This window comes from uncultured Mobiluncus sp., from assembly GCF_947087965.1.
In the GTDB taxonomy this organism is placed as follows: Bacteria; Actinomycetota; Actinomycetes; order Actinomycetales; family Actinomycetaceae; genus Mobiluncus.
The window spans coordinates 115,344-346,029 of the sequence record NZ_CAMUES010000001.1 but is presented as its reverse complement, the minus strand read 5'-3'; the positions used below and the strand labels follow the sequence as shown (position 1 = coordinate 346,029).

Annotated in this window: 199 protein-coding genes, 2 tRNA genes and 2 pseudogenes (1 of these 203 running past the window's edge); 52 read left to right on the top strand and 151 right to left on the bottom strand. The window is 55.3% G+C overall.

The features are described 5' to 3' along the window. Window positions 1-7 precede the first annotated feature (7 nt). Window positions 8-1,483, top strand: a complete 1,476-nt coding sequence (locus Q0V70_RS01525; protein WP_297587550.1) for a peptidase — start codon at window positions 8-10, stop codon at window positions 1,481-1,483. Between the two features lie 70 nt (window positions 1,484-1,553). On the opposite strand, the gene Q0V70_RS01520 is transcribed toward Q0V70_RS01525, so the two are convergent. Both Q0V70_RS01520 and glyA read right to left on the bottom strand, forming a co-directional pair. Further along, on the bottom strand, window positions 1,554-2,459 hold the full coding sequence (locus tag Q0V70_RS01520) for a bifunctional methylenetetrahydrofolate dehydrogenase/methenyltetrahydrofolate cyclohydrolase (protein ID WP_297587547.1): 906 nt from the start codon (window positions 2,457-2,459) through the stop codon (window positions 1,554-1,556). Continuing rightward, on the bottom strand, window positions 2,456-3,748 hold the full coding sequence (gene glyA, locus Q0V70_RS01515) for a serine hydroxymethyltransferase (RefSeq protein WP_297587544.1): 1,293 nt from the start codon (window positions 3,746-3,748) through the stop codon (window positions 2,456-2,458). The genes Q0V70_RS01520 and glyA overlap by 4 nt, the downstream gene beginning before the upstream one ends. A 264-nt stretch (window positions 3,749-4,012) precedes the next feature. On the opposite strand from glyA, the gene Q0V70_RS01510 reads away from it, so the two are divergent. Then, window positions 4,013-4,567: a hypothetical protein gene (locus Q0V70_RS01510; protein ID WP_297587541.1), complete on the top strand. Its 555-nt coding sequence runs from the start codon at window positions 4,013-4,015 to the stop codon at window positions 4,565-4,567. 10 nt (window positions 4,568-4,577) lie between these two features. Here Q0V70_RS01510 and Q0V70_RS01505 read toward each other — a convergent pair whose 3' ends face one another. From Q0V70_RS01505 to ffh, 5 genes are all read right to left on the bottom strand, one after another. Continuing rightward, on the bottom strand, window positions 4,578-5,687 hold the full coding sequence (locus Q0V70_RS01505) for a Dyp-type peroxidase (protein WP_297587538.1): 1,110 nt from the start codon (window positions 5,685-5,687) through the stop codon (window positions 4,578-4,580). 208 nt (window positions 5,688-5,895) lie between these two features. Further along, window positions 5,896-7,035 (bottom strand): flavodoxin-dependent (E)-4-hydroxy-3-methylbut-2-enyl-diphosphate synthase, encoded by a 1,140-nt coding sequence (ispG, locus tag Q0V70_RS01500; protein ID WP_297587796.1) that lies wholly within the window; start codon window positions 7,033-7,035, stop codon window positions 5,896-5,898. 138 nt (window positions 7,036-7,173) lie between these two features. Then, the gene (locus Q0V70_RS01495) at window positions 7,174-8,202 is read right to left on the bottom strand and encodes an Fpg/Nei family DNA glycosylase (protein WP_297587536.1); all 1,029 of its coding nucleotides are present in this window, start codon (window positions 8,200-8,202) and stop codon (window positions 7,174-7,176) included. After that, a complete protein-coding gene (locus tag Q0V70_RS01490) occupies window positions 8,195-9,397 on the bottom strand; it encodes an amidohydrolase family protein (protein ID WP_297587793.1) in 1,203 nt (400 codons plus the stop codon). Before Q0V70_RS01490 ends, Q0V70_RS01495 begins: the two co-directional genes overlap by 8 nt. Next, entirely contained in the window at window positions 9,397-11,073 is a 1,677-nt protein-coding gene (ffh, locus tag Q0V70_RS01485) for a signal recognition particle protein (protein WP_297587534.1), read from the bottom strand. The genes Q0V70_RS01490 and ffh overlap by 1 nt, the downstream gene beginning before the upstream one ends. Window positions 11,074-11,087: 14 nt before the next feature. Between ffh and Q0V70_RS01480 the strand changes: the two genes are divergently transcribed. Continuing rightward, window positions 11,088-11,210: a hypothetical protein gene (locus tag Q0V70_RS01480; protein ID WP_297346911.1), complete on the top strand. Its 123-nt coding sequence runs from the start codon at window positions 11,088-11,090 to the stop codon at window positions 11,208-11,210. On the opposite strand, the gene ftsY is transcribed toward Q0V70_RS01480, so the two are convergent. The 5 genes from ftsY to Q0V70_RS01455 all read right to left on the bottom strand — a co-directional run bounded on the left by ftsY (window position 11,207) and on the right by Q0V70_RS01455 (window position 19,679). Next, a complete protein-coding gene (gene ftsY, locus Q0V70_RS01475) occupies window positions 11,207-12,358 on the bottom strand; it encodes a signal recognition particle-docking protein FtsY (RefSeq protein WP_297587789.1) in 1,152 nt (383 codons plus the stop codon). The genes Q0V70_RS01480 and ftsY overlap by 4 nt on opposite strands. Before the next feature lie 728 nt (window positions 12,359-13,086). After that, window positions 13,087-16,662: a chromosome segregation protein SMC gene (gene smc, locus Q0V70_RS01470; protein ID WP_297587532.1), complete on the bottom strand. Its 3,576-nt coding sequence runs from the start codon at window positions 16,660-16,662 to the stop codon at window positions 13,087-13,089. A gap of 101 nt (window positions 16,663-16,763) precedes the next feature. Continuing rightward, window positions 16,764-17,222, bottom strand: coding sequence for a nucleoside-diphosphate kinase (ndk, locus tag Q0V70_RS01465; protein ID WP_297587530.1), 459 nt, complete (start codon window positions 17,220-17,222; stop codon window positions 16,764-16,766). 107 nt (window positions 17,223-17,329) lie between these two features. Beyond that, window positions 17,330-17,959, bottom strand: a complete 630-nt coding sequence (dhaL, locus tag Q0V70_RS01460) for a dihydroxyacetone kinase subunit DhaL (RefSeq protein ID WP_297587528.1) — start codon at window positions 17,957-17,959, stop codon at window positions 17,330-17,332. 76 nt (window positions 17,960-18,035) lie between these two features. Beyond that, window positions 18,036-19,679, bottom strand: a complete 1,644-nt coding sequence (locus Q0V70_RS01455) for a folylpolyglutamate synthase/dihydrofolate synthase family protein (protein ID WP_297587526.1) — start codon at window positions 19,677-19,679, stop codon at window positions 18,036-18,038. Window positions 19,680-19,854: 175 nt separating this feature from the next. Between Q0V70_RS01455 and Q0V70_RS01450 the strand changes: the two genes are divergently transcribed. Both Q0V70_RS01450 and Q0V70_RS01445 read left to right on the top strand, forming a co-directional pair. Then, on the top strand, window positions 19,855-20,355 hold the full coding sequence (locus tag Q0V70_RS01450) for a GNAT family N-acetyltransferase (RefSeq protein ID WP_297587524.1): 501 nt from the start codon (window positions 19,855-19,857) through the stop codon (window positions 20,353-20,355). Between the two features lie 88 nt (window positions 20,356-20,443). Then, on the top strand, window positions 20,444-22,453 hold the full coding sequence (locus Q0V70_RS01445) for a M13 family metallopeptidase (protein ID WP_297587521.1): 2,010 nt from the start codon (window positions 20,444-20,446) through the stop codon (window positions 22,451-22,453). Here Q0V70_RS01445 and Q0V70_RS01440 read toward each other — a convergent pair. Continuing rightward, window positions 22,440-23,075, bottom strand: a complete 636-nt coding sequence (locus Q0V70_RS01440) for a hypothetical protein (protein WP_297587518.1) — start codon at window positions 23,073-23,075, stop codon at window positions 22,440-22,442. The two genes, Q0V70_RS01445 and Q0V70_RS01440, sit on opposite strands and share 14 nt — an antisense overlap. A gap of 198 nt (window positions 23,076-23,273) precedes the next feature. On the opposite strand from Q0V70_RS01440, the gene pepN reads away from it, so the two are divergent. Then, window positions 23,274-25,844, top strand: coding sequence for an aminopeptidase N (pepN, locus tag Q0V70_RS01435; RefSeq protein WP_297587514.1), 2,571 nt, complete (start codon window positions 23,274-23,276; stop codon window positions 25,842-25,844). Between the two features lie 147 nt (window positions 25,845-25,991). On the opposite strand, the gene Q0V70_RS01430 is transcribed toward pepN, so the two are convergent. The 4 genes from Q0V70_RS01430 to Q0V70_RS01415 form a co-directional block, all read right to left on the bottom strand. Next, entirely contained in the window at window positions 25,992-28,100 is a 2,109-nt protein-coding gene (locus Q0V70_RS01430; protein WP_297587511.1) for a PTS transporter subunit EIIC, read from the bottom strand. A 173-nt stretch (window positions 28,101-28,273) separates the two neighbouring features. Continuing rightward, a complete protein-coding gene (malQ, locus tag Q0V70_RS01425) occupies window positions 28,274-30,445 on the bottom strand; it encodes a 4-alpha-glucanotransferase (RefSeq protein WP_297587508.1) in 2,172 nt (723 codons plus the stop codon). Window positions 30,446-30,601: 156 nt separating this feature from the next. After that, window positions 30,602-32,284 (bottom strand): energy-dependent translational throttle protein EttA, encoded by a 1,683-nt coding sequence (ettA, locus tag Q0V70_RS01420; RefSeq protein ID WP_297587505.1) that lies wholly within the window; start codon window positions 32,282-32,284, stop codon window positions 30,602-30,604. A gap of 111 nt (window positions 32,285-32,395) precedes the next feature. Beyond that, the gene (locus tag Q0V70_RS01415) at window positions 32,396-32,968 is read right to left on the bottom strand and encodes a single-stranded DNA-binding protein (RefSeq protein ID WP_297587501.1); all 573 of its coding nucleotides are present in this window, start codon (window positions 32,966-32,968) and stop codon (window positions 32,396-32,398) included. A gap of 215 nt (window positions 32,969-33,183) precedes the next feature. Between Q0V70_RS01415 and Q0V70_RS01410 the strand changes: the two genes are divergently transcribed. The 6 genes from Q0V70_RS01410 to Q0V70_RS01385 all read left to right on the top strand — a co-directional run bounded on the left by Q0V70_RS01410 (window position 33,184) and on the right by Q0V70_RS01385 (window position 38,531). Further along, window positions 33,184-33,256, top strand: a tRNA-Arg gene (locus Q0V70_RS01410). A 74-nt stretch (window positions 33,257-33,330) separates the two neighbouring features. Then, the gene (locus Q0V70_RS01405; RefSeq protein ID WP_366126425.1) at window positions 33,331-34,542 is read left to right on the top strand and encodes an ROK family transcriptional regulator; all 1,212 of its coding nucleotides are present in this window, start codon (window positions 33,331-33,333) and stop codon (window positions 34,540-34,542) included. 65 nt (window positions 34,543-34,607) lie between these two features. Beyond that, window positions 34,608-35,228 (top strand): oligoribonuclease, encoded by a 621-nt coding sequence (gene orn / locus Q0V70_RS01400; RefSeq protein WP_297587498.1) that lies wholly within the window; start codon window positions 34,608-34,610, stop codon window positions 35,226-35,228. Between the two features lie 132 nt (window positions 35,229-35,360). Continuing rightward, window positions 35,361-35,432 (top strand) — tRNA-His (locus Q0V70_RS01395). A gap of 673 nt (window positions 35,433-36,105) precedes the next feature. Next, window positions 36,106-37,506: an NAD(P)H-quinone dehydrogenase gene (locus tag Q0V70_RS01390; protein ID WP_297587495.1), complete on the top strand. Its 1,401-nt coding sequence runs from the start codon at window positions 36,106-36,108 to the stop codon at window positions 37,504-37,506. Between the two features lie 92 nt (window positions 37,507-37,598). Continuing rightward, on the top strand, window positions 37,599-38,531 hold the full coding sequence (locus Q0V70_RS01385) for an alpha/beta fold hydrolase (RefSeq protein WP_297587493.1): 933 nt from the start codon (window positions 37,599-37,601) through the stop codon (window positions 38,529-38,531). A gap of 110 nt (window positions 38,532-38,641) precedes the next feature. Here the strand turns inward: Q0V70_RS01385 and Q0V70_RS01380 are convergent, their stop codons facing one another. From Q0V70_RS01380 to Q0V70_RS01365, 4 genes are all read right to left on the bottom strand, one after another. After that, window positions 38,642-39,373, bottom strand: a complete 732-nt coding sequence (locus Q0V70_RS01380; protein WP_297587491.1) for a B3/4 domain-containing protein — start codon at window positions 39,371-39,373, stop codon at window positions 38,642-38,644. A gap of 358 nt (window positions 39,374-39,731) precedes the next feature. After that, on the bottom strand, window positions 39,732-39,959 hold the full coding sequence (locus Q0V70_RS01375; RefSeq protein WP_295027250.1) for a LysR family transcriptional regulator: 228 nt from the start codon (window positions 39,957-39,959) through the stop codon (window positions 39,732-39,734). Then, window positions 39,946-40,080 carry a hypothetical protein gene (locus tag Q0V70_RS01370; protein ID WP_297587489.1) on the bottom strand — a complete coding sequence of 45 codons (135 nt, stop codon included), beginning with the start codon at window positions 40,078-40,080 and terminating at the stop codon, window positions 39,946-39,948. Before Q0V70_RS01370 ends, Q0V70_RS01375 begins: the two co-directional genes overlap by 14 nt. Next, the gene (locus Q0V70_RS01365) at window positions 40,077-40,376 is read right to left on the bottom strand and encodes a hypothetical protein (RefSeq protein ID WP_297587487.1); all 300 of its coding nucleotides are present in this window, start codon (window positions 40,374-40,376) and stop codon (window positions 40,077-40,079) included. The genes Q0V70_RS01370 and Q0V70_RS01365 overlap by 4 nt, the downstream gene beginning before the upstream one ends. Before the next feature lie 453 nt (window positions 40,377-40,829). Between Q0V70_RS01365 and Q0V70_RS01360 the strand changes: the two genes are divergently transcribed. From Q0V70_RS01360 to Q0V70_RS01350, 3 genes are all read left to right on the top strand, one after another. Further along, on the top strand, window positions 40,830-42,260 hold the full coding sequence (locus tag Q0V70_RS01360) for a hypothetical protein (RefSeq protein ID WP_297587485.1): 1,431 nt from the start codon (window positions 40,830-40,832) through the stop codon (window positions 42,258-42,260). 185 nt (window positions 42,261-42,445) lie between these two features. Next, complete coding sequence (locus Q0V70_RS01355; protein ID WP_297587483.1) at window positions 42,446-43,546, top strand: bile acid:sodium symporter family protein; 1,101 nt, start codon at window positions 42,446-42,448, stop codon at window positions 43,544-43,546. Between the two features lie 378 nt (window positions 43,547-43,924). Beyond that, window positions 43,925-45,205 (top strand): ATP-binding protein, encoded by a 1,281-nt coding sequence (locus Q0V70_RS01350; RefSeq protein WP_297587481.1) that lies wholly within the window; start codon window positions 43,925-43,927, stop codon window positions 45,203-45,205. Window positions 45,206-45,320: 115 nt separating this feature from the next. Here Q0V70_RS01350 and Q0V70_RS01345 read toward each other — a convergent pair whose 3' ends face one another. From Q0V70_RS01345 to Q0V70_RS01335, 3 genes are read right to left on the bottom strand one after another with little or no spacing between them, the layout of a single operon-like run. Continuing rightward, on the bottom strand, window positions 45,321-47,672 hold the full coding sequence (locus Q0V70_RS01345) for a YhgE/Pip domain-containing protein (protein WP_297587479.1): 2,352 nt from the start codon (window positions 47,670-47,672) through the stop codon (window positions 45,321-45,323). Next, window positions 47,669-50,263 carry a YhgE/Pip domain-containing protein gene (locus Q0V70_RS01340; protein WP_297587476.1) on the bottom strand — a complete coding sequence of 865 codons (2,595 nt, stop codon included), beginning with the start codon at window positions 50,261-50,263 and terminating at the stop codon, window positions 47,669-47,671. Before Q0V70_RS01340 ends, Q0V70_RS01345 begins: the two co-directional genes overlap by 4 nt. 58 nt (window positions 50,264-50,321) lie before the next feature. Then, window positions 50,322-51,209 carry a patatin family protein gene (locus Q0V70_RS01335; RefSeq protein WP_297587473.1) on the bottom strand — a complete coding sequence of 296 codons (888 nt, stop codon included), beginning with the start codon at window positions 51,207-51,209 and terminating at the stop codon, window positions 50,322-50,324. A gap of 139 nt (window positions 51,210-51,348) precedes the next feature. Between Q0V70_RS01335 and Q0V70_RS01330 the strand changes: the two genes are divergently transcribed. Then, a complete protein-coding gene (locus Q0V70_RS01330) occupies window positions 51,349-51,486 on the top strand; it encodes a hypothetical protein (RefSeq protein WP_296179215.1) in 138 nt (45 codons plus the stop codon). A gap of 62 nt (window positions 51,487-51,548) precedes the next feature. On the opposite strand, the gene Q0V70_RS01325 is transcribed toward Q0V70_RS01330, so the two are convergent. From Q0V70_RS01325 to tet(W), 5 genes and pseudogenes are all read right to left on the bottom strand, one after another. Beyond that, window positions 51,549-52,436, bottom strand: coding sequence for a nucleotidyl transferase AbiEii/AbiGii toxin family protein (locus Q0V70_RS01325; RefSeq protein ID WP_297587470.1), 888 nt, complete (start codon window positions 52,434-52,436; stop codon window positions 51,549-51,551). Then, a complete protein-coding gene (locus tag Q0V70_RS01320; RefSeq protein WP_279105573.1) occupies window positions 52,433-53,080 on the bottom strand; it encodes a type IV toxin-antitoxin system AbiEi family antitoxin domain-containing protein in 648 nt (215 codons plus the stop codon). The genes Q0V70_RS01325 and Q0V70_RS01320 overlap by 4 nt, the downstream gene beginning before the upstream one ends. A gap of 322 nt (window positions 53,081-53,402) precedes the next feature. Beyond that, window positions 53,403-53,480 (bottom strand): annotated as a pseudogene (locus Q0V70_RS01315) (sigma-70 family RNA polymerase sigma factor); the annotation flags it as partial. 169 nt (window positions 53,481-53,649) lie between these two features. Further along, the gene (locus tag Q0V70_RS01310) at window positions 53,650-54,417 is read right to left on the bottom strand and encodes a class I SAM-dependent methyltransferase (RefSeq protein WP_297587467.1); all 768 of its coding nucleotides are present in this window, start codon (window positions 54,415-54,417) and stop codon (window positions 53,650-53,652) included. A gap of 50 nt (window positions 54,418-54,467) precedes the next feature. Continuing rightward, a complete protein-coding gene (gene tet(W) / locus Q0V70_RS01305) occupies window positions 54,468-56,387 on the bottom strand; it encodes a tetracycline resistance ribosomal protection protein Tet(W) (RefSeq protein WP_279105575.1) in 1,920 nt (639 codons plus the stop codon). Window positions 56,388-56,722: 335 nt separating this feature from the next. Here tet(W) and Q0V70_RS01300 point away from each other — a divergent pair, with 335 nt between their 5' ends. Further along, window positions 56,723-57,052 (top strand): hypothetical protein, encoded by a 330-nt coding sequence (locus Q0V70_RS01300; RefSeq protein ID WP_297587464.1) that lies wholly within the window; start codon window positions 56,723-56,725, stop codon window positions 57,050-57,052. A 177-nt stretch (window positions 57,053-57,229) separates the two neighbouring features. Here the strand turns inward: Q0V70_RS01300 and guaA are convergent, their stop codons facing one another. Next, the gene (gene guaA, locus Q0V70_RS01295) at window positions 57,230-58,816 is read right to left on the bottom strand and encodes a glutamine-hydrolyzing GMP synthase (protein ID WP_297346135.1); all 1,587 of its coding nucleotides are present in this window, start codon (window positions 58,814-58,816) and stop codon (window positions 57,230-57,232) included. A gap of 176 nt (window positions 58,817-58,992) precedes the next feature. Between guaA and Q0V70_RS01290 the strand changes: the two genes are divergently transcribed. Beyond that, on the top strand, window positions 58,993-59,745 hold the full coding sequence (locus tag Q0V70_RS01290; RefSeq protein ID WP_297346134.1) for a GntR family transcriptional regulator: 753 nt from the start codon (window positions 58,993-58,995) through the stop codon (window positions 59,743-59,745). A 28-nt stretch (window positions 59,746-59,773) separates the two neighbouring features. On the opposite strand, the gene Q0V70_RS01285 is transcribed toward Q0V70_RS01290, so the two are convergent. From Q0V70_RS01285 to gnpA, 5 genes are all read right to left on the bottom strand, one after another. Continuing rightward, window positions 59,774-61,291, bottom strand: coding sequence for a family 20 glycosylhydrolase (locus tag Q0V70_RS01285; RefSeq protein WP_297587461.1), 1,518 nt, complete (start codon window positions 61,289-61,291; stop codon window positions 59,774-59,776). A gap of 69 nt (window positions 61,292-61,360) precedes the next feature. Next, window positions 61,361-62,296 carry a carbohydrate ABC transporter permease gene (locus tag Q0V70_RS01280; protein ID WP_297346137.1) on the bottom strand — a complete coding sequence of 312 codons (936 nt, stop codon included), beginning with the start codon at window positions 62,294-62,296 and terminating at the stop codon, window positions 61,361-61,363. Window positions 62,297-62,321: 25 nt separating this feature from the next. After that, window positions 62,322-63,341, bottom strand: a complete 1,020-nt coding sequence (locus Q0V70_RS01275) for a carbohydrate ABC transporter permease (RefSeq protein WP_297346132.1) — start codon at window positions 63,339-63,341, stop codon at window positions 62,322-62,324. Window positions 63,342-63,457: 116 nt separating this feature from the next. After that, window positions 63,458-64,780: an ABC transporter substrate-binding protein gene (locus Q0V70_RS01270; RefSeq protein WP_297346131.1), complete on the bottom strand. Its 1,323-nt coding sequence runs from the start codon at window positions 64,778-64,780 to the stop codon at window positions 63,458-63,460. 102 nt (window positions 64,781-64,882) lie between these two features. After that, complete coding sequence (gene gnpA / locus Q0V70_RS01265) at window positions 64,883-67,135, bottom strand: 1,3-beta-galactosyl-N-acetylhexosamine phosphorylase (RefSeq protein ID WP_297587459.1); 2,253 nt, start codon at window positions 67,133-67,135, stop codon at window positions 64,883-64,885. A gap of 204 nt (window positions 67,136-67,339) precedes the next feature. Between gnpA and pta the strand changes: the two genes are divergently transcribed. The 4 genes from pta (at window position 67,340) to Q0V70_RS01245 (ending at window position 72,181) form a co-directional block, all read left to right on the top strand. Further along, window positions 67,340-68,329, top strand: a complete 990-nt coding sequence (pta, locus tag Q0V70_RS01260) for a phosphate acetyltransferase (RefSeq protein WP_297587456.1) — start codon at window positions 67,340-67,342, stop codon at window positions 68,327-68,329. Between the two features lie 58 nt (window positions 68,330-68,387). Continuing rightward, complete coding sequence (locus tag Q0V70_RS01255) at window positions 68,388-69,575, top strand: acetate/propionate family kinase (protein ID WP_297587455.1); 1,188 nt, start codon at window positions 68,388-68,390, stop codon at window positions 69,573-69,575. Between the two features lie 43 nt (window positions 69,576-69,618). Next, the gene (locus Q0V70_RS01250; protein WP_297587452.1) at window positions 69,619-70,140 is read left to right on the top strand and encodes a MarR family winged helix-turn-helix transcriptional regulator; all 522 of its coding nucleotides are present in this window, start codon (window positions 69,619-69,621) and stop codon (window positions 70,138-70,140) included. A 79-nt stretch (window positions 70,141-70,219) separates the two neighbouring features. Continuing rightward, window positions 70,220-72,181 (top strand): MFS transporter, encoded by a 1,962-nt coding sequence (locus tag Q0V70_RS01245; protein WP_297587449.1) that lies wholly within the window; start codon window positions 70,220-70,222, stop codon window positions 72,179-72,181. Between the two features lie 89 nt (window positions 72,182-72,270). Here the strand turns inward: Q0V70_RS01245 and Q0V70_RS01240 are convergent, their stop codons facing one another. From Q0V70_RS01240 to Q0V70_RS01225, 4 genes are all read right to left on the bottom strand, one after another. After that, window positions 72,271-73,824, bottom strand: coding sequence for an NAD(P)(+) transhydrogenase (Re/Si-specific) subunit beta (locus tag Q0V70_RS01240; RefSeq protein ID WP_297587446.1), 1,554 nt, complete (start codon window positions 73,822-73,824; stop codon window positions 72,271-72,273). Window positions 73,825-73,826: 2 nt separating this feature from the next. Continuing rightward, entirely contained in the window at window positions 73,827-74,153 is a 327-nt protein-coding gene (locus Q0V70_RS01235) for an NAD(P) transhydrogenase subunit alpha (RefSeq protein ID WP_295027271.1), read from the bottom strand. Window positions 74,154-74,308: 155 nt separating this feature from the next. After that, a complete protein-coding gene (locus tag Q0V70_RS01230; RefSeq protein ID WP_297587443.1) occupies window positions 74,309-75,469 on the bottom strand; it encodes an NAD(P) transhydrogenase subunit alpha in 1,161 nt (386 codons plus the stop codon). Between the two features lie 253 nt (window positions 75,470-75,722). After that, complete coding sequence (locus Q0V70_RS01225) at window positions 75,723-77,390, bottom strand: fumarate hydratase (RefSeq protein WP_297587441.1); 1,668 nt, start codon at window positions 77,388-77,390, stop codon at window positions 75,723-75,725. 194 nt (window positions 77,391-77,584) lie between these two features. Here Q0V70_RS01225 and Q0V70_RS01220 point away from each other — a divergent pair, with 194 nt between their 5' ends. Beyond that, window positions 77,585-78,397, top strand: a complete 813-nt coding sequence (locus tag Q0V70_RS01220) for a type I 3-dehydroquinate dehydratase (protein WP_297587438.1) — start codon at window positions 77,585-77,587, stop codon at window positions 78,395-78,397. 106 nt (window positions 78,398-78,503) lie between these two features. Here Q0V70_RS01220 and dnaG read toward each other — a convergent pair whose 3' ends face one another. From dnaG to Q0V70_RS01200, 4 genes are read right to left on the bottom strand one after another with little or no spacing between them, the layout of a single operon-like run. Continuing rightward, on the bottom strand, window positions 78,504-80,588 hold the full coding sequence (gene dnaG, locus Q0V70_RS01215) for a DNA primase (protein WP_297587435.1): 2,085 nt from the start codon (window positions 80,586-80,588) through the stop codon (window positions 78,504-78,506). Between the two features lie 26 nt (window positions 80,589-80,614). Continuing rightward, window positions 80,615-81,916: a deoxyguanosinetriphosphate triphosphohydrolase gene (locus Q0V70_RS01210; RefSeq protein WP_297587432.1), complete on the bottom strand. Its 1,302-nt coding sequence runs from the start codon at window positions 81,914-81,916 to the stop codon at window positions 80,615-80,617. Further along, window positions 81,913-83,229: a tRNA dihydrouridine synthase DusB gene (gene dusB, locus Q0V70_RS01205; RefSeq protein ID WP_297587429.1), complete on the bottom strand. Its 1,317-nt coding sequence runs from the start codon at window positions 83,227-83,229 to the stop codon at window positions 81,913-81,915. The genes Q0V70_RS01210 and dusB overlap by 4 nt, the downstream gene beginning before the upstream one ends. Before the next feature lie 45 nt (window positions 83,230-83,274). Beyond that, window positions 83,275-84,660, bottom strand: coding sequence for a glycine--tRNA ligase (locus Q0V70_RS01200; RefSeq protein ID WP_297587427.1), 1,386 nt, complete (start codon window positions 84,658-84,660; stop codon window positions 83,275-83,277). A 269-nt stretch (window positions 84,661-84,929) separates the two neighbouring features. Here Q0V70_RS01200 and Q0V70_RS01195 point away from each other — a divergent pair, with 269 nt between their 5' ends. The 8 genes from Q0V70_RS01195 (at window position 84,930) to Q0V70_RS01160 (ending at window position 91,362) form a co-directional block, all read left to right on the top strand. Next, the gene (locus Q0V70_RS01195) at window positions 84,930-85,700 is read left to right on the top strand and encodes a hypothetical protein (protein WP_297587424.1); all 771 of its coding nucleotides are present in this window, start codon (window positions 84,930-84,932) and stop codon (window positions 85,698-85,700) included. Window positions 85,701-85,729: 29 nt separating this feature from the next. Next, window positions 85,730-87,013: an aminotransferase class III-fold pyridoxal phosphate-dependent enzyme gene (locus tag Q0V70_RS01190; RefSeq protein WP_297587422.1), complete on the top strand. Its 1,284-nt coding sequence runs from the start codon at window positions 85,730-85,732 to the stop codon at window positions 87,011-87,013. A gap of 14 nt (window positions 87,014-87,027) precedes the next feature. Continuing rightward, window positions 87,028-87,891, top strand: coding sequence for a transketolase (locus Q0V70_RS01185; RefSeq protein WP_297587420.1), 864 nt, complete (start codon window positions 87,028-87,030; stop codon window positions 87,889-87,891). A 2-nt stretch (window positions 87,892-87,893) separates the two neighbouring features. Further along, on the top strand, window positions 87,894-88,904 hold the full coding sequence (locus tag Q0V70_RS01180; protein WP_282922010.1) for a transketolase family protein: 1,011 nt from the start codon (window positions 87,894-87,896) through the stop codon (window positions 88,902-88,904). Window positions 88,905-88,915: 11 nt separating this feature from the next. Then, window positions 88,916-89,845: a hypothetical protein gene (locus tag Q0V70_RS01175; protein ID WP_297587417.1), complete on the top strand. Its 930-nt coding sequence runs from the start codon at window positions 88,916-88,918 to the stop codon at window positions 89,843-89,845. Further along, window positions 89,835-90,566, top strand: coding sequence for a VOC family protein (locus tag Q0V70_RS01170; protein ID WP_297587414.1), 732 nt, complete (start codon window positions 89,835-89,837; stop codon window positions 90,564-90,566). The genes Q0V70_RS01175 and Q0V70_RS01170 overlap by 11 nt, the downstream gene beginning before the upstream one ends. A gap of 179 nt (window positions 90,567-90,745) precedes the next feature. Further along, entirely contained in the window at window positions 90,746-90,988 is a 243-nt protein-coding gene (locus Q0V70_RS01165) for a type II toxin-antitoxin system Phd/YefM family antitoxin (RefSeq protein ID WP_282922013.1), read from the top strand. After that, a complete protein-coding gene (locus Q0V70_RS01160) occupies window positions 90,985-91,362 on the top strand; it encodes a type II toxin-antitoxin system death-on-curing family toxin (RefSeq protein ID WP_297587412.1) in 378 nt (125 codons plus the stop codon). Before Q0V70_RS01165 ends, Q0V70_RS01160 begins: the two co-directional genes overlap by 4 nt. Here the strand turns inward: Q0V70_RS01160 and Q0V70_RS01155 are convergent, their stop codons facing one another. The 5 genes from Q0V70_RS01155 to Q0V70_RS01135 form a co-directional block, all read right to left on the bottom strand. Next, window positions 91,363-91,710 carry a transcriptional regulator gene (locus Q0V70_RS01155; RefSeq protein ID WP_297587409.1) on the bottom strand — a complete coding sequence of 116 codons (348 nt, stop codon included), beginning with the start codon at window positions 91,708-91,710 and terminating at the stop codon, window positions 91,363-91,365. A gap of 16 nt (window positions 91,711-91,726) precedes the next feature. Beyond that, window positions 91,727-92,362 carry a hypothetical protein gene (locus Q0V70_RS01150; protein ID WP_282922015.1) on the bottom strand — a complete coding sequence of 212 codons (636 nt, stop codon included), beginning with the start codon at window positions 92,360-92,362 and terminating at the stop codon, window positions 91,727-91,729. A 185-nt stretch (window positions 92,363-92,547) separates the two neighbouring features. Continuing rightward, window positions 92,548-93,069, bottom strand: coding sequence for an isoprenylcysteine carboxylmethyltransferase family protein (locus tag Q0V70_RS01145; RefSeq protein WP_282922016.1), 522 nt, complete (start codon window positions 93,067-93,069; stop codon window positions 92,548-92,550). Window positions 93,070-93,771: 702 nt separating this feature from the next. Beyond that, a complete protein-coding gene (locus Q0V70_RS01140) occupies window positions 93,772-96,369 on the bottom strand; it encodes a DEAD/DEAH box helicase (RefSeq protein WP_282922017.1) in 2,598 nt (865 codons plus the stop codon). After that, window positions 96,369-98,369: a site-specific DNA-methyltransferase gene (locus Q0V70_RS01135; RefSeq protein ID WP_282922018.1), complete on the bottom strand. Its 2,001-nt coding sequence runs from the start codon at window positions 98,367-98,369 to the stop codon at window positions 96,369-96,371. The genes Q0V70_RS01140 and Q0V70_RS01135 overlap by 1 nt, the downstream gene beginning before the upstream one ends. Window positions 98,370-98,898: 529 nt before the next feature. On the opposite strand from Q0V70_RS01135, the gene Q0V70_RS01130 reads away from it, so the two are divergent. Continuing rightward, entirely contained in the window at window positions 98,899-99,753 is an 855-nt protein-coding gene (locus Q0V70_RS01130; protein WP_282922019.1) for a DUF4062 domain-containing protein, read from the top strand. A gap of 89 nt (window positions 99,754-99,842) precedes the next feature. Here the strand turns inward: Q0V70_RS01130 and Q0V70_RS01125 are convergent. From Q0V70_RS01125 to Q0V70_RS01110, 4 genes and pseudogenes are all read right to left on the bottom strand, one after another. Continuing rightward, window positions 99,843-100,523 (bottom strand): annotated as a pseudogene (locus Q0V70_RS01125) (type I restriction-modification system subunit M); the annotation flags it as partial. Between the two features lie 142 nt (window positions 100,524-100,665). Next, window positions 100,666-101,577, bottom strand: a complete 912-nt coding sequence (locus Q0V70_RS01120; RefSeq protein WP_282922020.1) for a carbohydrate ABC transporter permease — start codon at window positions 101,575-101,577, stop codon at window positions 100,666-100,668. Then, a complete protein-coding gene (locus tag Q0V70_RS01115) occupies window positions 101,574-102,545 on the bottom strand; it encodes a carbohydrate ABC transporter permease (RefSeq protein ID WP_282922021.1) in 972 nt (323 codons plus the stop codon). Before Q0V70_RS01115 ends, Q0V70_RS01120 begins: the two co-directional genes overlap by 4 nt. 184 nt (window positions 102,546-102,729) lie before the next feature. After that, window positions 102,730-104,019 carry an ABC transporter substrate-binding protein gene (locus Q0V70_RS01110; protein ID WP_282922022.1) on the bottom strand — a complete coding sequence of 430 codons (1,290 nt, stop codon included), beginning with the start codon at window positions 104,017-104,019 and terminating at the stop codon, window positions 102,730-102,732. A 348-nt stretch (window positions 104,020-104,367) separates the two neighbouring features. Here Q0V70_RS01110 and Q0V70_RS01105 point away from each other — a divergent pair, with 348 nt between their 5' ends. Continuing rightward, complete coding sequence (locus tag Q0V70_RS01105; protein ID WP_297587402.1) at window positions 104,368-105,954, top strand: alpha-amylase family glycosyl hydrolase; 1,587 nt, start codon at window positions 104,368-104,370, stop codon at window positions 105,952-105,954. Window positions 105,955-106,060: 106 nt separating this feature from the next. Here the strand turns inward: Q0V70_RS01105 and Q0V70_RS01100 are convergent, their stop codons facing one another. The 3 genes from Q0V70_RS01100 to Q0V70_RS01090 all read right to left on the bottom strand — a co-directional run bounded on the left by Q0V70_RS01100 (window position 106,061) and on the right by Q0V70_RS01090 (window position 111,281). After that, a complete protein-coding gene (locus Q0V70_RS01100; RefSeq protein ID WP_297587400.1) occupies window positions 106,061-107,047 on the bottom strand; it encodes a malate dehydrogenase in 987 nt (328 codons plus the stop codon). Between the two features lie 124 nt (window positions 107,048-107,171). Continuing rightward, complete coding sequence (pgi, locus tag Q0V70_RS01095; RefSeq protein WP_297587397.1) at window positions 107,172-108,845, bottom strand: glucose-6-phosphate isomerase; 1,674 nt, start codon at window positions 108,843-108,845, stop codon at window positions 107,172-107,174. A 105-nt stretch (window positions 108,846-108,950) separates the two neighbouring features. Beyond that, complete coding sequence (locus Q0V70_RS01090) at window positions 108,951-111,281, bottom strand: 6-phosphofructokinase (protein WP_297587394.1); 2,331 nt, start codon at window positions 111,279-111,281, stop codon at window positions 108,951-108,953. Window positions 111,282-111,437: 156 nt separating this feature from the next. On the opposite strand from Q0V70_RS01090, the gene Q0V70_RS01085 reads away from it, so the two are divergent. Beyond that, window positions 111,438-111,854, top strand: coding sequence for a hypothetical protein (locus tag Q0V70_RS01085; RefSeq protein WP_297587391.1), 417 nt, complete (start codon window positions 111,438-111,440; stop codon window positions 111,852-111,854). A 118-nt stretch (window positions 111,855-111,972) separates the two neighbouring features. After that, window positions 111,973-113,439: an AmmeMemoRadiSam system protein B gene (amrB, locus tag Q0V70_RS01080; protein ID WP_297587388.1), complete on the top strand. Its 1,467-nt coding sequence runs from the start codon at window positions 111,973-111,975 to the stop codon at window positions 113,437-113,439. Here the strand turns inward: amrB and Q0V70_RS01075 are convergent. The 17 genes from Q0V70_RS01075 to Q0V70_RS00995 form a co-directional block, all read right to left on the bottom strand. After that, entirely contained in the window at window positions 113,412-113,984 is a 573-nt protein-coding gene (locus Q0V70_RS01075; RefSeq protein WP_297587385.1) for a TetR/AcrR family transcriptional regulator, read from the bottom strand. The genes amrB and Q0V70_RS01075 overlap by 28 nt on opposite strands. A gap of 114 nt (window positions 113,985-114,098) precedes the next feature. Then, complete coding sequence (locus Q0V70_RS01070) at window positions 114,099-115,457, bottom strand: proteasome accessory factor PafA2 family protein (protein WP_297587383.1); 1,359 nt, start codon at window positions 115,455-115,457, stop codon at window positions 114,099-114,101. Further along, on the bottom strand, window positions 115,454-115,642 hold the full coding sequence (locus Q0V70_RS01065) for a ubiquitin-like protein Pup (protein WP_296182709.1): 189 nt from the start codon (window positions 115,640-115,642) through the stop codon (window positions 115,454-115,456). Before Q0V70_RS01065 ends, Q0V70_RS01070 begins: the two co-directional genes overlap by 4 nt. Continuing rightward, the gene (locus Q0V70_RS01060) at window positions 115,639-117,477 is read right to left on the bottom strand and encodes a proteasome accessory factor PafA2 family protein (RefSeq protein WP_297587381.1); all 1,839 of its coding nucleotides are present in this window, start codon (window positions 117,475-117,477) and stop codon (window positions 115,639-115,641) included. Before Q0V70_RS01060 ends, Q0V70_RS01065 begins: the two co-directional genes overlap by 4 nt. Before the next feature lie 35 nt (window positions 117,478-117,512). Then, on the bottom strand, window positions 117,513-119,045 hold the full coding sequence (gene arc, locus Q0V70_RS01055) for a proteasome ATPase (protein ID WP_297587379.1): 1,533 nt from the start codon (window positions 119,043-119,045) through the stop codon (window positions 117,513-117,515). Between the two features lie 244 nt (window positions 119,046-119,289). Further along, complete coding sequence (locus Q0V70_RS01050) at window positions 119,290-120,603, bottom strand: MFS transporter (protein ID WP_297587377.1); 1,314 nt, start codon at window positions 120,601-120,603, stop codon at window positions 119,290-119,292. A 65-nt stretch (window positions 120,604-120,668) separates the two neighbouring features. After that, a complete protein-coding gene (locus Q0V70_RS01045) occupies window positions 120,669-121,733 on the bottom strand; it encodes a DMT family transporter (protein ID WP_297587374.1) in 1,065 nt (354 codons plus the stop codon). A gap of 216 nt (window positions 121,734-121,949) precedes the next feature. Beyond that, window positions 121,950-123,077: a serine/threonine protein kinase gene (locus Q0V70_RS01040; RefSeq protein ID WP_297587371.1), complete on the bottom strand. Its 1,128-nt coding sequence runs from the start codon at window positions 123,075-123,077 to the stop codon at window positions 121,950-121,952. A gap of 371 nt (window positions 123,078-123,448) precedes the next feature. After that, the gene (locus Q0V70_RS01035) at window positions 123,449-124,198 is read right to left on the bottom strand and encodes a succinate dehydrogenase/fumarate reductase iron-sulfur subunit (RefSeq protein ID WP_297587368.1); all 750 of its coding nucleotides are present in this window, start codon (window positions 124,196-124,198) and stop codon (window positions 123,449-123,451) included. Continuing rightward, a complete protein-coding gene (locus Q0V70_RS01030; protein ID WP_297587365.1) occupies window positions 124,195-126,168 on the bottom strand; it encodes a fumarate reductase/succinate dehydrogenase flavoprotein subunit in 1,974 nt (657 codons plus the stop codon). Before Q0V70_RS01030 ends, Q0V70_RS01035 begins: the two co-directional genes overlap by 4 nt. An 18-nt stretch (window positions 126,169-126,186) precedes the next feature. Continuing rightward, window positions 126,187-126,969, bottom strand: a complete 783-nt coding sequence (locus tag Q0V70_RS01025; RefSeq protein ID WP_297587362.1) for a succinate dehydrogenase cytochrome b subunit — start codon at window positions 126,967-126,969, stop codon at window positions 126,187-126,189. A gap of 187 nt (window positions 126,970-127,156) precedes the next feature. Then, entirely contained in the window at window positions 127,157-127,669 is a 513-nt protein-coding gene (locus Q0V70_RS01020; RefSeq protein ID WP_297587359.1) for an N-acetyltransferase, read from the bottom strand. A 25-nt stretch (window positions 127,670-127,694) separates the two neighbouring features. Continuing rightward, window positions 127,695-128,420, bottom strand: coding sequence for a tRNA (adenosine(37)-N6)-threonylcarbamoyltransferase complex dimerization subunit type 1 TsaB (gene tsaB / locus Q0V70_RS01015; protein WP_297587357.1), 726 nt, complete (start codon window positions 128,418-128,420; stop codon window positions 127,695-127,697). Between the two features lie 10 nt (window positions 128,421-128,430). Further along, window positions 128,431-129,555, bottom strand: a complete 1,125-nt coding sequence (locus Q0V70_RS01010) for a hypothetical protein (protein ID WP_297587355.1) — start codon at window positions 129,553-129,555, stop codon at window positions 128,431-128,433. Between the two features lie 20 nt (window positions 129,556-129,575). After that, window positions 129,576-130,187, bottom strand: a complete 612-nt coding sequence (gene tsaE, locus Q0V70_RS01005; protein WP_297587352.1) for a tRNA (adenosine(37)-N6)-threonylcarbamoyltransferase complex ATPase subunit type 1 TsaE — start codon at window positions 130,185-130,187, stop codon at window positions 129,576-129,578. Between the two features lie 46 nt (window positions 130,188-130,233). Then, window positions 130,234-131,562: an alanine racemase gene (alr, locus tag Q0V70_RS01000; protein WP_297587349.1), complete on the bottom strand. Its 1,329-nt coding sequence runs from the start codon at window positions 131,560-131,562 to the stop codon at window positions 130,234-130,236. A gap of 65 nt (window positions 131,563-131,627) precedes the next feature. After that, window positions 131,628-133,193, bottom strand: a complete 1,566-nt coding sequence (locus Q0V70_RS00995; RefSeq protein ID WP_297587346.1) for a bifunctional ADP-dependent NAD(P)H-hydrate dehydratase/NAD(P)H-hydrate epimerase — start codon at window positions 133,191-133,193, stop codon at window positions 131,628-131,630. Between the two features lie 145 nt (window positions 133,194-133,338). On the opposite strand from Q0V70_RS00995, the gene Q0V70_RS00990 reads away from it, so the two are divergent. Beyond that, entirely contained in the window at window positions 133,339-134,511 is a 1,173-nt protein-coding gene (locus tag Q0V70_RS00990; RefSeq protein ID WP_297587343.1) for a hypothetical protein, read from the top strand. Continuing rightward, window positions 134,508-135,602 carry a type I pantothenate kinase gene (coaA, locus tag Q0V70_RS00985; RefSeq protein ID WP_297587338.1) on the top strand — a complete coding sequence of 365 codons (1,095 nt, stop codon included), beginning with the start codon at window positions 134,508-134,510 and terminating at the stop codon, window positions 135,600-135,602. Before Q0V70_RS00990 ends, coaA begins: the two co-directional genes overlap by 4 nt. Before the next feature lie 39 nt (window positions 135,603-135,641). Here coaA and Q0V70_RS00980 read toward each other — a convergent pair whose 3' ends face one another. The 3 genes from Q0V70_RS00980 to glmM are packed head-to-tail and all read right to left on the bottom strand — an operon-like array spanning window position 135,642 to window position 139,893. Further along, complete coding sequence (locus Q0V70_RS00980; RefSeq protein ID WP_297587335.1) at window positions 135,642-136,385, bottom strand: DedA family protein; 744 nt, start codon at window positions 136,383-136,385, stop codon at window positions 135,642-135,644. Window positions 136,386-136,400: 15 nt separating this feature from the next. Next, window positions 136,401-138,413 carry a glutamine--fructose-6-phosphate transaminase (isomerizing) gene (gene glmS / locus Q0V70_RS00975; RefSeq protein WP_297587332.1) on the bottom strand — a complete coding sequence of 671 codons (2,013 nt, stop codon included), beginning with the start codon at window positions 138,411-138,413 and terminating at the stop codon, window positions 136,401-136,403. 25 nt (window positions 138,414-138,438) lie between these two features. Next, a complete protein-coding gene (gene glmM, locus Q0V70_RS00970; protein ID WP_297587329.1) occupies window positions 138,439-139,893 on the bottom strand; it encodes a phosphoglucosamine mutase in 1,455 nt (484 codons plus the stop codon). A gap of 230 nt (window positions 139,894-140,123) precedes the next feature. Between glmM and Q0V70_RS00965 the strand changes: the two genes are divergently transcribed. Continuing rightward, window positions 140,124-142,796: a C69 family dipeptidase gene (locus Q0V70_RS00965; protein ID WP_297587325.1), complete on the top strand. Its 2,673-nt coding sequence runs from the start codon at window positions 140,124-140,126 to the stop codon at window positions 142,794-142,796. 299 nt (window positions 142,797-143,095) lie between these two features. On the opposite strand, the gene rpsI is transcribed toward Q0V70_RS00965, so the two are convergent. From rpsI to Q0V70_RS00935, 6 genes are all read right to left on the bottom strand, one after another. Next, on the bottom strand, window positions 143,096-143,590 hold the full coding sequence (gene rpsI, locus Q0V70_RS00960) for a 30S ribosomal protein S9 (protein WP_282922056.1): 495 nt from the start codon (window positions 143,588-143,590) through the stop codon (window positions 143,096-143,098). A 29-nt stretch (window positions 143,591-143,619) separates the two neighbouring features. Beyond that, window positions 143,620-144,063 (bottom strand): 50S ribosomal protein L13, encoded by a 444-nt coding sequence (gene rplM / locus Q0V70_RS00955; protein ID WP_297587322.1) that lies wholly within the window; start codon window positions 144,061-144,063, stop codon window positions 143,620-143,622. Window positions 144,064-144,299: 236 nt separating this feature from the next. After that, entirely contained in the window at window positions 144,300-145,928 is a 1,629-nt protein-coding gene (locus Q0V70_RS00950) for a methyl-accepting chemotaxis protein (protein ID WP_297587320.1), read from the bottom strand. Then, window positions 145,925-147,445 carry a methyl-accepting chemotaxis protein gene (locus tag Q0V70_RS00945; RefSeq protein ID WP_297587318.1) on the bottom strand — a complete coding sequence of 507 codons (1,521 nt, stop codon included), beginning with the start codon at window positions 147,443-147,445 and terminating at the stop codon, window positions 145,925-145,927. The genes Q0V70_RS00950 and Q0V70_RS00945 overlap by 4 nt, the downstream gene beginning before the upstream one ends. A 229-nt stretch (window positions 147,446-147,674) precedes the next feature. Continuing rightward, the gene (locus Q0V70_RS00940; protein WP_297587316.1) at window positions 147,675-148,679 is read right to left on the bottom strand and encodes a class II aldolase/adducin family protein; all 1,005 of its coding nucleotides are present in this window, start codon (window positions 148,677-148,679) and stop codon (window positions 147,675-147,677) included. 40 nt (window positions 148,680-148,719) lie between these two features. Further along, complete coding sequence (locus Q0V70_RS00935; protein ID WP_297587314.1) at window positions 148,720-150,192, bottom strand: aspartate aminotransferase family protein; 1,473 nt, start codon at window positions 150,190-150,192, stop codon at window positions 148,720-148,722. Between the two features lie 68 nt (window positions 150,193-150,260). Here Q0V70_RS00935 and Q0V70_RS00930 point away from each other — a divergent pair, with 68 nt between their 5' ends. Next, window positions 150,261-151,868, top strand: a complete 1,608-nt coding sequence (locus Q0V70_RS00930) for an FGGY-family carbohydrate kinase (protein ID WP_297587312.1) — start codon at window positions 150,261-150,263, stop codon at window positions 151,866-151,868. A 15-nt stretch (window positions 151,869-151,883) separates the two neighbouring features. Next, a complete protein-coding gene (locus Q0V70_RS00925) occupies window positions 151,884-152,489 on the top strand; it encodes a GtrA family protein (protein ID WP_297587310.1) in 606 nt (201 codons plus the stop codon). A 42-nt stretch (window positions 152,490-152,531) separates the two neighbouring features. On the opposite strand, the gene truA is transcribed toward Q0V70_RS00925, so the two are convergent. The 22 genes from truA to rplN all read right to left on the bottom strand — a co-directional run bounded on the left by truA (window position 152,532) and on the right by rplN (window position 167,251). After that, complete coding sequence (gene truA, locus Q0V70_RS00920) at window positions 152,532-153,428, bottom strand: tRNA pseudouridine(38-40) synthase TruA (protein WP_297587308.1); 897 nt, start codon at window positions 153,426-153,428, stop codon at window positions 152,532-152,534. A 184-nt stretch (window positions 153,429-153,612) separates the two neighbouring features. Further along, window positions 153,613-154,146 (bottom strand): 50S ribosomal protein L17, encoded by a 534-nt coding sequence (gene rplQ / locus Q0V70_RS00915; protein ID WP_297587306.1) that lies wholly within the window; start codon window positions 154,144-154,146, stop codon window positions 153,613-153,615. A 34-nt stretch (window positions 154,147-154,180) separates the two neighbouring features. Then, entirely contained in the window at window positions 154,181-155,167 is a 987-nt protein-coding gene (locus tag Q0V70_RS00910; RefSeq protein WP_297587304.1) for a DNA-directed RNA polymerase subunit alpha, read from the bottom strand. Between the two features lie 165 nt (window positions 155,168-155,332). Further along, window positions 155,333-155,728 carry a 30S ribosomal protein S11 gene (gene rpsK, locus Q0V70_RS00905; protein ID WP_282922074.1) on the bottom strand — a complete coding sequence of 132 codons (396 nt, stop codon included), beginning with the start codon at window positions 155,726-155,728 and terminating at the stop codon, window positions 155,333-155,335. A gap of 12 nt (window positions 155,729-155,740) precedes the next feature. Beyond that, entirely contained in the window at window positions 155,741-156,115 is a 375-nt protein-coding gene (rpsM, locus tag Q0V70_RS00900) for a 30S ribosomal protein S13 (RefSeq protein WP_282922075.1), read from the bottom strand. A gap of 185 nt (window positions 156,116-156,300) precedes the next feature. After that, on the bottom strand, window positions 156,301-156,414 hold the full coding sequence (gene rpmJ, locus Q0V70_RS00895) for a 50S ribosomal protein L36 (protein ID WP_004008316.1): 114 nt from the start codon (window positions 156,412-156,414) through the stop codon (window positions 156,301-156,303). A 23-nt stretch (window positions 156,415-156,437) separates the two neighbouring features. After that, on the bottom strand, window positions 156,438-156,659 hold the full coding sequence (gene infA / locus Q0V70_RS00890) for a translation initiation factor IF-1 (RefSeq protein ID WP_036324108.1): 222 nt from the start codon (window positions 156,657-156,659) through the stop codon (window positions 156,438-156,440). A 192-nt stretch (window positions 156,660-156,851) separates the two neighbouring features. Beyond that, window positions 156,852-157,520 carry a S24/S26 family peptidase gene (locus Q0V70_RS00885; RefSeq protein ID WP_297587301.1) on the bottom strand — a complete coding sequence of 223 codons (669 nt, stop codon included), beginning with the start codon at window positions 157,518-157,520 and terminating at the stop codon, window positions 156,852-156,854. 71 nt (window positions 157,521-157,591) lie between these two features. After that, window positions 157,592-159,847, bottom strand: coding sequence for a hypothetical protein (locus Q0V70_RS00880; protein ID WP_297587298.1), 2,256 nt, complete (start codon window positions 159,845-159,847; stop codon window positions 157,592-157,594). Window positions 159,848-160,015: 168 nt separating this feature from the next. Further along, window positions 160,016-160,885 carry a type I methionyl aminopeptidase gene (map, locus tag Q0V70_RS00875; RefSeq protein WP_297587296.1) on the bottom strand — a complete coding sequence of 290 codons (870 nt, stop codon included), beginning with the start codon at window positions 160,883-160,885 and terminating at the stop codon, window positions 160,016-160,018. Between the two features lie 4 nt (window positions 160,886-160,889). After that, the gene (locus Q0V70_RS00870) at window positions 160,890-161,471 is read right to left on the bottom strand and encodes an adenylate kinase (RefSeq protein WP_297587294.1); all 582 of its coding nucleotides are present in this window, start codon (window positions 161,469-161,471) and stop codon (window positions 160,890-160,892) included. Next, window positions 161,468-162,763, bottom strand: a complete 1,296-nt coding sequence (gene secY, locus Q0V70_RS00865) for a preprotein translocase subunit SecY (protein ID WP_297587783.1) — start codon at window positions 162,761-162,763, stop codon at window positions 161,468-161,470. Before secY ends, Q0V70_RS00870 begins: the two co-directional genes overlap by 4 nt. A 122-nt stretch (window positions 162,764-162,885) precedes the next feature. Continuing rightward, window positions 162,886-163,449, bottom strand: a complete 564-nt coding sequence (gene rplO / locus Q0V70_RS00860) for a 50S ribosomal protein L15 (RefSeq protein ID WP_297587291.1) — start codon at window positions 163,447-163,449, stop codon at window positions 162,886-162,888. Beyond that, complete coding sequence (rpmD, locus tag Q0V70_RS00855; protein WP_297587289.1) at window positions 163,449-163,634, bottom strand: 50S ribosomal protein L30; 186 nt, start codon at window positions 163,632-163,634, stop codon at window positions 163,449-163,451. Before rpmD ends, rplO begins: the two co-directional genes overlap by 1 nt. Then, complete coding sequence (gene rpsE / locus Q0V70_RS00850) at window positions 163,634-164,374, bottom strand: 30S ribosomal protein S5 (RefSeq protein WP_297587286.1); 741 nt, start codon at window positions 164,372-164,374, stop codon at window positions 163,634-163,636. The genes rpmD and rpsE overlap by 1 nt, the downstream gene beginning before the upstream one ends. A gap of 14 nt (window positions 164,375-164,388) precedes the next feature. Then, window positions 164,389-164,760, bottom strand: a complete 372-nt coding sequence (gene rplR, locus Q0V70_RS00845; protein ID WP_297587284.1) for a 50S ribosomal protein L18 — start codon at window positions 164,758-164,760, stop codon at window positions 164,389-164,391. A 2-nt stretch (window positions 164,761-164,762) separates the two neighbouring features. Continuing rightward, window positions 164,763-165,296: a 50S ribosomal protein L6 gene (gene rplF / locus Q0V70_RS00840; protein ID WP_297587282.1), complete on the bottom strand. Its 534-nt coding sequence runs from the start codon at window positions 165,294-165,296 to the stop codon at window positions 164,763-164,765. Between the two features lie 11 nt (window positions 165,297-165,307). Further along, complete coding sequence (gene rpsH / locus Q0V70_RS00835; protein ID WP_004008328.1) at window positions 165,308-165,706, bottom strand: 30S ribosomal protein S8; 399 nt, start codon at window positions 165,704-165,706, stop codon at window positions 165,308-165,310. A 54-nt stretch (window positions 165,707-165,760) separates the two neighbouring features. Continuing rightward, a complete protein-coding gene (locus Q0V70_RS00830; RefSeq protein WP_004008329.1) occupies window positions 165,761-165,946 on the bottom strand; it encodes a type Z 30S ribosomal protein S14 in 186 nt (61 codons plus the stop codon). A 2-nt stretch (window positions 165,947-165,948) separates the two neighbouring features. Further along, complete coding sequence (gene rplE / locus Q0V70_RS00825) at window positions 165,949-166,509, bottom strand: 50S ribosomal protein L5 (RefSeq protein ID WP_282922086.1); 561 nt, start codon at window positions 166,507-166,509, stop codon at window positions 165,949-165,951. Continuing rightward, entirely contained in the window at window positions 166,509-166,883 is a 375-nt protein-coding gene (gene rplX, locus Q0V70_RS00820) for a 50S ribosomal protein L24 (protein WP_282922087.1), read from the bottom strand. The genes rplE and rplX overlap by 1 nt, the downstream gene beginning before the upstream one ends. After that, complete coding sequence (gene rplN, locus Q0V70_RS00815; protein ID WP_004008332.1) at window positions 166,883-167,251, bottom strand: 50S ribosomal protein L14; 369 nt, start codon at window positions 167,249-167,251, stop codon at window positions 166,883-166,885. Before rplN ends, rplX begins: the two co-directional genes overlap by 1 nt. Before the next feature lie 235 nt (window positions 167,252-167,486). Between rplN and Q0V70_RS00810 the strand changes: the two genes are divergently transcribed. Next, a complete protein-coding gene (locus tag Q0V70_RS00810; protein WP_297587279.1) occupies window positions 167,487-167,975 on the top strand; it encodes a carbonic anhydrase in 489 nt (162 codons plus the stop codon). 152 nt (window positions 167,976-168,127) lie between these two features. Here the strand turns inward: Q0V70_RS00810 and Q0V70_RS00805 are convergent, their stop codons facing one another. The 6 genes from Q0V70_RS00805 to Q0V70_RS00780 all read right to left on the bottom strand — a co-directional run bounded on the left by Q0V70_RS00805 (window position 168,128) and on the right by Q0V70_RS00780 (window position 177,113). After that, window positions 168,128-168,904, bottom strand: coding sequence for an ABC transporter ATP-binding protein (locus Q0V70_RS00805; protein WP_297587276.1), 777 nt, complete (start codon window positions 168,902-168,904; stop codon window positions 168,128-168,130). Further along, window positions 168,901-169,920 carry an ABC transporter substrate-binding protein gene (locus Q0V70_RS00800; protein WP_297587274.1) on the bottom strand — a complete coding sequence of 340 codons (1,020 nt, stop codon included), beginning with the start codon at window positions 169,918-169,920 and terminating at the stop codon, window positions 168,901-168,903. Before Q0V70_RS00800 ends, Q0V70_RS00805 begins: the two co-directional genes overlap by 4 nt. A 19-nt stretch (window positions 169,921-169,939) precedes the next feature. After that, complete coding sequence (locus tag Q0V70_RS00795) at window positions 169,940-170,953, bottom strand: iron ABC transporter permease (protein WP_297587272.1); 1,014 nt, start codon at window positions 170,951-170,953, stop codon at window positions 169,940-169,942. 236 nt (window positions 170,954-171,189) lie between these two features. Further along, on the bottom strand, window positions 171,190-173,364 hold the full coding sequence (locus tag Q0V70_RS00790; RefSeq protein WP_297587270.1) for a YcaO-like family protein: 2,175 nt from the start codon (window positions 173,362-173,364) through the stop codon (window positions 171,190-171,192). Window positions 173,365-173,541: 177 nt separating this feature from the next. Beyond that, complete coding sequence (locus tag Q0V70_RS00785; protein WP_297587268.1) at window positions 173,542-175,374, bottom strand: ABC transporter ATP-binding protein; 1,833 nt, start codon at window positions 175,372-175,374, stop codon at window positions 173,542-173,544. Continuing rightward, window positions 175,371-177,113, bottom strand: coding sequence for an ABC transporter ATP-binding protein/permease (locus Q0V70_RS00780; protein ID WP_297587266.1), 1,743 nt, complete (start codon window positions 177,111-177,113; stop codon window positions 175,371-175,373). The genes Q0V70_RS00785 and Q0V70_RS00780 overlap by 4 nt, the downstream gene beginning before the upstream one ends. 101 nt (window positions 177,114-177,214) lie before the next feature. On the opposite strand from Q0V70_RS00780, the gene Q0V70_RS00775 reads away from it, so the two are divergent. Next, complete coding sequence (locus tag Q0V70_RS00775; RefSeq protein WP_297587780.1) at window positions 177,215-177,976, top strand: class I SAM-dependent methyltransferase; 762 nt, start codon at window positions 177,215-177,217, stop codon at window positions 177,974-177,976. A gap of 13 nt (window positions 177,977-177,989) precedes the next feature. On the opposite strand, the gene Q0V70_RS00770 is transcribed toward Q0V70_RS00775, so the two are convergent. Next, window positions 177,990-179,132, bottom strand: a complete 1,143-nt coding sequence (locus Q0V70_RS00770) for a prolyl oligopeptidase family serine peptidase (RefSeq protein ID WP_297587263.1) — start codon at window positions 179,130-179,132, stop codon at window positions 177,990-177,992. A 302-nt stretch (window positions 179,133-179,434) separates the two neighbouring features. Here Q0V70_RS00770 and Q0V70_RS00765 point away from each other — a divergent pair, with 302 nt between their 5' ends. Continuing rightward, a complete protein-coding gene (locus Q0V70_RS00765) occupies window positions 179,435-179,881 on the top strand; it encodes a hypothetical protein (protein WP_297587260.1) in 447 nt (148 codons plus the stop codon). Between the two features lie 222 nt (window positions 179,882-180,103). On the opposite strand, the gene rbsD is transcribed toward Q0V70_RS00765, so the two are convergent. From rbsD to rpsL, 27 genes are all read right to left on the bottom strand, one after another. Further along, window positions 180,104-180,493, bottom strand: a complete 390-nt coding sequence (gene rbsD, locus Q0V70_RS00760; protein WP_297587257.1) for a D-ribose pyranase — start codon at window positions 180,491-180,493, stop codon at window positions 180,104-180,106. Next, window positions 180,493-181,416, bottom strand: a complete 924-nt coding sequence (locus Q0V70_RS00755; RefSeq protein ID WP_297587255.1) for a ribokinase — start codon at window positions 181,414-181,416, stop codon at window positions 180,493-180,495. The genes rbsD and Q0V70_RS00755 overlap by 1 nt, the downstream gene beginning before the upstream one ends. Then, entirely contained in the window at window positions 181,413-182,384 is a 972-nt protein-coding gene (locus Q0V70_RS00750) for a D-ribose ABC transporter substrate-binding protein (protein WP_297587253.1), read from the bottom strand. Before Q0V70_RS00750 ends, Q0V70_RS00755 begins: the two co-directional genes overlap by 4 nt. Before the next feature lie 124 nt (window positions 182,385-182,508). Next, window positions 182,509-183,501, bottom strand: coding sequence for an ABC transporter permease (locus tag Q0V70_RS00745; protein WP_297587250.1), 993 nt, complete (start codon window positions 183,499-183,501; stop codon window positions 182,509-182,511). Between the two features lie 14 nt (window positions 183,502-183,515). Continuing rightward, window positions 183,516-185,012, bottom strand: coding sequence for a sugar ABC transporter ATP-binding protein (locus tag Q0V70_RS00740; protein ID WP_297587247.1), 1,497 nt, complete (start codon window positions 185,010-185,012; stop codon window positions 183,516-183,518). A 12-nt stretch (window positions 185,013-185,024) separates the two neighbouring features. Continuing rightward, a complete protein-coding gene (locus tag Q0V70_RS00735) occupies window positions 185,025-186,011 on the bottom strand; it encodes a LacI family DNA-binding transcriptional regulator (protein WP_297587245.1) in 987 nt (328 codons plus the stop codon). Window positions 186,012-186,240: 229 nt separating this feature from the next. After that, on the bottom strand, window positions 186,241-187,386 hold the full coding sequence (locus Q0V70_RS00730; protein WP_297587243.1) for a MalY/PatB family protein: 1,146 nt from the start codon (window positions 187,384-187,386) through the stop codon (window positions 186,241-186,243). 179 nt (window positions 187,387-187,565) lie between these two features. Next, on the bottom strand, window positions 187,566-187,850 hold the full coding sequence (gene rpsQ / locus Q0V70_RS00725; protein ID WP_004008341.1) for a 30S ribosomal protein S17: 285 nt from the start codon (window positions 187,848-187,850) through the stop codon (window positions 187,566-187,568). A gap of 3 nt (window positions 187,851-187,853) precedes the next feature. Further along, a complete protein-coding gene (gene rpmC, locus Q0V70_RS00720) occupies window positions 187,854-188,096 on the bottom strand; it encodes a 50S ribosomal protein L29 (protein ID WP_004008342.1) in 243 nt (80 codons plus the stop codon). Further along, the gene (rplP, locus tag Q0V70_RS00715) at window positions 188,093-188,509 is read right to left on the bottom strand and encodes a 50S ribosomal protein L16 (RefSeq protein WP_282922097.1); all 417 of its coding nucleotides are present in this window, start codon (window positions 188,507-188,509) and stop codon (window positions 188,093-188,095) included. The genes rpmC and rplP overlap by 4 nt, the downstream gene beginning before the upstream one ends. Before the next feature lie 3 nt (window positions 188,510-188,512). Further along, entirely contained in the window at window positions 188,513-189,334 is an 822-nt protein-coding gene (rpsC, locus tag Q0V70_RS00710) for a 30S ribosomal protein S3 (RefSeq protein ID WP_282922098.1), read from the bottom strand. A 3-nt stretch (window positions 189,335-189,337) separates the two neighbouring features. After that, entirely contained in the window at window positions 189,338-190,108 is a 771-nt protein-coding gene (gene rplV, locus Q0V70_RS00705; RefSeq protein WP_297587241.1) for a 50S ribosomal protein L22, read from the bottom strand. Between the two features lie 19 nt (window positions 190,109-190,127). Continuing rightward, window positions 190,128-190,406 carry a 30S ribosomal protein S19 gene (gene rpsS, locus Q0V70_RS00700; protein ID WP_282922100.1) on the bottom strand — a complete coding sequence of 93 codons (279 nt, stop codon included), beginning with the start codon at window positions 190,404-190,406 and terminating at the stop codon, window positions 190,128-190,130. A 15-nt stretch (window positions 190,407-190,421) separates the two neighbouring features. Continuing rightward, on the bottom strand, window positions 190,422-191,258 hold the full coding sequence (gene rplB, locus Q0V70_RS00695) for a 50S ribosomal protein L2 (RefSeq protein ID WP_297587239.1): 837 nt from the start codon (window positions 191,256-191,258) through the stop codon (window positions 190,422-190,424). A 12-nt stretch (window positions 191,259-191,270) separates the two neighbouring features. Beyond that, entirely contained in the window at window positions 191,271-191,573 is a 303-nt protein-coding gene (gene rplW / locus Q0V70_RS00690) for a 50S ribosomal protein L23 (protein ID WP_297587237.1), read from the bottom strand. Next, a complete protein-coding gene (gene rplD / locus Q0V70_RS00685) occupies window positions 191,570-192,214 on the bottom strand; it encodes a 50S ribosomal protein L4 (protein ID WP_295026552.1) in 645 nt (214 codons plus the stop codon). Before rplD ends, rplW begins: the two co-directional genes overlap by 4 nt. Window positions 192,215-192,216: 2 nt before the next feature. Then, on the bottom strand, window positions 192,217-192,873 hold the full coding sequence (rplC, locus tag Q0V70_RS00680; RefSeq protein ID WP_282922104.1) for a 50S ribosomal protein L3: 657 nt from the start codon (window positions 192,871-192,873) through the stop codon (window positions 192,217-192,219). 11 nt (window positions 192,874-192,884) lie between these two features. Further along, window positions 192,885-193,193 (bottom strand): 30S ribosomal protein S10, encoded by a 309-nt coding sequence (rpsJ, locus tag Q0V70_RS00675; protein ID WP_004008351.1) that lies wholly within the window; start codon window positions 193,191-193,193, stop codon window positions 192,885-192,887. A 366-nt stretch (window positions 193,194-193,559) separates the two neighbouring features. Beyond that, a complete protein-coding gene (locus tag Q0V70_RS00670; RefSeq protein WP_297587235.1) occupies window positions 193,560-194,351 on the bottom strand; it encodes an ABC transporter ATP-binding protein in 792 nt (263 codons plus the stop codon). A 3-nt stretch (window positions 194,352-194,354) separates the two neighbouring features. Beyond that, window positions 194,355-195,344: an ABC transporter permease gene (locus Q0V70_RS00665; protein WP_297587234.1), complete on the bottom strand. Its 990-nt coding sequence runs from the start codon at window positions 195,342-195,344 to the stop codon at window positions 194,355-194,357. Window positions 195,345-195,529: 185 nt separating this feature from the next. After that, a complete protein-coding gene (locus Q0V70_RS00660) occupies window positions 195,530-196,516 on the bottom strand; it encodes an ABC transporter substrate-binding protein (protein ID WP_297587233.1) in 987 nt (328 codons plus the stop codon). 123 nt (window positions 196,517-196,639) lie between these two features. Beyond that, window positions 196,640-198,265 (bottom strand): aldehyde dehydrogenase family protein, encoded by a 1,626-nt coding sequence (locus tag Q0V70_RS00655; RefSeq protein WP_297587232.1) that lies wholly within the window; start codon window positions 198,263-198,265, stop codon window positions 196,640-196,642. Window positions 198,266-198,357: 92 nt separating this feature from the next. Continuing rightward, a complete protein-coding gene (locus tag Q0V70_RS00650) occupies window positions 198,358-199,980 on the bottom strand; it encodes an aldehyde dehydrogenase (RefSeq protein WP_297587230.1) in 1,623 nt (540 codons plus the stop codon). 162 nt (window positions 199,981-200,142) lie between these two features. Beyond that, window positions 200,143-201,339 (bottom strand): elongation factor Tu, encoded by a 1,197-nt coding sequence (gene tuf / locus Q0V70_RS00645; RefSeq protein ID WP_282922111.1) that lies wholly within the window; start codon window positions 201,337-201,339, stop codon window positions 200,143-200,145. Between the two features lie 209 nt (window positions 201,340-201,548). Further along, window positions 201,549-203,681 carry an elongation factor G gene (fusA, locus tag Q0V70_RS00640; RefSeq protein ID WP_297587228.1) on the bottom strand — a complete coding sequence of 711 codons (2,133 nt, stop codon included), beginning with the start codon at window positions 203,679-203,681 and terminating at the stop codon, window positions 201,549-201,551. Between the two features lie 100 nt (window positions 203,682-203,781). Continuing rightward, on the bottom strand, window positions 203,782-204,252 hold the full coding sequence (gene rpsG / locus Q0V70_RS00635; RefSeq protein ID WP_282922113.1) for a 30S ribosomal protein S7: 471 nt from the start codon (window positions 204,250-204,252) through the stop codon (window positions 203,782-203,784). 2 nt (window positions 204,253-204,254) lie between these two features. After that, window positions 204,255-204,629 (bottom strand): 30S ribosomal protein S12, encoded by a 375-nt coding sequence (gene rpsL / locus Q0V70_RS00630; RefSeq protein WP_004008363.1) that lies wholly within the window; start codon window positions 204,627-204,629, stop codon window positions 204,255-204,257. Between the two features lie 290 nt (window positions 204,630-204,919). On the opposite strand from rpsL, the gene Q0V70_RS00625 reads away from it, so the two are divergent. Together Q0V70_RS00625 and Q0V70_RS00620 are read left to right on the top strand one after the other, a co-directional pair. Continuing rightward, window positions 204,920-205,879, top strand: coding sequence for a CPBP family intramembrane glutamic endopeptidase (locus tag Q0V70_RS00625; protein ID WP_297587226.1), 960 nt, complete (start codon window positions 204,920-204,922; stop codon window positions 205,877-205,879). A gap of 97 nt (window positions 205,880-205,976) precedes the next feature. Continuing rightward, window positions 205,977-206,945 carry a DUF808 domain-containing protein gene (locus Q0V70_RS00620; protein ID WP_297587225.1) on the top strand — a complete coding sequence of 323 codons (969 nt, stop codon included), beginning with the start codon at window positions 205,977-205,979 and terminating at the stop codon, window positions 206,943-206,945. A gap of 24 nt (window positions 206,946-206,969) precedes the next feature. On the opposite strand, the gene disA is transcribed toward Q0V70_RS00620, so the two are convergent. Further along, window positions 206,970-208,043 carry a DNA integrity scanning diadenylate cyclase DisA gene (gene disA / locus Q0V70_RS00615; RefSeq protein WP_295026531.1) on the bottom strand — a complete coding sequence of 358 codons (1,074 nt, stop codon included), beginning with the start codon at window positions 208,041-208,043 and terminating at the stop codon, window positions 206,970-206,972. A 4-nt stretch (window positions 208,044-208,047) separates the two neighbouring features. After that, window positions 208,048-208,860 carry a hypothetical protein gene (locus Q0V70_RS00610; protein WP_297587223.1) on the bottom strand — a complete coding sequence of 271 codons (813 nt, stop codon included), beginning with the start codon at window positions 208,858-208,860 and terminating at the stop codon, window positions 208,048-208,050. 84 nt (window positions 208,861-208,944) lie between these two features. Here Q0V70_RS00610 and Q0V70_RS00605 point away from each other — a divergent pair, with 84 nt between their 5' ends. Next, entirely contained in the window at window positions 208,945-209,454 is a 510-nt protein-coding gene (locus Q0V70_RS00605; RefSeq protein WP_297587221.1) for a hypothetical protein, read from the top strand. A gap of 37 nt (window positions 209,455-209,491) precedes the next feature. Here Q0V70_RS00605 and Q0V70_RS00600 read toward each other — a convergent pair whose 3' ends face one another. The 5 genes from Q0V70_RS00600 to ftsH form a co-directional block, all read right to left on the bottom strand. After that, window positions 209,492-209,974 (bottom strand): DUF3180 domain-containing protein, encoded by a 483-nt coding sequence (locus Q0V70_RS00600; RefSeq protein ID WP_297587220.1) that lies wholly within the window; start codon window positions 209,972-209,974, stop codon window positions 209,492-209,494. After that, window positions 209,974-211,272, bottom strand: coding sequence for a 2-amino-4-hydroxy-6-hydroxymethyldihydropteridine diphosphokinase (folK, locus tag Q0V70_RS00595; RefSeq protein WP_297587218.1), 1,299 nt, complete (start codon window positions 211,270-211,272; stop codon window positions 209,974-209,976). The genes Q0V70_RS00600 and folK overlap by 1 nt, the downstream gene beginning before the upstream one ends. 15 nt (window positions 211,273-211,287) lie before the next feature. Further along, window positions 211,288-212,178, bottom strand: coding sequence for a dihydropteroate synthase (gene folP / locus Q0V70_RS00590; RefSeq protein ID WP_297587216.1), 891 nt, complete (start codon window positions 212,176-212,178; stop codon window positions 211,288-211,290). A gap of 71 nt (window positions 212,179-212,249) precedes the next feature. Beyond that, complete coding sequence (folE, locus tag Q0V70_RS00585) at window positions 212,250-212,825, bottom strand: GTP cyclohydrolase I FolE (protein ID WP_297587214.1); 576 nt, start codon at window positions 212,823-212,825, stop codon at window positions 212,250-212,252. After that, a complete protein-coding gene (gene ftsH, locus Q0V70_RS00580) occupies window positions 212,822-215,104 on the bottom strand; it encodes an ATP-dependent zinc metalloprotease FtsH (protein ID WP_297587211.1) in 2,283 nt (760 codons plus the stop codon). Before ftsH ends, folE begins: the two co-directional genes overlap by 4 nt. Before the next feature lie 99 nt (window positions 215,105-215,203). On the opposite strand from ftsH, the gene Q0V70_RS00575 reads away from it, so the two are divergent. Beyond that, a complete protein-coding gene (locus Q0V70_RS00575; protein ID WP_297587208.1) occupies window positions 215,204-216,418 on the top strand; it encodes a glycosyltransferase in 1,215 nt (404 codons plus the stop codon). A gap of 8 nt (window positions 216,419-216,426) precedes the next feature. Here the strand turns inward: Q0V70_RS00575 and hpt are convergent, their stop codons facing one another. The 4 genes from hpt to rho form a co-directional block, all read right to left on the bottom strand. After that, a complete protein-coding gene (hpt, locus tag Q0V70_RS00570) occupies window positions 216,427-216,981 on the bottom strand; it encodes a hypoxanthine phosphoribosyltransferase (RefSeq protein ID WP_297587205.1) in 555 nt (184 codons plus the stop codon). A 104-nt stretch (window positions 216,982-217,085) separates the two neighbouring features. Further along, a complete protein-coding gene (gene tilS, locus Q0V70_RS00565) occupies window positions 217,086-218,333 on the bottom strand; it encodes a tRNA lysidine(34) synthetase TilS (protein ID WP_297587202.1) in 1,248 nt (415 codons plus the stop codon). A 12-nt stretch (window positions 218,334-218,345) separates the two neighbouring features. Continuing rightward, window positions 218,346-219,707: an NlpC/P60 family protein gene (locus Q0V70_RS00560; RefSeq protein ID WP_297587199.1), complete on the bottom strand. Its 1,362-nt coding sequence runs from the start codon at window positions 219,705-219,707 to the stop codon at window positions 218,346-218,348. A gap of 234 nt (window positions 219,708-219,941) precedes the next feature. Then, on the bottom strand, window positions 219,942-221,669 hold the full coding sequence (gene rho / locus Q0V70_RS00555) for a transcription termination factor Rho (protein WP_296179397.1): 1,728 nt from the start codon (window positions 221,667-221,669) through the stop codon (window positions 219,942-219,944). Between the two features lie 386 nt (window positions 221,670-222,055). On the opposite strand from rho, the gene Q0V70_RS00550 reads away from it, so the two are divergent. The 5 genes from Q0V70_RS00550 to Q0V70_RS00530 all read left to right on the top strand — a co-directional run bounded on the left by Q0V70_RS00550 (window position 222,056) and on the right by Q0V70_RS00530 (window position 227,447). Next, a complete protein-coding gene (locus Q0V70_RS00550) occupies window positions 222,056-223,246 on the top strand; it encodes an ABC transporter substrate-binding protein (protein WP_297587195.1) in 1,191 nt (396 codons plus the stop codon). Between the two features lie 94 nt (window positions 223,247-223,340). Then, on the top strand, window positions 223,341-224,225 hold the full coding sequence (locus Q0V70_RS00545) for a branched-chain amino acid ABC transporter permease (RefSeq protein WP_282922130.1): 885 nt from the start codon (window positions 223,341-223,343) through the stop codon (window positions 224,223-224,225). 3 nt (window positions 224,226-224,228) lie between these two features. Beyond that, window positions 224,229-226,109 carry an ABC transporter permease subunit gene (locus Q0V70_RS00540; protein WP_297587193.1) on the top strand — a complete coding sequence of 627 codons (1,881 nt, stop codon included), beginning with the start codon at window positions 224,229-224,231 and terminating at the stop codon, window positions 226,107-226,109. Further along, a complete protein-coding gene (locus tag Q0V70_RS00535; protein ID WP_282922132.1) occupies window positions 226,102-226,806 on the top strand; it encodes an ABC transporter ATP-binding protein in 705 nt (234 codons plus the stop codon). The genes Q0V70_RS00540 and Q0V70_RS00535 overlap by 8 nt, the downstream gene beginning before the upstream one ends. A 20-nt stretch (window positions 226,807-226,826) precedes the next feature. Beyond that, window positions 226,827-227,447: a CBS and ACT domain-containing protein gene (locus Q0V70_RS00530; protein WP_296179406.1), complete on the top strand. Its 621-nt coding sequence runs from the start codon at window positions 226,827-226,829 to the stop codon at window positions 227,445-227,447. Between the two features lie 128 nt (window positions 227,448-227,575). Here Q0V70_RS00530 and thrB read toward each other — a convergent pair whose 3' ends face one another. The 3 genes from thrB to Q0V70_RS00515 all read right to left on the bottom strand — a co-directional run. Then, window positions 227,576-228,481, bottom strand: a complete 906-nt coding sequence (gene thrB, locus Q0V70_RS00525; protein WP_295026497.1) for a homoserine kinase — start codon at window positions 228,479-228,481, stop codon at window positions 227,576-227,578. 70 nt (window positions 228,482-228,551) lie between these two features. Further along, window positions 228,552-229,691, bottom strand: coding sequence for a threonine synthase (gene thrC, locus Q0V70_RS00520; RefSeq protein WP_297587190.1), 1,140 nt, complete (start codon window positions 229,689-229,691; stop codon window positions 228,552-228,554). 85 nt (window positions 229,692-229,776) lie between these two features. Continuing rightward, window positions 229,777-230,686, bottom strand: the 3' portion of a protein-coding gene (locus Q0V70_RS00515; RefSeq protein ID WP_295026493.1) for a homoserine dehydrogenase. It continues 395 nt past the right edge of the window; 910 of the gene's 1,305 nt are visible here — the last part of the coding sequence; the start codon falls outside the window, past its right edge — the gene reads right to left on this strand; it ends in the stop codon at window positions 229,777-229,779.

Genomic DNA, 230,686 nt, shown 5'->3' with positions numbered 1-230,686 from the left:
CTACAAAATGAAAACTTCTTATTGTGACTCCCGGCTGTTAACTCGTTTTACTAACCGTGCTTTTGTCATCGGTTCCTCAGCCGCTTTGATCATAGGGCTGGGCACCGGTTTTGTCCCGGCTGCTTTCGCAACCGAAACAACTGTTTCCCCCGCAGATGAGGTCTCTTCCCAGGAGTCCCCTGCGGCGCCCACCCCAGCCACCGACCAGACCCCCAGCGACGCGACCACGCCAGCCGCTCCGGTTACCGATCCAGCTGCAAACGCCCCTACCGACTCCGCGAATCTGGCGACTCCGGTTCAGGCTCCACCTGCTCCGGCCGTTGCTCCGGCGGATCCCGTGGAACCGAGCAACCCCGCCTTCACGGTCACAGATGTTGATGACAGCGAAATTCCACCGTTGGAGTATGGCTTCGAACCTAAAAGTACGTATGGAGATGCCCTAGGAAAACTCTCTGTGGACAAAGACTACACGACCCAGCACGATGACACCCTAAAGGTAAACACCGGGGACACCGTGGATATTAAAAGCAATCTGGATATCAACGTGGGACTGCATGCACTGGAAGGTTGGCAGGAAAAAGTTAGCCAGGCTAAAGCCGGGAATCTGACATACAGTGAAGCCAGTTCCGGCTTTCAGACGATTATTTTGGTTCCGGAATACCTGGAGATGCCCAGAGACCCGCAGTCTTACAAACTGGAGACCCACAACGGAAACAAACCTCCGCTGTATCGGATTGCCAGCGTGGTGCGTTCGTCAAAACGACTGGCCGTAACATTGGTTTTGAATAAGCTTTACGAAACAGGAGATAGTAAAGAAGGCGCCTACTTGCGTCTGAAGGACGGTTTCAAGGCCTACGCAAATAAACCGCTGGGCTTGGTTATCTCTGGGGTCAAGGTTAAGGACAAGATATCCCCCGAGGGAACCCAGGCCACATTGGAGTTCAACACTGCGGGATACCTGTACATCGGCGGATTTAGCAGCATAGATCGACGTGAAAAGGCGAGGTATTTTAGTAATTTCCTGAATGGACTGTCTAGGTCTTGGTATACCCTGCAAGGCCAGGAAAAGGGCAGTCTCATCGGTAACGGCACCGATTCCACCCGCCCCCAGAGTCGCGGTATTTCCCTAACTATGGACATCAAGCCGAAACCCATTCCGGCAGAACCCGAGAACCCGAATCCGAATCCGCCGGTCACCCCGGATACGCCGAGTGTCGTCCCCGGTCCCGTTCCGGGAGGGACTGTGGTTCCTCCCAGCGAGCCCGTGCCTCCGGTCGCGGGTGTTACTACCCCGGCAGAGCCCGTGCCTCCGGTCGCGGGCGTCTTTACCCCGGCAGCTCCCCGCATTCCGGTGGCGCAGGTGCCAGAAAAGGCTTTGGCAGCTACCGGTTCGTCTGCCGAAACGCTGGCTGGCGGAGCTATGATTGTGTTCCTCGCCGGCGGAGCCATGATGGTCGCGTCTCGCCGCCGAGCTCGCCGCTAACCACAGACCCTACAAAATAGTGTTCCCGGTCGGAAAACCGACCGGGAACACTATTGAATTATGGGAATAACTAGGCCAGTCCGGCCGCGCGTTCCGCGGCTTCGACCACGTTGACCAGCAGCAACGCCCGGGTCATGGGCCCGACCCCGCCGGGATTCGGCGTCAACCAGGCGGCCACCCGGTCGACCCCGTCCGCCACGTCACCGTGCAATCGAGACTTGCCAGTATCCGGGTCGATAACCCGAGACACTCCCACGTCAAACACGGCAGCGCCGGGCTTGACCATGTCCGGGGTGATAATGCCCGCCACCCCGGAGGCCGCCACAATGACGTCCGCCTGGCGACATTTCGCGGCCAAATCCTGGGTCCCGGTATGGCACGAAGTGACAGTCGCGTTAACGTCTTTTCGCCCCAGCAGTAGTCCGATGGAACGACCCACCGTAGTGCCGCGACCCACCACACACACGTCTTTACCGTTGAAATCCAGACCGAAACGACGACCCAGCTCGATGACAGCACGGGGAGTACAGGGCAAAGGCGAAGTTATCGGCTCTGACACCCGCAATACCAAGCGTCCCAGGTTCATGGGGTGCAGCCCGTCGGCATCTTTTTCCGGGTCGATTGCTTCCAAAATCCGGTTCGTGTCCATCCCCCGCGGCAACGGTAGCTGCACGATATAACCCGTGCAGGCCGGGTCCTGGTTCAACCGTTGCACCGCCGCCATGACTTCGTCTTGGCTGGCGGTAGCAGGCAAATCGACCCGAATGGACTCGATGCCGACCTCCGCACAGTCCCGGTGTTTACCAGCCACGTAGGTTACAGAACCGGGATCCTCACCGACCAGGATAGTGCCCAGACCGGGAATGACCCCGCGCTCACGCACCGCGGCGACACGCGCCTGCAACTCGGCTTTGATAGCGCCAGCGGTGGCTTTGCCGTCCAGGACCTGAGCTGGCCCCTCCCAGGGCGCCCTCATTGCACCAGTCCCGGATAGAGCGGGAAGGCTTCGGTCAGTTTCGCCACCCGAGCCCGATACTTGGACACGTCCACCGCGGATTCGCCCGCGGCACCGTCCACCAACACGGAGGCGATAATGTCGGCGACCTCACGGAACTCCGCCTCGCCAAAGCCGCGAGTAGCCAGAGCCGGGGTGCCGATACGCAGACCGGAAGTAATTGCCGGGGGACGCGGATCGAACGGTACCGCGTTACGGTTCACGGTAATGCCCGCTTCGTGCAGCAGGTTCTCGGCCTGCTGCCCGTCCAGGTTGGAGTTAACCAGGTCCACCAGCACCAAATGAACATCGGTGCCGCCGGTCAACAGGTCGATGCCCGCAGCCTGGCAATCGGGAGCCATCAGGCGTTCGGCCAAAATTTGGGCGCCTTGAATGACGCGCTGCATGCGCTCTTTAAACTCAGGGGTGCCGGCAATCTTTAGCGCCACCGCTTTCGCCGCGACCACGTGCATCAGGGGCCCACCCTGCTGACCGGGGAAAACGGAGCTGTTAATCTTCTTGCCAAACTTTTCCCCATCACGGGACAGAATCAGACCCGAACGCGGCCCACCGATGGTCTTGTGAATGGTCGTGGAAACCACGTCCGCGTAAGGCACCGGGGAGGGGTGCAAACCAGCGGCGACCAGACCCGCAAAGTGCGCCATATCTGTCCACAGATAGGCCCCGACCTCGTCCGCGATAGAGCGGAAAGCCGCAAAATCCAGGTGCCGCGGATAGGCGGACCAGCCGGAAATAATCACGTCAGGGCGCTCGGCCAACGCGAGTTCCCGAACCCGATCCATGTCGATACGCTTGGTGTCCGGTTCCACTCCATAAGCCGCGACCTGGTAGAGCCGGCCGCTAAAGTTAATCTTCATGCCATGAGTGAGGTGACCGCCGTGAGCCAAGCTCAGACCCATAATCTTGGCTCCGGGCTTAATCAGCGCCGAGAGCACCGCCGCGTTCGCCTGGGCGCCAGAGTGGGGCTGCACGTTCGCAAAATCGGCTCCGAACAGCTTCTTGGCCCGCTCGATGGCCAGGGTCTCAGCGACGTCCACGTTTTCGCAGCCGCCGTAGTAGCGTTTGCCCGGATAGCCTTCGGCGTATTTGTTAGTTAAGACGCTGCCCTGGCATTGCAATACGGCGCGGGGCACAAAGTTTTCCGACGCAATCATTTCCAGGGTGTCGCGCTGACGATTCAGTTCAGCATCCAGCACAGCCTGAATTTCCGGATCAACTTCAGAAAGGGGCTGGTTCATGACTTCGGTCATAGTTCCTCCATAGTTTTGCGAGCACAACCCAGGCGTCCGATTGTGTAAATGCGCTCCCCGGAGGGTTATTCCTCCTGCCCACTGTCCCCGCGAAACAATCCGGGGTCGGGTAGGCATCGCCAGTCGCTGCCTTTACAAGGTTACCAAAAAATTTATCTCCCCCCACACCTCGCAATTCCGGGGGTTCGGGCGAAAACTGGGGTTTCCTGGGCAAACCGGGTCCGCCGGCACCGCAAGGGGGCGAAAGTTTGTTAAAATCCAGTCATGAGTTCGTTGTCGGCGCCGTATTGGGGAATGTTGATACCCGCTCAGGTCATTCCTCAAGACAAGTGGACAGCCACGCAAAACCTGGTCTATTTCCTGATAGTGGTGGGCACTATCGCTCTAACCTTGGGTGTCGTGTGGCTGATTCGTCACTTCCACGGCGACACCGTCATTCCAGAAGCAGTCCCCCGTCACGACGCAATCAAACTCATTTATGAAGAGACCCTCTCTGCCGCGGACCGTGTCATCGTACGGGATAACCAAGTCATTGAGGCAGTGCGCTACATCCCGAAGGATCCGAACCTGGTAGCACCGCTGCAGCAGTGGCGCGACAAGCGGCGCGAATGGGCTGGTGAAATGGCTTTTCTGGAGTCCTTAGGGAAAAATCCCACACCGGAAACACTGACGGACACCGATAACGCGGAAACCCTGCGACGCCTACACGGCTTAGCGCAGGAACTCGAAGCCTCTCAACGCGGGCTGCTGCGCGCCATTCGTCAATCCATCGCGACCGGGACCGAAAATCTGCCCCTGGGTACGGACGCAAATTCGTAAGCGCGCTGGCCTATTTCTCTAACAAACCCTGTCCCCAGTAGGTTTCCGCGCTGGTTCCCGGAACAATCCAGTAAACTGCCGAACCGATGTGGGAGATAAACTTGTTCAACAAGTCGTGCATATCCAGGCGCTTTTGAATGGCCGTAAACTGAAGGTCCGGGTTGCGCTGGAAAGAAATCCACACCAAACCGCTGTTGGTCAGGTCGGACTGTCCCGGTTCCGGGGCATCGTCGTAGGCAAAAGCGCGGCGACGCAGCTTGTCGGAACCGTCGTCTTCATGTTCGCGGGACAGCGCCAGGTGAGAACGCCGATCAATGATAAAGTTACCGGTTTCATCTACCGCGTCCATGTCCTCCTCGTCGAACTCGCCGCCGCCGCTCAACGGACCGCCATCGGAGAGTTTGCGGCCAATCACGCGCTCGCGGGCGGGACGGTCCAGCAATTCCCACGGATCTAGGAAGTTTTGAATCCGGCGCAGCACCATAATGGTGGAACCGTCCAGGTAGGCCTGGTCGCCAGCGCCATCCAACCACACTTGCTCGGAGAATTCTTCCGCGGTGGACGGGTTCACGGTGCCGTCAACCTGACCGAACGGATTTCGTGGGGTCGTGCCGCGCGGGGCGGAACCGTAGGCGTAAGTAAAGCCCTTTTGCATCCATTGCAACGCGGCTTTGCCTTCGCACTTGGCCAGGATTAGGCGACCGGCCGCGAACAGGGTGCCCGGGTCGTCGCAGCAAATCTGGAACACCAAATCGGTCTGACCCCAACGTTCCTGCAGCTGGTCGAGTTTGAAAGCGGGAATGTCATGCAAGCCCTCAGGTTTCAGTTCCGGCTTACCCAAGAAATCAAAAATCCGCTCTCCAAAACCGCAGGTGATGGTTAGATTGGCGGTGACCGCGACCATTTCCGGAGCTAGGAAGTTCGGAATCGGGTTGCCCTGGGTCAACTCGCGGGCTGTGGCAGTTAGGTCCTTTAGCAGCTCAATGAACGCCGCCTGATCCAGGCTGGGTTCCAGGTTCATTCCCAAAACTTCCAGATGCGCCTGCGGAGGCTGTTCCACTCCGGACTGCATCCGGCCATCGAAAGGAATAGTAGCTTTTTGCAACGCGGTTTCAGACATTTTCCATAACTCCTCGATAAATCTAAGCAGTAACTCTTATCCTAGCCTCTCGCCACCTCCCGGTTGCACCAAACCGGGAACCCCGCCACCAGGACTGGCGTCCCGTAACGGAGCTACGCAACCTCCGCAGACAACCCACCGACCGCGCTTGTGAAAGTAAAAAACGCTGGGAGAGCCCCCACGAAACCGGTCGCCGCGCCGTGAGTCCTCAACCGGCTACGTTCACCTGGGGTTCACCCGCTTCCAAGCCCAGCTCCCGACCCAACCGGTTCGCTTCAGCTATCAGGGTTGGCACAATCTCCGCTTCCGGGACGGTCTTGATGACCTTTCCTTTGATGAAAATCTGGCCTTTGCCGTTGCCGGAAGCCACGCCCAAATCGGCTTCCCGCGCTTCACCCGGACCGTTGACAATGCAGCCCATCACCGCGACCCGCAGCGGGTAGGTGATGTCTTTCAGCCCGGCGGTAACCTCATTAGCCAGCGTGTAAACGTCGACTTGGGAACGTCCGCAGGACGGGCAGGATACGATTTCAAAGTTGCGTTTCCGCAAGCCCAGAGAACGCAAAATCTCTAACCCGACCTTGACTTCCTCAACCGGCGGGGCCGACAGCGAAACCCGAATCGTGTCGCCAATCCCTTCGGAGAGCAACGCCCCGAAAGCGGTTGCGGATTTGATGGTGCCTTGGAAAGTCGGGCCGGCCTCCGTCACGCCCAGGTGCAGCGGCCAGCCCCCGTGCTGGGCCAACAGGCGGTAGGCCTGAATCATCGTCACCGGGTTGTGGTGTTTCACCGAGATGGCAAAGTCATGGAAATCCACGTCCTCGAACAGCGACGCCTCCCACATGGCGGACTCGGCGAGCGCCTCTGCGGTGGCTCCCCCGAACTTTTCGTACAGCCGTTTGTCCAAAGACCCCGCGTTGACCCCGATGCGCAGCGCGGTGCCGTGGTCGGAGGCGGCTCGGGCGATTTCGCGCACTTGATCGTCAAAAGCCCGGATGTTGCCGGGATTCACCCGCACCGCACCGCAGCCGGCCTCGATAGCCTGGAACACATACTTTGGCTGGAAGTGAATGTCTGCCACCACCGGGATGGTGGCGCGTTTACAGATTTCGGGCAGCGCCGCCGCATCGTCTGCCGAGGGACACGCCACTCGGATGATGTCGCAGCCCGCAGCCGTCAGTTCGGCGATTTGCTGCAGGGTCGCTTCCACGTCAGAAGTCAGGGTGGTGGTCATGGACTGGACGCTCACCGGGGCGTCTCCCCCCACAGCGACGCTGCCGACCTGGATTTTGCGGGTCTGATGGCGCGGCGCCAACGGTTCGCGGGCGGACAGAGACTTGGTGGGCATCCCCAGGTTTACTTCACTCACGGTTTCGATTATTCCACCTTTGCGTGGCACTCGCACCAAGCGGGATTCCCCGGCAGGGTCGCTAGGGTGGTGGTTTTTCCGGCTCGAGTTTTGTCGAGATTGCGGTTTTCCGCGTCCTCAGCGTTGGCAGCGCGGACACCAGTAGAGTTTTCGTCCCCCCGCTACTTTGAGCTTGATGCTAGCACGGCAGCGCAGACAGGGTCGGTCTTGGCGCTGGTAGACGTAATATCGGGAGTCGATAGCTTGGGGTTCGCGTCCCGCAGCCAACTCGCGTTCCACGAAAGTAGCGTAATCGTCAGGATCTGCGGTGGTGATTCGTCCTGATTCCACGCCGAGGGGTAGGTATTCTTCCAGCCAGTTCCAGATTCGGCGCAGTTTGCGCGGCGTCACCTCGCGAGCTGGCGTAAACGGGTTCAGACGTGCCGCGTACAGCACTTCGGCGCGATAAATGTTGCCCACCCCGGCGATAACGGATTGGTCCATAAGAGCCTCCCCAATACCCTTTTGACGAGTGGCACAGCGTTTCACGAACTCACTAAAGTCGCTGTCGGGACGCAGTGGATCGGGTCCTAGCCGTGTCAAGATTGCGGCAACGCCCTCCTCGTCCAGCAGTTCACAGGTGTTTGGCCCGGACAGGTCCGCCACCCCGTGCGCGGTGACCAGGCGCAGACGCACCGTCCCGTAGGGCGGCGGCGGCGTGAAAGGCGCGGGGGTCCAAAACCAGCGATCCGCAAAATGTTCGTGGGGTGCAAAAGCGGAGTCATCGCGGTGAGTATGCACCGGAATCTCTACGATTTCCGCGACTGGCTGCGCAGTCTCAGCGAGGTCCAGGGCCGGACCGATGTGCTGGGCGATGAACCGAGAATCCCCGTAGAATCGCCAGGAACCGTAAATCCCCAAGTGAATATGCAGCCAGGTCAGGGTCGGTTTGGAGTCGGAAACGGTCGCGGCGGGGTCGGTCTGACGCGGAGTAAAACCGAGGAACATATGTTTCCCGTAGGCTTGCACATCAACCAGGCGCTGGCCGTCTAGCTCGGCGGCTCCCGCGGTGAAACGCCCCTGCGGAGAGGAGGCCGCAACCACCTCACCACTCATGACCTGGGTAAACTGGGCGGCCAGCCGGTGGATAGAATGACCTTCAGGCACGGTGTACGGCCTCTCTAACCGCCCCGGCCACGATAGCTCCACGCAGAACCACTCCGGCGGGTTGTTCCAAAACGTTGAGGTTAGCGCGCGGGTCAGAGTCGTACCACACCAGGTCAGCGGGCGCACCCTCCCACAGCGAGGGAGCCCCCAAGTAGTCCCGAGCCTTCCAGGTGGCCAGGTCAATAATTTCGGGAGCTGAAACACCTAAGTCCAACCACTGCAGCAGCTCTTGCGGCAGGGCGTCGTGGCGCTGGTAGCCGCCGGCATCGGTGCCCGGCAGCAATTGCACCCCCGCTTCATACAGCGCGGCTTGATGAGCCACCCGGGATTGATCCAAAGCGGTCATCGTGGCGGCATACACCGGATATTTTGTCCCCGCCTGGGCAGCAAAATCGGAAAACCGTGCGATTTGCAGCATGGTCGGTGTCACGCGGATACCGCGACGTTGCGCTTCGAGGATTTCGTCCGAATCCATGCCGGTGCCATGTTCGATACAGTCCACCCCGGCATCTAACAGGCCCTCTATCGTGCGGTGGGCGAAAGTGTGCACGGTCACCCGTGCCCCATTCTGGTGCGCAGCCGCCACCGCGTCACGCAGCACCGCGGTGGACCACAGCGGCTGCAAATCAGATTGGACCCCATCGGAGCGGTCAATCCAGTCCCCCACGATTTTCACCCAGCCATCGCCGCGTTTGGCCTGTTGGGCAACCGCCGTTGGCAGATCGGCTTCTTTTTCCAGCTCCAGCCCGTAGTAGCGCATATAGCGTTTGGGCCGCACCAGGTGCTGGCCACAGCGAATGATTTTCGGCAGCTCAGCCACCTGGTCAATCCAGCGGGTATCGGAGGGCACTCCGCAGTCACGAATCAGCAGTGTGCCTTTACTCAACGCCAGTTCGGCCTGTTCCCGCTGGGTTTCGACCGGTACGCTACCCGCGTGGGTCACGCCAACGTGGCAATGTACGTCCACCAGTCCGGGAATCGCGAAGCCGCTGACCTTTCGGTAAGTCAGCGCGGGTTTCGCCGTTCGGCTCACGATGCCGTCGTGAATATACAGGTCGCCGCGTACCCACCGGGATTCACAAGACACTGTCGTCGCCTGACCGGTGTATTCCCCCTCCATACTGGGGGTTTCTGACCACAGAAAAACCCCCGTAAAGTGCAGGTTATCCGGGTTTGTCGCCCCTCGGGATGTCATCACAGACCGCCCAGCATCCGTTTGATGTCATCAGGTAGATCGTCGGGGGTCAGGGCGGGGGTGGCCGGCGCGGACTGTTGCGGCGACCCGCCGAGACCGCCCATGCCTTTGAGCCCTCCCAGACCGGCGGGCAGAGAACCGGGCAAGTTGGGCATTGCGCCGGTCCCACTCATGGGGGTGGAGGAAATCCCCTCCAACGCTTCCCGAGCTTGACGGGCTGCCTTAGCGGGATTGCCGGATTTTGCTTTGCGCTGGGCTTTGGATTTCTTGCCAGATTTTGCCGTCTGTTTCGCTTTCGAATGCTTGCCCATGCCCGGCATCCGGCCGAATCCAGGCATCATTCCCATTCCGTCTGCGCCGCCGCCCATCCCGGGAATGCCGCCGCCGCTCATCATCTTTTGCGCCATCTGGAATCGGTCGACCAAACCGTTCACGTCCGCGACCGTGGTACCAGACCCGGCGGCAATCCGCGCGCGGCGCGAGCCGTTGAGAATCTTTACATCCTGGCGTTCCGCAGGAGTCATCGAACGAACGATAGCTTCAATCCGGTCGACTTCGCGCTCATCAAACTGGTCCAGTTGTTCCCGGATTTTGCCCGCCCCCGGCATCATCCCCAGCAGTTTCTTCATCGAACCGAGTTTGCGAATCTGTTGCAGCTGGTTGAGGAAGTCTTCCAAAGTCAACTGGCCCTGCTGAATCTTGCCGGCCAGCTTTTCGGCCTGCTCCATATCGAACGTTTCCTGAGCCTTTTCGATGAGGCTCAGCAGGTCGCCCATATCCAAAATCCGCGACGCCATCCGGTCGGCGTGGAATCGCTCAAAGTCGTCCAAGCCCTCCCCGGTCGAGGCGAACAGCACCGGAACCCCGGTGACACCCCGGACAGACAGGGCCGCACCACCGCGGGCATCGCCATCCAGCTTGGTCAGAACCACACCGGTGAAATCCACGCCCTCTTGGAAAGCCCGCGCGGTTCGCACCGCGTCCTGGCCAATCATGGCGTCCAGGACGAACAAGACCTCATCGGGTTGCACCTCGTCGCGAATGGAACGGGCTTGGGCCATGAGTTCCTCATCTACGCCCAGTCGGCCGGCGGTATCGACAATCATCACGTCATAGCCCGAACCGGAGGCCAGCGCCAAAGCGCGCCGCGCCACATCGACCGGGTCACCCACCCCGTTGCCGGGCTCGGGGGCGAAAACGGTGACCCCGGCCTGTTCGCCCACGATCTGCAACTGGTTGACCGCGTTGGGACGCTGCAAGTCCGCCGCCACCAACAAGACTTTCCGGTCGTCTTTCGCCAGCCATTTGCCGAGTTTCCCGGCCAGAGTCGTTTTACCGGCACCCTGCAGGCCGGCCAGCATGAATACGGTCGGGCCTTTGCCGGGTTTAGAGAAATGCAGTTCCCGGTCCTCGCCGCCCAGAATGTTAATCAACTCGTCGTTGACGATTTTCACAATCTGTTGAGCCGGGTTCAAAGCCTCCGACCGGGCCGCCCCATAAGCCTTTTCCTTTACGGTAGCGGTGAAATCCTTGACGACCTCCAAGGCCACATCAGCCTCAATCAGGGCGCGGCGGATATCGCTGACGGTGGCGTCAACGTCGGATTCCTTCAGCTTGCCCTTCTTGCGAAGGTTCTTAAACGATTCTGTCAGGCGGTCTTGCAGATTATTGAACACACGTTGATTTTATAGTGAGGCAAGATTTCGGGCAAAAGTGGGGGTTGGGGCGCGCCGCGGAGGACACGTTGGCGCAAAAGACCGGCGGTAAACGCCGTTATCTCCCGAAAGAACCGGAAACTGCCAGGCGAATCTAGGCATCCAGCAGGGCGTCAGCGAAATCGCCGGGCACGAAGGGCGCCAAATCGTCGGGACCTTCACCCAAACCAACGAGCTTCACCGGAATCCCCAGTTCCCGTTGCAAAGGCACGATGACCCCGCCTTTGGCAGAACCGTCCAGTTTGGTCAAAACGATACCGGTTACGCCCACCGCTTCGGTAAAGATTTTCGCCTGGCTCAAAGCGTTTTGCCCGGTAGTGGCATCGATAACCAGCAGGACTTCAGTGATGGGAACCTGCTTTTCAGCTACGCGCTTGATTTTGCCCAGCTCGTCCATCAAACCGACTTTGTTTTGCAAGCGTCCGGCGGTGTCAATCAAAACCACGTCACTGCCGGCCTCACGAGCAGTCTTCGCCGCATCGAAAGCCACGGAGGCAGGGTCAGCCTGGTCCTTTTCGGCGCGCACCACCGGCACGCCGACCCGATCGCCCCAAGTTTGCAGCTGTTCCCCGGCAGCAGCACGGAACGTATCGGCCGCACCCAATACTACGGTCTTGCGGTCAGCCACCAGCAGGCGAGCGAGTTTACCCACGGTGGTCGTCTTACCGCCGCCGTTAACGCCAACCATTAAGATACCGGCGGTCCGGGTGGGAGAATCCTCGGGAACCTCCAGGTTGAGACCACGCTCGGCCTTGCGGTCGAGCATATCGGTGAGCATCCGCTTGGCCATACGCCGCACCTGCGCAGCGTCCTTCTCGCCCGCGACCTTTTGTTTCACCTTTAGCTTGTCAATGAGCTCCACGGTTGGCTCGACGCCCATGTCGGCGGCCAGCAGCTCGTCTTCGATAGCCTCCCAATCGGTGGCTTGCAAATCAGCGCTGGACAGCACATTGAGAATGGCCCGCCCGAACTTGCCCTTACCGGCCAAACGTTCCTTTAAGCGGCGCATCCGGGAGGTCTTGGATTCCGGTTTTTCGATTTCCTCAATTTCGGGTTCGGTTGGCTCGGCAGTGTCAGAAACTGACTGCTCAGCCGGTGCGTCTGGCTCGGGTTCCTCTGCAGTCTCGGAATCCGCGGTGGCCTCCGGCGTCTCTGAGCTTTCGGGTTCCTCAGGGACTTCCGCTGCAGAGTCCGGCTCCGACTCCGTTTCCGAAGTGGTGTCATCCTCTGCAGCGTCCGCTGTCATTGCCGCTGCCGCCGCTTCCATAGCGGCTAGAGCTGCAGCACGGGCTTCTTCCACGCTCTGACCGGGAAGCGGTTTAAAGCACAGCCCGTCTGGGTCGCAATAAACCCCATCAGGCTTTATGATGACTTCTTCCTTGTCGAAGTCGTCATCCTCCACGCCCCAGTCATCTTGCGCCTCATCCAAGACGTCTTCGCCATCCGGACCAACGTCATCCGCGCCCGCATCCGCAAAATGGCCAGTCTCAGAGGTAGTCTGCTCGAGTTCTACGTCATCATCAGGATATTGAGTATCGCTACGACCATTAGCCTGAATGGTCTTTTCGACAATATTTCTCAGTTCTTTTTCACCTTGTTGCAGCTGGATGAGCGGCGTGTCGTCAGAATTTTCTCCGTCCTTACCGCTGTCGTCGCGAATCCGCTCCAACGTGTCCAACAGGCGATCCTCGTTGCGAATCTTACGTTGCTTCGAGTCGATTTGAGAGGCGCTGGCAACGATAACAATAACCACGAAGGCAATAGCCAACGGAATCATGAAAATGAGCGGATCAGTGTAGCCTGCCAGACCCTGTGAATTATTTAGTGTCGTACTAAGGATATTCATTGATTCCATCCAAAACGTCTCTCGTAGCACCGCGTAAAAACGTCTCTCATCCGCTTGAGCATTCGGTGCTATCCTATCTCTAACTTCGGTAGGTTTACCTAATTCACGGCTGCATCCGACAGGATTTGTCACTCGTTGGCGCCGGAGTTTTTCACCAGGCGCTGCGAAATGACCGCCGTGGTTCCCTCCTTCATCGTTACCCCGTACAGCGCGTCTGCAATCTCCATCGTACGTTTGTGGTGAGTAATGATGATTAATTGCGAGTTTTCACGCAAAATTTCGAAAACCCCCAGCAGTCGAGACAGGTTTACGTCGTCCAAAGCAGCCTCGACCTCATCGAGGACATAGAACGGTGAGGGTCGGGCTTGGAAAATCGCAAACAGAAAAGCCAACGCCGCTAAGGAACGTTCCCCGCCCGAAAGCAGGGACATGCGTTTCACGTTCTTGCCCGCAGGACGCGCTTCAATCTCGATGCCGGTATTCAACAGGTCTTTCGGATCGCTCAAGGTCAGCTTGCCTTCCCCACCGGGGAACAGGACTTGGAAAATATCTGTAAAAGCGGCACAGACGTCTGCGAACGCTTTGCCGAATACTTCCTCGACTTGGCGATCGACTTCCGCCACTACATTCATCAGGTCATCACGAGACTTTTTCAGGTCAGCCAGCTGGTCAGCCAAGAATTTGTGTCGCGCTACCAAGGCTTCATGTTCCTGCAAAGCCAGGGGGTTCACTTTGCCAATCCGTTTCAGTTCGGTTTGTGCCTGGGCTTTACGTTCTACCTGTTCCTCTCGGACAAAGGGGACGTGCTCGATCGTTTCACCAGCCTCGTCGAATACGGGAACCAGATTGTGCGGACCGTACTCGGCCAGCAAAGTGGGCTCATCCAGACCGCACTCCTGCTGAGCTTGTTCCAGCAATCGTGCCAACTTGGAGTTAACCTCCGCCAAAGCGACCTCATCGCGCATGGAAGCATCCTTGAGGTCGGTACGCTGACGACTCAGGTCGTCCACGGCGGCGCGCAGCGTCTCCATCTCAGTTTGCAGCTGTTCCCGGCTGGCGGTACTGGCCTCACGCTTGGCTTGGGCGCTGGCCGCTGCCACGTGAGCCAAACGCTGGGCAGCTTCAGCCTGTTCCATCACGTAGACAGACCGTTTCCGGCGCCGTTCCCGCACCAGTGCCCGGCTGGCTGCCGCTTGAGCGGCGGCTTGTTCCGCCGCAATGTTACGCTGCAGCGAGGCGGCACGCGATTCTAGTGATTCCAGTTCTTGACGAGCCACATGCGCCGCGATATGAGCGTCCGACTTCGCGGTTTGAGCCTCCGATACCGCTTCGATTGCGGCTTGCAGTTCGGCGGAAAAGTCCGGCTCATCCTCTCCAGCTTCGTCCTGAGCTTTCAGGCTGGCGTCCAAAGTCTCCTGTGCTTGTTTGAGAGCCTCCTGGCGTTTCTCTGTTTCCGCACGAGCCTGTTCCAGGTGTTTCCCGGCACGTTCGACTTCTGCCTGGGCCGCCCCGCGCTTCGCTTTGGCAGCCGCTACCGCTGCTGCTGCCGCCGCCGCGGCCGCATCTTGGGCTTTGAGCTGTGCCGCGGCCGCATCATATTCCTCCCGCGCCGCAGCTAGCTCGCTCTTCGCCCGAGCCAACTGACCATCGGCCTGATCAGCCGCCACAGCCGCCGCTTCAGCCTGTGCCGCCGCCTCATCGTATTCCGAGGCGCGCCGCAAAATCCCCGCATCGGGGTCCCCACCGCCGACAATCCGGGTAGACGAAAGAAAATCTCCCGCCTGAGTCACCGCCGCGGCAACTTTCCCGGTCAAAACCAAATCGCGAGCTTCTGACAAATCCGGACAGGCCGCCACCCCCGCCAACAGAGTCGCCACCACCGGGGGCAAAGTATTCCCTTTCCGGGCATTGACCAGCTGCCTCGCCCAACACACCCCGGCTGGAAGTTTCGCTTTCTCCAGGTCATCCGTCCCTTGAGCCCCGAATGGAGTTTCTGAACCGTCCGCGACCAGCAGGTGGACCTGACCCGCGGACTGCTGGCGGACAAAACGCAGCGCGTCAGCGGCCGATTCGACCCCAGAGGTCAGCAGCGCTTTAGACCACTGTCCAAACACGGCCCCTATTGCGTCTTCCCATCCAGCCTCAACCAGGATTGTTTCCAAGAGCGCCGCGTTGACGCCGTTCAGCCCCGCTTTCACTACTGCCCCGGCGGCATCTTCGGGCTGCAAGGTTTTCGCCAAAACCTCGCGTTTTGCCTCCCAAAAAGCGGCCTCTTCCCTGGCTTCGCCGAGTTCTTTGGTCAGTTGCGAGACTTTCTCTTGTATTGTCGCCACAGCCGTAGCGAGCTTTTCCTCTTGGGCTGCCAAAGTTCCGTCTGCCACCCCGGGAGGAAGCTCCGCCTCGACCTTGCTGAGTTCCTGGGCGCAAGCTGTTTCGCGCTGCGCGGCAGCCTGGAGGGCTTCTTCCATCCGGCTGAGATTCCCCGCCGCTTCCTCTGCCAGCGAGGCGGCGGTAGTGACCGCTCCGCGTAGTCGCTCCAAAGTTTCTCTCTTGTCCGCCCGGGCACGCTGCACTTTTTCAATCTGGGAGCGTACCGCGAATTCGCGCTCTTTGGCTCGCACTTCTGCAGCTTGGGTCTGGGTGACTGCATCGTCGGCTTTCGCTACGGCGGCTTGTTTTTCGGTAATCTCCTCACGAGTTTTTTCGAGCCGTTTTTCCAGCTCGGTGGTGTCGGCAGTCCGGGTTAGTTCCGCGGTTTCTTCCAAAGCATTGGCGCGTTCGCGGGCCTGATTCGCCAAAGATTCCAAGCGTTCCGCCAAGGTGCTCAGCTCAGCCCAGGTCTGGGTGAGTTTCTCCAGCTCCGGGCTGACCTCGTCGAAACTCGATTTTGCTACGTTCAGCTTCGTGTTTACCTCTTGCAGACGGGTCTCCAGGTCCGCGATTTTTGCCGAAATTTGTTCCTTTGAGGCGGTTTGCGACCCGGCTTTTTCTTTGTTTTGCGCCACCGCGTCTGCAATCAAACGGGCGGTCGCGTCAGCGAGTTCGGCTTGAACTCGGGCGGCTTTCCGGGCTGCCTCGGCCTGTTTACCCAGAGGACCCAACCGTTTCGAGACTTCATTTGTGAGGTCCTGGACACGAGATAGGTTGACAGCCAGGTTGTCCAGTTTTTTCAACGCTCGATCTTTACGCTGCCGGTGCTTAAGCACTCCGGCGGCTTCCTCGATGAAAGCGCGCCGTTCCAGTTCGGAGGCACTCAGAATCCGATCGAGTTGCCCCTGCCCCACAATGACGTGCATTTCCCGACCCATCCCAGTGTCGGAAAGCAACTCTTGGATATCTAACAGGCGCACCGGGGTTCCGTTGATGGCATACTCGGAACCGCCCGCCCGAAACATGGTGCGCGAAATCGTCACCTCAGAGTATTCGATAGGCAGAGCACCATCAGTGTTATCAATGGTTAATTGTACTTCCGCACGTCCCAGCGGAGCCCTCGTTTTGGTGCCGGCAAAAATGACATCCGACATCTGTGAGCCGCGCAGATTTTTGGCACCCTGCTCGCCCATCACCCATGCCAGCGCATCGACCACGTTCGATTTGCCTGAACCATTAGGGCCAACGACACAGGTCACCCCCGGTTCTAGGCTCATATGAACCGTGTTCGCGAAAGACTTAAAGCCTTTCAGGGTCAGGGACTTTAAATACACACACTTACCCTAGCGCAACCCCCCGAACCCTAAAAAACAGCCTTCTCGACCTTGAGTAGCAGAGAGAAACAACGCCAGGAGAAACGCCTCGCTACCGGCCTTTAGTCAATCATGTAGGGGAACCACAGCGCGATTTCCCGGTCGGCGCTCTGTACCGAGTCCGAACCGTGAACGATATTTTGAATCTGCGCGTCCGGACCCCAATCCCGAGCCAAATCTCCACGAATCGTCCCCGGCATAGCCACCGCGGGGTTGGTATCTCCCATCATGTTGCGGAAAGCCTGAATCACTCGAGAGCCTTCGATAACCATCAGCACGATAGGGCCGCTCATCATGTATTCGACCAGCCCTTCAAAGAAGTGCTTGTCTTTGTGCTCGAAATAGTGTTCTTCCAGTTCTTCCCGAGTCACAGTCTTGGTTTGCAAACCCACAATCTTAAATCCGCGGCGTTCAATCCGGCTAATGACTTCGCCGATGAGCCCGCGCCGGTAGCCATCAGGCTTGATAATGACCAGGGTGTGTTCTTCTTGCGGATCGTAGGGGATGTGGCAGTCAGCCATTGACTTTCCTTTCACCAAAAGTTTCGCTCGACACCGAGCACAACTCCAAGTTTTGTAAATACGTGTGCATCCTACCGGATTTCGCCATGGTTTTTCCGAAGTAGTACTCAATACCCAGCGGCTTTTGCCGCCTCTGCCAAAATGAGTGCACTAGAGGCGGCACCGGGATCCTTATGGCCGATGGAACGCTCCCCCAACAGCGATGCCCGCCCTTTTGCGGCGCTCATCGAAACCGTATCTTCCGCACCTTTTGCAGCCGCATCAGCAGCAACGCGCAAAACTTCTTCCGGGTCGGCACCTTTCGCCACGGCGGCAGCGGCATTGGTGGCGGCCGGATACCACGCGTCCAGCATGGTTTTGTTCCCCAGCTGGGCTCCGCCGCGTTCCGCGATTCCCTCAGCCGCCTTTACCAGCAGCATCGCCACATCCTGCGACTCTAAGCTCTCCACGTTCACCGAACGCGCGGCTCGCAAAAATGCCGTGCCATACAAAGACCCCGAAGCTCCGCCTACAGCCGCCAGCAAAGTATTTGCCGCTACCCGCAGCGCCTGCTTCGGGCTCTCCACCACAATCCCCGACAGCCGCTGGTCTACGGCAGAAAATCCTCGTGAAATGTTGTCCCCGTGGTCCCCGTCTCCGATGACTTCGTCCAAACTTTCCAACATTTCGCGGTTTTGTTCCAGAGCTCGAGCGCAGCCATCCATCCAGCGCAGCACCCATTGTGTATTCAAACTCACAGCTGCTCCTTTCTGACTGCTCTAAACTTTCGCGGTCGACTCCGGCCGGGGTCTGGCCGCGTGAGACCGGTTGTGCTCATTGTAGTTTGTCTTTGCCCAGCACGTCCTGTGCCATTCCGGCGAGTACCACGGAACCGAAAATCACGACTCCGGTGGATCCGGGAACTCCCCCCTGCAAATCATCGATTTCCCCGGCTTTTGCAATCGCTTCAGGCAGGGAATCAATAGCGTAGACGCGATCTTCACCGAACACCTCCGCGGCCACGGCCTGCAAATCCTCCACCTTCGCCGCGCGTTCACCGGGCATCTGGGTCACAATCAACTCATCAATGGTCGGCTCCACAATCCCCAGCACGGTTTCAATGTCTTTATCGGCCATGGCGGAATAAATCCCCACCGTGTGTTGAAAACGGAAATCGTCCTCTATCGCCCGGCGCAGGGCCTGAACCGCGCCCGGATTATGCCCTGCATCAGCCACAATCATCGGGGTGGCGTGCAACACTTCCAGGCGTCCGGGAGAACGGACCCCGCCAAAGGCTCGCTCCACAGATTCCCCGTGCAGCGCCGTCCCACCCAGTTGTGCCTCCACCGCCGTGAGCGCCAGCGCCGCATTCTCAGCCTGGAACTCTCCATACAGGGGCAGGTAAATATCCCGGTAGACAGCCGCAGGCGTGCGAATATCGATGACTTGCCCCCCAACTGCTGGGACACGCCGTAGCACCTCGAAATCGTCTCCCTCATAGCGCAGGGTCACGTCCTCGGCATGAGCGGCGTCACGAATAACCGCGAGAGCCTCATCGGGCTGTTTAGCCACCACTGCCACTCGCTGGGGGCGCATAATCCCCGCCTTTTCCCGCGCAATGTTGGTCAGTCCCTCCCCCAGCCATTGTTCGTGTTCCCGGCTGATGGGCCCAATGACGGCCGTGTCTGCATCGATGACATTGGTAGCGTCCCAACGTCCGCCCATCCCGACCTCGACCACCGCCACATCCACCGGCACATCCGCGAACAGGGCGTATGCCATGACGGTCATGACCTCAAAGAACGACAGCCGGTGTCCGGGGTGAGCGTTTTCCCACAGGGCCAGTTGGGCTTCCACGTCCTCATAAGCCTGGACAAACTGTTCGGTGGTCAGGGGGGTTTGGTCCACTGAGATGCGTTCGCGCACGTCTACCAGGTGCGGGGAGGTAAACCGGCCGGTCCGATACCCCAGTTCCGCTAGCAGCGCCTCAATCATCCGGGCGATGGAAGTCTTGCCGTTCGTACCCGTGATGTGGATGGAGTGGAACAATTCTTGGGGATTGCCCAGGTAGTCCAGCACTCCCCGCACCGGTTCCAAGCTGGGCTCTATTTGGTGTTCAGCGCGGCGCGTCAGCAGGGTTTCGTAGATGGCTCGGGCTTTCGGGTCCTCCATCGTGGAAGGGCCGAGGGTCGAGGTGGGGCGTTGCCGTTCACGCACTTCGTCCACAAGTTCGCGCTGTTCAGGGCTCAACGGTACGCCAAAGCGGTCGACGGGGCCTTTCCGGGAGGCGGCTGCGTTTTGGCGGTCAGAAGGTTCCCCGGTCGGGTTGTCGTTGTCCTCCGGCTCGGCGGGAGTCCGGGCCGCGAACAGGTAGGGAATCAAATTTGGGTCTACCGACAAATCCTCGGGGGTCACCGCCGGGGGTTGATGCTCGTGCGCGTGATGGTTCCGATGTGCGTCTTCGTGCTTGTTTTCCACCCCACCATGTTACCGACCCTGGCAAACTCACACAGAATAGAAGGTCTGGTCTCGCTCTGTTCCATTCCGAAATCAATAGTGACTCATCATTTAACAGACCCAACCAGCAGACTTATTTCGATTCAATAACTTTCAAAGGCTTCCCAGCAGGCACGAATCATGGGACAATTGAGGCATGTCCAAGCTGTCCTTAGAGGCCCCGTCCACCGATGAGTTGACGGCAGTTGAGCCCAACCCGGAAATCAAGATTACCTACCGTCCGATTACCCGCGACGATGTGGTTCAGATGTCCCAGTTGCACGCGGTTGCTTATCGGGATGCCGGGTCGAGCGCTGCCAGCCAGCTGAATTTGTTCTGGGACGGCGCCTACGGTCCACTGTTGGCCGAGGCGACTCTCGGAGCGTGGCACGAGGACAAGCTGGTCGGTGTGGTCATCGTGTTGGACCAGGCTCCCGATGAATGGTGCACCACGGACGGCAACAGCGACCAGCCCTACATTGCTGACCTGTTTGTGGATCCCGACTATCGCCGTCAAGGTATCGGTTCGGGGCTGGTCATTAACGCTTCACGAGCCGTGGACGCGTTGGGCCGCGAGGCCCTGACCCTGCAACTCGATATGTCCGCCGCCCCCGAAGCGATGCAGCTCTACGACGCCTTGGGGTTTTCCACGCGCTAAACCCAACGGAATCCCTGTCACAAGGGGTTTTGGTTGCGCCGCCAGGGTCGCTCGGAAATTTTGGGTGCGGCACGGTAGGGTTGAACCCATGACAAAGAACCCACTGTTGGGGATGCTGGATCCCGCTGACTTTGATGAAACCATCCGCCCACAAGACGACCTTTACCGTTACGTAAACGGCAAGTGGTTGGCCCGCACTGAGATTCCTGCCGACAAGGCCAGCTACGGGTCATTTCACCTCTTGGCTGAAGAAGCAGAAAAGCAAGTACGCACTATCATCGAAGATTGTGTCGCGGGTCGCATCACCGGGGAACTGAGCAGCCTGGCTGGCAAAGTCGCCTCTCTCTACGGCTCTTTTATGGATGAAGCCACGGTGGAAGCGGATAGCGCCCCCAGTCTACAGCAGCTAAAGGCTCCTCTGGACCAGGCCACCAGCAAAGCAGATTTGCGCGACCTGTGGGCCCGGACTTTTGCCGAAGGCACCTACGAGGGCTTTTTTGATACCGGCATCGACATCGATGTGAACAATCCCGAACGTTACATAAACTACTTCGGCCAAGACGGTTTGGGACTGCCCGAACGTGCCTATTACTTGGAAGAAAAACACGCGAACCTGTTGGACCAGTATCGCCAGCACATTGCCCGCATGTTCACCCTGGCCGGATATGCTTCGCAGTCCGCGGCCCCGGACGTGGCCGGTAAAATCGTTGACTTCGAGACCGAGATAGCCAAACTGCATTGGGATAACGTGAAAACTCGCGACACGGACGCGACAAACAACCCGATGACCTGGGACGAACTGGCCGCTAAGCTGCCGCGCTTTGACCTGGGAGCCTGGCGGAAGGCTTCGGGACTGCCCGACAAAATGTTTACGGAAGTCAACGTAGGCGAACCGGATTTCCTTGAAAACATGGATCAGCTATGGGATTCCACCGACTTTGAAACGCTCAAGTGGTGGATGCTGTGGCACGCCTTGAACGGACATACTTCCCTGCTATCCAGCGAAATCGTGAATGCGGACTTCGATTTTTACGGGCAAAAGCTGGCGGGCAAGGAACAGCTGCGGGAACGGTGGAAGCGCGGAGTTTCCCTGGCATCCTCAGTGATGGGCGAAGCCTTGGGCAAACTTTATGTGCAGCGCCACTTCCCCGCCGAAGCCAAGGCGGCGATGAGCCACCTGGTAGAGAACCTGATTCAGGCTTACCAGGATTCCATCGCGGTATTGGACTGGATGGGACCGGAAACGCGGGACAAGGCGTTAGAAAAAATGCGCCAGTTTACCCCCAAAATCGGTTACCCCGACAAGTGGCAAGATTATGAGAAACTCCAGCTCGGAGACGGAACGCTGGTTGACAAGGTTCACAATGCCAGTATTTTTGGCACCTACTACTGGATTGACAAGCTGGGCGGGCCCGTCGACCACACGATTTGGCATATGACCCCGCAAACTGTGAATGCCTATTACAATCCAACCGAAAACGAGATCGTGTTTCCCGCTGCTATCCTGCAGCCTCCTTTCTTTGACAAGGACGCGGACGCGGCTGTGAACTACGGTTCCATCGGGGCGGTTATCGGCCATGAAATCGGGCACGGTTTTGACGACCAGGGCGCCAAGTTTGACGGCACTGGCAAAGTCGAAAACTGGTGGACCGACCAGGACTTGGCGGAATTTGAAAAACGTACCCACGCGCTTATCGACCAGTACAACGCGTTCGTCCCCCAGGGGCTGCCCGAAGAATTCCATGTCAACGGCGCGCTGACCATCGGAGAAAATATCGGCGACCTGGGCGGACTCGACATCGCGTGGAAAGCCTACCTGTTGGAGCTCAAACAGCAGGGCATTGACGACCCGGCAGACGCCCCGGTCATCGAGGGACTCAGTGCAGCCGAGCGGTTCTTCCTATCTTGGGCGCTATCTTGGCAGACGAAGGTGCGCCCGGAAATGGCCAAACAACTCATTTCGATTGACCCTCACTCCCCGGCAGAGTTCCGCTGCAACGGAGTGGTCGCGAACCTCGACCTGTTTGCGGCAACTTTCCAAACCCAGCCCGGCGACGCCCTGTGGCTGGAACCGGACCAGAGAGTCAGGATTTGGTAGGTGAAGGGCTTGGCTTCGGCTTGGTCCCCTTCACCGGTTCGTTCCAAGTCCAGCTTTTCAGCACAGAATCAATAATCGGCTGGTAGGTTTCCAACGCGTAATCCGGCACGTCCTGTTTCAGGGCATAGGCGTGATTGTTCCCCGAAACCAAAGTCATGAAGGCCGTCATCTCGACCTCTTGATAGACGTAGCTCCACTTCATCTCCAGCACGTTCAAGCCCTCAACCTGGGTCGGGTTCAGCACTGTGAAATTCTTATAGCCCTTGTAGATGGGGTCCTGTTTCAGGTTCTTTTCCACCTCATCAGGGTCGGAAGTCGCTTTTGCGTGGTCAATAACCATGACAGGAACGTAGCCGTTCAGGGCTTTATCAGAAGGGAGAGACAGCACCACCTGCGCGTCAGGCAGCTTGGAACCGCTAATAGCTTCGTAAGCATCCAGGTAAGATGGCGGAATCTGCACCCGGAACGCTCCGTCTTTGCCGTTAACCCAACCCTCTGGAGCCGGTGTGGTCACGATGGTAGCGTTCCACTGAGTGGGGGTCTTGGTTTTTTCCTTTGCGCAGGCACTCAACCCGCTCAGCGCCACGACACCTAAGAGTATTCCCGCCAGGAAACGCCGCAACCAGCGGAGTTTAGAGGTTGAAAGTTGAGAGCTAGATTTGCACAGGGTATTCCGTCTCAACGCAGATACCTCCCCTCGTCGTTGGCGCATGAACCATAACTTAAGTCTAGTTTAACTACAATCTTTACGCTGAAACTTCATCGAAAAGGGCTTAGACATGGAAGAATATATACCGATTGCAAACTCAAAGGAGCGTAAATGCCAGGAACTAACCTCACCCGCATCGAAGCCGAGCAACGCTCGGGAATCATCAGTGATGTTCACTACCGTGTACATCTCGATTTGACCCAGGGAGAGCGCATCTTTCATTCCGTGACGGAAGTTGAATTTGCTTCCCAACCCGGTGCCTCGTCTTTCATCGACCTCATTGCCGATTCCGTCACAGAAGTGAACTTGAACGGGACTGCACTTGACCTCTCAAATTACGCAGATTCCCGGATTTTTCTGCCAGACCTGCAGGAACACAACAATCTGCGAGTGGTGGCTGATTGCGTCTACATGCACACCGGCGAGGGACTGCACCGTTTCACAGACCCCGAGGACGGCAAGTCTTACGTTTACTCCCAATTCGAGGTGCCGGATTCTCGCCGCGTCTACGCCGTTTTTGAACAGCCCGACATCAAAGCGGACTTTACCTTTACTTTCGTGGTTCCTCCCGAGTGGAACGCGTTTTCCAACTCACCCACCCCGGAGCCTGAAATCGCCGCTGACGGCGTGCGCAAGTACCGTTTCAGCCCCACCGAAAAAATCTCGTCCTACCTGACCGCCGTCATCGCAGGCCCCTACGTGGGAGAAACCGGCGAAGTGACCTCGTGCGACGGCAGACGAATTCCCCTCGGTGTCTATTGCCGCGCCTCCATGCTGAAACACCTGGATGCCGCCGAAGTCATGGACATCACCCGCGCCGGTTTCGAGTTCTACGAAACCGCCTTTGAACGCCCCTATCCTTTCCGTAAATATGACCAGATTTTTGTTCCCGAATATAACGCCGGGGCCATGGAAAATGTGGGCTGCGTGACGTTCCGTGACGAATATGTGTTCCGGTCCCGCCCCCTGCAAACCCGGGTGGAACGCCGTGTCGTGACCATTCTGCACGAACTGGCTCACATGTGGTTCGGCGACCTCGTCACGATGAAATGGTGGAACGACTTGTGGTTGAACGAATCCTTTGCCGAGTTTGTGTCCACCAAAGCCACTGCGGAAGCGACTGAGTGGAAAGACATCTGGACGACCTTCTCTTGTTCGGAAAAGATTTGGGCCTACGGCCAGGATCAACTGCCTTCCACTCACCCGGTAGTGGCCACCATCAACGACTTGGAAGATGTCCAAGTCAACTTTGACGGCATCACCTACGCAAAAGGTGCCTGCGTGCTGTCCCAGTTGGTAACGTACGTGGGTTGGGATAACTTCCGCCTGGGGATTAAGGAATACTTCGCCAAACACGAGTGGTCCAACGCCACCTTGACGGATTTATTGACCGAACTGGAAGCAACCTCCGGTAAGGACCTAAAAGCCTGGTCGCGCAAGTGGCTGGAAGAAGCCGGAATGACGTGGCTGCGTCCCGAAATCCACACGGACGACAGCGGGGCGATTACTTCCCTGCGCATTGTCCAGGAGCATTTCAATGCCGACGCTACCCCGCGACCTCAACATATGGCGGTATGCGCCTACAACCTGGAACAACGCGATGGCAAGACCGTGTTTGTTCCCGGTCACCGCGAGGAATTTGACATGGAGGCCGATGAATACAACCTTCCCGGTTTTAACGGACCGCGTCCCGATGTCATTTTGGTCAACGACGGAGACATGGCTTATGGCAAGGTTCGGTTAGACGAGCAGTCCCTGCGCACGGCTTGCGAACACATCGACGCATTCACCGATTCGCTGCCTCGTTCCCAGATTCTGTCCATTCTGTGGGACATGGTGCGTGACGGCGAGGTTGGCGCCTCTCACTACGTTGATGCCGCCCTGCAGGCTCTCATGGTAGAGACTCACCCCATGGTAGTTTCGGTCACTTTGCGTAACCTGGACACTTGCATCGAAAGCTACCTGGCCGTAGAAAATCGCGAAGCTGCAGCCCGAAACGTCTCCTCGCGTCTGCGGATGCTGTCCCGCCTGGCCAAGGCTGATTCGGATACCCAGCTGCAGCTGGTGCGCGCCGCCGCTCGCCGGGCACGGACGCCCGAAGACATCGCCGCCAGCTCCGCCCTTTTGAATGGTAGCGAAACCCTCACGGGTCTGCGGATTGACACGGAGTTGCGGTGGAACCTCTTGACGTCTTTGGCGGCAGCGGGACACGTGGACCGCGCCACTGTCGAGGCAGAGCTGAATAATGACGACACCGTAAATGGGCGCGAACGTGTCCTGCAGGCCGCAGCTTCGCTGCCTAATCCTGCGGTGAAAGCCGAGTTCTTTGACCGTGCCTACAGCGACACCGCTCTGACCAACGACCAACTGGCTTCCATCATTGCCGGTTTCAACCGGGCTCAAGATCCACTGCTGCTAGCTCCTTTTGCCCAGCGTTACTTTGAGACGCTACGGGAGACCTACGATACACGCACCCACGAGATTGGTGAACAGCTCATCGAAGGCATGTATCCTGCCGCGCTGGTGGGCTTGGAGTCCAGCGGCGTGGACGTGCTGACGCTCACCCAGGAATGGCTCTCGAATAATGCAGACGCTCCCGCGGCACTGCTGCGGATGATGCGCGAGAATCAATCCGGCGCCGAACGCATCGCGAAAGCTCAGCAGCGCGACCGCGAGGGGTAAAGCCCTGCGGGAACCTCAGCCTGCACAACCGTACGAAGGATGCTCGCTGACACCGTTAGCCCAGTAGCTGTTTGCTCCTGGGGCCTCTGGTTTTATCCTCTTGCCCGCTGTGCCGGGCAGTTGTGACGGTTCTGACGCTGCGAACGGTTACTGTGGGCGCGGCCGAGAGTCTGGCTCGGAAAGAATTTCCGGCGGGACGACCGGGGGCTGGGGTGCGGAAAAATTCTGAACGGCCGGGTTGGGCTGCGGCATGGCCGCAGGATTATAGGCTGCTGGATAACCGTAGGCGTTTCGTTGGTAGCCATAGAGCTGGTGGTTATATCCGCCGCCGTACTCTGGTCTGTATTCGGGATAGGCCGGGTATGCTTCGGGATAGCCTGGCGCTTGGTAACCATAGGGGTTCTGGGCGTATCCCTGCGGAGGATAAGCGGGGTTTGGCGCGGCGATGTCCTCAGGGTAGGTCTCTGGATAAACCTCAGGCGACGGTATCACGGGCTGCGATGGCTGGGCAGTGGACTCGTTTACTGGTTCAGTTTGCACCAGCGGCTGCTCAGGTATCGATTCGAGATTAACTGAAACAGGTTCAGCGGTCACAGGTTCGGTAATGACGGGCTGATCCGAAGCGGTGTCGGCGGCAACTGGTTCAGCCAAAGCTGGTTGCGCCGGAACAGTTTTTTCCGGAGCAGGGTAAGCATCGGGGGTTTCTTCTCGAACCGAGGTCGACTCACCAGTCTCGAGGGTGTCCTTGGCATTGTCCGATTTCGGGCTCGCGAGAGCGGGGGCAAACTTCACGTCCCCCGAATTGTTGGGGATGCCCATAAACGGCTTGGTGATGTAGGGCACGCCGAATCCCCCCAGATTCAACCGTTTCCCTTTGATTTTTATGGTGAAAGTGGCAATCATGACGTAAATGGCAGCATACAGCACTCCCATGATGAGCAGCACGAGGATGCCTTCTCCGGTTCCCATCCACCGCAGCAAATCCACCACGCCAGGGCCTCCCGCCCAGCCAATAGTGACGCCTAAGACGGCGGTGATAGCGTAAGAAAATGCCGAGGCGACAGCATGTACCAGCAACAGGGCAGGAGCCGCAAAAAACAGCAAATACAGTGCCGGTTTTTCGGCTCCGACGGCGAACGTGCTGGCAATCAGGAACCAATACATAATGCGCCAGTATTGACGGTTGCTTCCCTTCAGCTGCAGCAACAGCACCAAGAACAGCGCTGCCAGCCCAAACGCTACCACCGGATACCCGCCGGCCAGGAACAAGGCCTGCTGACCCTCCATCTGCGTACCGCCGTACACGAAGCAGCGGTAAGAACCGTTGAGAGTGTCGCCTTGGGTGGTTTGGCAACTTCCATATACGTTGTAAGGCACGATGTTCAATAGGGAGCTGACCCCCGTGACTTCCGCAATAGGGTGAAGCAAACCGTAGAGTGCCGCCCCTAGGGGGCCTGGTGCCGCCATCATCGCCGTGCCGACAGCCACGGTAATAATCAGGTATAACAGCTGATAAACCACACCAACCACAATGCCGAGAACCACTCCGCCAGTCGCGCAAATGACCACAACCAAGGGAATCCCGCTGACCATTCGAGCCCAAGGAACGACTTTGCGGAACCGGAACTCACTCCAGCAACCAGCGACCAGGAATCCCACCAAAACGCCGCCCATCAGCCCCAAGTCAACGCCGGAAACTTCCCCTTGGGAAGAGGCGGTACTGTAGCGAGACAGAGCCATCGTGGCGCCAAGGTAACCGGACCAACCCGCCAACACCGATATCCCGATGGCCGCGTTGGGGCGCTTAGCCGCTGCAAAAGCCAACATAAATGCCACAATCAAAGGAAAATACGACTCGATTGTGGTGCCGACATAGTACAAAATATCCGCCACCGGCAAGATTGCCGGAAAAACTTTACCTAATCCCTGATCGCCAAGGATATGCCCCTGCCCCAAACGCAGGGACAATTCTGCGGCACACAGCAACAACAGCGCTACAAACAAATATTGCAGGAAACGTTCGTACCACCCAGGCGTCAAGAAACGAGCAAAACGCTGCCGTTTTAGAGCATTACTAGGGGGTTTTGCTTCTTTCGAACGCTTTGCTGGCTTATTCACTGCACGGGCTTTTTTGGATTTATTCTTAGCTTTGTCAGCCCGGCGCTGAGCGGCGGAGATGCGATTCGATTCTGCACCGGCCACTGCTTTGGCTGCTTTGCCCTTGCCCGCCACGCTGGCACTTCCTTTCCTCAGCATCTCCAGGTCAGACTGTAGTCACAGATACCGCAGCCAACATCATTTTTAATTTTGCCATAAATTCAGCGCGGGAAACGTGTTTTACGTGGTAATCAGGAGCCTCTTCCGGTGCTGGTATTTACCCCTCACCAGAGAGAGGATACAACTCACGGAGAAATTTTCCTCAGACAGAACTAACTTTCGTTATCCCCCGGAAGCTGCGGATTCACCAGTTCGCGCATCGCTTCGCAGATTTCGCCCACGCCCACGTAGTATTCCAGCTCTTCCACTTTGACTGAGCGTCCCAAGGAGTCCGACAGCGGAATACGCCAGTTCGGGTATTCGTTGTTGGTGCCGGGCTGATTTTGCATCCGCAGGTCTCCCACCGCATCGACCAAACTGACCACGGACAGCTTTGCCGGAGTCTTGCCAATAAAACGGTGCAGCGCCAGAATAAGTTCGGATTCGGTCGGATAATCGTTTTCCAGCAGCCCCATGTTCCGCAGTTGTTCCACCAGCCTCGCGATATCGTCATACAACGCGTTCTTGGCTTCTTCCAAAGGCTGCGGCAAGATTCCCAAGCGATCCTGGACTTCCAGGTGTACCGCGCGGAGGAATCCCAAAGTCGGGGGCAAATCGTGAGTGTTCACCGCAGCCATGCACATTTCGCGGTATTGCTCCGGGGGCCTGAAGTCGCTGCCGTTGCGTTCAAACCACAGCACCGAAGTGCCCAGAATACCGCGGTCGCGCAAGTAGTCGCGGACCCAGTCCTCGACTGTGCCCAGGTCCTCTCCGACCACTACGGCGTGGGCTCTGGCGGCTTCCAACAGCATGATGCCCACGGTGGCCTCGTGGTTGTAACGAACGTAGGTACCCTCGTTGGGATCAGCTCCCCGCGGAATCCACCACAGGCGAATCAGTCCCATCACATGATCGATACGCAAAGCGCCGCAGTTAGCCAAAGCACGGTGAATTATCCCCCGCAGAGGTTCCCAATCATGGGCGGCCATGTAACGAGGATTCATCGGCGGCTGGGTCCAGTCTTGACCCAGCTGGTTGTACATATCCGGCGGAGCCCCCACGCTCATGGTTCTCACGAAAGCGTCCGGGATGGACCAAACGTCGGCACCGTACTTGTGCACCCCTACCGCCAGGTCATTCATGATGCCAATCGTCATGCCGGCATTTATCGCGGACTCCTGGGCGGCGTGGAGCTGGGTAGAGGCAATCCACTGCAGCCAGCAATAGAACTCAACCTGCTCGGCAAGCTCCTCCCGCAGCGCCGCCACGCGAGGACTGGAGACATCGGCAACATCATCGTCCCACGGCCCTTGACCGAAACAATCGTACAGAGCACACCACAGGGCGAAGTTTTCCAAATCCTGGCCGCGTGATGCCATAAAGTCGCGGAACTCGGCTTCACGGGAGTGGCTGCGCTTAATCTTAAAAATGACTTCCAAGGCTTCACGTTTGGCTTTCCAGGAGCGATCCCGGTCAATCTGCTTCGCGGTATCGACCGGGAAAATCTCATTGGAGGCCTGGGCAAAAGCGACTTTCACCAGGGATTCAGACGTGGAGTCCAACTGGTTATATTCCGCGATGTCGTCAGGGCGGATGTAAAGCGGGTTCAAGAAGCGACGCGACACAGGCAGGTAAGGAGAAGGGGTGATGGGCACATTGGGCTCGCCCGCATGCAACGGATTGGTTAGCACGAAGTCAGCGCCTTGGCGTCCGAAAATCTCGGCGATATGGCCTAAATCGTGGAAGTCTCCCATCCCCCAAGAACCGCGGGAGGACACCGAATACAGTTGCGTCATTACGCCCCAGGAACGGGAATGCTCTAAATTCCCCAGCGGTAACCGGTCAGGGACGACCGCAACTTGCTGAGCAAAATCGCCTTCGACCGTCTTGGCGTGCAGGGTATGGTAGCCCCATTCGGTGCCTTCAGGAAGCCGGAACGTTGCCTCACCGCGCCGGCCTTCGGGACCAAAATCGCGGGGTTGGACCCAAATATCAAGCTGTTCCAGCGGCCTAGTATCACCGTTCTCGGTTTCCAACCAGACTTCCAAGCTAGTACCGTCAGGCACGTGGACCGGGATATTCGCCCCTTGGGACTGACGCACCACCATCCCTTTCGGTAGGGTGGAAAACCAGTATTCCCGATCCAGGGACTCGTAAGCACGCCCGATATCATCGCTACTTTGCAACGTGAAACCTAGAGCGTCAATGACCCGAACCAAAGTCGACTGGGACACCTCGTGGTAGTTTCCCGCAAAATCCCAATAGTCCGTATCCACCCCCAGTCGACGGGCTAAGTCCTGGACTTGGGGAAAATAACCTTCAAGATACTGCGTTGTTTCGGCCACTTTATCGAATCCTCAAAAATCCGCTTGCTTTTCGCCACACGCCAAAATCCGACGCCAGACGATTTACTTTAACGAATTCTAACCGCTCAAGCCTGGTAGCGGGCAAACACACGGGGTGCTATAACGTTTTTCTGTATCTCCCCGGTATGGCTACCCTTACCCGCGAGTCAGTTTCCGGTAAACCACCCGGTGCGGGCGGGCGGCTTCCGGCCCCAGTCGCTCGACCTTATTGGCTTCGTAGCCTTCGAAGTTGCCTTCAAACCAGAACCACTGAGCCGGGTTTTCCTCGGTACCCTCATAAGCCAAGATGTGGGTCGCTACCCGGTCGAGGAACCAGCGGTCGTGGGTGACAACCACGGCACAGCCGGGGAACTGCAGCAGGGCGTTTTCCAGGGATCCCAGGGTTTCCACGTCCAAATCGTTCGTCGGTTCGTCCAGCAGCAGCAGGTTTCCGCCCTCTTTCAAGGTCAGAGCCAGGTTGAGGCGGTTGCGTTCCCCACCAGACAAAACGCCTGCAGGTTTCTGCTGGTCAGCGCCCTTGAACCCGAAAGCGGACACGTAGGCGCGCGATGGCATCTGGACCTTGCCGACCTCGATGTAGTCAGCCCCATCCGAGACGACCTCCCACAGCGTCTTGTCCGGGTCGATGCCCGCACGAGCCTGGTCGACATAAGAAATCTTCACGGTCTCCCCGATTTTCAGGTCGCCGCCGTCGAGGGGTTCCAACCCGACAATGGTCTTAAACAGGGTTGTTTTCCCTACCCCATTAGGCCCGATGACTCCCACGATGCCGTTTCGCGGCAAGCTAAAGCTCAACCCGTCAATCAGGGTGCGGTCCCCAAAACCTTTCTTGAGGTTGGTCGCCTCCAGCACCAACGTGCCCAATCGCGGCCCCGGCGGAATCTGGATTTCTTCAAAATCAAGTTTCCGAGACTTCTCGGCTTCCGCAGCCATCGCTTCATACGCCTGCAAACGAGCCTTCGACTTGGCTTGGCGCCCCTTAGCGGATTGGCGCACCCATTCGAGCTCTTCCTTCAACCGTTTTTGGAGTTTGGCGTCTTTACGCCCCTGAACTTCCAAACGTTCCTGTTTCTTTTCCAGATAGGTGGAGTAGTTGCCCTCATAGGGGTACAGGTGGCCACGGTCGACCTCCGCAATCCACCCCGCCACGTGGTCCAGGAAATAACGGTCGTGGGTGACAGCAATGACTGCTCCCTTGTACTGGCTCAAATGTTGCTCCAGCCACAGCACCGACTCGGCGTCCAGGTGGTTGGTCGGCTCGTCTAGCAGTAGCAAGTCCGGGGCTTCCAGCAACAGCTTGCACAAGGCGACTCGGCGGCGCTCCCCTCCCGAGAGCGTTTTCACGTCCGCGTCCGCCGGTGGGCAGCGCAGCGCATCCATCGCCTGTTCCAACTGATTGTCCAGGTCCCAGGCATCAGCGGCATCGATGGCTTCTTGGAGCTGCCCCATTTCTTCCATCAGGGCATCAAAATCCGCGTCCGGGTCGGCCATTTGGGCTGAAATCTCGTTGTATCGGTCCAGCTTGGCCTTGATTTCCCACACGCCTTCCTCGACGTTGCCCAACACGTCCTTGTCCTCGTTGAGCGGGGGCTCCTGCAGCAGGATACCGACCGAATACCCTGGGCTGAGGATAGCCTCGCCGTTGCTGGGCTCGTCCAAACCAGCCATGATTTTCAGAATCGTCGACTTGCCGGCACCGTTGGGACCCACCATGCCAATCTTGGCTCCCGGCAGGAAAGCCATCGTTACGTCATCCAAAATGAGCTTATCGCCGACCTTCTTACGGGCCTTCAGCATTGAATAAATGTACTCTGACATGCAACTTCCTTACAGTTTCGATGAGCCGAGCAGCATCTGGCCCGGAGGTCTATTGGGGGTGGGGCCAAAAACCCGCACCCCCAATATGCTAACGGAAATCGCGAATCTTTTTCAGAACGGAACCCCATCAGCCCCCGCGCCGACCAAAGACTCCTCATCGGCGGCTTCGATTTCAACGTCTAGTTCGTCGAGGATTTCCGCGCTCTCAATGAGGTCCGACTCCGTCTGCGCAAATTCCGCGCCCTTCACGGTATTCAGAGAGTCCGCGGAAATATCGAATTTGCTCGGTTTTGCACAGTTCTCATCACTGGCGATTTCCTTGGCATACTTGATGTTTATCGAAGAGGTGCGCACCAGGTCAACCCCAATATGGGTCAGGTGCAAAGCGAGTTCTGGACGTTTTTCAACGACACCGGTCGTTTGGTCGGTATGTTCGTAAGTACCGGGAACTAAACGTCCCTGAGCGACGACCGGATCACCCTTGTGCAGTGACTCCGCAATGTTGACGGCGAAAGTCCCCCAGGCTTTGCAGTTGAACCACGTGGTTTCCCCGCTGGTCCAGTTGCCACTGGCGTCACGATAACTGGCGTTGCAGGCCAGAGAGAACCGGACCCAGTGGGTGCCGGCAGAGGTTTGGCGTAAGACAGGAGTATTTCCCAAATACCCGCTTACTGTTACTGTCATGGAGCTCATTATTGTTTTCCTTTCCCGAACGCCCCGGCGTTCGTAACTGTTGATAGCTGCCAGATAAAACAGCTCTCAGTTCGAGGGTTCCGCAAAGACTTGAACCGAACAAGACAAGAATTTTTTACCTGTGGATAACTCGTTTATTCACAGGGGCGAGAATGCCGGAAATAAGCTAAACTGGTCGAGTTAACAGATTTTTAGTTAACCGGCCAGCCTTCGTAGCTCAATGGATAGAGCAACGGCCTTCTAATCCGTAGGTTGTGGGTTCGAGTCCCACCGAGGGCGCAAACGCGCACAAACGAAGCCAAAGGTGTATTTGCTGGGGAAGGCTAACCTTTTAAAGGAAAAAAATTACTAAAATGGGGGTCGTGACTATGGAAAACCTTGTAGGCCCAGGTTCCCCCTCATCCCTGCGTGTAGCGAATCAAAAGCGCGTTTTAGCTGCCATTATCGATGCTGGGGGGATATCTCAGGCCGAGATTAGCCGCCGCACCGGCCTGGCTCCAGCAACCGTGTCTAACATCGTTCGTGAACTGACTGAAGCCGAGATTTTACGCTTGGCAGAAGCGGCTTCCGGCCGGCGTGGCAACACGATTGCGTTTGCCCCTAATATTGGCTATGCCATGGGTGTGTCGCTGGAACGCGAACAAGTGCGGGTTGGGATTGTTACCCTGGATCACGAAATTGTAGACACGCGGGTTATACCGCTACCGGCAGAGTCTACCGCCAACATTAACAAGGAAATGGCGGTTGACCTGTTTGACTCGATGATGGCCGCCAAGGGGCTAAAAAATGCTCAGATTGTGGCTGGCTGCATCGTCGTTGCCGACGCGGTGCGTTCAGATGGCCGCTTGTCCAACTACACCGCCATGATTCCGGGTCTTAGCGGAATCAACCTGGAGGACATCGCCCAAGAAGTTTCTCCTTTCCCGATTCTGACTGAAAATGACGCGAATGCCGGCGCTTTGGCTGAGCACATGTGGGGAGCCGCGAAGGACGTCGATGATTTCGTGTATATCGAGGCCTCTTCCGGAATCGGCGCGGGCATTATGGCAGGCGCCAAAATCCTGTACGGAACCGGCGGGATTTCAGGTGAAATCGGACACCTCCCGATTCCGAACCATCATGAGTTGTGCAAGTGCGGGGGCAGCGGCTGTCTGGAGATGACGGCCTCGGTCAGCGCGATAATGGCTTCACTGCGCAGCCTGGGAATGCCGGTGCATACCTTGAATGACCTCTATCGACTCATCGAGGAAGGCGATGTGCGGGCTACTCGACGCATTCACGAAGCCGCCCGCGCCATCGGCTACGTACTGGCACAAGTGTGCAACATCTTGAACCCAAAGATGATTGTCATTGGTGGCGAACTGTCCTATGCGGGCGAGGCTTTCTTAAACCAGGTTCGTGAGACCATTAACGAAATCGCCCTGCCCGATTGCGCCGCCGATGCAGCCTTGCATTTGAGCGCCTTGGGTTCGTCCGCTCCCCTGCGCGGCGCCATGGCGAAAGCGGTTTCGATGGTGGATCTTGACGCGATTTTGCAGCGGTTCTTATCTGACGATAACAACTGAGCCTTAGGCTGGCGAGGGTGAAAATCGCCGCCGGATACGATTAATGAATGGGAGATTAGTACAGTATGGGAAACAAAAAAAACGACCCTATGGTGTGGATTGACTGCGAGATGACCGGGCTCGATTTAGACGTTGACGAGCTGATTGAGGTCGCCGTTATCGTCACCGACGCCGAACTGAACCCGCTGGATTCCGGTATTGATTTGCTGATTAAGCCCAGTGCCACCGCAATGAATCATATGGGGGAATTCGTGCGCGAAATGCACACTAAGTCGGGACTGCTGGCCGAGCTTGACGGCGGTTTGAGTGTGGAGGAAGCCGGCCGCCAAGTTTTGGAGTACGTGAAACGCTACGTCCCCGAACCCGGAAAAGCCCAGCTGGCAGGTAATTCAGTGCATTCGGATAAAGCGTTCCTGGCCAAACAGATGCCGGAACTCATCAAGTGGCTACACTACCGGATTATTGACGTGTCTACCTTGAAAGAGCTGGCGATGCGTTGGTATCCGAAGGTTTACGGTTTGGCTCCGGAAAAGACCGGCAATCACCGGGCTTTGGGCGATATCATCGATTCCTTGAACGAGCTGCGCTATTACCGTTCGGTGTTGATGCCGGCGGGCGAGGGCCCCAGTACGGAGGAACTGCAGGCCGCGGCCGCCCGAATCGTGCAGACTTCGCCTTTCAAGTAAACGGATGGTGTTTGCGCACAAGCGCGTTCGGTTAGGTTGCCGCCAAACTCGGTTTCCCCAGCAGGCGGGGCACGAGTTTCGCCTGGGCGCCAAAATCCGGTACGATAGTGAGGTTGCTTTTCGCAAGCGATGGTGGCTGTAGTTCAGTGGTAGAGCACCTGATTGTGGTTCAGGATGTCGCGAGTTCGAATCTCGTCAGCCACCCGACTGAGAGAGCGTCCAAGCCGAAAGCGAAGCTTTCGGCTTGGACGCGAACGAGGGAGGGTATGCAAGGCGAGCGGAGCAAGTCCTTGCTAATACCCAGACGCTGGTCAAGGCATGCGCCTTGACCAGCTTTTTCGTGCCTGCGCAGCAGGCAGGGCCTCTGTCAACAAGCGCGTCGTAAGCTTGCTTACGTAAGCAGCTTGTTGAGAGAGGCGCGCGGCGGGCAAAACCCGCCACGAAAAAGCCGCAAGGCATTTGCCGCTTCGGCTAAGGGGTGCGCAAGCCGCCGTGAAACGGCGGGTTGCAAGCACCCGGACTCTCTAGCACCCGGGCTCTGAGAATAACCACGGCAACAAGTCGCCGTGAAACGGCGGGTTGCAAGCACCCAGACTCTCTAGCACCCTGACTACGGACAAGGTGCACGAACGACCGATTTCACTTCACTCGCACACGATTCTTTAAAACCCAAATCACCCTCACCTGGATCTTTACAAATTAGGATGTCAACAATACACAAATCCCGCCCCTGAAATCGGTCACTCATGCACGTACCTTTACAATCAACGCTCAAAATATCGAAAAACCCAAACCTTAGCACTTGCCTGGATTACTACTCCGTCAAGTCGCCCGGTTTGGCGCCACGCACGCATTTGATTTTTGAGACAATGAAACCATGTCCAGCAAAGATCAAACAGTAGTTATCATCGGCGGCGGTCCTGGCGGCTACGAAGCTGCAGCTCAGTCTCGTGTTCACGGGGCTCGCACGATTCTCATTGAGGAACAGGGGCCCGGCGGTTCCGCAGTCCTCACCGATGTGATTCCTTCGAAAACGTTGATTGCCTCCTCGGTGTGGATGGATAACGTGCGGCGTGCCGCAGAGCTCAACATTGTGGAGGAAGGCAGTTCCTACACGGCTGACGTGCTGGGTATTTTTGACCGGGTGGGACGCATGGCGGGGACGCAAAGCGCCGAGATTACGCACCGTCTGAGCGAATCCGGGGTGGAGCTGATTCGCGGACGCGGCTCTATCTTGCCGGAAACCGCTGATAACGGACGACGAATCGTGACGGTAGGAGAACGTCGCTTCGAAGCCGACGCGGTCATTGTTTCTACCGGGGCGCGCCCGCGTAAACTTCCCAAAGCCATGCCGGACGGCAAACGTATCTTGACCTGGAAGCAAATCTATTCGCTAAAGACCGTGCCGACGCACCTCATCGTGGTCGGTTCGGGCGTAACCGGCGCCGAGTTTGCCTCGGCGTTTAACTCGGTAGGCGTAAAAGTCACCTTGGTGAGTTCTCGTGAGCACGTGCTGCCCAATGACGACCCGGATGCGGCGCGGCTCATTGAGGAAGTGTTCGCCAAGAACGGGGTCAATATTTGCGCCAACTCCCGAGCCGAAGCTGCCCGCGTGGTCGACGACGGGGTGGTCGTCACGTTGAGCGATGGCAGAGAGCTGGAAGGTTCTCACGTGTTGATGGCGGTCGGGGCGATTCCGAACACGGACCAGATGGGTCTGGAGGAAGCCGGCGTGGAGCTCGACGAGCGCGGCTTCGTTAAGATTGACCGTGTCTCACGCACGACCGCGAATCGTATCTATGCCGCCGGGGACTGCACCGGCGTGTTCTTGCTCGCTTCAGTGGCTTCTGCACAAGGGAGGATTGCGATTGCGCACGCTTTGGGCGATGCGGTGGAGCCGCTGAACCTGGATCAGGTGTCCTCCAATATTTTCACTAACCCCGAGATTGCGGCCGTGGGGGTGACCCAGAAACAGGTCGATTCCGGCGAGGTCGATTGTGTGAGCGTGACTCTCCCGATTGCCCGCAACGCTCGCGCCCGGATGCGCGGCATTGACGAGGGCTTCGTGAAACTGTTTGCCCGCCGGCGCACCCGGACTATCGCCGGGGCGGTCATTTGCCTGCAGTATGCCGGGGAGTTCATTTTTCCGCTGACCCTCGCGGTAAAGAATCGCCTGACAGTCGATCAGTTTGCCAATACTTTCACGATTTACCCCTCCATCTCCGGCACTATCACGGAAGCGGCCCGCTCCCTACACAAGATGGTGGAACTCCCCTAACTTCTGTACCGTTTAAACCCAGCGTAGACCGACCAGAAATGTGTGAGGATAGGAGCGTCCACCCGATACGTTAACCAACGAAAGGACGCGCAATGCTGCACGAAATCACTTTCCCCTCTTTCAACGAACGAGACACTGTTTACGGCTGGATTTATGTTCCGGCGGCGAAGCCAAAAGGCATTGTCCAGCTTGTTCACGGTTTCGGCGAGCATTCCCGCCGCTATCTGCACCTCATCGTCAATCTGCTGGAGGCAGGCTACATCGTGGCTGCTGACGACCACGTTGGTCACGGGAAAACCGCTGTAGAGAACGACCGTTGGGGCGACTGGGGCGACAAGGGCCCTCACACGATGATGGAGGACGAACACCGCCTATCCGTGCTTGTGAAAGAAAAATACCCGGACCTGCCGCTGTTCTTTTTCGGCCACTCGATGGGGTCGATGATTGGACGAGACTACATGGTGAAATACGGCGACGAGCTCGCGGGAATTACCCTGTGTGGAGTGACGGGGCGCTTCCCCGAAACTGACGCGGTGATAGCACGGCTACAAGAGCTGGTGGCGGCCGGCGAGGGCGAAAACAGCAATCCCGAGATTGTCCAGCAGTTCTTCGGCTTTTCTTTTGCCCGCATTCCCGAGGGCGTAAAAATTGGCAACGAGTGGATTTGTGAGGATCCTTACGTGCAAAAGGACCATGCCGAGGATCCTTTTGATGCCTTCACCAAGCCGACGTCGAACCGTTCCATGCTCGATTTCGCCCAGATGCTGAAACAGGTCGAAGGCCCCCAGTGGGCCGAGTCGGTCCCAAAGGACCTGCCGGTTTACTTGATTGCGGGCTCTGAGGATCCCATCGGCATGTTCGGCACCGGATTCATGGAGGTCGTGAACTGGCTGGAGGATACGGGACACCAGACCCAGGCGCAGCTCTATTTCGGATATCGCCACGAAATCCACAACTACACGGACATCAAAGACGAAGTGGCCTGGGGCATCATCGACTTCTTCGACAAAATCGTCGAAAACTGACACCCCACAACGCTTGGGGATGTTCACCGGATTGAACTCTGGCCGCGCAGTGTTTACTGGACAGCAGTTTGCGAGACCAGAGTTCTCCGGCGTTCAGATATGAATCGGTTTCACTTGGCACCATCAATCACGATGGTGGGGTTGTCCCGTGTGATTATTTCTTTACAAAAGATATCGGCTTTGAGGTATTTAGACATCAATTCCGAAAGCTCATCAATTGCGGATTGCAAATCCTGAGCGCGCAGAGGATCTACGCATTCGATAATCAAGAAAGCTTTGTTTGAATCGTCCCTTAGAGCAGTGCGGATGCCATCGCGCCAGTTCCAGCAGCGACAAATCGCTCCCGCATCATCGCGGTAACACAATTCCCCTTCTAAGGTTGGCGATTCCTCCTCTTCTCCCAGGGCGGTGAAAGCGTCTGAACCTTGAGTGATGCCGAGACGAATGTTTCCATCCATAGCGTCGATATCCTCTCCTCCCACCGGAAGTGCATATTTCAGAGAAATAATGTTGTAAATGTCTACTGTCGGGTTAATTGAGCCGACAGGGTTTCCCTTTAATACACGTTTCAACAAATTCTCAATTGAGCAGCGGGCGCCTTTCTTAGTTTTGAACTTCTGGAAAGCTTCGCGCCACACAGCCACCACTTCATTCTGGGAGATAGTGTCTGAGGTGAGGTGTTTTTGGGCAGTACGGTTCGCCTCGGCAAGGAGCTGCTGAATAGTTGTCACGTCCTCTTCTGGCACTTCCTCGACTTGGCGCATATTCTGAGCCACAACAATGCCTATCCGTGCCTCAGGAAACAATTCCCAAAACGAATCTTCAGTAACAAACTGCTTCATGATATGCCTCATTTCTACTCGATTTCTTGCCATCCGCATTCAATTATGCCCAATTATCCCCTCTCTGGATTACCTAGGCAGCATCGCACTACTTGGAAGAGTTCCGGGCTACATCACTAAATACTGCATGAAAGCCACACCTGTGAGCGTAGGTTAAGCAACAGCCGTATAAAAAATATTTCCAGATTCAGATAGGGTCGTTCACCCCCGAACGGCCCTATCTGACCGTTAAGCCCACTCGCCAGACCCTTGTGACGTCCTCTCCCCACCGTTCACTGATGAGGTCGCACGATGCAACTAATCCCCAACCGTACAGCTGAGAGCCTTTTCCCGGGCGAAGACTCGTTGCGAGCATCTCTCAAGCACCGGGGATTCTCGCGGCGCGATTAGCCGCCAGCACCCCATTGGTGCGGGTCAGAGTCAGATGCGCCGTGCCTTTAGTGGGAAGCTGCGAATCACTGGTGGGGACATTTTGAGAACTGTGATGCTTCTTTGAGGTTAACCGGTGTATCACCCTGGCCACCATCAACGGATGACGAGCCTGCACCTTCGCAATCAACATGAGCATCCATTTAGGAAATGACAACGTAATTCTCCTTCTCGGCTACTTCAGCAATGATTTCCTGGACTTCCCAATCCACCCGTGAAGCATCGTCTTTCACCAGCCCCAACCTGGTTGGACGCTGCAAAATATCCGCAGCATTCATAGCCCCTCATGAGTCAACGCAAAAGCCACCTCAGCGCGGGTCACATCGGCGCCATACAAGTATTCCAAAAGTCGGGCGATTTCCGCCTGAGCCACCACGGAGAACGCCCCATCCCGGGAACGAATCAGGGCGTGCTTGCGCGAAATATCTACAGTTGAGCCTCCCTCACCACTATCAATAAGGAGTCTTAGTCCGGTGAAAGTTCCGATTACATCGTCGCGGCTGAGGGACTGTTCGAGGGCGAAGTAGATGTTGTGTAGCAGGAAATCAATATCTTCTTCGGGAGTTTCGGGCACGTCAGGAATCAGACCGGGATTATCCTAATCTGTCAACCCCAGGTACACCCGATGGTGCGGTGCCGGCAGAATGAACAGGTAACGCGAGATTGACCCCGACAGCGGCACCGTGAGGGAACCTCGCGGATTCCCCAGCCTCTAGGCATAGATTATTCTGAGCATTCGAGACATTACACGCCGAAAATAGGGTATTTACACTTGAAATAACCAGCTGTAAAATATTATCAGCGCGCGCCGGAAGGGATGTTTAAAATGTTTAACTTTTCACGACACCTACTAACCCTTGCCACGGCGTTTATCGTGAGTTGTTCCCTTGACACACCCAGCGGCATTAGCAGACAGCTTTGAGAATGAGATGAGTCGCGTTACCGCATAAAAAGTGAAAACTCTAACCTATACTAAAAACTCCATAGTTTTGCTAAACATCAACGGAAAATACGAGGAGTCATAAACGTGAGCGAAATATTTATTGGATCCAAGAATCCTTCAATATACAGCCAGCATATTTCTCACTCCAGAATCGATTCTACATTAGAGTCGAATCTAAGCAATTCTCGTTTGCGGGCTATTCTGGGCGACGTTATAGACATTAACAGCGAAGCGCACTTCATCGCGGACGCTTTTAGTAATTTATCTAAAATTGATACTATTCTTCACCGTTCAAAGGACTCACTAACTGAACTTGTTACAGATTACAATCATCGCCGGGATTTAATACTTAAAGCCTGCTCAGCCAATGAGACATATAAAGCTAACGAACATAAATTGTTAGAAGCTCTCGACTCTGAATTTAGGGAACGCATTTCTAGCTACGCCGACGATTGTGTCGGTCTCATCAACAACGTCGCCACCAAGGCAGCATCTAGTGACGCCAGCTTGGTGGCTATGGATTGGATTTCCGGATATAAAGGTAGCGAAGGACTATTTCTGCGCGATTCAGAGGCTCACGGCATCAAAACCGATATCATCAGCTTCTTTACTCAGGCTCTCAGCGATTCAAAAGGGAACATCCCCACTGAAAACGACCAACGCTCTGATTATCATGGTCAATATCTCACTGCTGCAGACTTAACCGGATCGTCTTTTTTTCACAAGCTAGAAGTGTTCGCCCGCACAGTTTCATCCAAACAAATGCAGCAAGATAATCTCAGGATTAACGAAGCAAACGAACGTAAGAATCGTCCTCACAATGATGTACTTGCCGCTAAATATGCCTCATCCGATTGGCGCTGGGCTACACGCTTGGATATTAAAGTTTGGCAACATGATTACCAAATCGCCGCAGCACGCCTCGAAGATACTTCTCATTTAGACGGTTTTTCAGATGCGTTAAAACGTATTCTAGGTCGTTTTGACGCCTCTGCCAGTGTATATAACAAATATACTGGTCTTGATCCCGAAGAAGGTCCTAGCCTCGGTCTACAAATCGAAGATGCAGCGAACACCTTGGGTAAAACTACCCTCAAGCACGGAGCAGACACCTTTACAAAATACGTATCTCGTATCGATACAATTGCAAAATCATTGTCTTCAATTCAAAAAGCTCTGTTGGGCGTAATGTATGCAGATGCAGAGTTTATCGGAAACGATAAAGCATTTCTCAAAGTAGATGCTTTTGCTAAAGCATTAGCGACTCATAACTTCCACGGCTTTAAACTTGGCAATATAGGAACCGTCAAAGGAGTACATTTACTTAATCAACTCCGCTGGTATCTCGATGATGAATCTAGCACTGGCATTCCTCGGGTCAACTTCCCCAATTCACTCACACTTAATGAACAGATGGCTCTAATTACCAACAAATATTTACCGTGGATGGTTCAATCTGAACCCACAAAAATGAAACTTGTCGACTCGGCACTACGGAAACTCCATAACCATTAGAGGAACCTATCAGGTACACCCACACCCACCGGCATACCGCGTCGTAGCGAACATCATCAATCATTGACCAGCTGAGGAATGACATTTTAATCAATTTCTAGCCTCGTCTTTGCCCTGGTAACACCATTTGTCTCATATATTGAAACAGCTATCCGGTATGTGGACAAAGCAACTATAGTCGGAGCATGACTACTCAAACCAATTCTCGAACTGATAACCAATCCGCAGCGCCAAAAGCGCTTACCCCCGAAGACCGCAGTGCCCTGCGGGCTGTGACGATTTTCCCAGTTCTGATTATTGCGGCAGCGGCGTGGGGATTCATTTCCCCCGCTACGGCTGGGGCGCTCACCCCGCACGTCGCGATACTTTTGGGTGTCATTATGTTCGGCATGGGTCTGACCCTAACGTTGCCGGATTTTCGTCTGGTATTCACAAGGCCGTTGCCCATCTTGCTCGGTGTCGTCGCCCAATACGTCATCATGCCTGCGCTAGCGGTATTAATCGTTAACGTTTTACGCCTCCCGGACGCCGTAGCTGTGGGCGTGATTCTGGTCGGCTGCGCCCCAGGGGGCACATCATCGAACGTGATTTCTTATCTGGCCAAAGCCGACGTGGCGCTGTCCGTCACCATGACCGCGATTTCTACCCTGCTCGCCCCCTTGATGACCCCGCTGCTGACGCAGTGGCTGGCCGGTAAATACATGCCGCTGGACGGCGGGGCGATGGCGGTGAGCATCGTCAAGATGGTGCTGGTTCCCGTTGTGGCTGGCTTAGTGCTACGACTGGCTTTCCCCAAGTTCATCAACCGAATCCTGCCGGCTCTCCCCTGGATCTCTACCCTGGGTATTTCCGCAGTTTTAGCAGGTGTGGTCAGCGCCTCCGTAGACGCCATCAAGGCAACTGGGCTGCTGGTTTTGGTCGCGGTCATCCTGCATAACATGCTGGGTTACGGCGTGGGATACGGCTTCTCGAAGTTGCTGCGGGCAGATAACCGGGTGTCGCGCACGGTTTCAATTGAGGTCGGAATGCAGAACTCTGGCATGGCCGCCACCCTGGCTAAGACACACTTTGCCATGACCCCCGAAACCGCGCTACCCGGCGCCATCTTCTCCATCTGGCACAACCTGTCCGGAGCGCTGCTCTCGGTCATCTACCGTCGCATGGCTGAACGCGAAGCCGCCCGCCAGGCTGCGAGCCAAACCCCGGAGAACACCGCAACGGCCACGGCAAACCCGATGCCGGGCGCTACTGCAGAAAACACCACCACCCCGGCATTGGTGGGCTAAATCCCTTTTGAAAATCCCCTAAAGGCGACAAAGACGGGCAGGCTGGCGAAAAAACAGCCTGCCCGTCTATCTCATCCCACTCACGAAATACTACGGGTTTGCATCAATTTGCACTCCTTGAGCATCGCCTCTCTTTGATGCCGCGAATCTTCTTGACAATCACTCCGCGTGCTCGCCGCAGTCGTGTACATATTGAGGAAAATATGAGGTTGGTAGACGATGACTATTTGTCCCAATCAAAGACTGAACTTTTGTGATGCCTTGCCTACAACAATGAGAAGTCAAGTCCACGAGCATGTATAAAGAGCTTCCAGCTCCGACCTTTTCAAATGCAAACTATACTTTTCATTTATGTGTAAAAAAGCTAAAATGTAAAGTATGATTAGCAATTCCACACTACCGCATTCGTATTCTCGCGATTTGGCACGCCCTCGATACCTTGACCTGCTGCGACGCTACCGTGATACCGAATCGGTAAAGGTACTCTCTGGAGTGCGTCGCTGCGGAAAGTCAACTCTGCTGCGATTGTGGAAACAGGAACTGCTGGATTCCGGAGTACCGGAAAGCCACATTTATCTGCGGCGCTTCGACGATTTTTCCCTGCCGCTTGATCTGAATGCACAATGGCTGCAAGCAGATTTACAACAAGCCTTCGATGCCGCCGACCCCAACAAGCCCTTCTACGTGCTGCTAGATGAAGTCCAAGATGTTACTGGTTGGGAAAAAATCGTCCGTGGATTGCATACCAGTCCCGGAGTGGACGTGTATCTCACCGGCTCCAACGCTTATGTTTTGAGCGGTGATTTAGCAACTCGACTCAGTGGACGCTATGTAATCCTTGAGATTTACCCCCTGTCTTTCCAGGAATATCTAGATTTCGTAACCACCAGCCAGGAAACCGCCCGCAGTGAAGAAGCCCTGTTTGCCGATTACCTGCGCTTCGGAGGCATGCCAGGACTGTTCCAACTTCCCGGATTAGACACGGAAACCGTGACAAGAGAGCTCACAACCATCTTTGATTCCGTAATCCTGCGCGACGTGGCAGCCCGACTCCAGGTGCGTGAATTAAACGTCTTAGAAAAGTTGGTCCGCTATGTGTTTTCCACTTCCGGGTCCCTGTTCTCCACTCGTTCCATCGTGAACACTCTGAAAAGCTCGGGCTATCGCGTATCTGGAGTTACCCTCGACTCCTATCTTGATGCCCTATCCCGAGCGCTGTTGATATATCCGGTCGAACAGATGGGGCTGCGCGGCAAAGAAATTTTGCGACCATTACGCAAGTTCTATCCCGTCGACACGGGATTACGGAACCTGACCACCGGTTTCGCTCCGACTGATGTCGGCTACCAGTTAGAAAACCTGGTTTACCTAGAGCTGCGCCGTCGTGGCTTCACTGTCAGTGTGGGTGCGCTGCCTAAAGGGGAAGTGGACTTCGTGGCGGAAAAGAATGGCGAACGCGTTTATTTCCAAGTCGCCGATGACGTTAGCAACGAAAAAGTCATGACCCGGGAGCTCACACCACTACAGGCCATCGAAGATGCTTTTCCCAAATTATTGCTGACCACGGATTATTTACATACCGGAATCCGCCTCGACGGCATCCGCGTGCTCCACGTCATTGACTGGCTCACTGACCGGCAAGGAACTGCTTCACTGTAAAAAACCACATCCAATGGGTGAAAAGAATTACATTCGATGAGTATTATTAGTCGCCGAAGAACTCCGGCGGTGACGCGCCATGGCACCTAGTTCACCGCAGTTTGGTTAGCCCCGACTACATGACCCTCGTTTTTTCAATCTCTTTGGTCATATCGTGAATCCGCCCGGCAATCGTATGGCGCAAAACCAGCCCGAGCACCAGGTTCGGAATCAGGAACACCAGGATTATCACCAGGTTATAAGCAAAATCCCCCGCATAGATCCCGGCGATAGCCGAACGCATCAGGTTAATTGCATACGTAGCGGGCAGCCAGGGACTTATGTTTTGGAACCATTGCGGTAGCAGTTCCAGCGGATAGGCCCCGCCAGCGGCAGAAATCTGTAACACCAGTAACACCACCGCTACGGCTTTGCCCGCATTGGAAAGCGCCACAACCAGGGTATAAACGATATTGGTAAAGACGGTGGAAATAATCCAGCCCGCCAAGATCAGCAGGTAGGGGTGCGCCGGTTCAATCTCCACGAACACGATCAGCCCGACCATCAGCAATGTGGATTGAGCCATCCCAATTACCCAGAATATAAAGTAACGTCCCAGATACTCCTGTGCCCCGGTGAATACAGGCTTTTTTACTGCGGCCTTCACGGCTGATTTCGCAGTTGGTGTCGGTGCTGTTTCGTCAGGTTTCGCACCGAATCTATCTGACTGGGACGATTTAGTTGCATCCTTATCCCCGCCAGCGGCTCCATGAGGATGTTTCTGGGTACTAATACTGGTCAGGTAGCGTTTCGCCACATTCGGAGAAACGTCAGTGCGCAGGAATACCCCTGCCAGGAGAGCCCCAACCCACAGGGCTATGACAGTAAATAGCGGAGCCATACCCACCCCAAAGGTGGCGACTGGGAACACAGCATTGCGTTGTACCGATACAGGGCTAGAAATCAGGCGGGCAAAGCCTTTGGGGTCAGCCCCCAACGTGGTCGCGATTTGGTTCAAGTCACCATTCGCCCGGGTGGACGCAATCTGTTCACGAGCCTGGTTCAAGCGGCTGGCTCCGTCGCGCATCTTTTGCGCGGTATCAGCCAGGGTCTTCTGGCAGCGGCGCATACTCTCAATCATCCCGCCCGCGCTTTCCGACAGGTCGGCTTGTATCGCCTGGAGATGTGAACGGAAAACTTTCATATCTTCTCCGGCAGAATTCAGATTCTCACGCAGGCTTTCAATCTTTGGCTGTAAGTTTTTTTCATAGTTAGACCGAGCCGTGTCAATAGCCCGTTGCGCGTCTGCTAGGGCGTGGCGAGCCGAATCCCTCAGGTCAGAATCGAGAGTTACTCCCCAGCGCAGGTCATCTGCAATATCGCCCAGTCGCTCCGATAGGCTTTGTTGGCGAGCAATTGCCGCGTCCAAATCAGCCAGGAGGCGGTCGACGGTCGGCTCTTTCCCCTGCAAATCCGCTCCACCCGACCCCAGTGACTGCTCGATTGTGTCCCGCGTCTGTTGAAAGCCAGTGATTTGTTTATCCAACAAGGTCTGCAACTGTTCGACTGTGGCAGCACTGCTTTGGGTGGCTTTATTGGCGGAATCCAGCAAGTTGTCCAACCGTTTTTGCAAATTAGTGAGATTGTCTGCCGCCAGGCTCACAGCTTCGTCGAGCCCGGATGAGACGACCGCAAAGGGATTGTCCGTTCCCCCACTGCCGCTGCCCCCGGAACCTAATGAGGAGCCAACAACCCCCTCGAAAGAATCCTGCACCCCCGCAGCCAGCTGTTTTGCCCCGCTGGCCAGCGGCACCGCCGAACCTATCAAGGTAGACAGAGAACTGACTGTGTCCGCCCCGGAATTCAGTTGTGTACTGAGGGTTTCGAGGCGGTTACTCAGCCGGTCCAAAGCCGCCTGCGTGTCGGCAGTGTCCAGGTAAGAGGATACGTCCTGGGCAATGCCCACGGTGACTTCCGCCAAGGTGTGCGAAAAAGTCGTGTTGATTTGCGCGGTGACACCCTGAGCGCCTTGGGTGGTGAGATTGGCTGACAGCGGGTTCTTTTTTTCGTTGGTGTACAGCGTGATATTTGCCGGGGCGGCCCCGCCAGCATAGAACGTGAACATGGACTGCGAAAAATCCGTCGGCAACACTATTGCCGCGTAATACTCCCCCGAGCGCGTGCCTTCCAAAGCCTGGTCTTTGCTGGTTAGCACCCAATCAAACTGGTCATTTACTGCCAGTTCCTTGAGTACGGTGTCCCCCACATTGACTTTGACGTTCAGGATCTTGCTGGTGTACCCCTCATCGGTGCTGGCCACGGCAATCTGTAACCGACCCGAATTTGAAAAGGGGTCCCAGGTTGCCAACACGTTGAACCAAGTAAAGAACAAGGGCACGGCAATCAACAAAACGATGGAAATCCGCACCATGACACTGCTGCGAATCTGGCGGAAGTCGTCGCGAATGATAAAACGTACTTTGTTCATCGTGCCTCCTCGCTGGTTGTGGAGGCATCAGTTTCGCACGTTGGGTCCTCAGTAATATGCTCCGCCGCATTTGCGGTTTTGGTAGTATTCACGTCTCGCTGACGGGCAAGGCTCTCGAAAAGCTCATCTTCTGTCAGATGTGACAACCTTTCGGCTCGTTCTATGGAGCTCTTTAGCACAACTACACCAACCAGTGTCCCCATGATGACCAACCCCCAAATCGCTACTATGCCCAGGAGCACAGGCTTACTGGCGGAGGTGAGCCGGGAAATTAATCCCAGCACAACCAGCCCTAAAATCCCCACGCTGCTCAGTCCATTAATCAAGGCGGGATAACGGGCATTGAACTTTTCTTGGCGTCGCCTGATACGAGTGGAAAATTCTTTCCGGTTGCCCAGCAGCGCAATGATGTTGCTCAACCGGTAACCGCGGCTTTGCAGTTGTACGTTTTCATTCACGACCAGTTCCGTGCGGGCCAAATCGTCATAGAACAACTGGGTGAAGTAACCCAAGCGACGCCTACCCACAAAGCCCAGCTGGAACACCGTGACGCTCATAATCAATAAAACCGCCATAACATGCCAGAAACGACCGTCATAGAACCCGCCTATAGTTTCTCGCATCGCGTCTATGCCGTAAGAAAACGGGAGTATCGGGGAAAGCTGGCGGAAAAATCTGGGCATCAGCTCAATTGGATAGATACCCGAGGCACCGGGAATCTGCAACACCACCAGCAAGATTGCCAGGGCTCGACCCACGTGACTCAGCGCAGCCGCCAAGGCATAGATTATTGCCAAATAACACGGCCCAATCAGCATGGATGTTGCAATGAAAGCGGGAGCGTTAACCGCCTGCACTCCCAGCAGCAAACTGCCCAAGCTGACAATCAAGCCCTGTCCTATAGACAACACCCCGGAGAGCATGAATCGTCCCAGGTAAGCCGAGCGCAAGCTCAACCAGTCAAAGCCTTCTTTATCGACTTCTACTCGAAAAATGATGACCAGGATAAGCGCACCAATCCACAGGGAGAGATTGATGAACATGGCCGCCATTCCCGAACCATAAGAGTTGATGGGATAGAGCGTTTGTTGGTCGAATTTCACTGGTGCGGTCAGGTAGCGTCCGATATTGGTCGGATCCAAGCCAATGACTGTTTGCAAGGTTCCCGTCCGTATCGCACTAGCCAGAGTCGCCACATCGGTTTGCGCCCCGCGAGTCGTAGCGACCAGCCCGTTCAGGTTGCCTTGCACTTGAGTAAGCACGTTTTGCGTGTTCGCGATTTGGTCATCAACCCCGCGGGTCAGCGTCGAAATTTCCGTCAGGGAATTCCGCGCGGTACTCACCGCAGATTTGATGGCTCCCATTTGTGCCGACAGCTGCGTCACCCGGGCGTTTAACGTAGAGGCTGCCTGACTGGACTGTTCACGCAAACCGGTGGTAACTTGTTGCGCATCGGTCAGAGCCTGATTATAGGCATTCATCAGCGCCTGCAAATCCTCGCCGGTCTTTGCTGCATCTGACCCAGTTTTCCCGACTTTAGCGAGCAGATTCTGCATGTCGTTCAGCCGGGTATTTAACTCTGCAGCGAGCTTTTGCGTCTGCGGGAATTCTTCCAAAACCTCAATCTGAGCACGCATTTTCACTATCGAAGCATTCGCCCGCTGAATGCCGGATTGCAGCTGCGAGTCCATTTCGGTGAGTTTACTCGTAGCATTCGACACAGCCGAACTCGCCGCCGCCGAGGACTCATTGAGCGCTTTTTGGGCGTTGATACTGGCTTCCCCCGCCACGGCCGCAAATTCGGAAGCATCGGAGACGACCGTTCCTAAAATGTCTTGGGCGTTACTCAAAGCCGCGGAAACATCAGCCAATGCCGGGTCAGCTGCAGCCAGCGCAGCCCGGACTTTTTTCGTAGTCTCTAAGGAACCAGTCAGAGACGCACTGGCGGAATCCAAGGCGACTTGCGCATCAGCCAGGTCCCGGTTGATACCGCCCAAGGCGTCGACAGTGCTGCCCTGAGCACCAACAACGCTCGCGTCAATCTCTAACCCACCATCGCGCAAAGCCAGCGCAATGGCCTCGCCGACCTGGCCCCGGAAAGTGGACGTGATTTGAATGTCGAGTTCATTTGCCCCGACATCGGTAATTTTTGGCGCAATAGCGCCTTTCTTTTCATTCACATAGTATTCGATGGTCGGCTGGTGACGTTGACCGCTAAAAATATCGACCAAATCTTTGCTAAAGGTCTTCGGGATGACAAAAGTCGCATAAACTTCCCCGGCTTTGATTTTGTGGTTGGCCGTGTCCTGATCCGTAAACTGCCAGCCGAGATCTTCATTCTCTGACAGCTGTTCGACTATGAGATTACCAATATTGAGCTGGCCAGTCAGTGCAGATGCCGCACCCGCATCGTTATTCACCACCGCTATGGGCAGGTTTTCCGTAGCCTTATAGGGGTTCCAAAAGGCCAAAATATTCAGCCACGTGTACAGGGCTGGGGTGACTAAGATGCCGAAGACGATAATCAGGGACCGCGGAACCGCAATAATCCGCTTCACATCACGGGTGAACACCCGCCAGCTATCTTTCACCCCCCAATCATAACCGTGTGTTGAAATTCTGGCAGTTCACGCAATCTACCACGTGACTTTACAGCCCTAAGAACTCTTTGACCTTTGGGAGTTCACGTTGCATCTGTTCGTATCCGGCGGCAAAATTTTCTTCCAGTTTGGCGGGATCATCTTCGAAATTCGCAACCCCCATATGTTCGGGATAAAAGACGTAGGCCTTGCCCTCAGCCTCCAGGCGCTCCAGCTCCGCCCGGGTCCGGTTGTAATTCGCGGGACGGTCCACCAAAGCCTGGGCGGCCCGCGGATAGCGTGCCAGCAAAGACCGATAAGTCCAATCGGGCAGACGGTTTTCCTTCACGTAATCACGCGGTCGCGTCAGGATGACCAGGAACTTTTCGTAGCCATCGGCCTGCGCTACATCCAGAGGAATCCCGCCGCTAGGGCCTATGGCACCGTCCATGCAGGCCTCCCCGGCAATGTAGGTGACCGGGGTGGCGATCGGCATAGATCCCGAAGCCTTGCACACATGGGTCAGCTTTTGCTCCGTGTCCACCTGGTCTGCACAGAAATAGACATTTTCGCCACGCTTCGCGTTGTACACCCCGACACGCCACTGCGCTGGATTGGCCACAAACCGTTCATAATCCAGTTCCAGCATTGCCCCCGGCTCAGTCATGTCGTAGTACATGTGGTGAGTGTCAAAAATCCCTTTACCTTTGATGGCGGTCTTCCAGCCGCCAAAAGCAGGATCGATAGTGACATCAATAAAGCAGCGCCGGGAGCGTTGAGGCAACCGGGCCAGATAGTTCACCAGGCAGGTTGCCCCCGCAGAGATTCCTGCCACGTAGTCCACATACACTTCCGCTTCCAACAGGGCGTTTACTGCTCCCCCGCTGTAACTGCCACGCATGGCCCCGCCTTCAAACAATAAAGCTGTGTCAAAGACGTTGTTTTCAAACCGTTGCATTCCAAGTCACCCCTGTTCCCATCGTAGGGATTGACATGGTAATCCGCATCTGGAGAGTCGCGTGTTTATTCCCACTCAATCGTTGCAGAGCCCGTTTTTCGCGTAGTCAGGCGAAGAGCGTGAAAACGAACTGGCACGCATGAACTTCATCTACAACGAGGCTGATGCCATGCTCATCGATGGCGATGGCGTCTACTTCTTGAAGACACGCGCTGATAAAACGGAACTTAAAAAGGGCGAATCCGAGGCTTCTGAAAACCAGAACGCGGACGAATAATCAGATGCCCGCCCATCAACGCGGCGGGGCGGATGTCTTCCTTGTTATATAAAAAATCGATTTTACTCCCATTCGCGCGTTACCGGATTCCAGGTCATAGCATCTGCAAAACCGGCATACACAGGATTGAAAAGTTTGCCTGCGAGTTCTACTGACGCGTCAATGCTCCGAAGCGAATGGGGCAGGCCGGTCTGGGAGCACAGCCTTTCGTACTGCCGCTCATGAGGCGCGCCCCATTCATCTGGTATGCAGAACGTCTCAGGCAGGGCGATGCCGCGCACGGCACCTTCCTGCAGCACGCGCTCCCGCAGCTTTCCTCCATCTATGGAGCATGTCACCGCATAGACCGCAATATCAACAAGATCCTTCACACGGGAGGAGGCTCTCCTGTCGTGCCTTTCAACCAGTGCACAGAGCTTATCCGCCAACGCGTTCTCGACGGGATAGACCAGATAGTCGCATACCGGCAGACCTTCGATCTCAATCCTATCCGCAGGGGTGATGAGTTCCGCACGGTCTAGGGGAACCTCATCGACAACGAGGTCGATGGCGATGGGCTGTTGGCTCTTCGAGCCAAGCGTGGGCTGGAAAACAACGCGCAGTCCGCTCCGATATTCATCCTCTACCTTTATCGGGTCAGCGGACGCAAATGTGAACCGCATGTAATCGCCGAGGTCCACAGAGGCAAGCCTCTTCAGCTCTTCGAGGGCTCTCTCAAGAGAACGCTCCTTGCAGAGCAGATCGATATCCTTCGTCGCACGCGCGTCCACGGTTCTGGCGAGCATACTCTGGCCGCCTTTAAGCACGAAAACGTGATGCGGGTCGCTGAAAATACGGCAAAGCAACCTGTGGAAATAGAACCCGGTCATGGCCCGACCCGTGTCGAGCGCCGATCGTCTGGTTGCCGCCTTTGCAGCCATCTCGAGTGCCGCGGGAGTCTTGTATCTCATCCAGCGCACTCCATGTCGAGGTGCCGTTCCTTGAGTCCGCGAATCACCGATAGCGATTCCTGCACGCTTTTCCTCTCCGGCTGGTCGGCAATTATCTTCACCAGGCGGTCGTAGTCGAGATTGCCCTCGGAGTTGAAGGAGTCTTCCACCAAAGACCATTCTTCGTTGTCCAGGCAAAGGTCGACGAGTGTTCGCTCGGGTCGCGTAACAGGCAAACCCTTGATCCAGCTCACGTCGTCCGGGTCGACTCTTCTGATTGCGAAACTCGCTGATTTCATGCGGGAGTTAATTCTACGCGGTGTGTAAATACGATACGGTGACAGATAGAAGTCGCCGAGGTTCTGCAGACTTGCCGCAGTCGAACCGCCGATGGCGATTCCGTCCCAGGCGCCGACCTGCATGCGCTCGTGGGTGAATGCGGCTGGATTGGTCAGCTTCCAGATAGCCGCAAGCTCGTCTGTGAAATCGCCTTGTGATCCGGCAAGCCGGTATGCGCCGTGCACTATTCGCTCAGCTCGACCGGAGGTCACGGCTTGGGACAGGGCATTGCGCGTGATTCCAAGCCGTGCGGCTTGAGCCGTGGTGAAGACGCCCTCCGAGGCGGAGAGCTCGTTGAGGGCTGCTATATGATTCGAATAGGTCACGTTGCAATTGTACGCTTTTAACAGACATACGCAACCACATCAAAAATAGAAACTGTGGCGATGCTCTCCAAATGGTGCAACTAGTTGCAACTAGATGCGATAGGAATACACTAGATGGACCTATTCCCACTCGGCAAATTCAGATATAGTAGGGTGTATTTGAGGTGATTTCGCAGGAAAAACTTTCGCAAATATGTTAATATTCCACCTGCTATTTTCGGCTGTAAAGTTTATTAGTATCAAAATAGTATCACAAAAGGCTGGGAAATACAACAGAATTATGTGGAGCTCTACATAATTCCGGCACGGACGGACGCTGTCAGGCACAGCGGATAACAGCCTTGCAAGAGGCGTTGTACCTGCGCTGGATATATTCTTGATAGGCTTTCTGGTCTGTCATGGAAATTCCCCCTCTCTGAATAATAGTGCGGGGCGGCAGCACTCCTTGCTGTCGCTCCTTGACTGCCTAACTGCGAAACCGGGCGGGGCTGTCAACGGTGGGCGAAGCCCGTTCATCTTGACCGCCCGCTGGCTCGGCTGGCTTTGCTATTTACCCGACAAACTTGAATTTATTGTAAGGTATCACGTTTTACCTTCTTAAGCCTTACTATCATTACCATAGGAATTTCTTTGTTGGTTTTGAAACATTCTTCATAAAATCCATCAATGACAAATCCAGCTCTAAAACAAAGGTTAAAAATATCTTGTATGGAACGATGATAATAAATCTGCTCTTTCGGTTGCCCTTCAATCGCTATATCATAGTAACTGTGCGGTGTCATATATTTTTCAGTCAATGTGATAAAACAAGGGTGCTGCGTTGCAAAGACAAAAATCCCGTTTTCCTCCAATAGTTCATAAACAGCCATAAAAAGCGGTTCAATATCCGTAATATCCATAATTGCCATATTAGAAACTGCTTTCGTAAAGGCTCGATTTCTTTTTAATTCTAATATACTTTTTCTATTGGTCGCATCCGCCACACAAAATTCAATTTGTTTTGCATATTGTGATTGCCGTCTTTTAGCCAATTCTATCATTTTTTTGCTGTAATCAAAAGCGACAACCGAAGCGCCTCTTTGTGCAAGATACGAAGAATAATTTCCATTGCCACACGCAATATCCAAAATATAATCCGCAGGATTAGGAGATAGAAGTTCCGTTACTTTGGGACGCACTACCTCTCTGTGAAATTCATTAGATTCGTCACCCATTGCATTATCCCAAAATTGTGCGTTCTCCTCCCAGATTTTTTTACTTTCCTCTGTTCCCATGTTCTCTCCCACTCCCAAAATTTGCTTTTTTGCTTCCATTAAATCTTCCTTACGATATTCCATTGTTACCCTCCATAACTTCTGATTGTTGCCGTCTTGACGATTATGTATCTTTACATTACCTTCTGAAACATATGGCGCACCTTGTCCAGGCGGTTGTTTGGACGGCGGGGCTGGATGACCGGCTGGCCGACAGCGGCCTGATACCCTTTTAGCTCTGTAAGGCATACGCTCTGCCCGTTGGTGTAAAAGGCCAGATCAGTACGGTATGCCTGTATACAGCGGGCGCGAATCTCGCCAGTAAAGACAACTTCATCCTTTTTTACCTGGGCCGTTTCGATGGTGGCACAGTATTTCGGTGCATCATGATAAGCCCTGGAAAGGTATTCCTGGGGCGCATAGAGGGTGAAGGAGAGATAAGGTTCCAGCAGCTGCGTCCCCGATTCCTTCAATGCCTGTTCCAATACAATCGGGGCCAATGAGCGGAAGTCCGCCGGCGTGCTGACTGGACTGTAATAAAGCCCGTATTCAAAGCAAATCTTACAGTCCGTTACGTTCCAGCCGAACAAGCCCTGCTCCAGCCCGTAACGGATACCATCCCTGACAGCGTTTTGAAAACTCTGGTTCAAGTATCCCAGCGAAACCCGGCTCTCGTATTGTACGCCGGAGCCAAGCGGGAGTGGTGTAACAGACAGTCCGATAGATGCCCAAAACGGGTTGGGCGGCACCTCGATATGGATGGTGTGGCTGGCTGCTTTGAGCGGCCGCTCCATATAAATGACGGTGGGTTCCTTTACCACTGTTTCAATCTTGTATTTTTCCGACAGCAAAGCGGAAACGACCTCCAACTGCACCCGGCCCAAAAAAGAAAGAATGATCTCATGGGTGATGGAATCCACTTCGCAGCGCAAAAGCGGGTCAGTATCCGCAAGTTGCGTAAGAGCGTCCAGCAGCCGTTCTCTTTGCGCTGCCGTTTTCGGCGCAATCGTCGTCCGCAGCATGGGGAGGGGGGCCTCGCGCCACCTTTTACGAGGGAGCCGGGTTTGATCCCCTAATACATCGTTTAACCTCACGCTGTCGCTGGGAAGGATAACAATTTCGCCCGGATAAGCGGTGTCTGTCCGAACAATTTCCCCTTTGGATGGAATACGCATCTCTGTGATTTTCAGCTTTTCTCTCCCGGCCAGGGCCACCGTATCCCGCAGGCGCAGCGTTCCGCTGTATAGCCGCAGATAGACACGCCGCTGGCCGCAATCGGTGTACTCAACCTTGAAAACGCTGCCGCATAGGGTGGCGCTCCCCTGTTCCCCAATCGGTTGGAACAGTCCTGTCACCGCATCCATCAACGGTTGAATGCCAAGGCCCTTTTTGGCGCTGCCATGATAGACCGGAAACAGGGAGGCTTCTTGAACCCGCCGCTGTTCCTCCCGCGCAAGTTTTTCCTGGCTGATTGGTTCTCCTGCGATATACTTTTCCAATAATGCATCGTTATTTTCGATGACCGCATCCCATGCTTCTATGTCGGTATTTTCCTCCAGGACTATTTCCGGGGACAGCGACACCGTCTGCTTGATGATAATATCGGCGGAGAGCTTATCCCGAACAGACTGAACCACGCTCTGCAAATCAACGCCAGCCTGGTCGATCTTGTTGATAAAGATAACGGTGGGAATGTTCATTTTCCGCAGGGCATGGAACAGAATACGGGTCTGGGCCTGCACGCCATCTTTCGCGGAGATCACCAAGATGGCCCCATCTAAAACAGCCAAAGAGCGGTACACCTCCGCCAAAAAATCCATGTGGCCGGGCGTATCCACAATGTTAACTTTACATCTGTGCCACTGGAAGGAAGTGACTGCCGCTTGAATGGTAATCCCACGCTGCCGCTCCAAAAACAAGGTGTCCGTCCTCGTTGTCCCTTTTTCGACGCTCCCTGGTTCTGAAATGGCTCCACTGGCATATAGCAGACTCTCCGTCAAGGTCGTCTTTCCAGCGTCTACATGGGCAAGAATCCCGATATTGATAATGTTCATGTCTATCCTCCATACAAGGCCCGAATGGGCGCAAAAATCCCCAGCGGCTAATACTTTTACCGCTGGGGATCATGACTTCGGACACACAGAAACATACACGACTTACATAAGCCGCGGTCCGTCACGATATTTACTAAAAAGGCAAAAGTATTCTTAAAATTGGGTACAAAAACCAAGCCCCTGCAAGGGGCAATCATTTTTGCGCCCATTATCAAATTTTATTTAAGAATACCTTGCCGCATATTTGATAGACTCCTCAAATCAGGATAATAGCAGTATATCATAGTACGCTCTAAAAAACAAGAAATCATTTTACCGGCTCTGCCGAGGACTTCATGCGGACATTCTTCTGGCTGGACGAGGACAGCCCTGGCGCTATCCGCCTGTTCCAACTTGTCCGCAATCCGGGCAGAGCAGGGGCCGCTGATGATACCGCTGTACGGTACAATGATAGCGATGACTGGCCCGCACACCCTCCCGTGGGTATGTACTTCCAGTATGGCCTTGTGGACGAGTTCATGCGGGAATGGCTTTTTCGTCAGCAGGAGTTACACGCCGGGGAGATCACCAGGGAAGAGTATTTTGAATGGAAACTCAACTGGCCCCATACCTGCGACGATGGCCTGGAAAGCGAATATTATATCCCTTGGCGGAAAAATAAATAAGACAAGCAAAAAAACCGCCCTGCTGAATTTGTCGTTCAGCAGGGCGGTTTTGCTTGTCCTTTTGGGATTTTTCTCTTGAGAATACCGGGCGGACACAAATAGTATCAATCCAGTATCAAGAGCAGTATGGACGGGCAAAAAAGCCTGTATTCATGCGGGTTTTCGCCGTTTCGAGCGTCATTCCCACTCGATGGTCCCCGGTGGCTTGGATGTACAGTCCAGCACTACGCGGTTGATTTCGGGAACCTGGTTGGTAATCAAGTTGGAAATCCGCGCCACCAAATCCCAATCCAGACGCGACCAGTCCGCGGTCATCGCGTCTTCTGAGGAAACCGGACGCAGCACAATGGGATGCCCGTAGGTGCGCCCGTCACCCTGCACTCCCACCGAACGCACATCGGCCAGCAACACCACGGGACACTGCCAAATCTCTGTGTCCAGTCCGGCTGCACTGAGTTCGTTGCGCACAATCAAATCCGCCGCCCGCAAAATCCGCAGGCGTTCCTCGTTGACCTCTCCAATAATACGAATGGCCAGGCCCGGACCGGGGAAAGGCTGGCGGTTCACGATGACGTCAGGCAACCCCAACTCGCGACCCAAAGCACGCACTTCGTCCTTGAACAGTTTGCGCAGCGGCTCGATGAGCTCAAACTTCAAATCCTCTGGCAATCCGCCCACATTGTGATGCGACTTGATATTAGCCGTGCCGCTGCCGCCGCCAGATTCCACCACGTCAGGATACAAAGTGCCCTGGACCAGGAACTTTACTTCCCCGCCGCTGGCGCCGACTTCGGCCACAACCTCACGTTGAGCCGCTTCAAAAGACCGAATGAACTCGCGACCGATAATCTTGCGTTTCTGTTCCGGTTCGCTCACCCCCGCCAGCGCTCCCAAGAAGCGTGCGGACTCGTCTACGTACTTGACCCGAATTCCCATGTTGGCGGCATAGTCCCGCTCCACCTGCTCGCGCTCCCCCGCACGCAACAAACCGTGGTCAACGAAAATGCAGGTCAGCTGGTCTCCGATGGCCTTATGAACCAGAGCGGCCGCCACGGAAGAATCGACCCCGCCAGACAAACCACAGATAACTTGAGCATCACCCACACGCTGGCGAATCTCGGCCACCTGGGTGTCGATGATGGATTTCGGTGTCCACACCGGATCCAAGCCGACCAGGTCATGCAAAAAATGCTCCAAAAGCCTCTGACCATAGGCGCTGTGCCGAACTTCCGGATGCCACTGCACTCCATACAGGCCTCGTTCAGGATTTTCAAAGGCAGCTATCTTTGTATCATCTGTCGCCGCGATAACTTGGAAATCGCTGGGAGCTGCCGAAACTGCGTCCCCGTGACTCATCCAAACTACCTGTTCAGATGGGGTTCCATCCATCAGCCGACTGCCTGTAACAACTTCCAAGTTGGTCCGGCCGTACTCGGAAGTTCCGGTAGGGCTAACGGTGCCCCCCAGGGCTTGTGCCATGACCTGAAACCCGTAGCAAATGCCTAGTACCGGCACATTTGCCTGAAAAACGGCTGGGTCAAAGGCGGGAGCTCCCGGCGCATAAACGGAAGACGGTCCACCTGAGAGAATGATGGCCGAAGGCTGTTTATCCAATATTTCCCGTGCGGTCAGGTTATGTCCCACAATTTCCGAGTAAACTTTCGCCTCGCGAACCCGGCGTGCGATTAGTTGGGCATATTGCGCGCCAAAGTCAACAACTAACACCGGTCCCACGGGTTTACCATCTTGCAAGTTTTCAGCCATGAGTTAATCCTAAAACATTTCCTCGCCATAAATTGACTCCCGAATTCTCAGACTAAATTCAGGGATAATTCGTTGATATTTCAACGGTTTTCCCTATTGTCAGGCCAATAATTGTCGATACAATAGTATGTAGGGTCAAAGGAAGGACCTATGGCACGAGGGAAAGGAGACCCGCCATGAGTCAGGTACCAACGTATTTCGAGGCTGATGTCCGACTGGATCGGAACTCCCCGGTTCCGCTCTACCATCAAATTGCTCAGCCCATTGAAGAGTTAATCCTCTCAGGGCAGCTCACCCCCGGTACACGCTTGGAAGACGAACTTTCCATGGCGCGACGTCTCAACGTATCCCGCCCCACCGCGCGCCGAGCCCTGCAACAACTAGGCGACCATGGTCTGCTGGTGCGCCGTCGCGGTGTCGGAACTCAGGTGGCACCAACCCGGGTGCATCGCCCGAATGTCCTTTCGACCATTTACGACCAGATGAAAACCGATGGACACAAGCCGTCTACGGAAGTCTTGTCTTATGGCACGTCCCCGGCCAGCCAGGAAGTCAGCTTGAAACTGGAGGTGTCCCCCGGCACCAACGTGACCACTATTCGCCGACTGCGCATGAGCGACCGGCAGCCCGCCGGACTCATGTTTGACATGATTCGTTCTTCGATAGCTCCGGCTGCCACCGCCTTGGAACGTGATTCATTCGAAAATGCCCTAGCTGAACGCGGCGTCGTTGTGACGATGGCACGCCAAGCGGTGTCCGCCCGCAAGGCCAGCGCCCCAGAGGCTCAACTCCTGCGGATTCCTGCGGGCTCCACGGTGCTGAGCATCCAAAATGTCTCTTATGACGAATCCGGAAAGATTGCCGCTTATGGTGAATACCTGTTCCGCGCAGACCGTTTTGCTCTCAAGAACACGCTCTTTGCACACTAACTTCTTCGCCCCCTTCTTCGCTCTGGCATCAAATGATGTCAGAGCTGGGTTTTTTATCGACTGTCGAGAGCGTTACTTTCCGGAAGGTGAACGTGCCCTCGCCCTGTAGGCTGTCGAAGGGCCACTGTGCTACGCCTTCACAAGTGTGGGTTAGGATTTGACCGGTTAGGGCAGGTTTTATGCAAAAAACTTCATCAGTCTGGGATGGGTTTGGGTTATCTGTGAAAACTGCAGCGCTGATTATCCATTTTTGAGTGTTTCGGCTTTCAGCTTCATCCCATCCTGCAGGCCAACTCACGGACATGTCAGCTGGGGGCTCCAGCGACGGTCGCGCCCCGGCTTGGGTAACCACACCCAAATGCTTTTGCCCGTCTTTCAAGGTCAAGTTCTTTCCGCAAGCTGTATCCGCGAGGGTGCAATATCCGTCTGGCGTGTGCTGGACTCGCCAGGGCCCCTTTCCTACCGCGTCCAGTCCAGGTATCTCATATAGACCGGGAGACACGGTACTGTCGTCTATTGTGGGCACAGGTAGGGAACTCATCCGGACAGTGTGCCAATCATGATGACGTTTGATGCCATATTTACCTAGCTCGGCCACCAGAATCAGGGAATCTTGAATTGCTTCCCAAACCTCATGCTCAGTCTGCCGAAAGGACTCATCAGGCCAGATTGAGACCCGCAAGCCCCGTTGTTTACGGTCACCACCCTGCAGAACGTCTGATAAATATTGATTACCGATAAATGTGCGGGCATCCCAGTTACTTTCCCATAAGGCAAGGGCATCGACTCGATACGGTGGATGAGATCTGGACCAATACAGAACCTCACTGTTATTAATGACCTCGTGGCCTCGCTGTATAAAATCGGTTATACGCAGACCTTCATCTTTCCAATATTCAATCAAAATGTCGGTATCTAAATGTACGACAGAAGTTTCGTGTATTCCATCGTTCCAGGTGCGCAAACGTCGGCCACGCCCTTTCACAAACTGGTTAACTTCATTAACGAAAGAGTTAAAAACGTCGTATTCACTAGCGCTGGTGCCGAAAGTTTGATGGGCATATTCCACGAGGTGCGGATAGTTAGCGAAAGAGTCGTGAATCATGTATTCATCTGCTCCCATATGCCACCAACGGCTGGGGAAAATACGCAGGTATTCGTCAACTATCTGAAGATAGAAGTCAATCGCTTGTGGATTTGTAATATCCAGTCTTCCCTCCGGATCCACACTTCCGTCGAGGCGTTTCAAGGCATATTGCGGATAGTTTTCTAACCAAATTCCCATATGCCCTGGAGCATTTACCTCGGGAATCACTTCAATCCCGAGACGTTGCGCTAATGCTAATACCTGCGATACTTGCGATGTGGTGTAATAATGCCAGGTATTCGCAAGTTCCCAACGGGGTGATTTGAGTTTCAGTTCCCAAATAAGCGTATTTAGTTCGAGCTCATGCATACGCTCCAGCAGAGCCTCTATAAAATCTAACGAAATGCCAACTTGTGAAGCGCATAAAGTCACACCACGCTCGGGGAATGCAAAAGTCATGTTATTTTCTCAACCTCTAATGAAAGTCCTGTACCAAGAATAATCACCACATTGGTTAAGGATCGAAAATCAGCCTTTGACCGAACCGGCAGCCAGCCCTGACTGCCAGTACTTTTGCAGACCTAAAAACAGGATGATCAGCGGGATTACCCCGAATAGAGCACCCATCATTACCGCGCCCTTTTCTGGATTAAAGTAGCTCATCATCCCGTAAAGTCCTAATGTAACCGGTTTCAAAGTGTCGGTTGAAATCATCATCAAGGGGAGCAGGAAGTTGTTCCAGCAAGCAACAAAGATGAACAGAAAAATTGTGACCATAGCCGGGGCGAGGATACGCAATACTATGGTAAAGAAAATGCGCGCTTCCGAAGCTCCATCAATCCGTGCCGCCTCGATAAGCTCGGTAGGAACCGAAGTTTGCGCGTAAACCCGGCCGAGGAAAACTCCGAAAGGAGACACGCAACACGGCACAATAATGGACGCCATGGTGTTAGAAATACCGAGGTGCAAAAAGACGATATACATCGGAACCGTTAAAAGCGCGGCCGGCATCAACAATCCCGCCATGATGATACCCGTAGACAAATTCTTTCCTGGGAAAGTAAACTTTGCCAAGGAATATCCTGCCATAACAGAAATAAGGGTACCGATGGCAGCTGCAGTTGTGGAATAGATTAAAGAATTCGCAACCCAACGCCAAAAGTTACCGCGAGTCCAGCTCATTAACTTGTCGTAATTAACCCCAATCGCCTCTACGAGATTTTTACTCTCAGTATTCTCACCGTGCGCTGCAAACCACAATCCGAACGTGTTAGCAAGCTCGGCATTAGTCTTTGTGGCTGAGATGATGACCCAATAGACCGGAAAAATGAAATAGAAAAGCACCAGGATTAGCATGAAAGTGGTAATCCCGCGAGAGATCATGGAGGGAGCAATAGCCCGAGGCGGCATTCCTTCTCGGGACGGAATGTAATCGAAGCCTTGCGGAGAATGTTCGGTCACCATATGCAACAGTTTAGAATTATGGTTCTTAGTCATTTCCGCCTACCTTTCGATCAACAAAGAAATATCCCACTGCCAATACACCGGCAATGAGCGCCATGACGATTGCCACCGCAGAGCCAGGGCCGTCACCGCTGGGAGTTAAAGATCCCATAGTGGTGTTATATGCCATCATCATGGGTGTATAGGCTTTGCCCATCCACGTTTGAGTCGAGCTAATCACCGTTGGCTCGTTGAATAGCTGTATAGTACCCACAATAGACAGCAATACCGCCAACAGTGCCGCTGGTCGCAGCAGAGGCATCTTAATTCGAGTCATGATTTGTAGTCCGTTAGCGCCATCAATACGCGCCGCTTCGGACAGTTCCGGAGGAATAGCTTGAAGCGCTGCCAAAAAAATCAGCATATTGTATCCGGTATAGGTCCATGTCGTCATGTTTGCCATAGAAGCTAACACGACGTTCCGGCTCAGAAAATTGACGTTAATTCCCATCGCAGCTAAGCCCTTTACCAGGGGAGAAACCTCCGCATTATACAAGTAAAGCCATATCATCGCCGCCACAACACCGGGGATGGCGAAAGGCAGGAAATATCCTAATCGATATATCGTCGCATGTCTTACTAGGAATGAATCAAGCACTAGCGCCAAAACTAAAGCAGCGATAATCATTACCGGAACTTGAAAACACGTATAGAGAATTACGCGACCGATTCCCATCCAAAAATCATGTGAGGTAATGACGTATTGATAGTTCTGTAGTCCTACAAATACGTTAGCAGACTCGCCCCCACCATACGCGCCCCCACCAGTTGTCTTAAGCTGGAAAAAACTAGAGTATATCGATACAAAAATGGGAACCAGGAATACCAGAACAAATAAAATTACAAAAGGAGCCAAAAAAGCCCAACCCGCGCGAATTTGAATTTTTGCCTGCGGCGATGTCCTTCGCCTCGTTTTACCATTACTCTGAGACTCTTGAGACGAAGATGATTGTTTTTCCGAACTCACCAGCTGCGCCGGCGTTGCTTCCTCAACTTGTTTTTCCATTCTGGTTCCCCATCAATTTGGTTCAAATGGAGTCATGGGTGTTCGCTGAAACTAATTGCTCAGTGAACACCCATGACTCAACGTTTTCGCTGTTGTCCCGTAAGGAACAAAACACGCTACTTTTCAGAAACCTTCAAATCTAGATTGCTCAACGTAGACTTGGCGGTATCCGCGTTCCAGCTGAAAATATCAGCCACTTTACCGGAACCATCCGCAGCCTTCGCAGCAACTTCAGCGTTTGCCTGTACTGCTGACCAACCCGGAATGTAGGTGAAGGGCTTCATCGCGCTATTAGCTTTGGCCAGTTCTGCAAACACATCCTGACCTCCATAGAATGCAGAAACCTTCTCGGGAGTAGTCATAGTACCCTTGGCAGCGACCACCAGACCCTGAGAAACCAGAGCATCAATCTGTGTGTTGAACCAAGCATTGAACTTCATGGCTTCTGCCGGAGCAGCGCATCCCTTGACAACAGCCACACCGGAACCACCATCGGGACCGGAAGCAGCCTCATCCCCAAATTTCGGAAGCTGAGCTACCGCCCACTTGCCCTCGTTAGGAGTGCCAGCCATGTCACCAGCCAACAGCGGAGCTTCCCACGCTGCCCCAATTGTGCCAATCAGGTTGCTATTCAAAGCTGCCTTCCAGGATTCTTCATCCCAACGCTGCACTGTAGCTGTTGCTTTCGCGTCAAGTAGTTTCTGCCAGAAGTCGGCCACCTTAGTAGAGCCAGCTCCAGCGGTATCAATCTTCCAAGCATCACCCTCAATCGTGAACCACTGATCGCCAGCAGCAGCGCTCAGTGCTGGAAGCATATTACCGGCCTCATCGGTCTGGAAGTCCACAATAAACTTGCCTTTTTCGGCTGCTTTCTTGGCAGTCTCGACAAATTCGTCAGCTGTAGTGGGAACAGTCAGGCCAAGTTCATCGAAGGCTGCCTTGTTGTAGTAGTACACCAGAGGACCGGTATCCTGAGGTAGACCAAAGTACTTGCCATCGATACTCATAGAGTCCAGAGGCCCAGCAGCAAACTGATCACGGTAGTTGCTAATTTCCCCAGAAACATCCTCTACCAGCTGTTTTACATAAACTTCAGCCAAATCTGCATAGCCAACCTGAGCCAAACACGGTGCCGTACCAGCTTTAACGTCAGTCTCCAGCTTCTTAATCAGTTCTTGAGCCTTACCGTCAAATTTCACAGCTTCGACCTGAATATCTGGGTTTTCTTTATTCCATTGGGCGACCACGTCATCGACTTTTGTCATGCCTTCTCCGTCAGGTAGACGGTGCAGGTATTTAATCGTCACCGGTTTGCCAGAAGCACCCGTATCTCCCCCCTTGGTATCCCCTCCGGATGAGCACGCGGTCAAGCCGGTCAAAGCTAGCGCTCCAGCACCAGCAAAAATCACAGCAAAACGCAGTTTAGACGTTAATTGCATATTTAATCTACCTTCCTCGGTTATCTTGGAGCATGGTTCAAGGAAACCACACTTTAATACAACCACAGTTTTTCCTCCTTGGGGAGGGTTTCCTAAATTAATTCAGACGGTTTTCCAACGGGATTCCCGCGCTCCTAAAGCGACTTGGAAAGGTTTCGGCCCCATCACATTGACAGTCCATGCAGCGTTCGAGTTGTTATACACGAAAACCTTGTGAACCTCAGGATAGAAAGCCACTTCTACCTCTGGTCTGTCCGCAAAGTAATTTTCAGCAATACGTTCCTCTGCGTGACCTGCCCAATAAATTGCACGATGCAGTAACCGCGAGTTCACACTACTATAAGGCAACCCGGCGAAGTAGACTGCCCTACCTTTGCCATAGTCGTGTGCACTCAAGTCAACCGAACCATCGATAAATTGCAGTATTTGGGCACCTGTCGGAACGATGCTCCCCACTCCGGGACCAATATCGAGCAACGCTTGTTCCCGCCCGGGTTGAGGCTGCGACTCCACTTCGAGGACGTTAATCTCCTTTAAGCCTCTGCCCCGGCTGCGTTGTTCCAAAACGTCAAATCCCTCAATAATAAAGTGAGTCTCCGCAACATCAACATACCGATCTGTAGAAAGAGTCCAACCAACTTCCTTGTCTACACCAAGAATGTCACTCAATTGAAAAAATGTCCCACTCCCCGGCACGAAACAGGCGGTTGGTTCGCCGACGCCGATAAATCCCCCTCCTGCAGCGACAAATTCGCGAATTCGCGCAGAAATACCCGGTTGTGCCCAAAAATCTCCACCAGAAAATGCCGTGTTTGCCTGACCGGCATTGATGAGCACATCGACATCCGCGAGGGCTCCGCGCGACACATCGTCAAAGTTAATGAAACTCACTGTGAACGGCAGTCCTGCCAGTGATTCCAGCACGCCTTCGTAGGCATAAGTTTGGAAATACGGCTTGGCATGAGCCACCATCGAGGTCATCCAGGAACGCTTTTTCCCCCAAGCATTTAATATCGCTACTTTAATTGTGGACACTGCGGGTTTCGCGCCCCCACTTACTTCATGAAGAGAACGGAATTCATCTGTGATTTCTGAGACTCTCTGGACAAACTTGGGAAATTTCACAGGCAGAGACAGGTAGCCTCCGTATCCCATCCGATCTAAAGGATTGCGCACAATCGCGCGACGAGCCTGGGACCAACGAGCCTCGAGCTCGGGAACCGGGTCAGCTCCCTCAAAAAACACATCCGGGAAAAAATATGGCAGGAAACGACCCTCATGGTATTTAACCCCTGGAATGTCAGAAATCATCCGACACGTTGCAGCTGAACCAACCGAGCCGACGACAGCATCCAAACCTATAGAAGGAAAATCATCACCATAGGGTTCAGTTCCAATCCAGTGATCACCCAGAAACATCATGGCTTCTTTACCGTACTGATGGGCTTTATCCACCATAATGCGCGCCCGCTCCGTAACGAATTCACCTAAAAACTCCATCCAATTGAGGAACTGTAAGCTAGGGAGCCGGAAAGGAGAGTTATAGTAACCCTCGTCAACGAAATCCTCCGGGGTCAATGCATACCCATATTTCGCTTCAAACTCAGCCAACGCTAGCTTTGATACAGATCCGAGATAGCCAAACCAGTCGACCATTTTTTCTTTTTCTCGATTGTTAAAGACCAAGGTGAACTGATAGAAAAAGGTCGTAAATCTCACCACATCCACGTGCGGATGATCCTTTAACCATTTATCCATGTGGGCTTGGGCATAGTCCCAAGTTTCGGGATTACGAATGTCATAAGGTTGTTCGCGAATCCGCTGAGGATCGTCCTCCCAGTGATTCGTGATGTAGTTATACATTTGCACCGGATCCCAGTTTTGCCAAGCCAGGAAGTCTACCGTATAAACGTGTCCAACTGCGGGTTTTGCAATGCACACCTGAGTGTCTGCTCCCCTTCCTGCCAGACTCCATTTTTCAGAAGGGAGGGTTTCCCCGGTGGTGCGATCAATCACCTGCCAGTAACGCTGGAGGTCAGCTTGAACATCCGGCTCAACCTGTTTATCCAGGTAACCATCCATGACTGAGATACGAAGCGGTTCATCACCTAATGCGGGGCAACGTTGACTCATCAGGAAAATTTGTGGCCTATCCTGGGAATGGGCATGAGCCCAATCATTGTCTCCGCGCCCCACGAAATAAGTTTCGTATATTTTTGCCCCCAGTTCAGAAGTTATGGGGGGCAACTTGGTTCCGTCCGAGTTACGTACTGCATCAGCCCCCCAAAGCCTGGCTATCTGACGGATTTCATCATCCATTCCGTTTTCGATGGGAAGAGTAACTCGACCGGACATACGGCTTCCTTTCTGAAATTGTCATCTCGCTAAGTGAAATTTTTACTAAGGCTACACCTCAACACTGCACGCCGGTCGAGCTTTCAGAGGATTACCGATAGCGGTGCTAAATCTGTCTAGGAAAAACATTAGTAGGATTATCGTTAAAGTTAGTCTATTCCCATCGGGGGTTTCAGGACCCTGACCGAAGAATTGGAGCTGGACATGAGCGATTTCAAAACCTCATTCCTCAACGAACTGGCTAAAAAAGCTGCTTTAAGCCGGAAACGAATCGTGCTGCCAGAATCTGACGATGAACGCATCTTAAAAGCTGCCGCAGACATCCTCCAGAAGGGCGTCGCTGACTTGGTTCTGCTGGGAGACCAGGCCACCATCCAGGCTAGAGCCTCCGCTCTCGGGTTGGATCTCTCCGCGGCCGAAATCGTCTCCCTCGACGATGCTGAAAAGCTGGCCCGTTACACCGCCAAACTGGTGGAACTGCGCACACACAAGGGCATGGACGAAGCCAAGGCAAAGGAAACTTTGAAAGATATTTCTTTCTTTGGCACCATGATGATTGTCTGCGGCGATGCCGACGGAATGGTCTCTGGAGCGGCTCACACCACCGCCCACACCATTCGACCCGCGCTGCAAGTCATTAAGACCCAGCCGGGAGTGAAATTGGTCTCGGGAGCTTTCCTGATGGTTTTCGATGACCACTGTGACGTGTATTCGGATTGCGCAGTCACGATTTCCCCGGACGCAGCGCAGCTGGCGGACATCGCGGTTGTTTCGGCCCAGACCGCGGCTCAGTTTGGCTTGGAACCGAAAGTTGCCATGCTGTCCTATTCCACGATTGACTCCGGCTCTGGTCCACTGGTTGATCTGGTCAGGGATGCCACCGCGAAAGCCCAGGCAGCCGCCCCGGACGTAGCTATTGACGGTCCGCTCCAGTTCGATGCCGCGGTAGTCGAGTCCGTGGCTGCCCAGAAAGCTCCCCAATCCCCCGTTGCCGGACACGCAAACACGTTCATCTTCCCCGATTTAAATGCCGGAAACATTACCTACAAAGCAGTGCAGCGCACCAGTGGCGCACTGGCGGTAGGACCCATCTTGCAAGGGCTAAACGCCCCGGTCAACGACTTGTCGCGCGGAGCCACCGTGGACGACATCATCAACACCATCATCATTACCGCTATCCAAGCCCAAGGGTAGACTCCCGAGGGGAGCACCCCCGCGGCCGCCCTTGTGAAAAGAAGAAGGAACAATCACCATGCGCCATCAAACCATCTTTGTAATTAACTCCGGATCTTCCTCACTGAAGTACCAGCTAATCGAACCTGTCAGCGGTGACGTCCTGGCCAAGGGTCAAGCGGAACGTATCGGCACCGACCGGGGGGAAGTTACTCACGAAGTCCACGCGGACAAGTTCAGCGAGGCTCTCCCTCTTCCGACCCATAAGGAAGCCCTGACCAGGATTATCGAGATGTTCGCGACCCACGGACCTGACTTGCAGCACGTGGATTTGTCCGGTTTTGGTCACCGTATCGTCCAGGGTGGCTGGCATTTCAAGGGACCGGCCATCGTGAACGATGAGGTGCGAGCCAAGATTGAGGAACTGTGTGACTTGGCGCCGCTGCACAACCCAGCGCACCTCATTGGCATCAACACCGCCATGGAGCTGTGGCCTGACCTGCCACACGTGGCCGTTTTTGATACCGCCTACTTTGCCGGCCTGCCCGAGAAAGCCCGTAGCTACGCCCTCAATAAGCAGGTAGCGCATGACTACCACATCCGCCGCTACGGTGCCCACGGGACTTCTCACGAATTCGTAGCCAACAAGGTCTGCGACTACCTGGGCGATGACACCGTGAAACAAATTACCCTACATCTGGGAAATGGCGCGTCCGCCTGCGCGGAACTTGGCCGGCTACCGATGGACACCTCGATGGGGTTGACGCCCCTGGAAGGCTTGGTCATGGGCACTCGTACCGGCGACATCGACCCGGCTGTGGTGTTCCACCTGCTACGCAAAGGAATGAGCGTAGATGACATTGACACCCTGTTCAACAAGGAATCCGGCATGAAAGGCATGTGCGGCGACAACGATATGCGTGATGTCTGGAAACGCCGTGACGAGGGCGATTCCGACGCTCTGCTGGCCCTCCAGACTTATCAGCAGCGCTTGCTGAAGTACATCGGCGCCTACACTTTTGAGCTGGGCGGCTTGGACGTGCTGACTTTCACCGCCGGCATTGGCGAAAACGATGACCGCATCCGGCGGCGCTTGTGCGAAAAACTCGAGTTCATCGGGGTAAAGATTGACCGCGAACGGAATGAAAATCGTGACCGTTCCAAAGCTATCTGGCGTATCTCTAGCGATGATTCAAAAGTGCTAGTGCTGGTCGTACCCACCAACGAGGAGTTGGCGATTGCCCGCCAAGTCGTACGTCTGATTTAGCTTCTTTAGTTAAAATCGCTTAACTGTCAATATACTGAATAGCATGAGTGAGGTTGATAGGGTCGATAAGGAACGCGCAGCTCTGAGTGAACAGCTGGTTTACGAGTTCCACCGCCTAGTGTTTTCCGCCAACAATTTGATTGCCAATATCTCAGCCGACTTGGGAATGCACGGCAAGGACGGCGATGGTCTGTTGCTGATTTGGCGTTCCGAGATAGCCGGAAAGCCCCTGTCCCCCTCGGAACTCGCCGATGGTTTGCACATTACTCGCGCTGCCGCTAGCTATCTAGTGGACCGCTTGGTCAACCTGGGATACATCAGCAGGCAGACAGACCTGGAAGATCGCCGCCGGGCCGTGCTGCGCATCGCGGAATCTGGAGACATGCTGGGGCACAATTTTGTCGGTTCCGTGAACGAGGATCTCAGTGGCGTTTTTGCCAACCGTTCTAACGAGGAAATCAGGCAGTTCTCGGAAATGCTGGCGGAATTCATCGACCAGATTGACGATTCCCACCACACAAAAACCTCACAATCGGGTACCTCAGAGTCTCCAGACCCCCAGTGAAATCGACCTTTGTCACCGTACCTATTGAAACGAGCTTAAAATTTGATTAAATTTCTTAACTATCAATATAATTAACTTCATGACAATGACTAATACCATTGATGAATCCGATACTGCCACACCACACAGTGAGGCAAAATCGCAAAATGGCAACGAAAATCCCCACGATTTGGCTTCGCTTGAACACACCGTGCCAGAACACTGGGGATTAATTCTGGCGCTGTACCTGGCAGGAATTTTCATGGGCGCTCTGGACATGGGCATCGTGAATCCGGCACGTACCGTCATTCAAAACAGCTTGGGGGTCGACGACCAGGCTGGTGTCTGGGTCTTTACGATTTATACTCTGGCCTACGCCATCGCTATCCCCGTTATCGGTAAACTGGCCGACGTGTTGGGGCGCAAGCCGGTATATGTGCTGGCTATCGCCCTATTTGGGATTGGTTCACTAGGATGTGGGCTCGCCCAAGACTTTCAATCGTTCGGCTTGCTGCTGGCCTCCCGCGTGGTACAAGCCGTGGGCGGCGGCGGTATGATGCCGGTCGCCACCGCCGCTGCCGGTACCATCGCTCCTCCGGCAAAGCGAGGGATGGCTCTGGGCATGGTAGGCATGGTCTACGGCGTGGCCTCAGTTATCGGGGGTTCAGCCGGCTCACTGATTATGGATATAGCTGGTACCGACAACTGGCAATGGATTTTTTACATCAACGTGCCAATCGCCCTGGCTGTGGTAGTTTTGGGAGCACTGTTCTTAGATCGCGAACGCACCGAAGAGGGCCGTCGCTTAGACATACCCGGCACTGTCTTAATCGTGGTCACCATCACTGCCCTCTTGTGGATGTTCCAACACTTGGATTTCACGGATATCAGCAATTCCTTCCAAGATGCCAACGTCCGTGTCTCCCTGCTAATCTTTGCGATTTCAGGCGTAGTGTTCTGGGTTACCGAGCATCGCGTCCACGACCCCTTAATCAACTTTGATTATTTCGCGAATATCCCGGTCGGGGTCACTTTGCTCCTCGGCATGGTGGCTGGCACCTTGATGATGACCGTCATGTTCATTCCCCAGTTTGCGGAAAACTCTATGCGCCTGGCTACCGGCGATGGGGGGTATCCCACAATCATCATCGGTCTGGCTTCTGGACTTGGAGCACCAATATCTGGACGACTGACGGACAAGCGTGGTCCGCGAGCGGTACTTGGTCTGGGTGTCACTATTTGTGCTTCGTCCGGTCTATTGCTGATTTTTTGGGCCTCTCCGTATCCTGGAATCATCTCCACTTCCGTATCCATCTTTGTTATGGGCTTCGGGCTGGGGTTCCTGATGGGCGCACCCCTGACCTACCTGATTTTGCACTTGGTGCCCAGCCGTGACGCGAACACAGGTCAGGCAACTCTGTCTTTGACCCGGTCTCTGGCTACCACCCTAGCTCCGGCAATCATGGTCGGACTGCTCGCCACCGCTATGGGCGGCCTGTCCGGGAAGGTCATGGAAGTCATGCCAAAACCTGATATGTCTGCCATGTCCGCCGCGATGCCCGCAACCCCCGGCGGAATGCCGACTACCGGGAATCAAGACTCTGGCATGGGCCAAATGCCGCCCGTAAACACCGGCAATGGTTCACAGCTCTCTGCCCCGCCCCAGGACACAATTGAACCCGGATTTTCCATGACCAATGTACCTGACGAGTTGATGAATCGCCTCAAGAGCGCGGACGTCACCAACATCGTGGAGCGGTCCAAAGAACTGGCAAACTACACGTTCGATGAGCAAGGCAACACCATGAGGGAACAGATGGGCTTCGTGCCGCCAGCCCTGGAGCAAGCTCGCCAGGATTACCTTCAGGACATCGATGCTCACGCGGACACTATCGAATCGACGTTCCAGCTGGAGCTCAATAAGGGATTTATCCGCTTGTTCTGGTTCTATACCATGGTGTCGCTGTTCGGCGTGCTGTTGCTGTTTGGGGTTCCCTCCAAAAAGACTCTCGACGCCCACATTGTGAAGACCGCGCAGTCCGCGGCGGAAAACTCAATCTAGGACTGAAAACCAGCCGGGCGCCCCGAGAATCCTCGGAGCGCCCGGTTTTTGGCTCGTCACCCTCGCGGAATCCGGCTCAAATTCAGGAACTAATACAACTCAAGCGCAGGCGGCGCCCCGATTGCATCCAGCCGTGCCGCCAAGGTTTCCTTAGCGTCGCCTTGGAAAATCAGCACCCGGTCTGGTTCGGTCTCAGCCCGGGCATACAGCGGGTTTTCCACCCCGGCATAGCCCGGTTTCAGATCGAAGTTAAAGATGGCCACGTGGGCGCAGTCCCCCACGTTCAGCACGGGCATCCCATAGATTGGGGTTCCTTCAGCGGTATTGGCCGCCGGGTTCATCACGTCGTTAGCCCCAACGACTACGGTCAAATCCGCGGTCGCGAAGTCATCGTTGATGTCCTTCATTTCCCGCAGTTTTTCATAGTCCACGTCAACTTCGGCCAACAATACGTTCATGTGTCCGGGCATCCGGCCCGCCACCGGGTGAATTGCGAAGTCCACGTTCTTTCCGGCCTTTTCTAGGTAGTCCAACAGGCGTTTGACCTGGGCTTGGGCTTGAGACAGAGCCATGCCGTAGCCAGGCACCAGGATGACGCGCTGGGCATTTTCTACCCAGTCGGCGAAAGTGGTTTCCGGGTCCACGGCAGGTGCTGCGGGTGCAGGTGCGCTGGCAGAAGCAGTGTCGCTAGTTTCAGGCTTGCTCTCACCAACCGATTCGTCCGGTTTTTCCGATTCATCTTCAGTTGACGTTGCGGGAGTGGCAGCAGCAGCAGCGGTGCTGACGGAAGTCTTGCCCAGCAAAATATCCATGAGGTGGCGGTTCATCGCCCGGCACATGATCTGGGTCAACAGCAGACCGGAAGCCCCCACAATGGCTCCGATAGCCACCAACAGCAGATCAGAGATGGCCAGGCCGGCGATAGCTCCCGCCACCCCGGACAGGGAGTTCAGCAGGGAAATCGTGATGGGCATATCGGCTCCGCCCACCCGCACCGCCAGCAGGTAACCAAACAGGTTGGCGGCCACAATCTGGAGGATAAGCAACACCGTTTGCGCCACACCCGGACTGCTGAACGGCGGAAAAACGTAAGCCAGAGCGGCACCCAGGCTGACGACCAAGCTCAGACCCACCCACACGGAGTGCGCGGGAAGCACCTTCGGGTGCTGATCCAGGATTTGATGCAGTTTGCCTGCCGCAATCAGGGAGCCAAAGAAGGTAGCACCACCGACAGCGACCGCTAAACCGGCAGTGAACTGGGCAAAAGCATTGTTATCAGCATGTCCGGTCAAGGCTAGGGCTCCGGCGAGCATCGAGGCCATGCCGCCCAATCCGTTGAGCAGAGCCACGGTTTGTGGCATCCGAATCATCTTGGTCTTACGCCAGATGATGACCCCGAATAACGCCCCGACCAGCATTGCGGCATAGAGTTCGACAGCGCTGAGGATTCCGAAGTTCCACAGTGTAGCCACGATAGCCAAAGCCATCGCCAAGGCGCCCAGAAGGTTGCCACGCACCGCTGTCTGTACCCTAGAGAGCATATTTAATCCCACCAGCACCAGTATCACCAGCACTACCGAGACGGCATAGTAGAGGAGACTATTCGGGCCTTGTGCCCCCATCAAATTCAAGTTGTTACCCATGACTACTCCCCCTCTCCGGCCTGAGTGCCCCCACCGGCGACGGGCTTGTGTTTCTTATCGAACATCCGCAGCATCCGGTCAGTGACCCCAAACCCGCCGACAATATTCACCATCGCCAGCGCGACCGCCAGCAAGCCCAGCGCTTTTGATCCCAGGCTCACCGCTAACGCGGCCGCACTCAGACAGCCCAGCACGGTCACGCCGGAAAAGGCGTTCATCCCGCTCATCAACGGGGTGTGTAAAAGACTGGGAACTTGGCTGATTATTTTGTAGCCGACCAGGGTAAACACCACCAGCACGACCAATAACACGCCTTGGAATGGAGTCATCGATTTTCTCCTTGGGTTACGGTTTTCTTAGGAATTTCATGAAAATATAGCCAAGCGAGGGTGGTGAATGTATTCGCCACCACCCCGAGGCATCGATTAGGGCGACCTCACCGTTGACCGGCCGGCCGCCCTAATCGTCGCGTTCTAGGGTCAGTTTAGGCCAGGCCCATTGCCTCGCGCGCACCAACGTGAACGATTTCGCCGTCGATAGTCGTGAGGGTCTTGGCGATGATTTCGTCACTGCGATCTAGGACGATTTGGCCGTCCTTGACCAGGAAGTCCACGAAGTTGGCAATGTTCTTGGCGAACATGAAGGTCGAGCTCTTCGGCAGCATACCGGGGATGTTCTTAATCCCCACCAGGGTGACGTGGTGCTTGACTTCCACCTTGCCCGGGGGAGTGATTTCGCAGTTGCCGCCTTGGTCAATGGAAATATCCACGATGACCGAACCGGGCTTCATGGATTTCACCATGTCTTCGGTAATGAGTCGTGGAGCCAAATGGCCCGGCACCAGAGCCGAAGCAAAGATAATGTCCATATCAGGAATGACCTTAGCCAGAGCAGCACGCTCTTTGACCAGCTCTTCTTCGGGCAGAGCCTGGGCATAGCCGCCTTCACCAATGGCCTTCTCAGGATCCACCCCGAGTTCAACCGGCTTGGCGCCCAGGGAAGTGGCCTGTTCGGATGCCATCGGGCGAATGTCGGCAGCGTGCACCACGGCGCCCAGACGCTTCGCGGTAGCCAGGGCTTGCAAACCACCCACGCCTACCCCGACGACCAGCACCTTCAGCGGGTCAATACGTCCGATAGCGCTGTGAATCAACGGCATAAAGGACGGCTGGTAGTTCGCCGCCAACAGGATGCCTTTATACCCGGCACACGTACTCATAGAAGTCAGGGCGTCCAAGTTTTGTGCCCGAGAAATACGCGGCACACCGTCCAAAGACAGCGAAATAACGCCCTGCGCCGCCATCTCCTTGACCATCTCGTGGTTGGGCGGAGCAGCCGGGTGAATAAACGTAATTAAGTATTGGCCTTTATGCATCATCGAAACTTCGGAGCGACCCTTGGCCTCGTTGAACAGCGGTTCCTTGACTTTCAAAATCAGGTCCGCCCGCTGGTAGATTTCTTCCGGATCGCTAACCATCTCAGCTCCAGCCGAGACATACTCCGGGTCATGGAAGAAGGAACCTTCTCCGGCGCCGGTTTCGACCAGGACGGTTAAGCCCTTCCCGACCATATCTGCCACCGTTTCCGGGGTAGCAGCCACGCGGTCTTCACCGCTCATAATTTCCTTGGGTACACCAATAATCATCGTAAAAACCCTCCGCGAATACTTCGTTGTACGCACAGCTCATAGGTTCATGAGTTGGACGATAAAAAGTGTATCGCATGGAAGTTGTTTTTATCCGTGTATTTAGCCACAGATTTAATACAGGAGTGCATTCACGTTCTGGGTGCATTTTCCCGTAAAATTCCCCTACAAAGCAGCTTTCGTCTGCCCATATAGAACGGGCGCCCCGAAGATTACTCCCCGAGGCGCCCGCCCAATAATAAATCGCTAATAACTACTTCTTCGGTGGTACTTTGAGGGTGAGTACCACTTTGTCCAATCCCTCAAAGAAATTGTTGCCTTTGTCGTCCACCACGATGAAAGCCGGGAAGTCCTCGACTTCAATCTTCCACACGGCTTCCATGCCAAGCTCAGGGTATTCCAGCACCTCGACTTTCTTAATGGAATGGGCGGCCAGCTCCGCGGCGGGACCGCCGATAGAACCAAGGTAAAAACCACCGTGTTTGCGGCAGGCATCAGTGACGACCTGGCCACGATTGCCCTTGGCCAGCATAATCATCGAGCCGCCGTGGGCTTGGAACAGGTCCACATAGGGGTCCATACGCGAAGCCGTGGTCGGCCCGAATGACCCGGAGGGCATGCCCTCGGGGGTTTTCGCCGGACCCGCGTAGTACACCGGGTGGTCTTTGAAGTATTGGGGCAGGTCGCCTTCCTGCTCCAGACGGTCACGGAGTTTGGCGTGGGCGATGTCACGAGCCACGATGAGGGTTCCAGTCAGGGAAAGTCGGGTCTTGATGGGGTACTTGGTGAGTTCAGCAAGGACGTCCTTCATCGGGCGGTTCAAGTCAATCTTTACCGCTTCGTCTCCGCCCAGTTCCGCAGTAGTGGGGTCGGGCATGAAACGTCCCGGATCAGTGTCCAAGGCTTCGATGAACACCCCGTCCTTGTTGATCTTTGCCACACATTGCCGGTCGGCCGAGCAAGAGACTGCGATGGCTACCGGCAGGGAGGCACCGTGGCGCGGCAGGCGCACGACCCGCACGTCATGGCAGAAATACTTGCCGCCAAACTGGGCACCAATGCCCATGTGGCGGGTCAGGTCAAGGACTTCCTCTTCCATCTTCAGGTCGCGGAACCCTTGCGCCTGTTCGCCGCCGTGGGTGGGCAAGCCGTCCAGGTAGTGAGCCGAAGCGTACTTCGCGGTCTTGAGTGTGTATTCCGCGGAAGTGCCGCCGATGACGATTGCCAAGTGATAGGGCGGACAGGCAGCCGTGCCCAGCGAGCGAATCTTTTCCTCCAGGAACTGCATCATGTGTTCAGGGTCAAGAATCGCCTTGGTCATCTGGTAGAGGTAGGACTTATTGGCCGAGCCGCCGCCCTTGGCCATAAACAAGAAACGGTACTCCGCTTCGTGCCCCGGGGCAGTCTCGGCATACAGCTCCACCTGCGCCGGAAGGTTGCACCCGGTGTTCTTTTCCTCGTACATGGACAGGGGGCTGTTTTGGGAATACCGCAGATTCAGTTTCGTGTAGGCGTTGTAAACCCCACGGGACAGCGCTTCCTCATCCGGGCCGGGGGTCAACACGTGCTGACCGCGCTCACCCTTGATAATGGCGGTGCCCGTGTCCTGGCACATGGGCAGGACTCCCGCTGCCGCGATGTTTGCGTTACGCAACAGGTCCATCGCCACGAACTTGTCGTTGCCCGATGCCTCGGGGTCGTCGAGAATCTTGCGTAGCTGCTGCAGGTGAGCGGTGCGCAGGTAGTGGGAAATGTCGTGGAAAGCCGTTTCTGCCAGCAGGGTCAGTGCTTCCGGTTCGACCTTCAGGAATTTCGTCCCGTCCGGCCCCTCGATTTCGCTAACGCCCTCGCTGGTCAGTTTGCGGTATGTATAAGTGTCCTCGCCGTGCGGCAGGATATCAGCATAGAAAAAATCGGCCACTGTTGCCCCTTTGCTCTGGTGTTTTTGTGCGGTTTGATTCTAACGCCCCGGCTCCATCACCCTCCCCGTAAGGCTTTAAACCGGAGGATTCCAGCTCATCAGGCCTCAGAGCTATGTTTTGATTTTCGCAAGCCTGACTAAAGAAAAAACGTTCCCGCCCCTCGGCTGCTGCCTCGGGGGGCTAAAGTATGAATATGTCTGATTTATTTGCGGATTGGCGCCGGCCCACTTTTATCACCTCGGTGAATCCGGGGATGCTGGGCTATGAACGGCTCATCCGCGATATGCATCCGCGAGTCGAACTGGTCGAGATTCGTTTGGATGGGGCGTGGCTGTCCCGCGGATCTTTCCAAGGCACGAAACATGACTTTGCCGAAGTCGCAAACCTCCTCCGGCAGGCTCGTGAACAGGTCAAACGGCCCATCTTGGCGACTTTCCGAACTGAGGGAGGACCCGTCTCGATTACCGCGGAAGTTTATGAACGCCTCGTGGCGCAGGCCGCGAAGTGCGCCGACTGGGTGGATGTAGAGTCGAATTATCCTTTCATTGGCATGACCGCGGAACAAGCCGCCGCCGCGGCCGAGGATCCCCACACGCAAGAGGACAATGAGAAACGCGTGGTAGGCCTGTTGCGCAACATTCACGCCAACGGTACGGGCGTCATCCTGTCCCGTCACTGTTGGGAGCCTTCCCCTAACAGCGAGAGGGAAGTCAGCGACCTGCTCATTTATCAGCTCAATTTGGGAGCGGACGTGTCTAAGGCGGCTTTTTCACCACAAAACCCCCAACAACTGGCAAATCTCCAACAGGGCGGAAAGACCACTTTCCTGCTGACCCACAGACCCACGATTTTGATTGGGATGGGCGAACTGGGCCAGCCCACCCGTTTGGCAGGTCCGCAGATGGGCAACTGGGGTACTTTCGTCACAGTGGGTGGTCCCCAGTCCGCGCCGGGACAGCTGCCGTTGGCACAGTTGGAACTTCGCTATCCCGCATCCGGTTTCTAGGTCGCACTCCCGGGTACTTTTCCTGAACAGCGAACCGAGGCTTCAGCAAAATATGGCGTAAGGTCGCAAATTGTGCGGATTTACCCGCACGGGTACATAAAACAGGTCAGAATTCGGGGTTTAGTTCACGCATTCGGTTTTCCAGATTGATGAGTTTTGCAAACACTTCTGGCTTTTCCGGTGAGCCGGAGTCGAGACGGCGCAACTGGGCTTTCAGGCTGGCGATTTTGGCGTTCAATCCCTTGCGCTCCATGGATTCCACCGCGTTTTGCACCCAAGACTCTGCCGCGGACTGGGTTTCCTGGGTTGACTGATTCGTTTCATAGAGAGGCGCCGGACGGGTCGCCAAGTTCGTCAACGCCCCCACCAAGACGGGACCAGCCTGGGCTTTCACCGCCGCAGCCCACCGGTTCAGGGCCAGGTTTCCCGGATTTGGTTCACCCGCTGCTTGGGCGGCCTCAGCCAGGCGCTGATATTCCTCGGTACCTCCAATCGCGGCGATGACTTCAAAGATGGCGCGCAAAGTGGGTTGGGTGAAACTCTGCGGATCCAACGCGTCAAAAGCAGTTTGGGCAGCTAAGCCGGGAAACTGCAAAGCTGCTATCAGCACATCACGTTCCACCCGCCAAATCGGATCGGTGTCCACTGCCGGGTCCAGCCGAGTTTGCGGAAAAATCTGGGTCGAGCCCGCCGCGGGACCACCGGCCAAGTTTGCGGGATTGACGCCGTTTCCACTACCGTGTGAAGCATTGCCGGGTCCCCCCGGTCCCGGATGTGACGACTGATTGGAGCTGGCACCAGCGCGCTGTTGGGCACGAATCTGTTTCCAAGCCTCATTGACCGCGTACCAGGTGTCCCTAACATTAGCTCCCAACCAGCCGCTCAGTTGCTTGACGTATTCGGTTCGCAATGCCTTGTCGCGAATTTCCGCCACCACCGGGGCAGCCGCGCGCATAGCGTCGATGCGGGCTGCGGGGCTTTCCAAGTCATATTTAGAGATGATGGTTTTCAACACGAAATCAAATAGGGGTCGGCGACTCTCAATCAGGTCGCGAACCGCTCCGGGACCGCGCTGCATCCGCAAGTCACAGGGATCCAAACCATCGTCAGCAACTGCCACAAAAGCCTGAGAGGCAAAGTCCTGATCGGTGCGGAAAGCCTTGAGAGCTGCGGCTTGCCCGGCGGCGTCACCGTCAAAAGTGAAGATGACTTCTCCGCCACGCGGAGGCAGGCCGCCAGGTAGCTTCAGCGAGGAGGCGCTGTCCGCGGAAGTCCCGATGAACCGGCGAATCTGTTTCGCGTGTTCGTCTGTAAAAGCGGTACCGCAGGTCGCGACCGCAGTGGTGATGCCGGACAAATGCGCCGCCATCACGTCGGTGTAGCCCTCCACGATGACGCAGCGCCGCTCTTTACCGATGTTCGGCCGAGCCAAATCCAGACCGTAGAGCACCGAGGACTTGTGATAAATCGGAGATTCTGGGGTGTTGATGTATTTCGGGACTTGCGGATCTGAATCGTCTAAACGCCGTCCGCCGAAACCCAGTATGGTTCCGGTCGCATCTTTGATAGGCCACATAACTCGGTCCCGAAACACGTCATAGATGCCGCGTTGCCCCCGTTTGCCCAGACCGACCGTCACGATTTCCTGGTCGGTGAAGCCTTTCGAACGGAGGTAATCGGTGAGGTTATTCCAGCCGGGTGGGGCGTAGCCCATGCCAAAACGGGCGGCGTCTTGGGAAGTGAAAGCTCGTCCTTCAATGAAATTTCGTGCCGTCCCTGCCCCCGGCGACACTAGTTGGGATACGAAATAATCCTGTGCGACCCGGTTGCATTCCAGCAAACGTTGCCGTGTCCCCGGCTCCACGTGCTCTTTCGTGATGGCCGCGCCCTCTACGTAATGCATTGTGATTCCGGCTTTCGCGGCTAAAAATTCGACAGCTTCGGGGAAAGTCAGCCCTTCGATGCGCTGCACAAAGTCAATAGTGTCCCCACCCTCGCCGCAACCGAAGCAGTGCCACATATTGCGCACCGGTGTCACGCTAAAAGACGCCGTTTTTTCGTCATGGAACGGGCACAAGCCCATCAGTGAGCTGCCTTTGCGCTGCAGGCTCACATAGTCGCTGACCACCGACTCAATGGGGATAGCTTCGCGTACCTTTTGCAGGTCATCAGGGTCGAACTTGGAAGCCATGCAATCATACTAGCCTAAGTTTTGGGTCAGACGGGTTGGGTAATCATTCCCACTAAACGGGCATGCCAGGCGGCTGCCGACAGGTCTGTCAAGCTCGCTACCTGGTCTATTACTGCCCGGAGGCGGCCAGCGTCCCGACCCAGATGATGCTCTTCCGCGCGCAGCCACTCAGCTCGGTAAGGCTCCTGCAAGACCCGCTGCCCGGTGGCTTCCTGCTCCAGTAGTGCCCACACCAGGTCAGAGAGCATTTGTTGTTGCGTCAAGTGGTCATGAGTGGTTTCGCGCGGCGCCATGACGTAATACACGGCGATGCCTTTGAGTAACAGGATTTCCGCTTGGGTTTCGAGGGGGACGATTACATCTGCGTCATAGCGAGCCAGAGGGCGTTCTCCGTATCGTTGGCAGGTAGCATCGTGACAGGCTAACGCGAAGCGCCCGATGAGCTGGGACGTCAGGTCTTTCAAAGCGGCTTGGGAACGGTAATCCGCCACCGGTTCGATCAGCCAGAAAGGCATTTTCCGCAACCTTTCGTGGGCGGCCACCAAATCGTCCGCACTGAACTTGCCCGGACCGAAAGAACTCGCGTACCAACGCCTTGTAATGTCAACCACGTCAACAAAAGTTCTTTCGTTTTCCAGGTCTCCCAAGCTGGCTGACCCGAGGGCTACCGCGTCCTCGACATCGTGGACTGAGTAGCCAATATCATCGGCGAGGTCCATAACTTGAGCCTCGATGCAGCGGTGATTCTCGGGGGCGCCGGCGCGCAGCCACTGGAAAACGTCCCGATCTTCGGCGTAAACCCCAAATTTGGGAGAATCCGCGCCATGAGGCCCCTCACCGCGTAGCCAAGGGTATTTCGCGATGGCATCTAGAGTGGCGCGGGTTAGGTTCAACCCCACCCACTGACCTTGGGGACTAACAACCTTCGGCTCCAGGCGGGTCACCAGCCGCAGCGTCTGGGCGTTACCCTCAAACCCACCAATATCCTTGGCTAAATCATTGAGCACTCGCTCCCCGGAATGCCCGAAGGGGGGATGCCCTAAGTCGTGAGCCAGGCAAGCCGCATCGACCACGTCCGGGTCGCACCCCAGGCCCTTGCCAAGTTCGCGCCCTACCTGGGCGACTTCCAGGGAATGGGTCAGGCGCGTGCGCGAAAAATCATTGGCAATCGGCCCCAATACCTGAGTTTTTTCACCGAGCCGGCGTAGCGCGGAGGAATGGAGTATCCGCGCCCGGTCGCGTTCAAAATCACTGCGTTGCCCGCGTTTATGCGTCTCGGTCACGAAACGTTCATGCACGTCACGGGGATAGGTTCCAATTTCACTCACGAATCAAGCCTATCGGTTGAAAGTTCATCCGCTCCTGATTTGGCGTAGGGGTCAGTGACATCCTCACCGGCTAGGTGCAGGGCACGGGCCGCGGCCGCGTCGATTTCGCGGGTGTCGAGCCAGCCTTCGGGCAGTTTGACGTGGCGCTGGGCACGGGAACGCCCATGTTTGCCACCTGCCGCTTCGGGATAGGGGGTGTTCGGGTCCAGCAACTGCACAAGGTCGTGCAGGCGACTTTCCAGGTCGTCTAATGTTTCAATGCGGGTCAGCTCCGCACGGGTAGCTCCGCCCAGGTTAAAACCTCGCAAGTACCACCCCACGTGTTTGCGCATATCCCGCAAGGCCGCCTGCTCATTACCGAAATGTTCCACCAGGCCGCGGGCATGAGCCAGGATAATCCCAACGATTTCACCCAAGGTCGGTCCCGCAGGAATCGGCCGGCCCCACAGAGCTGCCGTGATTTCACGAAAAATCCAGGGCCGGCCTTGTACAGCCCGGCCAATTTCGATGCCCGCACATCCGGTTTGCGCAAACATTTCCAGCGCGTCCTGGGCGGAAAACACATCGCCGTTGCCCAACACAGGAATATCCAGCACCTCTACCAGTTCGGCAATCCGCGACCAATCGGAGTGCCCGGAATAATACTGGTTCGTGGTGCGGGCGTGCAGCGTGAGCGCAGCTGCCCCTGCGTCCTGCGCCGCCCGTCCCGCGTCCAGCAACGTTTCGTGAGTTTCGTCAATCCCGACCCGGATCTTTACGGTTACCGGCACGTCCACGCTACGACCAGCCTCTCCCGATGCCTCTTGTGCCGCTCTCACTACCTGCCCGATAAGGTCACCAAAATACGCGGTTTTCCACGGCAGAGCCGCTCCCCCACCTTTGCGGGTGACCTTCGGAACCGGGCAACCGAAATTCAAATCAATAACATCAACTAGGTCCCGAACGATGAGTTCACGAGCCGCCCGGGCCAAGTCAGCCCCCACCACCCCGTAAAGCTGCAGCACTCGAACGGTTTGCCCCGGCCCGGATTGCGCCATGACCCACGAACGCGCCGAGTCCATCAACAGCGCTTTCGCGGTAATCATTTCGTTGACAAACATTCCCTCAACGCCGCGAAGCGTCCCGGAGGCGACGTCCGGGCGGGACACGGAATCCAAGTCCGGCGGCAAACCTTGACGGGAAAACTCTGCGCACAAATCGCGAAACGGAGCATTCGTCACCCCCGCCATCGGCGCTAGGGCAATGGGGGTCGTAAACTCTACCCCGCCAATGCGCAGAGGCGGGTATTTACACTGTGGACTCTGTGGAGCCAAAAATGCCTCCGCCCGGTATTTCAGCCGCGAAAAATCGCCGCACTGCTAGCAAATCGGCAAGTGATCGCGCAGGTAGGCGACCAGGTTATCACGACTGATGCGTTCCTGGGTCATGGTGTCGCGTTCGCGAACCGTCACGGCTTGGTCTTCCAGGGAATCAAAGTCCACGGTCACGCAGTAGGGCGTGCCGATTTCGTCTTGACGGCGGTAGCGGCGCCCCACAGCCCCGGCATCGTCATATTCCACGTTCCAGTATTTGCGCAGTTCAGCGGCGATATTTTGGGCAATTTCCGGGAGTTCGTCCTTGCGGGACAGCGGCAGAACCGCCACCTTAACCGGGCTGAGGCGCGGGTCGAGGCGCAACACGGTCCGCTTGTCCACCCCACCCTTGGTGTTCGGGGCTTCGTCCTCGGTGTAGGCCTCAATCAAGAAAGCCATCAGGGAGCGGGTCAAACCGGCAGAGGGCTCGATAACGTAGGGAATCCAGCGCTTGTCGTTAGCCTGATCGTAGTAATCGAGTTTCTGACCGCTGGCGTCCATATGTACGCCCAGGTCATAGTCAGTACGACTGGCGATACCCTCCAGCTCGCCCCACTTGGAGTTTTCAAAACCGAAGGCGTACTCGATGTCCACCGTGCGCTTGGAATAGTGCGAGAGCTTTTCCTTCGGGTGTTCGTACAACCGCAGGTTTTCGGCCTTAATCCCCAGGTCGGTGTACCACTCAAAACGGTGGTCAATCCAGTACTGATGCCATTCTTCATCGGTGCCGGGTTCCACAAAGAACTCCAGCTCCATCTGTTCAAACTCGCGGGTACGGAAGATGAAGTTGCCCGGAGTGATTTCGTTGCGGAAAGACTTGCCAATCTGGCCGATGCCGAAGGGTGGGCGCTTCCGGGCAGTCGTCATCACGTTGGCAAAGTTGATAAAGATGCCTTGGGCAGTTTCCGGGCGCAGGAAGTGCAGGCCGGATTCGTCGTCCACCGGCCCCAGGTAGGTCTTAAGCAGTCCCGAGAAGGCCCTAGGTTCCGTCCACTTCCCTTTGACACCGCAGTTCGGGCAGGGAACATCATCCATGTTGACGTCGTCAGGTTTCGCAATACCGTGTTTCTCAGCGTACTGTTCCTGCAAGTCGTCCTCGCGCAAGCGCTTGTGGCAGCTGAGACATTCGATGAGCGGGTCGGTGAAAGCCTTGAGATGGCCCGAAGCGTCCCACACCTTCGGCGGCAAAATCACCGAGGAGTCTAGGCCCACCACGTCCTCACGGGAACGTACCATATAGTTCCACCAGGCCTTTTTGATGTTTTCCTTCAGTTCTACGCCCAAGGGGCCGTAGTCCCACGCCGCGCGCGTCCCGCCATAGATGTCACCACATGGGTAAACAAAACCGCGGCGTTTCGCCAAAGAAATTACTGAATCCATCGTTGATGCCACTTGTGCTCCTTATTGGTGTTGCTTTTCTGCCGTCCCGCGCTTTTTCCGAGTTTTCAGCGGGAAGGTACCAGCCCTAGTTTAGCTGGCAAACCTCCGGGGAGGAATTCGGTGCCGGCTCCCGGCCCGAACCGCACTTGTGAATCCGAGAATATGAGAGCATTTCGGTTTAAATCCCAAAAAACACTCCCGGAAATCGCTGCACAAAAATTGGAATCCACACTATAATTGCATTTGCCAGGTAAACACAAAACACACGATGAGGTGGGTTTATGAATCAAACTGCTATGGCTGCCGTCAATCTTAAGGCAGTTTTGCGTACACTCGAGAAGCTCCCGGAGCTCGACCCCAAGTCGAAACAGCTCTTGGAACATGTCCCGCTGACCTTGCAATTCAAGGCAGCGAACGTCGGTTCTGTCCGGCTTAAGCTGGGCAACGGCAAAATTGAGTTCTTCCCCGGTGGAGGTCCGGCTGATATGAGCCTAGGCTTCCCCATGCCGAACATGGTCAACAAGATGTTCGAAGGCAAAGGGATTCCCGTACCGCTCAAGGGCTTCACGAAACTGAAGTACTTGACAGGTACGTTCACCGAGATTACCGACCGGTTGTCCTACTACTTGCGGCCGACCCCGCAGCTGCTACAGGACCCCGAGTTCGCGAGGATTAACTCCCTGCTGACTCTGCACGTGGCGGTCTATGCGATGGCTGAGATTGCCAACGAGGACCCCAAGGGCGTCCAGGTCGCCAAGGGAATGTGCGACGGCACTATCGGATTGAAGATTGAAAACGGTCCGGCTTTGACCATGGTCATCAATGACCATCACGCGCGCATCGTCGACGGCGATGAGTCCAAGGCCGCGGGTCCTCACGGACGTCATGCCTTTATGGTCTTTTCCGATTTGGATACGACCGGTCAGGTCCTGCGCGGCGAGCTCGCATCCTATCCCGCTATCGGTCGAGAGCTGATTAAGCTGGGCGGATACGTTCCCCTGTTGGACAACATGAACAAGATCCTCGGCATGGTGCCGTTCTACTTGAGCTAGAAAACGCGCGTGAGGAAGGACAAAACAAAATGATGAAAACTTACGAACACACCAAGAGCCACGAATGGTACGAGCGCGCGGTTGAGGTTATCCCCGGCGGCGTCTATGGGCACTTGGGGCCGGCGGAAGGCTGTTTCATGCCTATCAGCGCCTACCCCCTGTTTGCCTCGAAAGCACAGGGCGCCTACTTCTGGGACGTGGACGGCAACAAGTACGTTGATATGATGTGCGCCTACGGTCCGATGATTCTGGGATACAACGATCCCGATGTGGACAAAGCCGTAGCTGAGCAGGCCAAAATCCTGAACTGCGCGGTTCAGCCCGGCACTATCATGGTCGATTTGGCAGAGTTGATGGTGGATACGGTCGAAATGGCCGACTGGGCGTTCTTTGCCAAGAACGGCGGGGACGCTACGAACTACGCCTTGATGGTGGCGCGCGCCGCTACCGGACGGGACAAGTTCATCGCTATCAACGGCGGCTATCACGGCGTGATTGGGTGGACCCAAGGTTGGGGCGCCCCCGGCGTGGGCAAGAAAGAAGTCGAGGACAAACTGCTGGTGGATTGGGGCGACACCGCCGCGGTGGAACGTCTCGCGGCTGAATATAAGGGCGAGATTGCCGCCTTTATCGCCACCCCGTACCACCACCCGGTCTTTGAGGACAACGTCTTGCCGCCGGCTGGCTACTGGAACAAGATTCGTTCCATCTGCGACCGCGAAGGCATCGTCCTCATCGTTGACGATGTGCGCTGTGGCTGGCGTTTGGATATCAAGGGTTCCGATTACCACTACGGCTTCAAGGCCGATTTGGAGTGCTTCTGCAAGGCTATCGCCAACGGACACAACATCTCGGCTGTGACCGGCATCGAGTCACTCAAGGACGCCGCCGCCTCCGTGATGTGCACCGGTTCGTACTGGATGAGCGCTCCGCCGATGGCGGCCGCGATTGCTTGCATCACCAAGATGCGTGAAATCGACGCAGCCAAGATCTGCCACGACAACGGCGTGAAAGTCATCGAGCGCCTGACCGAAGTGGCAAAACATCACGGCTTCGACTACCACTTCAGCGGCGAGCCGGCTCTGCTGTTCCACCAAATCAGAGGTCTTGACGGCAAAGAGGACCCGAACCTGTTGCTGCATCAGGCTTACGTGGGTGAATGTGTGAAGCGTGGCGTGTTCATGACGAACCACCACAACCACTTCATGAACACGGCCTTGACCGACAAGGACATCGACTTCATCGCTGACGTAGCGGACGAAGCGATGGGCGTCGTTAAGAACAAGTCTCGTGAGATTCTGGCTCAAGCCTAAGAAAAGGAGGAAAGATGGCTTTATCAGCTAAAGAACACAAGGAACTCGAAGAAATCGCCAATCGGTTGCGTCTGCTCACTCTCGACACGGTGGTTTGGGCAGGTGGCGGTCACATCGGTGGCGCTATGAGCTCCATGGACGTACTCACCGTTCTGTATCATCACGAGATGAACTTCAGCGCAGACAAGATGGACGACCCGGATCGCGACCGTTTCGTACTGTCCAAGGGTCACATCGGCGTGGGTATGGGGCCGGTCCTCGCAGACTTGGGGTGCTTCCCCAAGGACTGGTTGCCGACCTATTCGCATATCCTCTCGCACCTAGGTATTCACCTGGACGCAGGCAAGGTACCCGGTCTGGAAGTTTCCACGGGTTCGCTGGGACACGGGTTGTCTCTGGCAGTGGGGATGGCACTCGGAGCACGTCAGCTCGGTAAGGAATGGCGCACCTACTGCCTCATGGGTGACGGTGAATGCAACGAGGGCTCCATCTGGGAAGCCGCTATGAGTGCCGGCCAGTTCAAGGTCGACAACCTGGTAGGCATCGTGGATGTCAACCACGCCATGATTGACGGCATGACCGCCGATGTCATGGGTCTGGAGCCTTTCGCGGACAAGTGGCGTGCTTTCAACTGGGAAGTCATTGAGGTCAAAGGTAACTCGATTCCCGATTTGGTAGACGCCTTTGATCGGGCACGCACCATCAAGGGTAAGCCCACCATGCTACTGATGGACACGGTGAAGGGCGAAGGTATCGACTTCATGGAAGGCGACTACACCTGGCACTACGGCGCTGTTGATGACGAAAAGCATGCCAAGGCGGTCGAATCTCTCAAGCGACACCTGCAGAAACGACTCGAGCTAGTGAAGGGAGCCTAAACATGGCTGGAGGATTAACTTACACTTCGATTGACGCGGTTAATCTGACCACCGCGGAAGTATACGGTCAGACCCTGGTGCAACTGGGCCAGCAGGATCCCACTATCGTGGGGCTTTCGGCTGACTTGGCGAAATCCACCAAGATTTCCGTGTTTGCCAAAGAGTTCCCCGAGCGGTTCTATAACGTGGGCATAGCGGAACAGAATATGTTCGGTATCTCTGCCGGTCTGGCAAAAGCGGGGCTGATGCCGTTCGTCTCCACGTTCGGGGCGTTCGCGGCTCTGCGTGCTTGCGAACAAATCCGCACCGATATCTGCTACCAAAATCTCAATGTGAAGATTATCGGTACCCACTCAGGGTTGTCCTTCGGTGCGGCCGGCACGACCCACCACGTCACCGAGGACATCGCGATTCTGCGTAGTTTCGCAAACCTGGTGGTCATGTGTCCGGCTGACGGTCTGGAGGCCGCCTACTGCGTACAGGCTGCCTACGACCATGTTGGACCGGTATATCTGCGTCTGAACCGCGGCTTTGACCAGATTGTCTACCGTGACGAGATTCCCACTTTCGAGTTCGGCAAGGCCAACACCCTGCGCGAAGGTACGGACCTCACGTTCATCGCGACCGGCTCCGGCGTGTGGCGTGCCTTGCAGGCTGCCGATATCCTCGCCAAAGAGGACGGTCTGAGCGTGCGCGTGCTGGACATCCACACCTTGAAGCCGATTGATGAGGAGGCCATCGCCAAGGCGATTACCGAAACTCGGCGTATCATCACCGTTGAGGACCACAACATCATCAACGGCCTGGGGACCGCAGTGGCCGATGTCGGCGCCACTACCCGCAAGGGCTTCGTATTGAAGAAGCTCGGTATCCCCGACGAATTCTCGGTTATCGGCCAGCCTGAGGACCTGTACTCCCACTATGGCTGGGACGAAAACGGCTGTGTGGCCGCCGCTCGTGAAGTCATGCACATGGACTTCGAGGAGGACGACGACTGGGAAGACGAGTTCTAAGGTAGCGCGCAATGACTAAAGAAACGAAACAAAGCTCCGCCCCGCCTCAGGCAACTCAGCCCGATAAGGCGTGCGGGGAATCTTGTGAAAAGAAAACGAAAGCCAAGCCGTTCCCGATGGGCCCCAATCCCAGCATTGACGACGAAGTTCGGTACGCCAACGTGGTGTTCCTCAACGCGGTCATTCCGCTGTTGAAGCCGATTATCGCCGAAAAGCCGGAGTTGGCGGCCGCTTTCAAGGGCAAGGATGGCGTGGTTCAGATTTCTTGTCTGACCCCGGCGGGCACGTCGATAGACGGACGCCCGGAGCGTTACGCTACGCACCTGATCATTCACGGTGCGAACGTCACGCCGAAGCTGGGCGCTCACCCGCTGCCGAATGTGGAAATCGAGTTCCCCTCCCCCGAGAAGTTCAACGACTTCTTTAAAGGCAAGGTGAACCTGCCCAAGATTCGCGGAGGGCTGGGCAATCCCGGGCTCTTGGTTGCAACCGTGAAGTCCCTGCTGGCCATGTCCAGCTTGCTGGGAGCGACGGAAGCGCCCAAGACCGAGGGCGACCGGAAACTGCTGACGAAGTGTATGTTCTACCTGCTCACCACCGGAATGAGCCAGCTGAATAAGGCGGGGCATCCCGGTGTGCACGCGTGGACGGATCCTTCGCCAGACCGCGTCTATGCGTACGCTGTGGACGGGCATCCCGAACTCGGTGCGTATATTCGCGTCAAAGCCGGGAAGTCAAAGGCATTTCGTGGAGAATACACGCGCAGCGCCGCGTTCTTTACGATGCGTTTCGACTCGGTGACCTCCGCTTTGGGAACCTTGCTGCAGACAGATGACCTTCTGGACGCGCAGGCATCGGGACGTATGTCAATGGAGGGTTCTCCCGAATACGGTGCCGAACTCGGTGCTCTGATGATGGCGGTGGGTGACTATGCGAAGTAAAGCAGCCAAAACAGTCAGTTGCAAGCGGCGTTTCATGAAGGCAACCTGCCGGAAAGCAACCAAGCTCGGCGTGCTGGTGGCTCTGGGCTACGGCGCCAAGTTGGCTGTCGACAACGCGCTGGAGCTGAAAAAACTGGGCAAGGAAGAGTTCCTGGAACGCAAGCAGCGGGAATGCCGCAACAAGATGTCTAGCGCCGGTATCAACTGGGGTCTGGGCCATGTGGGCGTGACTGTGGCGAACTTCGAGCGTGCCGTCCAATGGTATGACCGGGTGTTCGGTCTGAAGCTGATGAACTACCTGGAAATCACCGGCGATGATTTGAAGCCTGTCGAGCGGTTGTACCACGTGGAGGGCATCAAGCGAGTCCGTCTGGGATTCATGTGTTCCCGTTCCGGTAACATCCTGGAAGTGTTCGAGTTCGATCCGCCCATAGTGACGGAGGAACGCGAAACTTGGAACCGTCCCGGATACTCCCACATCGCTTTCCACGTGTCGAACGTGCCTGGCTGGGTGAACCGCCTGCGCCGCGAAGGCGTGGAGTTCATGAATGAGCCGATTTCTGCGGGAGGCGCCGACTGGGCTTTCTTCCGCGACCCGGACGGGAACCTCGTCGAGCTCATCGACCTCCACGCGGCTCGTCTCGGTTTGGGCCGCCTAGGCGCGCTCATCGGTACCGTGATGAAGTACACCATGATGAAAGGGTTCTACCGCAAGGTTTGAACGCCATTTGAAAGCAAACTGAGCGAAGACGATTTCGGTCTGATTTAGCCCAGTTTTGAAAGCAAAATTATTTCGGGGCAGAGCCGGCGCTCTGCCCCGAAATTTTTGTCTCATTTCAGCTCTGTCTCATTTATTAATCCTAGAATTAATTGCATAATTGAGGTGTTGAGGGAGAGAAAATGAACATTGATACCGCCACTTTGGTGCCGATTTCAGAAGCGAACCAAAACTTTTCCAAGGTCGCCAGACTGGTTGACCAACACGGGAGCGCTGTCATTATGAAGAATAACGAGCCGCGTTACGTCATCATTGAGTTCAACCGGCTGGACACGCCTCAAGAAGCTGCCGACTCCGAGGTCTTGGCAGCTTCGAAGCAAATCATGGAGCGCAATCGCCACGTGTACGAAGAGCTAGCCAAATGAAAATCCTTTCAAAAGCTCAATTCCTGGCCCTGCATGAGCACCTTGTTTCAGAGAGCGGCGGGACGCCGGGCCTACGGGACGAAGGGCTTTTGGATTCTGCTTTGACTGCTCCTTTTCAAACATTTGAAGGGGCGGAACTCTATCCATCTGTTGTCGAGAAAGCGGCTCGCCTGGGCTACGGACTGATTGCAAACCACGCTTTCCAAGACAGCAACAAACGCATCGGCACCCACGCAATGCTAGTTTTCCTTGCTCTAAACGGAATTGAGCTGAAATACAACGATGATGACTTGATTGCTATCATCCTCGACATAGCGGCGGGTAGCGCCGACTACCCCACCCTGCTGGAGTGGGTGCAGGCTCACCTTAAATAGTCACATTTCGCCTGTGATGGAGCGTAAAGCGTTGATGTGACCGAAATAAGCGCGCCTGCCCGCTGGGGTGAAAGATACCCAGGTGCGCGGTCGCCCGATGGTTTCGGGGCGTTTTTCCATGTGGATGTACCCCGCATCAGCCAACAGCTTGAGCTGCTTGCTCATCAGTTGGGTTGTGATTCCGACACTGTGTTCCAGTTCCGCGAACTCGATTTCAGCTACCGCCGCCAGGGCTGCGCAGATTCTGAGGCGATTCGGAGAGTGAATCAGCTCGTCGAAAGCCGCCGCCACGTTTTCGGACTCGCGCTCGGTGTGTGGTTTTTCACGGTTTTTCACGGTTTTTTTCATTCACAAGTCTCCCGCGTCAGCTTTCGGGGACTTCTGGGGTTGACGGGTTCACAAGGTTGCGCCGCGCGGCACGCTGCGCTCGGTCGCGAGCGTCAATTTCACGAAGTCTGCGGTCAATCTCTCGCTGAGCTGAGTCCCAGATTGCCTCGGACTCGGTGAAATCAAAGGCTCGCGCCCGAATTCTGCGACGATACCAGCGCAGGATTGCTATCCCGCATACCAGGTGAAACAACGCCGTTAGCACCAATGCCAACGCCATAACCAGCAACTCGTGACCCTGCAACTCGTGAGAGAAAACCTGGTGAAACTGAGGAAAGAAGATCCACGGAAAGGTGAGTGTTCCCTTCATCAACAGACGCTCATCTTGCCCCAGTCCGGTTCGCGTCAACCTGGGCCACGCCAGCCAAAAGACTACCATCCACGCTACTGCGAGACCTGCCACGGTCACCAGTAGGCTCGACCATTTGCCGGGCACTAAAAGGGGTAGCGAGATTGCCAGCGCGGGCAACACCGCATAAACCGCCAGCCACCACTTCGGAAACCGTTCTACGCTGATGACCCGATCCATGACTGCATCAACTTCAGCCAGCATCCGCTGAGCTTCCTCCGCGCTTAGAGAGCTCGCGGTTTCCTTGGGATTATCTGATTCCATTGCTTTTCCCGTCTCGCTAGGTGTCTCAGGTTGTGCCAGGCGCCTAATTCGAGCCGGAACTACACCCGTCACAAAGTTAGTTGCCGATATGGCAACTATAGCAGGTTGGTTGCCAAATTGGCAAGCAACTAATTGCGTCTAGTCTGCGGGCGCTTGGAGATGGCATTCACAAAGGGCAGTTCGCTTTATGACAGCCGCAAGCCTTTGGAGCCGCGCGGCGGCCAGGGGAATACACGATTTACGCGAGCTGCGTATCTGGCGTACTGAGCACCGAACTTCTCCTGCAACCAGCGTTCTTCGGTGTATTCCAGCAAAATACTTAACGCCAGCCAATAACCAAACGGTAGGACCATCAACCACCAGTTTGCTTGCAAAATCAGAAAACCGGTGTTGAGCAGGAAGAAAGCTGTGTAGACAGGATGACGCACCCAAGCGTAGATTCCAGTGGTCATCAATTGACCGGTTTTGACGCTTTCTACCATGTGCGAGCCAAACACGGCTAAGCACCACACCGTTATAGCCTCCACCATCAAAACAATACCAATCAGAATCAAAAGTTTTCGGATCCATAAGTTATCGATAATTCCGATTCTCAGCCATCCTAAATATTTGAAAATGGTTGCGAAAATCGTGACGGCGAAAATTCCAGAAACGTAAAAAGGCCCTACCCCAAGCACGGGCAAATGGGAAGGGGATGTCTTGCTCACAAATACATTTTTGCATACCTCAACCCGGCAAATGAATTCGCAACAGCGAGGGCAAGCCGCACCGGGACATAGGACTCTTTGCCCACCTAATTTCCGCTACGATGCCAGAAAGCCTTTCCTGCGTTTCGCTAGTTTTAGCACTGCGTTTTGACAGAAAGGCCTGGTGAAACGGGTACGAAGACAGTGTAATAATCGAAACTCACTAAATTGACGACTAGAAATCAAATAAATTGACGACTGAAACTACGATAAATTGACGACTCGCGCTCATGACCAGGAAAAACGTGACAGAAAAGTACCCCCACCCATTTAAAGAAATTCAACGAACGGTACGTCCCCGGCGCAGATAACCCGCCGGTATTGCTTGTCGTCACCGCGGGGAAACTTAGCTACACGCGCGACGACGGGGTGCACGTCGTTGCGTGCGGCAACCTCGGAGCCTAGAGCGAACCAGGCAGCGGGATGCGTTTACCTTCCCACACGAATCAGGGCAACTGAGGTGGTCCAGGTTTTCTTCTGCTTCTTTTACGGCTGTCGGCAAGCAGACTAGGTGTTGATTTCTTGGGTAATGGTTTCGTCTGGTGTTGCGTAGCTCAGACATTGGTGTAGGCGGTGGTTGTTTTACCCGTACTCCCAGTTCAGCGTTGCCCACCCGACCTCCCTCTGCGGCGGACTCCGGGCTATATGCAGATTATTATGCAGCTACAAAGCGTTACTGACCGGCTGACTGAAAGCCTTGAGGTCTTCCCAGGAATCTGCGCGGGCAGTGTCATTTTCGTAGGCGATTAAGTATCCCCACTTTTGATCCGCGTAGGCGTCCTCGGCAATCAAACGCCGCACTAATGATTCTGCGGCTTTACGTTTGGCTTGCACCTGCTCATCATCGCGGCCACGCTCTGATTTTCCTTCGATAATCCAGTAGACGCCATCACTGTCGCGCGCAACAAAGTCTGGGAAATAACGATCTTTAGAGTTGTAGTACACAAAAGCCCCATCTTGCGGGTGTAAACGATGCCACCACTTGATCCCTGACGAAATATTAAGCAGTCTGGCTAGTACGTATTCGCCAGTGTAGGAGTCGAAGGACTCCTCAGCGAAAAGAGACTTGAACCAGCCCCCATAAACCCGTCCCCGCACGAACTGCTCACGGCTGTCAATTTGGTCATGAACTTTTTCTCCCAGCGGCAACGTATATCCCGAGCCGGGCAGGGTTTTAGGGTGAACAGTGGAAACTTCGCGGGTGGCGCGCAGTGTTTCCGTTATATATTTTTGCACCAGCTTGGATAACTCATCGCGTGCAGAGGCAAGCGATTTCACCGTCCAGCCCCTGAAAGTCACGCTTTTCATAAACGTTGGAACCAGCAACTTATATACGTAACGAACGCTCTGCTTGGTCTTGGGAACAAGCGGCATATTCATCACGAGTTTGGTAAGGGCATCTCGCGCGTCTTCATCATCGATGCGAATCGAGTCAACCTCGGCACTTTCACGATCCTCTGCACGCAGTTTCTTTCCTAACGCAGCAATGATTTCTTTACGCAGCAATACTTCGCCGGTAGAGGTGACGCGGCGAGCCGCCTGCTCAACATCGGTATCACTAATCTCTGATAGCTCGATAGGTGGCTGGTGAACGTCAATCGTTGTCACCGGGAACTGGTAACTAACCTCAGTAAACTCAGGGTTACGCTCAATCGCAACTGGCTCCCACTCCGGGGCGGCATCTACCCCAGATTCACCAATAGTACGAACTCCCAGCCCTGGAAGTCCCTGCCCCAGATTCCCCGGTTCACTCACCGACACAGTACCCATTTCACCGGGAAATACACCTGTAGCATCCCCAAAGTGGAATTGCCTAGCACCAGTTTCCACTCCTCCAGCAGACTGGTTAGAGCTATCAGCACTAGCGTCGGCAGGATTAGCAGAGATTTCGCTACCGGCTGTTTCGATAGCCTCGCGCACTTTAGTGTTATCTTGGCTGGCTACCGCTTCTTCCAAACCAAACTGCTGCAACACATTCTCGGCAGCCAGCAACTCGCTAAAAGACTGGTGGGCGATAATATCCAACTGGTCAATCTGCCCCACCCCCGTATACTTCCCGAACGGCAAACGCAGCCCGCGCCCCATAGTCTGCTGGGTTAAAACCTCCGAAGCCATCGCCCGCAGCGTTACCACCACGGCAATATTCTTAACATCCCAACCCTCTTTAAGCTTATTGACACTAACCACCGCTAACACCGGTGAATAAGGACGATCCAACTCATCGAGCAGGCGCTGAGTTGCTTCGTCCTCATGCTTAGAATCCACCTGTAACACCGCTTCGGCTTTGCCCAAGTATTCCGGGGTACGCAGTAGATTAGCAACCTGGGTAGCATGTTCCACGTCAGCACACACCACGAACGCCACGGCATTTACACGCTGACGATTTTGACTGCTCGCATACGTGTCGTAGTAGGCCTGCTTAATATCGCGAAGCTGTAAAGCATCCCTCAGCTGCTGCTCCTCTGATGCTTCATCCTCACCGTAGCCATTCTTACGGAATGCCAACACCGGAGCCTTCACATACTTATCCTGGATTGCGCGGTACAACGGATACTCGAAAATAACGTGATCTGTTTTCTTATCCACCGAGGCAGTCAAACCAATAGCCGCCGCCGGATCCAGCTCTTTAAGTGCTGCGTTAAACGCCACCGCGCTCGCACCATATAGATGCGACTCATCAGCAATCACCACCAGGTCCTCAAGGTTCTTGAGGTAATCGAACAGTACCCCTGCATTCTCGTCAAAACGCCGCGGCTTACGACGCATCGCATCCTGGGTGCCATCGCGAGTATCTCCGTCCTCAGATTTAGGAGCAATCAACTGCTGAATATTGAAAATGAACGCCAGCAAAGACACCTCGCTACCATACGCTAGTTGCGCCGGACCATTCTGGCGCGCCACCCACGCCGAATAATCCTGAGGCGTAACCACCTGCGGTGGTACAGCAGAACCGGCGATATAACGCGGTGACCCGTTTGTAAAGTTTTGCACGGTCTTAGCTTGAACTGTTTTTCCAGGGGTAACAATCATGACATTGCCGACACCCTGGCGGCGCAAATACTCAACGAATGCCGCCATCAGATAGGTTTTTCCGACCCCGGTCGCCAGATTCATCACCTGCATCACTGCCGGGTCATAATCCCCATCGAGGGTAAAAACCAACTTGCGCAGCGCCTCCTTATTAGGAGTCCGCAAATCAAACTCGGAGCTAATCGCCTCCAGCATGTCTGAATCAAAACTGAGATTAAGCCGGTTAGCCATTAACGCTCACCACCTTCACTATAAGGAAAAACATCATCAGGCAACGCAACCACCCGCGAACCCTTCACCGCTTTCCGTAGATGCTGACGCACCCCATCCATCACGCTGGTTGCAGCCAGCACAATCGTTTCACCCGGCTGTAGCTGGGAGACGAGCCAATCAACAACCTCAACCGTGGCCACGCCCTCAACCACCCGCAACAGGGCATTTCCACGTTGGGCATCAAAAATATAGTCATCATCTGGATGCAAAAGGGTGAATCCCAGATTGGCAGCCACCGATTCGATAAGTACTTGCCCGGTTGCCGCCGGGGTCAATATCACTCGCCCTAACTGCGGGTCATAGTCAAAACAAGCCGGCGACAAATGCGCCACCTGAAAACCTCCCCCGCCGCGCCAATTTATGACCTCCTTGGTGCGCTGGGTTTTTGCTGCCTCCTTCAACGCTTTTATGCGGGGGTCCGTTTTTGCCGCTGGATCATCGGCTATCAGTTTGTTGAGGACACTCGTAAACTTCGCGGCATCATCGGGACTCACCCCCTCCGGTAGTTCCACCCCATCAGCAGGCACCCGATTACCCTTAGTTCTGGTAACACCACCAGGATCAGTATCGTTGACGACTTTCTCTAAACGCGGACGAGTAAACTGCTTAAAAGTATCCTCTACCAGCTCACACGTCACCCAACGCCGCCCCATCTTCTGCGCCACCGCAGCAGTCGTCCCAGAACCCGCAAACACATCAAGAACAATGTCACCAGGATTCGAAGCAATATGAATAATGCGCTCAATAAGCCTTTCTGGTTTAGGGGTCGAGAACGCTGCCTGCCCCGGAAAAAGGGCTTTCATCTCAGATTTCGCTTCACGATTGTGACCGACTTGGTCATTAGGCCACCAAGACCGGGCAGGCTGGCCAGAGGGCGGTGGGTATGCCTTTCGCCCGAAACCTCGCTCCTTTACGAAAAACTCCGGCCATGCACCCTCCTGGATGCGCTTCTCTGCCGTGTTTCGTGACTCTTCTAGGCGTTTCGGGTCGATGAGCATGTCTGGGACATTCTGCCGGAGCTGGCTTTTCGTGAGATTGCTGCGCTCAAGCCGATTCTCTAGGTCTGGATCAGCGAAGATATAGTAACCGAATTCTGAAAGCGAACGAATAATTCGTGAAGCTTCGAAAGTCCAGTGCCGGCCAATGGCAGGAAAGTGAATTTCGCCAGAAATTGGATGCTGAATGCCAAATACACTTGGATGCTGTTTCTTGCCACTCAGGTTTCCGGGTGCCGTAAGGTCAGCCGACCACCAAATTCCCCGAGAATCGCCGTCAGGATTACTGAAGCGGGCATTGTCAGCTGCTGTCCTCGGCATCCTGTGGAATTGAGTCGCGTCGCTGGATGCGTAGCAAAGAATCACATCTTGATCCACCGAAACACGTTGAGCGTCACCGCGTGGCGAGTCCGCTTTCTGCCACACGAACTCGGCAATGAAATTAGTCCCACCGAAAACCTCATCCAGCAGAAGCCGCATGCGGTGGTTCTCGGCGTAGTCAAGATGCACCCAGATCGAGCCATCGTCGGATAGCAGTTTCTTCATGTGCAGCAAGCGGTCGCGCATCATAGTCAGCCACACGGAGTGTTCCAGGTTGTCCTCGTAATTAGCGAAAGTCTGCGCGGTGTTAAATGGCGGATCAATATAGATTAGCTTCACTTTGCCCACATATTTTTCAGCCAGCTCTGGCACCCGGGTAAGCGCCTCCAAAACGTCCCCGCTCTCCCCCAAAATCAGCAGGTTATCGTCTTGTGGTTCCAGGTCGGCACGCTCAGAATACTCAAAGTCCTCACTCTTGGGAGTTTGCTTACCCTGAACATATTCGTCGTAAATCAGGGTGTGGGTTTCGCAGTAACGCGGATCAGCGGGATCAACCCAGGTATAACCATATTTGCCGGTTTCGGTAGGAATCAGAGCCTTGTCCTTGTTGTACCAAGTCAGTTGCAGGCGTTGTTGCGACATCTAGTTGACCTCTCCTTTCGGCGATGCTGGAGTCACGTCACAGATACCAGTAATTTTACCGCCACGAGCAAGGCATATTTCCGAAACGTGCCGGATTGGATGTTAACCCCTAGACTAAGTTAACTTCCTCAGCCGGAGTCGATGCCGCAGCGACAGCGATTGACGACCTCATCGCCCTCAACTCACGCCAACCACTCGACCAAGATGAATACCAAACTCGGTTCAATGCCATAGCTGAGCAGCACACACGGCTACTTGCCGAGCATAAAGAAATCGCTGACCAAATCAACGACCGGCAAACCCGCCGCCGCGCCTACGAACACTACAAGAAACAACTAACCCAGCTAGGGAAAGAAACCGAAATCGAATACAGCCCATTTCGCTGGCACACGCTCCTAGACCACGCTGAAGTAGAGACTGACGACACAATCACCTATGTGTTCAGAGACGGCACTCGCAAAACTGTGCAGATCTAGCGACACCAAAACACGCGCTGAAAAATGTCGGAGCAGTTTCGTATCCTAGAAGTATGAGTTTCACAGCTACTGTCTTGAGAGTTGCTATTGCTTCACCCTCTGATGTTCAAGATGCCCGCAATGCCGTTGAGAAAGCGCTGCATGATTGGAATGCCGCGAATTCCGCTACCAAGAGGGTCGTCCTACTTCCGTGGCGTTGGGAGACTTCATCCGTTCCGATGCTCGGCGGCCATCCGCAAGAACTCATCAACAAGCAAGGTATAGATTCAGCCGATATTCTCATCGGGATCTTCGGTAGCAGGCTGGGCGCGCCAACTCCAGATGCCGTTTCCGGTACCGTTGAAGAAATTGAACGTGCAGCATCAAGCGAGAAACCAGTTCATCTTTACTTCTCAACGGCTCCATTGCCGAATGACGTTGATACCCGCCAAATTGATGGACTGCGCGAGTTTAGGAGTGAAATTCAACAGCGTGGCCTCTACGGGGAATTTGCGACGCCCGAACAGCTCGGCCATGAAATATGGAAAGCAGTTGGGTATGACGTAGATTCTCTCGAAGCCGAACCCGTGAAAGAGTCGGCCCAAGATTTGGGCGTGGTTCTCAAAGTGCAGTCTCGTGAAGAACGCGAAGCAAAGGGACTCGATAATAAGGGAAAAATGCAATACAGCACCAAACATTGGTACGAAGTTACAAATGTCGGTGATGTTAAGGCAACCAATATGAAATTCTCGATGTCCGAAGACACTCAAGGCGTTGTCCTGATTGCGCCTGAGAATCCAATTACTCTCCAACCAGGCACAACGTGGAAAATCAACGTTATTTATACGTTGGGCATGAACCAGCCCCGCCTGGTCGTTTCGTGGGATGAGGATGGCGAACAGAAAGAAGAGACTTTCGACGTCCAATAGAATTCTCGGATCCCCCGTAACCCGAAAACTACCCCCTACGCTGCGAGCGCGTAGGTTGTGCCAATTTGTATCCATTCCGCTCGGGAAGTTTCGTAAACCCGGTTTACGCGATTCTTGCCCAACACCGTGATGCGGGCGATCAGCTCGGCGACACACTGGGGGGTAAAGAACTCACCGCCGGATTTTCCCGCCGAAGAGGCATACATGGTCATCAGATACTCGTAGGCATCGCCGAAGGTGTCGATGTTCGTGTCCCGATAGCCGCCCAGTTCCAAGTCGCCGATGGCGTCGAGCAGCTTCGTGAGTTTCTCGTTACGCTGGGCAATCGTGTTGCCGAGCTTGGCGCTGTTCGTGTCGATATCAGCAAACAGACCCTTCATGTCGTCCTCGGAGCTGGTGCCCACCGCCGAAGCTTCGATGTTTTGAAACACCCGCGCCAGCGTTTCATTGAGATTCTGGTCGTGCGGGGCGTGTTCGCGCACGTTAGAAAACAAATCTGAGGGGCGGATAAAGAACCCGAGGGTGTTTACCAGGTATTTGCTCTGAACCTCAGCCTCGTCGTCTGGCAGCAGGGAGTAGTCAAAGTCCGGGCTGCCAGCCTCAGCTTGAACTTGCTTCACAAAAGCAACGATGTGCTCGGAAATGAAACGATAGAACAGCATTCCCAGCACGTAGGCTTTGAAATCCCATCCGTCCACGCTGCCGCGCAGGTCGTTGGCGACCCGCCAAATTGTACGGTGTAAATTGGCGCGCTCGTCTGTTGGTGACACAAATTCCTCCTGTTTATTTGAGGATACCCAAATCTACCTAACAACCGCAGCCTAATGATGCGCTTTTGAAGCAAATCTAGGCTCGTCACACGAAAATTTCGCTCCTCCGACTTAGCGCCGCGACCACTGCAAACGGCCTGGATTACCCCTTCACGGAGCCGGCCATCATGCCGCCGACGAAGTACTTGCCCAACGCGATGTAGACCAGGAGCGTCGGGACGGAGGCAATCAAGGCGCCCGCCATGGAACCGCCGTAGTCAGCCATGATTGAGCCGTGTGCCAGTTCGTTCAGGGACAGGGTCACCGGACCGCGCTGGGAACCGCCGCCAAAGAACAGGGCAAACAGGAAGTCGTTCCACGCGGAAGTAAACTGCCAAATCAGCACCACCACGAAAGACGGAATGGAAATCGGCAACACCACATTAAAGTACGTGCGCAACATTCCCGCCCCATCGATACGCGCAGCCTCGATGAGATCTCGCGGCACGCTCTCGTAATAGTTACGGAAAATCAGGGTCGTAATCGGGATGCCATAGATGATGTGCATCAAAATCAGGGTGTGAATCCCGAAACCAATCTGGGACGCCACCACCATGCGCATCATAGGAATCATGACAGCCTGGTAAGGAATGAACATGCCAAACAAAATCAGGGTGAACACCACGTTCGCTCCGGGGAACCGCCAGCGGGACAGGACGAAACCGTTAGCGGAACCGAGCATAGCCGAGATAATCGAGGACGGAATGACCAACATCAGCGAGCGCAGCAGCCCACCCTGCAGCTGTTCCCAGGCCCGAGCCCAGTTGTCGGTGTTCCATTCAGCAGGCAGATACCAAGTCCGGGACGGGTCGGCCTCCCCCGCCCCTTTGAAAGACGTAATCAACAGCACGTAAACCGGCATGAGGACCATAGCGAGGAAGAAAATCAGGAGCACGTAGCGAATAATCTTGCCGACGCTGACCCCGCCACGCTTCTTCCCTACCGAACCATTGGAGTTGACCTTTTTTGTCGTAATCGCGGCAGCACCCGCGTCGATTGTAGCGGCGGAACTCATCGGTTGGCCTCCTTCGCATCGTGAATCAAGTAGGGCACCACCAGCAGCGCCACAATCACCAACAGAACCGTGCCAACCGCGGCCGCGTTCGAGTAATCCGAAACCGTCATGAAGTTATACATATCGATGGCCGGAACCTTGGTCTGGTAGAACGTCTGGTCCGCCACAGCCATAATCAAGTCGAAAGACTTCAGCGACATATGCCCGATGATGATGACCGCGCTGAGCGCTACGGGCGCGAGCTGCGGAAAGATGATGTAGCGGTACAGCTGCCATTCGTTCGCGCCGTCCACGCGTCCGGCTTCCCGCAAGTCGTCAGGCACCCCGCGGAATCCTGCCAGGAACAGGGCCATCACGTAGCCCGAGAGCTGCCACACGGCGGGAATCCCCACCGCCAGCACCCCGAAGGTGGGGTTGGCAATCCAGTCGTTTTGCAGCCCGCCCAGGCCGACCATCTGGAGTAAACGGTTCAAACCGGAGGCGTTCTCATCTTGAGCGGAGTTCAGCATCCAGCGCCACACCACGCCGGAGGCGATGAACGATACCGCCATCGGGAACAGGAAAACGGAACGGAAGATCCCTTCGCCTTTAATGGGTTTATCCAACAGCCACGCCCAGACGAACCCAAAGAACAGCGTACCCACCAGGAACATTACCGTGAACATCAGCAGGTTAATTAAGGAATGCTGGAAATCCTTGTCCGCAAATAACGCCGCGAAGTTTGCAAACCCCACAAAGTTAACCGGTTGCACCCCCGAAACTTGCGGCGCGGAGTGGTTGTCCTGCAGGGACGTTACCAAGTTAGACCCCAACAAGCCGTAAACAAAAACAGCCACGAGGATGATAGATGGCGACACCAGTAACAGCCCGGGTCCCCACTGCTTAATGCCGTTTGAACTGCGTGCTCGTTTGCGCTTCATCGGTGCCCTAGCCTTTTCAGGTGCCTTGACGGCGGCGTTGCCTGACATTTTTGTCCCCTAAATTATGGTCGATGTGGTTGAGATTTTGGGGTTCGCATCGGTGTGCACCAGGTTCTCCGCTCACCTCTGCCGACTGCACAAGGTCGGTTGATGCGCCCCAGTTCAGCCTTACGCCGGCGGGTTTTTACGATTTTGAAAAACCCGCCGGCGTAAAGACTTGCCTGTTTGAGGGCTACTTCATAGCAGCTGCTGCAGCCAGCTCACTTTGGAGAGCGGCAACGTCCTTGCTGGAGTTGAACTTGCCCAGAGCGCTCTTCATCTTTTCGGTGGCCGCCAGGGGCAGAGCCGCACCGTGAGCGATAGAAGAAACGATGGTGTCCTTGCCGAAGGATTCCATTGCGGAACGCTGGTAATCCGAGAACTTAGACAGTTCATCGGCGGTCAGGTCGGAACGAGCCGGGATAGAGCCCTTGACCGAGTTGAAAGCAATCTGGCCTTCCTTGGAGGAAATGGTATTCAACCAAGCCTTCGTGCCATCGGGGTGCTTCGCGCCCACCGGCAGGGTGAAGGAGTCAGCCAGGAAGTCGAACACGCCGTTGCTGCCCGGAACCGGGAAGGTCACGTAGTCCTTATCCCATGCCATCTTGGCGTTCTCCCAAGCCGGAGGAGCCCAGTCGCCCATCACGTTGTAGGCAGACTTGCCTTCGATGACCGGTTTCATGGCAGGTTCCCAGTCCTCTGAGAGCAGGGACGGATCGGCGTAGGTCAGAATCTTGGCGTAATCATCCAAAGCAGCCTTGACTTCCGGGCCACTCCAATCAGTCTTGCCATTCATCAAGCCGTTGTAAGCATCGGTACCCAAGTCCGAAATCAGGACGGTTTCCAGCAATTGCAGCTGAGTCCAAGTGGCGCCGACCGTAATCGGGTACTGCACACCGGCAGCCTTGAGCTTCTCCATATCAGCAATCCAGCCCTTGATATCTGTCGGCGGAGCCTTGGGATCCAAGCCGGCCTTTTGCATGACCTCAACATTGGCCCACACTACGTTTGCGCGGTGAATGTTAGAGGGGACGGAGTAGATCTTGCCATCCACAGTCAGGAGGTCTACCAGGTCAGCTGGGAAGGCGTCACGTAGCTTGAACTCGTCGTACAAGCCAGAAACGTCCTCCAGGTATCCCGCGGCAATATCCGAGGAAAGCTCGGCGCCAGCGTGAGCCTGATAGGTGTCTGGCGGGTTCTTTGCCGCCAGGTCAGCAGCCAGCTTCTGCTTTGCGTTGGTGCCGCCACCACCGGATTCGGACTGCTTAATCAGTTCCACATCCGGGTGCTGTTCCGCAAAGACTTCCTTTAAGGCATCGAAACCTTGTTTCTCTGAGCCTTGCTCCCACCAGGTCACGACACCCACTTGAGAGGCACTGCCAGCGGCGTCGCCACCGTCTTTACCAGCGTCAGAAGCCGAAGAGCAGGCTGTCATAGTTAGACCGAGGGCCAGAGCGCCCGCAGCCGCAATGAGCTTTCGCATTGAAACTCCAATCAGTTAACTTCATTGTCGTTATCCCCAGAGGGCATCTTCACCCGTCAGGGACAAGTAACATTCTCTCATATATTCCGTCAGGTCTCGATGGAAAATGGCCGCAACATTACGTTTTCACCTTCAGGACCCAACACGACTAGGGTATTTTGTAAATATTTTGTCAATCCTATGGTTTCCCGCAGGCTGTGTCGCGTCAGCAGTCCGCACCGTCCTAAAGCAACAGGGTGCGCCACCCACCGCTTTGACATATGGAAACGCACACAATGCCGTGAGCCTTCTGTAATATATTTTGAGGTCCTTGCGACCTCTCGATAGTGAAGCCCGGAAAGGATCCCTGTGAACACCCCATACCCCCGTCCAAAGTGGCTGGATAACGCGGTTTTCTATGAAATTTATCCCCAGAGTTTTCAGGATTCCAATGGGGACGGCATCGGGGATATTCCGGGCATTATTTCCCGGCTGGACTATCTCAAAGAGTTGGGGGTCGACGCGCTGTGGCTCAATCCCCTGTTTGATTCGCCTTTCAAGGACGCCGGATACGATGTGCGCGACTACAAGCTGGTTGCTCCCCGCTACGGCACCAACGAGGACCTGGTGAGGCTTTTCGACCAGGCACATGCCCGCGGGATTCGCGTGCTGTTGGATCTGGTACCCGGCCACACTTCTGAAGAACACGCCTGGTTCAAATCCGGCGCCCGCCCCGAACCCAACGAGTTTTCGGACCGCTACGTGTGGACCGACTCCTGGATTGCCGGGGGCGACGGCTATCCCTTTATTGGCGGGGAAACGGAACGCGATGGAACCTATATCCTCAACTTTTTCAAATGCCAACCGGCGTTGAACTACGGTTGGGCTCACCCAAAATATCCCTGGCAAGACCCGGCTTTAGGTCCCTCGGCCCGGAAGACCTGTGACGCAATGGTGGACGTCATGCGTTTCTGGCTCTCTGCCGGCGCCGATGGATTCCGGGTAGACATGGCAAACTCCCTGGTGAAACACGATGACGAGGGCAAACCGTACACCATCAAGACCTGGCACTATATGTTTGACCAGATTCGCCCCGAGTTCCCTGAAGCCGCGTTTGTCGCCGAATGGGGGGTGCCCAACGAAGCGGTCCAGGCCGGGTTTGACATGGACTTTTACCTGGATTGGCGATGGGACAATCACCCGAACGGCTACAACATCCTGCTACGCAACACGAACACCCCGTATGTGCGGGAAAACGACCTGAGCTACTTCAACGCGGACGCCCCCACCGACATCTGTGGATTCCTGGAGCAATACGACCCGCAGCTGCGCGCCGCCGAGAAAGCCGGAGCCTTTTTCAGCCTCATCACCTGTAATCACGATACTTGGCGGGTAGCGCCCCGACTGACCGAACGCGAACTCGGCTTGGCGTGGGCGACGATACTGACCCTGCCCGGAGTTCCGTTTATCTATTACGGAGATGAGATTGGCCTGCGCCACCAGTTGCTGCCCACCAAAGAGGGCGGTTACGTGCGTACCGGCGCCCGCACCCCAATGCAGTGGGATAGCGGCGACAACCTGGGATTTTCCACGGCTGCCCCCGCGGACCTCTATCTGCCGGTCGATACCAGCGCGGACGCCCCCACTGTGGCGGCGCAACAGGCCCAACCAGATTCTTTGTGGCACACGGTGGCACGCGTGCTGGAATGCAAGCGGGAACTCCCGGCTTTGGCAGCTGACAGCGCTTTCACGGTCCTCAGCGCCGAGCCGAACCAGCGTTTATTTGTTTTCAAGAGGGAAAATGCCGCGCAAGACCTGATTGTGGCGGTCAATCCGGCGCACGCTAACGCCGAATATGATTTGGCACAAGCGCGCCCGGTGCGTTTTAGTATCGGTTCGGCTCGATTGGCGGGAACCACGCTGCAGCTGGGACCCCAAAGTTTCGCGATTCTGTAACGCGCCCCTTGTCCCCCGGCTTTCTGGGGCACCGTATTCTGAGTTGTGGTTAAACCAGTTTGGGAGCCAGAATCTGGCTCCCAAACTGAGAAATCTTGGCGACGATTTACATAATGCCCAGAGACTTCACGGTGTCAATTTCCTCGGTTGCCTTGTCGGCATTGAACTTAATCTTTGCCTTGGTCTTATCCGAGAGTTCGAGGCCTTCCACAACGGTCCATTCCTTACCGTCGGAGGTCACGGGGAAGCCGTAGGAAAGACCCTCGGGAACACCGTACTGGCCGGTTGAGGGGATAGCGGCGGTGACCCAGTCGCCCGCGGGAGTGCCGCAAGCCCAGGAATGCATATGATCGATAGCCGCGGCAGCCGCTGAGGCAGCGGAGGACTTGCCGCGAGCCTCAATGATGGCCGCACCGCGCTTGGCCACAGTCGGAACGAAGTAATCGTCCAACCAAGCCTCATCGACCAGGCCGCACGCCGGCTTGCCGTCCACCTCACAGAAAGAGATGTCCGGGTACTGGTCAGCAGAGTGGTTGCCCCACACAATCATCTTTTTGATGGTGGACACCGGCACGCTGAGCTTTTCAGCCAGCTGGCTCATGGCTCGGTTGTGATCCAGGCGCATCATGGCGTTGAAACGCGAGGCGGGAACATCCGGGGCGGAGGCCGCGGCAATAACCGCGTTGGTGTTCGCCGGGTTACCCACCACCAAAATACGCACGTCATCAGCGGCGTTATCGTTGATGGCCTTGCCTTGCGGACCGAAAATACCGCCGTTGGCGCTAATCAAATCCGCACGTTCCATGCCCTGCTTACGCGGCATCGAACCGACCAACAGGCCAAAGTTACAGCCCGAGAACGCCACGTTGGGGTCGTCGGTAATGTCGATACCATCCAACAGAGGGAAAGCGCAGTCATTCAGTTCCATGGCAGTGCCCTCGGCAGCCTTCAGAGCCGGGGTGATTTCCAACATTTTGATACGAACCGGCTGATCCGGGCCGAGCATTTCGCCGGAGGCGATGCGGAATACCAGCGAGTATCCGATATTGCCAGCAGCACCGGTGACGGTAACATTTACAGGACTTTTAGCCATTGATTTAACTCCTTTGTATCGTGTTAAACGCTTCCACTCTGAGCGTCAGCATTCATTACTTTAGCGCAAAAAGCCACGCTGAGGGTAAACCGAACGCCTTGAAAAAACGCGGAATTTCACCTGCTTACTTGTGAGCGAAATAATATTCCAGCAGTCCCCGAGTCGAAGCGTCTGTCTGTGCCAAAGCCTCGGCGTCTCCGCTGATGGCCGGACCCAAATCAATGGCCATTGCCTTGCCCAACTCCACACCCCACTGGTCGAAGGAATCAATACCCCAGATTGTGCCTTCTACCAGCGTAATCATCTCGTACAGGGCGATGAGCTCCCCCAGCACTTTCGGGGTGAGAGCCGGAGCCATGATGGAAGTAGAGGGTCGGTCGCCGGGGAAAGTCCGGTGTGCCACCAGTTCTTCCTTCGTGCCTTCCGCCCGCACCTCATCGGGAGTTTTCCCAAAAGCCAGCGCCGCGCTCTGGGCAAAGAAGTTACCCAGGAACAGTTCGTGCTGACGTTTCCCGGTTTCGCTGTCAGTGAGGTCCCAGGTCGGACGGGCAAAGGCGATAAAGTCCACCGGAATCAGCCGAGTTCCCTGGTGAATCAGCTGGTAAAAGGCATGCTGGCCGTTCGTGCCGGGCTCTCCCCAGAACACTTCGCCGGTGTCGTAGCTGACCAGGGTGCCGTCTCGACGCACCCGTTTCCCGTTGGATTCCATCGTGAGCTGCTGCAGATAGGCGGGGAAACGATGCAGATACTGGGAATAGGGCAACACCGCGTGGGTCTGGGCGTGCAGGAAGTTGGAGTACCACACGTTCAGTAAGCCCATCAGTAACGGCACGTTCGACGCCGGCGGGGTAGAGCGGAAATGCTCGTCGATGGCGCGGAAACCAGCCAAAAATTCTTCGAAGCCTTCCCGACCGATGGCCACCGCGAGAGACGTTCCCACCGCGGAATCCACGGAATAGCGTCCGCCCACCCAGTTCCAAAAACCGAAGGCGTTGCGGGGGTCGATGCCGAAGTCCGCGACCTTGTCCAAGGCGGTGGACACCGCCACGAAGTGCTTGGAGATAGCGTCTTTCGCGGCCGCCTCGGTGTCGTCGATGACGCCGCGTTCTTGCAGGCCGCGCAGCAGCCAGGTGCGGGCGGCTTTCGCGTTGGTGATGGTTTCCAGGGTGGTGAAAGTCTTGGAAGCGATGATGAACAGGGTCGTTTCCGGGTCCAGGTCGCGGGTTTTTTCCGCAATGTCAGTGGGGTCAATGTTGGACACAAAACGGCATTCCAGGCCGGGCTTTACGAAAGGCCGCAACGCCTCGTATGCCATGTAGGGACCCAGGTCAGAGCCGCCGATACCGATATTAACCACGGTCTGGATACGTTTGGAACTGACTCCAACCCAAGACCCGTCACGCACCGAGTCGGCGAAGTCGTAAATTCGCCCCAAGACCTCGTGTACCTGAGCGATAACATCCTTGCCGTCTACCACCAGCTGGGTCCCAGCGGGAGCCCGTAGCGCGGTGTGCAACACGGCCCGGTTTTCCGTGTTGTTGATGTGTTCGCCGTTGAACATGGCCTCGCTCAAGTCGCGCACCCCGGCTTGGGCGGAAAGTTCCAATAGTTTTTCAAAAACGGCTCCGGTAATCAGGTTCTTTGACAAATCCACGTGCAAATCCGCGGCCGAGAATGAGAGGTTTTCTGCCCTGGCGTGGTCGGCCGCAAAGGCTTTGCGCAAATCCAGGTGGAAGCCTGCGGCCATTGCATTGAGGTCTTTCCACGCTGCCAGGGTTGTCGGGTCTTTCGTTTCCATTGAGTTATCCCTTCTGTTCAATAGTCTGCCCGGGATCGTTCCCGCGGCTCATTACGTTGCTATTCTCACGGTTTGTGGTGGGTCATCCAAACCAAGAGCTGTAAGTTAGGACTTCGGACCGCTCATGTCAATGACCGGCAGGGGGAAGTCCTTGACCGGCGGATTTGAGCTGGCCATCACTTCAATCAGAGGCCGCAAGCCCATCCACCATTGGTTGATGGGACGGCGCTTTTCTGAATCAACTTGTTTCTCCATCTGAGAAATGTCGTGGTACGCCATCTGACCGTTTTCCTCACCGATATATTCAATGGCGCACTGCCCGGAATCCAGGGCGGCATCGAGGTGGCACATCGTTTCCCACATCAGCCGCACCGCGAGAAGCCGGTCGAAGGGGGAGGGAGCCCCACCCTGCTGCAAATACCCCACCGCGTCAGTACGAACGTCAAAGCATCCCTGAGACTCCTGCTTGAACACTTTGGCCATGAACCGCATGTCATAGTGTCCCCCAGCCAGTTCGTTGCGAACCACCAGGGCGAGGCGACGGCCTTTTGCGAAAGCCTCGCGCATTTCGGTGGCATGTTTGCCCAGCGTCTCCAAGCTAATCGTTTCTTCCTCAAGGTAAACTCGCTCTGCCCCGGCGGCGATTCCGCTCATCAGCGCCAGGTAGCCGCAGTGGCGCCCCATAGTTTCGGTGATGAAGCAACGTTTTGAGGCGGCAGCCGATTCTTTCATCAAGTCCATAGACCACACCGCGTTATTCAGCGCGGTGTCAGCCCCGATTGAGATTTCGGCTCCCGGAAGGTTGTTGTCGATAGACGCCGGGACAATGACCATCGGTATCTGCAGGGCCGGATAATGCTTCAGCTCCCCGCTGATAGCTTGGGCGGACAGATACGCGTTGTAGCCCCCAATCAGCACCAGCGCATCGATATGGTGGTTTTCAATCGAGCGGCCGATGGCATAGAACTGTTCTATCGTGGGTACCTCTCGTTTGGTTCCTAGTTCCGCACCACCCCGGAAGTCCCAGCCTTCCACGTCTTTCCACAGCAGTTTGCGAACCTTGCCGTCAATGAGCCCCTGCCAAGACCCCTCGATACCCAGGACTTCCAGGCCACGCTGCAGTCCGAAACGAACCGCAGCCCGAGCCGCCACGTTCATCCCCGGAGCCAGACCTCCCACGTGCATCACGGCAACTTTTTTCGCTTTGCGAGGCAAAGGTTTCAGCAGCGAGGGCGGGGTGGACAAAACCCGGAAAATCTCTACCATATCGGTGAAGGAAGTCCCCCGCGAGGCGATAGCCTGGTCATATTTTCCAGCCTTAATGAGCTCGTGCACATTCGAGGTCGACGCCACGGTCTGGGTCAGGTCCAGCCGGGCAATCCGGTTGTAGCGCACCCCCATCACTTTGGCCGAATCCCCCGGCTTTGCCCTAATCACGTCCTGTACCGCGGCATACCCCAGCAGGGTGGGCATCCACCGGTCATATACCGAGGGCGTTCCCCCGCGTTGAATGTGTCCCAAGATGGTGACTCGAGCGGACTCTCCCGTGCGCTGTTCAATAGCCTCGGCGACATAGTTGGCGGTAATGGCCTGACCGTCCTGGTCCTTTGCCCCTTCCGCCACCACCACAATGGAATCGCGCCGCCCGTGCTTGCGCCCTTCGCTGAGCTTCGTACACATATCGTCTTCCCAGCCGGGTGCGGGGGGATTTTCGGGAATCAGTACATAATCGGAACCGCCCGCCACGGCGCTCATCAAAGCTAAATAGCCGCAGTTTCGTCCCATGACTTCCACCACGAAGGTGCGCTGGTGGGAGGCGGCGGTGGACGAAAGTTGATCCAGAGCCGCCAAGATGCGATTCAAGGCCGAATCGGTGCCAATCGTCATGTCTGTGCCCGCCATGTCGTTGTCAATAGAACCGACGATGCCGACAATGCACAAGGACGGGTGGGCTTTGGCTGCGGCGGCGCTGAGGCGCTTTTCCTTCACCAACTGCTCCAATAGCTTCGGCCAGTCCTGGCGCAGTTCTTCAGTTCCTCGTAGCGACCCGTCGCCGCCGATGGAAATGAGCCGGTCAATGCCGTTTTTAACCAGGTTCTCACAGGCTTTCAGACGTCCTTCCCAATCCCGAAACTCCGGGCAGCGAGCGGTGCCGATGATGGTACCGCCCTTGGAAATCGTATTGGACACGTCGCCCCAGGTCAGTTCGTGAATACAGGACCCGCCTTGAACCGCACCCAACCAGCCTTCACGTATCGCGAACGGCTTGGCTCCTAAAACTATGGCAGACCGCACTGCGGAACGCACCGCCGCGTTCATGCCCTGGGCATCCCCGCCCGAGGTGAGAATGCCAATGCGAATGTCCTGTTCCGGCCGTGTCGCCTTCGATTTCGTGTTAGATTTCCCATTCTTTGCCGGCTTAGCAGATTCACCCATCGGTATCTCTCCCCTCGATTCTGTGCCGGTCGTCCGGCCCGGTTTTATTCTCTCGAATTTTTCACCCTTTTGGGTGTTAAACGTGAACTTTCGCGTCCCTAAGCTGAACGTAACCTGTCAAAGAATTGACGAAACAAACGAGCAAAGGAGTAATCCATGTCTACTGAAAACTTCACGCCCGCTGCGCCTGGCGCGCCTCAGCCCGAAGTGAAAAAAACGCTGGCGTTTGTGGCGTTGGCACTGTGCATTGTGGCTTCCATCCTCATGCTTGCCGGTCACATCATCACGGGTCAACAGGTCGCTGCCGCGACTGGTGGGGACATTAGCCAAATGGGTCTGGACGAGTTGTCCAGCGCTATGGACGCAGCTGACAAGGCCGGGAATCAGCTCCTGGTGTTCGTAGGGATTGCGGGAGTACTGAACCTGGTTGCTTTCATCCTGAGTTTGGTCGCCCTCATTAAATCCCACCCCAAGACCATGCCCCTGATTATTTTCCTGGTGGTTATCGTTTTGCCAGGTATCGCCCTGGCTATCGGCAGAGCAGTTCAAGCTAGCATTCTTCCTTCCGTGTGACCGCTTGCGGCTGCTTTCCGGGGGCCCCGATTACCTACTCGGAGCCCCCACTTTTTTGCCTTACCAACAAAAAGGCCGAATTGGCCCTAAACTGCTATTTTTTGGGAATAATGGAATCATGAGTTTCGTGCGTGAACCAGCAGTTGCAGGATCTTTTTACCCCCAGGATCCAGGTGAGCTGCAACAAACGGTTGACGACCTGCTGAAAAAGGCCGCCTCCCTCATCACTGACGATGTTTCGCAAGGCTCACAAGGCAGACCTCTGCGGCAACTGATGGCTGTGCAGGTTCCCCACGCCGGATACATCTATTCCGGTCTCATCGCCGCGGTCGGCTACCAGCTCGTCAGGACCTTGCGTCCCCGACGTGTCGTCATTGCCGGCCCCACGCACCGTGTCGGATTTCGCGGTATCGCACTGAGCGAAGCTGCCGCTTTCGCCACTCCCTTGGGGGAAATTCCGGTAGACCAGGATGCCCAGCGATACCTGGTGGAGCATAGTTCCGCCGCGGAGTTTTTCGAGCCCTCCCACGTGGAGGAACATGCCCTGGAAGTCCAGCTACCCTTCCTGCAAACCGTTTTCCGAGACCTAGACTTCTCTATCGTGCCCCTGGCGGTTGGGGATTGTACCCCGGAGGAAGTTTGCGAGAACCTGCAAACTCTGGTTTCAATTCCGGGAGAAAATCCTGACGATACCTTGATTATCGTGTCCTCGGATCTGTCCCACTACCTGAGCTACGACGAGGCGCGCAAACTTGACACCACGACCTTGTCTCAAGTCATGTCGTTAGAGTACCCCCTCGATTCGCGCCAAGCCTGCGGCGCTTACGCTTGGTCCGGCCTGATTCGTTTGGCTCGCCGGCTACAGTGGCATCCGCAGCTGCTGATGAACGCCAGCTCCGGGGACACCGCCGGAGGCAAATCGCGGGTTGTTGGTTATTCCTCCGTAGCTTTCTGGAAATACAATCCGCCGGAGGATGAATTCGGCATCCCGGATCGTTACGGCTCGCTGCTGCCCCAGATAGCACGCGAAATTTTGATTGATGCGTTCCAGGATGGCAATCGTATCGGCTCTATGAATACCATCAGCAAGTTCAGCGAATCGGACCGCGCTTTGCAGTTGCTGCTACGTTCAATCGGGGCTTCTTTCGTGACTTTGACAAAACACGGGCAGCTGCGCGGATGCATTGGTTCGCTCGCCCCGCATCGAATGCTCAGTGAGGACATCGCCGCGAACACTTTGGCCGCCGCTTTTGAAGACCCGCGGTTCCCGCCTGTGCAAGCTTCGGAACTCGATCAAATCAAGATTGAGGTTTCAGTCCTCACTGAACCTCAGGCTTTTGAGCGTTTCGAGGGAGAAAGCAATGACTGCTATCTGTCCCGGTTGCGCCCCGGTATAGACGGGGTCATTTTGCGCCGCGGTTTCCACCGGGCGACTTTCCTGCCCCAGGTCTGGAGTGAGCTACCCGATGTACACGACTTTATCTCGCAACTAATGTATAAAGCCGGGCTGGGCACAGAGGAATTCGGACCGAAAATCAAGCTCGAAACGTATCAAGTTCAAGCCTGGGACGAAGCCGAAGCCTGAGCGGATGCGGCCATAGTCGGACAGGAAAGCAGGAAACAACGGAGCTTTTCTACGACATCTTGGGGAAATTCTCCGCCCTCTGAAACTGCTTCATAAGCCAAACCGTCAATGACGGAAATTATGACGTCGGGCAAACACGAACATTCGGCAGCCTGCAGAATATCCGCAACATATTCGTCAAAGCGCGCGCGCCCCTCGCGACTCTTTTCCACAATCACCTGGTTTTCAGCCAAAACCAGCCCGTGCAACAGGTAGGTACGAATGTACTGAATGTCCGTGGTTTGCGGAAGCACCGCGGCGACCAAAACCTCCGGCAGCTGGTCGCGCAGTTCTTGGGGAGAAAGCCGTAGCGCGTTGTCGCGGATTTTACGCGCTCGGTCCACCCAAACCTCCACGCTCAGGCTTGCCGCTTCCATCAGCAAGTCGTCACGAGTGGGGAAATGATACTCAATCGTGGAATGGGGCAGGACGGCTTTTTTCCCGAGTGCGCGATAAGTCAGTGCGCTAGGAGAGGACTGGCGCAGCATCTCAGCAGCTGCGTTCAATATCCTGGTCCTGGTATCTAATTGTTGAGAATCACTGGCATTACTCAAAATTACTCAACCCTTTTCTTTAGTGAGCTAGCGAACAGAATCTCCGGTAGTTGCGACCAACCCAGTCTATCCCCGTTTCAAATTTTCAATTTTTGCAAGTAGTTGCGAAATCTCTGCCGATTCATTCTCCAGAGGATTCAGCAGGTCAATCTGCGGGCTCGGCGGGTCGTCTAACCGCACGTAGGACCATCCGATTGAGGCACTCCTGCCAGCCAAATCACACGCTTCCACCACTTTTCCACGCAATAGCGCTCTGGTATTGGCGGGAGGAACCACCTTAGCGCGGGAAACGCCACTCTCATCGACCAGCGGCTTCACACTTCCCGATTTCAAAAGCCTCTCCCGCAGCCCGTATTGCCTCGATAAATCGTGGAATGCTAAGTCCGCTCGCCGGGCTCTGGCCCCACCGAAATCCTTCTCACCAGCGGTGAGATGGGAAAGCAGCTGATATTTCAACGACCAGTCGAGTTCGCCGCTCAAGGCCGTGAGATCCCCTTCGATCAGGGCTGTCAGGCCGCGAGCGACCACGCCACGAAATCCGAAATCGTCGTCACCCGCAGGAAACAGATTCACGCTTTCTCGCAATAGTTCCGGACAACTCACCTCAACCGCGCTGCCCCCGCGGCGCGCCGACATCCGCACATTCGGGTCATAATTCCAGGTTTTCACAGCCGCAACCGGGTCGTCGAGGACGAAACAATCCTCCCCCCTTATGCGCTCTAAGAGACTCAAAAAACGATCGGCCAGAAACGTTCGCAAAGCGACTGTCACCGGTAGCATGGCCGAATCCGCACACGTCACATGCAAGCGACGCCAGCGGGAGGCATCCGCGTGAGGTTCCTCTTTCGTGTTGATAAAAGCCTTGTGGTGCGTGGGATCAGCAGAGGCCGCCTCGGTAATATAGCGAGCCCGCGCACTAAAGCAATATTTCCCTTCCTCGTCAATACAGCCACTTCCGCACAGGATTTGGCGAGCCGCCAAGAACGACACGAAAGCGGGCAGCGAAATCGGGGTGTTCGCCCCGTATTGATAGTTTTCGTGGCAGCCAAAACTGTTTCCCCAAGAATCAGCATTCGTTTTTAAGACGTGTATCCGGATGCCGCGGTTCACCAAATTATTATTGGCGATATCGACTAAATCTTGAAGGATCGCATCCCCCGCCAGGTCTTGGGCCACGACGTCTGCGAGGTCAAGGCACTCGGGACCGGCATATTCGGGGTGCTCTCCAATATCGATATAGAGCCTGGCCCCGTTGGACAGGAACCCGTGAGGAACCCGCACGGCTCGCTCCGTACTGGCAAAAATCTCTCTCACCGCCTCCTCTACGTCCAGCGGCGACTCTTCTGAACCCGAATCCTCAGAAACATAGACACTGGTCACGCCATATTCGGTTTCGAGGCCACATACCCTTCCGAGACGTGTCATTGTCCGCCCTGCTGTTTGAAGTTCTGGACAAAACTCAAGGCGTTTACGTTTAAGACGTCCTCGATATCTTCGATTAACGCATCGAGTTTGTCTTCGGAGATTTTATTCTGCGGAGCGAGTTCGACTTCTTCGACCGATTCGTTCTCGCTGGTGGAGTGGCTTTCTTGAATCTGTTTCGCCATCATTTCCCTTTCTCAAATTGCTCTTTGAAACTTTCACTGGCGTAGTAGCCCTCGTCCCAGGAGTAATATTTCAAATCCGCGGGCAATTCTACCCCCAGGGCTTGCAGGACCTCCGCGACGAGTTTCCCCTGGTCATCGCTTTCAGAACCGAGCTTGGCCGCACAGATCTCCACGGCTTTCTGGACTTCCTGGCGGGTGGGATGGTGTGGGTCGGGGAACTGGACCCGCACCAACTGCGGCTTGCCGATGTCAACCAAAATCGCCATCCAAGAAGCCGCCCAGAGCTGGTCGGGGAAACGCCGCAGCAGCTCGGCACGTCCGCCAGCACGGGTTTCCGGCGGCGCTTCCCGGGAGGCCTGTTGAATTTCCTCCAAGGCAAACATTGGTTCGAATCCGCCCTTTTCCAGCGCACGGGCCAGAGACAAGCCCTCGTCAATCATGGAAAATCTCAGATCCAACAAGGCCAATCTGGGGTCGTCCCAGCCGCAACCCAGTTGGTCCCGCTTGCGGTCCAAGAGCGCGAGTTTCGCACACCACTCCACGAGGGCAGTGGCTTCACGCCAGCCTGCCTCGAGGGAGTTCAAGACCCGTTCCCAGTTCTCGATAACCCACTTGGTCTCACTGTCCGCCTGCTGATATCCCCCCGAGCCAGCCTCAAAGCCAACGTCACGCATAAACTCCAGATACCCCTGCTGAATCTCGAGCGCGGTAGCTGCTCCCCCAGCCTGCAAAGGACAGGCCTGTTGCAACGTGACGTCGCGGGAAAAGGCTTTGATTGCCGTTACCGGATCCGCTAGCGCCCACCTGTCGGCGAGTTCACGAGCCCGTTCGGGGAGGTTCTCGGCCAGGCTCAGCAGCAGCGCGGCCGTCCCGGTGCGTAACGCGGTGGAATAGGGGAACATCGAGGAATCCGCGGTGATGACGTGGAACCGGCGATAGCGGCGGCTCGCGTGGGGCTCGTCGCGGGTGTTGACGATGGGACGTTCCCGCGTCGTCATGAGGGAAACTTCGGTTTCAATAAAATCCGCACGTTGGAAAATCTGGAATCCCGCGGTTTCGCTGTTTTGCCCCAACCCGCGACGTCCCGTGCCGCAAAAAATCGGACGAGACACCAGGTACGGCATAAAGAGGTCCACCAAGAGCTGCCACTCCACGCTGCGTTCCACGAGGTAGTTTTCGTGCGCGCCCCAAGCCGAACCGTGTGCATCGGTGTTGTTTTTTAGGATTAGAGCCTTCGCGCCGGCCTCATCCGGGGACGTATGGTCACGCAGAGCCTGGGCCGCACGAGTCAAGATTTCATCCCCAGCACGGTCGTAGAGCGCAGTTTGTACAGGACCGAGACATTCCGGTGCGGAATATTCGGGGTGACCGTGGTCTACATAGAGCCTCGCCCCGTTGGGGGCAATGGTGGAGTTGCCGCGGTAGTGGTGCTGGCCGAACGCATCGACTTTCGTCACCCAGCGAGTTTTCACGCCGGTTAGGACGGCGCCGAGTTCCTCGTTCGTCCGTGCCTCGGGGGGCAAGTCGTGGTGTTCTTTGCCCTCGGCGTCGAGTTCCGGATGTTCTCCGGAATAGTCGAAACGAGTGCCGGCTCCGGGGAGCATTCGCCAAGAGACGGCAGCACCTGCCGGATCGGGAACGTGGTTCGTCACCGGCACCCCCGGTGTTTTCGCTTCCTCCAGAGCCCAAGTGCGCCACAAGCGCTGGACTAGGACTTCCGCCTGTTGCGCGGCCTGGATTTCGGAATCGGCCGCGCCCGCCTCCCGAGAGGGGCCGGCGGGGAAATCGCTCAAGGCATATTCAGTTTCTATTGACATGATACGTTTCACGCTCAGCATATGTTTCCTCCTTCGCGCGGTCCCCCGCCGCGCTCTCAATCCTCTTGCATCGGGGTAATGTCCAAAATGGGGTCTAACCGTTTGGAACGCCCCACTATCCGGGCCCATTCTTCGGGGTCTGAAACTCCCGGCAGGTCTTGGTGAGCCGCAGTTTCATCCCGGATTGCGGCCAGCAGGTGTTCGAGACGAATCCCCGGCTCGCCGCGAAGCGCTTGCTGGACCGCCCGTGCCTTAGCTTTTTCGACAATCGAAGCCAACATCGCCCCCGAGACCAGGTCAGAGAGATACCAGGTCTCTTCCTTGCCGGATTTACGCGTCACCCGCAGGATGGCCGTGGCCGCGTCGCGGGTAAAGACTTTTTCGATGACTTCATCGCGTAGGGCAGCGGGCTTTGCTCCCGGCGCATAGGGCAGGTCCTCGCGCAGATATTTTCCGAGAATCTCGGTGCAAGCCGCTTTATTGGGCCGCGGGATGCGAATATGCATGTCGAGGCGCCCGGGCCGGACAATCGCCGGATCTATGAGGTCCTCGCGGTTGGAAGCGCCGACTATGACCACGTTACGCAGCTCTTCGACCCCATCAATCTCCGCCAGAAGTTGCGGGACGACAGTCGTCTCAACGTCGCTCGAGACGCCCGTGCCGCGGGTTCGAAACAGGGCCTCCATCTCATCGAAAAAGACGATGACCGGAACCCCGTTCGCGGATTTTTCGCGGGCGCGGGAAAACACGGCACGCACACGCCGCTCGGTTTCCCCCACGTATTTGTCGAGCAGTTCGGGGCCTTTAATATTGAGGAAGTGGGCCTTCTTGCCGAGCATCTCGCTCAGCGAGGTGGCGATTGCCTTGGCAATCATGGTCTTACCGACGCCCGGCGGGCCGTAGAGCAAAATGCCCTTGGGGGGTCGCAGCTGATAGCTTTCATAGAGTTCGGGGTGGGTCATTGGCAGTTCGATGGTTTCCCGAATCAGCGTCAAGACGGATTCGAGTCCGCCAATCTGATCCCAGTTCACGCCCGGATTGTCGTCAAGTTCCAGGCCCTCAATCTCAGGTCGCGCCAGATATTCCTGGGCAAACCCCGATTGCAGATCCACCAGTAGCGTGTCGCCGGGGCAAATCCGAGTGCCGTGAAGCCGGTCGCTCAGCCGCAGCAAACGAACGCTATCGTTGTTCACCGTGACGAGGATGCGGTCTGTATCCACGTGTTCCAATACGACCGCGCTCACGCCGGTATCGGCGGCGGTTTCTCTCCCGATGCCAACCATTTTGTCGTTTAGCAAAATGGTGTCGCCGAGCTGGAGCCTTCCCCACGAAATCGTGTCGCCGATGGTGACACGAAAGCGGCGTCCCATGACGGAAACATCCACGAGACGTTGCACCGAATCGACAAGTTTCACGACAGTCCCGTGAGTAAGGGGCGGCTCCTGTAACCGCTGAATCTCTTTGCGCAGATTCTTCAACTCACTTTGAGCCTGTGCCAAAGCGGAGGCCAGCAACGTGTTCTGGTTTTCCAAGCGCTGCGGCTCGCTGGTCTGCCCGCTCGGATTACTCGAAACATGGCTATCCGACATGGTCACCTCCTTGCTGAACCAGTGCATAATGACGAGACATCAGCGTCCCTCCTCAAACTCGGGAGATGAGGTCTCCCGGCAAGGAAACACCTCCGCCACGTGAAAGCGGACGGAGATGCCTCCTGGTCCCTGTCAAGTTATAGGGGATTATTCCGTGTTCATCCGTAACTGTTTTGCCACGGGTTGCTTTCGCGGCTCGCTGCATCACAATACCAATGAGGCGAAACGGAACAGAGCCTATCCATCACTTCAGCTCTTTATCCTTATATTCCTTCGCGAAGACCATACAGATGAGGGCAAAGGCCGCTACAACACACATATAGTAAGCTGGCGCGATGGAATTTCCGGTCGTTTTTATCAGCAGGGTGGAGATGAAACCAACCGTGCCGCCAAAAATCGTATTGGCCAGATTGAAAGAAATGGCAAAACCACTGTATCTCACTTCCGTAGAGAGAGTCTCAGAGAGGAAGGATGAGAGAGTCCCGTCATTAAGCGTGAGGCAATAAGCCAGAATTAACTCAATAATCAGAATAACAGCAAATTTACCGGTATTGAGAATATGGAAAGCCGGCACGGTCAGCATTATGAAGGACACCGAGGCCGCAATCATCAGTTTCTTTCGCCCAAAGCTGTCCGATAGCTTCCCTGATGAGAATATCATCAGCACGTAGGCAATCAACGTGATATTGGTGATGACGTTGCTCTCGACCGGGCCGAGCTTCACTTCGGTTTCAATGTAAACGGGCAGATACGTGAACACCATGTAGAACCCGATGGCATTGAGCGAGGATACCCCGAAACAAATCAGCGTCTCTTTGAGGTGCTTGGTGAACAGCAGACGCAGCGGAGAATACATCTGTTTGCCGGATTCCTTGAGATTCTCTAGCATCCGCATATACACATCGGAGTCCTCCAGTCGCAGCCGCAGAGCCAGCACCACTACCCCAAGCGGGAAAGCCAGCAGGAACGGAATCCGCCACCCTATAGACTGCATCATCTGCTCCGACATGGTCAGAGTCAGAATCGTTGCCAGGAAAGAACCGCACATGAGTCCAACAGCAGTTGACGCCGGAACCATAGAGCAATAGAAACCTCGACGATTCTTTGGGGCATATTCAGCGATAAAGATGGCCGCTCCGGCGTATTCACCAGACGCGGAGAACCCTTGGGTAAGCCGCAAGAGCAACAGCAACAACGGTGCGGCTATACCAATGGTGGCGTAACTGGGAATCAAGCCAATGAGACTGGTAGAACCAGTCATCACCAAGATTGAAGCCGTCAGGGACCACTTCCGTCCCTTCTTGTCACCCATGTACCCCCAGAAGAACGCCCCTATGGGCCGCGCCAGGAAGGAGAGTGCAAAAACGGCGTAGGTCGCGAGGAGCTTGACGCTGGGATCTCCTTCCGGGAAGAATACTACCGCGATTACCGTGGCGAGATATGAATAGGAACCGTAGTCCATCCATTCCGCAAAGTTCCCCAAGAAAGATGACGATAGCACACGACGTACTACGACATCGTCAGTTTCCATTTTTTCAGGTTGGTTGATGTCTGTCATATCTATCCCTAACTGATTCCTGAACGAAATACGAATCCGTAGGTATATTTAAGATTACTCAACAACTAAGATGCGGTTGTTTCCAGGATTTCTTCTGGTTGCTCCGCGCTATCTAAACGACTCTGTTTCCGGTTCTTCCGGCTCTCGCGCAGCATGTTGATGCTCGGGTACATCCCTCCTCCTACTACCAGGACAAAGCCTAGAATCGTGTTAATGGTCAGAGCTTCCCCAAATACCAGCAAACCGGTGAACAGAGCTACGGGAACCTCCCAGTAGGCAATGATGCCGTAATCCGCAGCCGGGAGATTTCGTCCTGCCACCAACAGGAAGCCCAAGGCGATAGGTCCGCAGATAATCCACAGCAGCACCGCACCTACCCAGTTAAAGGGGGTCAGCTGCAAATCCAAAGCCCAGCCGGGGACGTGGCCAAGCGTGCCGATGAGGTGCAACATCAGCGCCAAGCTGCCGGCAGCAACCGTAGCGGCAATAAAGTTCCACACACCACGGGCAGCCGTGTCCGCGTCTTTGCGGTAGCCGTTAAAGAACATAGATGAGCCATAGAAGATACCGGAAAGGAACCCAAATAGGTTGCCCACTCCGGCAAGCGGGAATTCGGGGGTTGAAGCCGACAAGTTAAAATCGACGAAGAATCCGCTGTCGCCAAAACCAATGAGCTGGTTACCGAACAACATCCCCGTAAACACCGCCACCAGACATATGTAGTGGACGATAGTCATCGGTTCTTTACGGAAAATCCGTGCCAGCACAATGCAGACGACCGGGCCGATGTAGATGAGCAGCACCGCGTTGGCGACAGTGGTCAGCAAAGTCGAGGTCACGTAGCATCCCAGGGAAAGCCCAATCATGACCCCACCCATGATGATGGCGGGGCTGACTTTCAGTTCTTTCCAAACCTTCACCTTTTTCGTCATCAAAACCAAGCAAACGAAAAAGATGACTCCCATAGCCATACGTCCGGTTGCCATGAGAGCACCGACGCTATTGCCAGCGTTAAGGCCTTTAGTGCCATCGAACATATCTGTGCGCGTAGCCCACCGGCTGAACAGCGGGACCAGGCCCATGCCTGTGGCAGAAATAAACATGGCGATGGCGCCCCATTTGGTGTTCATTACATAATGATTTCCAGTGCTCATTGTCCTCACGACCTTTGCGATTTTTGACCCGTAGCCCCTCTCCTTTGAGGGGCGCAAATAAATGTCTTGTTGTAGAAAAAGATTGAGATACGCTAAATAGCGCTTATAGTCCCGCTGGGGCTGCGAAAGAACTTTCCGCAGCCCCAGCATGAACTGTCATCGTGTTAATTCAGGATTGAAAACTAACTCGAGTTAGACGAGAGTCGGATCAGCAACCTGATTCGGGAAGTAATCCTCGCAGGTGCCTTCGCGGTAGACGTCTGCGGTCGAGCAGTGCAGGCCGCCGCCGAACGGGTAGGCATCGCGGAACGGAACCGGAATCACGTTCATGCCCAGCTTGTCCATCTGTTCGAGCTGGTTGGTCTCGGAAGCCTCGACGATAACCGTCTTGTGATCCAGAACCAAGCAGTTCATGGACAACCACACGGAGGAGTAGCACAGAGGCGGCGGAGTGGTGTGAGCCGGCTGCGCCGCATCGACAATCTGCCAATCGTTCGCTTCGAAGATCTTGCGCTGTTCTTCGGGCAGGCGGCGGTGCGGGTTGTTGATGATGAGGCCCGGACGCAGCGGCACGAAGGTCGCGTCGATGTGAATCGGGTAGGGATCGCCAGGGAAGTTCACGGCGTGCACCCGGAATTCGGGGTAGTAGCGCTTGAACCATTCCATAGCCTTGCGGTTGGTGGTCAGACCATGCTGAATGAAAAGGTCCTTGCCCAGACGCATCACGTCAGCGGCGTCCCACAGAGGCTCAACTTCAGTGGTGACGAAGTCTTTCGCGGCGGTACGCTCCAAGCGCTCCTCCAGAGAAATCCTCTCATCGTAGTAGTTGTGCTTGTAGGACTTATCGGTCAAACGCGGACGCGGAGCCTGGGTCCACTTGAACTCGGGATCTTCCTCGAAGTACTGGTTCATCAACGGCCAGTAAGCCAGGTACTCGAAGTAGCGGCAGCGGAAAGAGTTCGCGGCCGACATGATTTCGTTACCGATGGTCAACAAGATGTCGCGAGGCGGCATACAGGTCATCATGGAATCGTTGCGGAAATCCGGAGTACCAATGGCCTGGTTCCACTGCAGCGGCGTAGGACGGTCGACGATAACACCGTGATCTTCCAGAATCTTCGCCAAGTTATCAAGCTGGGCATTGGCCTTCTCAACGGTTTCCAGCGGGCGCATACCCCACATACCGCGCATCTCGGAATCGACAGGAACCTTCTCGGAGGTCGCCGGTTCCTCCGGGGGAATCATAGAGTTGTCGGCACGTCCGACAATAACTCGCTTCAACGGATCAAAGTCGTTCCAAGAACTGACAATTTTTGCCATATCTGTCTCCTTATGGTCTGATGCGCTACTTCGCACATCTGCTTGTTTGTTGTTTTCGTGTTATTCAGAGAAGCAACCATCTTTGGTCAGTTCTCTGTGTACGTCCCGTGCTCCATATCACGGAACGCAAAGCCGGGTAGCCAACTTTGTTTCCCCACTGAGCTTCAATAGGGAGGGTCTGCAGGGCTGCCGAAGCATCTCTCCATCACCACTTGGTACAAGTGTACAGGTATTTGGTACGAATGTACAGGTTTTTTAGAAAAAAACTTTTAATTTCCTAAAATGCCTGATAAAAGGCATTTTTTGGAGAAAAAAGTGGCGCCCCGGATCCCGAGGCACCACTTTTTCTGGTTATGTTTACCGCGCTGGTTTTACCGACCCTTCAAGAAGGCCTTGCCCAGCTGACGGTTCAAGAAGCTGATGCAGTCCAGCGGGATTTGCTTCGGGCACGCAGCCGCGCACTCGCCGATATTCTGGCAAGCGCCGAAGCCTTCCGCGTCATGCTGGTTCAGCATCGCCACCACGCGCTCGTAGTTCTCGACCTTGCCCTGCGGCAGCAAGCCTAGGTGAGTGACCTTTGCCGAGGTGAACAGCATCGCCGAACCATTCGGGCAGGCCGCCACACAAGCGCCGCAGCCGATGCAGACAGCGGCCTCGAAGGCACGATCCGCATTGGGCTTGGGAACCGGTACCGAGTGCGCCTCGGGGGCGGAACCCGTATTGACCGAAACATAGCCACCAGCTTGGATAATGTGATCCAGAGCCTCACGGCTTACCACCAAGTCGCGCAGAATCGGGAAAGCCCGCGAACGGTACGGCTCTACCGTAATCGTGTCGCCATCCTTGAAGGTGCGCATGTGCAACTGGCAGGTGGTGGTGCGGTTCTTGTGCGGGCCGTGGGGCACGCCGTTGATGACGATACCGCACATTCCGCAGATACCCTCACGACAGTCCGAATCAAAGGCAACTGGTTCCTCACCTTGAGCGAATAGCTGCTCGTTGAGAATATCCAGCATTTCCAAGAAGGAAGCATCCGGGGAAATGTCCGTGAGATGATATTCATGGAGCGCGCCCTTGTCGGACGGGCCCTTTTGACGCCAAACTCGTAATGTAATGTTCACTTGTAACTCCGTTGCTTCAGCTGGATATCTTTGTAAATGAGGTCCTCTTTGTGCAGGATTGGCGCAGCCCCATCAGACCCGCCATATTCCCAAGCCGCCACATAAAGGAACTCGTCATCGTGACGCAGCGCTTCGCCTTCCTCCGTTTGGGATTCAGCACGGAAGTGACCACCACAGGATTCCTTGCGGTGCAGGGCATCAATACACATGAGCTCACCGAGTTCCAAGAAGTCCGCCACGCGGCAGGCCTTTTCCAGAGACTGGTTCAGTTCATCGGCACGTCCGGGAATGCGCAAGTCCTTCCAGAACTCCTCGCGCAGTTCACGAATCTCTGTGATAGCTTCGCGCAAGCCCGCATCGGTACGTTCCATCCCGCACTTTTCCCACATAATGTGACCCAGGCGCTTGTGGAAAGAATCGACCGACTGAGTGCCTTGAATGGCCATCAAGCGGTCCACCTTGCTGTTGACACGCTCCAGAGCTTCCTGAACAGCCGGGTCATCCTGACTCAACTTCGGCATAGCACCGTGGGACAGATAGTCCGAAATCGTGGCCGGCAACACGAAGTAGCCGTCAGACAAACCTTGCATCAAAGCGGAGGCGCCCAAGCGGTTCGCGCCGTGGTCCGAGAAGTTCGCTTCCCCAGCCACGTACAGGCCTTTGATGTTGCTCATCAGGTCGTAATCGACCCACAAGCCGCCCATCGTGTAGTGCACGGCGGGGTAGATACGCATCGGCACTTCGTAGGGATTGTCTCCGGTAATGCGCTGATACATATCGAAAAGGTTGCCGTACTTTTCCGAAACCTTATCCCGACCCATACGCTCGATAGCCTCGCTGAAGTCCAGATAGACACCGCGAGCCACCCCGTTAATCTTCGGTCCGACGCCACGGCCTTCGTCACACATGTTCTTGGCCTGGCGGGATGCGATATCACGGGGCACCAGGTTACCGAAGGAGGGGTAGATACGCTCCAGGTAGTAGTCGCGATCTTCCTCGGGGATTTCACGAGGATCCTTGGTGCAGTCCTCCGCTTTCTTCGGTACCCAAATGCGGCCGTCATTACGCAGCGACTCACTCATGAGTGTCAGCTTGGACTGGAAGTTGCCGTGCTGCGGAATGCAGGTCGGGTGGATTTGGGTGTAGCAGGGGTTAGCCATGTAAGCGCCATGCTTGAAAGCCTTCCACGCCGCAGAAACGTTGCAACCCATCGCGTTGGTGGACAGGAAGAACACATTACCGTAGCCACCGCTGGCCAAGACCACCGCGTCCGCAATCCAGGTTTCAACCTTGCCGGTAGTGAGGTCACGGGTCACGATACCACGCGCCTTACCGTCCTTGATGATGAGATCCATCATTTCGTGGCGCTCGTGCGATATGACCGTGCCAGCTTTAACCTGACGGCTCAGAGCCTGGTAGGCGCCAATCAGCAGCTGCTGACCTGTCTGGCCACGCGCATAGAAGGTTCGCGCCACTTGCACGCCGCCAAAGGAACGATTGTCCAATAAACCGCCGTATTCGCGGGCGAAAGGTACACCTTGGGCGACGCATTGGTCAATGATGTCGGCAGAGACTTCCGCCAGACGGTAGACGTTATTTTCCCGGCTACGGTAGTCGCCGCCCTTGACCGTGTCGTAGAACAAGCGAAATACGGAGTCATTGTCGTTGCGGTAGCCCTTCGCGGCGTTGATACCGCCTTGGGCGGCAATCGAGTGGGCTCGGCGTGCCGTGTCTTGATAGAAGAACGCGTCCACGTGGTAGCCAAGCTCGCCTAAGGAGGCAGCCGCAGCGCCCCCGGCCAGACCGGTGCCGACAACAATGATGTGCAACTTGCGTCGGTTAGTGGGGTTCACCAGACCGCCGCGGAACTTGCGGGTAGACCAGCGCTCGGCGATAGGAACATCCATCGGCGCCCTAGTATCGGCGATTTTTTCGCCTTCGGTGTAGTAACCGTCAATCAGTTCAGTCATTATCTTTCCTTACCTTCCCTACGCCAGCATCGGCATTCCGGCGAGAATAGCCACCGGCGGAGCCAGGAACATTGCGAACACCAGCAGGCCAACCAGGCCCGAAATAATCTGAACTGCATACTGGGTGTTGCGACGCAACCAGCCAATGGTTTGCAATGCAGACCACACGCCGTGAGCGATGTGCAGGCACAGCGCCCCCACCGCGATGGCGTAAACCAGCACCATCCACCAATTCGAGAACGTCGTAAACATCATGGCGTAGGGATTGCCCTCCATCACGGAGATAATCCCCGGCCCGGCAGCGTCAACGACATTGCCCGCCGGATCCAGAAAGACCTGGTGGGAAGCATAGGCAGCCGCATCGCCGACCTTGGCAAACTTCATGGTGAAGTGGGAGATGTGAAAAATCAGGAACAGCAACAGGATGATGCCACCCCACCTGACGGTGCGTCCCGCGTAAGCCGTCGCTAACGACTTCTTAACCATGTAGCGAGAACCGCGCGCTAAGCTGGCTCGATGCCACAGGGCCAGAGCGGAAATAATGTGCACCAGGGCGCAAACAATCAGCAAAACCCTGAGAATCCACAACAGCCCTTCATAGGGCAGTATGGGCATGAGGAATGTGCGCAAATGCAGCGCATAATCGTTGTAAACGGTTGCCCCGAAGAACACCTTTAGGTTCCCGTAGGCATGCAAAATCACGAACCCCACAAAAAACACGCCAGTGATTGCCATGGCTTGTTTGATGATAACGGTGGTCTTGATTGCTTTGTTATCTGTAGTAAGTGTTGTATTGGCCACGAAGTCGAGCCTATAAGATTTTCTGAGCGCGACTTGGCTGAATTGGATTAGGGGTTTCATTTCGCTTTCCCGGATAGGGGCTCGAACTGCGCATTTACCTGGTTGCTCAGGCCAAAAGTCCCTATTTATCCCGAGGTGTGGGTTCGCGCGTGTCCAGCGGGGTCATAATTTTTACGAAACATTGGAGTTAGAAAAACATTTTCACCATGATTAGGCCGTTCTCTGTCGGTTCTCGAAACCAGAACGGCAACCGTGCCCACATCTGGAAACCTTGACTCTCATAGAGACCTTGGGCTGTCGTGTTACTGGACCGAACCTCCAACGCTGCCCCCGCATAGCCCCGGGCGCGCCCACGGCACAGGCCGTCTGCCAGCAGCTGCCTGGCGTAGCCTTTTCCCCGCCACGCCGGTCGAGTCGCCAGTGAGAGAACCCGTATCAGCCTGTCCCCCCGAGCCATGGAAGTAACCGCTTGGTTACGCTCAGTAGGAGGCAGGTCGCCGACAGGAATGCTCATTTCCCCAAAACCCCATACGGCCCACGCCACGAATTCATCAGTTTCACTGATACTCAACCGAAAGCTGATATCTGGATGCGCCAGCAGGGACGCCAAGGATTCCCGGTCCCACGCGTCAGACGCGAAGCACTCCTGTTCGGCGCGTTCCAGGTCTGCCGTATCCTCACTCGAACCGTCGCGAATCATGGTTTACCGGTGAATTCAACGCTAGCTATGGCTTTTGTTGGATATCCGGTCGGCGCAGATACTGCGGCTCGGTGCTCAGTGAAGCCAATTCCCGTTGCCCCTCCGAGTCTCCGTCCACCCCGTTCACAAGGGAGTTCGCCGCCCTCGCCAGGTCGGCAAAGCGTACCTCCACGGTCTGACCCGTGACCTGGGTAGTAGCGTTGCCGACTAGGAAAACTCCTGCCCCGGCAAACCCCGCAAAATCGTGGTCCCACCCTTGGGCGACACCCTCCAAAAGGGAGGCAGGACCAACCCAATCGGTCCCGCATTGCGTCAAGCGCCCGCCCGTCGGGTCAAATTTGAACAGCCCGGCATAGACTTCGTGGCGGCGGGCATCCATCAGGGACACTATCCAACGCAGCGTCTGCCCCTGAGTCTGAGCTAGATAGTCAGCGCCAGAAAGCACCTGAGCGGCAGCCTGCGCCTGGAGGAACAGCTCATCCACCCCGACAACCGGGATATCCCAGGCAAGCCCTAAGGTCCGAGCCGTGACCAAGCCAACCCGCAGCCCGGTAAACGGGGCGGGTCCTCGCGAAACCACAATTTTTTGCGGTCTGCCGCCTTCTTGAACCACGTCAGTAACCAGGGACGAAAGGGCTTCCACTTGGGCTTTTCCGTCAGGATTCACCTTCACCAGCACATCGCCGGGGTTCTCGGAATTCACCAGGGCAACCCCCGCCCCGGCACAGGTATCGATAAACAGGTAACTCACAGGGACAATCCTAATGCGCTTCGCCCTCAGAACCATTCACCGCTAAAGTCGGAATCGCGGAAGTCGGCGCAGATGTAGGCACCATAATGAGTTCCGGGTCAGGCAGGGAGAGCACTTCGGCGGCATCTTCCGTGCGGGATTGCCAACGGAAAGTCAGCCACACCACCAACAGTGCGACACCGACAATGGCGACAGCGAGGATGACCACCCACACCAAGGTGTTATTGTTGGTTGGCAACGCTTCCGAGGTCGGCGTGGGGGTGGGACTGACAGTTCCCCACCAAGACTGCACCGCTTCTTGCACCTGCGCCAACGTCACCTCTCCGACAACGCGGGCACGCGCTGCGTTAGATACCGGCAGCAATCGTTCCTCGTTCAACATAAACCAGCCGTGAACGATTGGGTCATAAACGGGACGGCTAGAACGGACAGAATCCGGCGACGTTGCCAGCAAAGCATGAGCTAAATCAGGCAACACATAGCTGGCGCCGGGAGGCTCCGACCGGACGGGCAGGTGAGAATTTTTTGGTTCCGGAACATACCCGCTTGCAGACTGCGAGTTATTTTCGCGCGAGTTCGAAGTGGGTTCAGGTACCCCCGCGGTGGCTTTCGGAGCCAAAGTCTCTACGTGCGCTGGCGGAGAAAGGGGATAAAGGTCTTTTTCGTCCGAGACATAGACCACTACCCCAAGTTCTCGATCATCAATGCTCACCGGGGCGACCCACATGTCAATCGGTGTTACCGCACTGTCTGGATTGTAGGTGCCGCGTAGCATCCGAGCAGACCAAGTCACTACCTGGGTCGGGGTTCCCACCTCAATCGGGGCTTCCGGGGGAATCTTTACACTATCTAGGAGGTATTCACGCAATGATTGTCCGAAAGCATCAGCCTTGGTGTTAAACCAAACGCGGACATCGTCAGGGAGGTCGCTCTTGGCGCTTCGCGGCAGCTGTCCCGCCACACCTGGAAAACCCCCGGAAACAACCTCGTCCGTGGTATCAGTCGGGTGAGTGAGCCCAGGGGCGGCTTGCCCGACACTTGGCGAAGCGAAACTCATCACCACCGCGCACAGCAGAACGAGGACACAGCCCAGATAGGCCTTGCACCCGCGGCGCACCTGAAAAACTTTCGGCATCGGCTTTCCTATCAGCCTATTTACAAATCCGCCCCGGGCTGGCAAGTTTCTGGGGCAACACCGGATTCCGCACTCGCATCTGCCTGCGCACGCAAAGCCTCCCACTGCTGCACCAAACCTGACAGATTCCAAGTACCCTCCAGACCGCGAAAGACAACTCGGCAGGTTGTCTCTTCGGGCAGGTCCACGATAGTTCCCGTAACGGGAGCAGCAGCGCTCTCAGGTCGGCACAGGGACAGCTTCAGGCAGTGGGAACTGAGCCCCTCCACCTTGTCAGTACCCCATTCGACCACCACCACCGCGGTTTCTAACGCCGATTCCAAATCCAGAGTTTCCACATCGTCTCCGCCCGTCAGACGATAGGCATCGACGTGAACCAAGTTCGGCCCCGGCGCGTCGGGGGATTTCGTGTGATTGCGGGCGATGATGAAGGTTGGAGAGGTAACCCGCTGGTTGACGTGCAAACCGGCACCGATACCTTGGGTCAGAGTGGTTTTTCCAGCGCCCAGCTCACCTTCCAGAATCACCAAATCGCCGGCTTGCAGAAATGGGACCAGGGCTTGGCCCAACAGACGGGTATCGTCAGCGGACCTCGTTTCGACTTCCAGCAAAAGGTTCCCCTCGCGGCTCATCGTTCCTCCTCAGTTATTCAACAGCCCTTACGTTAGCTCTCGAAGCTCAGCGTTCTGGCTGATCCTCAACATAAACCCGCGGCACGTTGGGGGAAATACCGGTAATGACTTCATAATTGATGGTATCGGTCCACTCCGCCCAGTCGTCGGCGGTCGGAAGCGAAGGAACTCCTGGAATCCCCCCGAACAAACGGTCCTTAGCATCGCCAAAAATAATCGCCAGCTCGCCCGGCTCGACCGGACAAGGAGCAGGGACTCCGGAATCGTCCACCGCCGGACCCAAATCAACCACAATTTGATCCATCGGAATCCGCCCAACAATCGGGGCGCGCCGGCCTTTAATCCAGGTTTCACCGCGATTCTTTGCCAGGCGATGTAAGCCGTCGGCGTATCCAATAGGTAGCAGAGCCAACCAGCGCGGTCCCGGTGCGACCCATTCACCGCCGTAGGAAACCGCAGCGCCTTTCTCAACTTTTTTAACCTGAACCACGTTCGTTTCCAGTCGCATCACCGGACGTACCCCTAGCTGCCACGACGACGCAATTTCGGGATTAGGACTCAACCCGTATCCCGAAATTCCTACCCTGACCAGGTCATAGTGGCTCTCGGGATACCAAATAATTCCTGCGGTGGCGGCGATGTGACGCAATCTCGGGCGCAAACCCGCCTCTTGAGCGACCTCCCAAGCCCAGTCAAAGGTCCTCAGCTGCGACTTGGTGAAGGTCTCCGCAGCGGCCGTGTCTTCATCCGCGCGCGCCAAATGTGACCAGACGGCACTGACTTCAATGAGCCCGGCACGTTCCCGCGCTCGAGCCAGCTTGCACAGCACCGGAAAATCTTGATCCGTGGCACCGGCTCGGCACAGTCCGGTATCGACTTTCAGATGTACCCGGCAACGCAGTCCGGCTGCATCGCAGGCACGCGAAACCTGATCCAGCTGGTCCAAAGTAGAGACAGAAATGTCGATTTCCGCTTTCACGACCTGTTGCAAATCTGTTTGCGGGGGGTAGAGCCAAGTCAGGATGCGGGGGCGCGAGGCGGTGGGTAGTCCCATCGCGGCAGTCTGATACAGACGCGAACGCATCATGGCCGAAGTGGGCGTGTCTACCAGATGGTCACGCGCCACGCCTTGCTTATCTAGGTATTTGCGTAGCTGGAAAGCCTCGCTGGCTTTGGCGACACCCAACCATTCCGCACCGGCACCGAGTGCTGCCAGCGCCATGCGCTCGATACCGTGTCCGTAAGCATTAGCTTTCACGATTGCCATTTGTTGACAGTTCGGGGCAAAACGACGCATCTGGGCGAGATTTTCCTGATACGCACTGAGATTCACCACAGCACGTACCGGCCATTGGGGAACATCCACGTTGGTCATAATCTTCCTTTACAAAATAGTTTTCGCACTTCCTAGTTTGTCACGTTTAGTGGGACCGGGATAGTTTATAGCCCCGCCAAAGCCCGGGGAATCGCCTGGATAATGGCGGTGGCACGAGGGGTGGGCGCGACCAAACGACCCGCTTCGGCGTGCAGCCAAGCCGCGGCAGCTGCCAGTTTTCCCAAATCCAAAGTTTCTCCAGTAGTTTCGGTACGGGCATTCGCCGCGGCGAAAACATATCCCAAAATTCCCGCCAGCACGTCCCCGGAACCCGCAGTAGCCAAGTCTCGGGTGCCGTGAGTCAGGGAATAAACCTGACCTTCCGGATTGGCAATAGTGGTGGTAGGTCCCTTCAAAAGGACGGTGGCGTGCGTTTCTGCGGCAAGCTGTAGGGCCCAGTCATAAGGATTGGCCTCGATAGCCTCTCGGGTGGTTTCCCGACCGAGTTGCGCGGCTAGGGCGGCTGCTTCCCCGGCGTGGGGAGTGAGTAGGCAATTCGCATCGGACTGTATGTCTGTTCCGATGAGTCCCAATGCGCCCGCATCGAGAATCACCAACTCGCGAGCGCCACGGCCGCGCCAAGCGTTCAACATTTGTTCGCGATGCTGCGGCGAACCCGCCGCAAGGCCGGGACCGATAATGCGGGCTTGGCAACGACCTTCTCCCAATACGACTTCCGGGCAAGCCCGTATCACTACCGACCGCACCGCGGGCTCACCGAGGTAGCGCAGGAAAGACTCCCCCGCATTCAAGGCGGCAGCAGTAACCAAGACTCCCGCTCCGGGATAGCGCGCGGACCCCGCCATTACGCCCAACACTCCGCGTGAATATTTGTGATCCGCAAAGTGCGGCCAGGGCCACAGTTCGCGCACGTCAGCGCGTTCAATCAGGCCGACACCGGGCTGCATTGTCTGCTGGGGCAGTCCGATGTCCTGAACATGCAGGCGGCCTATCGTGAGCGCACCAGGACCGACCAACATTCCGGTTTTCGCCGCCCCCATCGTCACGGTCAGGTCAGCTGGCAACAGTTCCTGATTCGGACCCAAATCAGCGCCGCGGTACAAATCCAGGCCCGAAGGATGATCGCAAGCCACCACCAGGGGCACTGACCCCTCCGGCCACTGGCTGAACAACTCACTGATGCCCCGGACCAGAGATAACGCGGGTTCTCGCAAGGGGGGACGGGCTCCAATCCCGATAATCGCGTCAATAACGGCAACCGGTTTCCACGCCTTTAGCGCGTGCAGAGCCTCCCCCACTGTCTCGGGTAGCACACTGGGCCAAAACTCCACCCCGGCTTGCCGCGCCGCAGCCGCACCGCGCTCGTGGATATGCTCCGAGGTCGGCAGGACCGCGACCGGATAGCCGCGCCGCCGCAGATACGCCGCCCCGTACAGGCCATCGCCACCGTTGTTGCCCGCTCCGACCAAAACCAAAATACGCCGGCGTCCCCGGGGAACCGATGACACGGTAATGTCTGCCTCAGCTCCGGACAAGGCTCGGTGCGTGTGATGAGCCAGCGCATAGGCGGCTCGTCGCATCAGCGCGTCCGCGCCTTGCTCTCGGTCAGCCTGCGCGACCAGAGGTTTTTCCGTTTGTGCAATCAAATCCGGCGCATATCCCCAAATCACGATTTCAGCCTAGACGAAAATCGGCACAGAGTCAGAGACTTAGATTGCGCTTGCGGTTTTCAACCGGCAGGAAAACTAGGTAATCTTAAAGCCAGGAAATCCCGATACCTCTAAAGCGGGGTCACTATGTTCACGAAAGGTAGCCATGTCAAAAAAGGACAGTCTCCAGCTATGGCTTCTTTCCACCCCAAAACGCCTCGTCGCGGGGCTGTTCCTGCTCGCTGGCGCGGGAATTGCCCTGGTGCTGGTGACGCTATTTATAGTCGCGCCACAAATTGCCGCTATGCCTAATCAGGATCCCTCTGAGATGAATCGCCCTCAATCTGTTGACAAGTTTTCATCCACACTTCTCGTGGAAGTCACAGGCCCTGATTTCCGTACCAACTCCACTTTGAGAATGGGTCAGGCGGAGTCAGAACCCACAGAAAACCCCGATTCACCCGCGCAGACGGACGACACCACCGCGCAGAATTCAGAAACTCCCAATTTTCACTCGACAGCGCTCAATCTCGAGGGAATTAAAGACCTCAAATATCCCAGATCTTTCAGCAATGTTTCCGAGATGACTGCCCGGCCCACCCCGAGCCGCAGCTTGAAACAGACCCCAACGCCCAACCGTTCTGCTGCGGCGAACCTTAAGAAAGAAACCATCGAGTCTGGCGACCCGGTCCACTTCGAGGGAATGCAGGCGTTCTTTAAGGATTTACAAACCGGAAATTTCGGCGCTATGCAGCGCAGTTGCTGGCTGATTACCCCGGAAGTGTTTACCGACCGTTACACGACCCCGCCCGCCCAAAAGGCTCTGTTGCACGCCTTGTCGCAAATCCCGAAAGCTACCGATGAGGGCGTGTCTTGGAAGGACTCCGACGTGGAAGTGCGAGCCAGCTGGAGCCAGTTAGGTGCCCGGTATTCCTGCCCAACGGCAATTTATGGCGGCAAAATGGATTCGGTTACCCCGGAGGACGTGTCTTACCTGCTGGCACGCATTATGGCTCGTTCCAGCTATCCATTCAATGGTGCCGACTCGGAAGAAAACTACCCGACCCTATGTGAAAAATGGAGTCCTCCGCCAGGCATCACCAAGTACACACCGGAAGCAGCCCGGAAACTGCGCTATAACGAGGAGGGACACCTGGACGAAGACACTTTCAAGGCTTTGCAGGATTTACGTTCCGAGTCCATTCACCTCTACGCGGTAAAAAACACCTACCCCATGTATATCCGAGCGGCACACTCACAGTTAGAAGAACCTTCCGCATACTTCTTCCGCGACAAGGATGGCAGTCTGTGCCTCGGGTCGGTGGTCAATAAGTCATGAGGGACAATTTCGGCGCTCCCACCACCGAGTTGATAGAGGATTTCCTGACTGATCCTCACGGCACGCAAGTGAAGTTACGTGATAATCAGTACGGTTCGGCGATGCGAGAGATAATGGCCGCCCGTCCGCATCAGGTTTCCCCAGGTCTCGAGGAGACCGCCTCGCCTTTTGTCATGTTCACCAGGGAACAGTGGTCAGCTCTGTCGGATCAGACTCCTCTGCCGCTGACCCAGGCTGACGTGGAGCGTTTGCGCGCTTTGGGCGACCCTATCGATTTGGCTGAGGTAGATGCAATCTATCGTCCCTTGACCGCCTTGCTTCAGATTTACGCCGCCGGAACGACCAAGATTCGCTCCCGACGCGCTGATTTCTTAGGTGAGTCCACGGTTCAACACACTCCCTTCGTGATTGGGGTGGCCGGTTCGGTAGCGGTGGGAAAGTCCTCTCTGGCGCGGCTGTTGCGCGAGTTGATGAGCCGCTGGCCGGGCACTCCGCGGGTTGATTTGGTCACTACGGACGGTTTTCTGCACCCCAATGCTGAGCTGGTGGCGCGCGGGATCATGAACCGCAAGGGTTTTCCTGAGTCGTATGACCGTCGGGGACTGTTACGTTTTCTGGCAGCGGTAAAATCTGGAGCCCCCGAGGTAGCCGCCCCGGTATATTCGCACGTTACCTACGATATTGTGCCCGGTAAGTCCCAGATGGTTTGCGCCCCGGACGTCCTCATCTTGGAGGGGCTGAACGTGTTAGCTCCACCGTTGATTGCCAGCGGGAGCAAAAATTCCTTGACAGTGTCGGATTTCTTTGATTTCTCCATCTATTTGCACGCTCGCCCCGCGGACATCGAGCAGTGGTATCTGTCACGTTTCCGACAGTTGCGCAAGACCGCTTTCAAACAACCTGACTCTTTCTTCCGTGAGATTGCCGCTTGGACCGATGAACAGGCAGAATCTCATGCCCGCCAAATTTGGCGTGAAGTCAACCTTAAGAACCTCCAAGAAAACGTGGCTCCGACCCGTTCTCGTGCCACCCTTATCCTCGAGAAAAACCCTGACCACCGCGTGCACCGCCTGCACCTGCGAAAGATTTAGGCTCCGTCCCACTTCAGCGGCCTCACCAGGACGTTCCGTTCACTCCTCCGGTTCGCTACCGGTAGATTCTTCTGACGAATCGGGGCGACCCGACTGAAACCGCCGCTGCAACCGGGTGACCAAACGGTCCAGCAAAAGGCTGAGGATTACTCCCCCGACCATCCCTACCAGGGTCGCTAAGAGCGGATGAATTGGCCCCAGGATACTCCCGGAAGCAAAACCGATAGACATTCCGTAGGACACCCAACAGATTACGGCAGCCAGGTCGGTGCGAATAAAGCGACTGTAAGGAAAACCGGTTGCTCCGGCGCACATATTGACCGCCACTCGCCCGCCTGGCACAAAACGCGCCGCAAAGATGAATGACGTGCCACGTTTGTGTAAAAGTTTCGCGGTTCGTTCGAAGGCTTGTTCGCCCTTTCCGCCCCGCCACGATTTGATGCGCTGCACGTGAATACGTGTCCCCAGGAAGAAGGCGAAAGAATCACCGAGGGTCGCTCCGATGACGGCACACAGAAAAATTCCCGGGAGCGCCACAACGTGCCCGGGCGCGGCGAAATACCACGAAGTTAAGCCGATGACGATTGACTCGGCGGGCACCGGCGGGAAAAAAGCATCCGTGAAGCACAGACCCGCTAAAACCAGCAAAGCCAGAGGGGAACCGGCAAAGCTGTGAATCCATTCCGTGATGGTTTGCGAAATCGGCACCCAACCGCCATCCCCGCCCGCTGTGAGCAGCAGGGCCAGGGCGGAAACCGCGTCAGGAAGCGTCGGGGTCAGCATATTGCCCGCAAAGCTCTATTCCACCGTGACCGACTTGGCCAGGTTACGCGGCTGATCCACGTCGTATCCCAGGTGTCCCGCCATCCGCAAAGCCAACAGCTGCAACGGAATCACGTCCACCAGAGGACGCATCAAGGTGGGCGTGGGAGGCACCCGCCACACCACATCCGCAAACTCGTTTACGGAATCGTCCCCATCTTCGGCCACCACCAGAGTCACAGCCCCACGCGCCCGGACTTCTTCGATATTGGACACGACTTTGCGATGCAACTCGGGTCGACGCGGAGTGGGGACAATAATGACAACCGGCTGCCCGGACTCCACCAGGGCAATGGGCCCGTGCTTCAGTTCTCCGGCCGCGAAGCCTTCGGCATGCAGATAGGCGATTTCCTTCAGTTTCAGCGCCCCTTCCAGCGCCACCGGGAATCCAACATGACGCCCCAGGAAGATGACCGAATTGATGTCGTCAAGATTAGCGCCTAAGTCAGCCGAGCCAGCGTAACGGTCCAAGACAGTTTGCATCCGCGCTGGCATCTGACCAAGTTTTTCCAGGTAATCCTCGATTTCGTCGGCATATTTGTTGCCGCGGACCTGAGCCAGGTACAAACCTAACAGGTAGCACGCCGAAATCTGGGCCGTGAACGCCTTGGTGGAGGCCACCGCGATTTCCGGTCCGGCGTGGGTCAACAGTACCGCGTCGGCCTCGCGAGAAATTGTGGAACCGGGCGTGTTCACGATGGCCAGAACCCGCGCCCCTTGTTCGCGGGCGTGACGGATGGCCATAATCGTGTCCATGGTTTCCCCGGACTGCGATATCGCCACCACCAGGGTGCGCCGGCTCACCACCGGGTCCCGGTAACGAAACTCGTGCGCCAGTTCGACCTCACACGGAATTCGGCACCAGTGTTCGATAGCGTAGCGGGCCACCTGCCCGGCATAGGAGGCCGTACCGCAGGCCACAATGATTACCGAGGTGATGGAACGAAACACTTCGGCTTCAATCCGCAGTTCGTCCAAGGTCAGCGCCTCGGCGGCGTCCAGCCGTCCCGCAATGGTGTCCCCCACCGCCCGGGGCTGTTCCCGGATTTCCTTTTCCATAAAGGTGTCGAAGCCTTCTTTGGTGACGCGGTCGGTCGCGAAATCGACTTCAAAAGCCCGTTTGCGCTGAGCGGGATCCTGGGCGATGACCTCCAGACCTTGCGTGTGCAGGATTTCGTTGCCCTGCTGGTCCATGACCAGCACTCCGGCCGGGGTCACGACCACGACTTCATCCTGACCGACTTCCAGCGCCTGCTTCGTGCGCGCCGCGAAAGCCAACACGTCAGAACCGAGGAAATTCATCCCTTGTGACAACCCCAGTACCAGCGGAGACGACCGCCGCGCCGCCACAATCACGCCTGGAGCGTCCGCGTGCTCCACCAACAGGGTGAACGAGCCTTCCAAATCTCTGGTGACCTTTAGCATCGCCCGCGCCAATCGGGTCGCTCCCGCCGCGCAGCTCAGGTTCGGATCCAGGCTGTGCAAGGGAGTAGTACCGGGGGTAATCGGCTGTTCACCAGCGCTTTCGGCGGAGTTTCCGCCCGGTTCGGCCAAGTAGGCGCGCTCCAGCAGGTGAGCGACCACCTCGGTGTCAGTTTCGCTGACGCATTTGATGCCCAGGGTTTCCAGGTGGGCGCGGTAAGGTTCCGCGTTCTCGATGATGCCGTTGTGTATCAGCGCCAGTCTGCCGTCATAAGACAGGTGGGGGTGGGCGTTGTCACGAGTGACGCCCCCGTGGGTGGCCCAACGGGTGTGTCCAATCGCGGTGGTGGCGTTGGGCAAAGGGCACTTTTCTAAGGTTTTGCGCAGTTCGGATAGTTTCCCGACTTCCTTTTCAACCTTAATTTCGGGGCTCACGCTGGTCGCGTCGACCACCGCGATTCCGGCTGAATCATAGCCGCGGTATTCCAGGCGGGACAGCCCCTCCAGGACAGTTTCCTCAGCTACCTTGGCGCTCTGGGACCCGACGGCACCGACAATTCCACACACATTTCCTCGCTTTCGCGGCGCGGTTTTACAGCGCTAATAGTTCCTGTACCCGATTGGCGAGGGTTTGTGCCTCCGCATCTGCCTGTTCCTGAGTTGCGGCTTCTACCATAACCCGCACCAAGGGTTCCGTACCGGAAGAACGCAACAGAACCCGGCCCGTCTCCCCCAGGCGCGCTTCCGCCTGCGCGACATCCTGGGCCAAGCGCGGGTCGTCCACGCGGGTCTTGTCCACTCCGGGCACATTAATCAGGGTTTGGGGCAGCTTTTGGATAGGCGACACAAGTTCACTCAGAGGGGCTTGGTGGGAGGCCACAGTCGCCGCCACTTGCAGAGCGGTGAGGATACCGTCGCCGGTGGTGGCGTAGCGGGCATTGATAACGTGTCCGGACTGTTCCCCGCCCAAAATGTAGCCGTGAGCGCGCATTTCCTCCAACACGTAGCGATCTCCTACCGCGGTGGTGGGGGTCTTGATGCCCGCCTGCTGCATCGCTAAACGCAACCCGAGATTACTCATCACCGTCAGCACCAGGGTGTCCTCAGTCAATATTCCTGCCCGGTGCATATCCAAGGCCAGCATCCCCATGATTTGGTCGCCATCAACCAGGTCGCCGGCGCCGTCCACTGCCAGGCAGCGGTCCGCGTCACCGTCAAACGCCACCCCGAAGTCTGCCCCGGCGGCTACCACCATGGATTTCAGCTGCTTGGGGTGGGTCGAACCACAGTTCAGGTTGATGTTGCGCCCATCGGGAGAGGCGTTAATCACCACGACGTCCGCGCCAGCTTCCCGCAGCGCCCGCGGACCGATTTCTGAAGCCGCCCCGTTGGCGCAGTCCACTACGATTTTCAGCCCGTGCAGAGACACGGGAACCGTGTCTACCAGGTGATTGACATAGGCATCGTCGGCGGCTTTACCGTTGGCCACCACGTCGCCAACCCCGGAACCGAGCGGCCGTTCCCAGTCCTGGCCCAGCATGGCTTGGACCCGGTCTTCCATCTCATCGGGGAGTTTGTAACCGCCGCGGGCAAAAAATTTGATGCCGTTATCTTGCATCGGGTTGTGTGACGCACTGATGACCACGCCCAACTCGATGTCTTGGGATTCTGTTAGATACGCTACCCCGGGAGTGGGAATGACCCCGACCCTGGTCACGTCCATGCCGGCGCTGGACAGTCCCGCTGCTAGGGCGTGATCCAGGAATTGTCCCGAAACACGTGTGTCACGACCGATGATGGCTCGCGGCTTGGCGGGTTCCTCTGGAATCAGGCGGGGACGTTTAATCCCGGTGCGTGATTCCGTCATCGCCGACTCGCGTTGTTCCTTCAGCAGGTCTTTCACGATGGGCATCTGGCCGGTGGCCATGATTTTTTCTTCTACCACCAGGCGAGCCGCAGCCACTCCCAAGTTCAAAGCCAGTTCCGCGGTGATGTCTTCGTTGGCAAGTCCGCGAACTCCGTCAGTACCGAATAAACGTTGGGTCATCTACTGCCTCCTGTTGAACCATAAAAACCTCTCCCATTATTCCACGCCCGCGCGCAACCACCACACCCCCGACCCGCGGTGGGACTCCGACTCGAGATGATTGGTTCACTGAAAGTGTGGAAACCCGAAAAAACTGCGCAACCCCAGGTACAATAGCGAATGCAATCATAAATTGCAATTACACGCTAATATGTATGAACTCGCATTCACTTATTCAAAGGAGAATAAATATGCATAAAAAGCGCATAGCCATAAGCTCTCTACTTGCTCTTGCGCTGGGAATCGGAACTCCCACGGCCGCATTTGCTTGTACCGGGATTATTGTCGGACCCGAACTGACCACTGATGGAAGTTTCTACTTTGGTCGTACAGAGGATCTGGAGATTAACCATAATAAGGCATATGTTATTCACGAGGCCGGATATTTTCAGCCAGGACAAACTATAGAGGACGTTTCCTACGGAACTGATGCTGGCTATCAATTTACATTTGCAAATCCTTCATATAGGTATAACGGAGTTAACGACACCACTCCCGAATACGGAATTTTCGATGAAGCTGGTTTTAACGAAAAAGGACTAATGGTCGATATGACCGTTTCTGCAACCGCCAACGAAGCTGTTTTGGCTCAAGATCCACTTTTGGACGGGGAGGATGGTAGCCGTGTTGGCCTGACAGAGGCTATCCTCCCCACGGTTGTTTTGGCCACTTGCGACACCCCGGAAAACGCGGTGAGATTTATTGCTGACGAACTGGCAACGAAAGGGGCAGCGGAAGGTAATTCCCTGGTAGTAGCCAGCAAGAGCGACCTGTGGTACATGGAGATTTACACCGGACACCAATTCCTCGCCATGCGCTACCCGAAAGACAAGTTCTCCGTTTTCCCCAATACTTTCTGGATTAATGGTGTCACTTTGACGCCAGGAAAAACTACCAATAACTATGTTGTCTCCCAAGATGGCAATTACATCTTTTCAAAAGGTCTCTTCAGCACCGCTCAGGCGGCCGGAACTTTCAAGGGGGACGCAGCTCGGAATTATATTGAGGCGCGGGAATCTTACGCCGATCCAGAGGTAGGTTCGCGTAACGCCTCTCGTTCTGCCTCAGGAATCAAGACTCTGAACCCCAGTGCTCAGGTTGACCCAAATGGAACCGCCTTCCCCTTCTTGCAAAGCGCCGAAAAAAAGAGCATCTCACTAGAAATGGTTATGGACGCTACGCGCAACCGTTTTGGCAATCTCGGAAATCTTCCTGGGAATGACACCGGTGAGAAGGGTTACTATCCTATCGGTAACCGTAATGTGATGGAGGCTCATGTTTTCCAAATTCCGACTACTGCTACGGATAGTTTCCCTGGCGTAGAATATTTAGCTCTGGGATCCACGCTCACCTCTCCGTACGTGCCGTACTATTTGGATCAGACAACCGGTTTTTCCCCGGCAATGAATACGTCGAATGAGTACACTTCTAACTCGGTTTATTGGACCGCGATGGATATTTTGCACATGGTCGAGACGAATCGCTCTAAGTATCAACCCATAGTCAATGCCAAACTCTCGCCAGTTCAAAAAGAGATTCTGACTGCAACGGAATTGAGCGACAAGGGAGCGTCAGCGCGCACCGCGTGGAACACCAAAGCTGCTTCCAAGGCCTTTGCGGCTATGCAATCGGCACAAACTGAATTGCGGACTAAGCTGTTCCAAGACGGTTATACCTCCTCATCGGAGCGGGTGCGTAAAGCAGGTTTATCAGGAGGGGAATTCCGTCTCACAGTTCCGGCTGGAGTCACGGATACCGTCTGGAAACTAAGTTTTGATTCCAAATCGAAAGCCCTTACCATAGTTGACGCCTATGGGGAGCCTGTGGGAGTACCGGCCGGCGTACCTTTTGACGTCACCATCAGGAAAGCCACTTACGAAAAGAATCCTGGTCTTACTCTGGACGGTCAACCTGTACAGGCGACTTTACAAGGTGACGCATATGTTTGGAAATACTCCACCACCGTAGGCCGCTACAGCGGTAAAAATCGCCAAGCCGTGGCAGCCAATCTGTCCAAGTCGTTCTTTACGAATGCTAAGACAGCCTTCATTGTGAATTCCCAATCTCCCAGCGATGCCATCAGTGCAGCGAATCTCTCACAGGGGCAAGCCCCAATTCTCTACACCCACGGGATTGGTCTCGACGAAGTGACTCAAACCGAACTCGCTCGATTGCACCCGCAGAAAGTTGTCCTGGTCGGCGGAACCGGAGCGGTCAGCAATGCTGTGCAACAGACTGTGCGCACGCTGCTACCTTCGGCACGGGTGACGCGGATTGAAGGATCGAGTCGTTATGCAGTGAACGCGCAATCCGCAAATGAGTTTTCTCCGGATACAAACGCTATCGTGATTGCACCGGGACAAAACAGTCTTACCGCAGTAAACGCAGTGTCCTTCGCTAAGAATCTCAACGCTCCCGTATTCCTGGTTTCCAGCCAAGAAGTTCCGCGAGAAATATCTGAGCAAATCAAACGCCTGAATAAAGTGGAGCAAGTTGTCATCGTAGGAAACGAGACCGAGGTGTCCACTGCGGTGCAATCGAAACTGGATGAATTGACAGGAGTGAAGTCCTCTCGGCTGACCTCTCAGAATCAATTCCAGGTCAGCGCCACGCTGGCGGGGAATATCTCTGAGCCACGGCAAGCCATTGTGGCTAGCGGCGTAGATCCGGCCGATGCTTTGGTTGCTGCACCGCTCGCCCAGAGTCTCAATTTGCCGTTGGTACTTTCAAGTCCGGATAAACTTGACCCATCCGTGGTCAAGTATATCCAGGCGACGAAGTCCATCAAACAGGCGATTTTTGTCGGTGGTCCCGCTCCCCTCAGTCAGTCCCTTCGCGCACAGATGCAGGGGATTTTGAACTAGAGCACGGATTATCAGGGCGTTTTCACCACTGAGGTAATGTCGCTCAGTTTTCCGAATAAACAAATAAATGCAGCCGGGGTCACCGTATTGGTGTGGCCCTGGCTGCATTTTGCGAATAGTATTCCCAACCCATTTGTGTGACTAGCGATAATCGGGATTGTTGGAGTTCCACCAAAATCGCACACGACCAAAATCGCTCACGACCAAATCGCACCCGACACTTTGGTCACCTAAATGAATCCGAATTTAGTGGAACCCGGGTAATCCCGGGTTCCACTAAACTTTGTCGCAGGCAGCGATTAGCGCTTCGAGTACTGAGGCGCCTTGCGAGCCTTCTTAAGACCAGCCTTCTTACGCTCCACGGCGCGAGCGTCGCGGGTCAGGAAGCCGGCTTTCTTAAGCGCGGGACGGTTAGCGTCACGATCGATTTCGTTCAGCGCGCGGGACACGCCCAAGCGCAGCGCACCGGCCTGGCCGGAAATACCGCCGCCATCAATGCGAGCCTTGACGTCGAAACGACCCTGTAAGTCCAACAGCACGAAAGGTGCCATCACCAATTGCTGGTGCAACTTGTTCGGGAAGTAATCTTCCAAGGTACGACCGTTGATAGTCCAATTGCCGTTACCCGGAACCAAACGCACGCGGGCTACGGCTTCTTTACGGCGCCCCAGCCCCATGCCTTTGTCAATACGAGAATTCCCACGACCCGGTTCATCCTGAGCCGCCGGAGTCTCGGTGGTGTATTCGCTGGGGACATCCTCCAGCTCTTCGATTTCTGTAGTGGTCTTCGCCACGATACTCCTTGAGGTTTTGCAAACCGCGTTTATTGCGCGATTTGCGTGAGTTCAAAAACTTCCGGGTTCTGGCCGGCGTGCGGATGCTCCGGTCCGGCGTAAACCTTCAGCTTCGTCATTTGCTGTTTAGAGAGGCGGTTATGAGGCATCATTCCCCTAACTGCCTTCTCGATGATTTTCTCGGGTTGCTTGTCCCGCAGTTCCTGGTAAGAGGTTGCCTTCAAACCACCGGGGAAACCCGAGTGGTGGTAGGCAGTCTTTTCAGTCCATTTGTTGCCGGTCAACACGACCTTTTCCGCATTGATAACGATGACGTAGTCTCCGTTATCAAAGTTGGGAGCGAAGGTCGGCTTGTGCTTGCCGCGCAGCAAGGTAGCTACCTGGGAAGCCAAACGTCCCAGCACGATGCCATCGGCATCAACTACGTGCCACTTCGCGTCAACGTCACCAGCCTTGGGTGAATAAGTACGCACTTCTCTAGCCTTCAATTCTTAATCGTCGGTCTCATCACTTTTGTGATGATGAAAGTTTGCGTGTGCCCCGGGATGACAGCGGTATGAGTGGGAATGGTCACCAACTCGAGGGCATACAACCGTTTAATCTTAGCGATTCCGCCCGCGAAGGTCAAAAATAGGACTCCTGCACGGCGATGGCTTGAGCAGCCACGCCTCACTTACACGTATCTGGCGGCGCTCAGGACCGAGCCGCACTAGTTGTGTTCAGGCGCCGCGTCCCCAGCAGGGCGGGTCTTCAGTTTGGACAACTCCCCGGTGAGCATAGTCACCTGCTTGGAGAGGGAATCCGCATCTTCGGAAAGTTCATTAACATCAGACTGAGCCTTGGTGACATTCACGCAATAATTCTCCAAGTTCTCCAGGACGACACCCGAGTCGTTCGCCGCGCTGGAGATTGCCTGCGCAATATTTTGTGTGACGGCATTCTGTTCCTCAACTGCGGCCGAAATGGTGGTCTGGAAGTCATTGACTTGCAAAATCACTCCAGCAATTTCCTCGATTGCAGCGACCGCTTGCTGAGTTTTTTCCTGGACGTCATCAATCATCGCCACAATCTGGTTCGTTGCCTTGGCAGTTTCCGCAGCTAAATCCTTGACCTCACTGGCGACCACCGCAAAGTCCTTTCCTGATTCGCCAGCTCGAGCGGCTTCAATAGTGGCGTTCAGGGCCAGCAGGTTCGTTTGAGAAGCAATGCTGGTCACCGTACCGATAACGGTCTCAACCTTCTGGGTGGAGTCCTGCAGTCGCAATATCGTTTCCTGGGTATTGCGGGAGACCTCGGTGGCCTCGTTGGCAGTGCGGGAAGCCTCCGCGGAGCTGGCTGAAATCTCCGCGATGGCGGCGTTCATTTCCTCAGATCCGCTGGCTACAGTTTGCAGGTGTGCGGCGATACCGTTGAGAGACTCAGCCGTCGATTTCGCTAATTCCACCGTTTCCGCGGCGTTTGAGGCAGCCGTAGAAGCGGCTTGAACCACCCGATTGGTTTGCGCGGCAGTCTTAGCTGCCAAAGTTTGCCCTTCGCTTAACACATCGGTTAGCTCATCTTGCGAGTAAGCCAAGGCTCGGAGCATGTCCGCGACTTCATCGTTTGAATTCGTGGTCAGTCGCGGGGTCAAATCACCATTTCGTAGTGCCAGAAGCGAAGATTGTAGTTTATTGACAGAATCGACAATGCCCCGGCGCACCCGGTGCAAAATGAAGGCCACCACCAGGATGGCTACAACAATGTCGACGGCGTGAATAACAACGTTTTTTCCAACTAAACCTTTAGTTTGCTGCAAAACCGTGTCACTGAAGGAAGACACCGAGTTCTGCAGGGCATCTAATTCGGACAGGGTCGCAGAGATAATTGATTCGTCTGGAACCCTGCCGCTGTTGCTGGTTTCCTCAACTGTTTGCCGGTAGGACTCCAGGCTGGACACTGCCTGTGCAAATTGTTTCTGCAACTGCTCATCACGCAAACCGGACTGAGCGAAAATGTCTTGAGCGGTGTTCAAGTCGGATATAGCCTGCTTGATGGTCTCTGCAATCGGCTGGGGTTCCAGATTTTGGGTGAGATTATGGCTGGCAAATTCGTTTTGGAGGTAATCGGCTTGGCTCTGCCTGACCAGTTCGGAAACGGTACTGACCTGGTCTGAAATCAGGATTAAATCCTGGTAGCCGCGTACCTTCCCATAATAAATATCGTCAGTTATAGCGGAACAAATCACGAACGAGGCGATGCCCAGGATTCCCACAATCCCCATCAGTAATACTTTTGTCAGTACATTCAGGCGCAGCTGAGATTTCATGTTCTTGCCTTGGCGGCTTTGTGATTTCGTCATGCTTCATTCACCCACTTGAACTGGGACAATGTCTCTTGGAGCGCTTCGAATTCCTGGGCGCTGAGCACCATGTCTTGGCTAGCTTCCTGCAACTCCTCAACCGTCGCTTCCGTCTTGGCTTCAATGCGGTACAAGTTGTCTGTAACTTGTGCGGAATCGTCTGACACTTCTGTCACGGTTTGCGCCATAGAGGAAATGGTTGCGGTTTGTTCCTCAATAGCTGCCGCCACGGTGGATTGATAGTCATTAATGTTGGAGATAATGCCAGTTATCTCGGTAATGGCCTCCATCGCCGCTTGAGTATCAGACTGAATCTTGATGATGCTTTCAGACACTTCAACCGCGGCAGACTTGGTACCCAAAGCCAAATCTTTCACCTCGGAGGCCACCACCGCGAAGCCTCTCCCGGCTTCTCCGGCACGAGAAGCCTCGATGGTAGCGTTTAACGCCAATAGGTTAGTTTGCTCCGCCACCATTTTGATAGTTTCAATGACCGAACTGATTGCATCGGAAGCCTTATCCAGTTCACCCATGACGTCATTAGCCTGCGCGGTCAAAGTGGTAGCCTGCGCGGCTGATTTCGCGGCTGTTGCGGCGTTAGTTGAAATCTCGGTGACGGCACTGCGCATCTGTTCGGTGGAAGTGGCCACATCTCCGATCTGGGTGCTGACTTCCCTGGCGTTACCAGCGACCGAAGCTACTGTGTCTTTAGCGGCACTCGCTTTCGCGGCGACGTCTTGGCTCTTTTCTCGCAGTCCTTCGGCGCCTACCGTCGTTTCCGTGGCAGTGCTAGATATTCCACTCAACAAAGTGCCCAGGTTCTTTACCGAGTCATTCAACAGCACAGACATTTCGCCAATCTCGTCACGGGAAACCTGGCGTACCTGGTAAGTAAAGTCTTTCGCGGACAGGCGGTTCAGACCCTTGCTAATTTCCTTGGCGGAGCGAGAAATTGACAGGGACACCAGCACAGAAACCAGCAATACCACCACCAAACCAACCAAGCTCACCGCTAAACCGATATTGGAGTTTATGGAAGTGATGGTGTTCAGCTCGGCAACGTCAGTCTCATGTTTGTCAGTCAAGTAATTTCTCAGCGATTCCAACTGGCTTTCCATCTCTGCGCTGAGGCTGGTCAGAGTAGCACCATCCGCGTTAACGGGAATCTGGGCGGCCAAATCCTGGATGCGAGAAACGATTTCCCGCTGCTGAGAATTCAGCGGGACCTCCTGCAATTTCGTGAGCTGAGTGGTGAAATCTTGGATGGCCTGGTGGTACTTGTCATCATTCGCAACACCGAGGGCAGCGCTGAAGCCAGACTGCCTGACCTCCTGGAACTGTTGAGACATAGCAGAAAACTCGCGAGAAACCGCGGCAGTCTGGGCGTAGGTAGAGACTCTCCTCTGGGTCGCTACAGCTGAACCCCACGTAATAGCCACTACGGCAAGAGTGACCAGAAAACAGATTCCACCGATTGACAGCAACTTCTTTGAAATAGATAATCCCACTTTGACCATTACGCCTCCTAAGCCCATTCTACAAGGTGTTACAGGGACAGTCTGTGTTTTCAAAACAAACGGCTACGGTACGCAAGCAGGCTTGGTTCTGGCCTCCCCTCCGGATGTCGGGCAGAGCGAGGCGAGTGTCTCACCGCCGCTTCTGCAGCTTCTGCTTCATCTCCGGGAAAACGTCCCCGACGCCCGCTCTCGATTCGCAGCAGCACACGCCAAAACCAAACTGGAAAAATCAGTCTTTTAGTTTAGAGTATTTAAACTTGTAGACCCCGTGCATGATGGTTCCATCCAGCCAGCCAATTGGCTTAGCTGAGGTAACTTTTGCCGCCAGAGCCGCCAAGGCGTTCTTACGCGCTACTGTGGCCACCGCCTGGGCTTCATCCAGATCAGCCCCCAGGAAATAGGTCGCTTTGCGCCCGTAAATCATCGTCGTGCCAAACGTTTGACCGACTTTCAATCCCACCAGCTGGCTGAAGTCGTCCAGGTAGGCGCGCAAACCCGTCTGACTGAACTGCAAGAACAGCGGATCATCCGTCGCGACCACCGCCCCGGCATCGTCTCGACGCATGAAAATGTGGACAATCTGAGGCGGCAACCCAAAGCCATCGCGCTCAAAGCACCGCACCTGCGCCGCACCGTCCCTTTCCTTCCAGCCGGTCATCAGTTCAAACTGAGTACGACAGGCAGCTTCCACCGCTTTTGCCAAATCCACCAGTTCGTTCGCATCCTGACCGAACAGTACTGCCCCGTGACCTTGCATCAAAATCGCCCTGGACCCGGTCTCACGCAACGTAGCCAACACGGCCTTATGCAGTTTCCCGGTGGAAGGCAACCCGTAAGCTGCCGTCGGCAGGGTCGTCGACCCGAGACGTTCTGCTAGCTCAGGTGGAATTTCTACCGTAGCGCCGCTCACGCTGAGAGCCGAGGCATAGGGCTGGTGGGTGTGAATAATAAACTGGACCTGAGGCAGTTCCCGATAGATTTCCGTGTGCAGCCCGCGCTCCCCACTCGGCTTCAAATCCCCGGACCACTTGCCCTCGAAATCGACCTCTACCAATTCTTCTGGGGTCATCGTCTCGTAGCCTCGCCCTGAAGGCGTAATGAGATAACGGTCATCACCGCTGCGTTGAGACAAGTTGCCCCAGGTACGAGCCACTAAGCCTTCTCTCAGCAGGAGGCGTGCGGTATCGATAATCACATTTTCAGTTTTATCGTCTTGCCCAGTATTCCCGGTCATTTTTTGTCCTTTCTTCGCTACTGCGGCTGCCCGCGCCTGTTTATTTCTTGGTTGCCGGCTTCATCTCAACCTTTTGGAACACCCGCTCAAAACGGTTCAGCGCCTCGTCAATCAGTTCCGGGGTATATGCCGCAGAAGTGTACAGACGCGAGCCAGCCAGGGTAATCAGCCCTTCGGCGGTGTAGGCCGCCCCCATGTATTCCATCTCTTTCTTGCGTTTCGACGTTTCGTTCAAGACGTGCGGGATAGTCCACGGTTTACTCCAATCTATGGAGAAGTGCATGGTTCCAACCGTCTCGAGGTGACACACGGATCCTTCGTTCCAAGCCACGAAAGGCAGGTCGTATTGCTTAATCAGGCTTCGCAGCCCATCGGTCAGGCGGTTACCCATTTCTCCGGCATATTCACAAGCATTCGTCTCAATGATGCGCTGTATCGTGTGGTAGCCCGCCACACAGCTAATCGGGGTGGCCGCCATTGTGCCGCCAATCAACGCCTTGTGAACCTTGTCTCCCGTCTGAATCCCCGCCGCGAGGTACTTCATATATTCGCGTTTGCCACCCAGGCCGCCCGCACCGGGATACCCTCCGGCGATGACCTTGCCAAACACCGTCAAATCCGTGTCAATCCCGAACAGCCCCGAAGCACCCCGGTCAGAAATCCGGAACGCGGTAACGACCTCGTCAAAAATCAACAACGCCCCGTAGCGGCGGCACAGCCGTTCCACCCCCTTGAGGAAAGCCTGGTCGATGGGCCACGTCCCGGATTCCGGCCCGATGGGTTCAATCATGACCGCGGCAGTACCGCCGTGGAGCTTCTTCATGCGCAGTTTGCGCTCCAGGTCACCCAGATCTCCGGGCATAAATTCGTCTACGTAACGGAACATGGTCCAAGGCACCCCGTGGGCTTGGGTGAACTTAGAACCCGGAATACGGATACCGTAACCGAGCTGATCAGACCAGCCGTGATAGGCCCCGCCCATTTTAAGGACGTGCTTCTTTTTGGTGGCCAGGCGGGCGACCCGGATTGCCGCCATACACGCCTCTGTGCCCGAACCCAGCATTCGGAACATATCCACAGTCGGCACACGTGAGGCGATGAGGTCCGCCAGTTTGTATTCGTACTCGTGGAACAGCCCGGTAGACGGCCCCCCATCTTTCAGCAGCTTGATGACTTCTTCGCGAACTTCCGGCGGGTTGGAACCCAGCACGGTCGGACCGCCAGCCTGCAAGAAATCAAAGTACACGTTGCCGTCAATGTCAGTCAGTTCATGTCCGCTGGCTTTGGTGATAACCAGGGGGAAAGGATGGTTGAACGCGAGATTGTGCTGAACTCCGCCGGGAATGCGATTCATCGCCGTTTCAATCATAGATTTCGAACCTGAACACTTCGCTTCGAAGTAATCTTGTTCGTAATTACGCAAGGCTCCGGCACTAATGGAGTAAATTGGTTTCTTGATAAGGTCATCCAGTTGCTTGTTGATGGCGCGAGTGCTGGGTTGATTAATTCGCATTTGATTCTCTCCTCACTGAGCTGAAATCATTGCCCCAATTGTATAACTCTTGAACGAAAGAAAACAGTATGTTGATACTTGCTTACGACGTCGGAACGTCAGGAGTGAAAACTTGTCTGTACCAGGCGGGGTCGGAGCTAACCCTGGTGAACTCTCGATTGGGGACCTACGACCTGACAATCCTGCCCAATGGGGGCGCAGAACAAGACCCGAACCAGTGGTGGGACGCCATCGTCAAAACCACTCGTGAACTTGCACGCGAAAACCCGCAAGAAATGGCGGAGGTCCAAGCCATCAGTTTTTGTTCCCAGATGCAAGCTCTGGTGCTGGTAGATGAGTCGGGACATCACCTGCGTCCCGCCATGAGCTATATGGATCAGCGCGCCGCGGAGCAAAAACAGCGCGGGCTTGAAACCGGCATGAAAATTTCGGGGATGAATGCCAAGAAGTTGTTGTCCAGCCTCTATCGGACCTCCGCAGTTTCCGCTTCCGTCAAGGACCCCATGTGGAAATACCTCTGGGTGCGTGACAACGAGCCCGAAGTCTATGCCAAGGTCCACAAGTGGCTCGACGTCAAGGAATACCTCATTGCCCGCTTGACCGGGAATTTCGTCATGTCAGTAGATTCGGCGTTCGCCACTTTGCTCCTGGACGTGCGCAGCAGTCGTCCCGCGTGGGCATCGCGTTTAGCTCGCTCTTTCGGGGTCCATCCGAATCATCTCGCGCCCATCGTCACGTCGGCGACCGCAGTCGGGACGTTGCTTCCAAAAGTTGCTCAAGAGCTTGGCCTACCGCAAACCGCCACCGTTTATGCTGGTGGTGGGGACGCGTCACTCATCGGAGTCGGGGCTGGGGCCTGCGGGGTCAGCGACACCCACATCTACTGGGGAACTTCAGGATGGGTTTCTACCGTCACCGATAAGCGCGTGGTGGATGTCAATTCCATGATTGCTACCGTTGACGGTGCCGATCCGGGCAAATACAACTACTTCGCCGAGCTGGAAACGGCCGGTAAATGTTTCGAATGGGTTCGCAAACATTTGGCCGAGGACGAGATTGATGTCTACCTATCTCATAAGGACCAAGCCGGGGACGTAGAAACGAAATACACCTCGCTCTACGAGTACCTGTCCGAGGTTATTGCGAAAGCTCCCGCTGGTAGTGGCGGTGTGATTTTCGCCCCTTGGCTGCACGGAAACCGTTGCCCGTTCGAGGACGCCAATGCCAGGGCCATGTTTTTCAACATCTCCCTGGAAACCGGCAAAACTGAGATGCTACGCTCCGTCATCGAAGGCGTATGTTTCCATCTGCGCTGGTTCTTGGAAACAGAAGGTAAGAAAATCCAAACTTCCGAAGCGGTACGTTTCGTCGGTGGCGGCGCCCTCTCGCCAGTCACTTCCCAGATTCTGGCTGACGTACTGGGTCGAACCGTAGAGACGGTAAGGGATCCGCAAAACGTGGGGTCGGTCGGTGCTGCCCTAGTAGCCCTGGTAGGGGCACAAGAAGTCGACAACCTGATTCAGGCCGCCCAGAAACTCGTGAAAGTCTCGGAACGTTACCTGCCTAACCCGGAACATCGCGCTGTCTACGACCGCCAATACAAAGTGTTCAAAGGCCTATATCGCGCCAACCGCAAAGCCTTCAATCTGCTCAACAGTAACAACCAACCGAAATAACAAAGGATTACCACTATGACACAGACGGATTCTCCAACCCCACCGGAGCAACCAGATAATTCCCCCGATGTCCCCTCGGTGGCAACGCCCTCTGGCGCTGCACAGACAGCCCCTGCCCCGAGCAACCCTGATGCGATTGTGGTCGGCCAGGCTTCCAAAGGCAAAGCCGCCCTCATTCAAGCCATCAAGTTCACTCTGCTGTCCATCACTGCCGCCGGGGTCGAGGTCGCCAGCTTCGCCCTGATGGTATGGATAAACTCCCTGACGGGGTGGTTCCCGTTCTGGGTGTCGCAATCGGTTTCCATCGCCCTGTCGGTTGTCTATAACTTTACGGTAAACCGCCATTTCACTTTCAAGTCAGCGAATAACGTTCCCATCGCGATGCTGAAGGTCGCCTTGTTCTATGTGTTCTTTATCCCTCTGACGTCCTGGGGCGGACAAATTCTGTCCAATATGGGATGGGCTGACTGGTTGCTGAAAGGCATCAGTTTGTTGCTGAACTTTGTCGGCGAGTTCTTGTGGTGGAAGTTCGTGGTGTTCCGCGGTTCGGAAAACACGAACTCTCTGGCGGTAAAGCAGGCCGAAAAGAGCCGACAAAACAGCGTATCTGCCGCGGAATAAGCCGCCAGTGAACGATGTCTCACGGCTGGTTTAGGAATTTGCTCAGTCTTGTTCTGGCTGACAATCGCAGTCTCGCCGCGCCCGCGTGGTTTGTTGTCGAGCGAGCAGTTCCGCCGCGCTCCTCGGGTAATCAACCCCGGTGAGAGTCAATCCCAGGGCGGGAGCGACCGGAATTTCTGGGATACGCGCTTTGGCGGCCAACGCTCCTGCTAGCCAGGCTGTGTCCCGTTTAGCACGTCCTACTTCAGTCAACGCGCCCACCAGGGAGCGCACCATAGAGTGACAAAAGGCATCAGCGCACACCCGGATTTCTATGATTCCCGGTTCGATTCGTAGTGTCTCTAACTGTTGCAAGTTTCGGATTGTGGTGGCGCCCTCGCGCGGTTTGCAGAAAGCCGCGAAGTCGTGTTCCCCCAACAGTACTTTGGCGCTCGCATTCATAGCAGCCGGATCCAGCGAGGTTGGATACCACCAACAGCAGTTGCGGGTTAACGGGTTGCGCGCTGACACGTCATCAACAATGCGGTACACGTAATGGCGTGCCAGAGCCGAAAACCTCGCATCGAAGCTTTCCGGCACCACTCTCGCCGCGGTCACCACCAACGCATCCACGGCACCCTGGGGATACGCAGATGGTGCATCCTCCACCGGGCTGGCCAGATTTCCGCTCAACACCGCTCGCAGTACCGCCCCCAGCCGCAACACTAACGTTTCGGGGGAAACTGTGCGGTTTGCCGAATCCGGCACGGTGAAATGGGCCACTTGCCCGGTGGCATGAACCCCGGCATCGGTGCGTCCCGCCACCGTAAGCTCCACAGGTTGTCGAAAGATCACCGCCAGAGCGGATTGGAGGGCGCCCTGCACCGTAGGCAGTCCGGGCTGGACGGCCCAACCGTGGAACGGCGTCCCATCATAGCGAATATCCAGGCGTGTGCGCATTACTTCCCCCTGAACCCCGCGACGCAGCCCGGTGGCGGTGTCATGCGGGCTAAATCTGCTTTCACTCTAGGGTTGCTGGACATACTATCCATCATCCCTGTTTCGTGGCGAATTTGTGGAGCATCTGATAAAAAACCGGAGGGCTGGGTCCTGTGAACCCAGCCCTGCGGAAAAATGAGTCGGCTTATTCGGCCTTTTCTTCGGGAGTTTCCTCCGCCTTAGCTTCAGCCTTTTCCTCTACAGGAGTTTCGGGCTTTTCCTCAGCAGCATCTTTCGCTTCAGATTCTGCCTTGGTTTCTTCCGGCTTAGCAGCAGCCTTCTTCGGTGTGGCCGGCTTGGCCTTCTTCTTCTTTTCGACGCCTTCAAGCACCAAAGAGATTTCCGCCAGAGGAGCATTGTCGCCCTTGCGGTATCCCATCTTTACGATGCGGGTGCAGCCGCCCTCACGGTCTTTATCAATGGCCGGAGCGATTTCCTCGAACAACTTGGCAACCACGGCCTTGTTGCGCAGCTTCGACAGCACCTGACGGCGAGCGTGCAAATCACCGCGGCGAGCCTTGGTAATGAGCTTCTCAGCCAGCGGCTGAACACGCTTGGCACGAGCTTCAGTGGTCGTTACAGCTTCATTTTCAAACAGGGCGCAAGCCAGATTCGCGAGCATAATCCGCTCATGAGACGGGCTACCACCCAAACGGGGGCCTTTCGTGGGCTTAGGCATAATTCTTGATTCTCCTTAAATCTTGTCTCAAAAGTTAGTTTTCATCACTGAACTGGGGCATGTCCGCGCTTTCGACAGCAGGCATCGGGGTGTCTTTCAAAGACATCCCCATCCCAGCCAGTTTCTCCTTGATTTCATCAATGGATTTCTGACCAAAGTTGCGGATATCCAGCAAATCTGCCTGGGACCGAGCTACCAGGTCGCCTACCGTGTTAATGCCTTCACGAGTCAGGCAGTTCAACGCCCGGGAGGTTAGGTCCAAGTCCTCAACAGACATAGCCAAATCTTCAGCCAGAGCTGCATCGTTACCGGACGGCCCCAATTCGATACCTTCGGCATCGTGGTTCAAGTCGCGAGCCAGCCCGAACAGCTCCACCAGGGTCTTGCCCGCAGAAGCCATCGCGTCACGCGGAAGAATGGCTTTCTTGGTTTCCACATCGACGACCAAACGATCGAAGTCAGTGCGCTGTTCCACACGAGTGGCCTCCACACGGTAGGACACCTTAAGAACTGGAGAATAGATGGAATCCACGGGAATGCGAGAAATCTCGGCTTCCGGGTCCTTGTTCTGAGACGCGGAAACGTAGCCGCGGCCGCGTTCCACAGTCAGTTCGATTTCCAGCTTGCCATCTTTGTTCAACGTGGCAATGTGCTGTTCCGGGTTGTGAATCACCACGCCAGCCGGAGGCATAATGTCACCCACGGTGACCTCGCCCTCCCCGGTCTTGCGCAGATACATGACCACGGGCTCATCATTGTCCGAGGACAAGACGATTTCTTTGATGTTCAAAACAATCTGAGTCACGTCCTCTTTCACACCCGGCAGGGTCGTGAATTCGTGCAAAGCCCCCTCAATCTTGATGGAGGTCACTGCCGAACCCGGAATCGAGGACAGCAGGGTGCGACGCAGGGAATTTCCCAGAGTGTACCCGAAACCCGGTTCCAAAGGCTCTATCGTAAAACGAGAGCGCTGGTCATTGATAACTTCTTCAGTCAGCTTCGGTTGCGCTTGAATAAGCACTGTTGATTTCCTTTCCGGCATCCGCCACCACACCGGTTCAGGCTCCAAATCCTTGGCGAAGGGATTTGAGTAATTTTAGGTTGTAAGTAATTTTCCAGAACCGCTTGAGCTGCCGTTTGTCCCTGGTGAGGTCCACCAGCGGCTAACCGGCCCGGACAAGCGCAATCAGACGCGGCGACGCTTCGGAGGGCGGCAGCCGTTGTGAGCCTGCGGAGTCACATCCTGGATGGAACCAACTTCCAGACCGGTAGCAGTCAGAGTACGAATCGCGGTTTCACGACCAGAACCCGGACCCTTGACGAAAACGTCAACCTTTTTCAGACCAAATTCCTGCGCGCGACGAGCCGCGGCTTCGGCAGCCAACTGCGCTGCGAACGGCGTCGACTTACGCGAGCCCTTGAAACCGACCTGACCGGAGGACGACCAAGCAATAACAGCACCGGACGGATCCGTGATGGACACGATGGTGTTGTTGAAAGTGGATTTGATATAAGCATTGCCTTCGGTAACGTTCTTACGTTCCTTGCGGCGCGATTTAGTGGCTTGAGGCTTACCTGCCATGATTTATCCCCCTTACTTCGCTTTCTTCTTACCGGCAACGGTGCGCTTGGGTCCCTTGCGGGAACGCGCATTAGTCTTGGTGCGCTGGCCATGAACCGGCAAGCCTGCGCGGTGACGACGCCCTTGATAACAGTTGATTTCAATCTTGCGGCGAATATCCGCGGCAACTTCACGGCGTAAATCACCCTCGACCTTGTAGTTGGCCTGAATGAAATCACGCAATGCAATCAATTCGTCTTCAGTAAGGTCCTTGACGCGCGTGTCCGGACTCACACCGGTCGCTTCCAAGGTTTCCTTCGCGCGGGTACGTCCAATCCCGTAAATATATGTTAAAGCGATTTCCATGCGCTTTTCGCGCGGCAAATCCACACCTACCAGGCGTGCCATGTATTTCTCCTGTTTTCTTATTCAGAGGCCGTCACCCTGCCTCCCACACTGTCAATAGTGCGGCCTCGGCCCCTGATACCGAGGGTTACGGCTCACGCAACACCTGAAACTTCAGGTGGAACGATAGACCGCTGGCGGGTGCTTGACCCAAATCGGGTCATGCGTCGAGAGCGACGCGCCGGGACTTAGCCCTGACGCTGCTTGTGACGCGGGTTTTCGCAAATCACCATCACGCGACCGTGCCGGCGAATCACCTTGCACTTGTCACAGATGGGTTTAACGCTGGGGTTAACCTTCATCATTTCCTCCGAGTTAGGCCATTTTACTTGTAGCGATACACTATACGGCCTCGAGTGAGGTCGTAAGGACTCAACTCGACTACCACGCGATCCTCAGGCAGGATACGGATGTAATGCTGGCGCATCTTTCCTGAGATATGCGCCAAAACTACATGCTCATTGGCCAGTTGCACCCGGAACATCGCATTAGGCAAGGCCTCAACTACCGTACCTTCGACTTCGATGACTCCGTCTTTTTTCCCCATAGGGCTAACCAATCCTCCGCAAAATGTCTTTTGGATCTTTAGAATCCGTCCTCAGGCAGGAACCCCCACCATTAGACAGTCCAAAAGTCGATTCTAAACCTTTTATCCGCAAAACACCAAATCAGAAACTCCCCGCCGAGATGGCCGAAACTGAGCCCAGACGAGCGAAAACTTGAGAATTGTCCCGGTGGACTACTTGAGCCCTTGACGGCGCAACCGCTGCCGAGTAGTTTCCAAGTTACCTGCCAAAGCTGCGGTTCGCAACCGTGCCGCCCGCGCCTGACGCTGCGGGTCACGAGCATTAATCATGGAGGTACCAATTTGCCAGCCGGCATAAATCAGCAGCAGCTGGGCCACAAAAATCAGCACGAATGAGACTGCCGGAGGCGGAAGCAACGGGAACAGGAGCCCGAAGAAAGGAACCTTGTAACGAAATTCACCGCGAACCATATCCAGAGTGACTGTTTCGTCACTGGCCTCCGCCTGGGGATTGTCAGACTTGACGCCGAACTGCATCTCGTCGCCGGAACCCATGACTTCGCTGACTCGCGCAATCTCGTATTTCACCGCTTCGGTCGGCTGATAAGCAATAATGTCACCCGGATTGAGCTGTTGGGCTCCCTGCTGGCGCAGCTTTTGGAACAGCAACAAATCCGATTGGGAGAAAGTCGGATTCATAGAATCGTCAGGTATGGTCGTGGCGACGTAGCCTTGAGTGCGAGGAATCACGGTGGTCATGATGAAAGCCACGCCCACCAGGATGAGGATGACCCAGCCAATCATGAAAAAGATTGCATTACGCAAAGGGTGCTGAGACTGTTTGTTCAGCAACGAAACAATGCGGTTGGCCTGCGTGGTCATGTCTGGGCTCCACCTCCCTGAGCTTAGTGCTATTTTACCCGTTATTGGCTACTGCTTGCGGTTCTTCGACGTTACTTCTTTGACATCTTGGAGAAAAGTCGGGAAAAGAATCCCTGTTTGACTGGCTCGACCTCGGCTTCGGCATCTTCGTAACCAGCGGCGAACAGCTCTTCGTCAGCGCCTGGCACGCCCTCTGCGCTTTCGGTCGGATCCCATTCGGAGTATCCCTCCTGCATAGCTTCTGGAATGTCGCCTTGCACCTGGGGAATCTCGAAGGACAGTTCTTCTTCATCGCCTTCCGCTTCCGCCTGATTGGCTTGGGCCAGCATTTCCTCGGCGTTTTCACCCAGGTAAGGCAGGTCAGCAGCGGCCGGCTCGGTCCCTTCGTTTTCCTCAGCGGTGTCCCCCTCGGGCATCTCGTCTGACATGGAGACTGACAGTTCGGCCGGAACTTCGGACTCTGAATCGGCAAAATCTCCCAGGTCGATCTCTTCCTGATTAGCCCAATCTGAATCTGGGGAAGCGTCCGGCTCCTCCATCCCAATGGCCTCGCTGCCGGGCAAAGCCGTTTCCTGCGAAGCTTGGGCGTCCCCGGACAGTTCGGCGGGAATTTCGTCCGCGAGTTCAGCTGTCTCTGCCAGCCCGGCATCAGCGGATTCTTCCACCTGCTCATCAAGACCAGATTCTTCCGGCATCTCAATCTCAGCCGACTCGAGATTGAGTTCCAAATCGTCCAACTCGCCCAAATCCAAATCCACCAAGTCAACATCTGTTTCGGCGAAGGTTTCTTCCGTCTCTGCTGCCGGATTCAGCATCTCCGGGAGTTCCTCGGGAATCTCTGTCTCAGGAATCTCAGCCGGTTCCGTTTCCTCAACCGGGGTTTCCTCCGTAAGTTCAGAGCTGACCGCATCAACCGGTTCCTCGGAAGCGGAATCTTGCAGGGTCAGTTCCGTCTCGATTTGGGGCTCATTGATTTCCGTTTCCTCCAGCAGTACGGCAGCCGGCAGTTCCTCGGCGACTTTCGCGTCCTCGGGCAGAGCGGTTTGTTCAGGAATGGCCTCAGGTTCAATTTCAGAAGCCACCTCAGCCGGTACTTCATCTGGCGTGACCGCGGGCTGGTCGGGCTCTAACGGGAGGACTTCCTCAGATTCCTCGGGGTTGACAGCCCAATGCGCCATCTCGCCTTCCACGTCACCTACGTAAAGTTCGTCATCGTTGCCCTCGGATTCCAACACGTCATCGTCGTAGACCCGCTGCCCCACCAAATCCTCTGCAGCGGAGATTTCCTCCGCGAGAGTCTGTTCGGACAATTCATCGTCCTCTGGCTGAACGGGAAGCTCTTCAGGCAGTGCCTCGGGCAATTCCTCGGAAAGATCGTCGGGCAATTGTTCCAGCAGGTCCTCAGGCTGATGTTCAGATAATTCTGCAGGTAATTCCTCAGGTAGCTGTTCAGGCAATTCCTCAGAAAGCTCAATTTCTTCAGCATCAGTGGCCGCGTGTTCTTCGGGCTCAGACCAAGACTCGGCTTGGTCCGGTGCGCCTTCCGGCGCCTCACTATCAGGCAGTTCTTGGTCAAGAGTGGGTGCAACCTTTTCCGAGGTAGATTCGCCTGCCGCCATCGGCTCTCCGGACGGCGATAAGGTTTCTTCCGGTACCTCAGTTTCAGCAACTGCATTCTCAGGTGCGTGAGCCAGAGGTACTCCGACCTCTGGAGCTAAAGGTTCTGCCGTGTCTGCCGGGGTTGCAGCTGTTTCTGAACAGGCCGTTTCACTGGAGTGCCAGTCGACTCCACGGTCAGAAGTTTCTACCGGCAAGGTTTCAGGTTCGGGTTCGGCTGGCATCTCAGGAGTTGGAGCCGTGACAGAAGACGCCCGTGCGGCTGCAATGATACTCAGACCGGGAATCTCTGCTGCAGCCGGATCATTAGCCAGCGGTAGTGGCCGCCGAGATCCCGTTTCGAGAGCTTCGATGGCACAATCCGCAATGGCTTTCCAGTCAAAACCGGCCTTGGCGAGCTCGGAGGTTTCGACCTCGGGCAAGGGCGTGTTAGGAATGCTATGGTCACTGCGGGCGGAACGCACATGGCTGGCTAGTTCATCCAACAGTTCCGGCACACTGGGCAGCTGGGACGGCAAGGAAACCCCGTTCGTGTAGATGTAACCAGGGTTGTGTTTGCGTACCTTGGCCCGCAAGCGTTCCACGTCCTCACGACCTTGAGCCGTCAACGTAGGGGGACGGTACCCATCATCTTCGGGCATAAACGAGGAAAACCTTTGGGCTCCCATGTTGAAACGAGAGGGGGTTGCGGGGTTGCTGCTTTCAGCCACGTTGTATTCTCCTTGCCATTCACAGTGCCGGACGGCACAGCTCTAATTATTCTATATTAGGCACCCCTAGTGAAACCTAAATCTAACCGCAATACTTGCCAATTAAAGAGGTATTTTGCCCAAGATGACCGTAATTCAACACTGACGAAAAGTAAACCTGGGAAAACCTCAACCGCGGGGCGCGATGGCCCGCGGTGAAAGCCCGAAGGGAGCCAACCCGGCTCTTCCTCCATCTGGAGCTGTCAAAACCCACACTCCTCCGGGCAGAACCGCAACGGTGTGCTCAAAGTGAGCCGCCCTGGACCCGTCCACGGTAACTGCGGTCCAACCATCGGATAGCTCCTTGGTTACGGAGCCGCCACGGGTCAACATGGGCTCTATGGCCAACACCATCCCTGGTTTTATCTTTGGACCGCGAGAACGGGTGGAATAGTTCAACACATCCGGAGCCTGATGCATGGCGGTGCCGATACCGTGACCCACGTACTCCTCCACGATGCCGGCCTCCCAGCCGTAACGGAGCGTATCCTCCGCTACAACTTTCTCAACAGCATCGCCGATTTCACCCAGATACTTGGCGTTAGCCAGGGCGGCTATCGCTGACCACAGGGATCGTTCGGTTGTGGAGAGCAGCTGCAAATCGTCAGGACGAGCATGTGATTCACCACCGCAAATCATCGAAAATGCGGCATCACCGTGCCACTGGCGAGAGGCGTTGTCCACAATATAGGCACCACAGTCAAAGCTCACTAAGTCGCCAAACTGCAATACCCGATTGCCCGGAATCCCGTGGACAACTTCCTCGTTAATCGAGACGCAAACGGTGGCGGGAAAACCGTCATAACCCAAGAAGTTGGATTTCGCACCCATACGTTTGATGACAGCGGCGCTAATCTGATCCAGTTCCCCGGTAGTGATGCCCGGTTCACAAGCCTCACGAAGAGCCTGGTGAATCGCAACTACCACCATTCCGGCGCGGCGCATTTTCAAAATTTGATTGGTGGATTTAATCTCAATGCGCCGGTCTTGGACTGACACCGAGCTAATTCCCTTCGATTTCTTCCATCACCGCAAGCAAACGCTGGGCAATTTCAGAAATGGTGCCCTCCCCATCAACCTTGCGCAACACGCCTTCCTGCTCATAAAAGTCCAGCAGGGGCTGCGTAGCTTCAAAGAATACCTCTAGACGGTGGTCGATGACTTCGGGGGTGTCGTCGGTACGGCCTTCAATTTCGGCACGCTTCAACAGCCGCCGTTTTACCTCGGCAGCACTGACATCCAGGTAAATCGCCGCATCCACCCGTTCGTTGGTCTCAGCCAAGACGGCTTTGAGAACCTTAGCCTGGGGAATCGATCGGGGATAGCCGTCCAGCAGAAAGCCGGCGGTGGCATCAGTCTGGCTGATACGCTCACAGACAATCCGGTCAGTAACCGAATCGGGAACGAACTCACCTTTGTCGATATAGGACTCAATGAGCTTGCCCAGTTCAGTCTTTTCCGCCTTATGCTTACGGAAAATATCCCCGGTAGAAATCCAAGGGATGTGAAAATGTGCTGCAATCTCTTTGGCGTGGGTCCCTTTACCCGCGCCGGGAGGGCCCATAATCACCAAATTTGTTGTCATGCCATAAATCCTTCGTAGTGGTGCTGATGTAGTTGAGCGTTGATGTCCTTCACCGTTTGCAGGCCAACGCCAACGATAATCAGAATTGTAGTACCACCGAAGGGCAATTGGGGCACGTTCATCGCGACCATCGCAATCTGGGGAATCAGAGCCACGATAGTCAAATAAACCGCACCGGCCGTAGTGATTCGGGTCATCACGTAGTGCAGGTAGTCAGCCGTGGGACGCCCCGCGCGCAGACCAGGGACGAAGCCTCCGTACTTCTTCATGTTGTCCGCGACTTCCTCGGGATTGAAAGTAATCGAGGTATAAAAGAACGCGAACGCAAAGGTCAGCAAGCCGTAAACGACCAGGTAGAACCAGGAGCTAGAACGGAAGTTCATGCTAATCCATTGAATCCACTTGGCATTTTGGTCACCGAACTGAGCCAGCATCATCGGCAGGGACAGAATCGAGGAAGCAAAGATGACCGGGATAACGCCGGACATGTTGATTTTTAGCGGAATGTATGTGGTGGTGCCGCCGTACATCCGACGTCCCACCATGCGCTTGGCGTACTGCACGGGGATGCGACGCATGGACTGTTCCACATAGACCACAGCCAGGGTCACCAACAGAATCAGGGCAATAATCGCCAAGAACTTTTGGATACCACCGTTACCGCCAGCAATAGCGAACAGCTTCCGCGGCAAGTTGGCGATGATAGAGGTGAAAATCAGGATGGACATACCGTTGCCGACACCTTTTTCGGTAATCAGCTCACCCATCCACATAATCAAGCCGGTAGCAGCCGTCATCACCAGAATCTGGAGAACGAAAATCCAGGCGGAATCCGAGGGAATAATCTTTTGATTCGAGGCCCGACCGAACAGCGTGCCGGTACGCGCCGCGGTGATGATGGAAGTTGATTGCAACACGCCCAGGGCAATAGTCAGGTAACGCGTGTACTGGGTCAACTTCGCTTGTCCGGTCTGACCTTCCTTGTGCAGGTCCTCAAAACGAGGAATGACTACGCGCAGCAACTGGATAATAATCGAAGCCGTAATGTAAGGCATGATGCCCAAAGCAAAAACAGAGAGCTGCAGCAAAGCGCCACCGGAGAACATGTTCACCAGGTCGAGTAGCGACCCGTTGTTCTGAACATCAGAGATGACCGCCTTTAACGCGGCATAGTCAACACCCGGCAGGGGGATAAACGAACCCCAGCGGAACAGAGCCATGATAAAGAAGGTGAACAACAGCTTCTTACGGAGATCAGGCGTTTTGAAAGCCTGAATAAAAGCGGTAAACAAGTGTCCTCCAAAGTTTTTCGGCACGTCAGTGAGCACAGCTCACTTCCTAGCTAAACATGATACCGGTTCGACAGAGATTGGTGGAAACGGCGGGGTACCGTTTCCGTACCCCGCCGTAATCCTCAGCGAACACGTGCGGTCAAAGACCCGCCTTGAGCCTCGACCTTAGTCTTAGCGGAGCTGGACCAAGCATCTACAGTCAAGTCAAACTTAGCTGTCGCTTCACCGGTTCCCAGCACCTTGACCAGGGAATTCTTACGAACCAGACCCTTGTCAACCAAGTCGTCAACCGTCAAAGTGCCGCCCTTGGGGAACACTTCGGAGAGGCGATCCAGGTTCACTACCTGGTACTCGACATGGAAGGGGTTCTTAAAGCCGCGCAACTTAGGCAGACGCATATGCATCGGCATCTGGCCACCCTCGAAGCCCAGAGGCACTTGGTAACGTGCCTTGGTACCCTTGGTGCCGCGACCCGAAGTCTTACCCTTCGAACCTTCACCGCGGCCAACACGAGTCTTGGCCTTGTTAGAGCCCGGAGCCGGACGCAAATCGTGCAGGTAAGTCACCTTAACGTCATCGCTGGCAGCTGCCTTTTTAGCGGTGGCTGCCGGCTTCTTGGCAGCGGCCGGAACTTTCTTTGCCGCGGGTTTTTCCGCAGCGGTCTTTTCCTCTTCGCTCTCGCTCATCAGTCGACCTCCTCCACGCTTACTAGGTGACGCACCTTCTGCACCTGGCCGCGCACGGCCGGATTATCAGGGCGAACCACAGACTGACGAATTTTCTTTAGTCCCAGGGAAGCCACAGTCGCCCGCTGATCTCGCGAGGAACCAATCGTGGACTTCACCTGAGTGATTTTCAGGTTCTTAGCCATTACGCACTCACTCCTTCGGCAGCCAATTCAGCCTCGGCTTTAACCGCTTCGGCGCGCACCTGAGCTTCGCCTTCGGCGCGAGCCCGCAACATACCGGCAGGAGCCACTCGTTCCAGCGGCAAACCGCGGCGAGCCGCTACGGCCTCCGGCTGCTCCAGCTGCTTCAGAGCAGCCACAGCACCACGCACGATATTCAGCGCGTTGTCAGAGCCCAAAGACTTGGACAAAACGTCGCGGATTCCGGCGCATTCCATAACCGCACGCACCGGGCCACCGGCGATTACACCGGTACCGGGGGAAGCGGGCTTGAGCAGCACTACGCCCGCAGCATCCTCACCGAGAACCTCGTGGACGATAGTGTGGCGAATCATCGGAACATGGAACATGGACTTCTTAGCCTCTTCCACGCCCTTAGCAATCGCTGCCGGAACTTCCTTAGCTTTGCCGTAACCAACACCGACGGTACCTTCCCCGTCGCCAACCACGACCAGAGCGCAGAAGGACATGTTACGGCCGCCCTTCACCACCTTGGACACACGGTTGATGGTCACCACGCGTTCAATGTATTTGTCATCAGCGCTGCCACCACGACGATTGTCACGGCGGTCATCGCGTTCACGGCGATTTCCGCGGCGCTCCCGGCGACCGCCACGATCCTGGGCGTCATTAGCACCAAGGTCCGTGGTCTGGTCCACAGAGTCTGCGGTCTCGCCTGTAATCTGCTGTTCTTGTTCAGCCATTTTCTCAACTTTCCTTACAGACTCAGTCCGCCCTCGCGGGCACCTTCAGCCACGGCCGCAACGCGACCGTGATACATATTTCCACCGCGATCAAACACACACTGGGTAATCCCAGCGGCTTTGGCACGCTGTGCAATCAACTTGCCAACTTCGGTAGCCTTGGCCACCTTGTTGTCCTTAGCACCACGCAAAGCGTCCTCCATGGTGGAAGCGCTCACAATAGTCTTGTGCTCGTAGTCGTTGACAAGCTGGGCGATCATGTGCCGGTTAGAACGGGTCACGACCAAACGCGGCTTTTCCGCAGATCCAAACATGTTCTTGCGGACCCGCTGGTGGCGACGCAGACGCGACAGCCGCTTGCCTTTACCCTTTACAGAATAAGCCATGATTACTTACCTGCCTTTCCAACCTTGCGGCGAACATTTTCACCCAGATAACGCACACCTTTACCCTTGTAAGGCTCCGGCGGACGAATCTTGCGCAGATTCGAGGCGACCTCGCCGACCAGTTCCTTCGAGATACCCTCGACGGTGACCCGGTTGCCTTCCACCTTGAACGTGATGCCCTCGGGAGGCTCCACGTTGACGGGGTGCGAAAAACCGAGTTGGAACTCCAGGCCAGCGCCTTTTTGGTTGACACGGTAACCAGTGCCCTGAATCTCCAGGACCTTGGAATATCCGTTGGTGACACCCTCAACCATGTTGGCGATGAGGGTACGAGTCAAACCGTGCAGAGAACGGGATTCGCGTTCATCATCAGGACGGCTCACGACCACGGTCGACCCATCAACCTTTGCGGTAATCGGGCTGGCCACGGACATGGTCAAGGTACCCTTGGGACCCTTGACGGAAACGTCTTGTCCATTGATATTTACTTCCACACCGGCGGGAATTTCCACCGGAATCTTACCGATACGCGACATGTCAGCCTCCTTTACCAGATGTAGGCGATGACTTCTCCGCCTACACCCTTGTCGGCTGCCTCGCGGTCAGTGAGCATACCGGACGAGGACGAGATAATCGCCACGCCCAGGCCGCCCAGGACCTTCGGCAGTTTGGTGGACTTTGCATACACCCGCAAACCGGGCTTGGAGACGCGTTTCACACCGGAAATCGCGCGTTCACGTTTGGCGCCGTACTTTAGGTTAAGCGTCAAAGTTTTGCCGACTCGCGCTTCCTCGACTTCGTAGTCTTTGATGTAACCCTCAGTCTGAAGAATGTTCGCGATTGCGGCCTTCATTTTCGAGTACGGCATAGATACCGACTCGTGGTACGCCGAGCTGGCGTTGCGCAGACGTGTCAGCATGTCTGCTATGGGATCAGTCATTGTCATTGGGCTTGGGCCCTTTCTGAGGCGGTTTCGTAATCGACCTGCCCCCTAATGTGTTTACCAGGAAGACTTCTTAACGCCGGGGAGCTCGCCATTATGGGCCATCTCACGCAGGCAGATACGGCACAAGCCAAACTTGCGATACACCGAATGAGGGCGACCACAGCGCTGGCACCGAGTGTAGGCACGCACCGCAAATTTGGGTTTGCGCGCAGCCTTGTTCTTCAAAGCGGTTTTAGCCATTCTTAATCCTCCTTGAACGGGAAACCGAGGTACTTCAGCAGTGCCCGGCCTTCGTCATCAGTAGCAGCGGTGGTTACGACCGTGATGTCCATCCCCCGAACATGGTCGATGGAGTCCTGGTCAATCTCATGGAACACGGATTGCTCGGTCAAGCCGAAAGTGTAATTTCCATGACCGTCGAACTGCTTGGAGCTCAAACCACGGAAGTCGCGGATACGCGGCAAAGCCGTGGAAAGCAAACGATCGAGGAACTCCCACATGCGGTCACCGCGCAGGGTGACGTGAGCCCCAATCGGGGAACCTTCACGCAACTTGAACTGAGCGATGGACTTGCGAGCCTTGTCAACCACGGGCTTCTGGCCGGTGATGGTGGACAGGTCAGAGATAGCGCCTTCCATGAGCTTGTGGTCGTGCGCGGCGGCACCCACACCCATGTTCACGACAATCTTTTCCAAACCGCCAACCTGGTTAACGTTCTGGTGCTTGAATTCCTTGAGCAGCTGACCCTTGATTTCTTCGCGGTACTTGGTCTTAAGCCGCGGGGTGTATGTTTCCTCTGCCATTACAGATCCTTCCCGGTAGCTTTGGACACGCGAATCCGAACGGTCTTTTCTTTACCATCGCGATCCACGACCTCTTCGCGCATCCCCACCCGGGTACCCGCAATCTTTTTGGTCGTGTTGCCCAGTTTGGCCTTGGCCGCCGCAGGCTCGTAGTACATCACGTTGGAAATATGAATGGAGGCCTCTTTCGTTTCGATGCCGCCAGTCGGCCCCTGATGGGTCCGCCCCGCCTTGTTGTGGTGCTTCATCATCATGACGCCCTCGACCACCACGCGTTCACGCTTCCGGTCGATTTGCAGAATCCGGCCATGCTTGCCTTTGTCGCGGCCAGTTATGACCACGACTTCGTCGCCAACCTTCAACTTTGCTGCCATCAGATCACCTCCGGGGCGAGTGAAATAATGCGCATGAACTTCTTTTCGCGAAGTTCACGCCCGACGGGCCCGAAAATACGGGTGCCGCGCGGCTCCTCATCGTTCTTGAGGATGACAGCGGCGTTCTCGTCGAAACGAATGTAGGAACCGTCCTTGCGGCGGGTCTCCTTTTTAGTGCGGACTACGACAGCCTTAACGACTTCACCCTTTTTCACGTTGCCGCCAGGGATAGCATCCTTGACGGTCGCGACAATGGTGTCGCCGATGCCGGCGTAGCGTCGCTTCGAGCCGCCCATCACACGGATGCAAAGGATTTCCTTAGCCCCCGTGTTGTCGGCGACCTTCAGTCGCGACTCCTGCTGAATCATCTTTTCTCCTTCGTCTGGCCGGTTCTCAATAGAGCCTTGCCGAACCTATCTTGCGTTGCAAGGGCGCACAAATCCCACCTCAAACGGGCGGAATTGAAACCCCTGGCTGACACAGACACATTTGTGAGAGGTCTCAGCCAAAAGCAACCCTCCAAGTCTAGTATTTATTGGCGGGGGTGGCAAACCGCAGCCAAACCGCCATTCATCCCGTTGCGAAAACCGCTAAGCTGAGAATGTGTTTGATGATTTATTACAAGGTAATGCTCAATACGTCAAAAAATTTCCCTACCGTGGGCTGCCCGGTGCTCCCGCGCATGGGTTGCTGATTGTGACTTGTATGGATTCCCGTCTCGATCCTCTCGAAATATTTGGGCTAAATGTTGGACAAGCCAAGGTTCTGCGCACTCCCGGTGGATTCTTGAAGCCCAGCACGTTGGCTGGTGCCATCGCGGCGGTTCATAAACTCAATGTGGACCGAATTATGGTGCTGGAACACACCAATTGCACCATGGCTTCCACTGACGAAGCGGGATTACGGGCCATTATTGCCAAACAAGCTGGACAACCCGTTGGAGATTTGGTTTTTGGCGCAGACCCGAACCAGGACCAACATTTGCGTGATGACGTGGAGACTCTGCGAAACCACGCCCTGATTAAAGGGTTTGCCGAAGTGGGCGGGTTTATGTATGACGTAGAGACCGGACAAGTCACCCAGGTGTGTTGAATACATGATGGTTTAGCAGATATCGCTTAAGGCAATACACACATTCAGCAGACCACGCGTGCAACATCCAATCTGCACCCATTTTTACTCACCAAGCTGAATTTAACCGATTTTTGGTTCAGCGCCAAAGGTTCGAGCATTCCAACCGCGAATTAGTCTTTTGGTAATAACAGAAGCTGTACCCCGTGTTTGGTGTCTATACGCTGCACCGTTACACGGTACACATCTTCAAGGACTTCAGGGATGAGTACATCCTCCGGCTTACCCAGGGCGACTATTTTACCTTTATCCAATACAGCAATTAACTCGCAATAAATCGCGGCTAGATTTAAATCGTGTAGAACTACTATTGCTGAAAGATTACGTTTCTTGACGATTTTTAAAATTTGATGCTGAAAGAAAATATCCAGATGGTTGGTCGGCTCGTCAAGCAGCATAGTTGAGGTAGATTGGCATAGAGCTCTCGCTAACTTGGCTCTTTGGTGTTCTCCTCCAGAAACACGAGTTATTGGAATGTCTGCCAATTCGCGAAGACCGAGCATTTCGATGCTAGAATCTGCGATTTCAGCATCTTGAGATGAGTACCCTTCAAACGCATTGTGGTACGTGGCTCTTCCCAGCTCAACGTATTCTCTAACGGTTAGAGGAAGAGATGCGGACTCTGACTGTACCACCACTGAAAGAAGCTTCGATAGTTGTCTGGTACCGATTTGATTTAAATCAGTACCATTAAAATTTATAGTACCTTTCTGTGGGATAAGCGACTTGTACAGGCATTTTATGAGAGTCGATTTACCCGAACCGTTTGGACCGATAATTCCAAGCGTAATCCCCGCAGGGACCGTTAGTGACAAATCATCAAGCAGCGGTCTGCCACTAACGGCCCCTGGGTACGAGAACGTTACATTACTGCAATCGTAGATGTTCACTTGATCTTGTTGAGACTCTCGGCTAGTTTAAGAATTCCGGTGGCGATTTCGGGCGAGGGCCAGGTTTCGCGATTCGCAATGCCAATAATATTGTCATTCTTTACTGCAGTTAGGGTATCAGCTCCCGGCTCTTTGAGAAGTCTCGCTTTGTCCGCTTCAAAGGTTGAGCCAGTCCTGCCGTATTTTATAATGATGACATCTGGATTAGCCTGCAGCACAGCCTCCCAACTAACTTCTTCCAGGTAGGCCTCTTTATGGTCAGAGAAGATGTTCTTTAAACCTAGTTCTCTCATAATCGCACCTTCAATACCACCTTCACCTACAGACATAACCGGGTACTGCTCGGAAAAATAGAATAGAAATGCAGCTGATTTAGCATCATCCTTGATGATATTCTTAGCTTCCTTATACTTGCTGTCAAATTCCTGAACTGCCTTTTCTGACCCGTCAGGGTTATTGAATATTTTACCAAGTTCCTGAATGTCATTCTCTACATCTATTAGCTTTACTGGTGGAACATCACCTTTAACCAAATCTGGATTTTCTTCTTTGGCGTGCTGGCATAACACGCTTGGTATATACATTTGAATTCCCGCCGCTGCGAGCTTATCTGGGTCAGCTTTGCCGTATAAGTCACCGATAACTAAATCAACACCTTTTTCGATAATACTCTCTGTTGAAGGACTTGCTTCATCCCACAGTTCTGCACCATACTCGTCCGCTAACGGATTTTTTTCGCCCATCTCTCCCGAGCGCAAGACGAATTGCCCATTCTTAGCAACCTTCGCTGCAAAGATTCCAGAAGCTACCCCGATGGACATTACTTTCGTAGGCTCTTTTTCGATTGTTACCTTCCTACCGCATGACTCAACCTCTAAGGGGTAAGTAACAGAATTGGCACTCTGATTATTTTCTCCCGCCGCTGAAGATTCAGGTTTGCTTCCGTCTCCACAGGCACTAAGCGAAGCGAGCAGCGCAATAGCACCAACCAGTGCTCCTAGTTTGTTATATCTCATGGTTTTCCTTTCTGTATATCTATGAGAATTTGTACTGTTTCCTGATTAAAAGCATGAGTAACGGAGTACCTGCCAATGCTGTAATTACACCTATTGGTAATTCACGAGGGGCAAATACAACGCGTCCTACGGCGTCGGCCCATATGAGAAGAAGCGCCCCCAACGTTCCCGCAGTGGGAACGACACTGCGACTGGTAGCTCCGACAAGATGTCGCGCAATATGCGGAACGACCAAACCTACGAATCCAATAGCGCCGGAGATAGCTACCAAAGAAGCAACGCATCCCGCTATCACCGTTATGGTTACATATCGCAAGGTTTGTGGATTGAATCCTAATGCCCTGGCTGTGTCATCGCTTAGCGAAATTGCATCGAGACGTGGACCTTGTGAAACGCACATAGCAATGGTAAATAATGTGATGACAGCAGGTATAGGTAGCTGATTCCAGCTTGCTAAGGCCAATGAACCTAACATCCAGAACATTACAGCGTGAGCTGAAGCCTGAGAGCCATAGAAAAATACCACTAAATTTGTTAGCGCACTCATGAATAGACCTACGGCTATACCCGCGAACACAACTCTCTCTGCGGTTAGAACGCCACCTACAGTAGTTAACAGAAATACTGCACAAATCGAAATGAGCGCGCCTGCAAAGGCTCCTAGAGTTAACCCGAATATCCCAACTGCCCCAAACACCATTACCGTTGCAGCCCCGGTGGATGCCCCAGAGGCAATTCCAAGCAAGTAAGGATCGGCCAGAATATTTCTCACTACAGATTGGATGACCGTTCCAGAAATCGAGAGCCCAATCCCCACCAAGCCGGCCAGAACTACCCGTGGTGCTCGTATATCCCAGACGATAACCATGTCACGTTGAGGAACGCCCGCACAGTTTCCAGACAGCTTACACAATAGAACGTCGATAGTAGCTGCGGGGCTAACAGAAGCCGGGCCTACCCCTATGGCAAGAAGAGCAGAAACGATAGTCAGAGCCCCCAGAGTCGCAGTCCAAATTCTCGCACGTCTATTCAATCACTTAACTTTCTGTTAGGTTAGCCTTCCCTTAGTGGGAAGACTACCATGTCAAAATCGATTTGAAAAATTGCCCGTACCCACTGACTATCCGCAGCTCCACGAAATCTTTGCACCTGCGGCGGTTTCTGCTGTAAATAGTTAGTGCGACGAAGGGTCGCATGAGTCGGGGCTTCGCTTGCCACCAAGAGCGTTTCGCCGCGCGAAAATTACACTTAGCGGGATAATCGAGAAAATTAGGCATGAGGTAGTGGACGTAAATTCCAATGAACCTTTGTCTCCCCGGCGACCAGCCATCGTAGCTGAACAGCATTACGCTGCACGACATCGTTGCCGAAGTGTGGAAATGCTGCCGGAGAATTCATCACTGTCCCGGGAACAATTACCCGCACAACTTTTATTCCGGTTTGGGCTATATCGGGCGGGGTAAGATCCGCAACAATCGGACGAAAACCTCGTTCAGCGAGGAGCTCTATGTAACTTCCAATGCTACGAGTACGGCGAGGAACTGTATCAAGCCGTACAGAGTCACGGGATTTAATAAGATGCAAAATACTATCATGGACGCTGGGATCTAAATAGTACTGTTGCTGCGCCATAAGGTCTGTGCAGTCAGAAAAATCTGTTTTATACTCTGTCGAATACTTCCGATCATGGCGGTAGTGTCTCAGTCCGCTTCTTGGTAAAAGACCTTCGTTAATGGCTTTCCAATGCGAGCCTTCGGGATTGAGCAAGTCTATACTCCCCTCTTGGAGACTAAAAGCTTCTAGCAACGCTTTTAGCGCAGCATCTGTCTCGTTGACACGTGCAGCAAAGCCCATATTTATCGTTTGTTGTTTATGATTGACCACAGTCGCGCATACAACTGGAAAATCGAATATATTTTGTAGACGGGTGAGGAACAGTTCTTGGTAATCTGGAATTTCACCAATCTGTTCAAGCAGTTGTGGTGTTATCTCTAGAAGTGGCAGGGTTACGCCTGTAAGCCACCAGGTCATAGTTGCATGCCGTTCTATCACCTCTTCTATAGCACTGAGAATCGCGCTCTCATAGCATTCACCTGCCGCAATGCCCGCAAACGGACATTTTAGTAACGGGGCCTCTCCACCGTTGGGATACGAATACCAATTTGAGTAAGTGAGGGCTGCGGGAATCATCACCTCATCCTTGGTGTCTAAGTAATTTCCTGGTACCCAGCCTAGACGCAAATCCTCTGTAAAGGGAACAAAGGGAAAATCACTTCTACTGTATTGTTCCTCGCTAAATAGCACGATAGAATTTGGTTCGAGCACTTTAAATCCCTGCTTGCATAATTCATTGTAGGAACCATGTTTTACGGGCAAAGTATCTAAAGTATTTCCAGCATATCGTTCGCAAGCTTCACCTATAGCAGCATAGTAAGCTTGGTTCTCATCTCCAAATGATGAACCTTCGCAAGTATAAGCACAATTCCAGCCGGTAACCCGTTGTGTAAATGACATATCGGCTTGGTAAGTGATCATTTTAGATGGCAAATCCGGACGATGAGAGATTTTACGAATTCTGCGAATTACACCACATTCCTTTGAGATGAGCTGCCTGGGAGTAATGCAGGAGCGTTTAGGGTCTAATTTTGCTGACCAAGCTAATACTGTGTGCTCCTTAACAGAAGCGTCCAAACCGATTTCCAGCATGTCACCCGGTGTTAACTGTGGCAAAAGATTAAAAGCCCGGGTAATAGCATTGGGACTCAACAGTATAATCGGCCCATTCAGCGAGGGTTGCCCTAGTGCGCGGGCGATTGGTTCGCTAAGATGGGCGGCAACTCGGCGACGCACTAAATCATCCCACGAAGGTCCTACAGAAGACGATAAAACGGGTCCAATCCATAGCGTATTCTGGCGGAGAAACATGGGACACCATTGAATTCGGTAATTGCGAGCAATTTGCTCAAAATGTCCGAAAGATAGATTTTCCATCTGGGGCTCAAATCTAATTGGCACTGCATCAAAGTGGAAAGCAGCATTAATTACCTGTTCATCAGATCCAACATATGCTGCAACATCGGATGTATCTATGCTGTTTAACAGAATCTTTACGAGTGACGAATTGCCAGCCAACAGATACTTTGATTCGTCAGGCACTCCACCATCACTACCCCCTAGGCTAGCCAAGTTGAGTACTCCATACCTGCTACGCAAGGATTGGTAAAGGCGTTGGGAAGTATCAAAGAGCTCCAATAATGCTGGTGGAACAATCCCGTCATTATTCGACCAATTGTGGTAAAAAGAAAGCACTTGCAGTATCGGCAATTCGATTACATAGTTATCAGAAACCGCATCAGTAAGTAACGTATTGTTATGCGGTAACTCACGCAACTCAAAAGCGGTCTCCTTGGAAAGACCCAAATCGTTTAACAGGTTTAGTACCATTAGTTGCACCTCGACGTATGTTCTAGTTGAAAGGAAAGGTCGGGAGAGCTTCACGTAAAACGCACGTATGTAGAAGCTCTCCCGCCCTTCCGCTTAATCACTTTTGCAGATTACTTAACCTGATTCGTTGAAGTAGAGTGGCAGCACGGCGCAACTAGACGCTGTGATGCATCTTCTTCAACCTTCTTGATTACTACATCCGTCATTTTTCACCTCCTCACGTTTATACCTGTTGGAGTCTCGGCTAGAAGCCAAGTAATCAGTTAGCGCAGACGCAGGCGCTACAAACTCTCGGTATGGTTCACAATGCTGAACTAATTCACTGTGGGGACCAAAAGCAGCTAGTTTGCCTTCATGGAGAAAAGCCACATAGTCGGCCGATTTAATCGTAGAAAGACGATGCGCGATGGTTATCGTGGTACGACCGTCATAGATAAACCTGCTAGCTGCAATTAGTTCTTGCTCGAGTTTAGGATCGAGATTAGATACCGATTCATCGAAAATCACAATAGATGAGTTACGCAGAAACGCTTGAGCTAGGCTGAGTCGCTGACGCTGCCCCCCCGAAAGCGTTGCACCTCGTTCTCCAATTACTGTGTCTAATTGTTTGGGCAGCTCCCGTATTGTGTTAATAATCTGGGCAATTTTAAGCGATTGCCATAGTTCATCCTCAGAAGCGCTGGGTTTAGCCATGAGCAAATTGTCACGAATAGTACCTCTGAAAATGTAAGGATGCTGCGGGACAAGCGTCACTAACTGTCTCAGCTGTTTTAAAGGAATTGAATCTATTCTCTTGCCGTCAATACGAATTTCTCCAGATTGTGGTTCATATAGCCGAACAGCCAACGCTGCTAATGTAGATTTTCCGGCACCTGTGCGCCCTACCAGCGCCACTGACGAGCCTGCGGGAATGAGCAAGCTGAAATCATTTAATACCCTAGCTTCATCGTACTGAAAGCATACATCTCTAAATTCCAAGCTCAGCAAGCCGTCACTAAATTCTGCCGTCTTTCCATCATCAAGCACCTGTCTGGGTTTATCAAGGAGCTCAAAATACCTGCAGGTTGCCCCAGAAACTTCGCCAAGTTTGCGGAGCATCGAGGAAATGCTGAGAGCTGCAATACAGGACGCACTCAGCAACATCATGGCTGGGGGGATAGCGGCAAGGTCAACCCTCCCAACTTTTCTCAGTCCCAGCAGCCAAGCCAAGGTACCTATAGTGGCAGCAGAGATCATCAACTGAGATACCGCAATTTCTATACCAGACCGAATCAGGTAACTGCGCTTATGACGTTGAACTTCCAAGGTAGAGTCACGAATAGCATCTAACTGGAGATTGGCCAGACCAAGACTCATGATTTCACGCGAACCTTGAATCATCTCCAGGCAGCGCCCTTTTTGATTTGCAAGACTACGCCGAATGCTTTCTCCTTGCTTGGTCTGCAATGTTAAAGTGAGAATCGGTACTAGCAAAATCAAAGAGGTAACAACCAGCAAGATAAGACCTGACGGTCCCACGAGAATAATCATTACACTGGTAAAGATTAAATTCGCCACAAGTGTAGCCAGAAAATCAATCACAGTGTGGGCATAAAACCACTCGGTAATTTCTACATCTGACATAGCCGCGGCCGCGACATCGCCCGTTTTTCTGTGACGTAACCCTGCGGGACTGATACGGTTGATTGCATCAAACAAATCAACACGAAGATCTGCGATGATCTTGTAGCTATAGACATGAGCAAACCACATATCGAGCCACCAACTCAGTCCCACGGAGAGAACCAGCAAACCCAATGAAGCCACCATCCACCAAGCTAGCTGATCGACTTCTCCAATTATTAAAATACGCGACACTAATGCAGCACTCATCACGTTGATCGCCGTAACGCAAATGCGATGAATCAATAACATAACAAAAATAAGCGCTTCATGTTTTTTGTAACGCGATAGCCCTGGCAGCAGTCGAAGAATTGGCCTGAATGCGTCTCTATACAAGATTTGTTTCAAGATTGCACCAACTCTTCGGACGTAGCAACCAGCATTGCGTAGGTGCCTCCTTGCTGCATGAGACTGTCATGATTACCAATTTCCACAATTTTGCCCGCGGAGAGAACTACGATTCTGTCTGCAGCGCGGACTGATTCCAGACGATGAGCAGATGAGATGACTGTCAATGAGCGCCCTTTAGAGGCTAATATCTTGCGATGATTATCAATAGCTCGCCAAGTCAATCGTTCTGTCTCAGCATCGAGAGCTGAGGTTGCTTCGTCCAGCAACAAAATAGGCGTTTCTCTAAGCAACGCACGAGCAATTGCCAGCCTTTGGCGCTGACCACCTGAAACACCACTACCTCGCTCGTCCACCCTGAAGTCCAGCAAATTGTCTATTGGGGCAATATCTTCCAAACCCAACGACAGACACAAGGAATGAAGACGCTCATCCGAGGCCTTCGGGGCGCAGGCACGTAAATTGTCTGCGATGGTGCCATCAAAAATTACCGGCTCTTGTGGCACGAGTGTAATCAAAGAGCACCTATCGTCACGTGATAGCGCACGTAAATCGACTCCTCCTATCTGAATGTTCCCACTGCTGGGATTACCAAACCGCAGCAACAGACCAAGCATCGTGGATTTTCCACAGCCAGATTGCCCTACCAGTCCAAGGGCTTCCCCTTCCGGTATTTCCAAACTAATGTCGCTGACTGCGTCTCGTTGCGCTGAAGAGTACCGATAGGAAACCTCATTAAATTGAATTTCTGTAGTGCGTGGTCGGTGCTCTTGGGGCAGATTAGAGTCATCAGGAGTCGGAGTCTTTAGTAATTTAAGCGCTTTCTGAGCCGTCGAATAGCCATGGTAGCCGGCATGCCAGTTGACGCTGAGATCTTGGAATGGACGAAACAGTTCTACGCCTAAGAACATGCACCAGAACAGAGAGGCTACAGCTACGTTTCCTTGTGATGCTTGACGGACACCGAGTGTGAGAACCATCACCGGACCTCCATATACCACCCAAGATGAAATAGCTGACTCAAGTAGCGAGATACGCATCTGCGAAAGGGTTGCGGACAGAAGCTGCTGACTGGTAGAAACGATTTTTTTACGCCGTTCTTCGACCCCGTTAAAAAGTTGCAGCGTCGTCATGCCCTGCATGGCATCAACTACTTCGGCATTCATCTGGGAATATTGTTCCCAATGTCGGTATCCCCGGCGGGTAAGCACCTTGTTCCATGCCTTTGGAAGCGTCGGCGTCAGGACTACCACAATTACACCAATGAGTGCCACAAGTGAATCTAGCTGAAAGAGCAGAATTAGCACTGTAATTGCTGTTACTACAGTGACAACGATTTGGGGAACATACCTACCATAGTAATCTTCTAGAAGTTCAACACCGTCCGTGACCAATGCTTCAGCTTCCCCAGTGCGTTTGGATGATAAGCCAAAAGGTCCAATGCCATTAAGGTGCTGGAGCAGCTTGAGCCTGACATCGATTTTGACAGTCATGCCAATCAAGCTGACGAGAAGTTCCTTACCGAGCGCAATCACAGGGCGCACCAGTAACAGCACTGCAAGAATTTCCAGCAACGCGAACAGATGCGAATAGTTGCCAGAATAAAGGGTCGCAAAAATTCTTGACATAATCCAGGCAAGGCAGAGAGTTACTGCTGAGTGAAGTAACCCGAAGAGAGACGTGGCGCACATAGGAATCCATCCCGCACGTCCCAATTTGAGAATCTCACAGTTAGGCATACATCTCCCTCATCTCTGTTGTCGCAAGCACTTGGCTTAACGACATTACTTAGGTTAGCCTAACATAACTAGAAAGTGTTCGGGGACGAATCTTGGGAGAGATGAAAATGCTAGATTACCGAGTCGATTTCAATGAGCTGAATGAATACGCCAACAGTCAGCATTGGGCTGATAGATGGCATGAAAAGTTTGGGTATCGACCTGAAACAAATTCTGCGATCGCGCAACTGTTGAGGTTGTCCGGCGGAGGAGACATTCTAGGAACAGCAGTCGGCACCGGACGCCACGTCTTGCCACTAGTAGGAAAATGTTCGAGCGTGGAGGTCATAGAGCGACACGAAGCAATGCTCACCAAACTTGAGGAACAAGCCACTGGCAGTGACGTTGTCACGCATCTGGGTGACCCTGCTGAAGTTAGGCTAGGAAAAACTTTCGATTTGGTTTTTAACCTTGCTTTAGAGATTCAAACCATGCTCTCAGTCGAGAAGCAGCAGGAATTCTTTTACAGGGCGTCAGAGCATTTGAAGCCCGGAGGTTTCTTGGTCATAGAATGCATGAATCCAGCAGGCTACACCCTATCCGGTCAACGCGTACACATTATGCGAATAATTCCGGGAGAAGTTACGTTGTCGTGCGAGGTTTATTATCCTGATAAAAAGATATTCACCCAAGCCTTCGTTTTTCTGAAGGATCAACAGGCGCCAGACGTTTACACTGCAGCCTTGCGCTGGAATGAACGCTCGCAACTGATTCAGTTCGGGCAAAATTCCGGTCTGCAACTAGTAGAGATATGGCAAGACTGGGATGCGACTCCAGCTAAAGAAGACAGTCCTATGTGCATTCATATCTTCCAGAAAATATAGTTATGGCTATAAGTCAACCACACAGGAACTTCCAGAGCAGGCACTGCTGAGCGGCAGCTTCTTCATTGCCATTTAGCCCAGCATGACCGGCGAATTTAGCCTGCTGAAATTTAACATCGGCAACACGTGAAAGCTCTGAACTGAACTTAGCAATTTGATTTGGGGATACCCGGTCATCATCAGCGCTCGAGAGAAACAAAACACTACGTTTATCTAGCGAGTGCAACGTTTCGTCAAGCATATGGCGAAGCATATGTGTTGGACATGCTGATTTCATGGCTGCTCTTTGCGCAGGGTCCTTTGGATTGCCATACTCCAGATACCAAGGTTCCGGCCATGGATTGTGAGGCTCGCACGTCTCAACGACAGGAGACCAAAAGACAAGACGAGTGAAATACTCAGGACGGAGTAAGAAAGCACGCAAAAGCTGAGTTCCCCCATGTGAAAAGCCGTAGCATAGCACCTTGTGCCCAATATCTTTTGACCGCAAAAATTCGACTGCGGAGAGGATATCTTCTGCACCTACCAGCGAACCTGGTCCAGTTCCTGAAAGATGCCACTTGCGCCCGAGTTCTCCACCCCCGCGGGCAAATACTTGAACCCATGAACCGGATGCATCCAGCCACGAACGCACATGCTGGTTGAAACCCATCGGTAAACAAATTCCAAATCCCGCATACGCCGTCACGAGTATTTGTCCAAATCGTTCAGTACTGCTGGGGTTCAAATCCCTCGGAGTGGCAATCTGAATATATAGTCCGCCGGATGGCGTGGGGATTTCGACAATACGCAAAGGGCTGGGTATGGTTATCTCATCGGGCATATGCTCAAAGTCGATATCAAAGTTTTCAGGTTCTGTTACGGGATCTTCAATAGTCATGCTGCATCCGTCGGTAGCTATCACCACTACCAGTGGACGAGCCGGCATGAAGCGAGTGATACTTGGAGCCCTAGACCAATCTGCCGTAGAGAAGGTGTACAAAACGGTTGCAAGTCTCTCCCAACGAACCACAACTAAATAGTCTTTTACATGCTGAATATTACGAACAACAGCAGTATCTGTCGGGGGTAACAAAAATACAGTTTTGTCGCCAAAAGTCGCAACTACTCCTCCATCGGTTATATCTATTTCTACTTTTTCAGAGTCGGTATCCATCTGTTTCCTCCGAATGGAATATGTACCATAGAAATCCCATGTACAGCTCACTCTAATCTGGCGCGAGTGGGGGTACTACGCGATAATTCACAAAACAACACCACACTATCAAATTGAACTCCCCCATTTGCTTTCTGCAGCTGGTTCATACGAAGACGCTAACAGAATAAATTCTCCCGTTCAGTATCCCCACTGCAGCCAGACCCAAAAGCTTAAAAAGCCATCCCCTAAACAGTAGCGCCCTGCGGAGCATTCCTGATAAATTTGACCCAGGTGTTGCTGTTTATTCTTTAGGAGGAATTATGTCCAACCCTTATCAACCCCCGCAAAACAATCCCGGTCAAGTCCCCGGTTCGCAACCCGGCCAGCCCATGCCCGGCCAGCCCATGCCTGGCCAGCCCATGCCCGGGCAACCGATGGGACAACCCATGCCCGGACAGTTCGCCCGCCCATATGAGCATCCCCAGGAACAGACCGTAATGGTACTGGCTATTGTCGGCATATTCTTTTCGATTTGCTCACCAATCGCCTGGTATATGGGTAGCAAGGCGAAAAATGAGATGGTAGCTCAGAACATGGAACCCACATCTAAACTAAAGACTTGGACCACAGTCGCTATGGTATTTACGATTATTTATCTAGTTGTTATCGGTATCAGTATCATCATGACGGTTGTGGGAGGACTGGCGATTCTGGGAATGGCTAGCGATACGAGCGCGGGACTTTTGCCCGTTCTGAGTGCTATCTAAACCGGTCTCGATTCCATCACAAGTCTCTTGATGGGCCTTACCTGCGGGTGAGGCCCATCATGGTTTTTATATAGCGCCCAAAGTCATTTTCTTTCTGGCTCTCCTGCGAAGTCTCATCTGTGTTAATCAGACATTGATTTTTTCACGGGGGGGGGGAGAGAGACGAACCGTAAAATAAACGTTTACCCAGGCCGTAAGCCCGGGCAAACATCTATTTAGTGCTCATTTTCCGAAAGGCACACCGCATCGCAAAATCACATTCGCCCACGGAGTATCTTCCCCGGTTCTGACTACAAAAGCTGCCTGCGCTACCCGTCGTTTGAGATCTTCGTGTGGAATCGTGTCATGAGACCCTGGAATCTCGGCAAACCAAGATTCCACCTCGGTGCCTATAGCCTCAGAAGCGTAACAGCAAGCCTCTATTTCAAGCTCTGACAACAGAGCCTGGAGTACCGGTTGAAACCGAGGTAAGCCGAACACCACGCTCAAATCCACCACAGGAATATGCCGAGGAACCGGTAGACCACAGTCCGCCAACACGAGGGTGTCTGTGTGTCCCAAACATGCGATTTGAGTGAGAAGAGCGCGATTCAAAATGCCTTGTTTCTTCATCAGATTCCTTTCAAGGTTTTGGCTGTCTGCCAATAAGAGGATTGCGCGCCAGGGTATTTCACTGTTTCGGAAGCAAATCGCGTCGCAGCCAATGCGCTGTCTTGGAGGGATTGGCCCTCAGCTAATTTTGCCGCTAGCACTCCGGTGAACGCGTCACCCGCCCCTACAGTGTCCACAGCTTTAACAGGGATGGCATCTAGATGAGAAACGCTAATATTACCTTCCGAAGTATGTTCCCCCAACAGTGATCCTTGCGAACCGAGAGTCAGAACCACCGAGGGCACTCCTGCTTCCAGCAATGCTTTCGCGACATCAATGTCCTCAGCATTGTTGAGATTCAATCCTAAGCAGCTTGCCGCTAGACGTGACTCGGACTCATTTACTACCAACGGATTACTATGTAAAAGTAGCCATGGATTCACAGCTATTGCCGGGGCAAGATTCAAAACCACCCGCTTTCCGGATTCCACAAATCGTTTTGCGGCCTCCAGAATGCAGTCTTGCGGTATTTCTGCCTGCATCACCAGAACGTCAGCCTGGTGCAATGCCGGGTTAATCCACTCGATTTCACCACTATTCATAGTTCCGTTTGCCCCGGGGACTACGATAATGAAGTTTTCGCCTTCCTGTTCAACGGTTACAACCGCCAGACCGGTGGGAGTGTCTACTTGACGCACAAAGCTCAAGTCCACACCAGCTTTTTGCAGAAACTCCACCACCACCTGCGCATTGGCATCCTTTCCAACCTGTCCAATCATCATCACGTGGTGCCCAGTCAGAGCGGCAGCAAGAGCTTGGTTCGCTCCCTTACCTCCGGCACTGACTCTGCCACCCCCACCCAAAAGGGTCTCTCCCGGCTGGGGGTGGCGAGCCACTGTCAGATTCAGGTCAGCGTTCAGAGACCCGAAAACAGCTATTGTCACTTGGTGTACTCCGCAACATTTTCTTTGGTGACAGTCTTTACCTCCACCGGAACGTTGGCATCGGCCTTCCCGCTTTCCAAGAACTTAATGGCTTGATCCACGGCGATTTTACCCAGTTCTTTAGGTTGCTGAGCAATCGTTCCTAGCATGGTTCCATCCTGCACAGCCTGCAAGCCATCATTCGTACCATCAAAGCCAAAGACGAATACATCTTTACCAGCCTTTTCCGCTAAGGCTTTCAAAGCTCCCAATGCCATCTCATCGTTGTGTGCAAAGATAGCCTTCACATTTGGATTAGCCTGCAGCAGGTTTGATGCCACGTCCAATCCCTCGGCGCGGTCAAAGTTAGCGGTCTGGGAAGCAACTACCTTGATATTCGGGAAGGCTTTGATGCCTTCCTCGAAGCCCTGACCACGGTCACGAGTCGCGGAGGCACCCGACACCCCCTGAAGCACAATGACGTCTCCTTTCTCGCCAATGGCCTTGGCAATCTGCTCCGCAGCAAGTTTGCCGCCGAGTACGTTATCCGAAGACACAAAAGAATCCAGTTTGCCGGTAGTGACACCGCGATCAACTGCAATAACAGGAATTTTCGCGCCATTCAACGCTTCAACAGAGGGTCCCGCCGCATCGGAATCCACAGGGTTAATAATTACCGCACTCACACCCTTGCTGATGGCGTTTTGAGCCTGGTTAGCCTGGGTGGCCGAGTCATCCTGAGCATCAGAAATCTCCAACGTGTAGCCCTTAGCTTCCGCTTCGGCCTTGGCACCATCGCTCAGGTCGACAAAGAAGGGGTTGCTCAGAGTAGAAACTAGCAATACCAGGTTTTTCCCACCTGAGGTACTGCCGTTCTCCCCTGAGGAGGCTCCGTTATTGGCAGAATCGGTGCCACCGCAAGCACTCAAGCCTAAGATTCCTAGAGCCAGGACGGCTCCGGATGCAAATAACTTGTGAAATTTTTTCATAATATGTTTACCTTTCTGGTTGTCTTGTTCCGGGGTTTTCCTCGAAACATGTTGTTTATTTATTGCAATATCCGAATGCGCAAGGGAGGCTCCCTCTTACCAGGGCAAGCCCTACTCTTGTGGTTTAGTGTGCAGATTCTTTGTTCTTCAAGGCATCAATCCCCACTGCTATGGCGATGACCAGTCCTATAACCACCTGTTGCCAGAAGGAAGGAACATTCATAATGTTGAGCCCGTTGCGAATTACCGCCAGTAAGAGAGCCCCGACCAGAGTTCCGGAAACCTTACCTGAACCGCCGGCCAGGGATGCGCCTCCAATCACAACCGCGGCAATCGCGTCGAGCTCGTATCCCACACCGGCTTGAGCTCCAGCGGAATTAAGCCGACCAGCCATAACCATTCCTGCTACACCTGCATAGAGTCCGCACAACGCAAACACGGTCACTTGCACTTTTTTCACGGGAATGCCCGAAAGCCGAGCGGCCTCGATATTGCCGCCGACGGCATACATCGCACGTCCCATAGCGGTACGGTTGAGGATTAATGCTGCCACGATTCCCGAGAGAGCAAACACAATAATCGGGACGGGAATCGGGCCTAGACTCCCACCTAGCAAATTCACTGCGGGTGGGGTAGGAATCGGTTTACCTTGGGAAATAACCAGGGTGAGTCCACGCGCTATGGACAGCATCGCTAGAGTAGCAATGAAAGACGGCAAACGAAAATATGCATTGCTAATCCCGTTTACTGCCCCGCACATGATTCCAGCTAACAATCCGACTAACAAAGCCAGCCAGCTGGGGACACCCATAACAGTGAAAGCGTAAGCACCCACCATGGCAGACAGGGCCAACATGGAACCAACCGACAAGTCGATACCAGCTGCCACGATTACGAAAGTCATTCCGAACGCAAGAATGGCAGTGACCGCTGTCTGCACACCGATTTGGGTAATGTTATTGACCGAGAGGAACACCGGTGACGCCAGACTCAAAACGATGGCCAGGATTACCAAACCGACTAGGGCTCCATTGTTGGCGAGGAAGGTTTTGACCTTAACCAGTCCGTTAGACGGTTTCACTTCACGTTTAGTACTTGGTTTCGTTACTGTTTGCATATTGACCTTCTTTTCTAGATCTGTGACAACTCTGCGACATTGGAAACCGCCAGTGTCATGATTTCGTCTTGAGTGGTTCCTTTACCTGGGAGCTCCCCGGCAACTCGGCCTTCCGACATCACCAGAATCCGATCCGACATACCGAGCACCTCAGGCAATTCGCTTGAAACCATCACCACCGCGCCGCCATCGGACACGATTTGATTAATAAGTTCATAAATCTCGACTTTTGCGCCCACATCGACCCCACGAGTCGGCTCGTCGAGTAGTAGCACCTTCGATTCGGCCAACACCCACCGTCCAAAGACTAATTTTTGTTGGTTTCCGCCCGAAAGCTCTTTGACTTTCTGATCAATGTTCTCCATACGAACTCGCATCCGCTGGGACACTCCCTCAGCTTGTTTACGCAACATTCCTCGTTGCGCTATCCCTAAACGAGCGCTGGGCATGAGTTTTGCAAAGCCGAGGTTTTCGCAAGCCGTAGCACCCAAAACTAGGCCCTGAGCCTTTCGGTCCTCCGGAACCATGCCCAGACCTAGAGAAATCTTCTTTGCAATCTGGGAATTCGGCACTTCTTTTCCCTGAATTCGGATTAGTCCTGAGTCAAATGTGTCGGCTCCCGCGATGGCTCTCAAGACCTCGGTTCTTCCTGCACCAACCAGTCCGGCGATGCCCAGCACCTCCCCAGCGCGAACATTGAAACTGACATCGGAGAATTTCCCTGCTGAACTGAGATTTTTAACCTCTAGCATTATCTCTCCGGTTTTAACCTTGCGGGCGGGAAACTGCTCGTCTATAGAACGTCCCACCATGAGACGCACTAGCTCGGGCTCTGGAGTTTGCGCATCCACTTGCGCCACTAGGGTTCCATCCCGCAGCACCGATACCGTGTCTCCGATTTCAGCCAGTTCGTTAAGGTGATGAGAGATAAAAATCATCCCCACACCTTGTGACTTAAGCGAGCGCATCAGTTCGAACAAGACCTTTATCTCTTTTGTCGTCAAGGCAGCTGTAGGCTCATCAAGAATCAGTATTTTGGACTTCACTGAGAGAGCCTTGGCGATTTCCACCAGCTGCTGACCTGCTATTCCCAATTCACCCACGGGCTGTTTGAGGTTGAGCTTCATGCCTACCAAATCCAAAGCTTCTTGCGCTTGGCGATAAAGTTCTCGTTTATCTAGCACTCCGGCCTTAGTTGGGAGTCTGCCCAGCAGAAGGTTCTCTGCCACGCTCATCTTGGGGACGAGATTGAGTTCCTGGTGAATTACCGAGATTCCGTGTGCCTCCGCATCCTTAACATTCGCTATTGTCACAGGTTTGCCATCCAGGGACAGCTCGCCCTTGTCTGCACCATATATTCCGGCAATGATTTTTATGAGGGTGGATTTCCCGGCGCCGTTCTCGCCCAACAACACATGTACTTTCCCTGGTTCTACACGCAGAGAAATGTCTTTTAACACCTCTACCGGCCCAAAAGACTTGTAAATATGCTTTAGCTCCAACGTTGTCATCTGCGCTGCTCCTTACTTTGCCCGCGCCGTGGATTTGCGAAGTATGAGAGAGGTTGGCAAGTGAAGGCTTTGCGCTTCTTCCCCCGAAATTAGTTTTTGCAACTCCTCAACGGCCAGAGAACTCATTTGCTCAATGTCCTGATTAATCGTGGTCAACGGCGGATTGAGATGCTCCATGATTGGCAGGTCGTCATAACCGATAATTGATAAATCCTGTGGTACATGGATTCCCTGTTTCCCGAGGTAACTGAGTATCGGCCACAGGCGCGGAGTGTAGGCAATGATAGCTGCGCTGACATTGGCCTCCAGCAGCTTTTGCATCAACGCAACTGAGTGTTCTTCACCTGTTGGCTTCGGATCAACCACGGTTTCCAGCCCTAGTTCAGCACCAACCTCTTGAAAGGCTTGAAGACGCTGTTGAGTAGTTGAAGTATGTTCTGGACCCAACACCATCCCAATGCGTTTGTGTCCCAGCCCCTGCAGGTGAATCAGCGCCTCCCGAATTCCCGGGTAGGCATCTGAATCTACTGTAGGTACCTCGTAACCATCCATCGTGCGGTCAACAAACACAACAGGAACTCCCGCTCGTTCCACCTGTTTCAGAGCTGAGGAATGTCGGCTCTGAATAACCAGAATCATCCCATCCACTCGATGTTCCAAAGCTTGATGAAGAAATTGCTCCTGTTGCTCAAAGTTCTCTGAGGCGTTGCCGATAATCATGGCATACCCGGATTCTGCCAGGCTAGTTTGCAGTCCGTGGGCAAGGAGACCGAAATAGGGGTTGCGCACGTCTGAAACAAGTACTGCCACAACCCGATTCTGTTTTGAACGCAAAGAACGGGCTAGGCCATTAGGGGTGTAGTGCAGCTTTTTAATCGCCGTATACACCTGCAGTTTTGCCTTTTCAGAAGCCGATTTTCCCGAGAGAACGCGCGACACGGTAGCCACCGAAACTCCAGATTCCTCGGCTACATCTTTGATAGTCACGTTAGCACGCATTGACTCTCCACTCCATTGTGTAAACGATTACATGTAAACGTTTACACAAATCCTGCCATACAAAAGAGTGCCCTGTCAAGCAAAACAGAAAAGAAAATTTCCTCCCGGCCAGAACCCCTATTCAACTACTTTTAACAGGGAAATTACTCGCGCTGGAACGTGAGGTCTGTATCCGAATACTCCTCTAAACCTCCTACCACGAAGAGGTGACAGCGATGTTTTGGAAAACTTATATCCCCGCTTCTATAACCTCCAAAGCCGCGTGCAGCACTTCGGGGGTGGTCGCCAGGTTCAAACGGAAAGATTTTTCAAAGCCCTTACCCAAGTCCGCACCATCGTTGACAATTAGACCGCGCTCCTGGAGGGTCTGGGCGGGACAATCTCCGAGGATTCCATCGGTTTCCCACCATGACAAATAGGTCGCCTCAGGGAGGAACACCCGGAAGTGCTCACCGTGATTGGTCAGCCAATGGCGGACGGTTTCTCGATTTTCGACAATCTGCGCCTTGACTTCCCCCAACCAATCGCGACTGTCACGAAAAGCGCTAATCGTAGCCAGCATTCCCCACGGGGTCGCGCCGGAGGCAAAAACTTGCAGCGGGGTGCATAAACGTTGCCGCAGCGATTCATCAGGAATGATCCATTGCGCACAGTGCAGACCGGGGATGTTCCAGCCTTTTGAGGCAGCTGCAGCAGTCACGGTCCGGGAGGCTGCCAGCGCCGAAAATTGAGCGAAGGGGTGGAGCTTCCCGTCCAAGACCAGCGAGGAATGAATCTCATCTGAGAACACTAAAACGTTCGGATGTTGTTCCAAAATAGCGCACAATCCAGACATTTCGGCGGGACTCACACACTTGCCTACAGGGTTCCAGGGGTTGCACAACACCAGCAATCCCCCGGCCGGCGCCGAGCGGAAAACCTGCGAGATTCCCTCCAGGTTCAGCTGATATTGGCCAGTTTGCACCTCATAGTTGGACACTACCTGGACGACTTCGTGGCCCTGATCCTGCGGCATCGTCAAGAAAGGCATATAGGCCGGGGTCGGCACCACCACCGGAGCCTGCGGGGGAAGAATACTTATCACAGCCTGCAGCACCGACAGTACATCGGAGGCCAGGCCAACCGCATCAGGCTCAATTTGCCAGCTAAATTCATCCGCATAGAACTCGCGCATCGCCTGACACGCCTGCTGAGACAGCCCTACGGGAGGGTAACCGGTGATGGTATCGTCGAGGGCGGACTGCAGGGTATCCCTCACGGCTGGAGCAATCCCAAAGTCCATTTCCGCGACCCACATACCCAGGGATCCGGGGTGGATACTCCACTTCAAGGAACGAGATTTTTTCAAGTCAGACAGAAACGGTAACGCAATCACCCCTATATTCTAGAGGGAGATGCGCGCCAAAATGCGGTCAAGCGCCGCACTTTTCCACCGTCGGGATGCGCCACGACTGGGAAATAAGAACGGGCTCGGACACATGATGTATCCGAGCCGCGTCCTTTATCCAGATTGAAAGGTCTTAAAGACCTCAACAGAGTTTTAGTTGTGGAGAATTACTTGGCCTTTTCGGCAATCTCCACCAGGCGCCAGTGCTTCGTCTTGGACAACGGGCGCGTTTCCATGATGACGACCAAGTCGCCAATACCGGCGAGGTTTTGCTCATCATGAACCGTAACCTTCTTGGTCTTGCGCATGACCTTGCCGTAAAGCGGGTGCTTCACGCGGTCTTCGAGCTGAACCACGATGGTTTTTTCCATGCGATCGGACACCACGTAGCCGCGGCGCACCTTACGGTGATTGCGTTCGGTCGTTTCGGTGGTCATAGTTTCGTCTGCCATTGATTACTCCTTAACGCTGGGCTCGGTACGAATGCCGAGTTCCCGCTCACGGTAAATGGTGTAGATACGAGCGACATCGCGGCGAACCGCCTTGATGCGGCCGTGGTCTTCGAGCTGACCGGTAGCTTGGGCAAAACGCAGGTTGAAAAGCTCCTGCTTCGCATCCTTCAGCTTCATCGCGAGCTGCTCGTTATCCATGGCGTCCAAATCGTTAGGAGCCAGTCCTTTGGAACCTATCATGTTCATTCACCACCCTCTCGGGAAATAAAACGGGTCTTGATGGGCAGTTTGTGCTGAGCGCGAGACAGAGCTTCGCGAGCCAGTTCTTCACTAACACCGGCGATTTCGAACAGCACACGGCCGGGCTTGACCGGAGCCACCCACCATTCGGGGGAACCCTTACCAGAACCCATACGAGTTTCCGCGGGCTTCTTGGTCAGCGGACGATCCGGGAAGATGTTAATCCAGATCTTGCCACCACGCTTGACGTGACGAGTCACGGCAATACGAGCCGCTTCAATCTGACGGTTAGTCAGGTAAGCGCCCTCCAGGGCTTGGATACCGTAATCGCCGAAAGCGATTTCGGTGCCGCCCTTAGCGTAGCCACGCCGGCCCGGACGGTGCTGGCGACGCCACTTAGTACGACGAGGAATCAGCATTGCTTATGCCTCCGTTTCTGTGGTTGCCCCGGCGGCGACAGTCGCGGCTTCGGGGGTTTCGTTTACGTTTTCGTTGGCCGCGTTGTCAGCAGGACGGTCGGCACGAGGACGGCGGGTCCCCGCGTGACGGTCGTTGCGGCGACCCGTGCGGCCGGCCTGTTCAGCCTGCATCCGGTTCCAATCCCGTTCGGTCATGTCACCCTTGTAAATCCAGACCTTCACACCGATGCGCCCAAAAGTGGTCCGCGCTTCGTAAAAGCCGTAATCGATGTTGGCACGCAGGGTGTGCAGCGGCACGCGGCCTTCCCGGTAGAACTCGGAGCGGGACATTTCCGCACCGCCCAAACGACCGGAGCACTGCACGCGGATACCTTTGGCACCCGCACGCTGCGCAGACTGCATTCCCTTACGCATCGCGCGGCGGAAAGACACACGGGCGCTGAGCTGTTCAGCAATGGACTGAGCGACCAGCTGCGCATCCAAATCGGGGTTCTTAACCTCGCGAATGTTCAACTGCACCTGTTTGCCCGTCAGCTTTTCCAGCTGGGCACGCAAGCGATCCGCTTCCGCGCCGCGGCGTCCGATGACGATACCGGGACGAGCCGTGTACAGGTCCACAGACACACGATCGCGGGTCCGTTCGATTTCGACCTTAGAAATACCGGCGCGTTCCAACTTGTCCTGCATGAGACGACGAATCTCGACGTCTTCCTTCACGAAGTCGCGGTAACGCTGACCGGACTTCGTAGAGTCAGCAAACCAGCGGGAACGGTGTTCCGCGGTTACGCCCAGACGGAAACCAGTGGGATGTACTTTCTGACCCATTATTTACTCCGCTCCCTTCTCAGTGCTTTTCGCGGCGGGCTTTTTTGCCGCCGTGCTCTTCGTAGCCGTGGACTTGGTCGTGGACGACTTCGAGGTCGTAGACTTTGCGGCCGTTGTCTTGGTCGCAGTGGACTTCGTCGTGGTCGACTTGGTGGTCTTGGACTTCGCAGCCGTGGACTTCGTCGTTGCCGACTTGGAGGCCGCAGCCTTGGTCGTCGTGGACTTAGTCGCGGCAGGCTTCTTGGCAGGAGCCTTCTTGGCCGCGGTCGTGGACTTCGCAGCCGATTCTTCCTGAGCCTCTACCGGCTTAGCTGCCTTTTTTGTGACAGCGGCCGCAGCAGCCTTCTTTGCGGCGGAAGCCGAAATCCGATCAGCTTCCGGACGGCGCTGGGACGGCAGGTACGGAGCGGCAAGTTCCTTCTTGTCTTCCGCGTCTCCCACCACAATTGTCAGGTGAGAAGTACGCTTCAAGATACGCGCCCCACGCCCTTGTGCCCGAGCCCGGAAACGCTTCATCGTGGGTCCGTCATTGACGTAGGCCTCGATGACGTACATCTCATCGGAATCAAAAGACGTACCGGCGTTGCGAGCCGCCTGTTCGGCGTTAGCCAAGGCAGAAACCAAAGTCTTGCGAATCGGCAAGGCCGGCTTTTGCGGAGCAAACTTCAACACGTCAAGCGCCTTGTTCGCTTCCAATCCGCGCACCTCATTCATGATGCGGCGAGCCTTTTGCGGAGTCACGCGCACATAGCGGGTATGAGCAGTAGCTTTCATGTTCTATCCCTCCCCCGCTTTAGCGGCGACCTTTCTTGTCTTCCTTGTCGTGACCACGGAAAGTACGAGTCGGAGCAAATTCACCCAACTTGTGACCTACCATGGATTCGGTGATAAACACCGGCACGTGCTTGCGACCGTCGTGCACCGCGATGGTGTGACCCAGAAAATCCGGGGTAATCATCGAACGACGCGACCAGGTCTTAATGACGTTCTTTGTGTTGGCCTCGTTTTGTGCGTCCACCTTCTTTTGCAGGTGAGCATCAACAAAGGGGCCTTTCTTCAAACTGCGTGGCATAAACAAACTCCCCTATCAGCGATTCTTGCCAGTCTTACGGCGACGGACAATGTACTGATTCGACGCCTTCTTCTTGCTACGAGTACGACCCTCGGGCTTGCCCCAGGGGCTCACCGGGTGACGGCCACCGGAAGTACGGCCTTCGCCACCACCGTGCGGGTGGTCAACCGGGTTCATAACCACACCGCGGACCTTCGGACGGCGTCCCAACCAACGGGAGCGACCGGCCTTGCCCAAGTCGATGTTGGAATGATCGGAGTTGCCGACCTCACCAATGGTGGCGCGGCAACGAACATCCACGTTACGGATTTCGCCAGACGGCATCCGTAGCTGGGCAAAACGACCCTCTTTGGCAACCAGCTGGACAGAAACCCCCGCGGAGCGGGCAATCTTGGCGCCGCCGCCCGGACGCATCTCTACCGCGTGAATCGTGGTACCTAGCGGAATGTTCTTCAGCGGCAAGTTGTTGCCGGGCTTGATATCCGCAGTGGGACCCTGTTCGATGGAATCGCCCTGCTTCAACTTGGACGGAGCCAAGATGTAGCGCTTTTCGCCATCGGCGTAGTGCAGCAAAGCAATGCGCGCCGAACGGTTCGGATCGTATTCAATATGGGCTACCTTGGCGGGGATACCATCCTTGTCGTGACGACGGAAGTCAATCAGGCGGTACTGACGCTTGTGGCCACCACCGCGACGACGAGAGGTAATCCGACCTTTGTTGTTGCGCCCACCGGTCTTGTGCAGCGGACGAACCAGGGACTTCTCCGGGTGATCACGCGTGATTTCCGCGAAATCAGACACGGAAGAACCACGACGGCCCGGAGTTGTTGGCTTGTACTTACGAATTCCCATGAGTTATCCCCCTTAGGCCTGCATCCCAAAGACGTCAATCGAGCCCTCTTTGAGGGTAACGATGGCGCGCTTGGTGTCGTTACGCTTGCCCCAGCCAGTACGGGTGCGCACGCGCTTGCCCTCACGGTTCTGGGTATTGACGGAAGCAACCTTTACCTTAAAGATTTCTTCGATAGCCAGCTTGATTTCGACCTTGTTTGCGTCGGGAGCCACCACGAAGGTGTACTGGCCGTGGTCAATCAAGTTGTAGGCTTTTTCGCTGACGACGGGCTTAATAATCACGTCGTGCGGGTTCTTAGTCTTTTCCAGGCTCACTTGTCTTCTCCTTTCCCAAGGAAGGAGTCCAACGCCGTTGCCGAGAACACCACATCGTCGTTAGCCAACACATCGTAGGTGTTCAGCTCGCCGACGAACAGAGCGTGGTGCTCGCTGAGGTTATTCACGCTCAACGCCACGACGTCATCAACTTCCGGGGTCAACACAATCAGGGCGCGACGATCGTCGACAACACCCTGCAAAGCTGCTTTCGCTGCCTTGGTGGACGGGGCTTCCTTGACACCGAAGTCACTCAACACGTGGATACGCCCAGCGCGCGCCCGATCAGACAAAGCCTGGCGCAAAGCGGCAGCTTTCATCTTTTTCGGGGTGTTCTGAGAGTAGTCACGAGGCTGCGGACCGTGCACGGTGCCGCCGCCAGCAAACTGCGGGGCGCGAATCGAACCCTGACGAGCCCGGCCGGTACCCTTTTGACGCCACGGCTTCTTGCCGCCGCCGGCGACGTCACCACGAGTCTTGGTGGCGTGGGTCCCCTGACGAGCGGCCGCCAACTGGGCGTTTACGACCTGGTGTACCAAGGGGTTGTTAAAGTCGAGGTCGAAAACCTCTCCGGGCAGCTCTACGGTGCCGGTTTTCTTGCCGACGCCATCAAAAATGTCTACGCTGCGGTTTTCAGTCATTGTTAGGCTCCCTTCACTGCAGAGCGGATCATGACGATGCCGCCTTTGGGGCCGGGAATCGCGCCGGTCAAAACGACCAGACCCTTTTCCGCGTCCACAGCCTGAACCTTCAAGTTCATGATGGTGCGACGGTTACCGCCCATGCGGCCGGCCATGTTCAAGCCTTTGAACACGCGGCCCGGGGTAGCGCAAGCGCCGATAGAGCCGGGCTTGCGGTGGTTGCGGTGTGCACCGTGAGAAGAGGACACGCCCTGGAAACCGTGACGCTTCATCACCCCGGCAAAGCCTTTGCCCTTGGTGTTTCCGGAAACGTCCACCAGGACTCCCGCGTCAAAAACATCCGCGCCCAGTTCCTGGCCGAGCTCGTAGGAGCTGGCGTCATTGGTGCGAATTTCCGCGAGGTGACGGCGCGGCTCAACCCCGGCCTTGGCGAAGTGACCCGCCATCGGCTTGGTGACCTTGCGCTCGTCCATCTTGCCGAAGCCCAGCTGGACAGCGTCGTAGCCGTCGGTTTCATTGGTACGAATCTGGGTGACAACGTTCTTTTCGACCTGGACCACCGTCACGGGAATCAACTTACCGTCTTCATCCCAGACCTGGGTCATGCCGAGCTTGCGCCCCAGTAATGCCTTTACAGAGGCCATGGTGTCGTTAGTCATCGTGGTCCTCCTTACAGCTTAATCTCAATATTCACGTCTGCCGGCAGTTCTAGACGCATCAGCGAATCAACTGCGGAAGGCGTGGGGTCAATAATGTCAATCAGACGCTTGTGGGTGCGAACTTCAAATTGCTCCCGGCTGTCCTTATATTTATGCGGCGACCGAATCACGACGTAAACGTTCTTTTCGGTCGGCAGGGGCACAGGTCCGACTACGGTAGCGCCAGCACTGGTTACCGTCTCGACAATTTTCTTTGCCGAGGAGTCAATGACCTCATGGTCATAAGACTTCAGCCGAATGCGGATTTTTTGTCCCGCCATGGGCTAACCTCTCTCTAACTGGTTCTTCACCGGTACACGCTTTCGGGTGTGTCGCATTTATGAACGCAACACGAGCGAAATCTCGCACCGTTGGATTTCCATTCCACCTGACTTTTGCCAGGCAAGTGCGCACTGGGAGGCGTGAACCCGCCTCAAGATGCGCCGAGGAACTAGCTTACACTTATTGGCTCTCCCGTGGCAAATTCTGCTGTTGGTTCAAGCCCACGGCAAAAAACTGTTCACGAACAATTTTGCATGCTTTCGGCTGTTTCTAACTTTAAACGCTGTTACAAACCTGAGCCGGGACGCCACTACGCCGGGAAATACCCATAACAGCTGCACTTAGCGTCAGATTCGGGGCAAAAATTAGGACAGCATGGTCCGGTCAGATAGCGCCGCGCCTTTGAACTTGGCGAACTGGGCCAGCAGGTCGTCCACAGTCGCGTTTTCCTTATCTTTCCCGCTCAGTTCCATAATGACCTCGCCCTCATGCATCATGATGAGGCGGTTGCCCAGGTGCAGAGCCTGTTCCATATTGTGGGTCACCATCAGAGTGGTCAGTCCGTGGCGCGCCACTAGCTCCTGGGTCAACCGGGTGATTAGCTCGGCTCGCGCCGGATCCAAAGCCGCCGTGTGTTCATCCAACAGCAAAATCTTCGGCTGAGTGAATACCGCCATCACCAGGGACAGCGCCTGACGTTGCCCGCCGGAGAGCAAACCCACGCGGGCCGTCAGGCGATTTTCCAAACCTTGCTCCAAAACCTTGAGCTCTTCACGGAACTGCGCCTTGCGGGCTCGGGTCACCCCGAGTCCGAGTCCGTGGCCATGCGTGCGTGCCCAGGCAATCGCCAAGTTCTCTTCAATAGTCAGGTGCGGGCAGGTTCCCGCCATCGGGTCTTGGAACACGCGTCCCACGTAACGTGCCACTTTGTAGTCAGGTTTGCGCGTCACATCGTGGCCGTCAATATGTATCTGTCCCAAGTCGGGGCGGTAACGTCCCGAGACAATGTTCAGCAAGGTCGATTTACCCGCTCCGTTGGAACCGATGACGGTCACAAAGTCGCCCTCGTCCAACTGCAGGGAGATGTCACGCAGAGCAATTTTTTCGTTAACGGTGTGACGGAAAAACGCCTTGGAAATATGCGAAAGTTCTAGCATGGTTCACAGCCCCTTCCGTCGGGTCCGTTTGGTGATATGTTTATCCGCCGGGCGGGTATCACCGGAGTCGAGTTCCTCAGCGTCAGCGGTGTCCCAGGGCTGCACCCCGGAGAACTCCGCAATGGGATGGTTCTTTTGCCACGAAAGAAAACCTCTCCACCGCGGGGCAATGAGGAACACTACCACGATGATGGCGCTCAACAGTTTCATGTCGTTGGGGTTGAATCCCGGAATCATCAAGGCGGCTTGAATAATGACGCGATACACGACAGAGCCGCCCACTACTGCCAACACGGCCATCCAGATGCGTCCGGTGGGAATGAGCGCGGTGCCGATGATAACCGAGGCTAAACCGGCAATAATCAACCCGATGCCCATAGAAATATCCGCGAAGCCTTGATATTGGGCGATGAGAGCACCGGACAGCGCCACCAAGCCGTTGGACAGCGCCAGGCCGACCAGTTTGGCCAAGTCGGTGTTCACCCCTTGGGCGCGCGCCATTTCTTCGTTATCCCCAGTGGCGCGCAAAGCCAACCCCAGATTGGTGGACAGGAACCACACGACTATCCCGCAGGCTACCATCAGGACCACCAGCAGAATCGCTACGCTGACCCACGTCCCCACCAGATTTGCCTCCCGCAGCGGCGTAAACAGCGATTCTTCACGCCGAAACGGCAGGTTGGATTTGCCCATGATACGCAAGTTCACCGAATACAAACCAATCTGGGTCAATATCCCCGCCAGCAGTGGGTGAATTTTCCCCGCCGTATTCAGTAAGCCGGTAATCAGCCCGGCAATCAATCCCACCGCGAATCCTGCCAAGGTTCCCAGCCACGGGCTGCCTCCGCCGAGGATAACTACCGCGCAAGCTGCCGCTCCAGTGGTAAAACTCGAATCAATCGTCAAATCGGCGAAATCGAGGATTCTGAATGTGAGGTACACCCCCAAGGCCATCAATCCATAGATGAGACCCAGTTCCACCGCACCAATCATGTTCTTTCAAATCCTTACGTGTATTCACAAGGTTCCCCGGTTACGTTTTCGGGGTGGCTCACCCACCTATTAAAACACTAGCCTGATATCCCCACCAAAATAGAACCACGGAAACCTGCGCGTTTCCAACATCGCAACAGCCCACCCCGCTTCCGTCAGGATGGGCTGTTGTCTAAGCACTTCGGTTACTGGTAGACCACCTTGTCGGCTTTATCCAAAAGCTCAGCGGGAATCGGGTGTCCCTGCTTCTTGGCGGCCTCCGGGTTTATCACCAGTAACGGTGTCTTTTGGGCTTCTACCGGCATAGTTTCAGGTTTAGCCTCGCCCTTTAAGATCTTCACCGCCATTTCTCCGGTCTGATGGCCCAAGGTTGTGTAATCCAGACCTAGCGTCAAAGCCGCACCGTTATTGACCGAACTGGACTCACCAGCCACCGTGAGGATGCCCTTTTCCTCTGCCACCTGCAGCACGGAATCCAACGCGGCTACCACGGTGTTATCGGTAGGAACGAAAATGGCATCGACTCCGGTCAAGGTCTGGGCGGCCTGCTGAACTTCGGCGGTATTGGTGATGGTTTTTTCCACAACCTCCAGACCTTGCTTCTTAGCTTCAGCTTTCGCCAATTTGACTTGTACCTGCGAGTTTACTTCCCCAGAAGAATAGATAACGCCAACCTTGTGAGCACCAGGAATCACTTGTTTGACCAGGTCAATCTGTTTCGCTACCGGATTCATATCCGTAGTGCCGGTCACGTTGTAACCCGGCGCTTCGTTAGTCTTCACCAGTTCCGCGCCCACCGGGTCTGTCACCGCGGTAAACAGTACCGGGGTATCTACCACGTTTTGGGCGATGGACTGAGCCATGGGGGTGGCGATAGCAAACACCAAATCGTAATCGCCCGCAGCATACTTGGAGGCGATGGAGTTCACGTTAGTCTGGTCACCTTGGGCATTGGAAACGTCATAGGTGACATCCAGCCCAGCTTCGCTTAAAGCGGATTTAAACCCGGCTACTGCCTCGTCCAAGGGTGGGAAACTGGCGTACTGAGCAATAGCGACTCTGTATTTGCCCTCGCCGTCGGTAGCACCTCCCTGGGTGGCTCCTGTAGAGGAACAACCCGCCAGCGCCAAAGCGGCCATACCGACAACTATTGAAGCAATTATTCTACGCATCCGGAAAATCCTTCGTTTTGGCCAATAATGAAACTCACCATAGCGCTATTCACGTTTTGAAAAAAACTCGTCTCGCATATCGAACTGAAGGAGGTGAAGGAAACCTAGCTAGAAAGCGAAAGGTTACACTGGGCCGACGAATCGGTCTCGTATCCACCGGAAGAAACTCCTGATTCCATCCGCGACCACGGTATCGGTAACGTTACGCGACAGCCAGGAATATAACCCCATAAACCAGAAAGTCAGGCGTTCCGTCCAGTTTCCGGTACGCCAGTCTTTCGGCACCCAGGAAATGGACTTCAAACGCGCGGCCGAAAATACCTGGGTGTATTGCAAAATTGCTTCCAGACCATGACGAATCCCCTGGCCGCTCTCACCTTTGCCCTGAATCGGCGCCTTCCACGACATATCCATTGAGAAGTACGCGTCGTTGACGCTAACTGTGGCAAACTCTGCATTGTTAATCAGGTTCCGCACGAAATCGATGTCGCGAGTAAAGACAGCGGCGGAGTCAATCACTCGTGACCCCGTTACCAGGCGCACCACGTTCGCAATGTCTTTGAAGGTTAGCAACGCCACTACCGGTCCATACACTTCCGTTTCCAGAAGTTCCAAATCAGGAGGCAGATCCGCCACGATGGTCGGTTCAAAGAAAGTTGGGCTAATCTCGGGACGCGGATGCGAACCCGTCAGTACCCGGGCGCCGTTCTCACGAGCCAGTTTCACTACTTTTTCACAATTCTTGACTCGGCCCGGGTACAGCATGGAGCCCATAGTGGCGTGTCGATCCACGAATCGCCCGACCCGAATCTGCTCATGGGTATATTGGAGCATCATCTGTTCAAACGGTTCTCGCACTGATTCATGCACAAAAATAATCTCGACAGAGTTTGTAGATTGGCCGGCGTTCAGAAAAGCCGAACGGGCGCAGGCTTTCGCCGCATCCCACAGTTTCGCGTCATCCATCACCAAAGCGATGTTTTTAACCCCTCCAAAGCAAGATATAGGCACCGAGTGACGCGCACACTCCATCGAGATTTTTTGACACATCCGGTTCGGTCCGATGGCCGAAACATAGTCGAGGGCCGGAATGAACTGCATCCCGAACTGTGAAGATTCCGAAACCACGATGCGCCACACGTCTGCGGGCATCCCGGCGTCCACCAGCACCGCTTTCATCAACAAGGCTCCCAGAGTCGCCTGAGGAGTCACAAAATTGACCACCGCGTTACCGGCCATAATAGGGTTCAAAATATCGCAGACCATCGAAATTGGATTGTCTGCGGAAGTGAACATCCCCACTACCCCCATGGGACGATACCAGACCCGATAGGTGGACCTCGGTACCGCACCTCCACCCCGGCGGGGTTTCCACAGATACCTCAAATTTCGCTTAATGCCCCGTACCTGGGTAATCATATAAAAATACTCTGAGGAAGCGTCCAACCAGGATTTCCCGCTCAACAGCTGGTTGAGCCCGATAATCGGCTCGTAATAGCGCACAACTTGACGCAAGAATCGGTACAGAATCCGGGAACGCGTGTAAAAGCTCTCTTGTGACCACTGTTCGCTCACGGCATGAGCCCGAAGCACGGATAGTTCTCCATCAGAGAAGGTGGAGCGATGCAGGGTTCCGAAGGGTTCCCAAGTCTGGACGTTGTAAACCGGGACATCATCACCGCTCTCGCCACGACCGGCAATGAGCAGGGCTGTCATGAACTTGTCGTCGATACCCTTGGGGTATTCCATGTCTCCTCCTTCCTAATCGTAATCTAATGGTTAGTTTTCTCCAGTTTGTCCGAATCCGTTGCCACTCGGGCGCAGCGAAAACGAAAGCGGTTCTATACCGGGCCGTGAATCCGATTCTTAATGTGGTGCCGCAGGTTGCGCCACGCATAAGCAATCACGGTATCCGTGAACAGAATCGAGGCAATCACTGCGGCGCGGCTAGAGAAAAAGCTCCACCGTTCCATCCGGTTTCCCGGCTGGAGGTCGTTTGAAATCCAGGGATGGCCTTCCTGCCTCGCCACGGATTGAACGCGGGAATACTGCAAAATCGACTCCACCCCGTGACGGATGCCGGAGCCGGTACTCCTGATGCCCTGAATCGGAGCTTGCCACGTCGAGTACAAACTCATGTAGGAGTCGTTGATGATTACCGCTGCGCCGTCTGCCGCTTGGATGAAATCGCGCATCATGAACTCGGATTCAGTGAACAGATAGATACAGTAACTGTGCCGTGACGTGCCCAAGAAGCGTGATACTTCCGTGAGGTCCTGGAAAGGTTGCAGATAGATGAGGGGACCGTGAAGCTCACTTGCACAAATTGCGGCATCCTGCGGCACTCTGGCGAGGATGGTAGGTTCAAAGAAGGACGGCCCCAAGTCCGGGGCGGTGCTGCCGCCTAAGACTAGCTCAGCTCCTCGTTGGACCGCGTCGTCCACCAGCTCCTGGATGGTTTGCGCCCGCTGCGGTGTCAACATAGCACCCAAGGTCGTGTCAGCAGAATCCAGAGAACCAATGGTGACCTGGTCTGACACAAAATCTTTCAAAGCAAGTTTAAAGTAATCAAAAATTGATTCCTGCACCCAGATGACTTCGGCACTGTTTACGGTTTGTCCCGCGTTTTGTAAACCAGCGCGGGCCATCGCCCGAACCGCATGATCAAAACGGCAATCTTCACAAATCACACCAACGTTTAGCACTTGCAGGAAACCCTTGAAAGGAACCCGGTATTCCTGGCAAACTCTCGAAATCCTGCGTCCCAGCTTTTCCGAGCCTAAAACCGTAACCATATCCAGACCGGGAATGACGGCACGCCCCGCTTTTGAAGTTGTGTCAGGAATAATCTTCCACAAACCATAAGGCATTCCGGCATCAACCAACATAGCGTGCATCAGTACGGCACCCAAGGCCGCCTGGGGGGTCACAAAGTTGACGACCGCATTGCCCGCCGCAATCGCCTGCAGGACATCGTTGATTGAAGAAAGCGGCCAGTCAGGTGACGTGAAAATTCCTACTATACCCAAGGGCCGCTGGTAAACACGCCATCGCGAACCGGGTAGCACTCCCCTCCCAGCTCGGTGTTTACCCAGCCTACGGCTACAAAATTTGATGTTTCGCGCGGTGGATAAAACATCGAGGAACTCTTCGTGGGCATCAATTATTGATTTGCCGCTGAGCATTTGCGACAGGGCAACCATCTCGTTTTGGTACTTCCACACTAACTGGGAAAATCGGGCTAAAACTTTGGCGCGCCCATAGGGCCCCATCTCGGTCCAGACTACCTGTGCAGCCTGCACCGTCATCAAAGATTCCTGGGCATCTTCGGGGGAAGCCGTAGCAACCCGGGTCAGTAACCGTCCGGATTCCACATCGACCACGTCTTTGCGAGGACCGTGCATCCAGGACAAAAATTCTGCCAGGGTGGCAAAAAATCTGTCATCCAAGACATCGGAATGCACTGCAACCCCTCCCTGTACGACAATCGTAAGTTACGAACAGCTTTTTGAATTATAGCCAAGCCGGGAAGCGATGAGGACCTTTGCCGGGTTCTCTCGCTTTATAGCAAGGTGGGCAGGAAACCGATGTTTCCTGCCCACCGCTGTGTAATTGACCGTAGGTAATTACGCGATAATCTTGGTCACCTTGCCGGAACCAACGGTACGGCCGCCTTCGCGGATAGCGAAGCCGAGGCCTTCTTCCATAGCGATGGGCTGAATCAGCTCCACGCTGATTTCAGTGGTATCGCCAGGCATAACCATTTCGGTGCCTTCGGGCAGGTGGATAACACCGGTTACGTCGGTGGTGCGGAAGAAGAACTGCGGGCGGTAGCCATCGTAGAAGGACTTGTGACGTCCGCCTTCATCCTTCTTCAAGATGTAGACCTTGCCCTCGAACTTGGTGTGCGGGGTCACGGAACCAGGAATGCAGATAACCTGGCCGCGCTCCACATCTTCACGCTTGGTGCCGCGCAGCAACAGACCACAGTTCTCGCCGGCGTAGGCCTCGTCCATGGACTTGTGGAACATTTCGATACCGGTAACGGTGGTCTTTTGCGTCGGACGGATGCCCACGATTTCGACTTCGGCGTTCAACGGCAGCTTGCCGCGCTCCACACGACCGGTCACCACGGTGCCGCGGCCGGTAATGGTGAAGACGTCTTCGATAGGCATCAAGAACGGCTTGTCGAGGTCACGAACAGGCTCAGGAATGTAGGTGTCAACCGCTTCCACGAGCTCTTCAACCTTCTTGGTCCACTCGGCGTCGCCTTCCAGAGCCTTCAGAGCGGAAAGGTGGATGATCGGGCAGTCGCGGTCGAAGCCCTGCTTCTCCAGGTCTTCGCGGATTTCGTCCTCCACGATTTCCAGCATGTCTTCGTCCACATCCGGGGAATCGCACTTGTTCAGAGCGACCAGGATGGAAGGCACGCCGACCTGCTTGGCCAACAGGATGTGCTCCTTGGTCTGAGCCATCGGGCCGTCAGTGGCAGCCACCACGAGGATAGCGCCGTCCATTTGCGCAGCGCCGGTAATCATGTTCTTGATGTAGTCGGCGTGGCCAGGGGCGTCCACGTGAGCGTAGTGACGGTTGGGGGTTTCGTATTCAACGTGAGAAACGTTGATGGTGATGCCGCGCTGACGTTCCTCCGGAGCGTTATCCACCTGATCGAAGGGGGTGAACTTGTTTGCGGGCAAATCCGGATACTTGTCAGCCAACACCTTGGTGATAGCTGCAGTCAAAGTAGTCTTGCCGTGGTCAACGTGACCAATGGTGCCGACGTTAACGTGCGGCTTGTCATGAGTATAAGTGCCTTGTGCCACTTCTTTCTTTCCTCCTGGACTTTAGGTAGTTTTGCTCCGTAATAAATAAGCAGATGTCAGATTACCACTATCTTACGGATTTTCCTACCTGGGTTTTTCTTGATTTTTCTTCTTGCGGATTTTTGCGGGTTTTTCCTGGAGTGTCCCCAGCGGCTTTCGAGACGCACCCGGCTACGCGCCGGGGACACTGCCAAAAAGGAAAAGAACCCTTATGCACCGCGGTTGTTGGCGATGATTTCTTCGGAAATCGAACGCGGAACCTCGGCGTAGGAATCGAACTGCATGGTGAACACCGCGCGGCCCTGGGTCTTGGAACGCAGGTCGCCGATGTAGCCAAACATTTCTGACAACGGCACCTTGGCGCGAATAACCTTCACGCCCTGGCCGTCGTTCATGGAGGCAATGTTGCCGCGGCGGGAATTCAGGTCGCCGATGACGTCGCCCATGTATTCCTCGGGGGTGCGGACTTCCACATCCATGATGGGTTCCAAGATGACGGGGTTCGCCTTCTTGGCGCCTTCCTTGAACACCATATTGCCGGCAATCTTGAAAGCCATTTCCGATGAGTCGACTTCGTGATAAGCGCCGTCCTCCAACGTCGCCTTCACGTCCACCATCGGGTAGCCGGCCAAAACGCCGGATTCCATAGCTTCCTGGATGCCCGCGTCAACGGAAGGAATGTATTCGCGCGGGACGCGTCCCCCGGTGACCTTGTCTTCGAAAGCGTAGGTCTTGCCTTCGCCCCGTTCTTCCTCGCTCAACGGTTCGAACGTGACCAACACCTTCGCGAACTGGCCGGAACCACCGGTCTGCTTCTTGTGGGTGTATTCGACCTTCTCGACCTTCTTCTTGATGGTCTCGCGGTAAGCCACCATGGGCTTGCCGACGTTAGCTTCCACCTTGAACTCGCGCTTCATCCGGTCCACGATGATGTCCAAGTGCAACTCGCCCATACCGCCGATAACGGTCTGGCCGGTTTCCTCGTCCAAACGCACGGTAAAGGTCGGGTCTTCTTCGGCCAGCTTCTGGATGGCGATACCCATCTTTTCCTGGTCGGCCTTTGACTTCGGTTCCACCGCCACGTGAATCACGGGTTCGGGGAAGGTCATGGATTCCAGCACAATCGGCTTGTCAATGGCGCACAACGTGTCGCCGGTAGTGGTTTCCTTCAAGCCGATGAAGGCGTAGATGTGGCCAGCGTGCGCAACTTCCACCGGGTTTTCGTGGTTGGAGTGCATCTGGAACAGCTTGCCCACGCGCTCTTTCTTTCCCTTAGTGGAGTTGTAAATCTGGGTGCCTTGTTCGGCCTTCCCGGAGTACACGCGCACGTAGGTCAGCTTGCCATAGAACGGGTGCACGGCCACCTTGAAAGCCAAAGCGGCGAACGGCTCGTTCTCGTCAGGCTTGCGGGATTCGGTTTCGCCTTCATCCTCGTGACCGGGACGGAAACCGCGAACCTCCTCCACGTCCAACGGGCAGGGCAGGTAGTCGATAACCCCATCCAAGCAGGGCTGCACGCCCTTGTTCTTAAAGGCGGAGCCGCCATAGACCGGGTAAATCTCGGAGCGGACGGTACGCGCCCGGATTCCTTGCTTAATCTGGTCAACGCTCAGTTCACCGTTCTCAAGGTAGGCTTCCATCAGCTCATCGCTGGCCTCGGCAGCCTCTTCGGTAGCGGTCTCCAGATACTTGGCGGCCTTGTCCTGGTATTCCGCGGGAATGTCTTTGTACTCGACAACGGCGCCCTTGGTTTCGTTACCGTCGGCGTCTTTCTCAGGGAAGTACACGGCTTGCTGACGCAAAACGTCAACGACGCCGACAAAGTCGGATTCCGCACCCATCGGGAAAGTCATCACTACCGGACGAGCCCCCAAGCGGTCAATGATGGTCTGGACCGAAAAGTCGAAGTCCGCGCCCAGCTTGTCCATCTTGTTGATGAAGCAGATACGCGGCACGTTGTACTTGTCAGCCTGGCGCCACACGGTTTCGGACTGCGGTTCCACGCCTTCCTTACCGTCAAACACCGCTACCGCTCCGTCAAGGACGCGCAGGGAACGTTCCACCTCAACGGTGAAGTCCACGTGTCCGGGAGTGTCGATGATATTGATCTGATTGTTGTTCCAAAAACAGGTCGTAGCCGCGGAGGTAATGGTGATACCGCGTTCTTGTTCCTGTTCCATCCAGTCCATAGTCGAAGCGCCATCGTGCGTTTCACCGATTTTGTAGTTGATACCGGTGTAGAACAGGATGCGTTCCGTCGTGGTCGTCTTACCAGCATCGATGTGTGCCATGATGCCAATGTTGCGGACCTTTTTAAGGTCAGTTAGCACGTCAAGTGCCACGGGCGTGTCCCTTCGTTAGTGTTTGTTATTTCTTAATAATTCTAGTAAGTCACTCGGTGCGGGTTTACATCCGGAGCTTACAGGAGCGACTGCCCGGCGACTACCAGCGGTAGTGGGCAAAGGCGCGGTTAGCTTCAGCCATCTTGTGAACGTCCTCACGGCGCTTCACCGCGGCACCCAAGCCGTTGGAAGCATCCAAGATTTCGTTCATGAGTCGTTCGGTCATGGTCTTTTCCCGACGCTGACGGGAGAAATCCACCAGCCAACGCAACGCCAGAGTGGTCGCGCGAGAGGCTTTGACTTCCACCGGAACCTGGTAAGTTGCCCCACCGACACGACGGGAACGAACCTCCAGATGCGGGCGAATGTTTTCCATGGCGCGCTTGAGTACCACGATGGGGTCCTGCTCGGTCTTGTGAGCTACGCCTTCCAGCGCACCATAGACGATGCTCTGAGCCACGGACTTTTTACCGTCCAACAGGACGCGATTAACGAGCTGGGTGACCAGCGGAGAGTTGTACACCGGGTCTGCAATGAGTGGGCGCTTAGGCGCCGGTCCTTTACGAGGCATTCTTACTTCTTCTCCTTCTTCGCACCGTACTTGGAACGACCCTGTTTACGGTCGCGCACACCTTGGGTGTCAAGAGCGCCGCGCACGATGTGGTAGCGCACACCCGGAAGGTCCTTCACACGGCCACCGCGCACCAGCACGATGGAGTGTTCTTGAAGGTTGTGGCCAACGCCGGGAATGTAGGCGCTGACTTCGATGCCGGAAGAAAGACGCACACGAGCGACTTTACGCAGAGCCGAGTTCGGCTTCTTCGGGGTGGTGGTGTACACACGAGTGCACACGCCACGACGCTGCGGAGAGCCTGCCAAGGCCGGGGTCTTGGACTTCGTGCGCTTGCTGGTACGTCCTTGGTGGACGAGTTGTTCAATGGTAGGCACAGTAACTCCGTTTCTTGAATTTGTCTGGAATCTAAGGCTTTGTAGCCGCCCCGCGGACATAGCTGTACCGTCCGGGGGCCGGTCCGCCTTCCTTTGGGTCCTTGGTTCAAGAACGGCATTTTAGGTTGCGTCCGGAGCTCGAACGGAGCGAGCCCGCTGTTCGCGCGAGTTTCTTCGCGCGACTCTGGGTGACTAAAAACAGACACCAAAGAGCAATCATACCAAAACAGCGCAGCCGCGACAAAACCGGTCGTGAGGCGGACCAAATCTGGCTGCAGTAAAATGAAAATATGAACCAGATGCTCCCAGAACCTCAACCGACCGAGCCTAATGAACACGCCGCGGACAATCCCCTGGTAGCCGCAAGTACCGCCAAAGCACGCTTGGCCGGGGAAAAGGGCGTGTGGATGCAAGTGACTTTGCTGCCCCTGGCGCTGATTGGGGTCTACCTGGTGGTTACCGGCTTAGCATTGAATATCTACGATGCCGTGGCGGGCACCGGCAACTCTCCCCAGGGAATTTTTGACGCGCCTCTAGCTCTAGGGTTTTGCGGTCTGATTCTGTGCATCGCAGAGATTGCCGTGTACCGCTTCCTGGTGAGATTGTTTGCGAAACGTCGAGTGTCGGAGCTCGCGGTCAAACCAGCATTGCCCGAAACCCTGGCGGGAATCGCTGTGGGGGCGGGGCTGGTGAGCCTGCCGATGCTGATCTTGTGGGCCAGCGGGCACTGGCAACTGGCCCGGGTCAGTATCGAGCCCGGCGTGGGTCTGGGCCTAGCTATGGGTCTCATGTCTTGCGTGTGGGAAGAACTGCTGTTCCGCGGGGTAATGGTGCGGCTCTTTGACCGAGCCTGGGGGCCGGTGTGGGCCATCACCATGTCCACCGTAGTGTTCGGAGGGCTACACCTGATGAATCCCGGCATGACGGGAATGGGTGTCGTCGCCCTGGCCCTCAGCGGTGGACCGTTGCTGGGAGCGGCCTACCTGTGGAAACACCGGCTGTGGTTTCCTATCGGGCTGCACTTTGGATGGAACGCGATGCAGGGCTCTTTTTGGGGGTCAATCGTGTCCGGTACCGGGGAACAACGCGGGCTCTTACAAGGGACTTTCGTAGGCCCCGAGTGGATTACCGGCGGCAGCGTCGGGGTGGAAGGTTCTTTCCTGACCGCCATCGTTTGCTTGGTCGCCACGACACTAATCGTGCTACAAATGCGCCGCCACCCTGAAAGCCCGGATTTGCCCCAGAAATGAGCTGGTGAACCGGAGTAACTCGGCAGGTAATGATTGCACCGGTCGCGAGTCTGGCGGGAAGACGTTTAGACTGAAAACCGATTTGGGGAGGTAAATATTGTCAGCTGGGTTGTTGACGCTACTGGATGACGTGGCGGCTCTGGCGAAAGCCGCAGCCACTTCACTTGACGACGTGACGGGGGTAGCGGCCCGGGCCAGCGGCAAGGCCGTTGGGGTCGTGATTGACGATACTGCCGTCACCCCGCAGTATGTAGCGAGGATAGCCCCGAAACGAGAACTTCCGGTCATCGCCAAGATTGCCCGCGGCTCGATTATTAATAAAGCCGGAATCCTGGTGGTTGCGCTGCTGTTGAATTATTTGCTGCCCGCTGCCCTCACCCCCATCTTGATGGTAGGAGGGACATATTTATGTTTTGAAGGCGCCGAAAAAATTTTGGGCCAGATTTTCCACCACCAGACTGGTGTTGTCGACAACACCCCAACCTCAACTAACGCCGCGGAGGAAGAAAAACGCATCGTCCGGGGCGCCACCCGCACGGACCTCATCTTGTCCACCGAGATTATGGTGGTGGCCCTAAATGAGGTCCGCACACAGAGCCTGGCAACGCAAATCGGGGCCCTGATTGTGGTGGCTATCCTGATTACAGCGCTGGTCTATGGAGTGGTTGCGCTACTGGTAAAGATGGATGACGTGGGCTTGGTATTAAGCCGCACTCATCACAAAGTCTCCCAGGTCATCGGACTGATGCTGATTCGCCTGATGCCCGCTGTCCTCAAGGTTCTGTCCACAGTCGGGGTCGCGGCGATGTTGTGGGTGGGAGGACATCTGTTCTTTAGCGGACTAGCTGAAGTGGGGTTGCCTCTCATATTTGGATTCATGCAGGCTTGTGGTCAGGCGGTAGCGAGTTCTTTGCCGGTGGCGAGCACGGCAGGTGCTTGGCTTACGGAAACCCTCTTAGCTATGTTGCTGGGCTTGGGCCTCGGCGCCCTGGTGACCGTAACGGTTTGGGGGGTTCGCGCCCTCGTGAAGCGAATTCGTCGGAAAAATCGTCCGGAAGAACTCTAGCGACATTCCGTCGCCGAGGCGGGTTTAGGAGTGCGAGGTGATTCGTTCCAAAGCCGAGTTTTCCACGACTTGTTCCAGACTGTCGTGAATAATTTGGGCGCGCCCCGGTCCTACTCCATCGATTTCCATCAGTTCTTCGGTGGAGACCTCCAGTAGCTCGGACAAGGTCCCCCACCGGCGCGTAATCGCCTCGACGATATGGGCGGGAAGACGCGGAATCCGCGCCAGCATCCGCAAACCGCGGGCGCTCAAAGGAATCTCGAGGATTTCCGAACCCATCCCGTTCACCCCGATAATGCGGGCCACCAGGCTCAAATCCAACAGTTCCGCATCGTCCAGTTCACCCAGTCGATTCACGATTTTTTCCTCTGAATATTCATCGGGGATGTAGTCACGAATCAACAGGGAACGGTTCACCGCGAAGCCGCGCATCAGCTCGGATTGCTGCATTTTCAGCAAACGCCCGTGTTCACCCAGCTGAATGAGCATATCGGAAACTTCATGTCCGACCCGGCGCACCATTTCTTGACGTTGCACCACCAGCGCCACGTCACGAGCAGTAACCATGTCATCGATTTCCATGGCGGTCAACAAGTCAGAGACTTCATTCAAACGAATCCGATATTTTTCCAAGGTATCAATCGCCAAAGACGCACGAGTCAGCAGGGTTTCCGGGTCTTCCAAGACGTAGCGTTTATTGCCCAGATACAGCGAAATGGCCCGGAGGGAATGCGATACAGCAATGACCGGGTTGCCGCTTTGCACCGCGACACGGTGCGCCGTACGATGGCGCATCCCGGATTCAGTCGTGGGTATGGAAGGGTCTGGAAGCAGCTGGACGTTTGCGCGGCGAATCCGCCATTTATTTGGGTCGATAATGACTGCACCATCCATTTTGCACAGTTCCCGCAGCCGCGTAGCCGAAAAATCAATATCGAACTCAAAGCCGTCCGAACAAATCCTTCTGATGTGGTCCTCGTAGCCCAAAACCACCAGGGCGCCGGCATGAGCCCGGATGACCCGATCGAGTCCGTCGCGCAGCTCGGTGCCCGGAGCCAACATGGTAATCACTTCCCGGAATCTCTGCGCGTCGTTCATGGTTTTATCCTACTGTTTTCGCGGGGTTTTCGTTACTGGTTTCCGGCTGATTTTCCGGCGCGGGGGTTGGATCGGGAGGCGGATTCTGCAGAGCAAAGACGGTTTCTGGTCCAGTAACGGCTCCATTCCACACCGCGTTGAGGCGATAGGTACCGGCAGTTGCGACGTTACTGGCTGGCGAACAATCCGCGTTATGCACCAGACCGTCCCAGTTCAGAGTTTGTTTCCAAGTCATGCCGCGGTCCAGCAACAGTTGCTGGGTCGGGGCATCCGTGGGTTGGCAGCTAGTCGAGTTGAAAATGATTTGGTTGCCCGAAATGATTTGCATCCCTACCTTCGCGGGGTCAATCATCACGGTGCAGGCGGTTTTACCGGTGTTGTGCACAGTCATTTCAGCTTGGTCCCCAGCCCCGACATTAATCACGGCGCTGGGATGAGTTAGTGCAATCTCCAGGGAGTTGTCCGGGCAGGGCTTCGGCGGGGGAAAAGTGCGTTCTTCCATCCGCAGCTGATAAGCCTTAGCCTCGGCCGCTTGGGCGGTTTGCCAACGGGTAAATGCGGCCGCGACCTCACGAATCGCTAACACCATTCCCACGATTGCCAGAATTACAATCGCCAGGGCAATCAGGCGGTTGCGCCGAATTTGGGCCTCAGTGTACTTTGGCGGACGCGGCTTTCCCTGGTTTTTGGGCGTTTTTCCGGTGGTCCTGGACGGTGATTTACGCGTTGTGGTGGTTCCGGATTTCCTACCGTTTGGGGACACTGGAGAGCGCGACTGTTTCGCCGCGCGTTGTTTATCTGTGCCAGTGTCCACCATGCTCCTAAGTTACGGCTTAGAAACGCAAAACCCGAAAGTCCACGCCGTTAGTTGTTAGAATTTTGTCAAAACGAAGGAGTTTTCATGAGCGCGTCCACAAGGCACGAGTCCTCCGGCGGGGGTTCACATGGTCAGATCGTTACCCCCCGCCAACTCGTTATCACCGGCATCGGTTCCCTGCTGACCTTTGCCTGGTACGCCTCCCCGGATTTATTCACGAAAAAGAAACCGAGAGCCTTGGTGCGCCTGGGTATTATCCCCGCTTTGACGGCTTTGACCGCTTTGGTGGCACGAGATACTGTCACCGCGGTACGCGATGACATCGCCTCGGAAAGTCCCGATCAAGAGGCGTGGGAAATGACCAGCGACAACGTGAAGTTTGATCCGAAAAACCTGGATTGGCGCGTGCTGATACTTCTGGGAGCTTTCGGAACGGTATTACTGGGTTGCAGTATTTGGCTTGAGTTCTGGTTGTTCCGCCGTGGCGAGCGTCGCCGTAAGTCCGGGGTGAAACTGGCTCATACCCGTCAAGCTATCCCGATTTCCCTGCTGTTCGCTGCGGGCTACTTGGTTGACGACGCGCAAACAAACTGATGCCAGCGCCGGTTTGAGAGGCCTTTGCCCCACCTATCTAAGCTGCTTCCGGGGTGGCTCCGGACGAGGATTGAGAATTCGGGTCCTCCGGGTCAATGGTGCAGACTTTTTCGATGACCAGCCCGGTTACCACCATCAATACCGCGCCGATAACCGCCACAATCTTTTTCCATAATGTCTCTGCCAGAGCATCGTTTCCCAGGTTTACCAGGATAAAGATGGTCTGTGCCCCAAAATAGCCCAAGAAAATAGCACCGGTGTGCGACAGAGCGAGAGACAGCGCCGCCACCCGAGCGGCCCCCACCGCGCTCATCCAGGTCGCCTGACGCTTCTTAAGTCTCTGCACGTGCGCCGCCAACCAGGCACTCAAGAGGGAAACAATCAGGGCGACCAAGCCAAACTCCACACCGTCACGCGGCAACGAGGCGCCTTGGTTGTACATGAAGTTCAGCAACGAGGCGCTGAGGGCTCCCACCACCAAGGTCAAGAGCACCAGAACGATGGGTTTCGTGTGGCTCATCAGTGCCGCCGCGTCCTGACACGCTGCCACTGTGGAGCCGGCAGCTCGGACTGAGAGGAGGAGGAGGGAGAATCCCCGGCGGATGGGCTGTAATCTTGACGGATAATGTCGATTTCGGTGTCGTTGTCGACCACGCGCGGCCGCGCCTCCGCTTGGGGCAGGGCAGCTTGCCAAGACGGCAGACCGAAAGCATCGTAGTCCCCGACCTGTGTCTCAGCCAGCGGGGAATCGTCGGGGGCGGCCGGGGAAACGGGTACAGAAGGGAGGTTCGGTGCGGTCTGTTCCGGTTCCGGGTCGGTCGCCAGCCAGTCCGTCCACAGATTAACGATTCCGTTAGCGTCTTGTGCCCAAGCCGCGAGCTTGGAGACGGAGCGACCCTCCAGCGTCGCGTGCGGGTCGAGCCGGGACCAGGGCACCAGGACAAACGCTCGAGTAGCAGCTCGCGGGTGAGGCAAGACCAGGCGTGAGTCCTCTGAAGTTACCCCTTCAACGTCAATCACGTCAACGTCTAAAGTACGCGCTGCCCAATGATAGGGACGTTCCCGCCCGTGAGTATCCTCCAGATGATGCGCCAAATCCAACAACTCGGCCGCGGACAGACGCGACCACACTCGCACGACCGCGTTGTAATAATCAGGTTGCGGGGCGGCGCCGGGCTGCAGCACCGGACGGGTCCGAGCCAAGGGCGAGACTTCCACCCGTTCAAACTCCGGGGCTGACTGCAGGGCGGCCACTACCTCTCGCAAGGTTCCCAGCGGATTGCCCAGATTTGCCCCCAAAGCCAAAACTGCGGGGCGAGCTTGTTCGGGACGCAAGGTCAGATTGGCTGGAAAATCAGCTAGGTGGGCTGCAAAATCCTCCCGCGTGCGCAAAATGCTTATCGCCACATCTTCGAATTGCACGTCCATGCAGGCATGAGGCTTATGTAAGGTGACCTGGACCGCCGCAATGAGCGAGTCCTCCAATACAGACATGGCAATGTGAGTAGCCAGACGTTCAATCAGGGAGGCGCTTTTCCCTTCAATGACCGCGACAATTTTTTCAGCCACGACCGAGTAATCCACGGTGTGGGCCACATCGTCCGAGCTGGCAGCCCGCCGCGAATCGAACCACAGGGTGAGGTCGACCGAGAAATCCTGGGGGGCATGATGCTCAGATTCCAAAACTCCGTGAATGCCCCGCGCGAAAATCCCGCGCAGCGTGATGGAATCCAGCCCGTCCAAACGGTCAACCACGTCAACAGAGCGCCCGGAGATTCCCCCTAGAGAATTCGACATGGATGCATCATGTAAAGTCATCTTTAAAACCGCCTCTCAACAGGGATGATGGTGGGCATCGAGGAGAGCCACGGCCCGGACAGCCACCGCTACCGGGGCTACGTTGTGTACGCGCACCGCCCAAACCTTGTGAAGCGCGCAAAACATGGAAACTGCCGCGGTGGCATCGTCGCGAGGATGGCGGTCACTCGCCGTCGTTTCCAAATCCGCTAAATATCGCTTTCTTGACGGGCCGAGAAGCACCGGGTAGCCGCGGTGTAAAAACACGTCAAGGTTAGCCAACACGTCCCAATCCTGCTCGCCTACCTTGGAAAACCCCAGGCCAGGATCGATAATGACCCGACGCATATCAATGCCGCTATGGCGCATCAGCTCCAGTCGACGCTCTACCTCATTCCAGGTTTCCACCGCAACATTGTCATAAACCGCCAACTGGTTGGCTACCTCCGGGCTACCCCGCCAATGCTGGCAAATATAGCTCAGCTGTGGGTAGCGAAGCTGTAGCCCAGCGATAACGGCAAACATCGATTCGTCAACGATACCACCTGAAACATCGTTGATGATGCTGGCTCCTGCCGCCGCGGCCGCCTGAGCAGTTTTTGCGTGCAGGGTATCCACCGAGACAGTCACCCCGGCCGCGACCAACCGCTCAATGACCGGTAGGATACGGGCAATTTCTTCCTCGACTGCTACGGGCTTGCGACCCGGCGCGGTCGATTCACCCCCCACGTCAATGAGGTCAGCCCCCTGTGCCACCATTTCCAAACCGTGAGCCACCGCCTGACTCGAATCAAGCCATTGTCCTCCGTCTGAAAAGGAATTCGGGGTCACGTTCAAAATCCCCATCACCAGGGTGCGCTCCGGTTGCAGATAGTCCGGCAGCGCTGACATCGACGGCTCAGACTGTGTCTGGGCTTCAATAGTCATCCCCGATTCCTCTTTCCTGTTTCGTTTCTGAACCGGCTCAGGCAGAATCCGAACCGATTATTGGCAGCGTCCTAATCTGCGGACAAAATGAGACTCATGGCCTCAGAACGCGTCGTGCTGGATTGTTCCATCACCCCGCGCACTGCAGAAGTCGTGGTCCGCGCCCCCGGCTTCTTTACCCCGCGCACTGTCATACACATATGCTCAGCCTGCAGCACCACGATGACCCCTTGCGGTTGGAGCACACCCCACATCGCATCGGCGATTTGCTGGGTCAAGCGTTCTTGCACCTGCAAACGGTGGGCGTAACCGTCTACCAGCCGTGCCAACTTGGACAGTCCCGTAACCCGTTTCCCCTGCGGAATATAGCCCACGTGCGCCCGGCCCACGAACGGAAGCAGGTGGTGTTCGCACATGGAGTTGAACGGAATGTCTTTGACCAAAACAAGATCGTTGTGTTCCACCGGGAACATTCGCCCCAGATGCTTTCGCGGATCCTCCTGGTAGCCTTGCAGCAGCTCCGCAAAAGAGCGAGCCATGCGGTCCGGAGTTTCGCGCAAGCCCTCACGGTTGGGGTCCTCCCCTACGGCCACCAACAGATCCCGGATTGCCCGGGTCACCCCTTCAGGGTCATAGGTCGCGTTCATTCGTTTTCTTTCTCACTAGGCGCTGGCGGTAAAGGTTCCGCGGTCGGGTTTTCACTTGGAGGCAACGGGTCCGTGTCGTCGAGAATGCGCACCTCGTGTTCTTTCCTGGTCGGAGGAATCGGCAGACTCAAATCAGCCGGAGCTGCGGCGTCCGGTTGCGAAGTTGCCGGGCTTTCCTCAGTTTTCACTTCCCCCTGCCCAAACGGCACGGTCCCCCCGATCCCGGAATCCGCCAACGGGCGGTCGGCACCGTCCAGAGCAAAACTTTCTCCCGGTTTCGCGCTAGCTTTGGCGTTACGAATCCTCACGGCTTCAGGAATCTCGATGGGTCCGCGGCCGTCAGAGATCAAGCCCTCGTACGACTGCCAGACGGCACGGCGCGGTGCTTTCTTAACATCCTTAAAGATGACATCCAAGGCTTTCTCGTCCAGAGTTTCTTCCTCCAGCAAGCGGCGTGCCAGCGTGTCCAAAATGTCACGGTTCTCAGTAATGATGGACCAGGCTTCTCGCGTGGCGGCTTCCATTAAAGCTTGTACTTCCGCGTCGATAGCATGGGCAGTGGAATCGGAATACTCCTGCGCTTTGCCATAATCCATACCCACGAAAGGTTCATCGTGGGAGCTGCCGTAACGAACCGCCCCCAACCCGGCCGACAAGCCCCAGCGGGTCACCATCTTACGGGCGATAGCGGTGGCATTTTCAATGTCGTTAGACGCCCCGGTAGAGGGGTCCTGGAACACGATTTCCTCTACGACTCGACCTCCCATGGCGTAAACTAGCTGGTCCAACAACTGATTACGGGTTTCGGAGTAGCGATCCTCGGTGGGCATGACCATGGTGTAGCCCAAGGCGTGTCCGCGGGGCAGAATCGTCACTTTCGTCACGGGGTCGGAATAGTTGGATGCTGCGGCGCACAAGGCGTGGCCGCCCTCGTGATAGGCGGTGACCAGTTTGTCATGGTCGTTCATAATCCGGGAATGCTTTTGGGGTCCGGCAATAACCCGGTCTACCGCTTCATCGAGATCCTGAGCGGTGATGATTTCCCGGCTGTGTCGTGCCGCCAGCAAGGCCGCTTCGTTCAAAACGTTAGCCAAGTCCGCGCCGGTGAATCCCGGGGAGCGTTTGGCCAGTGATTTCATATCCGCCTCGGGAGCCAGGGGCTTGTTCTTCGAGTGAACCGCCAGAATCGCTTCGCGTCCCTTGAGATCCGGCGCTTCAACTGCTACTTGACGGTCAAAACGACCGGGGCGCAGCAAAGCTGGATCGAGTACGTCGGCACGGTTTGTGGCGGCAATCATGATGACGTTGGTGCGTTCGTCGAATCCGTCCATCTCTACCAGCAGCTGGTTCAAGGTCTGTTCACGTTCATCGTGCCCCCCGCCCAGGCCGGTGCCGCGGTGGCGGCCTACCGCGTCAATCTCGTCAACAAAAATGATGGCCGGAGCCGCCGCCCGCGCCTGCTCAAACAAATCCCGCACCCGGGAAGCACCCATACCCACAAACATCTCGACGAACTCGGAACCGCTCATAGAAAAGAACGGTACCCCGGCTTCTCCGGCGACAGCGCGAGCCAACAGGGTCTTACCCGTGCCGGGAGGACCGTAGAGCAGCACCCCCTTGGGAATTTTCGCCCCGAGCTTGCGGAACTTTTCGGGTTCCGCAAGGAACTCTTTGATTTCCTCCAATTCCTCCACAGCTTCATTGACTCCCGCAACGTCAGCGAAAGTCACTTTCGTTTCGTCCTCTTTGTTGAACATCCGTGGCTTGGCTCGCCCCATCCCGAGAGGACCCATTCCCCCGCTCATGCGCGAAACAAACCAGAAAAACACCACAAAGAGGATAATCATCGGCACCATCAAAGTGAGCATGGACTCCCACCAGGAGGACACCGGATAGATAGAATCAAAACCCTTCTTTGGTTTCGCGTCGGCTACCGCATTCGCAACGGTTTCCGCTTGGGGACGAACATAAGAAAAAGAGACTTTTTTACCCGCGTCAGCATTCGGCTTCATCCCGAAAGGACCGTCTTTTGGCAGGTACGCCCGCGGACGTTGGTAGGACTTGGTCAACTCCATACTGACGGTCTGGGTGCCATCGTTGATAACGACTTTTTCAACGGTATTGCCCCGCAGCAGCGTCAAGCCTTCGTCAGTAGTAATGCGAGTGGGACCGCCTTGGGCAGAAAAAACCATGAAAGCCACAATGATAGCGATGACTACAAAAGCCGCAATGCCGCCAGAGATTTGTTTTTTCTTTTGAGTTTTATTCGTCTTGTCCATGTTCACTTTTCCGTTATCCGGTACAACACCTTAAGCCTACCAAACAGCTATAAAATGGGTGCATTCCCGCAGTTTTACGCTAACCGCAAAGAGAGCACCATGAAAATTGTTATCGCGGCTGATTCATATCCCCCAGATGTGAGTGGGAATGCGATTTTTTCCCAGAACCTGGCTCGCGGACTGCACGCTCGAGGCCACAGAGTTCATGTCATCGCTCCTTCCCCGGTTTCCCGGCCGTACATCGCCAACGTGGCGGGTATTACCGAACACCGGATGCGTTCCCACGAGTTCGCATATCTCCGTGGTTTCTCTCTGAGCATGCCTTGGGAAATTAGTCGTACCGTGCGCCGAATTCTGCAGGGCTTGAACCCCGATGTGGTACATGTGCAATCTCACCTCAGCGTGGGTCGGGTCGTGTGCAAATACGCCAACGAATTGGGGCTGCCGTTAATTGTCACGAACCACTTCACTCCGGAAAACCTCCTTGACCGCCTCTCTTGTGGCGTCCCAAAGTTCATCAGCAAGCTACTGGCGGACATGGCCTGGAGAGACCTGGGAAACGTGTTTCAACGAGCCGATCGCCTGGTCGCCCCCAGCCCTACCGCTATCGCAGTCATGAAAGAACACGCGCATCTCGGCGGTGGCGTCTCCATCAGCAACGGGGTGAATTTGCCGATTTACCAAGCTGCCGCTCAAAATGCTGAAAAAAACCCAATTCCCCACCTTTTGTACGTGGGCCGTCTGGAAAAACAGAAACACGTAGAAGATATCATCGCCGCCCTGGCTCTGTTGCAGCCCTCTACCAAACTGCACTTTGACATTGTGGGAACCGGCACTAAGAAAGAGGACTTGCGCCGGAAAGCCGCGGAACTTCGGGTCATAGACCGGGTTACTTTCCATGATTACCAGGACGACGAGGCCCTCATTGAGATGTATGCGCGCAGCGATATTTTTGTCAATGCCTCCACCGGAGAGTTGCAGTCCTTGGCGACTTTGGAGGCGATGAGTTCGGGCATTCCGGTAGTCCTGGCGAATGCGGTCGGTCTGCCGCACTTGGTGCGTCCCGGAGTCAATGGCTACCTGTTCCAGCCCGGAGACGTTGAGGCCCTTTCTGATTACCTGGAGGACCTGGCTATAAACGAGCAAAAACGCAGGTTTATGGGCAAGATGAGCTTAGAGATAGCCCAATCCCATGACTTTGAAAATACTCTGGACAGCTACGAAGTCCTGTACCGCTCCGCTCAGGAAGAAAACGCGACAGCACGCCAGCATCTGGACGCCATCGATCCCGACTACGTGTTCCCCCAGGATTAGCCGCGCAACTACTTTTCGTAAACGTGGGGCGCTAAGAGCCCGATAAACGGCAGGTTGCGGTAATGTTCGGCGTAGTCCAAGCCGTATCCAACCACGAATTCGTTGGGAATATCGAAGCCGACGTAGCGCGGATTCACCACCGCTTTGGCGGCATCCGGTTTGCGTAGCAGAGTCGCAATGTTCAGGGAGGCACACCCCCTGGTACGCAGGTTTGCCTCCAGCCAAGACAGGGTCAAACCGGAATCGATAATGTCCTCCACGATTAAGACGTGACGGTCTTTGATGTCGGTGTCCAAATCCTTCAAGATCCGCACCACCCCGGAAGATTTTGTCCCTGAACCGTAAGAGGACACCGCCATCCAATCCATCTGAATGGGCGAGTGCAGTTTCCGAGCCAAGTCAGCCATCACCATGACCGCCCCGCGCAGCACCCCCACCAGCAGGATTTCGTGGCCCGCGTAGTCTTTGTCAATGACGGCCGCCATCTGGGCGAGCCTTGATTGAATCTGTTCCTCGGTCAATAAGACCCGTTCCATGTCTGCGCCCATGTCTGCAGCGTCCATCACATGCCTCCCTCAAGTTGCAGGTACATTCTAAAAGTTTTCCTGCTGGTCCGTGTCCATTTTAGACTTTCCCTCCGCATTGCCTAAATGCGTCAGAATTTGGCTCAATCCGAAAGATTTTCGCGTTCGGAAACATCGCGGTGGCGGGCAAATTCCAAGAAGCCATCCCGGCGGGTCACGGTAATCCCGGGCAGAGCCAGCGGGCCTTGGCCATGCCAATCATGAATCAGGTCCACTACGCCACGCAGGTGGGCTGCAGTCAGGGAATCCACCCTCGCCCCTGCTAACAGGCTCGCTCGGCGTACCACCCGGCGCAGGACCGGGGCAGAATAGCGGATTAGGTCGCGGTATTTGTACCCCTCAATGACTGTGAGGTCAAGTTTCACACTGTCCCCCGGTTCCCCCTCGCCGGGCTCATCGCTGAGCACTTCCCAAAAGACTTCTGCCGCGAGCGCCTCCAGTATGGTGTCGTCCGCGGCGGCCTGACCGGCCAGACGTGCCAGTGCGGGAGCGGGGTCTTGGCCGAGCGCGGCCGCGAGCGCGGGCATAACCCGTTCCCGGATGGCAGCACGAGGTAACGGCTGGCCAGCGGCAGTTTTCACGGGGCCTTCCATTCGGTTACTCGGATCGTTGACGGCTACGAGCCCAGCCTGCTTGCAAGCGGCTTGGGTGCAGGACCGCCGAATTCCCAGCAACGGACGCGCTAGGCGCAAATCCACCGCGGCATCAACACCGGACTCTTCCTCTCTCCAGGCAAAACGTAAGGGTAGACCGGTTTGGCAATCCAGGGACTCAAACTCTCTCATAGCCGAAATCGAACGTAGTGAGGAGCCACGCGCCAAACGTAACAAGACGGTTTCGGCCTGGTCATCAAGCGTATGCCCGGTGAGGATAACCGCGTGGTCCTTTCCCTGGGCTTTGGCCTCGGCGACGGCGGCGCGTGCCAACAACCCCCAGCGCAACAGACGCGCCTCACCCTCTGGCCCATTTGTGCCCCCGCCGCTTTCGCCCCGCAACACTGTCGCCGCAGTAAACCCCAGCTCGTGGGCGCATTGGACGGCGGCTTGGGATTCTGAGGCGGATTCAGGCCGCCAGCCGTGATCTACCGTAAGGCAACTGATAGCCCACGGGCGCGGGTGACGCAGGGCGACACGAATCAGCGCCGCCGCTAAACTCAACGAATCTGGGCCCCCCGATAGCGCCAGACACAACAGAGTACTGTCGGGGGAACCTAGTGATTGCAGCACCCGGCGCACCGCGAGCTGAATTTCCCCCAAATCCCCCCCGGCATCGCGCTCCCAAAGGCGCGTTTCGGCACCCTCAGGGCTAACGAAAGGGGGCAGAGAACTCATGGACGCATTCTATTAGAGGCGCGCCACGAAAGGCATAATCCTATTCTGGTTATAGAAGTTGAAAGTACCCACCGTACCACCGGGCTTAGGCGCCATCAGGATGGTGTCGCCACCGGAGTAAATGGCCACGTGGTAGACCCCGTTACCAGTCCCGTTATTCGACCAAAACACCAAATCTCCCGGCTGTTTTTCGCTGAAGGGTACATTGGCGTAGGAGTTGTATTGGGCGGCCGCGGACCGCTGCATCCCTTTACCGAGTTCTTTCATCCCCGCATAAACCAGTCCGGAGCAGTCGTAGCCATCCGGCCCGGTTCCTCCCCAGATGTAAGGAAGTCCCGTTTTCGTTTTGGCCCACTCCAGTAAGCTCGGCCCAAATCCTCCGCTCGCGGCGTTACTGGGAGGCAAAGCGGGCTGAGAAGTCGGTGCTGGTGCCGTTGTCGGCTGGGAGGGTACAACGCTCGGCTGCGAGGTCGCTTGCGGCGATTGCCCCGAAGCTGCGCGCTGGCGAGCCTGACGCTCTGCCTGTTCTCTGGCGGCCTGCTCACGGGCTTTTTGCTCCGCGGCCTGCTGGGCTGCCCGGGCTGCGGCCTGCTGGGCGGCCAGAGCTTCTTGTTCTTCACGTTGGCGCTGTGCCGCGGCCGCTAGCGCTGCTTGACGTTCCTGTTCGACTTTTTCCTGACGGGCTTTTTCTTCCGCAATCGTCACTTCGCGTTCCCGCGCCAACTCAACGATAATTTTTTCCCGCTGGGATTCGAGTTTGTTTAGCTCGTCCAAGGCTTCTTGCGCCTGAGCACGAGCGGTTTTTTCCGTAGTAGCCAGGCTGGCTGCGGCATCTTTCTTAGCTTTGGCAGCGCGATTGGCTTTGTCGCTCAAAACTTCGGCGACATTTTGCAACGCCATCAATCCCTGAGTTTGGCTGTCTGCCTGATTACCCAAAGCATCGGTGGCGGCTTCTTTCAAAGCGGCGTCGCGGAAGGCGTCGGATTCGGTGATAGCCGCCAAATCAGATAACCCGCTGCTGTTTTGGCGATACATCGCGACAGCTAGTCGACCCAATTTGGCTTTGGCTGCATCGGCTTCTCGCTTCGCTGCTTGGGCTTTCTTCGCGCTGTCACTGGCTTCGGCGGTGGCCGCATTGAGAGCGTCGGTAGCCTCGGCAAAATCCTCAGCCGTTTGGGCATAGTGCAACTGGGCTTCATCAACTTTCACCCGATTGCGGGCAATGGCACTTTCCAGTTGGGCAATGCGATCCGGTTTGGCGCTCGGGGCGCCCACGGCCAGGGGAATTGTTCCCATCCCCAGCGTCATTGCAGCAGCCACACTCATCGCCGCCAAGCGACGTTTCCATCGTCCAAACTGGTCTGTGTTACGCAAAGCCTGCCTCCCTTAACAGCTTCTATAACTCTAACCACATCCATTGGCAGTTTACAACAGATTTAACGATTCTAAACAAAAACCACTGTTTTCACAATGGACCTCATCTTTCGCAACCGTAACACTGGTAACATTTGTCCTGACAATTGCCAGATTTTTTGCCGCACTCCACTACGAAAAAAGGTTCCCCTCCCGCACAAACGCGAGAGGGGAACCTTTTGAACAGTAAAAAACCTATTCCGCGGGAGTCGTCTTGGCGACAGCCATCAGGAACTCGGCATTGTTCTGGGTATCTTTCAGCTTCTGAAGTACCACACCCGCGGCCTGTTCCAGTTCCAGAGACGCCAGCACTCGGCGCAGCCGCCACAGTACGCTCAGCTCTTCCTTCGTGAACAGCACCTCTTCATGGCGAGTACCCGAAGCATTGACGTCCACCGCCGGGTACAAACGCTTTTCAGCCAGTTCGCGGGACAGTCGCAACTCCATGTTGCCGGTGCCTTTGAATTCCTCAAAGATAACCTCGTCCATCTTGGAGCCGGTTTCAACCAAGGCCGTAGCAATAATGGTCAAGGAGCCGCCATTTTCAACGTTGCGGGCGGCACCAAAGAATCGCTTGGGCGGGTACAGCGCGGAGGCATCCACACCGCCGGAGAGAATCCGACCCGAAGCCGGGGCAGCTAGGTTGTAAGCACGCCCCAACCGGGTGATGGAATCCAGCAGCACCACGACATCGCCGCCCAGTTCCACCAGGCGCTTGGCCCGCTCAATGGCGAGTTCTGCCACCGTGGTGTGCTCCGAGGCAGGGCGGTCGAAAGTCGAGGCAATAACCTCCCCCTTGACCGTGCGCTGCATATCGGTGACTTCCTCCGGACGTTCATCCACCAGAACCACCATGATGTGTACTTCGGGGTTGTTTATAGAAATCGCGTTGGCAATTTGCTGCAAGATGATAGTCTTGCCGGCTTTCGGCGGAGACACAATCAGGCCGCGCTGGCCTTTGCCGATAGGAGCCATCAGGTCAATAATCCGCGGAGCTAATACCTTCGAAGATGTTTCCAAGCGTAGCTGTTCATCGGGATACAGCGGGGTCAGCTTGGAAAACTCGATTCGTTGCGAGGCCTCCTCAATGCTCTGACCGTTGATGGACTCCAGATGCACCAGAGCATTGTGCTTGACGCGGCGTTCTTCACCTTCACGAGGCTTGCGCACGGCCCCCACAATCGCATCGCCGGAACGCAGTCCCCACCGGCGCACTTGCCCCAAAGTCACGTAGACATCGTTGGGTCCGGGAAGGTAACCGGAGGTTCGGACAAAAGCGTGGTTCTCTTTCACCTCCAAGATGCCTGCAATGGGCAGCAATTCTTCAGGGCTGATTTCTTCGCTACCGGTGTTGTCGCTGTCATCCCGATCGCGTCCACGATTACGGTTACGGTTACGCCCGCGGCGATCATTGCGATTACGACGGTCATAGCGTTCGCCCCGCTCTTCTTGAGTCTGTTCGCGCCGCACGCTGGCTCCCTGAGCCACCGCCTCCAGCTGAGGATTGTTTTCTGTGGCAGACTCGGCGTCATCATGGTTGCGTTGACGACGCGAGGGCTTAGCCCCCAGGTCATGCTCCAACGCTGCCTTAACGTCAAGGGGGGCCGCCGCGTTTTCGGAGTTATCTTCCCCGGCAGGTTCGCCCGCCGGAGCGGAAGCGCGACGGTGACGACGCGCCGCACGCTCCTGGCTTGCGGAAGATGCAGAGTCTTTCTCACCATCATGTTCAGAGGCCTGAGACCGTTCCGGAGTCGCAGTTTTGTGGGGTGCGGAGTCAGCAGCTGCGCCTCCAGACTTCTGTTTTTCAATAATCGCTTCAATAAGTTGCGGTTTTCGAGCCTGAGAAATGCCTTTAATGCCCAGCGACTTTGCCAGTTCGCGCAGTTCCGAAAGCTTCATAGCAGCCAGTTGATTGTCGTTCACAAGTGTCCTTATCTCAAAGGTTAATGGGTAAAAACTTGCGCAACGTTCCCAAATACGAAGGTTCGCAAGCAGACCGACTCAAGATTACGAATCGGGTTTGGCCCGGAAGATATCTACGGACCCGCGGCTGAGCCGTGTTGATAAAATCATACCTCCGCGCTAAGGTTTCAACAAAACGAGTATCAACTTCGTGAGCGTGACCCCGTCATGACCCGGACCACACAATGGTCTATCAGGAACGGAAGCTACAGCAGCAACGCAACTTCGGGGCACTAGGGAGTGGTTTCCGCCGCTTCATGCGTTATCTTCACATTCAATGCTTTTGCGGAACTGGATTTTTTATCTCCCCATCCGAAAAATTTCATTATTCAAAGAAAGGCACTCTAATGAAACACATAATTGCAGCTGCTGCAATTTCAGCATTAACCTTGGTCGGTATGTCGGCCTGCACTCAGCCCAGCTCAGGACCCGCCGGCGGCGGTAACACTGCCACCGGAGACACAATCAAAATCGGCGTGAACTACGAGCTTTCCGGTGCGGTAGCCACCTACGGTAAACAAAATGTTGACGGCATCGAACTGGCGGTTGATGAAATCAACGCCCAGGGCGGTGTCAACGGTAAAAAGATTGAAATTGTGAAATACGATTCCAAGTCAGAGCCGGCCGAAGCCACTACTCTGGCCACCAAGTTGATGAGCCAGGACAAGGTCCTCACCATGATTGGTCCGGCGACCTCCGGTTCCTTCAAAGCAGTCATCCCCGCCGGCAACCAGAATAAAGTTCCGGTCATCTCCGGATCAGCCACTGCGGATGACGTGACCGTCACCGGCGGCAAGCTCCAAGAATTTGCTTTCCGCACCTGCTTCTCTGATTCCTACCAGGGTGGCGTGATGGCCCAATACGCCGCTGAAAAATTGGGTGCCAAGACCGCGGTCATCATGGGAGACACCTCCTCTGACTATGCGAAAGGCCTGGCCAAGAACTTTAAGGAAAACTTCACCAAATCCGGCGGTTCGGTCGTGGCGGAAGAAGGCTACGTGGCTGGTGACACCGATTTCAAGGCGACCTTGACCAACATCAAGGGCAAGGATTTCGATGTGCTCTATATCCCCGGCTACTACCAGGAAGTCGGCCTCATCATCAAGCAAGCCCGCGAGCTGGGCATTGACGCCAAGATTCTGGGAGGTGACGGCTTTGACTCCCCCACCCTGCTGGAGCTGGCCGGTGCCTCGGCGTTGAACAACGTGTACTTCACGTCGCATTACTCGGCTTTGGACACTTCTAATACGAAACTGCAAGACTTCATCAAGACCTACAAGGATAAGTTCGGCGAGGATCCGTCCTCGTTCAATGCCTTGGGCTACGACACGGCTTACTTCGTGGCCAAGGCGATTGGTGAAGCGAAAGAGTTGAACGGTCCGGCTATTGCCGAAGCGATGGCTAACGCTAAGGGCTTCGAGGGCGTGACCGGTTCTTTCGATATGGATCCCAAGACTCATGACCCGATTAAGACGGCGGTCGTGGTTTCCCTGAAGGACGGTGTCCAGGACTCCGCTGAGGCCTACGCCCTGAAGTAATCGAGTGTTTCCCAAGGGCGGGGCGGCCCGTTGACCCGAGTCTTCACCAGGTTCGGGCTCCCCGTCCTCGGGACCTCGAGAAAGAACGTTCCTCATGGATTTGATACTGCAACAGCTGATTAACGGCCTGTCGCTGGGTAGTATCTATGCGCTAATCGCGCTGGGATACACCATGGTCTATGGCATCATTCAGCTCATCAATTTCGCCCACGGCGACGTCCTGATGGTCGGGGCTTACGTTGGTTTCGCAGGAATGGTCCTGCTGCACCTCGACCCGTTCACATCTTTGCTGGCAGCAATGATTATCTGCGCGATTTTGGGGATGCTGATTGAGCGTTTGGCTTATAAGCCGCTGCGCCACTCGACCCGAATCGCCGTACTGATTACCGCTATTGGTATGTCCCTGCTGATTGAGTACGTGATGATGTACTTTGTCGGGGCTGAAGCCCGCGCCTATCCCGCCCAAACTGGCTGGCTGGGAGCAACTTACCGCTTCGGCGGGGTGAGCCTGTCCATGATTCAAATCATCATCGTGGTGGTTTCCGTGGTCCTGATGATTGTCCTACAGTTCATCATTAAGAAAACCCGCATTGGTAAAGCCATGCGCGCGGTCAGCCAGGATCAAGACGCCGCCAAGCTCATGGGAATCAGCGTTGATAACACGATTTCCTTCACTTTTGCGCTCGGCTCCGCTTTGGCTGGCGCCGCCGGGGTGCTGTGGGGGCTGTATTACACTTCGATTACCCCACTCATGGGCATTATGCCGGGCTTGAAAGCCTTTGTGGCCGCTGTTTTGGGCGGTATCGGTTTGATTCCAGGAGCGTTGGTGGGCGGCTATCTGGTCGGCTTTTTAGAGACCATCGTGAACTCCCTGGGCCTGTCCACATTCCGTGACGCGGCCGTGTTCATGGTGCTGATTATCGTGCTCATCTTTAAGCCTGCCGGCATCCTCGGCAAGAACGTACAGGAGAAGGTCTGAGCCATGAAATCTGGAATAAAAAGTATCATTGCACAAGCCGTCATTCTCGCGGTTCTTTGGGGGCTGGGGTACGCCCTCATCACGGTGGGGGTCATCGACTCTTACATCTTTAACACCATGGTCACCATCTGCGTGAACATTATCCTGGCGGTGTCGTTGAATCTGGTTACCGGCTTTACCGGGCAATTCTCTCTGGGCCACGCGGGATTCATGGCGGTCGGAGCCTACTCCACCGGCCTCATCGTTACCGCGATTCCTACCTACGGTGGTTTCTTCCTGGGACTGGGCATAGGCGGACTTTTCGCCGCCGGTATCGGTTTCCTCATCGGTTTGCCGACCCTGCGTCTGAAAGGAGACTACCTGGCTATCGCCACCCTGGGACTGGCCGAGATTATCCGCGTGCTGCTATTGAATCTGGAGTTTTCCGGAGGGGCTGCCGGGCTGTTCATCCAGCTGCAGTTCACGGACTGGAACATCCTGTTCATCCTCACGGCGGGCACCATCCTGCTGATTCGTAACTTCCTGAACTCCCGTCACGGGCACGCCTGCATCGCGGTCCGCGAGGACGAAATCGCCGCTGAATCCATTGGAGTTTACTCCACCCGAATTAAGACCCTGGCTTTCGTGGTCGGTTCTTTCTTTGGAGCCATCGGGGGCGGCCTGTACATCGGCAACTTCTTCTTTGTGAAACCGGACCTGTTCAACTTCATGATGTCCATCAACATCCTGGTGATTGTGGTTTTGGGCGGTTTGGGTTCACTGACCGGCTCGATTATCGCCGCCATCTTGCTGGCGGTAGTTTCGACCCTGCTCCAGCCCTTCCCCGAAATTCGAATGATTCTCTACGCCTTGGTTTTGGTTATCCTCATGGTGTTCCGTCCCCAGAGTCTGTTGGGTACCAAGGAGCTGACCTTTAAGGTCTTTGGTCGGTTGTTGCGCAAGCCGATTGGGGAGGACAAATCGGAAAGTAGCAGTGCGTTGCCAACTCCCCCAACCGCGGAGACACCCCCGGAGGCACTCCGCGCCGAGGCTAGTCCCGAAACCGGGAAAGAATCCGCAGCCACCGAGCCCCCGACAGAGGAGCAGCGCGCTCACGCCATCTTGGATGTGCGCCGCCTGACACGGCACTTCGGCGGGCTTGCCGCCCTCACGGACGTGGATATGTATCTGCAACCCGGTGAGCTCATCGGTCTGATTGGACCTAACGGAGCGGGGAAAACCACCGTTTTCAACCTGCTGACCGGGGTTTATCCCCCCTCATCGGGAACCATCGCTTTCCGCCCTGATCCGCAGGGCGGGGACGTCTCCATTGCCGGCAAGAAACCCTTTGTGATTTCTCGCTGCGGCATCGCCCGCACCTTCCAAAACATCCGTTTATTCAAGGACCTCACGGTGTTGGACAACGTGGTTTTTGCCATGGAACAGCGCGAAAAGTATTCCCTCCTGGCGTCCTTTTTCCATCTGCCGTCCTGGTCCCAGTCGCGTCAACGCGTCCACGAAGAATCTATGCAGTTACTGCAGATGATGAACCTCGCTGAAAAAGCCGGTGAATCCGCTCGGAATCTGTCCTACGGTGAACAGCGTCACCTGGAAATTGCTCGTGCCCTGGCGACTAACCCGCAGCTCCTGCTGCTGGACGAGCCGGCGGCAGGAATGAACCCAGCCGAGACTGCCCAGCTCACAGAGTTGATTGCGATGCTGCGTCAGCGTTATCACCTCACTATCCTGCTCATTGAGCACGACATGTCGCTGGTGATGACCATCTGCGAGCGCCTCTACGTGCTCGACCACGGCGTGGTTATCGCTTCCGGTACGCCTCAGGAAGTTCGTAACAATCCGAAAGTTATCGAAGCCTATCTGGGTCAGAAGGTGGAAAATGTTTGAGATTAAAGACCTCAAGGTTTCATTCGGCGGCATCCAGGCTCTCAAGGGCATTTCCCTGCGCGTGGAAGAAGGTGAAATCGTGACCCTGATTGGCGCCAACGGAGCAGGCAAAACCACGACGTTGCGCACCGCCTCCGGCCTGGAACGCCCTTTGGAAGGCTCGATTTGGCTTGACGGCAAGGAAATTACCAAATCCTCACCACGTTCGCGGGTACGCCACGGTTTGGTTCACGTCCCGGAGGGGCGTCGGGTGTTCCCCGGAATGACCGTGATGGAAAACCTCGATTTGGGTGCCTACATGCGCAAAGACCGCAGCGGTTGTGCCGCGGACCTGAAAATGGTGTTTGAAAGGTTCCCGGTCTTGGCTGACCGGAAAAATCAGCTGGCGGGGACCTTGAGCGGCGGCGAACAGCAGATGTTGGCTATGGGCCGCGGGCTGATGGCCAAACCGCGCGTCCTGCTGTTGGACGAACCTTCGATGGGCTTGGCACCGCTGTTCGTCCAAGAAATCTTTGACATCATCGTCAAAATTCAAGAAATGGGAACTACGATTTTATTGGTAGAGCAAAACGCCAACATGGCTTTGCAGATTGCCTCACGCGCCTACGTGATGGAAACCGGCAAGATTGTGTTGCAAGGCGATGCCGCAGAGTTGCTGACTAGCGACGAAGTTAAGCATGCCTACCTGGGAGGATAACCATGTTTGTAAAATGGAGAATGACAGCCAACCCTTTTACTATCGATTCGGGTGCCACCGTACCCGACGCTATCGAAATGATGCAGACTCACGGCATCACGAAGCTGCCAGTCTTGCGTGACGGCAAACTGTGCGGTGTAGTTTCTCAGTCGGACATCAACCGGGCTCTGCCCTCTGACGCAACTTCCCTGTCTTTTGGCGAAGTGGCCTACCTGTTGTCCAAACTGAAGATTTATAAAATTATGAAAAAGAATCCCCCCACCATCTCGGCCGATGCCATGCTGGAGGAAGCCGCCATCGTCATGCGTGACTCGAAAGTCGAAATTCTGCCAGTCATGGATGAGGGCAAGGTTATCGGGGTCATTACCGAATCTGATGTCCTCGATGCGTTTATCGACATTAACGGGGCTCGCGAGCCCGGAACCCGCCTGGTTATTGAGGCTGACGACCAGCCCGGAGTGATGAGCCGCCTGGCGAGGGTCACCGGGGAGCTGGAGACCAACATCACCCATATTGCGGTGTACCGCACCGGTATGGAGAGTTCTTTCGTGCTTCTGGGCGTGAACACCGTGAATACCACCGACCTGGAGGAGGCGTTCACTAAAGCCGGATTCCAGGTCCGTTACGTCCTCAGACGCTAAAGCGTCGTTCATCTCCAAAAAATCTCCCTACCCCGTCATTGCCTTTCTTGGCGGGGTAGGGTCTTATTCACGAGTTTCGGGGGTGCCTGTATCCGAGACTGGATTGACGATGTGGTGGTTCCCTGTGGTTACCTGACAATGATTCCCTGTGGCGCCACCTGCAATTCTCGCGGCTTCCAGCCCAGATGTTCGAGATCTTGGCGTGTGGCGGGGTCCAGATGGTCAAAAACTATCACGGTAGGCCCGGCGCCACTGATGGCGGCGGGAGCGCCAGCGGCTCGCAGCCGATCTACTAATTCTAGGGACTGGGGCATGCCCTCACGGCGATACTCCTGATGCAGCCGATCCTCAGTAGCGAAATACAGCAGTTCGGGGTATTTCGCCAAGGCCAGAGGTAGCAGCGCGGCGCGTCCGGCATTAAAGGCCGCGTCCCGATGCGGAACTGACTCGGGCAGCAACCCGCGTGCCTTGGAGGTGGCGAGTTCAAATTCCGGAATCAGCACGGTCAGCCGTACTTGCGGGGAAACCTCAAAATGTTGCGCATAGGCTCGCGGCGTACCCCCATTCGCACTCGGTTCCATCCAGCCCACTACGGCACCCCCGTACACGGCAGGGGCGGCATTGTCGGGGTGGCCTTCCATCTGGACCGCGAGCTGAAAAATCGCCTCCGTGTCCAAGACTCCCGGCTCCAGCAAAGCCCCAGCAGCGGCCAACCCGGAAACTAGGGCCGCGGAAGACGAACCCAGACCGCGGCCGTGTGGAACCCGGTTCACGCAATGCATTTCAATCCCAATCTGGGAAGCTCCTACAGATTCCAGCCCGGCTCGCAAAGCCTGCACCACCATGTTGGTTTCATCCTCAGGAACTTTGCCGGCGCCTTCGCCTTCCACCGTGACGTGGGTTGCTCCGGTGGTGGCCCGCACACTGACTTCATCACGCAGTTCCAAGGCTAGACCCAAAGCGTCAAACCCCGGCCCCAGGTTAGCCGAAGAGGCTGGAACGCTGACCGTTACTTCGTCACGCACAAAATTCATGGCAATTCCTTAGGTTCGGTGGTTTTGCGCTTGGTTTGGGCACAGCATCGGCCCGGTGGAGACGCTGTTGTTACAGGCCGAGTTCCCGTACCGCCGCCTGCAGGCTGGGTTCGATTACAGGTGGGGTCACGTTGCCTTTCGCTTCCATTGCGGTGGCGGTATCTTTCAGGCCGTTGCCGGTCAAGGTGCAGGCAATTCGCACTCCTCCGGGTACTTTGCCCTGCTCAGCCAACGCCAACAGACCCGCTATCGGGGCCGCGCTGGCCGGCTCGCAAAACACTCCGACTTCCGCGGCAATAATGGACTGAGCCTGCATAATGGCTGCATCGCTGACCGCGGTAATCAACCCGCCGGAGTCGTCGCGGGCCGCGGTGGCGTAGTCCCAAGACGCGGGGTTGCCAATCCGGATTGCGGTGGCGATGGTTTCCGGGTTCTCGATAGGGTGTCCCGCCACGAAGGGTGCGGCTCCGGTGGCTTGAATCCCCCACATTCGAGGCAACTTGGTGGTTTGCGGCTTCAGTTTCAGGGCCGAATCCTCGATTGAGGAGGCGACTTCCCGACCGAAGTACTCGTTATATCCCATCCAATAGGCGCTGATGTTTCCGGCGTTGCCCACCGGCAGGCAGTGAATATCGGGTGCATCACCCAGGGCGTCACAAATTTCAAAAGCGGCGGTCTTTTGTCCCTGCAGGCGGTAGGGGTTAATCGAGTTGACTAAACCCACCGGGTACTTTTCGGTCAGTTCTCGGGTGATTCGCAAGCAGTCATCAAAGTTTCCGTCCACGGCGATGAGCTTGGCCCCGTGCATCACGGCCTGAGCCAGCTTGCCCAGAGCAATCTTTCCGGCGGGTAAAATGACCGCGCATCCCACCCCTGCCGCGACCGAATAAGCCGCCGCGGAAGCGGAGGTGTTGCCGGTGGAAGCGCAGGCCACCATCTGAGTGCCCGCCGCCTTCACTTTCGTCATGGCCATAGTCATGCCCCGGTCTTTGAATGAACCGGTGGGGTTAGCACCCTCAAACTTCACATAGACCTCTGTACCGGTGGTGTCTACGCCAGCTTTTTCACTCAAGGCACCGATACGCTGTTCCACGCGGCGCGCCCGAATCAAGGGGGTATTGCCCTCAAACAGGGTCACAACGGGGTCGCCTGGTTCCAGGGGAAGTCGATTCCGGTATTCTTCCAGCAGACCGCTCCACATCTGTGTCATGCTTTGGTTGCTCCTTATTCGCGGTTTCGATAACCTCAACAGTTTTCGCTCTCGGCCATGCCCAGTCACGAAAAAACTGAGGCTCTCATTGGTCTTCCTCAATGGACATCTCTGAGGCGATTTTATGCACTAATGGTGATTTCGCCAAAGCGGCAGTAATTCCCTCATGCTTGGAATTCTGTGCCAGATGGGTCGAAATGACCAACGTCGCTTCGTCTGGTGCGGTCTCGGTCGGCGGTTGAGTCAAAGACGCGATAGAGACTTCCCCGGCGGCATAGATTTTGGCGATTTCTGCCAGCATCCCGATTCGGTCAGCAACCTGCAAACGTACCTGACGGCAGGTTTCCACTCGTCCCGGCTCGCAAATCGGCAGGTCTGCATACACGCTTTCGCGAGGGGCGTGCCCCCCGGAGACCAGGTGGTTGGCACCCGCCACGACATCGGAAAGTACTGCGGAGGCGGTGGGAGCCCCGCCCGCGCCTGCGCCATAAAACATGAGCCGACCAGCAAACTCAGTTTCCAAAACTATGGCGTTGTAAGGTCCGGTGATGCCCGCCAACGGGTGGCTCTTTGGCACCAGGGTCGGTTCCACACCGAGGGCAATCTGTTCCTGCCCGTCAACGGTGACCCTTTGGGCGCGAGCTAACAGTTTCACCGCGTACCCGGACTCTGTAGCTTGTTGAATATCCTGAGCGCTAACCTCGGTAATACCCTTCACGGGGACATCCTCCAGGTTCACCCGGGTATGGAAAGCCAGGGAGGCCAGGATGGCGCACTTGGCTGCCGCATCGTGACCGCCTACGTCCGCGCTGGGATCTGCCTCGGCAAAGCCAAGCTCTTGGGCCTGGTGCAGGGCCTGTTCATAAGACCAGCCCTGGGTGGTCATCTGATCGAGAATGTAGTTGGTGGTGCCGTTGACGATACCCAGAACTTTGTTGATTCGGTCTCCAGTCAAGGATTCCCGCAGTCCATAAACCACGGGAACCGCCCCGGCC

Bases quoted from the DNA above. Each gene is read 5' to 3' on its own strand.
- Q0V70_RS01525 (WP_297587550.1), top strand. From the start codon at position 8: ATGAAAACTTCTTATTGTGACTCCCGGCTGTTAACTCGTTTTACTAAC.
- Q0V70_RS01520 (WP_297587547.1), bottom strand. From the start codon at position 2,459: ATGAGGGCGCCCTGGGAGGGGCCAGCTCAGGTCCTGGACGGCAAAGCC.
- glyA (WP_297587544.1), bottom strand. From the start codon at position 3,748: ATGACCGAAGTCATGAACCAGCCCCTTTCTGAAGTTGATCCGGAAATT.
- Q0V70_RS01510 (WP_297587541.1), top strand. From the start codon at position 4,013: ATGAGTTCGTTGTCGGCGCCGTATTGGGGAATGTTGATACCCGCTCAG.
- Q0V70_RS01505 (WP_297587538.1), bottom strand. From the start codon at position 5,687: ATGTCTGAAACCGCGTTGCAAAAAGCTACTATTCCTTTCGATGGCCGG.
- ispG (WP_297587796.1), bottom strand. From the start codon at position 7,035: ATGCCCACCAAGTCTCTGTCCGCCCGCGAACCGTTGGCGCCGCGCCAT.
- Q0V70_RS01490 (WP_297587793.1), bottom strand. From the start codon at position 9,397: ATGACATCCCGAGGGGCGACAAACCCGGATAACCTGCACTTTACGGGG.
- ftsY (WP_297587789.1), bottom strand. From the start codon at position 12,358: ATGACAGCGGACGCTGCAGAGGATGACACCACTTCGGAAACGGAGTCG.
- ndk (WP_297587530.1), bottom strand. From the start codon at position 17,222: ATGGCTGACTGCCACATCCCCTACGATCCGCAAGAAGAACACACCCTG.
- Q0V70_RS01450 (WP_297587524.1), top strand. From the start codon at position 19,855: ATGTCCAAGCTGTCCTTAGAGGCCCCGTCCACCGATGAGTTGACGGCA.
- Q0V70_RS01445 (WP_297587521.1), top strand. From the start codon at position 20,444: ATGACAAAGAACCCACTGTTGGGGATGCTGGATCCCGCTGACTTTGAT.
- pepN (WP_297587514.1), top strand. From the start codon at position 23,274: ATGCCAGGAACTAACCTCACCCGCATCGAAGCCGAGCAACGCTCGGGA.
- Q0V70_RS01430 (WP_297587511.1), bottom strand. From the start codon at position 28,100: ATGCTGAGGAAAGGAAGTGCCAGCGTGGCGGGCAAGGGCAAAGCAGCC.
- ettA (WP_297587505.1), bottom strand. From the start codon at position 32,284: ATGTCAGAGTACATTTATTCAATGCTGAAGGCCCGTAAGAAGGTCGGC.
- Q0V70_RS01415 (WP_297587501.1), bottom strand. From the start codon at position 32,968: ATGACAGTAACAGTAAGCGGGTATTTGGGAAATACTCCTGTCTTACGC.
- Q0V70_RS01405 (WP_366126425.1), top strand. From the start codon at position 33,331: ATGGGGGTCGTGACTATGGAAAACCTTGTAGGCCCAGGTTCCCCCTCA.
- orn (WP_297587498.1), top strand. From the start codon at position 34,608: ATGGGAAACAAAAAAAACGACCCTATGGTGTGGATTGACTGCGAGATG.
- Q0V70_RS01390 (WP_297587495.1), top strand. From the start codon at position 36,106: ATGTCCAGCAAAGATCAAACAGTAGTTATCATCGGCGGCGGTCCTGGC.
- Q0V70_RS01385 (WP_297587493.1), top strand. From the start codon at position 37,599: ATGCTGCACGAAATCACTTTCCCCTCTTTCAACGAACGAGACACTGTT.
- Q0V70_RS01380 (WP_297587491.1), bottom strand. From the start codon at position 39,373: ATGAAGCAGTTTGTTACTGAAGATTCGTTTTGGGAATTGTTTCCTGAG.
- Q0V70_RS01370 (WP_297587489.1), bottom strand. From the start codon at position 40,080: ATGAATGCTGCGGATATTTTGCAGCGTCCAACCAGGTTGGGGCTGGTG.
- Q0V70_RS01355 (WP_297587483.1), top strand. From the start codon at position 42,446: ATGACTACTCAAACCAATTCTCGAACTGATAACCAATCCGCAGCGCCA.
- Q0V70_RS01350 (WP_297587481.1), top strand. From the start codon at position 43,925: ATGATTAGCAATTCCACACTACCGCATTCGTATTCTCGCGATTTGGCA.
- Q0V70_RS01345 (WP_297587479.1), bottom strand. From the start codon at position 47,672: ATGAACAAAGTACGTTTTATCATTCGCGACGACTTCCGCCAGATTCGC.
- Q0V70_RS01335 (WP_297587473.1), bottom strand. From the start codon at position 51,209: ATGCAACGGTTTGAAAACAACGTCTTTGACACAGCTTTATTGTTTGAA.
- Q0V70_RS01330 (WP_296179215.1), top strand. From the start codon at position 51,349: ATGAACTTCATCTACAACGAGGCTGATGCCATGCTCATCGATGGCGAT.
- Q0V70_RS01325 (WP_297587470.1), bottom strand. From the start codon at position 52,436: ATGAGATACAAGACTCCCGCGGCACTCGAGATGGCTGCAAAGGCGGCA.
- Q0V70_RS01310 (WP_297587467.1), bottom strand. From the start codon at position 54,417: ATGGAATATCGTAAGGAAGATTTAATGGAAGCAAAAAAGCAAATTTTG.
- Q0V70_RS01300 (WP_297587464.1), top strand. From the start codon at position 56,723: ATGCGGACATTCTTCTGGCTGGACGAGGACAGCCCTGGCGCTATCCGC.
- guaA (WP_297346135.1), bottom strand. From the start codon at position 58,816: ATGGCTGAAAACTTGCAAGATGGTAAACCCGTGGGACCGGTGTTAGTT.
- Q0V70_RS01290 (WP_297346134.1), top strand. From the start codon at position 58,993: ATGAGTCAGGTACCAACGTATTTCGAGGCTGATGTCCGACTGGATCGG.
- Q0V70_RS01285 (WP_297587461.1), bottom strand. From the start codon at position 61,291: ATGACTTTTGCATTCCCCGAGCGTGGTGTGACTTTATGCGCTTCACAA.
- Q0V70_RS01280 (WP_297346137.1), bottom strand. From the start codon at position 62,296: ATGGTGACCGAACATTCTCCGCAAGGCTTCGATTACATTCCGTCCCGA.
- Q0V70_RS01275 (WP_297346132.1), bottom strand. From the start codon at position 63,341: ATGGAAAAACAAGTTGAGGAAGCAACGCCGGCGCAGCTGGTGAGTTCG.
- Q0V70_RS01270 (WP_297346131.1), bottom strand. From the start codon at position 64,780: ATGCAATTAACGTCTAAACTGCGTTTTGCTGTGATTTTTGCTGGTGCT.
- gnpA (WP_297587459.1), bottom strand. From the start codon at position 67,135: ATGTCCGGTCGAGTTACTCTTCCCATCGAAAACGGAATGGATGATGAA.
- pta (WP_297587456.1), top strand. From the start codon at position 67,340: ATGAGCGATTTCAAAACCTCATTCCTCAACGAACTGGCTAAAAAAGCT.
- Q0V70_RS01255 (WP_297587455.1), top strand. From the start codon at position 68,388: ATGCGCCATCAAACCATCTTTGTAATTAACTCCGGATCTTCCTCACTG.
- Q0V70_RS01250 (WP_297587452.1), top strand. From the start codon at position 69,619: ATGAGTGAGGTTGATAGGGTCGATAAGGAACGCGCAGCTCTGAGTGAA.
- Q0V70_RS01245 (WP_297587449.1), top strand. From the start codon at position 70,220: ATGACAATGACTAATACCATTGATGAATCCGATACTGCCACACCACAC.
- Q0V70_RS01240 (WP_297587446.1), bottom strand. From the start codon at position 73,824: ATGGGTAACAACTTGAATTTGATGGGGGCACAAGGCCCGAATAGTCTC.
- Q0V70_RS01235 (WP_295027271.1), bottom strand. From the start codon at position 74,153: ATGACTCCATTCCAAGGCGTGTTATTGGTCGTGCTGGTGGTGTTTACC.
- Q0V70_RS01230 (WP_297587443.1), bottom strand. From the start codon at position 75,469: ATGATTATTGGTGTACCCAAGGAAATTATGAGCGGTGAAGACCGCGTG.
- Q0V70_RS01220 (WP_297587438.1), top strand. From the start codon at position 77,585: ATGTCTGATTTATTTGCGGATTGGCGCCGGCCCACTTTTATCACCTCG.
- dnaG (WP_297587435.1), bottom strand. From the start codon at position 80,588: ATGGCTTCCAAGTTCGACCCTGATGACCTGCAAAAGGTACGCGAAGCT.
- Q0V70_RS01195 (WP_297587424.1), top strand. From the start codon at position 84,930: ATGAATCAAACTGCTATGGCTGCCGTCAATCTTAAGGCAGTTTTGCGT.
- Q0V70_RS01190 (WP_297587422.1), top strand. From the start codon at position 85,730: ATGATGAAAACTTACGAACACACCAAGAGCCACGAATGGTACGAGCGC.
- Q0V70_RS01185 (WP_297587420.1), top strand. From the start codon at position 87,028: ATGGCTTTATCAGCTAAAGAACACAAGGAACTCGAAGAAATCGCCAAT.
- Q0V70_RS01180 (WP_282922010.1), top strand. From the start codon at position 87,894: ATGGCTGGAGGATTAACTTACACTTCGATTGACGCGGTTAATCTGACC.
- Q0V70_RS01175 (WP_297587417.1), top strand. From the start codon at position 88,916: ATGACTAAAGAAACGAAACAAAGCTCCGCCCCGCCTCAGGCAACTCAG.
- Q0V70_RS01170 (WP_297587414.1), top strand. From the start codon at position 89,835: ATGCGAAGTAAAGCAGCCAAAACAGTCAGTTGCAAGCGGCGTTTCATG.
- Q0V70_RS01165 (WP_282922013.1), top strand. From the start codon at position 90,746: ATGAACATTGATACCGCCACTTTGGTGCCGATTTCAGAAGCGAACCAA.
- Q0V70_RS01160 (WP_297587412.1), top strand. From the start codon at position 90,985: ATGAAAATCCTTTCAAAAGCTCAATTCCTGGCCCTGCATGAGCACCTT.
- Q0V70_RS01155 (WP_297587409.1), bottom strand. From the start codon at position 91,710: ATGAAAAAAACCGTGAAAAACCGTGAAAAACCACACACCGAGCGCGAG.
- Q0V70_RS01150 (WP_282922015.1), bottom strand. From the start codon at position 92,362: ATGGAATCAGATAATCCCAAGGAAACCGCGAGCTCTCTAAGCGCGGAG.
- Q0V70_RS01140 (WP_282922017.1), bottom strand. From the start codon at position 96,369: ATGGCTAACCGGCTTAATCTCAGTTTTGATTCAGACATGCTGGAGGCG.
- Q0V70_RS01135 (WP_282922018.1), bottom strand. From the start codon at position 98,369: ATGTCGCAACAACGCCTGCAACTGACTTGGTACAACAAGGACAAGGCT.
- Q0V70_RS01130 (WP_282922019.1), top strand. From the start codon at position 98,899: ATGAGTTTCACAGCTACTGTCTTGAGAGTTGCTATTGCTTCACCCTCT.
- Q0V70_RS01120 (WP_282922020.1), bottom strand. From the start codon at position 101,577: ATGAGTTCCGCCGCTACAATCGACGCGGGTGCTGCCGCGATTACGACA.
- Q0V70_RS01115 (WP_282922021.1), bottom strand. From the start codon at position 102,545: ATGTCAGGCAACGCCGCCGTCAAGGCACCTGAAAAGGCTAGGGCACCG.
- Q0V70_RS01110 (WP_282922022.1), bottom strand. From the start codon at position 104,019: ATGCGAAAGCTCATTGCGGCTGCGGGCGCTCTGGCCCTCGGTCTAACT.
- Q0V70_RS01100 (WP_297587400.1), bottom strand. From the start codon at position 107,047: ATGGCTAAAAGTCCTGTAAATGTTACCGTCACCGGTGCTGCTGGCAAT.
- pgi (WP_297587397.1), bottom strand. From the start codon at position 108,845: ATGGAAACGAAAGACCCGACAACCCTGGCAGCGTGGAAAGACCTCAAT.
- Q0V70_RS01090 (WP_297587394.1), bottom strand. From the start codon at position 111,281: ATGGGTGAATCTGCTAAGCCGGCAAAGAATGGGAAATCTAACACGAAA.
- Q0V70_RS01085 (WP_297587391.1), top strand. From the start codon at position 111,438: ATGTCTACTGAAAACTTCACGCCCGCTGCGCCTGGCGCGCCTCAGCCC.
- amrB (WP_297587388.1), top strand. From the start codon at position 111,973: ATGAGTTTCGTGCGTGAACCAGCAGTTGCAGGATCTTTTTACCCCCAG.
- Q0V70_RS01070 (WP_297587383.1), bottom strand. From the start codon at position 115,457: ATGACACGTCTCGGAAGGGTATGTGGCCTCGAAACCGAATATGGCGTG.
- Q0V70_RS01065 (WP_296182709.1), bottom strand. From the start codon at position 115,642: ATGATGGCGAAACAGATTCAAGAAAGCCACTCCACCAGCGAGAACGAA.
- Q0V70_RS01060 (WP_297587381.1), bottom strand. From the start codon at position 117,477: ATGCTGAGCGTGAAACGTATCATGTCAATAGAAACTGAATATGCCTTG.
- arc (WP_297587379.1), bottom strand. From the start codon at position 119,045: ATGTCGGATAGCCATGTTTCGAGTAATCCGAGCGGGCAGACCAGCGAG.
- Q0V70_RS01050 (WP_297587377.1), bottom strand. From the start codon at position 120,603: ATGACAGACATCAACCAACCTGAAAAAATGGAAACTGACGATGTCGTA.
- Q0V70_RS01045 (WP_297587374.1), bottom strand. From the start codon at position 121,733: ATGAACACCAAATGGGGCGCCATCGCCATGTTTATTTCTGCCACAGGC.
- Q0V70_RS01040 (WP_297587371.1), bottom strand. From the start codon at position 123,077: ATGGCAAAAATTGTCAGTTCTTGGAACGACTTTGATCCGTTGAAGCGA.
- Q0V70_RS01030 (WP_297587365.1), bottom strand. From the start codon at position 126,168: ATGACTGAACTGATTGACGGTTACTACACCGAAGGCGAAAAAATCGCC.
- Q0V70_RS01020 (WP_297587359.1), bottom strand. From the start codon at position 127,669: ATGATTCGCGACGGTTCGAGTGAGGATACGGCAGACCTGGAACGCGCC.
- Q0V70_RS01010 (WP_297587355.1), bottom strand. From the start codon at position 129,555: ATGCCGAAAGTTTTTCAGGTGCGCCGCGGGTGCAAGGCCTATCTGGGC.
- tsaE (WP_297587352.1), bottom strand. From the start codon at position 130,187: ATGAGCCGCGAGGGGAACCTTTTGCTGGAAGTCGAAACGAGGTCCGCT.
- alr (WP_297587349.1), bottom strand. From the start codon at position 131,562: ATGACCAACGTGGATGTTCCCCAATGGCCGGTACGTGCTGTGGTGAAT.
- Q0V70_RS00990 (WP_297587343.1), top strand. From the start codon at position 133,339: ATGTCAAAAAAGGACAGTCTCCAGCTATGGCTTCTTTCCACCCCAAAA.
- coaA (WP_297587338.1), top strand. From the start codon at position 134,508: ATGAGGGACAATTTCGGCGCTCCCACCACCGAGTTGATAGAGGATTTC.
- Q0V70_RS00980 (WP_297587335.1), bottom strand. From the start codon at position 136,385: ATGCTGACCCCGACGCTTCCTGACGCGGTTTCCGCCCTGGCCCTGCTG.
- glmM (WP_297587329.1), bottom strand. From the start codon at position 139,893: ATGACCCAACGTTTATTCGGTACTGACGGAGTTCGCGGACTTGCCAAC.
- Q0V70_RS00965 (WP_297587325.1), top strand. From the start codon at position 140,124: ATGCATAAAAAGCGCATAGCCATAAGCTCTCTACTTGCTCTTGCGCTG.
- Q0V70_RS00950 (WP_297587320.1), bottom strand. From the start codon at position 145,928: ATGACGAAATCACAAAGCCGCCAAGGCAAGAACATGAAATCTCAGCTG.
- Q0V70_RS00945 (WP_297587318.1), bottom strand. From the start codon at position 147,445: ATGGTCAAAGTGGGATTATCTATTTCAAAGAAGTTGCTGTCAATCGGT.
- Q0V70_RS00940 (WP_297587316.1), bottom strand. From the start codon at position 148,679: ATGACCGGGAATACTGGGCAAGACGATAAAACTGAAAATGTGATTATC.
- Q0V70_RS00935 (WP_297587314.1), bottom strand. From the start codon at position 150,192: ATGCGAATTAATCAACCCAGCACTCGCGCCATCAACAAGCAACTGGAT.
- Q0V70_RS00930 (WP_297587312.1), top strand. From the start codon at position 150,261: ATGTTGATACTTGCTTACGACGTCGGAACGTCAGGAGTGAAAACTTGT.
- Q0V70_RS00925 (WP_297587310.1), top strand. From the start codon at position 151,884: ATGACACAGACGGATTCTCCAACCCCACCGGAGCAACCAGATAATTCC.
- truA (WP_297587308.1), bottom strand. From the start codon at position 153,428: ATGCGCACACGCCTGGATATTCGCTATGATGGGACGCCGTTCCACGGT.
- rplQ (WP_297587306.1), bottom strand. From the start codon at position 154,146: ATGCCTAAGCCCACGAAAGGCCCCCGTTTGGGTGGTAGCCCGTCTCAT.
- rpsK (WP_282922074.1), bottom strand. From the start codon at position 155,728: ATGGCAGGTAAGCCTCAAGCCACTAAATCGCGCCGCAAGGAACGTAAG.
- rpsM (WP_282922075.1), bottom strand. From the start codon at position 156,115: ATGGCACGCCTGGTAGGTGTGGATTTGCCGCGCGAAAAGCGCATGGAA.
- rpmJ (WP_004008316.1), bottom strand. From the start codon at position 156,414: ATGAAGGTTAACCCCAGCGTTAAACCCATCTGTGACAAGTGCAAGGTG.
- infA (WP_036324108.1), bottom strand. From the start codon at position 156,659: ATGGGGAAAAAAGACGGAGTCATCGAAGTCGAAGGTACGGTAGTTGAG.
- Q0V70_RS00885 (WP_297587301.1), bottom strand. From the start codon at position 157,520: ATGACCACGCAGGCCAACCGCATTGTTTCGTTGCTGAACAAACAGTCT.
- Q0V70_RS00870 (WP_297587294.1), bottom strand. From the start codon at position 161,471: ATGACAACAAATTTGGTGATTATGGGCCCTCCCGGCGCGGGTAAAGGG.
- rplO (WP_297587291.1), bottom strand. From the start codon at position 163,449: ATGAGCGAGAGCGAAGAGGAAAAGACCGCTGCGGAAAAACCCGCGGCA.
- rpmD (WP_297587289.1), bottom strand. From the start codon at position 163,634: ATGGCTAAGAACCTGAAAATCACTCAGGTGAAGTCCACGATTGGTTCC.
- rpsE (WP_297587286.1), bottom strand. From the start codon at position 164,374: ATGGCTGAACAAGAACAGCAGATTACAGGCGAGACCGCAGACTCTGTG.
- rplR (WP_297587284.1), bottom strand. From the start codon at position 164,760: ATGGCTTATTCTGTAAAGGGTAAAGGCAAGCGGCTGTCGCGTCTGCGT.
- rplF (WP_297587282.1), bottom strand. From the start codon at position 165,296: ATGTCGCGTATCGGTAAGATTCCGGTGGAAATTCCCGCCGGTGTGGAA.
- rpsH (WP_004008328.1), bottom strand. From the start codon at position 165,706: ATGACAATGACTGATCCCATAGCAGACATGCTGACACGTCTGCGCAAC.
- Q0V70_RS00830 (WP_004008329.1), bottom strand. From the start codon at position 165,946: ATGGCTAAAACCGCTTTGAAGAACAAGGCTGCGCGCAAACCCAAATTT.
- rplE (WP_282922086.1), bottom strand. From the start codon at position 166,509: ATGGCAGAGGAAACATACACCCCGCGGCTTAAGACCAAGTACCGCGAA.
- rplX (WP_282922087.1), bottom strand. From the start codon at position 166,883: ATGGCAGCAAAGTTGAAGGTTGGCGACGAAGTCGTGGTCATAACTGGC.
- rplN (WP_004008332.1), bottom strand. From the start codon at position 167,251: ATGATTCAGCAGGAGTCGCGACTGAAGGTCGCCGACAACACGGGGGCT.
- Q0V70_RS00800 (WP_297587274.1), bottom strand. From the start codon at position 169,920: ATGAGATATAACAAACTAGGAGCACTGGTTGGTGCTATTGCGCTGCTC.
- Q0V70_RS00790 (WP_297587270.1), bottom strand. From the start codon at position 173,364: ATGGTACTAAACCTGTTAAACGATTTGGGTCTTTCCAAGGAGACCGCT.
- Q0V70_RS00780 (WP_297587266.1), bottom strand. From the start codon at position 177,113: ATGCCTAACTGTGAGATTCTCAAATTGGGACGTGCGGGATGGATTCCT.
- Q0V70_RS00775 (WP_297587780.1), top strand. From the start codon at position 177,215: ATGAAAATGCTAGATTACCGAGTCGATTTCAATGAGCTGAATGAATAC.
- Q0V70_RS00770 (WP_297587263.1), bottom strand. From the start codon at position 179,132: ATGGATACCGACTCTGAAAAAGTAGAAATAGATATAACCGATGGAGGA.
- Q0V70_RS00765 (WP_297587260.1), top strand. From the start codon at position 179,435: ATGTCCAACCCTTATCAACCCCCGCAAAACAATCCCGGTCAAGTCCCC.
- rbsD (WP_297587257.1), bottom strand. From the start codon at position 180,493: ATGAAGAAACAAGGCATTTTGAATCGCGCTCTTCTCACTCAAATCGCA.
- Q0V70_RS00750 (WP_297587253.1), bottom strand. From the start codon at position 182,384: ATGAAAAAATTTCACAAGTTATTTGCATCCGGAGCCGTCCTGGCTCTA.
- Q0V70_RS00745 (WP_297587250.1), bottom strand. From the start codon at position 183,501: ATGCAAACAGTAACGAAACCAAGTACTAAACGTGAAGTGAAACCGTCT.
- Q0V70_RS00740 (WP_297587247.1), bottom strand. From the start codon at position 185,012: ATGACAACGTTGGAGCTAAAGCATATTTACAAGTCTTTTGGGCCGGTA.
- Q0V70_RS00735 (WP_297587245.1), bottom strand. From the start codon at position 186,011: ATGCGTGCTAACGTGACTATCAAAGATGTAGCCGAGGAATCTGGAGTT.
- rpsQ (WP_004008341.1), bottom strand. From the start codon at position 187,850: ATGGCAGACGAAACTATGACCACCGAAACGACCGAACGCAATCACCGT.
- rpmC (WP_004008342.1), bottom strand. From the start codon at position 188,096: ATGAACATGATAGGTTCCAAAGGACTGGCTCCTAACGATTTGGACGCC.
- rplP (WP_282922097.1), bottom strand. From the start codon at position 188,509: ATGCTGATTCCTCGTCGTACTAAGTGGCGTCGCCAGCACCGTCCGGGC.
- rpsC (WP_282922098.1), bottom strand. From the start codon at position 189,334: ATGGGTCAGAAAGTACATCCCACTGGTTTCCGTCTGGGCGTAACCGCG.
- rplV (WP_297587241.1), bottom strand. From the start codon at position 190,108: ATGAAAGCTACTGCTCATACCCGCTATGTGCGCGTGACTCCGCAAAAG.
- rpsS (WP_282922100.1), bottom strand. From the start codon at position 190,406: ATGCCACGCAGTTTGAAGAAAGGCCCCTTTGTTGATGCTCACCTGCAA.
- rplB (WP_297587239.1), bottom strand. From the start codon at position 191,258: ATGGGAATTCGTAAGTACAAGCCAACAACTCCGGGCCGTCGTGGTTCT.
- rplD (WP_295026552.1), bottom strand. From the start codon at position 192,214: ATGACTGAAAACCGCAGCGTAGACATTTTTGATGGCGTCGGCAAGAAA.
- rplC (WP_282922104.1), bottom strand. From the start codon at position 192,873: ATGACTAACGACACCATGGCCTCTGTAAAGGCATTACTGGGGCGCAAG.
- rpsJ (WP_004008351.1), bottom strand. From the start codon at position 193,193: ATGGCGGGACAAAAAATCCGCATTCGGCTGAAGTCTTATGACCATGAG.
- Q0V70_RS00670 (WP_297587235.1), bottom strand. From the start codon at position 194,351: ATGCTAGAACTTTCGCATATTTCCAAGGCGTTTTTCCGTCACACCGTT.
- Q0V70_RS00665 (WP_297587234.1), bottom strand. From the start codon at position 195,344: ATGATTGGTGCGGTGGAACTGGGTCTCATCTATGGATTGATGGCCTTG.
- Q0V70_RS00660 (WP_297587233.1), bottom strand. From the start codon at position 196,516: ATGCGTAGAATAATTGCTTCAATAGTTGTCGGTATGGCCGCTTTGGCG.
- Q0V70_RS00655 (WP_297587232.1), bottom strand. From the start codon at position 198,265: ATGGAATACCCCAAGGGTATCGACGACAAGTTCATGACAGCCCTGCTC.
- rpsG (WP_282922113.1), bottom strand. From the start codon at position 204,252: ATGCCTCGTAAAGGACCGGCGCCTAAGCGCCCACTCATTGCAGACCCG.
- Q0V70_RS00625 (WP_297587226.1), top strand. From the start codon at position 204,920: ATGAACCAGATGCTCCCAGAACCTCAACCGACCGAGCCTAATGAACAC.
- disA (WP_295026531.1), bottom strand. From the start codon at position 208,043: ATGAACGACGCGCAGAGATTCCGGGAAGTGATTACCATGTTGGCTCCG.
- Q0V70_RS00610 (WP_297587223.1), bottom strand. From the start codon at position 208,860: ATGGTGGACACTGGCACAGATAAACAACGCGCGGCGAAACAGTCGCGC.
- Q0V70_RS00605 (WP_297587221.1), top strand. From the start codon at position 208,945: ATGAGCGCGTCCACAAGGCACGAGTCCTCCGGCGGGGGTTCACATGGT.
- Q0V70_RS00600 (WP_297587220.1), bottom strand. From the start codon at position 209,974: ATGAGCCACACGAAACCCATCGTTCTGGTGCTCTTGACCTTGGTGGTG.
- folK (WP_297587218.1), bottom strand. From the start codon at position 211,272: ATGACTTTACATGATGCATCCATGTCGAATTCTCTAGGGGGAATCTCC.
- folP (WP_297587216.1), bottom strand. From the start codon at position 212,178: ATGACTATTGAAGCCCAGACACAGTCTGAGCCGTCGATGTCAGCGCTG.
- folE (WP_297587214.1), bottom strand. From the start codon at position 212,825: ATGAACGCGACCTATGACCCTGAAGGGGTGACCCGGGCAATCCGGGAT.
- ftsH (WP_297587211.1), bottom strand. From the start codon at position 215,104: ATGGACAAGACGAATAAAACTCAAAAGAAAAAACAAATCTCTGGCGGC.
- Q0V70_RS00575 (WP_297587208.1), top strand. From the start codon at position 215,204: ATGAAAATTGTTATCGCGGCTGATTCATATCCCCCAGATGTGAGTGGG.
- hpt (WP_297587205.1), bottom strand. From the start codon at position 216,981: ATGGACGCTGCAGACATGGGCGCAGACATGGAACGGGTCTTATTGACC.
- tilS (WP_297587202.1), bottom strand. From the start codon at position 218,333: ATGAGTTCTCTGCCCCCTTTCGTTAGCCCTGAGGGTGCCGAAACGCGC.
- Q0V70_RS00550 (WP_297587195.1), top strand. From the start codon at position 222,056: ATGAAACACATAATTGCAGCTGCTGCAATTTCAGCATTAACCTTGGTC.
- Q0V70_RS00545 (WP_282922130.1), top strand. From the start codon at position 223,341: ATGGATTTGATACTGCAACAGCTGATTAACGGCCTGTCGCTGGGTAGT.
- Q0V70_RS00540 (WP_297587193.1), top strand. From the start codon at position 224,229: ATGAAATCTGGAATAAAAAGTATCATTGCACAAGCCGTCATTCTCGCG.
- Q0V70_RS00535 (WP_282922132.1), top strand. From the start codon at position 226,102: ATGTTTGAGATTAAAGACCTCAAGGTTTCATTCGGCGGCATCCAGGCT.
- Q0V70_RS00530 (WP_296179406.1), top strand. From the start codon at position 226,827: ATGACAGCCAACCCTTTTACTATCGATTCGGGTGCCACCGTACCCGAC.
- thrB (WP_295026497.1), bottom strand. From the start codon at position 228,481: ATGAATTTTGTGCGTGACGAAGTAACGGTCAGCGTTCCAGCCTCTTCG.
- thrC (WP_297587190.1), bottom strand. From the start codon at position 229,691: ATGACACAGATGTGGAGCGGTCTGCTGGAAGAATACCGGAATCGACTT.